Raw genomic sequence first — 173,067 nt, forward strand, 5'->3', positions numbered from 1 at the left:
TGCAGGACGGGGTGCCGGGCGTCGAGGTCCATGCCCAGCTCGCCGAGCAGATGCTGGAGCAGAAGTTTCTGGCACGGCCCGACTATGCCGACGGGGCGGAATTCCTGTACCTCGCGGCCATGGGCCTGCTGATGGTCGTCCTGCTGCCGCGCCTGTCGGCCGGAAAGATGGCCTTCGTCGCTACGATCCTGATCGGCGCTGGACTGGTCGTGCCCTGGCTTGCCTATTCCCAGCACCACCTGCTGTTCGATCCGATCTATCCGCCGGTGACGCTGGCGGCGATCTATGTTGGCGGCACCTCGCTCGCCTTCATGCGGACGGAGCGGGAGCGGGCGGAGATCCGCGGCGCCTTCGGCATGTACCTGTCGCCCGACCTGGTCGAGCAGCTCGCGCGCAACCCGAGCCTGCTGCAGCTTGGCGGCGAGCTACGCGAGATCACGGTGATGTTCACCGACGTGCGCGGCTTCACCACCATCTCCGAACAGTTCGATCCGCACGGGCTGACGCGGTTCATGAACCGCTTCCTGACGCCGATGACCGACCTGATCCTCGCGCGCAGGGGTACGATCGACAAGTACATGGGCGACGCGATCATGGCCTTCTGGAACGCACCGCTGCCGGTCGAGCGCCACGCCGCACGCGCCTGCGACGCCGCGCTCGCCATGCAGGCGCGCCTGGTCATGCTGAACGAGGAATGGAAAGCCGAGGCGGAGGCCGAGGGCCGCAGGCATATCCCGGTGAACATCGGTGTCGGCCTGAACACGGGCCCGGCCTCGGTCGGCAATTTCGGCTCGACCCAGCGCTTCACCTATTCGTGCCTGGGCGACGACGTGAACCTCGCCTCGCGCCTCGAAGGTCAGTGCAAGACCTACGGGGTCGGCATCATCGTCGGCCGCAAGACGCGGGAAGAGGTCGAGGACTATGCCACGCTGGAGATCGACCTCGTTACCGTGAAGGGCAAGACCGAACCCGAGCGCATTTATGCGCTGCTGGGCGATGCCGACCTCGCAAGATCGCCGGCCCATGCGGCGCTGGTGGAGCAGCAGGCGGCGTTCCTTAAGCTCTACCGGGCCGGCGCCTTCGCCGAGGCGCTCGAGGTGATCGGAGCCTGCCGGGCGGCGGCCGCGGCTGCGGGCTGGCGGCAGACCTACTACGACATGATGCGCGGACGTATCGACGAGCTGATCGACGATTCGCCGGTGGACTGGAAGGGAGTTTATGTCGCCAAGGACAAGTGAGCAGGATCATCGCCTCTCAGCCATCGAGGCCCTCGTATGCCGCGACGTAGGCCGCAAGACCCAGGCCCTGATCGACGCCAATCGCGGTGGCCTTGCCGGGGCGGCGGCGTCGCTGGCGACGGCCACGCGCGTGGGGCTGATAACCGGCTTCTTCGTGCCGCGCGGCGACGTGGCCGCGCCCGAGACCGACGGGCCGGTGGGCACCGCATTGCTGGCGGCGGCGCTTGCGGCCTGCGGCGTGCCGGCCCGGATCGCCGTCGACACGCCGAGCGTAGAGGCGGTGCGTGCCGCCGTGCGCGCGACGGCCGAGGACGTGACCGTCGACGAGATCGTGCTCGGGCATGAGGGCGCCATCGACGAGACGATAGCGCTCTGGCGCCGGGACCATCTCTCCCATGTCGTCGCGATCGAGCGCTGCGGGCGCAGTGCCGACGGCAGGCCGCGCAACATGCGCGGGGTCGATGTCTCGCCCTGGACCGCACCGCTCGATCTGCTGTTCGAGGGCGGCGACTGGACGAAGCTCGCAGTCGGCGACGGTGGCAATGAGATCGGCATGGGACGGCTTCCGGCCGGACTGATCGCCGAGCACGTACCCAACGGCGCGGAGATCGCCTGCGTGACCTCCTGCGATCACCTCGTGGTGGCCGGAGTTTCCAACTGGGGCGCTTACGGGCTGATGGCGGCGCTCGCCGTCCTGCGTCCCGACTGGCGTCCGACCATCGCGAAATTCCTGACCGCGGAACGCGACCTGTCGGTCACCCAGGCGACCGTGAAGGAAGCGGGCGCGGTGGACGGCGTGACCGCGCTTCGTGAAGCCACGGTCGACGGATTCGGGCCCGACATTCACGGGCCGCTGGTTGACCGGCTCGGTCTCATTGCATGGGGAGAGGGCGCGCATTAGCTTGCGCGCCATGGAAAATCCCTACGCTCCGACGCACCCCGAGATCCGCGACGCCGTTCGCCAGCTCTGCCTGAAGTTCGACGGCGCCTACTGGCGCGAACTCGACCGCGAGCGCGGCTATCCGACCGCGTTCGTGAAGGCGCTGACCGAGGCCGGCTGGCTGTCGATCCTGATCCCCGAGGAGTACGGCGGCGCGGGGCTCGGCATTTCGGCGGCCAGCGCGGTGCTGGAAGAGATCCACAAGGCCGGCTGCAACGCCGCCGCCTGTCACGCCCAGATGTACATCATGGGCACGGTGCTGCGGCACGGCAGCAAGGAGCAGAAGGAACGCTACCTGCCGAAGATCGCCACCGGCGAGCTGCGCCTGCAGGCCTTCGGCGTGACCGAGCCGACCAGCGGCACCGACACGCTCAGCCTCCGCACCACGGCGGTGAAGAAGGATAACAGCACTTACGTCGTGAACGGCCAGAAGGTGTGGACCAGCCGCGCCGAGCATTCCGACCTGATGCTGCTGCTCGCCCGCACCACGCCGCGCGACCAAACCAAGAAGAAGACCGACGGCCTGTCGGTGTTCCTGGTCGACATGCGCTCGGCGCTGGGCAAGGGGCTCACCATCCGGCCGATCCGCACGATGATGAACCACAACAGCACCGAAGTGTTCTTCGACAACATGGAAGTGTCGGCCGAGAACTTGATCGGCGAGGAGGGGCAGGGCTTCCGCTACATCCTCTCCGGCATGAACGCCGAGCGCGTGCTGATTGCCTCGGAGTGCATCGGCGACGGCAGGTGGTTCATCGAGAGGGCCGTGAACTACGCCAAGGAGCGCAAGCTGTTCGGCCGCGCGATCGGCCAGAACCAGGGCGTCCAGTACCCTATCGCGCGCGCCTATACGCAGATCGAGGCGGCGGACCTGATGGTGCGAAAGGCGGCTTCCATGTACGAGGCTGGCATCAATGCCGGCGCCGAAGCCAACATGGCCAAGATGCTGGCCTCGGAGGCCTCATGGGCTGCAGCCGAGATGTGCGTGCAGACGCATGGCGGCTTCGGCTTCGCCGAGGAATACGATGTCGAGCGCAAGTTCCGCGAAGCCCGTCTCTACACGGTGGCGCCGATCTCGACCAACATGGTCCTGAACTTCGTCGCTGAGCACGTGCTCGGGCTGCCGCGGTCTTATTAGGTAGGCCGCGGCAGAAACGGGCAAAGACGACGGCGGCCTAGGATTCGCCGACGGCCTCCACGATCATCCTCTGGAAATGGATGATGAGGTGCTCGCTGTTGGTGAGAAAACGGCCCGTCTCGGGAATCCCGCCCAACAGGCCGCGCTGAACCGAATCCGTCAGGGCATCGTCTTCCGCGGCGACCTGCTTGTTGAAGGCGACGAGCGACTTCGCGAACGCGTCGCTGACGCCGGGTCCGAAGAACTGGTCGGAGAACCCCCTGGTCGCGTTCGGCCCGTCCGGCGTCCAGACGTCAATCGACAGGTTCGGAAAACCCGGATTGATGTTGATGGTCACGTTCGGCCACAGGAAGTGATACTGCGACTGCCTCACGGCACCCGACACATCGTACAACTCGATCTTGCTGCTGCCCGCAAGGGCGGCGGGACGCACCGGGCCGGTCTGGCTCGAGAAATAGCCGCGTGATTTCAGCGTGTAGACGTCCGGACGCACGTCGATCGCAGCGTTGAAGCCGGGATGGGCGACGGCGCAGTGATAGCATTCGAGATAGTTCTCGAGCATCGTCTTCCAGTTGGCGTTCGAGCGCCACTCGTCGCGGCTGCGATGCACCAGCGTGTCGAGTACGACGCCACTGCCGGTGATCAAGTCCAAGACCGGGCCGTAGCAGGATGCAGCCGTTGGCGCATCCGGGTCGAGGTTGACGAAGACGAACGGTCCCAGCGCTTCGGTGCGGATCGGCACCAGCGGGAAATCGGCGAGATTCAAGTTCGGCTCCGTCCGCGAGCGTGGCACGCGCTTCAGCCCGCCGGCCAGATCGTAGGTCCAGGCGTGGTAGCCGCATTGCAGGCTCTTCGCATTGCCGCGGCCTTTCAGGACTTCGTGCCGGCGATGACGGCACACGTTCACGAGGCCCGCCAGGCCGGCCTCGTTGCGCACGACCGCCACGGGCACGCCGCCTGCATAGCCGGTCACGTAGTCGCCGATCTCGACGAGCTGCGAGAGGGGACCGACATAGTTCCAGCTCCTGCGGAAGATCTGCGCGATCTCGCGCTCGGTGATCGACGGGTCGGTGTACCAGCGAGCCGGGAGAGACTCACCGCGATCGAGCGCGGCAAGGAGATCGGGGGAAGCGTTGGCACGATTTGTCATGGCGACAGCTCACGATGATGGCTAGCCGAAGATAATCCCCCGCAGGGTCGAAATTGCGGCCGAGATTGCGGCATGGCCGATCATCAGGAGAAACACGGTCCAGCAGGCGGTGATGGCGGTCAGGAGCCACCCCAGCATGGCCATCAATCCGTCATCCTCGATGAGGGCGAAACAGAAGAAGAGGATGGCCCAGGCGGGGAAGAAGTTGTCGAAGGGAATCGGCAACGCGAGGATCAGGACATCCAGCGACCAGGCCAGCAGCAGCAGCCGGCGGGGCAGGCCGTTTACCCACCATTCGTAGCGTGCATGGACGGTGTTCTCGAGCCAGCGGATGAAGCGCCGGGCGCGGTCGAGGAAATCCTGCAGCTTGCCGCGCGGCAGGCCCCGTTTGCCGATCGTGAGAGGGAGGGAGGGCACCGGCCTTCCGGCGAAGTATTGCGCCAGGAGGTAGAGCATCGGCGCACCCGTGATCGTCGACAGCCATGGAATGCCGGTCGGAACGACATTCGCGATGTTCAGCGCCAGGACGGCGAAGGCATAGGACCGCCCTTCGAGCTCCTGGAGGAATTCGTTCAACGTGAGGACGGACCGACGGTCGCCGCTGAACAGCCGATCGAGCGTGTCCAGAAGGCCGAAATTGTCCTTCATCCACCCATCCGCGAGACCAGCCGGCGGGCCAGCACGAGATGCGGCTTGTCGAGCATCTTGCCGTCCAGGGTCAGGACGCCAGCGCCCGGATTGCCCTCGAAGGTCGCAATGACTCGATTGGCCCACTCGATCTCGGCTTCGGTCGGCGTGAAGACCTCGTGGATGATGGCGACCTGGTCGGGATGGATCGCGATCTTGCCTCCGTAACCCATGCGCCGAGCATCCTGCGCCTCGGCACGCAGCCCCTCGACGTTGCGGATGTCAGGATAGACCGTGTCGTAGGCGGTGACGCCGGCCGCGACCGAGGCCATCAGGTTTACGGTGCGGGCGAGCTTGAACGTGTCGTCGTAGACGCCGGGCGAGGGACCCTTCGCGAGCGCACCGAGATCGGCCATGAGATCCTCGCCGCCCCAGGAATGACCGATCAGGCGGGGATGCTTCGCCGGTGCGGCGGTGAGCGCCAGGATGGCGGCGGCGCTCTCGGTGGCGATGGTGAGGATGCGTGTCGTGCCGGCAGCGATGCCCTCGCGCGCTTCGAACGCGTCGAGATAGGTCGACATCAGGTCGAGATCGGCCTGGCCGACGCATTTCGGGAATACGATGCCGTCGGGCTTGCCCTGCATGACGACGGCGAGGTCGCCCAGGGTCAGGCCGGTGTCGAGCGCGTTGACGCGCACGTAAAGCTTGGGGCCGGCCCGGTCGGCACTCCTCAGGTAGGCCAGTGCCATGTCGCGCGCGATCATCTTGCGGTCGGTCGCGACCGAATCCTCGAGATCGAGGATCAGCCCATCGGCGCCCGAGGCGGGGCCCTTGGCGAGCTTGCGCTCCGAATCGGCGGGGACGAACAGGAAGGAACGCATCTGTCTAATCCTTGGGTTTCTTGCGCATCAGCGCCTGGCGGGTGCACTCGGCGACGATCTCGTCGCGCTGGTTGATCGCGGTATGGGCGAACTCGACGATACCGGCATCGGGCCGCGACCTGCTTTCGCGCAGGCTCACCACGCGGGTCCGCACCCTAACCGTGTCGCCGTGGAAGACCGGCTTGGGAAAGCGCACGTCGGTCATGCCGAGATTGGCGATGGTGGTGCCGAGCGTCGTGTCGTTCACGGTGATGCCGATCATCAGGCCCAGGGTGAACAGGCTGTTCACGATGCGCTGGCCGAACTCGGTCTTCGAGGCGAACTCCTCGTCGAGATGCAGCGGCTGGACGTTCATGGTGAGCGAGCTGAACAGGACATTGTCCATCTCGGTCACGGTGCGCGTCCATTCATGCTCGAACACGCGGCCGACGGTGAAATCCTCGTAATAGAGCCCTGCCATCTTTCTCCCCGCGGAAGTGAAGCCTTCCTAGCATGGATGGACGCTGGCCGGCTCGCCATCGTATCAATGCCGTCACGTAACGAAACTTCGATGACGGGAGCGAGACGATGCGCGCGATGCTGAGCGAAACGCCGGGCGGGCCGGAGAGCCTGAAGCTGGTGGAGATGCCGTCCAAGCCGCTGGGCAAGGGGCAGGTCCGCGTCGCGACCAGGGCGGCTGGCGTCAACTTCCCCGATACGCTGATCATCCAGGACAAGTACCAGTTCAAGCCGCAGCGCCCGTTCGCGCCGGGTCACGAGATCGCGGGCGATATCACCGAGGTGGGCGAAGGCGTCACGGGCTACAAGGTGGGCGATCGGGTGATCGGTATGATCGGCCATGGCGGCTATGCCAGCGAGGCCGTCGTCGACGAGATTCAGCTCCTGCCGATGCCGAAGAACATGAGCTACGAAGATGGTGCGGCCTTCACCATGACCTACGGCACGTCGTACTACGCGCTGAAGCAGCGCAGCAGCTACAAGCCTGGCGAGACGCTGCTGGTCACCGGCGCCTCGGGCGGTGTCGGCCTCACCGCGGTCGAGCTGGGCGCACTGATGGGCCTCAAGGTGATCGCCGCCGTCGGCTCCGACGAGAAGATGGAAATCTGCCGGAAGTACGGCGCCACGATGTTCGTGAACTACGCCAAGGAGAAGATGCGCGACAAGGTCAAGGAGCTGACGGGCGGCGCGGGCGCGGACATCATCTACGACGCGGTCGGCGGCGATGCCTTTGATGAGGCCGTGCGCTGCATCGCCTGGTACGGGCGCCTGCTGGTGGTGGGATTCGCCGCGGGCCGCATCCCTTCACTGCCGGCCAACCTCGCGCTGCTGAAGAGCTGCGACGTGCGCGGCGTATTCTACGGCGCCTGGCGTGGCCGCGAACCGGCCGAGGCGCGCAAGAACTTCGACGAGATGCTGGCCTGGTATGGCGAGGGCAAGCTGAAGCCGCATATCTCCATGCGCTTCCCGCTGGAGAAGGCGGCCGAGGCCATGAACGCCCTGCTGTCGCGCAAGGCGACCGGCAAGGTCATCATCGAGGTCGCCTGAGAACAGGGAGGCTTGCATGGGCAGACTGGCCGGCAAGATCGCGATCGTGACCGGTGCCGCGTCCGGCATCGGGGAGGCCTCGGCCAGGCTCTTCGCCGAGGAGGGCGCCCAGGTGCTGGCGGTCGACCGGCCGGACTCGGCAATCGATACCGTCCATGCCGGCAACGGGTCGATCGAGGCCTTCGCGGCCGACATCACTGGCGAGGATGCGCCGAAGAAGATCGTCGCGGCTGCCCTCGGCCGCTTCGGTGCGCTCGACATCCTGTTCAACAATGCCGGAGTCAGCGGTCGCGCCTTCGTCGAGGAAATGACCGACGAGATGTGGGACCGGGTAAACGGCGTGAACGTGCGCGGCATGTTCCGCCTGTGCCGCGAGGCCATCCCGGCCCTGAAGGCGCGGGCGAGAGAGAAGGGCCGCGCGCGTATCGTCAACACCGCCTCGGTCATGGCCTTCGACACCGACTACGGCCTGGCGGCCTACTGCGCCTCCAAAGCCGGCGTCGGCGGTCTCACCCGCACGCTGGCGCTGGAACTCGGGAAGTTCAATATCACCGCCAACTATGTCTGCCCCGGCGCCATCTACAGCGGAATGACGCGGACCAACTTCGACAAGCCGGAGATTCGCGAAGTCTGGGAGAAGAAGGCGGCGCTGCGCCGGCTCGGCCAGCCGATCGACATCGCCCGTGGCGCGTTGCTGCTCGCGTCCGACGAGGCCGACTTCATCACCGGTCACGAGCTGGTGGTGGATGGCGGCCTCACATTGCGCACCTGAGACGCCGGACTTTTAATAGCCTGCTACGCGGCGCCACCCGTCCTGGCGTTATGGGCGCGGGGCTGCAGTCTATCCGTCGCAGCATGTTGTCGACCGTTCACTCATCGAGGCAGCGCCATCCGGTTGCGCCATGGAGGGCCCTGTCGCGACCCGGCGAACCCAATCGCGCAGCGTCTGACGATCTAACCCGCAGGCCTCCGCCGTCTCCGTGCGCGACCATCCGCCAGCACCATCGCCAGGCTCCGGGCAGAAACAAGTAGCCGATAACGGTATCGACTCCGGTCGGCGGTTCGTCTCGAGATTTGACGCTTGCACATCCAAAGTCCGGCTCATCAGTAACTCAAGGGCTCGCTTCTCACAGGAGAGATGTCTTTGAGAACATTTGATACGCGCGGCGATGACACTGCCGATCCCTCGTTCTCGTCGCCGCTGTTGCCGCGTGCCTCGTCGCGGCCATTGAGCACCGTTCACCCGGAAGACTGACCTCGTGGCGCAACTGCCCACCGTCGCATCGACGGTAGCCATCGCGCCGAAATCACCAGCACCAACGAGCAGACGCTGACCGGGACTGTCCGGGCATCGGAGCCGCTTTCCTCTTCGATGCGGCACGCGACGGCAAAAGCGCCCTCCAGACCCCGCTGGGCCGCTGAACGGAGATCAACATGGCAAGCATCATGACAGAAGGGCTGCTCTCGGCAGCGCCTGACGCGGAACCATGGCCGCGCAACGAGCTTGGGGGCGACAGCGCGTTCGGCCTTCAGGCCGACGAGATGTTCGCGCGCCGGCTCGATACCCGGTTCGCGGGCGAGGTGCGCGGCCTGGTGACCGATCCGGTGACGGGTCTCGCGGGCCGGGACCCCGAGGAGGCGTTGGCCGGGATCGCCGAGACCACCCGGCTTCTGGGCGCGGTGAAGGACCGCTATCTGGCGCAGGCGATCGGGCCCCGCCAGAAGGCCCTGCTCGAACCGCTGTTCGACCGCCGCCTCGACCGCGCCGGCGGCGAGCTCGGGCGGATCGCGGAGAAGGCGACGTCGGTGCTGGACGACCGGATCGTGGCCGAGCGCCTCGCCGACTTGGCGCGTGACGCGGCGCTGTCCTGGCAAGACGCGGCCCATCTGCGCACGCTGGGCGCTACCGCGGTGGGCGAGCTGCGCTACCAGGGCGAACGAAAGGGCTGGGACGCGGGCCGGACCGATAGAGCGGTGCGCAGCGGCCTGAGCGATCTCTATGCCGGCGCGGTCGAGGCTGCGATCGGCCACAATCCCGAGCGCGCGGCGAAGCTCTACGACCACGCACGCGACGTGATCCAGCCGGAGCGGCGGGCGGTGGTCGAGCGCAGGATCGAACGGGCGCGCGAGGAGCGGCGCGTGACGGAGATCGTCGGCGGCCTGGCCGACACGCCGGACGATCCGACACGGCGGCCCGACCTCGACGACTACCAGGCGCGCGCCGCTGATGCGACACCCCCGGACGCCTCGCCCGAGGTGCGCGCGCAGGTGACCCGGATGGCGCGGATCGAGCAGGCGCGCGCCGAGCGGGCGTGGCAGGCGGCGCGGGGCCGTGCAGCCACGAGCGCTCTCGACTGGCTCGACGCCAATCCCGCGGCGCCCCTCGTGGCGATGCCTACGGCGTTGCGCGACGGGTTGAGCCCGGAGCAGACGGAGGCGCTCGACCGGACGGCCATGAACGGCGGTCGCATCGTCACCGATCGCGACCTTTACGAAAAGCTCGACGACCAGGCCGTGCACGAGCCGGAAAGCTTTGCCGGCCTCGATCTCACGCAATACCGGCTGTCGCTCGGCGACATCGAGTACAACCGCCTGACCAATCTCCAGAAGACTCTCGCCGAAGGCAAACCCGATCCCGACTTCGAGCGCCACCGTCTCGGCCGCCTGTTCCTGGGAGAGGGACTGCGCGCTGCCAACCACGATCCCGACGGCGAGGAGGCCCGGACCGCGCGGCAGCAGCTCGACACGCTCTTAGGCGCGTTCGAGCCTATCGAGGGCAAGCCGCCGACGATGGCGGACATTCGTGGCCTCGTCGGCGACGTGGTGGGTGGCCTGCTGCCACACGGAGAAGGCGATCCGAATATCGTCCGGGTTTCGGGCGACCAGCCGGCCGAAGCGCTGCCGCCAGAGCTTGAGGCGAAGGGCGTGTTCGATGGGGCAGAGCCTCACATTGCGTCGGTGGATGCCGTATCGACACCCTCACCCAACGACGAAGTGGTACTCGAAGAATCGACAGGCCCCAAGGCGATGGAAGCGGCGCCTACGATGCCCCCTGCGCCCGACGTCACGCGGTTCGTCGACGGCACGAAGCAGGTCACGCGCCGCGGCGTCGATACCGAGCGCGGCAAGGCCGACGTCACGGAAGCGTACGACGAGCAGGACCGCATCGTCTCGACCGATGCCACCTTCGCCGATGGCCATCGTGTGGAAAGCCGGTGGTCCTTTCCCGCCGAGGGCCACTGGTCGCAGGTCGATACCATACGCGACCCCGAGGGCAAGACGCTGGGCGTGATCACCACGACGTTCGACGGTGAGCGTGTGACGCGCACCGTCGAGCCGATAAACGGACCGCCACAGACCGACATCTGGGATAGGGATGGTCCCGTGCCGACGATGCAGAACGTCGTTGCGCCCGCCTTGGCCATTCCCTTCCTGCTGGACCTCGCGGCGGCGGCGATCGGGGCCGTGATTGTCGGAAAGGCGATTGACGATACGATCGCTCGCCAGGGTACGGCCGGCGGTTTTGGCGGCAATGAAATGGCCCGTCCGCCTGGCAAGGAACCGGGCCCGGACGACAATGGCCCACCGGAGCGAGTTGCGGGTGACAAGCGACCGCCCTCCCGACCTCCGGTGCCGCCGTTTCCGCCGGGGCAGCGTCCTAGTTGGCGTCAGAGCGAACTGGACGATATGGCCGATCGATACCCGGACTTTGCTTCGCAAGTCGCTTTCAAGGACGGCAGGGAGGTAAGCTCAAGGACGCCTGGTTCGGTTCGTCCCGACGGCGTGTCGGCCGACAAACGCAGTGCATCGTTCGAGGTGAAAAACTACGATATCAACACCAACGCCGATGGCTTGGTGAACAGGGTCGCCAGACAGGTTCAGGAGCGCGCCCGGCATCTGCCGCGGAGCATGAAGCAGAACATTAAGATCGATGTGCGCGGACAGAATGTATCTTCTGGGCACCTCGATGACATCGCAAGAAGGATCGTCGAAAAGTCGAATGGACTACTCAGGTATGAAGACATTGAATTTGTGAGGTCCTATTGATGAGCGACGTTGGACTATCAGCAGGGCTAGTTCTCCAGCAGATCGGAACCCCAAGGGAAGTTGCCGCCTTTTTTGAATTGATCGGCCGGCATAAGCCAGAATCGGCCGATCACTCGCTCGCTCTGGTGACGGATCGTCTCTACAAGCGCACTGTGCCTGGAGAAGCGTTCGATGCACTTCTCGACCAGCTTCACGAGTGCGAGCGGACGCTTCGCTCTGTTCCGATCACTCCAGGTTTCTGGGATGAATTCGATCTAGGTGACAGAAGTGTCGGATTGGATCGGTCGGCATCGAACCTCGCCGATGCATTTCAGCGGATCTTTTTTGCTATCGATCGTTCCGTCGAGGTCGCTCGCCTGGACAAAAAGAACCTCGGGTATTTTCGACCGCTTCGACTGCAGGCATTGGAAGGACCCAAATCCTATGAACATAAATACACGCCGCTGGAGGACTTCGAAAAGCCCGACATGCGGCCGATCTGGCTGGAGTGATTTGGTTCCGTCCACCTGACTTGAGATCACGCTTTGATAACCGCCGCGGCCTCTTCGAAACGGTTCCGATACCAAAATGACATTGTAGCTGAGGGCGATCTCGCACGACAGCGGTCACGCGGACGTCTGAGGAGACCATCCTCAAGGCCTATGAACGATGACCGGCGTCGAGAAGCCCGCCTTCGTAAAGGTCTGACGTCGGGCGAGCAACTGCAGCAGCGGAGGAAAATACCGGCAAGCAGGCAATGTCCGCCGCCGCGGGAAGCCCGGCCGCGTCGATTTGAGCTACGGTAAGAATGCCCTTCAGGCCCCGATGGGCCGCCGAACGGAGAGGAACATGACAAGCATCTGGTCTTCTGCAGCGTCGCGCTCGAGTTGATCGATTTCGATTCACAAAACAGGCTAATTTACGCTGTGTTCGCCATGTCTCTTTCCCAAATAAGAGGGAGGAGTCTGACGGCGTCTTTTGGAATGCGTGAAGCTTTAGACGGGGTATCGTAGACTATGAATAACATTGCCTCCTTTGCCGCCGACTACAGCGAGGCGCGCGATAAGTTCCTCGCGGCAGCCAAGCTCGCCGACGCCCAGACCTTCCGCTACGACAACCCGACCAAGGGGCCGAAAGGCGAGTCGTTGTCGACGGACGTGGCCTGGGTCGGGCCGACGGATGCGTCGAAGGTGATGGTGACGATCTCATCGACGCACGGGATCGAGGGCTATTGCGGCTCGGGCTTCCAGGTCGACTGGCTGGCCTCGGTCGGTACGTCGGGACTGCCGAAGGGGACGGCGGCGCTGCTCGTGCACGCAATCAATCCCTACGGTTTCGCCTGGACGCGGCGCGTGACGGAGGAGGGTAACGACCTCAACCGCAACTACGTGGACCATTCGAAACCCTATCCCGTGAACGAGGGCTATCTGGAGATCGCCGATGATCTCGTCCCCGCGGATTTCAGCGAGGCGGGGCGGGCCGCGGCGGATGCCAGGTTGGCAGCCTATCGGCGCAAGGTCGGGGACATCGAGTTCTTCCGGGCCGTCTCTGGGGGGCAATATAGCCATGCCGACGGCATGTTCTTCGGCGGTGGCGGGCCGTCCTGGTCGAACTGCACCCTGCACGCCATCGTCGACCGCTACCTGAAGAGCCGCGAGGACGTGGCGGTGGTCGATTTCCACACCGGCCTCGGCCCCTATGGCTACGGCGAACCGATCACGCATTACGACATCGGCACCGGCGGGTCGCGCCGGGTTCGGAACTTCTGGGGCGAGTCGGTAACGGAATCGAAGCGGGGGCAGACGGCCTCGCAGGCGCGTGACGGGCTGGGCCACTACGGGCTGAACCGGGTTCTGAAGGAGCCGCAGGCCCGCCTGACCATGTGCACGCTGGAATACGGCACATTCGATCGCGAGAGCGGCCAGAAGGCCTTCCGGGCCGACCACTGGCTGCACAAATACGGCGATCCGCTGGGCAGGGAAGCCGAGGCCGTGCGCAAGGCGATGCGGCGTCAGTTCTACCCGGAGACCGACGATTGGAAGGAGGCCGTGCTGTTCCGCGGCCACCAAGTCGTGCGCCAGGCGATCTCCGGGCTGCAGCGGGGGCCGCTCTAGCTTTTGGGGACAAGCCCTCGAAAAGCCATACGTCCGCTCAGCGATCCTGCTACAAGCCTCCTCATGCGTGCATTCGTGGCGCTGCTGGCTTTCGCGGTCGTGGCGGCTCTCAATTTCCTGTGGTGGTGGGTTCCGAACCGGCCGGTCGACATAGCCGGCTGGAGCGCGGCGCCTCTCCAGAGCGTTTCATTCGCGCCCTACCGGCCGGGCCAGAGTCCGCTGACGCGGACCTTCCCGACCCCGGAGCAGATCGACGCCGATCTCAAGCGCCTCCAGGGCAAGGTCAAGGCGGTGCGCACTTACTCTTCGGGTGAAAACCTCGAGGCGGTGCCGCAGCGTGCGGGCAAGTACGGGCTCAAGGTCTGGCACGGCGCCTGGCTGAACAGCAACGAGAAGGAAAATCTCGAGCAGATCAACCTGCTGATCGACCATGCCAACAAATACAAGGACACGGTCGAGCGGGTGATTGTCGGCAACGAGGTGCTGCTGCGCAAGGATCTCACGGCCAACGAACTGCGCCGCTATATCCGGCAGGTGAAGCAGCGCGTCACCCAGCCGGTAACCTATGCCGACGTCTGGGAATTCTGGCTGCGCAACCCGTCGCTGGCCGACGAGGTCGACTTCATCACGATCCACATCCTCCCGTACTGGGAAGACGAGCCGATCGGACTGGATCGCACCGAGGCCAACGGCAAGCTCGCCATCGAGAAGCACCTCGTGGACATCTACAAGAAGGTCCAGGAGCGCTTTCCCGGCAAGAAGATCGTGATCGGCGAGACCGGCTGGCCGAGTGACGGTCGAATGCGCTCGGACGCGCGGCCGGGCCGGGTCGAACAGGTCAAGTATTTCTCGATCTTCCGCACCGCCGCGGAGCGGGAGGGCTTCGACTACAACGTCATCGAGGCGTTCGACCAGTACTGGAAGGCCCGCCAGGAGGGTACGGTCGGCGCCGCCTGGGGCCTGCTGGACGCCCAGCGCCACGACAAGTTCGAACTCGGCAAGCCGGTGAGGGCGGAGCCACACTGGCAGATTCTTTTCACCATCTCGACGATAGCCGGTGCCTTGCTGCTGCTGGCCTATGCCACCCAGCGCAAGGCGGGTCACTGGAAGGGCATTTTCATCTTCGCGCTCTTCGCCCAGCTCGTAGCGACCTGCTACGTCCAGGCGACCTGGACCGACCTGACGCGCAACTTCTACTTCGAGCGCACGCTGGGCGTCGCCTTCTGGGCGATCCTGCTGGCGGCCTTCAGCTATGCGTTGTTGCGCGGCATTTCCGACAGCCTGACCGGTCAGATGGCTGATCCGTCGCTCTACAGTGCACGTGTGCGGGAATCCTGGCGGGCCTGGCGCGAACTGCCGCGCTACCGCATCCTGCAGCGCGTCGACCTGCTGGCGCAGGTGCTCTATCTGGCGCTTACGGTGCTCTGCATCTTCTACCTGATCGTGATCAGTATCGACTGGTACGACGGAGTGATCCGGATCGGCGACTGGTTCCGTCAGATCGCCATCGACGGCCGCTATCGCGATTTCCCGATCTGGAGTTTCGTGATCCCGAGCATCGTGCTGATGCTGTGGAAGACCATCACCATCCTGCGGACCGAGCCGGTGGCGCGCGACCATCGCTTCGCGCGCGCGCTCTCGTTCGGCCGCCTGTTGGGCTATGACGGCAGCCGCGGCTTCGTGCGCATGAACCGCCGGCTGAGCCGCTTCGCGCCGGTCCTGCCCGAGATCATCCTGGTCTCGATGCTGGTCTTCTGGGCGGTCGTGCTGGTCGTCACTGAAGGTGCCATCAAGTTGCACGATGGCGGCGCCGGCGGGTTCGTATCCGCCGACGGCGGCCGCTGGGTCATTCGAACCTTGTTCTGGAACAGCCAGGCCAACTGGTTCGCGTTCCTGGCGCTGCTGATGGCCGTTCCCTATGCCGCAACCATCTACCTTTCGGTACGGGAGCCACTGGCAGAATTGCCGCCGGACTCCTATACGAACAAGTGGTAGGCGCTGAGCCGGGAGTTACGAGATGGAAATCAAGGGTGAATACAGGATTGGTGCGTCGCGCGAGAAGGTCTTCGCGGCCCTGAACGACCAGGCCATTCTGCAGGCGTGCATCCCCGGCTGCGAATCGCTGGAAATGCTTTCTCCCACCGAGATGACGGCCAAGGTCCGCCTGCGCATCGGTCCAGTCAGTGCGGCCTTCGGAGGCAAGGTCACGCTCTCCGACATCGATCCGCCGAACGGCTACAGGATCACCGGCGAAGGGCAGGGCGGTGTCGCTGGCTTCGCCAAGGGCGGCGCCGTCGTGACCCTCACGGAAGATGGCGGCGACACGATCCTGAAATACGAAGTCGATGCCCAGGTCGGCGGCAAGATCGCTCAGGTCGGCGCGCGTCTGATCACGGGTACGGCGAAGAAGCTCGCCGATCAGTTCTTCGGCAAGTTCGCCGAGAGCGTCGGCGCGCCGCCGCCGGCCGCAGCCACCTGATGGCGATGCCTTCGGCCGATCCATCGGGAGATCCGCCGCCGCCGGTCCCCTCTGCTGCAGCGCAGCGTGGATTTCGTCACTGGACCGTCATCGGCGTCGGCGCCGTGGTGCTGATCCTCGTGTTTCTTGCGAGTCGTTAGCAGCTGGCGTTCGACGCCAGCAATTCCCTTGACCGCTACATGGGGGGCTTGTCAGAGTCCCGGCCAACGCTCGGCGGCCGTGTCTGGTTGCGGCCGCGCAAACCAATACGTGAGGGGAGATTGAGTATGACCATTTCCGTCGCCATGACCGTCAACGGCAAGTCCGTATCGGGCAAGGTCGAGGCGCGCACGCTGTTGGTTCAGTTCCTGCGTGAGCATCTCGGCATGACCGGCACCCATGTCGGTTGCGACACCAGCCAGTGCGGCGCCTGCGTGGTGCACGTCGACGGCAAGTCGGTGAAGTCCTGCACCATGCTCGCGGTCCAGGCCGAGGGAGCCAAGGTCACGACCATCGAAGGGCTCGCCGAGAGCGCCGAGAAGCTGCATCCGATGCAGGAAGCCTTCCGCGACAACCATGCCCTGCAGTGCGGCTTCTGCACACCCGGCATGGTGATGAGCGCCATCGACATGGTGAAGCGGCACAACTACCAGCTCGACGAGGCAACGGTGCGCCGCGAGCTCGAGGGCAACCTCTGCCGCTGCACTGGCTACCACAACATCGTGAAGGCGATCCTGGCCGCAGCCCCGGCCATGAAGTCCGCAGGAGTGTAGCCCCATGACCTCCGCCACCGGAATCGGCGCCCGCGTCCCGCGTACGGAAGACAAGCGCTTCCTGACCGGAACCGGTCGCTATGTCGACGATCTGCCCCTCGCCCGGGCGACCTACGCGTACTTCCTGCGTTCGCCGCATGCCCATGCGAAGATCAAGAGCATCGACATTTCGGCGGCGGAAAAGCTTCCAGGCGTCGTCAACATCTTCACCGGCAAGGATCTTGTCGATGCAAAGGTGGGCGGCCTGATCTGCGGCTGGGTCGTCAAGGACAAGCACGGCGAGCCACACAAGGCGCCGCCGCATCCGGTGATGGCGGTCGATACCGTCCGCTACGTCGGCGACACCGTCGCCATGGTCGTGGCCAACAGCCATGACGAGGCGAGGGATGCAGCCGAGGCGATCAAGGTCGATTACGAGGTCCTGCCGGCCATCGTCGATCTCGCCAGGGCGCTCGACAAGGGCGCACCGCAGGTCCATGCCGAGGCGCCCGGGAACCTGATCTACGACTGGGAGATCGGCGTGAAGGCCGATGTCGAGGCGGCGTTCGCCAAGGCGGCGCACGTCACCAAAATGGACATCGTCAACAATCGCCTGATCCCCAACGCGATGGAGCCGCGCGCCGCGGCGGCCGAATACGACAAGGGCACGGGCAACTATACGCTCTGGTCGACCTCGCAGAACCCGCACGTGCTGCGGCTGATCCTGTCGGCTTTCGTGCTGGGCATTCCCGAGCACAAGCTGCGGGTCATCGCCCCCGACGTGGGCGGTGGCTTCGGCAGCAAGATCTTCTGCTATGCCGACGAGACGATGGTCTGCTGGGCCGCCTCGCGGGTCGGCCGGCCGATCAAGTGGACGGCCGAGCGCAGCGAGTCGTTCCAGACCGACTGCCATGGCCGCGACCACGTTACCCACGCCGAACTTGCTCTCGACAAGGACGGCAAGTTCCTGGCCCTGAAGGTCGAGACGATCGCCAACATGGGCGCGTATCTGTCGACCTTCTCGACAGCCGTTCCGACCTATCTGTACGCGACCCTGCTGGCCGGCCAGTACACGACGCCGCTCATCTATGCCAACGTGAAGGCGGCGGTGACGCACACGGCGCCGGTCGATGCCTATCGCGGGGCCGGACGTCCCGAGGCGACGTTCGTCGTGGAGACCATCGTCAGCAAGGCGGCGGCCGAGCTGAAGATGGATCCGGCCGAGCTGCGCCGGAAGAACTTCATCCCGTCGACGGCCTTCCCGTACCAGACGCCGGTGGCGCTGCAGTACGACTCGGGCAACTACCCGCCGATCATCGACGAGGCGATGAAGATCGCGGACTACCCGGGCTTCGAGGCTCGCCGGGCCGAAGCCAAGGCGCGCGGCAAGCTGCGCGGCATCGGCTTCTCGTCCTACATCGAGGCTTGCGGTCTCGCGCCTTCGCAGGTGATCGGCCAGCTGGGCGGCGGCGTCGGCCAGTGGGAGTCGGCGCAGATCAAGTTCAACCCGACAGGCAACGTTCAGGTCATCACCGGTTCGCACAGTCACGGCCAAGGCCATGAGACCACCTTTGCGCAGCTCGTCCACGACCGGCTGGGCGTGCCGATGGACCAGATCGAGGTGGTTCACGGCGATACGTCGACGACCACCTTCGGTATGGGCACCTACGGCAGCCGTTCGCTGGCGGTCGGCGGCTCCGCCATCATGAAGGCGACGGACAAGATCATCGCCAAGGGCAAGAAGATCGCGGCCCACCTGATGGAAGCCGACGTGGCTGACGTCGTGTTCGAGAATGGCACCTTCAAGGTCGCGGGCACGGACAAGGCGGTGCCGCTGGCGCAGGCTGTCTTCGCCGCCTACGTGCCGCACAATTATCCGCTGGCCGAGATCGAGCCGGGCATGGACGAGAATGCCTTCTACGATCCGGCGAACTTCGTCTATCCCTCGGGCACGCAGATTTGCGAGGTCGAGATCGATCCGGACACCGGCATCGTCGAGGTCGTCGCCCATACGGCGGTCGACGATTTCGGCAACATCATCAATCCGATGATTGTCGAGGGGCAGGTCCATGGCGGCATCGTCCAGGGCGTGGGCCAGGCGCTGTTCGAGGGCGCGGTCTACGACAAGGAAACGGGCCAGCTGCTGAGCGGTTCGTTCATGGACTACACCATGCCGCGCGCCGACAACTTCCCGTCGTTCAAGCTCGGCTACAAGGTCACCCCATGCCCGCACAATCCGCTGGGCGTGAAGGGATGCGGCGAGGCGGGGGCCATCGCGGCGCCCGCGGCCGTAATGAACGCGGTTCACAACGCGCTGGCGCCGATCGGCGTCAAGCATGTCGAAATGCCCGCCACGCCGCTCAACGTGTGGCAGTCGATCCAGGGCGCCCAGCGCGCGGCGGCCGAGTAAACGGAGGAAGTCCAGATGTACGATTTTGCCTACCATCGCCCGAAGTCGGTCGCCGACGCGGTTGCCCTGCTCAAGGGCAAGGAAGAGGCCCGTCCGATGTCGGGCGGCATGACGCTGATCCCGACCCTGAAGCAGCGGCTGGCTCGTCCGAGTGACGTCGTCGATCTCGGCGGCGTCAAGGAACTCGCCGGCATCAAGGTCGAGGGCGGCAACGTCGTCATCGGCGGCATGACCAAGCACGGTGACGTGGCGACGTCGGCCGACGTGAAGAGCAACATCCCGGCGCTGGCCGACCTGGCCGGCCATATCGGCGATCCGCAGGTCCGCAATCGTGGCACGATGGGCGGCTCGGTCGCCAACAACGATCCGGCGGCCGACTATCCGGCGGCCGTCGTTGCGCTGAATGCCACGGTGATCACCAATACCGGCAAGCACGCGGCCGACACCTTCTTCAAGGGCCTGTTCGAAACGGCGCTGGGCGAGGGCGAGATCATCACTGCGATCAGCTTCCCCAAGGCCGAGAAGGCCGCCTACATGAAGTTCCCGAACCCGGCCTCGCGCTACGCGATGGTCGGCGTGTTCGTCGCGAAGACCGCCGCTGGCGTGCGCGTCGCGGTGACCGGTGCCGGCCCGTGCGTCTTCCGCGTGAAGGCGATGGAGGAGGCGCTCTCCAAGAACTTCTCGTCGGACGCCATCAAGGACATCAAGGTACCGGCCGACGGACTGAACAGCGACATCCATGGCAGCGCCGAATATCGCGCCCATCTGGTCGGCGTCATGGCCCGCCGCGCGGTCGACAAGGCCAACAAGTAGGCGTACCGCACGCGAAGGATTAACGTCGGGGCGCCCTTGATCGGGCGCCCTTTCGTTTGAGGTGAATTCAGAATGAAAGCTCTGGTGACGGGTTTCGATCCGTTCGGTGGCGACGCGGTAAATCCGTCTTCCCTCGCGGTGAGCCGGCTCAAGAAGAAGATCGGCAAGGTGACCGTGATCAGCGCGGTCCTTCCGACCTCCTATGCGAGGTCCGCTGCCGTGCTGCGCGAGGCGATCGATGGGGCGAAGCCCGACATCGTACTCTGTGTCGGGCAAGCCGGCGGGCGTACCGAACTCTGCCTTGAGCGGGTGGGCATTAATGTTCAGGACGCGCGCATCCCCGACAACGACGGGCAACAGCCGATCGACGTGCCCGTGCGCGCCAACGGTCCGGCCGCCTATTTTTCGAACCTGCCGGTCAAGGCCTGCGTCGCGGAGATGCGCAAGGCAGGCTTGCCGGCCGCAGTGTCCAACACCGCCGGCACCTTCGTCTGCAACCACATCCTCTATTCGCTGATGGACATCTTCGAATCCCATCCGGCGAAGATGCGCGGCGGCTTCCTTCACATTCCCTATGTGCCGGAGCAGGCGGCGCGGCTGGGCGGTGCCCCGTCGATGGCCGTCGACGACATCGTCCGCGGCATCGAGATCATCCTCGCGACCAGCGCGGCGCGGTCGACGGACATCAAGACCGCCGAGGGCCGGATCTCTTAGCGGAGCACGCCACTCCAGTGGCGCGCTCCATTGATTGCAGTCTTCGCTACTCCGCCGCGATCGCAAGCGGCGGCGGGACGTGGCGGGCCGGTGCGGTCTCCGTCGCGGCGGCCGGCTTCTTCACCCTGAACCAGGCGGCATAGAGCGCCGGCAGGAAAAGCAGTGTGAGGGCGGTTGCGACCAGCAGGCCGCCCATCAGCGCCACGGCCATCGGCCCCCAGAATACGCTGCGCGACAGCGGGATCATGGCGAAGATCGCGGTTCCCGCGGTCAGCAGGATCGGCCGGGCCCGGCGCACCGTGGCGTCGATCACCGCATCCCATTTGCTGTGGCCCGCTGCGATGTCCTGGTCGATCTGGTCCACCAGGATCACCGAGTTGCGCATGATCATGCCGGCCAACGCGATCACGCCCAGCAGCGAGACGAAGCCGAAGGGCTGGTTGAACAGCAGCAGGAACAGCGACACGCCGATCAGGCCGAGCGGGGCGGTGAGCAGCACCAGCGCTAGCTTCGAGAAGCTCTGGAGCTGCAGCATCAGGAACAGGATCATCAGGAAGGCCATCAGCGGCATCATCTTGAAGATCGAGGCCTGGCTCTTGGCTGACTCCTCCTGGTCGCCGCCCACTTCGATGCGGTAGCCGGGCGGCAGCGTGGCGCGGACCGGCGCCAGCGCCTTGTCGATCCGGGCGGCCACGTCGGGGCCCTGCACGCCGTCGGCCACGCCGGCGCGAACGGTCATCAGCAGGTCCTTGTTCCGTCGCCAGAGGATCGGCTCCTCCAACTCGAACTTGAGCGTCGCGAGCTGCGCCAGCGAAACGACGCCGCCCGTGGAGGTGCGGAAGTTGATCGCCTCCAGGCCCTCGACACTCAACCGTTCCGGCGCGACGGCGCGGGCGACCACGTCGATCGACTCGGTGCGGTCGCGATACTGGGTGACGGTGATGCCGGTCAACAGGGTCTGCAGCGAGTTGCCCAGTGCCTGGGAATCGACACCCAGGGCGCGGGCCTTCGCCTGGTCGACCTCCAGACGCACCGTCTTGGCCAGCTCGTTCCAGTCGAAATTGATGTCACGGGTCGCAGGATCGGCCTTGAAGACCTGGCGGACCTGTTCGGCCACCTGCCGCACCTGTTGCGGGTCGTCGCCTAGCACGCGGAACATGACTGGATAGCTGACGGGCGGGCCGTTCTGCAGGCGCTGTACCCGGGCTCGCACAGCCTCGAAGTCCTTCTTGAACTGGTCGTCGAGGGCGGCAACGACCCGCTCGCGGGCGACCAGATCCTTGGTCATGACGATGACCTGCCCGAAATTGGCATTGGCCAGCTCGGGCACCGTCGGCAGGTAGAAGCGCGGGCTGCCGGCGCCGACATAGGCGGTGTAGGAGGCGACGTCGCCGCTGTTGCCCAGCCAGGTTTCGAGCTTGCGCACTTCGGCATCGGTCGCGGCCCATGAGGCACCCTGCGCCAGCTTGAGGTCGACGATGAGCTCGGGCCGGTTGGCGGTCGGGAAAAATTGCTTGGATACGAGGCCGAACGCCGCGAGCGAGCCCACGAAAGCCAGTGCAGTGATGACGATCGTGGTCTTGCGCCAGGTGACGCACCACACGACGACCTTGCGGAAGAGCGTGTAGAGACGGCCGTTGTAGGGATCGTGGTGCTGCACCTTGGGCGTCGGCAGCAGGTGGTAACCCATCCACGGCGTGAACAGCACCGCGACGAACCACGAGATGATCAGTGACAGGCCGACGACCCAGAAGATCGAGTTGGTGTATTCGCCGGCGCCGGAGCGTGCGAATCCCACCGGCACGAAGCCCACGGCCGTCACGAGCGTACCGGTCAGCATGGGGAAGGCGGTCGAGGTGTAGGCGTAGGTCGCAGCCTCCAGCCGGCTGGCGCCCTGTTCGAGCTTCACCATCATCATCTCGACGGCAATGATGGCGTCGTCGACCAGAAGGCCGAGCGCGATGATCAGCGCGCCCAGCGAGATGCGCTGGAAGTCGATGCCCAGCAGCAGCATGCCGACGAAGGTGATGGCCAGCACCAGCGGCACGGAAAGGGCCACGATCACGCCGGTCCGGATGCCGAGGCTGACGAAGGAGACCACCAACACGATCGCCAGCGCTTCGAGCAGTGAGGAGCTGAATTCCTCGAACGACTTGGCGACGACCTCGGGCTGGTTGGCGATGCGATGCACCGTGATGCCGACCGGGAGGCCGGCCTCGACCTCTTCCATTGTCTTATCGAGCGCGGCGCCCAGTTTCTCGACGTTGCCGCCCGGCGCCATGACGACGCCGAGGCCGATCACCGGCTTGCCGTTGAAGCGCATGGCGAGCTGGCGCGGATCCTGGTAGCCGCGCCTGATCTCCGCGACGTCGCCCAGGGTCAGGGTCTGGCCATTGGCGGTGAAGGGCAGCGCCAGGAGCTGCTCGGCCGAGGTCGGCGCGCCGTCGACGCGGACGGCGACCCGCTCGCCCTTGGTCTCGACCGTGCCGGCCGCCACGATCGCATTCTGCCGACGCACGACCTCGAGGATCTGGTCGACCGGCACGCCCAGCAGGGCGAGCCGTGTGTGGCTGAACTCAATGTAGATCTTCTCGTCCTGCAGGCCGAAAAGGTCGGCCTTGGTGACGTCCGGCACGCGCAGCAGGCGCTGGCGCACCGCCTTCGCGATCTCCTTGACCTCGGCCGGCGAGAAGCCATCGGCCTCGAAGGCCCAGATCAGGCTGTAGGTGTCGCCGTATTCATCATTGAAGAAGGGACCGATCACGCCTTGCGGCAGCGAACTCTTGATGTCGCCGACCTTCTTGCGCACCTGGTACCAGAGGTCCGCTACTTTCGAGGGTGGTGTGTCGTCCCGCAGCGAGACGTAGATCACCGTCTCGCCCGGCTTCGTGTAGCTCTGGACGTTGTAGAAATAGGGTAGTTCCTGCAGCTTGGTCTCGATCTTCTCCGTGACCTGCTGCTCGACCTCGCGCGATGTGGCGCCGGGCCAGGCGGCCGATACGACCATCTGCTTGATGGTGAAGGGCGGATCCTCGGCGCGGCCGAGATTGAAGAAGGCATAGAAGCCAGCCAGGGTCAGCGCGATCATGAAGAACACGGTGAGCGTGCTGTACTTCAGCGCCAGCGCCGAGAGATTGGTGCGCGTCGTCATGGATGCTGTCCCCCGAAGGCAGGATCGCTAGCGGGCCGCCTGCTGCTGCGACTGGAGCGGCTTCACCCTTTGGCCGGTCTCGAGCTTGTGCACGCCTGCGGTGGCGATCAGCTCGCCCTCCTTGACACCCGACAGGATCGCGGCCGTATCGTCGCGCCAGCGCGCGATCCTGACGGGGCGCAATTCGACCGTGCCGCTGTCGCGATCGACCACCCAGACGGCGGGCTGGGTGCCGCGCTGGAAGATGGCGGAGAGGGGCACTTCGGCGACCGGCGTGCGATCGGGCCGCTCGAAGCCCAGCGTCGCGGTCATCCCGAGCCCGATGAACTGCGGTGGCTCCAGCACGCTGAAGCGCGCGGCATAGGTGCGGGTCACGGGATCGGCGCTGGGCGAAAGTTCGCGCAGCCGGGCGGCATGACGCCGGCCCGGATCCGACCAGAGTTCGAAGCTTGCGCCCTGCGCCTCGCGTACGGCCTTCAGCCGGTGTTCGGGAACGCCGACCTGGATTTCCAGTTCGTCGGTGCGCGCGAGCCGGATCACGCCCTGGCCCTGCGCCATGACTTGGCCCACCTCGGCCTGGACGGCAGTGACGACGCCCGCCGCATCGGCGCGAAGCACCGTGTAGGCGAGGTTGTTCTCCGCGGAAGCCAGCTGGCTCTTGGCCTGGTCGACGCGGGCGAGGGCGGTCGAGGCCAGCGATTGGCGCTGATCGAGCGTCTGCGGCACAAAGGCCATGCTGCCGCGCAGGTTCAGGTAGCGCTCGTGATCAGCCTTGGCGCGGACATAGTCGGCTTCCGCTGACGCCAGCGCGGCCCTCGCATTATCGACGGCCAGCTGGTAGTCGGCGGGATCGAGGGTGGCGATGACATCGCCCGGCTTTACGACCGCACCGACATCAACTGAACGCTGGATGATCTTGCCGGCGACGCGGAAACCCAGCGTGCTCTCGATGCGGGGTACGACAGTGCCGGCCAGCAGGAGCGTCTGGCCCTGGGCCCTGTAGGAGATTTCCGCGACCCGAGCCGGCCGGATGACCGGTTCTGCGCCGGCCACGGGGGCGCCGTGGGTCTTGGTGAACGAGTAGGCGGCGACGGCGCCACCAGCCACTAGCACACCGACTGCGGTCAGCACGGCCAGCTTCTTTGCGGGGACGCGCGGGAAACGAACGTGGGGGAGACGCATGGCGGGGCTTCCTTCGGACGTTTACAATGAGCTGAAAATCTAAACGCCGCTAACTTACCGTTGATAAGTTATCTGCGTTAATATAATAGTCAAGGGCAGGAGAACCCGATTGAGCGCTTTTTCGACAGCGGCGACGGGTGGCCGGAAGAAGCGCGGCGAGGGACATACCCGCCGCGAGGAGATCCTCCAGGCCGCCAAGGAACTGTTCCTGGAGCAGGGCTACGAGGCCACGACGATCCGCCGGATCGCCGACCGGGTCGGCGTGTCCGCGCCGGCGCTCTATCTCTATTTCCCCGACAAGGAGCAGATGATGCTCGCGCTCTGCGATCAGACCTTCGGGTACCTGATCGACAGCATCGCTGAGATCGAGAGCACCGTCAGCGATCCGCGCGAGCGCATCCGGCGCTTCGGCGAAGCCTATCTGAAGTTCGGCCTGGCCCATCCCGACGAGTACAAGCTCGTGTTCCTGGGCTCCAACATCCCCGAATCGGTGCGCAAGCTCGGACACAAGATGCCGACGAACGATCCGACGCGACCCGGCATCGGTGGCGCGATCGTGTTCCAGCGTCTCGTCTCGATCATCGCCGAGGCCGAAGCGTCGGGTCTCGCGCTCAACTACCCGGCGGACACCTGCGCGGAACTCTGCTGGATGGCCATGCACGGGGTCGCTTCGGCCCTCATCCTGAAACCCGAGTTCCCCTGGTCCAATCGCGATCTGCTGGGCACGGGCATGCTCGACATCGTGATGAAGGGCATCATCCGGGGCGGCTGAAGATCAGGCTGCAGGACGCGCGGCCCTCTTCGCCGCCGCGCGTGTGTGCAACAGGCGGCCGAGACCCCAGGTGGTGGCGGCCCCGACCACCAGCACCGCGATCCCGATCAACGGTCGGTACCAAAGCCATCCAAACGCGATCACGATCGGCGCGATCGCCACCGTGCAGACCAGCGCGACGAGGAACGTGCCGGCGCCGATCACGTCGCCCAGCAGCGGAATTACGCTGCCGGCAACGGCCAGCGGACGCAGCACGAAATTGAAGCCGATCAGCATGAAGACCACGCCGATCAGGCGCAGCACCCAGGTCATGGTGACGTTCTCCTCCTCGGCGTGCTGGAACATCACCTTGGCCGGCACGGCGCCGGCCGCGATCAGTTCGACGGTCGTGCCCGTATGGGTGGGGAAAGGCGCGAAACCGGACCCGGCCTGGGCGGCGACGACGCTGGCCGTCTGCAACGGCACCTCCGCGAAGGAGATGCGCATGTCGCCGATTGCCGGCTGGGACGGATCGCGGCCGACATAGAGAACGCCGTCGTTGAGGGCGACCGGCTTGCTGACGCGGATCTGCAGGGCATTGACCTGGGCGTCGGTCGCCGCGAGCCGCTTGGCCTCGCCGAAGCCCCGCAGCAGGTAATCGGGCACGGCAAAGGCGCCGAGGCGCGTGCCGGGCGCCAGCAGGTCGCGCGACTGGTAGGTCATCACCGGATTGGTATGGCCGCGCGGCTCCTTGAAGCGATCCGAGTCGATCGGCTTGTCCGACCAGGTGCGTACATACTTGTAGGTCGTGGTGCGTTCCTCGCCCCCACCGAACTTCGTGCGGGTCTCGCTATGGGTCTCTTCCTTCCATTGATAGACCTCTACGTGGCGTTCGAGCCGCACGCCATTCACGCGGACGGCGAAGTCGGGATCGGCGATCGGGCCGCCGGTCGAGAGCATGCCGGTCACATGGATCAGCGTACCGTCGTCCGCGGGATCGGCCCGTTCGGCCGGCACGCTGCGCACGATGCCGGCCCCTTCGGCCAGGCCCTGCGCCGTGCGGATCGCACGGCCTTCGTTCCAGAACAGCACGCCGATCGCCACGACGACGAAGATCAATCCGATGAGGACGCCGACGACTGCCTGCCCGAGCCGGGCGAACCAGGAGGTATTGGTGACCTCGGTGACCTGATCGACGCCGCGCTCTTCCATTGAACCTGCCCTCGGGAATGGGCGCGGAGACTAGAATCACCACCCTCACCATTCAAATGGGGAGGTGCCGGCGTTTTACGCCGGCGGAGGGGTCATGAAGCGATCGTCCGTCGTTCGGCGCTCTCGGACATTGCAAGCAATGTCCTGTTGCTCGATCGGCTGACCTTCGCTCCGCCCACTACCGCCTCGGCCAGACTCTCGGGAAGAGGTCGCAGGTCATCGGGGCGCCGGCGGCGAGATCGGGCGTGTGGGGGAATTGGAAGGTGCCCGGCCGCGGGTCGTAGCGCGCGTCGTCGCCGGTGTAGCGCAGCGACAGTCCGCGGCGGCGTGCGCCTGGCGTGTCGTTGCCCGGTGCGCCGTGCACGATCATCGCGTGGAATACCAGGCAGTCGCCGGGCTCCATCGTCCAGGAGCGGATGTCGTACTTGCCGCGATCCGCGTCGATGTCGGGGATCTCGACCAGGTCGCTCGACGTGAACTTCGCCTCGTGGCCCTTGCGGAAGGGCGTCGGCCGGTAGTTGACGCCCCAGCGATGAGAGCCGGCGATGAATTCGACGGCACCGTTGCTCAAGTCGATATCGTCGAGAGCGATCCAGACCGAGGTGATCTGGCGGCCGGTCACGGGCCAGTAGGGCTGGTCCTGGTGCCACGGCGTCGGATGAGCTGTGCCGGGCTCCTTCACGAACAGCTGGTCGTAGAAGAAGTCGACATTCTCCGAGCGCATCAGCGCGGCGGCGATCTCGCCGGCCGGCGAGGTCAGGGCGGCGAGGCGGAAGTCGCTGTCCCGCCGCCACATGAACATGTCGCCGAAGAACTTGCCCGACGTGCTGCCTTCCGCGAAATTGGTCGCGTGAGGCCCCGGCTTGAGGAGGTCGCGCTCGACCGCTTCGCACAGGATTCCGACCCACACGGCATCGAAGGCGCCGCGCAGGCAGACGACGCCGTCGCGCTCGTAAGCGGCGACGTCCGTTTCAGCGATGGAAATCAAGCGTTCTGCAGAACGTGGACGGCACGGTTGGCGAGCAGGTCCTTGTTCTTGGCCGCATAGGCCTTCATGTGCTCCGACGCGCCGTGGGCCTTGAGGTCATCCATGGTCTCCCACTTCTCGACCACGACGAACGTGTCGGGACCGAACTTCGCGAACGGACCGCCGTCGATGTCGACGGTTGCGCCGTACTCGATGCAGCCCTTCTCGGCGTGCACGGCCGGGACGTTGTCCTTGAAGTTCTTCAGGACTTCGTCGCGCTTGCCGGGCTTGGCGGTGATGATGGCGATGACGTGGATCACTTTGTCTCTCTCCCTGAAATTTACGCTTAGGCGGCGCGGCCATGTCGTAGCAGACGACCGGGCAGCTTGTCGTTGGCGGTGACGGTATCTTTGTTGTTTCGGCGAATGATCCTGCCGTTGACGACGACGGCGTCGATGCCGCTCGCATCCGAGACGAGGCGGTCGGCGCCGGCCGGCAGGTCGTACACGCGCTTCAGCGGTCCCGGGTTCACGGTCTTCGGATCGAAAACCACGACGTCGGCCGGGCGGCCCTCCGCGAGGACACCTCGGTCGATGATGCCGAACATTTCGGCCGGCCGCTGCGTGAGGTTGTGCACCGCCTCCTCGAGTGTGAAGACCTTGCGCTCACGCACCCAGTGGCCGAGCAGATGGGTGGAGTAGCAGGCGTCGCAGAGCTGGCTGGCATGGGCGCCGGCATCGGAGAGGGCAATGATCGTGTTCGGGTCGGTGATGAGCTCGGCCACTTCCTTCTCGTCGAAGTTCATCACGGCCATGCGGAAGCGGGTCTGCAGGTCGTCGGCCAGCGAGATATCGAGGGCGAGGTCGACCGGATCCTTCCCGAGCTTTGCGGCGGCCGCGGTGAGCGGCTGTTCCTCGAGCTCGCGATGCGACGGCGACCAGGCGATGACGACGCGGTCCCACCAGTTGCGGAACAGCGGAGTCACCTCGCTGCGCAGCTTCTCGCGCCACGCCGGATCGGCATAGGCGCGGCGCCGTGTGCCCGGCTCCTTCGCGTCGGCTTTCGCCAGATCGTTCATGAACGGCATCACGTCGAAGATGAAGGGTTCGGCGAAGGTGACCTCGAAGTTGAGCGGCCGGCAGCTCACCTGCGGAATGACGAGGGCGCCGGACTTGCGCTGCTCGGCGGCGAGGTCGAGCTGCTTGCGATGCCCGCCCGGGCCGTAGAGATGGGAGAGCAGGGCGGTCCAGGTGACCGGGATATTGTACTTGCGGCTGACCTCGGCCATGTGGCGGGTTGAGAAATCGCGGCCGATGGTGATCTGCATCAGGCCGCGCTTCAGCTCGCCCATCACCGCGACGAGGGAGTCGATTTCTTCGGGCGTCGCCTGACGGCTGGGGACCGGCTTGCCAGCATAGCCGTTGTGGCTGACCGACACCGAGGTGCCAAACCCGATGGCGCCGGATTCCATGGCCTCGCGAACGAGCTTCTTCATCGTCCCGACCTCGTCGGCGGTCGCAGCCCGCTCGGTCGACTCTTCTCCCATCACGTAGAGCCGCAGCGGCGTGTGACCGAACAGGGCCGCCACGTTGATCGCCGAGCCGCGCTTTTCCAGCGCGTCGAGATATTGCGGGAAAGTCTCGAACGGCCAAGCCGTGCCGAGGCCCGCTTCCAGCGCCTCGAGACTCATGCCTTCGACCTTTTCGAGGGTCTGCATGATCATCTTGCGATGGATTTCCCGGGTCGGCGCGACGCCGAAGCCGCAATTGCCGATGACGGTCGTGGTGACGCCGTGCCAGGGCGAAATGGTGAGCATTCGGTCCCACAGGATCTGGGCATCGTAATGCGTATGCACGTCGACGAAGCCCGGCGCGACGACTTTGCCCGTGGCATCGATCGTCTGTGCGGCGGGACCGTCGGCCTTGCCGATCGCGACGACCTTGCCGTCCTTGATGCCGAGGTCGCCGACGAAGCCCGGCTTGCCGGTGCCATCGACGATGGTGCCGCCGGTAATCTTGAGGTCGAAGGTCATGTCCGCTCCGTGGTAAACGCTTGTTCATATTGGCGTGGGTGCGTCGCAGGGGCAATGCCGTGCTTGCATGGCAAGGTCGCGCTGCTAGGTTCCGCGCGGTTCGGGAGGATTATTGATGGCCAAGCACAAGATCGCGCTCATTCCGGGAGACGGAATCGGCAAGGAAGTTTTGCCGGAAGGCGTGAAGGTTCTGGAGGCCGCGGCCCGGCGCTTCAATTTCGAGCTCGAGTTCACCGATTTCGACTGGTCGTGCGATCGCCTGGTCAAGACCGGCAAGATGATGCCCGACGACGGCATGGAGCAGCTCAAGGCGTTCGAGAGCATCTTCCTCGGCGCCGTGGGCTGGCCGGGCGTGCCCGATCACGTGTCCCTGTGGGGGCTGCTGATCCCGATCCGCCGCGACTTCGACGAGTATGTGAACCTGCGTCCCGTGCGCCTGTTCGAGGGCGTGCCGTCGCCGCTCGCCAACCGCAAGCCGGGCGAGATCGACTTCTGGGTGGTGCGCGAGAACACCGAGGGCGAGTACAGCTCGATCGGCGGCCGCATGTTCCAGGGCACCGATGACGAGATGGCCATTCAGCAGTCCATCTTCACCCGCAAGGGCGTCGACCGCATCCTCAAGTTCGCCTTCGACTTCGCCAGCACGACCAAGAAGAAGCACGTGACCTCGGCCACAAAGTCCAATGGCATCATCCACACGATGCCGTTCTGGGACGAGCGCTTCGCCGAGATGTGCAAGAAGTATCCGAACATCAAGGCGGATCAGTATCACATCGACATCCTGACGGCGCATTTCGTGCGCAACCCGGATTGGTTCGATGTGGTCGTCGGCTCCAACCTGTTCGGCGACATCCTCTCGGATCTCGGCCCGGCGCTGACCGGTTCGATCGGCGTGGCGCCGTCGGGCAACATCAACCCGGAGCGCAAATACCCTTCGATGTTCGAGCCGGTGCACGGATCGGCGCCTGACATCGCAGGCAAGGGCATCGCCAACCCGATCGGCCAGATCTGGTCGGGTGCCATGATGGTTCGTCACCTCGGCTATCCGGAGGCCGCCGAGGCGATCGAACGGGCCATCGCGGCCTCGCTGGTCGAGGGCGGTCCGCGGACCAAGGATCTGGGCGGTAACGGCGACACTATAACCGTGGGTACAGCCATTGCAGAGCTCGTGAAGACCGTGTAGCAGCCGCGTTACTGCAATTCTTGGGAGGTAACCCGATGAAGAGACGCAACCTGCTGACGACCGTTGCCGCCGCTGCTCTGGCGGCTGCACCCCTCGGTGCGATGGCGCAGCCGGCCTACCCGACGAAGCCGATCACGGTCATTGTGCCGTTCGCGGCCGGCGGGCCGACCGATGCCTTGGCACGTGTGCTCACCGCCCGAATGGGTGAGGCGCTCGGCCAGACGATGATCGTCGAGAATGTCGGCGGCGCCGGCGGCACGATCGGCGTCAACAAGGCCGCCAAGGCGACGCCCGACGGCTACACGATCCTGTTTACGCACATGGGCACCCTGGCGGTGAACATCGCGCTCTATAAGACGCTGCCCTACGACAGCCAGAAGGACCTCGAGCCGGTCGGCCTCGGCGGCACGAACCCGATGGTGCTGGTCACCAAGAAGGACCTGCCCGCCAAGGACTTCAAGGAGTTCGAGGCCTTTGTGAAGGCAAACCAGAAGAAGGCGCAGTACGGCATGGCCGGCATCGGCGCCGCTTCGCATCTGGGCGGCCTCATGCTGAACAGCATGATGAAGGTCGACGTGCTGGAGATCCCGTACAAGGGAACCGGCCCGGCGCTGAACGACCTGGTGAGCGGCCAGTTCGACTACATGGTCGACCAGGCGGTGAACGTGCTGCCACAGATCAACGCCGGCACCATCAAGGCGCTGGGCGTCAGCACACTGAAGCGCCTGCCGCAGCTGCCGAACGTCCCGACGATCGACGAGTCGGGCCTCAAGGGCTACGAAGTGACGATCTGGAACGGCTTCTTCGTCGCCAAGAATACGCCGAAGAACGTCATCGACACGCTGAACAAGGCGCTGGTCACGGCGCTCGGCGACGAGAAGGTGCGAGCGCGCCTCACCGAGCAGGCAGTCGAGCTCCCAGAGCCGAAGGACGCGACGCCCGAGGCGCTCCGCGCCCAGCTCAAGGCTTCGATCGACAAGTGGGTGCCCGCCATCAAGGCGGCCGGCGTCCAGCCGCAGTAACGTGCCAAGGAAGGCAGGAAGGGCCGCCGCACAGGCGGCCCTTTTTTTTGCGCCATCAACCCGGATTCGCGGCAGTCGAGCTGGTGGGCGGCTGTTGCCGTGATGGGGGCCTTTCCCGATCGTGCGGTTGGCCCGACATCGGCTGAGGCGGCTGACCCTGCTGGCCCATGCGCGATGAGTCTGGCGGAGGCCGGCCGCTTCCGCTTCGGTCGCCCGAAGGCGGTTGATGCTGTTGGCCTGGCTGCCCCATGCGCGACGGGGCGGACGGAGGCCGGCCGTACGCGTTCCGCTCACCCGCCGGCGGCTGTCGAGCGTCGGCTGGCCTTCCTTGTGGAGGGGGGCCCGTCAGGACGACCGGAGGGTGCGTCCGTCGATGTCTGGTGGGACGGCGGTGCCGGCCCGTCCTGTGCACGGACCGAAGTGCTGGCGAGCGCAAGCGCGAGCAGGGTGATCGAGGTGAGGGCTTTCGCCGATTGCATGCGGATTCCTTTGGAAACCGGCGGTGGACACCGCCATGTTCCCGGCTACGTGCCGCTATGGTTGCCCATCCCCGTATTCAATCTGGGCATTCAGGTGGCGATGCCGAGCGCGCCGAAGTCGATGTCGACGGCGCGCCGCGTGTCGCCGCTTTCGTCGCGTAGCGCCAGCAGGAGTTTGCGTGCGGGCCAGTCGATCTCGACGACGCCGAAATTTGCGGCGGCGAAGAGCGGGCCGAGGCGGTTGGGTCCGGGTTCCTTGGCGGCCCAGTAGACCATGTTCAGTCCGCTCGAGGTGACTTCGTACAGCGGATAGAGCGCGTCGGGAGTCTCGCTGTAGAGCGCGCCGATATGGCGGTCGCCGGAGAGGAACACGACGCCCTTGGCGCCAATTCCGCGGATCAAGTCGACGAGCTTCTGCCTTTCGAGCGGGAAATTGCCCCAGCGCTCCCAGCCATGGCCCTCCGCGAGCACCTGCGTGCTCGACACGATCAGGCGCAACTCGGCCGGCTTGCGCAGTTCGGCCGCGAGCCATGCCCATTGCTCGGGACCCAGCATCGTCTTTGCCGGATCGGGGTCGGGCAGGTAGCGCTGCTTGCCCGCCGCGCCGCGCTGGTCGGTGAGCCTGAGCCGCGAGCGGAACCAGCGCACGTCGAGCAGGATCACCTGCACGCGCTTGCCCGGGGGGCCGATGATCCGGGAATCGTAGATGCCGCCGCGCGTCCGGCGAATGTCGTTCGCCGGCACCTTCCAGAAATCAAGGAACAGCTCCTTCGCCACTACCTTGTGGGCAAACTCCGCGCCGCCGTCGTTGACGCCGTAATCGTGGTCGTCCCAGACGGCAAGGTGCGGTACCGTCTCGCGCAGCTTCGCGTAACCCGCGATCTGCGTCGCTTCCGCGTAGGCTCGCTTCAGATCCGCTGCATCCGGCGAATGGAAGTCGCCATAGACATTGTCTCCGGCGAAGATGAAGAGATCCGGCCGGTAGGCGAGGATGGGCTCCCAGATCGGCTGTGGAAGCGTCTGCTTGGCGCAGGAGCCGAAGGCGATGCGCGAGAGCGGTTTCCCGGATTGCGCCTGGGAAGCGGCGGGGGCCAGCGAGGCCGCGCCCGCCAGCCGGGCGAACGTGCGACGTGTGAACATGGTAAACACCATAATGACATTTTGTGTGGTTTGGATGGCGGCAGCATGAAGCGTCATTTGAAGCGTGCCCTGGAACTGATCCTGATGCCGCTCGCGGCGGCGATCGTCTTCTTCGAAGACGTGCTGCTGCATTACCTGGGCGTCGTCATGGCGGCCTTCGCCAAGTGGCCGCCCGTCGCCCGGCTCGAGGCTTGGTTCGCCCGTCTTCCGCCCTGGGGTGCCCTGGTTGCCTTCGTTGCGCCTTCCGCGCTGGTGCTGCCGATCAAGCTGGCAGCCTTCGGCTTCGCCCTGCACGGAAAGTTCGCGCTGGCGACGGCCAGCATCCTGATTGGCAAGATGCTGGCGACCGCCCTGGTCGCGCGCCTGTACAAGATTCTGCGGCCGACGCTGATCACGATGCCATGGTTCCTGGCCTCCGAGACCTGGCTCTTCAGATGGCGCGACCGGCTCTATGCCTTCGTCCGGTCCTTGCCGGTGTGGCAGAAGACGAAGGCCATGGTGCAGCGCCTGCGCCGCTGGCTTTCGGGTCTGGTGGCCGGTCTGCTGGCGCGTTAACCCGACCCAAGGCGCGCGCCGGCCTCACCGGCCGTGCGCCGCAGGGATTCCAGAAACCGTTCGACCGACCTAGAGGGCGGAATCAGCGCCGGAAGGAGCACGCCGACGTTGAACAGTGTCCGCGTGCGCCAGGGCACCATCGCCAGGCGGCCGGCGCCGAGGACGGCCGGCGTGAGCGGATCGGCAATGGCGACGCCGGCGCCCCGGCCAACGAGGCGGCAGGCGAATTCGAGCGAGTCGACCACGATGCTCGGGCGAATGGCCACGCCTTCGGCCGCGAACATGGTCTCGACGTCATGGCGCAACTGCGTACCCGGCCCCAGCACGACGAGAGTTTCGGCCGCCAGATCGCGGGCCCCGAGCGACTTGCGACGGGCGAGGGGGTGCCGGGCCGGCAGAACGACCACCGCCGGGAGGCTCAGCAGCGGGTGTGCCTCGATGCCGGGATTGTCGAGCGGCAGGGCGCCGATGCCGAGGTCGAAGGACTGGTTGGCGACGGCCAGTTCGAGTTCGCGCCGATGTATGATCGCGACATCGACTTCGACGTCGGGATGATCTCGGTGGAAATGGGCCACGGCAGGCGCCAGCAGGCTGGCGGCAAAGCGCGGCATGCTCACGATCCTGAGGCGCGCCCGCGTGCCGCCGGCAACGCGCTGGGCGATACGGGGCAGGTCGTCGATCGCGACCAGGACGCGCCGCACTTCGGCGAAGAAGGCCGTGCCTTCGGTCGTCGGGACGAGGCGCATACGATCGCGGTGAAAGAGCCGGAGCCCGGTGGCGTGTTCCAGCCCCGCCAGCAGGCGGCTCGCCGCGGACTGGCTCATGTTCAGGGAACGGGCGGCGGCGCCGAGGCTTCCCAGCTCCATGATGCGCAGGAAGAGCCGCAGCGACTGTAGTTTCACCCGAGACCTCTTGCGGAAATCGCAACAACCCGTCCGTTGTTTGCATTTTATACAAGAGCATCCTGCTGTCACTCTTCGCGCATCCGTCAGAGGAGCGTGACCCGTGACCGTTCGCCCGCCGAATATTCTCCTGATCCTCGCCGACAACCTCGGATGGGGCGAACTTGGCTGCTACGGCGGCGGCGTCCTGCGCGGCGCCCCGACGCCGCGGATCGATGCCCTCGCGGAAGAAGGGCTGACCTGCCTCAACTTCAACGTCGAGAGCGATTGCGTGCCGACCCGCTCGGCGCTGATGACCGGTCGCCACCCCATCCGCACCGGGGCGATGCAGTCGGTGCCGGCCGGCCTTCCGCAGGGACTGATCCCGTGGGAGATCACGATCGGCCAGCTGCTGCAGGATGCCGACTACGCCACCGCCTGCTTCGGTAAATGGCACCTGGGCGACCGGGAAGGGCGCCTGCCCAAGGATCGCGGCTTCGACGAATGGTACGGCATCCCGCGCACCTCCAACGAGGCGATGTTCACGGCGGCGCCGGGATTCGATCCCGAGATCGTGCCGATGCCGTTTGTGATGGAAGGCATCAAAGGGGAGCCCGCGCGCAATCTCGCAGTCTACGATCTGGAACAGCGTCGGCTGATCGACGGAGAGATCACCCGTCGCACGATCGGCTTCATGGAGCGCCAGTCGGCTGCGCACCGTCCGTTCTTCGCCTACGTGCCACTGACGCAGCTTCATTTTCCGACTCTGCCGCATCCGGACTTCGCAGGTCGCACGGGGGCGGGCGATTTCGCCGATGCGATGGCAGAGATGGACCACCGGGTGGGCGAGATGCTCGATGCGATCGACCGGTTGGGCTTGCGGGAGGACACGCTGGTTTTGTTCGGCAGCGACAACGGACCGGAGTTCCGGCGGCCGTGGCGCGGCACAGCCGGCCCCTGGCGCGGTACCTATCACACCGCCATGGAGGGCGGACTTCGCGTCCCATTCATCCTGCGCTGGCCGGGCCGCATCGTGCCGCGCCGTACGACCGACGTGCTGCACATCACCGATCTCTACCCGACCCTGGCCAAAGTCGCCGGTGCCCGCCTGCCGGCCGACCGGCCGATCGACGGCATCGACCAGCTTGGCTTCTTCCTCGGCGAGCGGTCGACCACCGCACGGGAAGGGTTTCCCTATTACATCAAGACCGAGCTGCGGGCCGTGAAGTGGCGCCAGTGGAAGATGCATCTCATGTGGGAAGTCGAGCCCAACGAAGGGCCGATCAAGCTCGAGACGCCGTATCTGTTCAATCTCGTGAAGGATCCGAAGGAGGAGACCGACGCGAACATGGACGAAGGATGGGTGCGTGGCCCGATCCGCCGCCTGATCGAAACCTTCCAGGACAGCCTCAAGGCCCATCCGCCGATTCCGCCCGGTGCACCGGACGAGTTCGTGCCGAGTGGGAAGGCGGGAGCATGAGGCGCGCGCTTCGAGCGTTCCTCGCGGGCTGCCTCGCGCTTTCCGCCTCTGCGGCCGCGGCACAGGACTGGCCGAACAAGCCCATCCGCATCGTCGTACCCTTTCCTTCGGGCGGTACCACCGACACCGCGGTGCGCCCCCTGGCGGACCGGCTGGCGCAGCAACTGGGCGTCTCCGTCGTCGTCGACAACAAGCCGGGCGCTGCCGGCCGCATCGGCTACGAGTTCGCGGCCAAGGCCGCGCCCGACGGCTATATGCTGCTGGCGGGGACCGACAGTCTCGGGTTGCAGCCGCATCTCGATCCGCCGCCCAACTATGATCCGGTTCGCGACTTCGCCCCGATTGCGCAGCTCTCGTCGCAGCCGCTGGTGATCGCGGTCCATCCTTCGCTGGGAGTCACCACGCTGCGACAGCTGGTGGAGCTCTGGCGCACGCAGCGCGAGCCGATCGGCTATGCCACGTCGGGCATCGGCTCCTCGCAGAACTTCGCCGGCGAATGGTTTGCCCGCGTCTCCGGGCTCAAGATGCTGCACGTCCCGTATCGCGGCGGCGGCCAGGCGGTGAACGATCTGCTGGCGGGCCAGGTCCAGCTCGCGGTCCTCGGTATCGCGCCGCTCATTCCCTACCAGAAGGCGGGCCGGATCCGCATTCTGGCCGTGACCACGGCGGAAAGGTCGCCCGCGCTGCCCGAGGTGCCCACCTTGAAGGAGTTAGGCTACGACGTCGTCGCCGACCAGTGGATGGCGTTGCTGGCGCCGGCCAAGGTGCCGCCGGTCATCCTTGATCGACTGAACGCCGAGGTGAATGCGGCGTTGGCCGACGCACGACTGCGCGAGGTCTATGCGGGTGCCGCGATGCGGCCCGTCGGCGGCAGCGCGGCAAACCTCGGCAAGTTGCTCGATGGCGACTATCAACGCTTTGGAAAGCTCACCAAGGAACTGGGTTTCAAGGCGGAATAGGGCGCCCTTCCGCTCTTCGGCTCGCGACTTTTGAGGCTGAGCGCCACGCCCTCTTGGGCTAGGCTCGCCACAATCAAGAGAATTCCGAAGGGAGTCGCGTGGCCATGCCGGAAGTCGTCCCCAACAGAGCCGCCCTGGGCGCGCGCATCGAGGGACTCGATCGCGCGTCGGCGAACGAGCCGGCAGTGGCCGCGATGCTGAACCAGGCGCTTGCCGAGCATCTGCTGGTGGTGATCCCGGGAGACCCGATGACGCCGGAACAGACGCGCGAATTCTCGAAGGCATTCGGCGTGCCGCAAAGGCAGTTGCTGCGATACAAGCGCAGCGGCGCGGTGCCCGACGTGTCGGTCATGGTGAGCACGCTGATGGCCGACGGCACGACCGACAAGACGGCCATCCGCGCGGAAGACTGGCACACCGACGATTCCTACTTCGCAGTGCCCGCCAAGGCGACCCTGCTGCACAGCATCGAGATTCCGAGTCACGGCGGAGCCACCTGGTTCTGCAACATGCACTCGGTGTTCGAGGCCCTGCCGGAGGCGACGCGCAAGCGTATCGACGGGCTGAAGGCCATCCACGGCTACGACACGCCGCGCGCGCGCAACCGGCCCTCGGCGCGGACGCCGGAGGAGATCGCCGAGACGCCGGATGTCGAGCATCCGCTGGTGCGGACGCATCCGGAGACCGGCCGCAAGGCGCTCTACCTCAACCCGAACCGGCTGGATCGCATCGTGGGGCTGGAACGCGCGGAGAGCGACGCCCTGCTCGACGAACTTGCCGACGAGGCGCGCAAGCCGCAGCACCATCACGGCCATGTCTGGACCCAAGGTGATATCGTCGTCTGGGACAACCGCGCCACCATGCACCGTGTCGTCATCGACTACCCGGTGGGCGAACGGCGGATCATGCATCGCGTGCTGATCGAGGGCGACCGGCCGTACTGATGGACGAACCCGCCCCGTCACGCCGGCCCTCCCTGCGGTCGGGGCTGGTGCTCGCCGTCCTGACCGTCGTGATCTGTCTGCTGGGGGCGGAGATGGCGCTGCGGCTGCGCACGTCGGCCAGCCTCCTGTGGCACTATCCGAACTTCATTCAGCTCGATCTCCGATCGGACGAATCGGAACGGCCGCAGCTCCGCTACGACCACGAGCTGGGCTGGGACCTGCAGCCCGGCGCGTCCGGTCTTCTCGCCGGCAAGCCGATCTCGATCTCGGCCGAGGGCATGCGCAATCATGCGTCAGGTGTCAACGCCGGCAGTGGCCCCACGATCCTCGCATTGGGCGATTCCTATACCGAAGGATATGCAGTCGCGGATGACGAGACTTGGCCCGCCCATCTCGAGCGCCACACAGGCCGGCGTGTCCTGGCCGGCGGCGTGCGCGACTACGGGCTGGATCAGATGATCCTCAAGGCCGAACGCCTGGTGCCGACCCTGAAGCCTGCTACCGTCGTGCTGGCCTTCATTGCCTCCGACATCGACCGAACCGGGCGCGCGGCCAGGAACATGCGACACAAACCCTATTTCGTCGCCGCCGGGGATGGGCTCGAGCTTCGCAACGTTCCAGTGCCCACGACAAAGGTGGCCGGTCCCGACACACTGGTGCGTCGCGTGCTAGGCCATTCCTATCTCCTTCACTTCACCATGGGGCGGTTGGGCGCCCATGAGCTTTGGCACGGTGATACGATCCACACGGGAGAAGACAGCGATCTGATCTCCTGCCGTCTGATGGTTCGGCTCGCGGCTTTGGTGCAGCGGGAGAGCATTCAGGCCCTGGTGGTGGGATTCCCCCGTTATGAAGACTGGGCCTGGCCGGAGAGCGGGAAAACGCAGCATCGGCGTGTGGCCGCTATCCTCGACTGCGCGAGCAGGGCCGGGCTGAAGACGCTCGACACCTACGAGCGATTCGCAAAGGAGGGCGTGGCGCAGGACCCCGAAGCCTTCTTCGTCGACTGGCATTTCAATGACAGATCCAATGCGCTGTCCGCACGGTTGATCGCGCCAGTGCTCTAACCTCGCGACTTGCCGAGGAACTCGATCATTTCAGCTGCCGCATCTTGACGACTCTCGGAGGAGATCAGCGCGTGGTCCATCCGCTGGACAATGCGCATCTCTGCACCGCGATAGTGTACCAGTGCGTCGGGCTCCAGGGTGAATTCGCGACGGAACATCTCGAGGTCCTCCTTCGACGGCGAGAACAGGAAGAGCGTCCTGACGCCGCGCGCGCAAAGTTCCGACAAGGCCGATTGTGCAAAGGATTGCTTGCGGATGAGACCGAGCGTCCGGCCGACCCTCCGGCTGCCCAGCCGGAGGGAACGCAGACCGCGGACCCAGAGCGAATGCAGGGTCGTGCGCATGTCGGCTCTTCCTTCGATGAGAGTGCGCCAACTCTGCAGGCTGGCGATCTTGCGAAGGTAGAACAAGGGCGTCTGCCGGCGATGATCGAGGTAGGTGATTTCATCCGGCCGGCGCGGCAGGGTGAAGAGCGGCTGATTGACCAGGATCAGGGCACCGATGCGGCGCTCGGCCAGCGCTGCATGGAATGCGTGGTAGGCACCCGAGCAGATTCCCTGAACGGTGAACTTCCGGAAACCGCGCTTCTCGAGGACGTCGAGCATCGCGCGAATGTCCGAGTTCCGGTTTGCGAAGGCATGGCTGATGAAGTTCTCCTGGCCCGGCGGGGGGATACTGTCCCCAAGACCGGCGAAGTCCGCCCGCAACGATGAAATGCCGGCCTGGGCGAGACGGCGTGCAAACTCCACGCCTTGCCGGGCCGCTCCATATCGTGGGTCGCGGCCGCCATTCACGATGATCACGATGTCCGGCGAGGGCCCCGTCTCGGGATTGCAGAGGAAACCGAACAAGCGCTGACTCGAGCCGAAGCGCAGTGTCGTCTCGACGCAGCCGCCAGGGCGCAAGGTGGCTTCGACGGGCAAGACGGGTTGGGAGCGAGCCCTCGTCGTCGAATCGCGCCCCAGAGGGAAGGCTGTCGTCATCCAGTTGATGACGTCGTGAAAGGTGGGAAGCCTGACGGCATCGAACGTCGGATGTCCGACCAGGGAGTGCAGATCGTCGCTCCAGCCGCCCTTCGTCACCTCGATACCTGCATGGCGCCAGGAGTCGAGGCATTCGTCTAGCAGCCTGGATTCTGCGCGGGCGAACACCGCCACCTTCCGGGCCGCTTTCAGTGTCGTCTTGCGGAGGTCGGTGCCAGCAATCTGGGCGATCGTGCTGTCGCTGAAGGTAAACTCGCCGACTTCGATTCCGCCACCCGCGGGCAGGACGCGGCCGCCATGAAGCTCAGCATCGAGTGTCAGCTCACGCACATAGGAACGACCGCTCACCGTAGGTTCAAACAGAAGGAGTCCGGCAATGTCGTCCCGGCGCGAGGCCGCCAAGGCCGCCAGCATGGCGCCGGCCCGCATGCCGCAGACCAGGACTCCGCGCGAGCCGCTGATTGATTTCAGCCAATCGGCAGCAGCCTCGACACTTTCCTGCCAAGCGGTCCAATGGCCATCCGACCTTTCGACAGCGAGGTCGCACGAATCGCCGGTGCCGGGATATTCCAGACGGAGAGTCCAGTACCCGCTCCGTGCCAGCTCGTCAGCGAGGACCCTCAGCGCGCAATAAGCCACCAGTTCGTCCCCGAGCAGGCCGGGACAAATCAGAACCGCGAAGTCATTGCGGCGAGCCTCGAAAGGCATGTGAAGCCATCCGAAGCAGTCGTGAACCGCAATCGGCGTCATATCGTTCCCATACAGCCCACGCACACCTCTGGGTCTGTCCCACCACACCCCAAGGTGACTGCAAATTGATTTCTCCCCACGGGGAGATTATCCTAAAAGCCCGCGATTGCTCGCGAATTTTCAAGTATTTTTGGGAGTGTTCGGTGTCCTCGCCGCTGAAGGTTCGCGTTAGAGCTGTATTGAGAAGTGCCGGGTCTCTGCAAAAAGATGTCGAGATCCTGCGGGATGACGCTGACCTCCATGCTGCCGGCTTGACCTCGCACGCCACGGTCACTCTCATGCTGGCGCTCGAAGAAGCGTTCGACATCGAGTTTCCCGACCGACTCCTTCGACGCCGGACATTTTCCAGTATTGATGCCATCGCCGAGGCACTCGTTGAGATCGGCGTTCGAGACGAGGCGGCATGAGTCCGTGGCTCGCCGCTGCCCGCGCGGCGGGAACCCAGATCGCCGCCCGGCACGCTGACGATGTCGATCAACGAGCCCGTTTCCCGGCTGAGGCCGTGGCCGGGCTGAAGGATCGCAAGTTGCTCGGCATACTCGTGCCGGAGGCTGACGGAGGACCCGGCGCGGGCATCGCCGACGTGGTGGCGATCTGCCATGAACTTGGGCAACACTGCGCGTCGACGGCCATGATCTATGCGATGCACCAGATACAGGTCTCGTGCATCGTCCGGCATGCGGGAGCCAATTCCTGGCAACGCGCATTCATGAGCAGGCTCGCAAGCGAGCAGCTGCTTCTTGCCTCGGCCACGTCCGAAGCGGGCGTTGGCGGCGACGTCAGATCGAGTGTTTGTGCACTGGACGAGAAGCGTGGCCGGTTCACCCTCGTCAAGCAAGCGCCCGTGATATCCTACGGAGAGCATTGCGACGCCATCCTGGTGACGGCCAGGCGCACACCTCAGGCGCCCGCCTCGGACCAGGTGATTGTCGTCGTGCCGCGAGCCGGCATGGAGCTGCAACGCCAGGAATCCTGGGACACGCTAGGCATGCGCGGCACGTGTTCCAACGGCTATCGCCTCAGCGCGGAAGGCGAGATGAGCCAGGTCGTTCCGGCACCCTACGCAGATGTGTCCGCGCAGACGATGCTCCCGACGTGCCATCTCGTCTGGAGTGCCCTCTGGCTCGGCATAGCGACCGAGGCGATGGCGCGGTCACGGGCCTTCGTCCGGATGGAAGCCAGGCGGAAGCCTGGCGTTCCACCGATCGGTGCCACCCGATTGGCGCAGGCACTGGTCGATCTGCAGTCGATGAGGAGCAATCTCGTAACCCAGCTGCATCGATACGAAGAGGCGATCGGTTCTGATGACCGGCTGTCAGCGCTGCCTTTTGCCGTCGCGATGAACAACCTCAAGCTCGGGTGTTCACACCAGGCCGTGAAGATCGTCGAGCAGGCGATGCTGATCTGTGGTCTGGCCGGCTACCGCAACGACTCTCCGTTCAGCATCGGCCGTCTTCTCCGGGATGCTCAGTCGGCTGTCGTCATGGTGAACAATGATCGCATTGTTGCGAACAATGCGACTCTCGCTCTGGCGCTCCGGGACGAGCCGGAGCTTCTGGCGTGAACGACCCCGTTTCCGCTGCTTACGAAGCATTCCGGACGGAGCTGGAGAGCCAAGGCCTTTTGATTTCCATGGGTGTCGAGGGGCTGTATGGGCGGAGCGGGACCTTTGAAGACGTCGTGGAGCGCCTGAACGCGGCGATCGGCGCCGTCGGCGATCCTGATGGGCCGGAGGTGATGCGGTTTCCGCCGGGACTGGGCCGCCTCCAGCTCGAGAAGAGCGGCTATGTCCGGAACTTCCCGCACCTGGCAGGCACCGTGGCCAGTTTTGCCGGATCCAATCAAGACCATGCGGCGCTTCTCGCCAGGTTGTCGAACGACGAGGACTGGACGGACATGCAGCGGCCGACCGAGGTCGCCCTGACCCCCGCCGCCTGTTATGGCGTCTACCCGGTCATCGCGGCGCGCGGACGGCTGGGTGCAGCCGGCGCGTTGGTCGATGTCTACACCTGGTGTTTCCGTCACGAGCCTTCCATCGATCCGGCGCGCATGCAGATGTTCCGGCAACGCGAGCATGTCCGCATCGGCACTCCGGAGCAGGTTGCCTCCTTTCGCGCGCTATGGCTCGACCGGGCGCGCGCACTCGTCGAGTCGTTGGGATTGCCCGCTGCAATCGATGTGGCGAACGATCCATTTTTCGGCCGGGCCGGCAAGCTCCTCGCAGCCACCCAACGCGAGGGGAATCTCAAGTTCGAACTATTGGTACCGATCGTCGCCGAGGCGCCCCGAACGGCCTGCGTCAGCTTCAATGACCATCGCGATCTGTTCGGTCGGGCCTGGGGCATCGAATTGGAACCGGGAGAGACGGCTCATACGGCCTGCGTCGGATTCGGTGTCGAGCGGCTGACGCTCGCCCTGTTTCGCCACCACGGCTTCTTCGTCGCTGACTGGCCGGATAGCGTGCGCCATGTCCTCGGATTCTGACGCGATCGATCTTCTGAGGCTCAGTCCTGCGACGGCGCGACAGAGCACGCTGCACGGTGACGAGCGGATCTGGCGGGAAACCAACTGCTACGTCGATCTGTGGGTGGAACTTCTGCCGGCGCTCGGCCATTCCCCCGAAGCAGCACTACCCTTCACGGTGCTGCAGGATTTCGAGGGCGACCAGTTCACCTTCTTCAAGTTTCCGCTGGAGGATTTGCAGGCCCTGTTCGGCCTCACCGTGCAGGAGCTTGCGATCTACGAATCGGTCGAGGCGCAGGCGACGGCGCAGCTTCGCCGGGGGCGGCCCGTGCTGGTCGAGGTCGATGCCTTCTGGCTGCCCGATGCCGGCGAGGCGTATCGCAAGGCGCATGTGAAGACGAGCGTGGCCGTCATTGCGCTGGATCCGGCAGGGCGACGCTTCGGATACTTCCACGGCACCGGCTACCACGAGCTGGAGGGTGAGGACTATGACGGGTTGTTCCGCGGGCCGGCGGTCCTGTTCCCCTATGCCGAGTTCGTGAAGCGCGACGGCGAGGCGCTCGGTGGCATGGCATTGCTGGAAGCTTCGCTTACGTTGCTACGGGGCCATCTGAAGCGTCGGCCGAGCGTCAACCCGATGGAGGCCTGGCGCGCGGCGCTGCCGTCGCATCTCGAGCGGCTGGCTTCCCGTGACATGGCTTACTTCCACCTCTACGCCTTCAACGTGCCACGCCAGCTCGGTGCCAATTTCGAGATGCTCGGCACCTATCTTCAATGGCTGGGGACCAACGGGGTGGGGGGGCTTGCCGAAGCTGCCGCCGCCGGCCGTCGTATCGCCGAGGCCGCCAAGGCGGTGCAATTCCAGCTCGCACGCATGGTCCATCGCCGCAGGTTCGACGCCGGTGCCGTGCGGCTGCAGCCGCTTGCCGACGACTACGACCTCATCATCGCGGCACTCGCGACCCGGTTCGCCTGATGCAGTGGCAGCTCGCCTGTATGGTATCCGGGGCGGCTCAGAGGCCGGCGGATCTGCCGGCATCGTTGGACTGGATCGCGGCACCGGTGCCGGGGACGGCGGCTCAGGCCCTGCGCGAAGCGGGGCGCTGGAGGCTGGAGGATCCGCCCCCCCTCCATGACCAGGACATCTGGTATCGCACCCGCTTCGATGGCAGCGGACGCCGCACGTTGCGCTTCAACGGGCTCGCCACCCTGGCGGAAGTCTGGCTGAACGGACGCTCGATTCTTGTCTCCGACAACATGTTCCTCACCCACGAGGTCGAGGTCGACCTGGCTGGCGACAACGAACTCGTCGTCGTCTTTCGCTCGCTGGATGCCGAGATCGTGCGTCGCAAGGGCAGGGCGCGCTGGCGAACCGCACTGGTCGAGAACAACCGCTTGCGGCAGGTGCGCACGACGCTGCTTGGACACATGACCGGCTGGCAGCCGGCGGTGCATGTCGTGGGCCCCTGGCGGGGGATCGAACTCGTCGAGCAGACGAGCGGACCTCATGTGATGGCGAAGCGAATTCGCGCCACACTCGACGGCGACGACGGTCTGCTGGATGTGTCGCTCGACATCGATTGCGGCGGCACGCGACCGGAGGCCCGGCTGATCGTCGCGGGCATCGACGCGCCGCTCGAATGGGCGGGCGAGGGGCTCCTTCGGGGCCGGCTGCGCATCCCGGACGTGGAGAAGTGGTGGCCGCATACGCATGGCGCCCCCACGCTTCATCGCGTTCGCGTCACCTTCGGCGGCTTCGAGATCGATCTCGGCCAGGTCGGGTTCAGGTCGATCGATGTCGACAAAGGCAGCGACGGTCGTGGCTTCGCGCTGCGCGTGAACGGGCAGCCGATCTTTGCCCGGGGCGCCTGCTGGAGCACAGCGGACCTCGTCACGCTGGCGGGTGACCGCGAGACACTGGCGCCATGGCTGCGGCAGGCGCGCGACGCGCACATGAACGTGATCCGTGTCGGCGGGACGATGATCTACGAGAGCGACGATTTCTTCGCCGTGTGCGATGAACTCGGCCTCCTCGTCTGGCATGATTTCATGTTCGCCAACATGGATTACCCGATCGCGGATCCCTCGTTCCGCGCCAGCGTCGAGCGGGAGGCGGATCAGTTCCTCGCCCGCGTGCAGGCGCATCCGTCGCTCGGCGTCCTGTGCGGCGGCAGCGAGGTCGGCCAGCAGGCGGCCATGCTCGGCTTGCCATCGTCGCTCTGGAGCAGCCCGCTGTTCGACGAGATCCTGCCGGCGATCGCCAGGGCAGTTTGTCCGGACGTCGTCTTCGTCGCGCAGTCACCCTGTGGCGGCGATCTGCCGTTTCAGGTCAATGCGGGGGTATCGCACTACTACGGCGTCGGCGCCTACAGGCTGCCCCTCGAGGACGCGCGGCGCGCCGATGTCCGGTTCGCCGCCGAGTGCCTGGCCTTTGCGAACGCGCCCGCCGCGGTCACACCGGCGGGGGACCGGGTGCCCCGCGACCGTGGGGCCGATTGGGATTTTGCAACGGTACGCGATCACTATCTCGAACGGCTCTACGCCGTCGATGCTGCGAAGCTGAGGGCGGAAGATCCAGTGCATTACCTCAGGCTGTCACGGGCGCTGTCGGGGGATCTGATGGAGGTCGTCGTCGCTGAATGGCGGCGGCCGGCGTCGCGCTGCGCCGGTGCGCTGGTCTGGATGCTGAAGGATCTGAGCCCCGGGTCAGGCTGGGGCGTCGTGGATTCAAGCGGCATTCCCAAGCTCGCTTGGCACGGGCTGCGGCGGGCCTTTCGGCCGGTGCAGGTGGCGCTCACGGACGAGGGGCTGAACGGGCTCGCTGTGCACCTCACCAACGAGACCGCGGCGCCGGTCTCGACCAAGCTGTCATTGCTCTGCCTGCAGGCCGGCGACGTGGTCGTGATGCGGCGGGAATGCCAGGTCGATCTGCCGGCGCGTAGCGCGCGAACGATGACCTCGGCCGAACTTATCGGCTCGTTCTTCGATATCACCTACGCCTACCGCTTTGGTCCGCCGCCGCTCGAGGTCGCATTCGTCACACTGGAAGATGCGGTGACGGGCGGACGTCTCAGCGAGGCCGCGCACTTCCCGCTGGGGCGCTCGGCGATCGCCCAAGATCCGGGCCTGTCCGCCATGCTGGAGCGGGACGGGGAGGGCTGGGTGGTTGCGATCCAGGCGAACCGGTTCGCTCCCTGCATCCAGATCGAGGCCGCGCACCACCACGCCGAGGAGGAGGGCTTCCACCTGCTGCCGGGCGAGCAGCGGCGTGTGAGGCTGCTCGCCACTGCCGACGTCGGCGAGAATCCGCCGACCGGTGAGGTTCTGTCTGTGGCATCGAAGTTGGCGACGAGCTGCCGCTTCGGCTAGTGCGGCTTTGCGCAGGTCGAGCCGGGCCTGACGTCCATGCGCCGTTTTCGCAGTATCCGTGACGAAGCAAACCCCGGGAATCGCTTCCCGGGACACTTTTTCGATTCGTCCGTTTCGTTTATTTCGTCTGTTTCGTTTGTGTTGCCAGGAAAGGCGCCAGCAGTGCTAGCGCACCGCGCCCGAGGCATGAAGCGCGTCGATCTCGTCGGCGCCGTATCCGGCTTCGGCAAGGATGGCGTTGGTATGCTCGCCGAGCGTCGGCGCATGCGTTTCCACTTGACGCTCACCGCCGGAGAACTTGTTCGCCCGCTTCGAACGACGGATGCGGCCTTCGCTGGGATGATCCTCGGGCTGGAAGAAGCCGACATCGCCGAGATGCGGGTCGGTGAGAAGGTCGTCGATCGTGTTGTAGCGCGCGGCCGGCACATCGAGCCGGTCGAAGATCTCCAGCCATTCCGCCGTCGTCTTCTGGGCGAGGCCCGTCTTGCGGACCTCGAAATAGGCCGCGGCATTGTTGGTGCGGGCGAAGGCGCTGTCGAAGCGCGGGTCGGTTTTCAGTTCGGGCCGGCCGATGGCGTCGAAGAAGGCGAAGGCCTGCTGGTTTGTGTTGGGGCCGACCGTGATGTAGCCGTCCTTCGTGGGCAGCGGGCGATAGTCGGGGCTGAGCAGCCTTCCGTCGCCGGTGGGACCGATCGGCGGATCGAAGGTTGCCGCGCCCAGATGCTCGCTCGACACGAACGACGCCATGTTCTCGAGCATGGGCACGTCGATCGCCTCGCCGACGCCGGTCTTCTCGCGGCGATAGAGGGCGAAGCCGATGCACTGGGCGGCGATCAGGCCCGTCGTGTGGTCGCTCATCACCATGGGCACGAAGCGCGGCTCGCCGGTCGCCCGCTCCAGCGTGCCGGCGACGCCGGACAGGCTCTGCACGATGGGATCGTAGGCGGGGCGATTGTAGTAACGGCCGCCGCGGCCGAAGGCGAGGATCGAGCAGTGGATGAGCTTCGGGTTCTTCCGCGCCAGGCTGGCATGATCGAGCCCTGCGCGGGTGAGGGCTTCGGGACGGACGTTGCTGACGAACACGTCAGCCTTCTCTATGAGGCGATGGAGCGCGGCGAGCCCTTCTGGCTTCTTGATGTCGAGCACGATCGACCGCTTGTTGCGGTTGAAGTTGATGAACTTGCCCGACATGCCCGGATTGCGGCTGCCCTGCGCCATGGTGCGCAAGAGGTCGCCGCCTGGCGACTCGACCTTGATGACCTCGGCGCCGTAGTCGGCCAGGGTGCGGGTGCAGATCGGCCCGACGACCACCGTCGTCAGGTCGACCACCTTCACGCCCGCGAGCGGGCCACCGCTCACGCCGTGAACTCCAGGTCCATCTCGCCGCATAGCACGCCGTTCTTGTCGGCGGCCCACAGCTTCAGCGTGCCGTCCTTCTGTTCCTCGCCGCGCACCTCGATGAGGTCGCCGACCCACAGCGGATGGACGAGGCGGGCGCTGTAGCCCTTCAACTCGCCCTTGGCATGCTTCAGCGCGGCGTCGACCATCAGGTGCATCGACAGGCCGCCGTTCGAGACGATGGCGGGATAGCCTTCCTCGCTGCGCGTGTAGTCGCCGTCATAGTGGATGCGGTGGGCGTTCCAGGTGATAGCGCCGTAGCGGAAGTTGAGCGTGTTGGTGAGCTGCGTCGTCTCGGTCCAGGCCTGGTCGGTGCGGGCCTGCGTGGCCACCGTCGCGGTGGTCTTCTGGCCCGGAGGGACGGCAGGGCGATAGATCGCGTCGAACGTGTCGGAGGCGATGGTCCGACCGCCCTGTTCGATCGTGTGTCGCATCGTCAGCACGAAGATGTCGCCCGAGCGGCCGGTCTTGGGGACGATGTTCGCGACCTCGGCCTTCTTCACCGCCGGTTCGCCGGCCTTGAGGCGCCCCATGATCTCCACCCGGCGGCCGGCGCCCATGCGGCGCGGCATCGGGATCGGCGGCAGGACGATGCCCTTGTTGGGATGCCCGTCCGGACCCAGCTCGCCCTGGCGGACGGTCTCGGCGAAGAAGACGGTGAACCAGTGCGGCGGCAGCTCCTGGCCGCGCTTGATCGACTCGGGGTCGACGTCGAAGGTCGCGGCAACGCGGCGGACGGCCATCATGCCGATATCGTCCTCGACCGTGCGCACCCGCCCGATCCACGGCCGCAGGGTCGCCATTGCTTCGTCCATCCAGCCCATGTCGGTCTTCCTCGAAGGTTTTGCGGCGCGCATCCTCCAACAAAAGAAGGGCCCGCAACAGCGGGCCCTTCCATGATCCGAAAGTTCGGAGATGATCAGATCGAGTAGTACATCTTGTACTCGATCGGGGCCGGCTGGTGTTCCCAGTTGTAGACCTCTTCCCACTTGAGCTCCATGTAGGCGTCGATCTGGTCGTCGGTGAACACGCCGCCTTGGGTGAGGAACGAGCGGTCGGCGTCGAGGGCGTTGAGGGCCTCGCGCAGCGAGCCGGCGACGGTCGGAACCTTGGAGAGTTCTTCCGGCGGCAGGTCGTACAGGTTCTTGTCCATCGGGTCGCCCGGATGGATCTTGTTCTTGATGCCGTCGAGGCCGGCCATCAGCATCGCCGCGAAGGCGAGGTACGGGTTGGCCGACGGATCGGGGAAGCGGACCTCGACGCGCTTGCCCTTGGGCGAGGACGCGTAGGGGATGCGGCACGAGGCCGAGCGGTTGCGCGACGAGTAGGCCAGCAGCACCGGCGCCTCGAAGCCCGGGATGACGCGCTTGTAGGAGTTGGTGCTGGCGTTGGTGAAGGCATTCAGCGCCTTGGCGTGCTTGATGATGCCGCCGATGTAGTACAGCGCCGTCTCCGACAGGTCGGCGTAGCCCGAACCGGCGAACAGCGGCTTGCCGTCCTTCCAGATCGACTGGTGGGTGTGCATGCCCGAACCGTTGTCGCCATAGAGCGGCTTCGGCATGAAGGTCAGCGACTTGCCGTAGCTGTGGGCGACGTTGTGCAGCGTGTACTTGTACTTCTGCACGTTGTCGGCGGTTTTCACGAGCGTGTCGAACTTGAAGCCGAGCTCGTTCTGGGCCGGGGCGACCTCATGATGGTGGATTTCCATGACCAGGCCCATGTCGGTGCAGACCGACATCATCTCGGCGCGCAGGTCGTTGTGCGTGTCGACCGGCTGAACCGGGAAGTAACCGCCCTTGACGCCCGGACGATGGGCGAGGTTGCCGCCCTCGACCGCGATGCCGGTGTTCCACGGCGATTCGTTCGAGGAGATGCTGTAGAAGCTGCCCTGCATCTGGACGTCGTAGCGGACGTCGTCGAACACGAAGAACTCGAGTTCGGGGCCGAACACGGCGGTGTCGCCGATGCCGGACGACTTCATGAAGGCTTCGGCGCGCTTGGCGGTCGAACGCGGGCAGCGGGCGTAGAGCTGGCCGGTCGAAGGCTCGACGACGTCGCAGTTCACGATCAGCGTGGTCTGCGCGGTGAAGGGATCGAGCACGGTGGTGGACGGATCCGGCATCAGGATCATGTCGGACTCGTTGATCGCCTTCCAGCCGGCGATCGAGGAACCGTCGAACATCACGCCGTCCTCGAAGGTGCCTTCGTCGGTGGCGGACGCCATGCGGGCCGTGTGTTGCCACTTGCCGCGAGGATCGGTGAAGCGGAAGTCAACGAACTTGACGTCCTTTTCCTTGATCAGCGCGAGAACCTGTTTGGCATCCATTGTCGATCGTCCCTCTACTTGTGGTTTACTGCTTTCAGCCCCCGAAAGGCCGGGTCCTCATACGGCGGCGTCACCACGCTCACCAGTACGAATTCGAATCGCGTCGTCGATGCTCGACACGAAGATCTTGCCGTCGCCGATGCGACCTGTATGCGCCGAACTGCGGATCGCCTCGACCGCCTTTTCCACCATCTCGTCCTCGATGATGAGTTCGAGCTTCACCTTCGGCAGGAAGTCGACGACGTACTCAGCGCCGCGATAGAGTTCCGTGTGACCTTTCTGCCGGCCGAAGCCCTTGGCCTCGAGAACCGTGATGCCTTTCAGGCCGATCTGATTGAGGGCGTCCTTCACCTCATCCAGCTTGAAGGGCTTGATGATCGCTTCGATCTTCTTCATTTGGCTTGAGACACTCCGCACGCAGACACCGGGTCCTCCAATCGGAAAGGCCCGTGTGTGTTCAAGGGAAGCAGTTTTCATGCCAGAATTTTCCACAGCCTGAAACGGGAATTGTCGATTCAGTCTGTCTGTTTGGCGGGCGAATTGATCGAATATTGATCAAGAATGTGAACAAAGATCAGGCAGAACGGTAACCATGAGACCTGCAAATTCGATGATGGCCGGCTTGGGAACGACGGTATTCGAAGTCATGTCGGCGCTTGCCCGCGAACACAACTCCGTCAATCTCGGTCAGGGCTTTCCCGATGACAGGGGACCGGAGGAGGTGCGCGCCGCGGCGGCGGACTATCTGATGAATGGCCACAACCAGTATCCGCCGATGATGGGAATACCGGAACTGCGGCAGGCGGTGGCCGAACATGCCGGGCGTTTCCAGGGGCTCGACATCGACTGGCAAAGCGAGGTGCTCGTGACGTCCGGGGCGACCGAGGCTTTGGCCGACTGCCTGTTCGGCCTGATCGAGCCCGGCGACGAGGTGGTGCTGATCGAGCCGCTTTATGATTCTTACCTGCCCATCGTGCGGCGTGCCGGGGGGATTCCCAGGATGGTGCGGCTGGAACCGCCGACCTGGCGCCTGCCGCGGGAGGAACTGGCCGCCGCATTCGGACCCAGGACCAAGCTCATCCTCTTCAATACGCCGATGAACCCTTGCTCGAAGGTCTTCGACCGGGAGGAACTCTCGTTCATCGCGGACCTGTGCCTGAAGCACGACGTCTACGCGATCTGCGACGAGGTCTACGAGCACATCATCTTCGACGACCGGCGACACATCTCGCTGATGACCCTACCGGGCATGCGCGATCGCACGGTGCGCATCGGCTCCGCCGGCAAGAGCTTCAGCCTGACGGGCTGGAAGGTGGGGTACATCACCGCCGCGCCGGAGTTGATGAAGGCGATCGCGCGCACGCACCAGTTCATGACTTTCACGACCGCACCGAACCTACAATGGGGCGCCGCGACGGGACTGCGGATGCAGGACGGGTATTTTTCCACCCTGGCCGCCGAAATGCAGCGCAAGCGTGACCATCTAGCCGGGGCCCTGGCCGGGATCGGCTTCGACGTCCTGCCGTCGCACGGGACGTATTTCGTCACCACGGACTTCCGGCCTCTGGGATTCAATGGAACGGATGAGGAGTTCTGCCGTCACATAACGGTAAAGGCGGGAGTGACCGCCGTCCCGGTCAGTGCTTTTTATTCATCGACCGAAGCTCCTCGGTATTTCGCACGCTTTTGCTTTTGTAAGCACGATTCCACGTTGGACAGCGCCATCGAGCGGCTGGCGACCCATTTTGGGGCCTAAAGCTCTGGTATTTGCAGTCTTTCGAAACTAAGATGCAATTGTCAGCGGTTTTTCAGGCGCCCAAACCCTGAATCGGGAGAGTTATTGCATTGGCATTGCCAATATCTGCATATCCAGAGCATATCCGGCTCGCATGGTGCTCCACGGTCAGTTTGCTGCCGACATGAGTCGGACCGATGACGCAAGCCGCGCGGCGGCGGTCCCCAAGCCCATGCGGATGGATGGGCGCCGTCTCCGCAGCGAGCGCACGAAGCAGCTGATCATCGAGGCCTATCTGGACCTGATTAGGGAGAACCCGTCGGTGCCGATGCCGACGGCGGTGGAGATCGCGGCGCGCGCCGGCTACTCCGTCCGATCCATCTTCGAGCGTTTCCCCGACCTGCACACGCTGCGGGTCGCGGCGGCGGACTATAGCCTCGCGCACGCGGCGGCACTGGAGCCGGCGCGCGACGTCAATGGCGACCGTGCCACCCGCATCAAGTCCCAGGTCGAGACGAGAGCAGGGACCTGCGAGCGCGGAGTCGCCTTATGGCGGGCACTGCTGTTCAACGTCGACGAGGACGACGCCCTCAAGGCGCGCGTCAAGACTGCGCGCGAACGTACGATCGAACGCATGAAAATCATGTATAGGCCGGAACTTTCGGTGCTTGAGCCGACCGAGCGCCGAAATCTCCTGATCGCCCTCGAGGCCGTGACAGACATCGAGAGCTGGGCGCGGCTACGCGACATGTACGGTCTTTCGTTCGCGGAGGGCTGCGCCGTGTGGATCCGGGCCATCGACCGGATGCTGCCACCGACCCCGCAAGGCGATTCGCCATCATGAATTCGAGACTCACCAAGATCGATGGCCGCCGACTCCGCAGCGAGCGGACCAAGCAGTTGATCATCGAAGCCTATCTCGCGCTGGCCCAGGAGATGTCGCCGCGTGTCTTTACGGCCGCCGAAATCGCCGAGAAGGCGGGCTATTCGGTACGATCGGTGTTCGAACGATTTCCCGACCTCCGCGCACTTCAGGTTGCGGCTGTCGACTATTCGCTGGCGCCGCCGCGGGGAGCCGACGGCGACCGCGGGACCAGGATCGACGCGCATGTCCGGACACGCGGCCAGACCTGTGAAAGCTGGCTGCCGCTGTGGCGGTCACTGATCGTGAACCAGGGCGACTCGCCGGAACTGAAGGCCCGCATCCGCCTGGCGCGGGACCACGTAACGGCTCGCATGGAACTGATGTTCGCGCCGGAGTTCGCCATGATGGCGCCCGACGAGCGTCGTCAGATACTTATTGCCCTCGAAGCCCTGACAGATGTCGAAAGCTGGGCCCGCATGCGGGAACTGTTCGACCTATCGATAGACGAAGCCTGCCTCGTGTGGATCCAGGCAATCGATCGTCTGCTTCCCGCTGGTCCAAGCGGCGAGACATGACCGAGCGGGGCAGGCGGCCGTCGGATGTTTCGGCCGGGCCTGTACCCGTCGATGGCCGGCGGCTGCGCAGCGCGAGGACGCGTCAGCTAATCATCGAAGCCTATCTCGTGCTTCTGCGGGAAAATCCACGGATCCCGACCGCCGCGACGATTGCGCAAAGGGCCGGCTGCTCGGTGCGATCTGTCTTCGAGCGCTTTCCCGATCTGCATGCGTTGCGCGTGGCCGCGACGGACGAGGCGCTGCTCAAGGCATCGGAGCAGGTCGCTGCCCAACCCGCTGTCGGCATCCGTGACGACCGGCTGAAGACCCATGTGGAGGCGCGCGGCAGGGTTTGCGAGGAATGGCTGCCGCTTTGGCGGGCATTGATTGCAAACCAGGGTGACTCGGCGGATCTCAAGGCAAGGATCCGCATGATCCGCGAATTGGTCATCCGGCGGATCGAGGAGGTATACGCGCCCGAGCTCGGGACCCTCGACGAGCGCGAGCGGCTTCAAACGGTGCTCGCCCTGGAGGCGCTGGTCGATTTCGAGAGCTGGGCGCGCATGCGCGAGCAGTTCGGATTGTCGTTCGAAGATGCCTGCGGCGTCTGGAAGCGTGCCATCGACAGGCTCCTACCTCTGACACCTCCTGTTTCTTGACGCTCCGGCCGCCGGAGCGTAGGAAGGCGCGCTTCGTCGGGAGCGATCCGCGATGGCGGCCGTAGCTCAGTTGGTTAGAGCGCCAGATTGTGATTCTGGATGTCGCCGGTTCAAATCCGGTCGGCCGCCCCAATCGCCCCCACGAGAAGCCTCCCAGGTCTAAAATGCGTGATCTCGTTTCCCGAGACGAACTGGCTCTTCTGAGCTGTGCCCAGATGGCGAAGGCCGATGCCTTTGCGATCGCAGGTGGCGTGCCTGGTCGGGTCCTCATGGAGGCCGCCGGGGCGGCCGTTGCGGCTGCCGCAATGGAACGTCACGCGCGGCGTCCAGTGGTGGTGCTCTGCGGGCCCGGAAACAATGGCGGCGACGGCTTTGTCGCGGCGCGACGTCTGCGGAAGGCAGGATGGCCCGTGCGGCTGGTTCTCTTCGGGTCCGTCGGCAGTCTCAAAGGTGACGCGGCCTGGGCGGCCGGCACCTGGACCGGAGCGATCGAGCAATGGTCCTCATCGACACTCGACGCCGCACCCCTCGTGATCGACGCGATATTCGGCGCGGGACTAAGTCGACCCGTCGATGGAGAGATCGCTGCCGCCATAGCGTTGGTGAACGCGCGGAAACTGCCCATCGTCGCCGTGGATGTGCCGAGCGGCCTGCACGGAGATACGGGAGAGATCCTGGGCTGCGCCCTTGAGGCGGAAATGACGGTGTCGTTCTTTCGGGCGAAACCCGGGCATTACGCCGTCGAAGGATTGCGTCGCTGCGGCAGCCTGCTGATCGCGGATATCGGCATTCCGGCGCAAGCCGTGACGGAGATCGCTCCGCGGGCCTGGCTGAATGCGCCGGCTCTGTGGGCGCATTTGCTCCAGCGCGCCAATATTGCCGATCACAAATATACACGGGGTCACCTCACGATCCTGGCGGGACCTCACGCCACCGGGGCGGCGCGCCTCGCTGCACTGGCCGGCCGGCGGGTGGGGGCGGGATTGGTCACGATCGCGGCCTTTCGTTCGACCTTGCCGGCATTCCAGGCGGCGGAACCCGGTAACCTCATCGTCGAGGCCGACGATGGCGCGATGTTCGCCCACCTGTTGGGCGACGAGCGCCGCAACGCCATTCTGATCGGTCCGGGATCGGGGGCGGGGGACCGGACGAAAGACTCGGTCCTCGCCGCCCTCGATGCGAGGCGCAGTGTCGTTCTCGACGCCGATGCCATCACCGCGTTTGCCGCGGACCCGGATCTTCTCTTTCGCAGTGTTCGCGGCCCGACATTGCTCACCCCCCATGAAGGTGAGTTCCGCAGGATATTTCCGGATCTTGGCGGCGTGGCGGGCAAGCTGGAACGGGTGAGGCAGGCGGCGGCGCGGAGCGGGGCGACGGTCCTGTTGAAGGGACCCGACACGGTGATTGCCGAGCCGGACGGCCGCGCGATCATCAACGTCCACGCTTCGCCGGGGCTGGCGACGGCAGGGTCCGGCGACGTGCTGGCCGGCCTGATCGGCGGGCTGCTGGCGCAGGGCCTCACGCCGTTCGCCGCAGCCTCGGCGGCAGCGTGGCTGCATGGGGAATGTGCGCTGCAGTTCGGCGGTCCCGGCCTGATCGCCGAGGATTTGCCGGCGCTTCTTCCTCGCGCCCTTCAGTCCGTGTCGTCCTTCAATTGACCGGTCGTCGGGCACGGGCTAAGAGGCGCGCGATTCGGCCTTCGCGGCACGCCCCGATGGCTCAGAATGTGGTTTGGGCTGGCTTCGGGCGGGCGTGGTGGAATTGGTAGACACGCGAGATTTAGGTTCTCGTGCCGCAAGGCGTGGGGGTTCAAGTCCCTCCGCCCGCACCAGGAAATGGAAGTGAGACAATGCAAGTTACGGAACTCTCGGCTGAAGGCCTGAAGCACCAGTTCAAGATCGTCGTCCCCGCCGGCGACCTCGCCTCGAAGATTGACGAGCGTCTCGCCGAGATGGCGAAGACCGCCGCGCTTCCGGGCTTCCGTCCGGGCAAGGTGCCGGTCAGCCTCCTGAAGAAGCAGTATGGCCAGGCGCTGTTCGGCGAAGCGGTCGAGGCGGCCGTCAACACCAGCACGGCGAAGGCGATCGAGGATCGCGGCCTGAAGCCCGCGCTTCAGCCGCGCGTCGACCTCAAGCAGCTCGAAGAGGGCAAGGACGTCGAGTTCGAGGTCGTGGTCGAGGTGCTGCCGGAGATCGGCAAGCTCGACTTCTCGGGCATCGAACTCGAGCGGCTCAAGGCTGAGGTCCCGGAAAAGGACATCGACGAGGCGCTCGATCGTATCGCCAAGGCCAACCGCGAGCAGAAGCCCGTCGATCCGCCGCGTCCGGCACAGAAGGGCGATGCGATCAAGCTCGACTTCGTGGGCTCGGTCGACGGCGTCGAGTTCCCCGGCGGTGCGGCCAACGACTACACGCTCGAGCTCGGCTCCGGCTCCTTCATCCCGGGCTTCGAGGATCAGCTGGTCGGCGCCGAGGTCGGCAAGACGGTCGACGTCAAGGTGACCTTCCCGGCCGAGTATGGCGCCGCCGAACTCGCCGGCAAGGACGCGGTGTTCAAGTGCACGATCAAGGAGATCCACGAGTTCGTCGACAAGCCGGCGGATGACGAACTGGCGAAGAAGAACAACTTCGAGAACCTCGAGGCCATGCGCAAGGCGGTCGGCGAGCGGATCGGCCAGGACTACGCCCAGATCTCGCGCACGATGATCAAGCGCCAACTCCTCGACAAGCTTGCCGATACCCAGAAGTTCGCGGTGCCCGAAGGGCTCGTAGAGGGTGAGTTCAATTCCATCTGGCAGCGTATCGAGGAAGCCAAGAAGAACGGCCAGAAGGTCGAGGACGACGAAGAGAAGATGCGCAAGGAGTATCGCGACATCGCCGAGCGCCGGGTTCGCCTAGGCCTGCTGCTGGCCGATGTCGGCCGCTCCAACAGCATCGACGTCACCCCGGAAGAGCTCAACCAGGCCGCGATGCGCGAGGCCATGCGCTACCAGGGTCAGGAGCGCCAGGTCCTGGAGTACTTCAGCAAGAATCCGGAAATGAAGGATCAACTTCGCGCGCCGATCTTCGAGGAGAAGACGGTCGACTTCATCCTCGAGCTGGCCAAGGTCTCCGAGAAGTCGGTTACGCCGGAGGAACTGCTCAAGGCTGCCCGCGAGGCGGAAGAGGAAGAGGCCGACGAGAAGGCCGCAGGCTGATCTTGGGCCGGTGGCCTTGAAGAGGACCACCGGCACTGCCACTTTTCACAGATCAGTCACTCAAGGGGGCCCGCGATGATTCGCGACCGCGATCCGCTGGAAGTTCACAACAACTACTACGTCCCGATGGTGGTCGAGCAATCGGCGCGCGGCGAGCGGGGCTACGACATCTGGTCGAGGCTGCTGAAGGAGCGGATCATCTTTCTGAACGGTCCGGTCGAGGACCATGTGGCGGGCGTGCTCTGCGCCCAGCTGCTCTACCTCGAAGCCGAGAACCCGACGAAGGACATCTCGTTCTACATCAACTCGCCTGGTGGTGTGGTGACGTCCGGCATGGCGATCTACGACACCATGCGGTACATCCGCCCGCACATCTCGACCCTGGTCTACGGCCAGGCGGCGTCGATGGGCTCTCTCCTGCTGACGGCGGGCGAGAAGGGCAAGCGCTTCGCCCTGCCGAACGCCCGCATCATGATCCACCAGCCGTCGGGTGGCGCCCAGGGCCAGGCCACGGACATCGAGATCCATGCAAGGGAGATCCTTGCGACCCGGTCGCGGCTCAACCAGATGTATGTGGAACATACTGGCAAGCCGATCGAGGTCATCGAGCAGGCCATGGAGCGCGACAAGTTCTTCGCACCCCAGGAAGCCAAGGAATTCGGCCTTATCGACGACGTGCTCGAGAAGCGGCCGACCCCGACAACGATCCAGGCTGCTGCCTCCTAAAACAGCAGTCGCGACCAATTGTTTCCTGTTCGCACGGCGACACACCATATTTTGATGTTGTCGCCGTCCGGGCGGCACGTTTAACATAGGCTTGTGTGCGGGCCCTCAGGTCGCGGGGCCCCCCAAGCGGAGGTACGTTACCGACATGCCAGCCGCCAAGTCCGGGGGTGATTCCCGTAACACCCTGTATTGCAGCTTCTGTGGCAAGAGCCAGCACGAAGTCCGCAAGCTCATTGCCGGGCCTACCGTCTTCATCTGCGATGAATGCGTCGAGCTCTGCATGGACATCATCCGGGAAGAGAGCAAGACAACCCTCGTCAAGTCCAAGGATGGCGTGCCGTCTCCCAAGGAGATCCGCCAGATCCTCGACGACTATGTCATCGGGCAGGATCAGGCCAAGCGCATCCTCGCCGTCGCCGTGCATAATCACTACAAGCGGCTGAGCCACGGCGGCAAGTCGAACGAAGTCGAGATCGCCAAGTCCAACATCATGCTGATCGGCCCGACGGGCTGCGGCAAGACGTTGTTGGCCCAGACGCTGGCGCGCATGCTGGATGTGCCGTTCACGATGGCCGATGCTACGACCCTGACGGAAGCGGGTTACGTCGGCGAGGACGTCGAAAACATCATCCTGAAGCTGCTGCAAGCGGCCGACTACAATGTCGAGCGGGCGCAGCGCGGCATCGTCTATATCGACGAGGTCGACAAGATCAGCCGCAAGTCCGACAATCCGTCGATCACCCGGGACGTCTCGGGCGAGGGCGTGCAGCAGGCTCTCCTGAAGATCATGGAAGGTACGGTCGCCTCCGTGCCGCCGCAGGGCGGGCGCAAGCATCCGCAGCAGGAATTCCTTCAGGTCGACACGACCAACATCCTGTTCATCTGCGGTGGTGCCTTCGCCGGCCTCGACAAGATCATCTCGATGCGCCGCCAGGGCACCTCGATCGGTTTCGGCGCGGAAGTGCGGGGGCCCGAGGATCGCCGGACCGGCGAGATCCTGAAGGATCTTGAACCCGAGGATCTGCTGCGCTACGGCCTGATCCCCGAATTCGTCGGCCGCCTGCCGGTGGTCGCCACGCTTGAGGACCTGGACGAGGTCGCGCTGATCGAGATCCTGACGCGCCCGAAGAACGCGCTGATCAAGCAGTATCAGCGGCTGTTCGACATGGAGGGCGTGAAGCTCAAGTTCTCCGACGATGCGCTGCGCGCGGTCGCCCAGAAGGCGATCATGCGCAAGACCGGCGCCCGAGGGCTGCGCTCCATCATGGAGACCGTCCTGCTCGATACCATGTACGACTTGCCGTCCCTCGAAGGGGTCGAGGAAGTGGTGATCAACCGGGAAGTCATCGAGGGACGCGCCCAGCCGCTCTATGTGCACGGCGAGCGCAAAGAAGGCGTTGCCGCCGCGCCGGCCTGAGTTTTGCAGCGCCGGCGATAGCCGTCGCCGGCGGTCTTCCCGACGGGGCTTGAACAACCCTCTGTTCAGGCCAATCTCTGACAGCGAGTGCGCGTGTTCGCGTGCCGTGGATTGCCCACAGGGGGATCCCCGGTACAGGCGCGGGTAGCTCTAACAGTGTACGTTGCGAGGCATCATGAACGCCCCCACTCAAGGAACCGTCTACCCCGTCCTGCCATTGCGCGACATCGTCGTGTTTCCCGGCATGATCGTTCCCCTCTTCGTCGGCCGGGAGAAGAGCGTCAAGGCGCTCGAAGAGGTCATGAAGGACGATAAGCAAATCCTGCTGATCGCCCAGAAGAACGCCAGCCAGGACGATCCCGGACCGGACGACATTTACACGATCGGCACGCTCGGTACCGTGCTGCAGCTCCTTAAGCTGCCCGATGACACCGTCAAGGTCCTGGTCGAGGGCGGGCGCCGCGTGAAGATCACGGGTTACAACGACCGACCCGACTTCTTCGAGGCGCGTGCCGTCCACATGGAAGAAGCGCCCGACGACGGCGCCGAGTTGCAGGCGGCTGCCCGCACCGTGGTCTCTGAATTCGAGAACTACGTGAAGCTGAACAAGAAGGTGCCGCCGGAAGTCGTCGTCTCGATTAACAAGATCGAGGAGCCGGCGAAGCTCGCCGACACCATCTCCGCCCATCTGGCGCTGAAGGTGGCTGAGAAGCAGCAGCTGCTGGAGCTCGACTCCGTCTCAAAGCGTCTGGAGCGCATCCTCGGCCTGATGGAAGGCGAGATCGGCGTCCTGCAGGTCGAGAAGAAGATCCGCAATCGCGTGAAGCGTCAGATGGAGAAGACGCAGCGCGAGTACTATCTCAACGAACAGATGAAGGCGATCCAGAAGGAGCTTGGCGAGACCGAGGACGGTCGCGACGAGGTCTCCGAGCTGGAGAAGCGCATCAAGAAGACCCGCCTCAGCAAGGAGGCGAGGGAGAAGGCCAACGCCGAGCTGAAGAAGCTCCGGACGATGAGCCCGATGTCGGCCGAGGCGACGGTGGTGCGCAACTACCTCGACTGGCTGCTGTCGATTCCGTGGCGCAAGCCGACCAAGATCATCAAGGACCTGAAGTACGCCGAGGAGATTCTCAACGCCGACCACCACGGCCTCGAGAAGGTGAAGGAACGCATCCTCGAGTATCTCGCGGTCCAGCAGCGGGTCGACAAGATGAAGGGCCCGATCCTGTGCCTCGTCGGCCCGCCCGGCGTCGGCAAGACCTCGCTCGGAAAGTCGATCGCCAAGGCCACCGGACGCAACTTCGTGCGCATGTCGCTCGGCGGCGTGCGTGACGAAGCGGAGATCCGCGGCCATCGGCGGACCTACATCGGCTCGCTGCCGGGCAAGGTCATCCAGAGCATGAAGAAGGCGAAGTCGTCGAACCCGCTCTTCCTGCTCGACGAGATCGACAAGCTCGGCGCGGACTTCCGCGGCGACCCGTCGTCGGCTCTGCTCGAGGTTCTCGACCCCGAGCAGAACGCGAGCTTCAACGACCACTATCTCGAAATCGACTACGACCTGTCGAACGTGATGTTCATCACCACGGCCAACTCGCTGCGCATGGCGCAGCCGCTGCTGGACCGCATGGAGATCATCCGCCTCGCCGGTTACACCGAGGACGAGAAGGTCGCGATCACCCGCAAGCACCTGATCCCCAAGCAGATCGAGGCGAACGGTCTCAAGGAGAGCGAGATCGAGATCCACGACGACGCGGTGCGCGACCTCGTGCGCTACTACACGCGCGAGGCGGGCGTCCGTAACCTGGAGCGCGAGATCGCCAACCTGGCCCGCAAGGCCACCAAGGAAATCCTCATGAAGGGGACGACCAAGGTGAAGATCGGCCGAAAGAACCTCGAGAAGTATGCCGGCGTCCGGCGCTTCCGCTTCGGCGAGGCCGAGCTCGAGGATCTGGTCGGTATCACGACGGGCCTGGCCTGGACCGAGGTCGGCGGCGAGCTGCTGCAGATCGAGGCCGTGCTGGTCCCCGGTCGGGGCCGCATGAGCGTCACCGGCAAACTGGGCGACGTGATGCAGGAGTCGGTGCAGGCGGCGAACGCCTATGTCCGTTCCCGCGCGCACGTGTTCGGCATCAAGTCGAGCATCTTCGAGAAGCGGGACATCCACATCCACGTGCCGGAGGGTGCGACGCCAAAGGACGGTCCGTCCGCCGGCGTGGCGATGGTTACCTCGATCGTGTCGGCGCTGACCGGCATCGCGGTACGCAAGGAAGTGGCCATGACTGGCGAGATCAGCCTGCGCGGGCGGGTCATGCCGATCGGCGGCCTCAAGGAGAAGCTGCTGGCGGCGTTGCGCGGCGGTCTCAAGACCGTGCTCATTCCCAAGGAGAACGAGCGCGATCTGCCGGAGATTCCCGACAACGTTAAGAAGGGCCTCGAGATCGTGCCGGTCTCGACGGTGGACGAAGTCCTGGCCCGCGCCCTGGTGAAGCCGCTGGTGGCGATCGAATGGGTCAACGATCTGGACGCCGTGGCCGCCAAGCCGGCCGAGCCGGCGGAGGCCGCCCGGGCGCACTGAGGCCCGTTGGTTGAACGAAAATGCGAAGCCCCGGAGCAATCCGGGGCTTCTTCGTTTTGCCCAAATGATGCGATCCGTTTCGGCGTGGCCACAAAATATGGTATAGGGTGCCCAAGATTCGAGTTGCCGGACCAGGAGAGGCTCGCCCGTGAACAAGCACGATTTGATTGCCGCCGTCGCCGCGTCGACGAATCTCTCCAAGGTCGATGCAGCGAATGCCGTCGATTCGATCCTCACGGTGATCACCAAGTCGCTCAGGAAGAAGGAAAAGGTCCTTCTGGTGGGGTTCGGGACGTTCCAGGTGTCCAAGCGCAAGGCGGGTGAGGGGCGCAATCCCCAGACCGGCGAGAAGATCAAGATTCCTGCGGCAAATGTCCCGCGCTTCAAGGCCAGCAAGGCCCTTAAGGACGCGATCAACTAGGCTTTTCACACATCGCTGTGCTACGACCGGCGGCGGGCGATTAGCTCAGCGGTAGAGCATTCCCTTTACACGGGAGCGGTCGGCGGTTCGATCCCGTCATCGCCCACCAACGCCATGGCCGAATGGGAGAGCGGCGTGACCCAGATCGAGGGTACGCCTGGGGTCACCCAGGCCGCGGTGAGCTGCGGACCGCTGCCTGGCTGGGTCGAACATGCGCCGCCTGCCGTGCCATCAGAGTCGAGCGCGGCACGATTCTTCGACAATGGCGTCTGCCGGCTTCTGTCCGAAAGCCAGGTCAATCTCTGTATGCCCGAGAGGCAATGGCACTTCCGGCGTGTCCAGAAGGTGTTGACCCGAGCCGGTGCCGAACACGTCTCGCACTTCGGCGTCGAGTTCGACCCCGCCTATGAGCGGGTCGAAGTTCATCATGTGCGCATCGTACGCGATGGCCAGATTGTGGAGCATGCCCGCGCCGAGGCATTCCAGATGTTCCGGCGCGAGACAAATCTCGAAATGCTGATGCTCAATGGACGGCTGACGGCCTCGTTGCTGATTCCCGACGTGCGTATCGGCGACCTCGTGGAGACCGCGCTGACGGTCACCGGCAGCAACCCGGCGCTGAAGGACAAGCTTGCCGGTTGGGTCGTCTTCGACGACTTCCAACCATTTTACCAGTACCGCCACCGTCAGCTTCGTCCAATCGATCGCCAGATTGCCTGCAGGCCATTCAACGGACCGCCGGCGGCAGCGATCACGCTCGCGAACGGCGTCGAGGAAGCGCGTTGGGCCCTGGAGAATCCGGCACGGCGCGAGATCGAGGAGTATGCGGTGCCGTGGCAACCACGTGCTCCGATGCTGCAGTTCAGCGAGTTCTCGGCGTGGTCGGAGGTGTCGCGGCTGTTCGCCCCTTACTACGCGTCTGCCGACATTCCCGAGGGGCTCGCTGGCGAGATCGACCGATTGGCCGAACAGTTTCCGGACCCGGCGGTTCGCGCCGTCGAATGGTTGCGCTTCGTGCAGCGGGAACTGCGCTATTTCGCGCTGTCCTTCGGGGAGGGCGGGCTGGTGCCGCGCGACCTGGCGAGCATCTGGTCCAGCCGGTTCGGCGACTGCAAGGATGCCGCCCAACTCTACGTCGCCGGCGCCCGTCGCCTGGGATTGGAGGCCTGCGCCGCGCTTATCTCGACGATCTACGGCATGGGTCTGCCGGATTTCCTGCCGGCCTCGGACCTGTTCAACCACTGCATCGTGCGGCTGCGACTGAAGGGGAGGAGCTATTGGCTCGATCCGACCTGCCCCGAACAGTCCGGCCAGTTGGCCGTGCTGCCTCAGGTCCATTCCGGATGGGCATTGCCGCTTTCGGGTGAGGCCGACGCGCTCGAGCGGATGGGCCCCGACGAGCCGGTGCAGCAGGTCAATATCGAGGACGAAGTCGAGTTCGGCCCCAAGCCCGACTCGCCCGCAAAGCTCACACGGCAGGTCGAGTATTATTCCGGGTCAGCCGATGCTGTGCGTCACAGGTTCGCCAATGCGGGCTCTGATGACTACGAGAAGGAGCAATTGAAAGATCTGCAGGCAATGTGGCCGCGCGCCCATCGGACCGGTGCAATCGACGTGCGTGATGATCCAGCCGACAATTGCCTGACGGTGATTCTGCACTATGAGATTCCCGATTGCTGGAAGGCGGAAGGGAAGCTGCTGAGCTTCCAGATCCACGACCTCCTGGTGGCAGGCGCGCTGGGAGCGCTGAAGTCGGTCGATCGAAAGGGCGATATCCTGCTGGGAGGGCCGCGCAAGCTCAGCCATCGCATGACCCTCGGGATGCCGCGCAAGTGGGGTGGCGAGGGGTGGAACCATGGTGCGGAGGCTGACGGCCTTTCCTTCTTCAATCGCCTGCGCGTCGAAGGGCGTACGCTCATCAATGACCGCGCGATCACCGTGTCGAACTGGTCGATTCCCGCCGCCGGCGCCAGCGACTACGCGCGTGTCGTCGAGGCTATGCACACCAACGTGCTGAATATCATGGCTCGCAAGCGCTTCGGCCGGATCGCATCGGTGGCCTCTGGCGGAATCGGCCTCAACTTCGGCACGGCGTGGCTGGTGTGGATTGGCATCATGGTCCTGGCGACGATCCTGAGGGCGGTTGTCCCCAGGTAATTCGGCGCCCTATTGCCGGCGAGGCTGGGACAGCCCGCGATCATCGTCCGACAGGTGATCCCGCAAGCGGTCGGAAGCGCCAGAAAGTCAGGCGGGCCAGCGTTATAGGCTTGTCGGGAATGCATCGAAACCGAAGAGGTCCATGGGCCGGAATCGGTGCGAGCGAGTCGCAACATCGGCTTCGCGGATGCAAACCGGGCAGTCGGCATATGCTACGCGAAAATTCTCTGAGAAATCCGGCACTTACGGACGCCTTAGCAGCTGCGGTATGCTTGACACCCAATAGGGCGTCCTATATCTCTCCGCGCGCCGTTTGGGGCTGAAAGCGGGCGTAGTTCAGTTGGTTAGAATGCCGGCCTGTCACGCCGGAGGTCGCGGGTTCGAGTCCCGTCGCTCGCGCCAGCCCAAACACTGGCAGCCCAGAAAAACAGGGCGCAAGGGGTGGCGATGGAAGCTCTTCTGCGGGAATACCTGCCAATCCTGATCTTCCTCGGACTAGCCTTCGGGCTGGTCTGCGCCATGCTCGGCGGATCATATCTGATCGCCCGCCAGAATCCGAACTCGGAAAAGCTGTCGCCGTTCGAATGCGGTTTCGCCCCGTTCGACGACGCGCGCGGCCAGTTCGACGTTCGCTTCTATCTCGTCGCGATCCTCTTCATCATCTTCGACCTCGAAGTCGCGTTCCTGTTCCCGTGGGCGGTGGCGCTGGGCGACATTGGCGTCTTCGGCTTCTGGTCGATGATGCTCTTCCTCGGCGTGCTGACGGTGGGGTTCATCTACGAGTGGCGTAAGGGAGCCCTGGAATGGGAGTGATCACTCCGGCCAAACCCAACACGGCCGCCGAGGCGGCTCTGTCGCGGGCCTTGAACGACGAGCTCGCCGACAAGGGCTTCGTCGTCGCCCAGCTCGACAAGCTGGTCAACTGGGCGCGCACCGGTTCGATGTGGGGGCTGACCTTCGGCCTGGCCTGCTGTGGCGTCGAGATGATCCATTGCTGGATGAGCCGCTACGATCTCGATCGCTTCGGCTTTGCGCCGATGCCGAGCCCGCGCGCCGCCGACGTGATGATCGTGGCCGGCACGCTGACCAACAAGATGGCTCCGGCGTTGCGCAAGGTCTACGACCAGATGGCCGAGCCGCGCTACGTGATCTCGATGGGCTCCTGCGCCAACGGCGGCGGTTACTATCACTACAGCTACTCCGTGGTGCGCGGCTGCGATCGCATCGTTCCGGTCGACGTCTACGTGCCGGGCTGTCCGCCGACCGCCGAAGCGCTGCTCTACGGCGTGCTGCAGCTTCAGAAGAAGGTCCGTCGCACGGGCACGCTGGTGCGCTGATGAGCGAGACCCTTAAGGAACTCGCGGGTCATATCGCCCAAGCGCAAGCGGGTGTGGTTTCCGGGGCGGAGGTGCGCCTCGGCGAGCTGATGCTGGAGACGACGCCGGACAATGTGATCGCGCTCCTGACCTACCTGCGCGACGATCCGAAGTGCCTGTTCAAGCAGCTCATCGATGTCTGCGGCGTCGACTGGCCCGAGCGCGAGAAGCGCTTCGACGTCGTCTACAATCTTCTCAGCATCAAGAACAACCAGCGCATCCGCGTGAAGCTGATGACCGACGAGACCACGCCCGTGCCGTCGGCGTCGCAGGTCTACAGTTCAGCCGGCTGGTTCGAGCGTGAGACCTACGATCTTTACGGTGTATGGTTCTCCGGCCACCCCGACCTTCGCCGAATCCTTACGGACTACGGCTTCGAGGGTCATCCGCTGCGCAAGGATTTCCCCCTGACCGGCTTCGTCGAGTTGCGTTGGGACGACGTGCAGAAGCGCGTGGTCTACGAACCAGTGAAGCTCGCGCAGGAATTCCGCCGCTTCGACTTCCTCAGCCCCTGGGAGGGCGCGCCCAGGGTTCTTCCAGGCGACGAGAAGGCCCAGGAAGCGGCTGCGGCGCCGGCGCCCGCACCGGCGAAGGCGAACTGACATGTCCGACGTCGAGATCAAGACACTGACCATGAACTTCGGGCCGCAGCATCCGGCGGCCCACGGCGTGCTTCGCCTCGTCGTCGAGATGGACGGCGAGATCGTCGAGCGCTGCGATCCGCATATCGGCCTGCTGCATCGCGGCACCGAGAAACTGATCGAGTACAAGAGCTACCTCCAGGCGGTGCCGTATTTCGACCGGCTCGACTACGTCTCGCCGATGAACCAGGAGCACGCCTACGCTCTCGCGGTCGAGAAGCTGCTGGGCATCGAGGCGCCGGAGCGCGGCCAGTACATCCGCGTGCTGTTCGCCGAAATCTCACGTATCCTCAACCACCTGCTGAACGTCACGACCTTCGCGATGGACGTCGGCGCGTTGACGCCGCCGCTCTGGGGCTTCGAGCAGCGCGAACTGCTGATGGAATACTACGAGCAGGTGAGCGGCTCGCGTATGCACGCGGCCTATTTCCGGCCGGGCGGCGTCCACCAGGACCTGCCGGCGGGCATGCTCGATTCCATGGACGGGTGGATCAAGCAGTTCTATCCGTTCATGAAGGACATCGAGCACCTGTTGAACGAGAACCGCATCTTCCGTCAGCGCACGGTCGACATCGGCGTCGTGTCGGCCGACCAGGCGCTCGACTGGGGCTTCTCGGGGCCGCTGATCCGCGCGGCCGGCCTGCCGTGGGACCTGCGCAAGTCGCAACCCTACGATGTCTACGACCGGATGGATTTCGACATCCCGGTCGGCAAGACCGGCGACTGCTATGCGCGCTACCTCGTGCGCATCGAGGAGATGTACCAGAGCGCCCGCATCATGGAGCAGTGCGTCAAGGCGCTGCGAACGGTCGGCGGCCCGGTGCGCGTCGACGATCGCAAGATCTCCCCGCCGCGGCGCGGCGAGATGAAGGGGTCGATGGAAGCGCTGATCCACCACTTCAAGCTCTATACCGAAGGCTACAAGGTGCCCGCCGGCGAGACCTACACGGCGGTCGAGGCGCCCAAGGGCGAGTTCGGCGTCTACCTGGTGTCCGACGGTACCAACAAGCCCTACCGCTGCAAGATCCGCGCTCCCGGGTTCCCGCACCTGCAGGCGCTCGACATGATGACCAAGGGACACCAGCTCGCCGATATGTCGGCGAACATCGGCTCGCTCGACATCGTGTTCGGCGAGATCGACCGCTAGGAGACCATGCGATGGCGATGATCACCGCCGACCCCAAGGACGTCCCTCAGGTCGAGCACTTTGCCTTCACGCCCGAGTACATGGCGAAGGTCGAGGAGCAGATTGCGCACTATCCGCCGGGCCGTCAGGCGAGCGCCGTGATCGCGGTGCTGGACCTGGCGCAGCGTCAGCACGGATGGCTGCCGCGCGCGGCGATGAACGAGGTGGCGCGCATCCTCGATATGGCGCCGATCCGCGTCTACGAGGTCGCGACCTTCTATACGATGTTCCAGCTGCGGCCGAAGGGTAAGTACCTGCTGCAGGTCTGCACCACGACGCCGTGCTGGCTGCGCGGCTCGGATGCCGTCATGAAGGCCTGCCAGCACGCGGCCGACGGCGAGACGTTCAGCGTGCAGGAGGTCGAGTGCCTCGGCGGCTGCGTCAACGCGCCGGTCGTGCAGATCAACGACGATTTCTACGAGGATCTCGACGAAGCCTCGATGAACAAGGTGCTCGACGCGTTCCGGCGCGGTGAGACGCCGAAGCCCGGGCCCCAGGTGGACCGCCAGACCTCGGCGCCCGAGGGTGGCCCGACGACGCTGAAGGGCGAATAGACGATGCTCAGCGACAAGGACCGCATCTTCACCAATCTCTACGGCGTCCACGACTGGCGCCTGGCCGGCGCGCGGGCGCGCGGCGCCTGGGACAACACCAAGGCGATCCTCGACAAGGGCGTCGACTGGATCATCGACGAGATGAAGAAGTCGGGCCTGCGCGGCCGCGGCGGCGCGGGCTTCCCGACCGGCATGAAGTGGTCCTTCATGCCCAAGGAAGTGAAGGACCGTCCGCACTACCTGGTCGTCAATGCCGACGAGTCGGAGCCGGGCACCTGCAAGGATCGCGACATCCTGCGTCACGATCCGCACCTCTTGATCGAGGGTTGCCTGGTCGCGGGCTTCGCGATGCGCGCCAATGCCGGCTACATCTATGTGCGCGGCGAATTCTACAACGAAGCGCAGCATCTGATCGCCGCCATCAAGGAAGCGTATGACGCGGGCCTGCTGGGCAAGAATGCCTGCGGTTCGGGCTGGGACTTCGACCTTCACGTCCACCGCGGCGCCGGTGCCTACATCTGCGGCGAGGAGACCGCGCTGCTCGAGAGCCTCGAGGGCAAGAAGGGCATGCCGCGGCTGAAGCCGCCGTTCCCGGCCGGCGCCGGCCTCTATGGCTGCCCGACCACGGTGAACAACGTCGAATCGATCGCCGTCGCGCCGACCATCCTGCGCCGCGGCGCAGCCTGGTTCGCGGGCATCGGCCGGCCGAATAACACCGGCACCAAGCTCTTCTGCATCTCTGGCCACGTGAACAAGCCGTGCAACGTGGAAGAGGAGATGGGTATTCCACTGCGCGAGCTGATCGATCGTCACTGCGGCGGCGTGCGTGGTGGCTGGGACAATCTCCTGGCGGTTATTCCCGGTGGGGCCTCGGTACCGCTTCTGCCGAAGTCGATCTGCGATAATCAGTTGATGGATTTCGACTCTCTGCGCGACCAGCGCTCGGGCCTCGGCACCGCAGCGGTCATCGTCATGGACAAGTCGACCGACGTCGTGAAGGCGATCGCACGGCTCAGTTACTTCTACAAGCACGAGAGCTGCGGTCAGTGCACGCCGTGCCGCGAGGGCACCGGTTGGATGTGGCGTGTCATGGAGAGGATGGTCACGGGCAATGCGCGGATCGAGGAGATCGACGCGCTCGAGGACGTGACCAAGCAGGTCGAGGGTCACACGATCTGCGCGTTGGGCGACGCGGCAGCGTGGCCGATCCAGGGCCTGATCCGGCATTTCCGCCCCGAGATGGAGCGCCGCATCCGCGCGCGCACCGAAAAACTGGCGGCCGAGTAGGGCGGGGAGCAGTCAATGCCCAAGGTCAAGATCGACGGCGTCGAGTTGGAGGTGCCGGCCGGCATCACCGTGCTGCAGGCCTGTGAGCTTGCGGGCATCGAGATTCCGCGCTTCTGTTACCATGACCGGCTGTCCATCGCCGGCAACTGCCGCATGTGCCTGGTCGAGGTGAAGCCCGGTCCACCCAAGCCGCAGGCAAGCTGTGCGCTGCCGGTCGCCGACAAGCAGGAGATCTTCACCAAGACCCCGACCGTGCAGAAGGCCCGCAAGGGCGTGATGGAATTCCTGCTGATCAACCACCCGCTGGATTGTCCGATCTGCGACCAGGGCGGCGAGTGCGATCTGCAGGACCAGGCGATGGCTTACGGTTTCGACCGCAGCCGTTACCACGAGAACAAGCGCGCGGTGCCCGACAAGGAACTCGGCCCGCTCGTGAAGACCTCGATGAACCGCTGCATCCATTGCACGCGCTGCATCCGCTTCGCGACCGAGGTCGCGGGTGTCGAGCAGCTGGGCGCCACGGGCCGCGGCGAGAGCATGGAAGTCACGACCTATGTCGAGCAGGCTCTGTCGACCGAACTCGCCGGCAACCTCGTCGATCTCTGTCCGGTCGGCGCGCTGACCTCGAAGCCTTACGCCTTCGAAGCGCGTCCTTGGGAACTCACCAAGACGGAGTCAGTCGACGTTCTCGATGCGCTTGGCTCCAACATCCGCATCGACACGCGCGGCGCGCAGGTCATGCGCATCCTGCCGCGACTGAATGACGACGTGAATGAGGAGTGGATCTCCGACAAGACGCGCCATGCGCTCGACGGCCTGCGCCACCAGCGCTTGGATCGGCCTTACGTTCGCACCAAGGGCAAGCTCGTCGAGGCGACCTGGGATGCGGCCTTCGCGGCCATCGCCGCCAAGCTGAGTGGTCTGGACGGAAGCAAGATCGCGGCGATCGTCGGCGACCAGTGCGATGCCGAATCGATGGTGGCGCTTAAGGATCTCATGGCTTCGCTGGGTTCGCCCAACATCGACTGCCGCCAGGATGGCGCCAAGCTCGATGGACCGCGCGGCAGCTACATCTTCAATGCAGGCGTGCGCGGCATCGACCAGGCGGATGCGATTCTGCTGATCGGCAGCAATCCGCGCACCGAGTCGCCGGTGCTGAATGCGCGCATCCGCAAGCGCTACGTCCATGGCAACGTCGCCATCGCGAGCATCGGCCCGGCCGAGGACTTGACCTATCCGGTCGAGCGTCTGGGGGCGGGGCCTGCCACCCTGCGCGAGCTGGTCGACGGCAAGATCGGCTTCTTCGAGAAGCTCAAGGGCGCAACGCACCCGCTGATCGTCGTCGGAATGGGGGCGCTGGCCCGCGAGGACGGCGCTGCGGTCCTGGCAATGGCCCGCGAGCTGGCCGAGAAGCTGAATGCGGTCCGCGAGGATTGGAACGGCTTTGCCGTGCTGCACACGGCGGCGGCCCGCGTCGGCGGTCTCGATCTCGGCCTGGTGCCCGGGCAGGGCGGCCGCGACGTCGCCAGCATTCTGGAAGGCTGCCAGAACAAGGAGATCGAGGCGGTCTATCTGCTGGCCGCCGACGAGATCGACATGGCCAAGCTCGGCAAGGCGTTCGTGATCTACCAGGGCCACCATGGCGACGCCGGCGCCCATCGCGCCGACGTGATCTTGCCGGGCGCGACCTATACCGAGAAGCCGGGCATCTATGTGAACACCGAAGGTCGCGTGCAGGTCGGCCGTCGCGCGGGCTATCCGCCGGGCGACGCGCGGGAGGATTGGGCGATCCTGCGTGCGCTTTCGGAGCGTCTGGGCAAGACGCTGCCCTACGACACGTTGCATCAGGTCCGTGCGCGCCTCGTGGCCGTTAACAAGGTGTTTGCGGCCATCGACCAGCAGGCACCCGCCGCCTGGGGGGCGTTCGGCACGCCGGGCGCGACCAGCGATGAGCCGTTCAAGTCTGCGGTACCGAATTTCTACATGACCTGCCCGATCAGCCGCGCGTCGAAGACCATGGCGGATTGCATGGCCTCGCGGGCGCATCTCATGGCGGCGGAGTAGGGCATGTTCGCCGAAATCCACACCTTCTTCACGACCAACTGGCTCGGCATTGCGTTGCTGATCCTGCTGCAGTGCCTTGCCGTCACGGTACCGCTGCTGCTGGCGGTGGCCTACATGACCTATGCCGACCGCAAGATCTGGGCCTCGATCCAGTTGCGCCGCGGCCCCAACGTGGTCGGACCCTTCGGTCTCCTGCAGCCGATGGCCGACGGCCTGAAGCTCGTGCTCAAGGAGACTATCGTCCCGTCGAGCGCCAACGGCATCCTGTTCATCATCGCGCCGATGATCGCCTTCATGACCGCTCTGGTTGCCTGGGCGGTCGTGCCGTTCGACAGCGGCTGGGTCATCGCCGACATCAACGTGGGCATCCTCTATCTCTTCGCCATCTCGTCGCTCGGTGTCTACGGCATCATCATCGCCGGCTGGGCCTCGAACTCGAAGTATGCGTTCCTGGGCGCGCTGCGCTCGGCAGCGCAGATGGTGTCCTACGAGGTCTCGATCGGCTTCGTGCTGATCACCGTGCTGCTCTGCGTCGGCTCGCTCAACCTGTCGCAGGTCGTGATCGCCCAGTCCGGCTGGTTCTGGAACTGGTTCTGGCTGCCGCTGCTGCCGATGTTCGTGATCTTCTTCATCTCCGCGCTCGCGGAGACGAACCGCACACCGTTCGACCTGCCGATGTCGGAAGCCGAGCTGGTGGCGGGCTTCCACACCGAATACTCGGCCATGACCTTCGGCCTGTTCTTCCTCGGCGAATACGCCAACATGATCCTGCTCTCGGCCCTGGGCGCGGTCCTGTTCCTGGGCGGTTGGCATTCGCCGGTTCCTTACGCACCGTTCACGCTCGTCCCGGGTGTGATCTGGTTCGCCCTCAAGATCGCGTTCCTTCTGTTCATCTTCAGCTGGACCAAGGGCACGCTGCCTCGCTACCGCTACGACCAGCTGATGCGGCTGGGCTGGAAGGTGTTCCTGCCCGTGTCGCTGGGCTGGGTCGTCCTCACCGCCGCCGTCCTGCAGTTCGGCGGCTGGCTGCCGAAGCCCTAGGAGAGTTCACCAATGGCTTCCCTCGACCGTACCGCACGCGCCTTCCTGCTCTCCGAGCTGGTGGCGGGCTTCGCCCTCACCCTGAAGTACATGTTCAAGCCCAAGGTGACGGTGAATTATCCCTATGAGAAGGGGCCGCTCAGCCCGCGCTTCCGCGGCGAGCACGCGCTGCGCCGCTATCCCAACGGCGAGGAGCGCTGCATCGCGTGCAAGCTGTGCGAGGCGATCTGCCCCGCCCAGGCCATCACCATCGAGGCCGAGCCGCGCGACGACGGCAGCCGCCGCACGACGCGCTACGACATCGACATGACCAAGTGCATCTACTGTGGCTTCTGCCAGGAAGCCTGCCCGGTCGATGCGATCGTGGAAGGGCCGAACTTCGAGTTCTCGACCGAGACGCGCGAGGAACTCATGTACAACAAGGACAAGCTGCTCGCGAACGGCGACCGGTGGGAGACCCTGATCGCGGCGAACCTCCACTCCGAAGCGGCTTATCGCTGAGCCGGGCGGGGGAGAGAAACAGATCATGATACTCCAGGCCCTGGCCTTCTACGTCTTCGCCGCGATCACGGTGGCTGCGGCCGCCATGGTCGTGGTCTCACGCAATCCCGTCTATTCGGTGCTGTTCCTGATCCTGGCGTTCTTCAACGCCGCGGGCCTGTTCCTGCTGATCGGCGCCGAGTTCATCGCGATGATCCTGGTCATCGTCTATGTCGGCGCGGTGGCGGTGCTCTTCCTCTTCGTGGTCATGATGCTCGACATCAACCTCACGGAACTGAAGGAAGGGTTCCTTGCCTACTTCCCGGTGGGCGCGCTGATCGGCGCGGTGCTGTTCGCGGAGCTGCTGCTCGGTGTCGGCATCATCGGCGCCGGGTCGACGACGGTCGCGGGCCTGAACGCGCACGGCGCCCAGGTCATGGCGATCGACAACACACGCGCCATCGGCCGGGTGCTCTACACCCAGTACTTCTATCTCTTCCAGGTCGCGGGCCTGGTGCTGCTGGTCGCCATGATCGGTGCCATCGTGCTCACCCTGCGGAGCCGGCCGGGCGTCCGCCGCCAGAAGGCCGTCGACCAGATCAACCGCACGAAGGAACAGTCCGTCACCGTGGTCAAGGTGCCGACGCGGGGAGGGGTGTGATGACGATCGGGCTGGGCCATTACCTCACGGTCGCCGCGGTGCTCTTCACGATGGGCATCCTGGGCATCTTCCTGAACCGCAAGAACGTCATCGTCATCCTGATGTGCGTCGAGCTGATGCTGCTCGCGGTGAACATCAACCTGGTGGCCTTCTCGGTCTTCCAAGGCAACGTCGTGGGACAGATCTTCGCCATGCTGGTGCTGACCGTGGCCGCCGCCGAGGCGGCGATCGGGCTGGCGATCCTGGTGGTCTATTTCCGCAACCGCGGAACGATCGCCGTCGAAGACATCAATGCGATGAAGGGCTAGGGGCGCGCTCATCATGGATCTCGCCATCAAGCTCATCGTCTTCCTGCCGCTGCTTGCGGCGGCGATCGCCGGCCTCTTCTGCCGCGTGATCGGTGCTCGCCCGGCGCAGATCGTGACCTGCGCGGCGCTGCTGATCGCGGCCGCCCTCTCGGTCTTCGTCTTCGTGAAGATCGGCTTCGGACCCGAGAAGCTGATCGTCGTGAAGCTCTTCTCCTGGATTGATTCGGGGACCCTCGACATCGCCTGGTCGCTCCGGGTCGACACGCTGACTGCCGTCATGCTGATCGTGGTCACCGGCGTATCGTCGATGGTCCACATCTACTCCATCGGCTACATGGAGGAAGATCCCAGCATCCCGCGCTTCATGGCGTATCTCAGCCTGTTCACCTTCTTCATGCTGATGCTGGTGACGGCCGACAACCTCGTGCAGCTGTTCTTTGGCTGGGAAGGGGTGGGCCTCGCGTCCTACCTGCTGATCGGCTTCTGGTACGACAAGCCGTCGGCCAACGCCGCCGCGATGAAGGCGTTCATCGTGAACCGCGTCGGCGACTTCGGGTTCGCGCTGGGCATCTTCGCGGTCTGGATGCTGTCGGGCTCGGTCGGGTTCGAGGAGATCTTCGGCAAGGCGCCGCAGATGGCGCAGATGCGCATCCAGTTCCTCGGCATGGACCTGCCGGCGCTCGAGACCGCCTGCCTCCTTCTGTTCGTCGGCGCGATGGGCAAGTCGGCACAGCTCGGCCTGCACACCTGGCTGCCGGACGCGATGGAAGGCCCGACCCCGGTTTCGGCGCTGATCCACGCGGCCACCATGGTCACCGCCGGCGTCTTCATGGTCTGCCGCCTGTCGCCGCTGTTCGAGCTGGCGCCGACCGCCTCCGCGGTAGTGACCCTGATCGGCGCCGCGACGGCCTTCTTCGCCGCGACAGTCGGCCTGACCCAGTTCGACATCAAGCGGGTCGTCGCCTATTCGACCTGCAGCCAGCTCGGCTACATGTTCTTCGCCTGCGGCGTGGGCGGCTACTCGGCCGCCATGTTCCATCTCACGACGCACGCCTTCTTCAAGGCGTTGCTGTTCCTGGGCTCGGGCTCGGTGATCCACTGCCTCCATCACGAGCAGGACATGCGCAAGATGGGTGGCGTGCGCGAGAAGGCGCCCCAGACCTTCATCTTGATGTGGGTCGGTACGCTCGCGCTATCGGGCATTGGCATTCCGTTCATCCTGGGCAACGGCCTGGGCTTCGCGGGCTTCTACTCGAAGGACATCATGCTCGAGTCGGCCTTCGGCGTTCACACGACGGTCGGCCTGATCGCCTTCTGGCTGGGTGTCATTGCCGCCTTCATGACCGCGTTCTACTCGACCCGCCTGATGTTCATGACCTTCTACGGCAAGTATCGCGGGGACCATCACACCTGGGATCACGCCCATGAATCGCCGATGGTCATGATGATCCCGCTCTATGTGCTGGGCATCGGCGCCGCCTTCTCGGGGCTCGTTGGCTACGACTGGTTCGTCGGCCACGACTGGCATGCCTTCTGGGGCCATTCCCTCGCGGTGAAGGCCACGGAAGAGGTTCTGCACCACGCCCACGAAGTGCCGCTGTGGGTGAAGCTGCTGCCGTTGGTGCTGGCGATCTCGGGCATCGTGCTCAGCTACTGCTACTACGTCGTCCGCACCGACCTGCCGGACCGCACCGTGAAGCGGTTCCCCGGCCTGCACGCCCTGTTCTACAACAAGTGGTACTTCGACGAGCTCTACGATGCCGTGTTCGTGAAGCCTTCGCTGGCGATCGGCCGCTTCCTCTGGAAGAAGGGTGATGGCGCCACGATCGACGGGCTCGGACCGGACAACGTCGCCGCTCGGGCGCAGGACATGGCAGGCATCCTGATGCGCTTCCAGAGCGGTTACCTCTATCACTACGCTTTCGTGATGCTGGTCGGCGTCGCCGGTCTCGTCACCTATTTCATGCTATCGGCGAGGTAAGGCCCCCGATGTCGAGCTGGCCCATCCTCTCCCTCGTCACGTTCCTGCCACTGGTGGGAGCGCTGTTCTGCCTGATCGTCAACGGCCCGAAGGATGCCGTGGATCGCAACTGCCGCAGCGTGGCGCTCGTCACGACGCTCGCGACCTTCCTGATCTCGCTGCTCCTGTGGATCCGCTTCGATCCGACCAAGGCCGGCTTCCAGTTCGAGGAGAAGGTCGCCTGGGTACCGGCGCTGAACATCGGCTACCATGCCGGCATCGACGGCATCTCGCTGTTCTTCGTGCTGCTGTCGACCCTGCTGACGCCGATCTGCATCCTGGCGAGCTGGGAATCGATCAAGGTCCGCGTCAAGGAATACATGATCGCGTTCCTCGTGCTCGAGACCTTCATGGTCGGCATGTTCTGCGCGCTCGACCTGACGCTGTTCTACATCTTCTTCGAAGGCGTCCTCATTCCGATGTTCCTGATCATCGGCGTTTGGGGTGGCAAGCGGCGCGTCTACGCGGCCTTCAAGTTCTTCCTCTATACGCTGCTCGGCTCGGTGCTGATGCTGCTGGCGATCATCGCCGTCTACTGGCAGGTCGGCACGACGGACCTGCCGACGGTCATGGAGAAGCTCGACCTGCCGTTCACCTGGCAGTGCTGGCTGTGGCTGGCCTTCTTCGCCTCGTTCTCGGTGAAGGTGCCGATGTGGCCGGTCCACACCTGGCTGCCGGATGCGCACGTCGAGGCCCCGACCGCGGGTTCCGTCATCCTGGCCGGCGTGCTGCTGAAGATGGGCGGGTACGGCTTCCTGCGCTTCTCGATCCCGCTGTTCCCCGAGGCGACGCAGTACTTCGCGCCGCTGGTCTTCGGCCTGTCGATCGTGGCCGTGATCTACACCTCGCTGGTCGCGCTGGTGCAGGAGGACATGAAGAAGCTGATCGCCTATTCGTCGGTCGCCCACATGGGCTTCGTGACGATCGGCGCCTTCGTCATGAACATGCAGGGCGTCCAGGGCTCGATCTTCCAGATGCTGAGCCACGGCATCGTGTCGGCCGCGCTCTTCCTCTGCGTCGGCGTGGTCTACGACCGCATGCATACGCGCGAGATCGCAGCCTATGGCGGCCTCGTGCATCGCATGCCGCGCTACGCCTTCACATTCCTGTTCTTCACCCTGGCGAGCGTCGGACTGCCCGGCCTGTCCGGCTTCGTCGGCGAATTCCTGGTCCTGCTGGGTGCCTTCAAGGCCAACACCTGGGTGGCGTTCCTGGCCGCGACCAGCCTGATCCTGGGCGCCGCCTACGCGCTGTGGCTCTATCGCAAGATCATCTTCGGTGAACTCACCAAGGACTCGCTGAAGGGCATCCTCGACATGAACCGGCGCGAGATCGCGATCTTCCTGCCGCTTGTGCTGCTGACGATCTGGATGGGCGTCTATCCCAATTCCTTCCTCGATCCTATGGCACCGGCCGTGGACAAGCTGATCGGCGACTACCAGGCCGCCTTGAAACTCGCCCGCACCGCGGCTCTGGTTCCGTGAGCGGCCGGGAGTAATGAACATGATCGTCGGTCTCGAAAACTGGACCCTGGCCCGGCCCGAACTCTTCCTCGCTGCGGCAACGGCGCTGCTGCTGGTCTACGGTGTCGTGCGTGGCGAGATCGCCACGCCGTTCGTGTCCGCCGCGACCTCGGTCGCCCTGCTGGTGACGGCGGCGTTGCTGTTCCTGCCGTATCGAGAAGGCACGGCCTTCTCCTCGCTGTTCATCGTCGACCGGCTGACCGCGACCATGAAGTCGATGGTGCTGGTGGGCTCCGCGGTCGCCATCCTGATGTCGCGCGCATACTTCGAGCAGGCCAAGGCGTGGCGGTTCGAGTATCCGCTGCTGGTCGCCCTGGCGACGCTCGGCATGATGCTGATGATCTCGGCCAACGACCTGATGGCCCTGTATGTCGGCCTCGAGCTGCAGTCGCTGGCCCTTTACGTCATCGCCGCTTTCCAGCGCGACAGCGTGCGGTCGACCGAAGCGGGCGTGAAGTACTTCGTCCTGGGTTCCGTCGCCTCGGGCATGCTGCTGTTCGGCTCGTCCCTGATCTACGGCTTCTGCGGCGGCACGGCCTTCGTCCAGATCTCCGGTGCGCTGGCCGATGGCCGCGCGACTGAAATCGGCGTGATCATCGGCCTGGTGTTCGTGGTCGCCGGTCTCGCCTTCAAGGTTTCGGCCGTGCCGTTCCACATGTGGACGCCCGACGTCTACGAGGGCGCGCCGACGCCGGTCACCGCATTGTTCGCGGTGGCGCCGAAGATCGCTGCCATGTCACTGCTGGTTTCGGTGCTGGTGGGCCCGTTCAAGCCGTTGTTCGCGCAGTGGCAGCAGATCATCGTCGTGGCCTCGGTGCTCTCGATGGCGCTGGGTGCCTTCGCGGCGCTGCGCCAGCAGAACATCAAGCGCCTGATGGCCTATTCGTCGATCGGCAACGTCGGCTACATCCTGCTGGGCGTCGCGAGCGGCACCGAGAAGGGCATCCAGGCGGTGGTCTTCTATCTTGCGATCTACCTGGTCATGACGCTCGGCGTCTTCGCCACCATCCTGATGATGAAGCGCCGCAACATCATGGTCGAGCAGGTCTCCGACCTCGCGGGCCTGGCGCGCAGCCAGCCGATGATGGCGCTCGGCATGCTGATCTTCATGTTCTCGCTGGCCGGCATTCCGCCGCTCGCGGGCTTCTGGGGCAAGCTCTACATCTTCATGGCCGCGGTCGAGGCCAAGCTGTTTGTGCCGGCGGTGCTCGGCGTTCTCGCCTCGGTGGTGGCCTCGTACTACTACCTGCGCATCGTCAAAGTGATGTACTTCGACGAGCCGGCGGAGGCGATCGACGGACCGGCCTTCGGCATCAATCGCGTGGTGGCGCTGGTGGCGGCCTTCCTGATCGCCGTGTTCTCGCTGGTCCCCCAGCCCCTCAGCCTGATCGCCGAAGCGGCCGCCAAGGGTCTCTTCCAGTGACAGCGATACCCGTCCTTCCGGACGGGTGGACGCTGGTGGCGCTGGACAGCGTCGGCAGCACCAACGACGAGGCCATCCGCCTGGCCGACGCCGGCGCCCCCGAGGGCACCGTCGTCTGGGCGCGGGAGCAGTCCGGGGGCCGCGGGCGCCGCGGCCGCAACTGGGCGTCGCCTGTCGGCAATCTCTACAGCACCACGATCCTGCGGCCCGCCTGTATGGCGCAGCGCGCCGCCGAACTGGGCTTCGTCGCGGCCCTCGCGGTGGGCGACCTCGTGCCGCCGGACCGCACTGTGCGCCTGAAATGGCCCAACGACGTGCTGGTCGACGGCGGCAAGGTCGCCGGCATCCTGCTCGAGAGTGCCATTGGCCAGGACGGGCTGGTCGAGCATGTCGTGGCGGGCATCGGCGTGAACGTCACCTTCGCACCAGAGCTTCCGGAGATGCGCTATCCCGGCGCGGCACTGGGCGGGACGGTCGAGGCGGCGCTCGAGGGACTGACGCGCGCGCTCGCGGCACGGCTGGCGCAGTGGCGGCGGGACGGATTCGAGACCACCCGAGGGGAATGGCTGGCCAAGGCGGGGCCGCTGGGTGCCGAGGTCGACGTCCGGCTGGGCGAGGGGCTGGTCCGGGGCCGCTTCGCCGGGTTGGACCGAGAGGGCGCCCTCCTGCTGGATACGGCGGAGGGGCCGCGAAAGATCGTGTCGGGCGAATTGCTGGGCCGCGCGGCCTGAGGAGGGGGCGGGATGCTGCTTGCCATCGATGTCGGCAACACCAACTCGAAGTTCGTCGTGTTCGACAAGGACAGGATCGTCGCCGCATGGCGCCTGCGCACCGAGGCCAAGCGCACGTCCGACGAATACGCCGCCTGGGTGACGCAGCTCATGCATCTGCAGGGCTTCGACCCCAGGTCGATCAAGGGTGCGATCCTGGCCAGCGTGGTGCCGGCGGTGAACCCGCACCTGCGGCGCCTCTGCGAGAACTACTTCCACAGCAAGCTCCTGATCGTCGGCGAGCCCGATTGCGATCTCGGCATCAAGGTGCTGATCGACCGCCCGGCGGAGGCGGGCGCCGACCGCCTCGTCGGCGTCATCGCCGGCCACACCAAGTATGGCGGGCCGCTGATCACCATCGATTTCGGCAGCGCCACAACCTTCGATCTTGCCGACAAGGACGGCAACTTCATCGGCGGCGTGTTCGCGCCGGGCGTCGAGCTGACGATCGAGGCCTTCTACCTGATGACCGCGCGCCTGCCGCGCATTCGCGTCGAGAAACCGGCCCACGTGATCGGCAAGAATACCGTGGCCAACATGCAGTCCGGAATCTTCTGGGGCTATGTCGGCCTGATCGAGAGCCTGATCAAGCGCATCCGCGAGGAGTATGGCGAGCCCATGAAGGTGATCGCCACCGGTGGCCTCGCCAGCGTGTTCAAGGACGAGATTGGCCTGTTCGACGCGATCGAGCCCGATCTGATGTCGCTCGGCCTGCTGGAGATCTGGCGGCGCAACCGCGAATGACGATTCCGTCGGACGAAGAGCTGCTGTTCCTGGCCCTTGGCGGGGCCGGCGAAATCGGCATGAACCTCAACCTCTACGGCACGGCCGGCAAGTGGCTGATGGTCGATCTCGGCATCGGTTTCGCCGACAGCACGATGGCCGGCGTCGAGGTGGTGATGCCCGATCCCGAGTTCATCGTGGAGCGCCGCGACGACCTCGTCGGGATCGTCCTGACCCACGCGCATGAGGATCATCTCGGCGCCGTCTCGGACCTGTGGCCGCGGCTCAAGGCGCCGGTCTTTGCGACTCCGTTCGCGGCCTCGGTCCTGAAGCGCAAGCTGATCGACGCCGGCCTGCGCGACGTGGTGCCGGTCACCGAGATCCCGCTCGGCGGCAAGTTCAATCTCGCGCCGTTCGAGCTCGAGATGATCACCATGACGCATTCGATCCTCGAGCCGAACGCGATGGCGATCCGCACGAAGTTCGGCACGGTCTTCCATACCGGCGACTGGAAGATCGATCCCGAGCCGCTGCTGGGCGACCTCACGGATGAGGCCATGCTGAAGCGCATCGGCGACGAGGGCGCGCTCGCGATGGTCTGCGACAGCACCAACGTCTTCGTCGAGGGCGAGGCGGGGTCGGAATCGAAGGTCCGTGCCAACCTCGAAAGGCTCGTCCAGGGGCACAAGGGCAGGGTGGCCGTGACCTGCTTCGCCTCCAACCTGGCCCGGGTCGAGAGCATCGCGCTCGCCGCGGTCGCGGCGGGCCGCCACCCGGTCCTGTCGGGCCGCGCGCTTACGCGCATGCTCGAGGCTGCGCAGGAATGCGGCTACCTGCTCGATTTCCCCGAGTGCGTACATGAGAAGCAGGCAGGCTACCTGCCGCGCGACAAGGTGTTGTTCATATGCACCGGCAGTCAGGGCGAACCGCGCGCCGCCATGTCGAAGCTTGCGGGTGGCGAGCATCGCGACCTGGTTCTCGAGGCGGGTGACGCCGCGATCTTCTCCTCCAGGGTCATTCCCGGGAACGAGCATTCGGTCGGCCGCCTGCAGAATGCGCTCATGGCCCGCGGCGTGAAGGTCATCACCGACCGCGAGGCGGAGATCCACGTGTCGGGCCATCCGGCCCGGGACGAGCTGGTGCGGGTCTATCAGTGGGTCCGCCCCAGGATCGCGCTGCCGGTCCATGGCGAGGTCCGGCACATGATCGAGCACGCGGAATTGGCCAAAGCCTGTCAGGTGCCCGAGACGATCGTGGCACCCAACGGAACGCTGGTACGGCTGGCCCCGGGGCCAGCCGAGATCATCGACCATGTCTTTTCCGGGCGACTGGCACGTGACGGCGATGGATTGATCCCGCTCGACGGGGAATCGCTGCGCGAACGGCGCAAGCTCCTGTGGAACGGCGCGGCGGCGGCGACCCTGGTGATCGACAAGAGGGGCAAGCCGCTGGCGCCTCCCAAGGTCTCTCTGCGGGGCATCGACGACGAGGAAGGCGAACTGGAGGAGGCCATCGTGGACGCGCTCTCCGAGATGCTGGCCGACCTCAACACGGCCGAACGCTCGGACGACCGGCGCATCGAGGAGGCGGCCCGCCAGGCCGTGCGGCGCGTCGTGCGGGCGCACCTCGGCAAGAAGCCGTTGACGGACGTGCACATCGTCCGCATCTAAAGGTCGCGCAGCCGCCGGAGAAGACCATGATCGGACGCCTGAACCACATCGCGATTGCCGTGCCCGACCTGGCCAAGGCGAGCGAGCTCTACCGCACCGTGATGGGCGCCAAGGTGAGCGCCCCCAAGGAACAGCCGGCGCATGGCGTCACGGTGGTCTTCGTCGAACTGCCCAACACCAAGATCGAACTCCTGCATCCGCTCGGCGAGAAGTCGCCAATCGCCAATTTCCTGGCCCGCAACGCCGATGGCGGCATCCACCATGTCTGCTACGAGGTCGAGGACATCTATGCGGCCCGCGACAAGCTGAAGTCGCAGGGTGCGCGCGTGCTGGGCGACGGCGAGCCCAAGATCGGTGCCCACGACAAGCCCGTGCTGTTCCTGCACCCCAAGGACTTCACCGGCACGCTGATCGAACTCGAGCAGGTCTGAGGAGCGTCCGCCATGGGCTGGGCCACCGGCATCATGGTCTATCTGGTGATCTGGTGGATCGCGCTGTTCATGGTGCTGCCGCTGGGCGTCCGGCGGGTCGAAAATCCGGGCAAGGGGCAGGAGCGGGGCGCTCCGGAGCGGCCGGAACTGCTGCGCAAGGCCATCATCACGACCATTCTCGCAGCGGTCCTGTGGCTTGCCTTCTATGGATTCTACCAGCTCGACTTGCTGAGCTTCCGGCGGCTCGAAGGGTCCTGACCCGCCAGATCACGGGCTTTTCGCGCCAAAAAGGAAACGGCGGACCAATGGTCCGCCGTCCTCTACCCCCGAAACTCGTCGTAGGCGGCTTGCGCCGCTCTCCTCCCTAAACCCGGACTGTGCCCAAGGCTCAGGCTGTGTAGCGTGCCGCCAGCCGGTTGCCAAGACCTTTTCTTTCGATCCAGTGGTGCCCGGCAAAAGAATCTTCAAGGGTAGGCTTGTTCGAGCACAAACTAATGTCCGCACGATTTCGCTGTTCATCCAATGACCACGTATTTGATCACGAAGAGAACAGCGAGAATCGCCACCGCCGGATGGATGTCCCGATACCGGCCGGCGGCGAGCTTGATTCCGGCGTATGAAATGAAGCCGAATGCGATGCCGTCGGCGATCGAAAATGTGAAGGGCATCGCGATCGCGGTGATCACGGCGGGCGCCGCCTCGGTGATGTCGGCCCATTCGATCTCTGTCAAACCGCGCGCCATCAGGCAGGCGACGTAGAGCAGCGCCGGTGCTGTCGCATAAGCGGGAATCGAGCCCGCGAGCGGCGCGAGGAAGAGGGCGCACAGGAACAGCACACCCACGGCTGCGGCGGTGAGCCCGGTCCGGCCGCCCGCGTTGATTCCCGACGCGCTCTCGATGTAGCTCGTGGTCGTCGACGTACCGACGGCCGCTCCGATCATCGCCGCAGCACTGTCCGAGATCAGTGCGCCGCGCAGGCGCGGCACGGTGCCGTCGGGGCGCATGAATCCGCCGCGATGGGCGAGTGCGATCAGCGTGCCGGTATTGTCGAACAGGTCGACGAAAAGGAATGCGAAGACGACGGTCACCAGCCCGACCTGCATCGCCCCCGCAAGATCCATCTGGAGGAAGACAGGTGCGATGGAAGGCGGCAGGTCGAAGATGCCGGCGAACTTCTGATGTCCCGTCAGGATCGAAAGCACGGTGACGATGAGGATGCCGATGATCACGCCGCCCATGACGCGCCGATGCTCGAGGGCGACGATGATGGCAAAGCCCAGGACAGCCATGACCACGGGCCAACTCGTCATCTTGCCGTGGGCCACCAGTGTCGCCGGATTGCCGACCACGATGCCGGCGTTCTTCATGGCGATCAGCGCCAGGAAGAGGCCAATGCCCGCTGCAATCGCCATCTTCAGCGACTTGGGGATCGCATTGACGATCCATTCGCGGATCGGCAACACGCTGAGAATCAGGAAGATGATGCCGGAGATGAACACGCAGCCGAGCGCCACCTGCCAGCTGTAGCCCATGCCGCCGACCACGCCGAAGGCGAAGTAGGCGTTCAGTCCCATGCCGGGAGCGAGGGCGATTGGATAGTTGGCGAGGAACGCCATCAGGAAGCAGCCGATGGCTGCCGCCACGCAGGTCGCGGCAAAGACGGCGCCGAATGGCATCTTCGCCTCGGCGAGGATCGCCGGATTGACGAAGACGATGTAGGCCATGGTCAGGAACGTCGTGAGGCCGGCCACCAGCTCGGTCCGGACGTTGGTGTTGTTCTCGCTCAGCCTGAAAAGTCGCTCCAGCATCCCGCTCCCCCGGAAAGTCGCGCCCAGTGTGCGTACAATTGTGCGGGCACATGGCTGTGAATAGCCAGCTGAACCGCCCCGGTTTGCCTTTGGCCGACCCGTTCCCTACAGTCCGCCGCCACCGCGATACCCCGACCGAGGACCGATTCAGCATGCGCATGAGCCAGTACTTTCTGCCGACGATGAAGGAGACTCCGTCGGAAGCGCAGATCGTTTCGCATCGGCTGATGCTCAGGGCCGGCCTCGTCCGCCAGACCAGCGCCGGTATTTATGCCTGGCTGCCGCTTGGCCTGCGTGTGTTGCGCAACATCGAGCGGATCGTCCGCGAGGAGCAGGATGGGGCCGGCGCCCAGGAAGTCCTGATGCCGACCATCCAGTCGGCCGATCTGTGGCGCGAGAGCGGCCGCTACGACGCCTATGGGCCCGAGATGCTGCGCATCAAGGACCGCCATGACCGCGAGATGCTCTACGGTCCGACCAACGAGGAGATGATCACGGTCCTCTTCCGCGACGGCGTGAAGAGCTATCGAGACCTGCCGAAGAATCTCTATCACATCCAGTGGAAGTTCCGGGACGAGGTCCGCCCGCGATTCGGCGTGATGCGCGGCCGAGAGTTCCTGATGAAGGACAATTACTCGTTCGACGTCGACAAGGCCGGCGCCATCCATTCCTACAACAGGATGTTCGTGGCCTACCTGCGCACCTTCGCCCGGATGGGCCTGAAGGCGATTCCGATGCGCGCCGACACCGGTCCGATCGGTGGCGATCTCAGCCATGAGTTCATCATCCTGGCGGAGACCGGCGAGAGCGCGGTGTTCTGCCACAAGGGCCTGGTCGACAAGGACATCCTTAGCCGCAAGATCGACTATTCGTCGGACCTGCAGGGTATCGTGAACGAGTGGACGTCGCTCTATGCGGCGACCGACGAGATGCACGACGCCAAGGCCTTCGAGGCGCTGCCGGAGGGAGACCGCCTGGCCGCGCGCGGAATCGAGGTCGGGCACATCTTCTATTTCGGGACGAAGTACTCGAAGCCGATGAACGCCGTCGTCGCCGGCCCCGGTGGCGAGCAGATCACGGTCGAGATGGGCTCCTACGGCATCGGCGTCTCGCGCCTGGTCGGCGGCATCATCGAGGCGAGCCATGACGATGCCGGCATCGTCTGGCCGGAGGAGGTGGCGCCGTTCAAGGTAGCGATCGTCAATCTGAAGCCCGATGACGGAGCGGTCGGCGGTGCCTGCCAGAAGCTGTACGACGCGCTTGCCGCCAAGGGCGTCGCCGTGCTGCACGACGATCGCGACATGCGGCCGGGCGGCAAGTTCGCCGACATGGACCTGATTGGCATCCCCTGGCAGGTCATCGTCGGCCCCAAGGGGCTGGCGGCCGGCAAGGTCGAGGTCAAGAACCGCAAGACCGGCGCCCGCGAGGAGCTGCCGCCCGAACAGGTTCTCGCGCGGTTCGTCTGAAGGGGAGCAGGGCTCTTTCATGGCTTTCGCCGTCGAGCGCCTGATCGCCTTCCGCTACCTGCGGGCCCGCCGTGACGAGGGCTTCATCTCGGTGATCGCCGGCTTCTCGCTGATCGGCATCACCCTGGGCGTCGGCACCTTGATCGTCGTCATGTCCGTGATGAACGGCTTTCGCGTCGAGATGCTGCGGCAGATGTCGAGCATCAGCGGCCAGCTTGGCGTCCAGTCCAACCGCGGCGGGCTCGACGCCACACCCGATCTCCTGAAGCGCATGACGGCCGTGCCCGGCGTCGAGTCGGCGACGCCGTCGGCCGAGGGCAACCTCATGGCCGTCGCCGGCGACCGCGTGCGCGGCGTCGTGCTGCGCGGCATGCGGCCGGACGATATCCGCAATCGGGCGCCGCTGGCATCGGCGATCGAGGGCACGCCGGAGAACCGGGAACGCTATCGCGCGCTCTGCAAGGCCGATGACGACAAGGCGATCGACTGGGGAACCCTCAAGGGATTCGGCGACGACTTCACGGTGATTGTCGGCCGGCGCTTCGCGGATCTCATGGACCTGAAAGTCGGGGACAGGCTCCAGCTCGTCTCGCCGGTGTCGGTCGAGACGCCGCTCGGCGTGATGCCGCGGTCCGCGGCCGTGAAGGTCGCGGCCATCTTCTGCACCGGCATGTACGACTACGACTCGAACTTCATCTATGCGCCGCTGCAGGATGCCCAGCACATGCTGAATCTCGGGCCCAACGTCACGGGCATCGAGGTGTTCGTGTCCGACAAGGCCTCGACCGCGGCGACGCGCCACCTGCTCATGCAGGCCGTGGGGACGGAGGGCTGGGTCTTCGACTGGTTCCAGGCCAATGCCGGCTTCTTCTCGGCGGTGGTCGCCCAGACCAACATGATCTTCCTGGTGTTGACGATGATCGTCATCGTCGCGGCCTTCAACATCGTCTCCAGCCTGGTCATGTTGGTCCGCACCAAGACGGCCGATATCGCGATCCTGCGCACCATGGGCGCCAGCCGCGCCGCGATCATGCGCATCTTTCTGCTGGACGGGCTGGCGATCGGCGGGGCCGGCACCGTGCTGGGGGTCGTGCTGGGGCTGGCCTTCGCCCGCAACATCGAGGCGATCCGGCAGTGGCTGCAGCAGACCTTCGATATCGTGCTGTTCGATCAGACGCTCTACCTGTTGGCCGAGATGCCGTCGCAGATCGAATGGAGCGAGGTCGCGGGCATCGCAGTAATGGCGGTGGCCTTCGCGCTGCTGGCCTCGCTTTATCCTGCACTGCGCGCGTCGCGCCTCGATCCTGTGGAGGGGCTGCGCCGTGAGTGAGCGGGCGCCTGCCGTAGAAAGGTGGCTGGCCTGGCGCTACCTCGCCACGCGCCAGCGCGAAGGGTTCGTGTCCTTCATTGCGATGTTCTCGCTGATCGGCGTGGCGCTGGGCGTCGGCACCCTCATCGCCGTCATGTCGGTCATGGGCGGCTTCCGTGAGCAGCTCCTGGGTCGGATCATCGGCATGAACGGACACGTCATCATCGCTGCCCGCGGCGGCCTCCTTCAGGCGACGCCCGATCTGCTCGCCAGGCTCAAGGAGGTCCCGGGAGTCGAGGCGGTACGTCTCACCCTGGAGCGACAGGCCCTGGTGACAGGGCACGGTCAGACGCGCGGCGCACAGCTTCGGGGCGTACGCCGGGAGGACTTGCTCAGTCGCGAGATCGTCGCGAAGAACATCATCTTCGGCGATCTCGCGGAGTTCGGCCCCAAGCCCGGCGTGGTGATCGGCGAAAGGCTGCGGCAGCAGATGCAGGTGAGGGTGGGCGAGCCGCTGACCGTGGTGACCCACCAGTTGAACGAGAGCGGGACGATCGCGCCGCGCTACATGGATTACGACATCCTCGCGAGCTTCATGACCCGTCGCTACGAATTCGACAGCTCGCTGGTTTTCATTCCGCTGGGGGTGCTGCAGGAGAATCTCGAGTACGGCAAGGAGACCGTGAGTTCGATCGACCTGTTCATCAAGGATCCGCAGGCCGCACCGCGCATGGCTCAGGAGCTTCGCCAGTCGCTCGGTCGAGACGATCTCCGCGTGTCGCACTGGCTCGGCCTCAACGCCCGCTTCGTCGGCGCCCTGCAGGTCGAGCGGGTGATGATGTTCATCATCCTGACCCTGATCGTCGTCGTCGCCGCCATGAACGTGGTCGCGAGCTTCACCATGCTCGTGAGAGTGAAGCGCGGCAGCATCGCCATCCTGCGGACGATGGGCGCGGGGCCGGGTACGATCGTGCGCGCCTTCTTCATGTCCGCTGCGGCGGTCGGCGTCGTCGGTACGGCGATCGGAACGGCGCTGGGCCTGTTGCTCTGCGCCAACATGCCGGCGATCGGCCGGGCGCTCGCCGATGTCACCGGCGGCTCCGGTACCGCCGGGGCCGAGGTCGACTTCATCACGTCCATGCCCGTGCGGGTGGATCCCACCGAGGTGGTCTTCATCATCGTCGTCGCGATCGCGCTTTCGCTGATTGCGGCGGCCTATCCGGCATGGCGGGCAACCCGGGTCGAACCGGTCGAAGGATTGCGACATGAGTGACACGACCAAGCCGCTCGTCCTGCAGGGCATCCGCCGCACCTTCGTCCAGGGCGGCCGGCGGCTCGACGTGCTGCGCGGCGTGTCGGTCGACCTGCATCCCGGGGAGATCGTGGCCCTTGTCGGCCAGTCGGGTAGTGGCAAGTCGACCCTTCTACACATCGCGGGCCTGCTGGAACGGCCGGACGAGGGCGAGGTGGCCGTCGACGGCAAGCCGACGGTTCGCATGGCCGACAAGGAGCGCACGGGATTGCGCCGCAAGTTCCTGGGATTCGTCTACCAGTACCATCACCTGCTGCCGGAATTCTCGGCCGTCGAGAACGTGATGCTGCCGCAGATGCTGAACGGCGTCGCGCGCGGCACGGCGCGCACGCGGGCGGCAGATCTCCTCGGCATGGTGGGGCTCGGCGACCGGCTGGATCATCGCCCGGGACGACTGTCGGGCGGCGAACAGCAGAGGGTCGCGATCGCTCGCGCCGTCGCCAACGCGCCGCGCGTCCTGCTGGCCGACGAGCCGACCGGCAACCTCGATTCATCAACCGCCGAGACGGTGTTCCAGCAATTGCTGACCCTGGTTCGCGAGACCGGCATGGCGGCCCTGGTCGCCACCCATAATCCGGAGCTCGCCGCCCGCATGGACCGCACGGTCACCCTGCGGGACGGCGTCATCCATTTCTAGGCCGGCGTGTAGATCACCAGCTTCAACGCCGGATCGTCATTGCACTGGAACGAGGCATGCTGGAAGCGGAGCATGCCTTTTTTCGGATGCGTCATCTTCTTGATGCCGGCGGTACCGTCGCGAATGTCGTGCGCCTTCCACCAGTTGGCGAACTCGGCACTGCCCTTGTAAAGCCGGTCGAGCAGTTCGACGAAGGCCGGATCGCCGGCCCACAGGTCATGCGCCTTGCGGAACTGCGCCACCATGCGCCGCGCCTCGTCCTCCCAGGCGCTGCCGAACAGGCGGCGTGTGACCGGGTTGGTCAGCACACAAAGCAAGGTGTTGCGGTCTTCCTCGGGAATGCGTCCCCAGGCGAAGATCTCCGCAGCCGCCTCATTCCAGGCCAGGACGTCCCAGCGCCGGCCGATGACATAGGCTGGATGCGGCAGGCTCTCGACCACCCGTCGCACCGGTTCGGGCACCGTCTCCTTGGCGAAGGCGCGGCGGTCGCCGTGGCGGGCGAGGGAACGCAGGTGGTTGTGCTCGCTCTCACCGAGCTTCAGCGCCCTGGCGATGGCGTCGATCGTCGTCAGTGACGGATTGACGTCGCGGCCTTGTTCGAGCCGCACGTACCAGTCGACGCCGATCCCTGCCAACTCGGCCACTTCCTCGCGTCGCAAGCCGGGCGTGCGACGCCGTCGCGTCGCCGGTAGGCCGACCGTTTCGGGTCGAAGCCGCTGCCGCCGCGAGCGAAGGAAATCGCCGAGTTCGCTGCGTCGTCTGTCCATGGGTCTTTTCAATCCTAGGATAATACCAGGTCTGATTGAGACTAGGCCGACCCGTCAGAATGCGCCATCCCGAGAACGAGGTGACCCATGAAAGCAGCTGTCCTCAAGACGCTTGGCACACCGCTCAGCGTCGAGACCGTGCCCGATCCCGTGCTGGGTACGGGCGAGGTGATCGTCGATGTCGCTGCCGCCAACGTGCTTGCCTATGCGCGCGACGTGTTCAGCGGAAAGCGGAATTACCTTCTGGAGCTTCCGATCGTGCCGGGCTCGGGCGGCATCGGGCGCGTCCGGGCCATTGGACCGGACGCGACACGGCTCGCCATCGGCGACTGGGTATTCATCGATCCGACCGTCCGCGGGCGCGACGACGCGGTGGCACCCGACATCATCCTCCAGGGACTGACGGCCGGCAGCGAAGCGGCGTATCGCCTGCAGCGCTACTACCACGACGGCGCCTTTGCCGAGCAGGTGCGCGTGCCGACCGAGAATGCCGTGCCGATCGGCGCCATTGAGCCGGCCGAGGCCGGCCGCTGGCTCGGGCTGGGCCGGCTGCTGGTGCCGTATGGAGGGCTGCTGGCCGGGCGGCTGCGGGCGGGCGAGACCTTGCTTGTGAACGGGGCGACGGGTGCCTTCGGCAGCGGAGGCGTGGCGATGGGAGTCGCGATGGGCGCGGCCCGTATCGTCGCCACCGGCCGCAACCCGCAGGTACTGGCCGACCTCGAGAGCCGTCTGGGCGAGCGCGTCCGGACCGTGAAGATGAGCGGTGACGAGGAGGAGGATCGCCGGCGGATGCAGCAGGCGGCAGGCGGTCCGATCGACATCGTGCTCGACCTGCTGCCGCCTGAAGCGAGCCAGGGCTGGGTCCGCGCGGCCGCCCTGGCCGTCCGGCCCTACGGCCGCGTCGTCCTGATGGGCGGCATTCGCGAAGACGTGGCGCTGCCTTATGCCTGGATGATGCGATATGGCATCGAGGTGCGGGGGCAATGGATGTACCCGCGCGACGCGGTCGGGCGCCTGGTCGGCATGGTGCGCTCGGGCCAGATCCGGCTGGACGGCATCGGGGTGACCGAATTTCCGCTGGATCGGATCAACGAGGCCGTGGCGCACGCGGCAGCGGACGCCGGCCCGTTCAAGATGACAGTGGTCCGCCCCTGATTCTCGCCTCGTTTTCCACAAGATGCGGGAGCCATAGTAGGGCGTGCCCCTCGCTGATTTCATCCATCTAAAGGTTCGTTCCGCCTATTCGCTCACCGAAGGCGCGAACAAGGTCGACAAGATCGTCTCGCTCGCCAAGGACGCGGAGATGCCGGCGGTTGCCGTCACCGACCGCAACAACCTGTTCGGCGCGCTCGAATTCTCGCAATACGCCGCAAAGGGCGGTGTCCAGCCGATCGTGGGCTGCGACCTCGGCATCCGGCGCGAGGAAGAGGGGGGCGTCGCCACGGCGAGCAAGGTCCTGGCCATCGACTGGCTGACCCTACTCGTGCAGAGCGAGCAGGGCTATCTCAACCTGATGCGGCTGGTGAGCCGCGCCCATCTCGAATTCAAGACAGGCTCCGTCGCAGCCCTGCCGTTGGCAGACCTCGAAGGATCGACCGAAGGGCTCATCGCCTTGACCGGCAGCGCCGGCAGCAGCGTCGGGCGCCTGCTGGCCGCCGGCCAGACGCCCGCCGCCGCCCACCTGCTGGACCGCCTGCAGAGCCTGTTCGAGGGCCGGCTCTATGTCGAACTGCAGCGCCATGGCGAGGATGTGGAACGGCGGATCGAGGGCCCGCTGGTCGACCTCGCCTACGAACGCAATCTCCCACTGGTCGCCACCAACGACGTGCATTTCCCGAAGAAGTCGATGTACGAGGCGCACGACGTGCTGCTCTGCATCGAGCAGGGGGCGCATATCGACGATCCCAATCGCCGCCGCCTGACGCCGGAGCACTATTTCAAGTCGGCGGCCGAGATGCGCAGCCTGTTCTCGGACATTCCCGAGGCCTGCGACAATACCCTTGTGATCGCCCAGCGCTGCGCCTACATGCCGACGCCGCGCAAGCCCATCCTGCCGCGCTACACCAAGCTCGAAGGCCGTAGCGAGGGCGAGGCGCTGCGCGACCTCGCGAAGACCGGACTCGAGGAATTGAGGACGCTCGGTCGCCTGGCCGAGACCATCAGCTTCGAGCGCTATACCCAGCGCCTGACCTACGAACTCGACATGATCGAGAAGATGGGATTCGCCGGCTACTTCCTCATCGTGGCCGACTTCATCCAGTGGGCAAAGGACCATGACGTACCGGTGGGGCCGGGCCGCGGCTCCGGCGCCGGCTCGCTGGTCGCCTGGTCGCTCAAGATCACCGATCTCGATCCGCTGCGCTGGGGCCTGCTGTTCGAGCGGTTCCTGAACCCTGAGCGCGTGTCGATGCCCGACTTCGATATCGACTTCTGCCAGGACAAGCGCGACCGCGTGATCCGCTACGTGCGTGACGAATACGGCCATGACAGGGTCGCCGCGATCATCACCTTCGGCAAGCTGCAGGCCCGTGCCGTGCTACGCGACGTCGGCCGCGTGCTGGGCATGCCCTATGGGCAGGTCGACCGGATCTGCAAGCTCGTGCCGAACAATCCGGCCAATCCGGTGACCCTGGCCAAGGCGCTGGAAACCGAGGACCTGCTGAAAGAGCAGTACAACGTCGACGAGGAGATCAAGCGCCTGATCGACCTTGCGCTGCAGCTCGAAGGCCTGTTCCGCAACGCCTCGACGCATGCTGCAGGCGTCGTGATCGGAGACCGCCCGCTCGACCAGCTCGTGCCGCTGTTCCGCGATACCGACAGCAAGGAATCGCTTCCGGCTACCCAGTTCAACATGAAATGGGTCGAGACGGCCGGATTGGTGAAGTTCGACTTCCTCGGCCTCAAGACCCTGACCGTGATCGAGAAGGCCTGGGACTTCATTGGGCGCGACCAGATCGACATCGCGAAGCTGCCACTCGACGATCGAAAGACCTTCGAACTTCTCTGCCGCGGCGACGGATCGGGCGTGTTCCAGCTCGAAGGTAACGGCATGCGCGACGTGCTGCGCAAGATGAAACCCGACCGCTTCGAAGACATCATCGCAGTGGTGGCGCTCTACCGGCCGGGCCCGATGGAGAACATCCCGAGTTACATCAAGCGCAAGCATGGCGAGGAGGAGCCGGACTACCTGCATCCGCTGCTGGAAGGGATCCTGAAGGAGACCTACGGCATCATGATCTACCAGGAGCAGGTCATGCAGATCGCGCAGGTGCTCAGCGGCTATTCGCTGGGTGGCGCCGACCTGCTGCGCCGCGCCATGGGCAAGAAGATCAAGGCCGAGATGGACGCCCAGCGCGCGAGCTTCGTCGAAGGCGCGGAGAAGAATGGCGTCAAGGCCGACAAGGCCGCATCGATCTTCGACCAGGTCGACAAGTTCGCGGGCTACGGCTTCAACAAGAGCCATGCCGCCGCCTACGCGCTGGTCTGCTACCAGACGGCCTACCTGAAAGCCAATCATCCGGTCGAATTCTTCGCCGCCACGATGACGCTCGACATGGGCAACGTGGAAAAACTCAATGGCTATCGGCGCGACCTCGACAAGATCGGCGTCGAGCTGCTGCCGCCCGATGTGAACAGGTCGACGGCCGAGTTCGCCGTGGAGAAGACCGAAGACGGAAAGAAGGCGATTCGTTACGCGCTGGCCGCCATCAAGGGCGTCGGCAAGGAAGCGATGAGCCGGCTCACCGAGGAGCGCGAGGAGAACGGCCCGTTCAGGGACCTGTTTGACTTCGCCGAACGGCTCGATCAGCGCGTCCTGAATAAGCGCCTGCTGGAGAGCCTGGTGAAGGCCGGGGCCTTCGACACGTTGAACAAGAACCGCGCCCAGACCTTCGCGGCTGTCGAGGCACTGACCCGCCATTCGCAGGCGACGCATGAATCGCGCGGCAGCAACCAGAACAACCTGTTCGGTGACGACACCGCCCAGCGCCGCCCGCAGCTGCCGAAGGTGCCGGACTGGGCGCCGATGGAGCGGCTGCAGAACGAGTTCGCCGCCATCGGCTTCTATCTCTCGTCGCATCCGCTGGCCTCCTACGAGAAGAGCCTGCTGCGACTGGGCGTCAGCCGCGCGGCCGACCTGCCGGCGCTGCTGGCGCGCGGGACGCCCGGCCGCATCAAGCTCGCGGGCACGGTCATCGACCGGATGGAGAGAACCTCGGCGAAGGGCAACCGGTTCGCCTTCCTGCAGTGCTCGGATCAGTCCGGCGCCTTCGAATGCGTCATGTTCAGCGAATTGCTGAGTTCCAAGCGCAACATTCTCGAGGCGGGACAGGCGATCCTGATCTCGGTCGACGGCCGCCTGGATGGCGAGCAGGTGAAGCTCACGGCCCAGTCGGTGGAAAAGCTCGAGGATGCCGTCGCGAACTCCGCAGCGGGGTTGCGCATCGTGATCACGGATCCCATGGCGCTCGAGGCCCTGCGCAAGGCGCTGGAAGGAAAGCGCGGGCGCGGAAAGGTCACCCTCGTCGTGCCGATGCCGGAAGACTCCGAGGCCGAGATCACGTTGCCCGGCACCTATTCGATCGCTGGCGGCCTGCGCGACACGATCGGCAGCCTGCAGGGCGTCGAAAATGTCGAGGAAATTTGAGCCGCCAGCCTGGGCTCTTTGAAACTGCGACCGCTGCGCCGCCCAGGCGGCGGGCTTCGGGGGCGGGCGATGTCAGGCCGGCAAGGGATTCGCCGCTGCTCGAAGCGCCGCTGCTCCCGGTGGATATCCGGCTCGGCACATCGTCGTGGTTCTTTCCCGGCTGGCGCAGCCTGGTCTATGACGGCGTCCATCCGCAGGTGACGCTCAGCCGGAAGGGGCTGGAGGCCTACGCCCAGATTCCGCTGCTGCGGACCGTCAGCCTCGACCGGACCTTCTACGCACCGATCTCGGCTGTCGACTATGCGCGCTACGCCGGCCAGGTTCCGGCACATTTCAGCTTCGTCGTGAAGGCGCCGGCGATCGTCTGCGATGCAGTGATGCGTAACGAGGAGGGCAGGGGAAAGGTGCCCAATCCGCACTTCCTCGACGCTGTGATCGCCACTCGTGAGTTCGTCCTGCCCTGCCTGGAGGGACTGGAGGCCAAGGCGGGGCCGCTGGTGTTCCAGATCTCGCCGCTGCCGCGCAGCCTGGTCGAGGACGCCTCTCTCTTTGTCGAGCGCCTGGAACGTTTTTTCGCGGCGCTGCCTCGGGAAATCGGCCCACACAGGCCGCTTTATGCGCTGGAGCTGCGCAATCCAGAGCTACTGACGCCGCGCCTGATGCGCATGCTGGCCCGGACCGGGGTCCGCTATTGCGTCGGCCTGCATGACCGGATGCCCGAGGTCGAACGGCAGGAGGCAGCGCTCAGGGCCCTGGACGGCGAGGAACCGGGGCCGCTGGTGGTACGCTGGAACCTGCACCGGGGCTTTCTCTACCAGGCGGCCAAGCAGCGCTACGAGCCGTTCGACAGGCTCGTGGACGAAGACGGAGAGACCCGCCGGACCTTGGCGCGGATGGCCGCCACAGCCTTCAAGGCGGGCCGCAAGGTCTGGATCACGGCCAACAACAAGGCCGAGGGCAGCGCTCCGCTGTCGGTCCTCGAACTGGCTCGGGAAATCGCCAAATTGGTCACCTAAGGCTTTGATTTCATTGCCACTTGCATTTTCGGCGGCAACCCACTAGAAACGCGCCACTTCGCACGCGGGTTTGCGGTCGACGGGGAGACATCCCGGCGCTCGCTCCGGTGTTCCCATCCTGGGGACGACGCCCGCGGAGGCTCAACCGGAAAAGGAGAACGGCATGACCATGCCGACATTCACGATGCGCCAGCTGCTGGAAGCCGGCGTGCACTTCGGCCATCACACGCGCCGCTGGAACCCCAAGATGAAGCCGTACCTGTTCGGGGTGCGCAATGGGGTGCATATCATCGACCTCACCAAGACCGTGCCGCTGCTCGAGCAGGCACTGCGCCAGGTGCGCGACGTCGTGGCCAGCGGCGGCCGCGTCCTGTTCGTCGGCACCAAGCCGGCGGCTGCCGAGCGCGTCGCCGACGCCGCCAAGCGCTGTGGCCAGTACTACGTGAACCACCGCTGGCTGGGCGGCATGATCACGAACTGGAACACCATTTCGGCATCCATCAAGCGCCTTCGCGAGCTCGACGAGCGCCTGAAGGGCGATGTCGTCGGCCTCACCAAGAAGGAGCAGCTCGATCTGACTCGCGAACGCGACAAGCTCGAGCGGTCTCTGGGCGGCATCAAGGAAATGGGCGGCACGCCCGACATGCTGTTCATCATCGACACAAACAAGGAGTCGATCGCGGTCCTGGAAGCCCGCAAGCGCGGCATTCCGATCGTCGCGGTGGTCGACAGCAACTCCGATCCCGACGGCATCGACTTCCCGATCCCGGGCAACGACGATGCGATCCGCGCGGTGTCGCTGTACTGCGACCTGATGGCGGGTTCGGTGCTCGACGGTATCCGCGCCGAAATCGCCGCCACCGGCGGTGATGTCGGAGAGCTGGCCGAACAGCCGGACGAAGAGATCCCCGCCGCTGAGGCCCCGGCGGCCGAGGCGGCACCGGCCGAGTAAACCGGCCCTTCATGGAAGAGAAACAGACGGGGCCGGTCGGAAGACCGGCCCTTGTTGCACTAAACGGAGCAAGAAATGGCTGAGATCACTGCATCGCTCGTCAAGGAACTGCGCGAGAAGACTGGCGCGGGCATGATGGATTGCAAGAAGGCGCTGGGTGAGACCGCCGGCGACGTCGAGAAGGCGGTCGACTGGCTGCGCACCAAGGGCCTGTCGGCGGCTTCGAAGAAGGCCGGTCGCGTCGCGGCGGAAGGGCTGGTCGGCGTCGCGGCGGAAGGCACGCGTGGCGCCGTCCTCGAGGTCAATGCCGAGACCGACTTCGTCGGCCGCAACGACCAGTTCCAGAAGTTCGTCGCCGCGGCGACCAGGCTCGCGCTCGAGAATGGCGGCGACCTGGCCAAGGTGGCGGCCGCGCCGTTCCCCGGCACCGGCCGTGATGTCCAGGGCGAGCTCACCAACCTGATCGCCACGATCGGTGAGAACATGAGCCTGCGCCGCGCCGCCTCGCTGTCGGTGTCGGACGGCGTGGTCGTGGCCTACACCCACAACGCCGTCGCGCCGGACCTCGGCAAGATCGGCGTGCTGGTCGCCCTGGAGTCGACGGGCGACAAGGCCAAGCTCGGTGCTCTCGCGAAGCAGCTGGCCATGCACGTGGCCGCGACCAACCCGCAGTCGCTGACCGTTGCCGACCTCGATCAGGCGGCGATCGAGCGCGAGCGCGCTGTGCTGGCCGAGAAGGCTGGCCAGCAGGGCAAGACCGCCGAGATCGTCGCCAAGATGGTCGAGGGTGGCCTGCGCAAGTTCCATCAGGAAGTCGTCCTGCTCGAGCAGGCGTTCGTGATGGACGGCAAGACCAAGGTCTCGAAGGTCGTCGAGGATGCGGCCAAGCAGGTCGGCGGCCCGGTCAGGCTTGTGGGCTTCCTGCGTTTCGCACTGGGCGAGGGCATCGAGAAGAAGTCCGAGGATTTCGCAGCCGAGGTGGCTGCCCAGCTCAAGAAGTAGTATTAAATTCAACAGGCGCGCGGACATGTGGTCTGCGCGCCCAACAAACGTAATCAGAGGCATCTGATGCCGTCGGGCCCCCTATATCGCCGTGTCATGCTCAAGCTCTCTGGCGAGGGGCTCATGGGTAATCGGGAGTACGGTCTCGATCCCGACATGGTCGCCATGGTCGCACAGGAAGTGAAGGCCGTGGTCGCCATGGGCGTTCAGGTCTGCCTGGTGATCGGCGGCGGCAACATCTTCCGCGGCGTATCGTCGGCAGCCGCCGGGATGGACCGGGCCAGCGGCGACTACATGGGCATGCTGGCGACCGTCATCAATTCGCTCGCCATGCAGAGCGCGCTGGAGCGGCAGGGCCTGCAGACCCGGGTCCAATCGGCGATCCCGATGACGACGGTGTGCGAACCCTATATCCGCCGTCGTGCCGCCCGGCACATGGAAAAAGGCCGGGTCGTGATCTTCGCCGCCGGCACCGGCAACCCTTTCTTCACGACCGACACCGCCGCCGCTCTCCGGGCCGCTGAAATGGGGGTCGACGCGCTGATGAAGGGGACGCAGGTCGACGGGGTCTATTCCGCCGATCCGCGCAAGGACAAGAATGCGCAGCGTTACGATACGCTGGGCTACATGGAAGTGCTATCCCGCGACCTGCAGGTCATGGACGCGTCGGCGATCTCGCTTGCGCGTGAGAACCGCATTCCCATCATTGTCTTCGACATCCACAAGCCCGGCGCCTTCGCGGCGACGATGCGGGGTGAAGGCACCTTCACGATCATCAAGGACGAGGCCTGATCATGTCTGCCGATCTCAACGAGCTCGAGAAGCGCATGCACGGCGCGATGGATGCGCTGAAGAAGGAATTCGCCGGCCTCAGGACCGGCCGGGCCTCGGTCAACCTGCTCGACCCGGTGATGGTCGAAGCCTACGGCCAGCGCATGCCGCTCAACCAGGTCGGCACGGTGAGCGCGCCGGAGCCGCGGCTTCTTACCGTCAATGTCTGGGACAAGGGTCTGGTCACCCCGACCGCAAAGGCGATCCGGGAAGCGGGCCTCGGCCTCAACCCATCGCCCGATGGCCAGATGATCCGCATTCCGATCCCCGAGCTGACCACGGAGCGGCGCAACGAACTCGCCAAGCTTGCGCACAAGTACGCAGAGCAGGGCAAGGTCGCTGTCCGCAACGTCCGCCGCGACGGCATGGACGCGCTGAAGAAGGCTGAGAAGGATCACAAGATCTCGGAGGACGAGCATCGCCAGAAGGCCGACGAAGTGCAGAAGCTCACCGACCGCTACGTCAAGCAGGTCGACGAAGCGCTGGCGCACAAGGAAAAAGAGATCAAGACGGTCTGATGTCCACGGCGCCGCTGCCCGCCAATCCCGACACGGGGTCGGGTCCTCACCACGTCGCCATCATCATGGATGGCAACGGCCGGTGGGCGAAAGCGCGTGGCCTGCCGCGGGTCGCGGGACATCGCCGGGGCGCCGATGCGGTGCGGCGCGTCGTGCGTGGTGCCGGCGAACTGGGAATTCCGGTCCTGACGCTTTTTGCGTTCTCGACGGAGAACTGGACGCGGCCGGCGGACGAAGTCGCGGACCTGATGGGGCTGCTGCGGCACTATCTGCGCAGCGAGTTGGACGAGTTGCGCAAGAACGGCGCTCGGCTGCGGGTTATCGGTAATCGGGACGGGCTGGCGGCCGACATCGTGCGCGACATCGCCGAGGCCGAGACCATGACGGCGGGCAACGCACGCATCGACGTCAACATCTGCATCAACTACGGTTCGCGCGACGAGATTCTGCGGGCGACGCGGCGCCTGGCGCAGCGGGTCGCGGCGGGTGAGATCACCGCCGACGACATCGACCAGCAGAGCTTCGAGCGTGAGCTACTGACGGCGGGCCTGCCCGATCCGGACCTCCTGATCCGGACCAGCGGCGAGCAGCGGATCAGCAATTTCCTGCTCTGGCAATGTGCCTACTCGGAGCTGGTTTTCGTCGACACGCTGTGGCCGGACTTCGGCAAGGAACATCTGGAACGGGCCATCGCGGAGTTCCGTAAGCGTGAGCGGCGTTATGGCGGCGTCGGAAGCTAGCGCAGCGCCGTCCTTGCGCGGCGGACGATTCGCCGGTCTGCTGATGCGAGCGGTGTCCGCCGCGATTCTGGGGCCGCTTCTGCTTGCGGCGGTCTGGTATGGCTTCCCCTGGATCGATCTCGTGGCGGCAATTGCCGCGCCCATCATGATCTTCGAATGGTCGCGCCTGACCCGTGGCGCTCCCGTCCTGCGCCTGCTTGCCTGGGCCTACGGCCTGGCAGCACTCGTCGCGCTGCTGTGGCTGCGGCATCAGCCGGCCTATGGCCGCGAGACGATTCTGTGGGTGCTCGTATGCATCTGGGCCACCGATATCGGGGCCTATTTCGTGGGACGCACCGCCGGCGGAGCAAAGCTTGCACCGCGCATCAGCCCCGGCAAGACCTGGTCGGGATTGGTCGGCGGCATGGCATGGGCCGCCGTCGGTAGTGCCGCCATGGGCTATGCCTTCGGCCTCGGCGAAACCGTTCCGCTGGCCATCGCCGGGGCGGCGCTGGCGATCGTAGGGCAGGCGGGCGATCTGCTGGAATCGGCGGCCAAGCGGCGGGCTGGCGTGAAGGATAGCGGGCGCCTCATTCCGGGGCACGGTGGATTGCTGGACCGGATCGACGGTCTGATGGCGGTGCTTGTGGCTGTGGGGATTGCCCGGCTGGTCGCAGGCAATGCGTGGCCCTGGACATGAGCGGGTGGACCGCGCCGTCACCTGAAAAGCCGCGCCGTATCACGGTCCTGGGATCGACGGGCTCCGTCGGACAGAGCACAGTCGATCTCATCGCGCGCGACCCGGCGCGCTATCGCGTTGAAGCGCTCGTCGCCCGCAACTCGGTGGAATTGCTGGCGGAGCAGGCGAGGCGCCTGCGGGCGCGCCTCGCCGTCGTCGCTGACCCCGGGCGCTTCGAGGCGCTCAAGGCGGCACTGGCCGGTACGTCGATCGAGGTGGCGGCCGGTCCCGAGGCGGTTATCGAAGCGGCGGAGCGGCCGGCCGAATGGGTGATGGCTGCCGTCGTGGGGTTCGCCGGCCTGGCGCCGACCCTCGCCGCGGCGCGACGCGGGGCGATGGTGGCCCTCGCCAACAAGGAAGCGCTGGTCTGCGCCGGGCGCCTGCTGATCGACGCGATCGAGCAGTCAGGCGGGGTGCTTCTGCCTGTCGATTCCGAGCACAACGCCATTTTTCAGGTCTTCGAACCCGATCAGCATCGTGCCGTCGACCGGCTGATCCTGACGGCTTCGGGTGGCCCGTTCCGCAACTGGTCGCTGGCCGACATGGCCGACGTTACGCCGGAGCAGGCGTTGGCCCATCCCAACTGGGACATGGGCGACAAGATCTCCATCGATTCGGCGACCATGATGAACAAGGGCCTCGAACTGATCGAGGCACAGCTCCTGTTCGGGCTGCCCGAAGACCAGGTCGACATCGTGGTGCACCCGCAATCGGTCATCCACTCGATGGTCGCCTACCGTGACGGCTCGGTACTGGCCCAACTCGGGACGGCCGATATGCGGATTCCGATCAGCCACGCCCTGGGGTGGCCGGCCCGCATCGACGGGCCGTCGGCCAAACTCGATTTCATGAGCATTCCGGCGCTCACCTTCGAGCGGCCCGATTCCGGCCGCTTTCCGTCTCTACGGTTGGCGCGTGAGGCTCTGGTGACGGGAGGGCATGCTCCCATCGTATTGAATGCGGCGAACGAGGCGGCAGTGGCGGCATTCCTGGCTCGCCGGATCCGCTTCCTCGATATCGCCCGGATCGTCGAGGATGTGATGGCAGGCTGGAACGGTCTCTCGGATGCAGTCGACGCACTCCAGCAGGTCCAGTCTGCCGATCTGGAAGCCCGCAGGGTGGCTGAGGGGTTCTGCCGTGCCAGAGCCCTAAGCAATTGATATAGAACGCACTTCGTGGTCGAGTAAGGCATGCAAAGCATCGTCAGCCTGTTTACGACGTACCTGCCGTATTTTGTTCTGGTCCTGACGCTGCTCGTCTTCGTTCACGAGTACGGCCATTACTGGGTCGGGCGCCGCTTTGGCATCCATGCCGAGGTCTTCTCGATCGGTTTCGGGCCTGAGATCTTCGGCTGGACGGACCGCAACGGCACGCGCTGGAAGGTCTCGGCCATTCCTCTGGGCGGCTACGTCAAGTTCCTGGGCGACAGCGATGCCACGAGCGCGACGCCGACCGAAGAGCCCTTGTCGGCGAGCGACCGCAAGCGCGCCTTCTTCAGCCAGCCACTGTACGCGCGCGCTGCCGTCGTGCTCGGCGGGCCGATGGCAAATCTCCTGTTTGCCTTCCTGCTGCTGACGGGCGTCTTCTTCTTCGCGGGCGAACCCTACACGCCTGCGACCGTCGCCGTGCAGACCGACGGGCCGGCGGCGAGGGCTGGCCTGCGGACCGGGGACGAGATCGTTCGCCTCGCCGACAAGCGGGTCGATCGCTACGAGGATATCCAGGAAGCTCAGTTTCTCTACTGGGCGAAGCCGATGCCGGTCGAATACCGCCGCGGTAACCAGCTGCTGCGCGGAGAAATCCAGCCTCAATATTGCGAGCGCACCGATCGCTACAACAACACGCTGCGCTATGGCGATCTCGGCATCGATCAGTTCATCCGCCCCGTCGTCGGCGGCTTCACGGCGAGCAGCCCGGCGGAGGCCGCGGGCCTCAAGGTCGGTGACCTTCTGGTGGCGATCGATGGGAAGCCCGTCGACTATTTCTCGCGAATCCCAGAATTGATCGGCGCCAAGGGTGGCCAGCCGGTGACGATCAAGTTCGAGCGCGATGGTCGCCTGCAGGAGACGACCGTGGTGCCGATCGTCGACAAGACGGCCGATTGCGCAGGCAAGGAGCAGATCGTCGGGCGTCTGCGGGTTCGTCCGCCGGCTGTGACAGAGCTTCGTGACCATGGTGTGATTGGCGCCATGGGAGCGGGCGTGCGCGCCGTCTGGGGCATGACCACGATGTTCTATACGTCGATGGGACAGATCCTGACTGCGACGAGGCCTGTGGACGAATTGGGTGGACCGATTCGCATCGCCAAGGCCGCCGGTGAGGCGTCGCATGCAGGGTGGGCAGGCATTCTCAACCTGGTCATTGCGCTGTCCGTGGTGCTCGGCATCTTCAACCTTCTGCCGGTCCCCATGCTCGATGGCGGTCATCTCGCCATGTACGCCTACGAAGCGGTGCGCGGCAGGCCTCTCAGCCTGCGAGCCCAGGAGGTCGGATTGAAGCTTGGATTCGCGCTTGTGATCGGCATGGCACTGATCGCAACGTTCAATGACATCAGGCTTTTGCTGCGCTGAATTCATGCGACGTGGCGAGGACAGGGTGGGGGACAAAAGGGGTAGCTTAAGCCCCCTTGCCGGTCTAGAAAGCTGCGTTCACGTTCTTGACCATCGGCAGGTTTGACTGGCGCCGGGGGGAAGTTTGATCTTTCGTTGGGCCGTACTGGCCATTGTCGCAATTCTGGCTTTCAACGCGCCGGCATACGCCCAGCGCGGCGGTGTCGTGGCTGCGGGCGGCGGCACGATCGCCGGCATCCAGATCCAGGGTAACGTCCGCTCCGAAGCGGAGACGATACGCTCGTACCTTCAGCTGAAGGTCGGCGAGCCTTTCGATGCCGCCGCAGCGGATCGCTCGTTGAAGGCGCTGTTCGCGACCGGACTGTTCTCCGACGTGACGATCCAGATGCAGGGATCGACCCTGGTCGTGAAGGTCACAGAAAATCCGATCATCAATCGCGTCGCCTTCGAGGGAAATAAGAAGATCGACGACGACAAGCTGCGCGACGAAGTGCAGTCGAAGCCGCGTCAGGTCTATACGCGCGCCCGTGTCCAGGCCGATGTCGATCGCATCCTGACCATTTATCGGCGCAGCGGTCGCTACAATGCCTCGGTCGAACCCAAGATCATCAATCTCGAGCAGGGGCGTGTCGATCTCGTCTTCGAGATCAACGAAGGCGACGTCACGGGCGTAAAGCGCATCAGCTTCGTCGGCAACGAGGCGTTCGGCGACGGCACGCTGAGGGGCAAGATCCGTACGACGGAGAGCGCTTGGTGGCGCTTCCTGACATCGGATGACCGTTTCGATCCCGACCGCCTGAACCTCGATCGCGAGCTGCTGCGCAAGTTTTACCTCTCCGAGGGCTATGCCGACTTCCGCGTCGTTTCGGCGGTCGCCGAGCTCGCGCCCAATCGCGAAGGCTTCTTCATCACCTTCACGATCAGCGAAGGTGAGCGGTACAAGTTCGGCAAGGTCGACGTGACGAGCCGCTTCCAGGGCCTGAATGTCGATGTGTTGAAGTCATTCCTGACGATCTCGGAAGGCGACTGGTACGACGCGGACCAGGTTGAGAAGTCGGTCTCCAATATCCAGGAGGCGGTGGGTTCGCTGGGATACGCCTTCGTTGACGTTCGCCCCAACATCCGGCGCAACAAGGACAACAACACCGTCGACGTGACCTTCGATGTCCAGGAGGGACCGCGCGTCTACGTCGAGCGCATCAACATCTCGGGCAACACGAGAACGCTCGACAAGGTGATTCGTCGCGAATTCCGTCTCGCCGAGGGCGATGCCTTCAGCACCGCCAAGGTCCGGCGCAGCCAGCAGCGTCTGCGCAACCTCGGGTTCTTCGAGAAGGTCGACGTCTCGGCAGCGCCCGGCTCGGCACCGGATAAGACCAATCTGGAGGTTCAGGTCGTCGAGCAGAGCACCGGTGAAATCTCGTTCGGCGCGGGTTACTCGACGACGGCGGGCATCGTCGGCGATATCGCGGTCAAGGAACGCAATCTGCTCGGCAAGGGTCAGGAAGCCCGCCTCGGCCTGTCCATTGGCACGCTGAGTACCTCGATCGATCTGGGCTTCACCGAACCCTACTTCATGGACCGTCAGGTCTCCGCCGGTTTCGATCTCTTCAGGACGTCGAACGATCGTCAGTCGATCGCGAGCTACAGTGACCGTAGCGTGGGCTTCGCGCTCCGTGCCGGCTGGGCATATTCCGAGGAAATCCGCCAGCTCGTGCGCTACACGCTGCGGCAGACCGACATTTACAACGTCCAACCCTGGGCGTCGTACATCATTCAGCAAAACCAGGGCACGCAGGTCGTATCCGAACTGTCCGAGACCATCATCTGGGACACGCGCGACCAGCGCCTCAACGCGACCAAGGGCTGGATGGTTCGTAACTCGATCGCGGCCGCGGGCCTGATTGGCACCGAGCAGTACGTCCGCGCCACGGCCGACGCCGTCTATTACAAATCGCTGTTCGAGGATTTCGTGGTCTCCGTCGGTGGTTCCGCGGGCCTGATCTTCCCCTTCAACGGCTCCTATGTCCGCCTCAACAACCTGTTCTTTATCGGCGGCGACACGCTCAGGGGCTTTGCCGTCGGCGGTGTCGGTCCGCGCGATGCCAATACGACCGATTCGATCGGCGGTCAGTTCTACTACACGGGTACGACGGAGCTTTCCTATCCGCTTCCGCTCGTCCCGAAGGAAGTAGGCCTTCTCGGCAAGGCGTTCGTGGACGTAGGTTCGCTGTGGGGGGTGCAGGCGCAGAGCTATGGGCTGGCGTCGGTGTTGACCAGCCAGCTGATGCGCGTGTCGACCGGCGTCGGCATACAGTGGATATCGCCGTTCGGACCTATCCGGATCGACTACGCAGTGCCCATTCAATATGAGTCGTGGGACAAGCAGCAGTCCCTGCGTTTCAGCTTCGGCACGCGCTTCTGAGCGGGAGAGGCCACGGTCATGAACGCCCAAATCGAAAATACCAGCGCCGCTGCGGCGACATCCGTCGACATCAAGCGGATCCTCGAGATGATCCCGCACCGCTATCCGATGCTCATGGTCGATCGGGTGATCAATATGCAGCTCGATCACAGCGCGGTAGGTATCAAGAACGTCACGATCAACGAGCCGTTCTTCCAGGGACATTTTCCTTCCGAGCCGGTCATGCCGGGGGTCCTCGTCGTCGAGGCCATGGCTCAGACGGCTTGTGTCCTCGTGGTCTCGACGTTCGGAGCCGAGTCGGAAGGCAAGCTCGTCTATTTCATGTCGATCGACGGCGTGCGGTTTCGCCGGCCGGTCGTGCCGGGCGACCGTCTCGAGCTTCACGTCACGAAGGTTCAGAGCCGGGCCAATGTCTGGAAATTTTCGGGCAAGGCGATCGTCGAAGGCAAGGTTGCCGCCGAGGCGACGTTTGCCGCCATGATTAGAGACCGGTGATCCGCGAAGAGCAGGGAGGGGATGATGCCCGATACCCAGTCCAATTTCCGTATGCTGCACACGATGATCCGCGTCATGGATCTCGACAAGTCTCTTGCCTTCTACACCGGTCCGATGGGCATGAAGCTGCTGCGCAAGCGCGACGTGCCGGACGGCAAGTACAGCCTGGCGTTCGTGGGCTACGGCGACGAGCCGGAGCACTGCGTCGTTGAGCTGACCTACAATTGGGATCAGGCGAAGCCGTACGAACTCGGCACCGGGTTCGGCCATCTCGCGATCGGCGTTCCCGACGTCTACAAGCTCTGCGAGGACGTCACGAAGGCTGGCGGCAAGGTCACGCGGCCAGCCGGCCCGGTCAAGTTCGGCACGACCGTCATCGCGTTCGTGGAAGATCCGGACGGCTACAAGATCGAGCTGATCGAGCGTAAGGGCTGAACGGGCTGAGCGAAGCTCAGCCCGAGGAGCGACAGGACATTGCTCTTGGCAATGTCCGAGAGCGTCGAAGAAAGAAGATCACACGACTCTCAACAAAAAGGCCCGCCATCGCGGGCCTTGAATCGTTCTGACGAACCGAACTCAGAAAAAGCGCCAGTTCGCGGCCACGAGGGCCAGTGCTGCGCCGGCAATCCCGGCGACGAGAATCCACATCCGCAAGCCGTGGCGGCGGAAATTGTCATTGGCAGGACGGCCCACCCGGACGATACGCGGCTGGACCCTCGGTGTCTGGGTGGCCGCCCAGGATGTTTCCCCCTGGCGCGGCCCGAATGATGATCTTGCCATGTGCTTCTCGCTTCCCTCCCGGACAGCGATTTCAGCCCCGCATGTGAAGCGGCTTGTAGGGGCGCTCGGTTTGGCCGTTGTAGAGCTGCCGGGGCCGGCCGATCTTCTGGTCGGGATCCTCGATCATCTCGTTCCATTGCGAAATCCAGCCGACCGTACGCGCCACCGCGAAGAGAACGGTGAACATCGAGGTCGGGATGCCGATCGCGCGGAAAATGATGCCCGAGTAGAAGTCGACGTTCGGATAGAGCTTCTTGGAGACGAAGTAGTCGTCCTTGAGGGCGATCTGCTCCATTTCCATGGCCAGCTCAAGCAGCGGGTCGTGGGTGATGCCGAGCGACGTCAGGACCTCGTGACAGGTCTGGCGCATGACCTTCGCGCGCGGGTCATAGTTCTTGTAGACGCGGTGGCCGAAGCCCATGAGGCGGGTGTGATCGGCCTTGTCCTTCACGCGGGACAGGAAGCCCGGGATGTTCTGCTTGCCACCGATCTCGTGCAGCATGTTGATGACGGCTTCGTTGGCGCCCCCATGGCTCGGCCCCCACAGCGAGGCGATGCCTGCGGCGATGCAGGCGAACGGATTGGCGCCCGAGGAGCCGGCCAGGCGGACGGTCGAAGTCGAAGCGTTTTGCTCATGATCGGCATGGAGCATGAGGATGCGATCCATCGCCTTCTCGACGATCGGATTGACCTCGTACTCCTCGGCCGGAACCGAGAACATCATGCGCAGGAAGTTGGCGGCATAGGACAGGTCGTTGCGCGGATACACGAACGGCTGACCCACCGAATACTTGTAGGCCATCGCCGCGATGGTCGGCATCTTGGCGACCAGGCGATACGAGGCGACCATCCGCTGGTGCGGATCGTGGATGTCGAGCGAGTCGTGATAGAAGGCGGAGAGGGCGCCGACGACACCACAGCAGATCGCCATCGGATGGGCGTCGCGGCGGAAGCCGCGATAGAACTGGCTGAGCTGCTCATGAACCATCGTGTGGTTCGTGATGTCGCGAACGAACTTGTCCTTCTGCGCCTTGTTTGGCAGGTCGCCCTTCATCAGCAGGTAGGCGACTTCCATGAAGTCGCTCTGCTCGGCGAGTTCGGCGATGTTGTAGCCGCGATGGAGCAGCAGGCCTTCGTCGCCGTCGATGTAGGTGATCTTCGAGCCGCACGAGCCGGTCGAGGTGAAACCCGGATCGTAGGTGAACATGCCGGAGTCGCCGTAGAATTTGCGAACGTCCACCAGGCGCGGTCCGAGGGTGCCGTGGATGATCGGCATCTCGTAGGTTTTGCCGGTTTCGTTGTCGGTCAGCGTCGCGGTCGATTTGGCCATCGGGTGAACTCTTTTCCAGGCTCGATTCAAGCAAGGCGCGCGCTCCCCGCGGGGGCCGTTCGCCGGTTCGGCGGCACCCTAACAAGACCCCAAAGAAGGCGCAATTGTGCAGCCGCGCCGCTATTTCGCGGGACGTGGATTCCGAAGCATCCGCCCGTCGAGCAGGGCGAGCGCGAGACCAATCAGCAGCATGCCGGCGAACTGTCGTGGCTGCAGCCGCTCGTCAAGGACCAGCGCCCCGAGCAGGATAGCGGTGACAGGTATCAGGAACGTAACCAGCAGGAGATTGGTCGGACCGGCTACTGCAAGAATTCGGAAATACAGGACATATGCGAGTGCAGTCGACAGGAGCGCGAGGCCAGCAAGCGCAGCCCAGGTGATGCCCGACGGAGAAGCGGCCAAGGTCCAGGGGTGGTCGAAGATCAGCATGATCGGCAGAATCAACATGGTGCTTGCCGTGACCTGCCCCGCGGCCGCATCGAGCGGCGCCACCCCCATGCTTTTGAATTGGCGCCCATAGACACCCGCGAAGGCGTAGGAGAGCGCAGCCCCGAGGCAGGCAAGCTGTCCCACCGTACTCTGTCCCGACACGAGCAGCGATGGTCCCACAAGCACGGCGACGCCGCAGAGGCCGACCAGCAGTGCGCCAAGTTTCAGTCCGGCAATCTGTTCGTCCTTCGTGAGGAAATGGGCGACCAACAGGGTGAACAGCGGCGTGGTTGCGTTCAGGATCGAGGCAAGGCCGGACGCGATCTGCGTCTGGCCCCAGAAGATCAGGCCGAATGGCACGAGATTGTTGAGCAGACCCATCGCTGCGAAGCTGCGCCATGGCGTGCCGGCTCCGAAAAGAGAACGGCCGGAAACGGCGAGCACGAGATTGAGCGCAAGCGCGGCAAACGCCACGCGGCAGAATACGACCGTGAGCGGTGGCAGCTCCGCGAGGGCTACCTTGGCGAAGAAGAACGAGCCGCCCCAGAGGACGGACAGCGACAGCAGCGAGATCCAAACGCGCGTTGACATTGCCGCAGCGTGAGCGCTGCGGCCGGCGCGTTCTATCCGGCAGCCGCCGGCAATCGCGCCTCGTCTCGGAACTCCGCTCCTATCAACTCTGGACCTGCACCTTTGCCCAGGTGTCCCGCAGATCGATCGTGCGGTTGAACACCAGAGCCTTCGGCCGGCTCGCGAGGTCCGGGCAGAAATAGCCCAGTCGCTCGAACTGCATGGCCTCTCCTGCAGATGCCTCTGCCAATGAGGGCTCCAGCAGCGCGCCCGACAGGACTTCGAGCGAGCCCGGATTCAGGTCGGCGTCGAGATCGCCACCGGTGCCCGGGTCAGGGCGGTTGAAGAGCGTGCTGTACAACCGGACTTCGGCGGGAAGTGCATCCCGGGCGGACACCCAGTGCAGAGTGGCCTTTACCTTTCGACCGTCCGGCGCATTGCCGCCGCGGCTCGCGGGATCGTAGGTGCAGCGCAGTTCGACCACGTTACCGTCAGCGTCCTTGACCACCTCGCGACAGGTGACGAGATAGGCATAGCGCAGCCTGACTTCCCGCCCCACCGCCAGCCGGAAGAATTTGTTCGACGGATTCTCCATGAAGTCGTCGCGCTCGACGAAGATTTCCCGGCCGAAGCGAAGGGTACGCGTGCCGGCGGTCGGATCCACCGGGTGATTGACGGCCTCCAGCTCTTCAACATGGTCTTCGGGAAAGTTCTCGATCACGAGCTTGAGCGGCCGCAGGACCGCCATGCGCCGCTGCGCTGCCTGATTGAGATGGTCGCGGATCGCGTGATCCAGCATGGCGAGATCGACGACGCTGTTGGCTTTGGACATGCCGATGCGCCGAACGAAGTCGCGGATCGCCTTCGGCGGCACGCCGCGACGGCGCAGGCCTGCCAGTGTCGGCATGCGCGGATCGTCCCAGCCGCTCACGATGCCGCGGCGTACCAGATCCGTCAGGTGGCGTTTGGAAAGGACGGTGTAGCCGATATTGAGGCGGGCGAATTCGGTCTGGCGCGGCCGCGCCGGCACCGGCAGGTGGTCGAGGAACCAGTCGTAGAGGGGGCGATGGTCCGAGAACTCCAGGGTGCAAAGCGAGTGCGTGACATGTTCCAGGGCGTCGGACTGGCCATGTGCGAAATCATAGGTCGGGTAGATGCACCATTCAGTGCCGGTGCGCGGGTGAGACGCGTGCAGGATGCGATACAGGACGGGGTCGCGCAGGTTCATGTTGCCGGACACGAGGTCGATCTTCGCGCGCAGTACGCAGGCACCGTTGGGAAACTTTCCGGCCCGCATGTCGCGAAACAGGCTGAGATTCGTTTCCACCGAGCGGTCGCGATCCGGCGAGGCGCGTCCCGGCTCGGTCAGCGTGCCACGCATTGCCCTCATCTCGTCGGGCGGCGTGTCGTCGACATAGGCGAGGCCGGCGCGAATGAGGTGCTCGGCCCAGTCGTACAACGTCTGGAAATAGTCCGACGCATGGTACAGATGTTCGCCCCAGTCGAAGCCGAGCCAATGTACGTCCCGCTTGATGGCGTCGATGTACTCCTGCTCTTCCTTCACGGGGTTGGTGTCGTCGAAGCGAAGGTGGCAGCGGCCGCCATATTCGGTCGCAATTCCGAAATTCAGGCAGATCGACTTTGCGTGGCCGAGATGGAGGTAGCCGTTCGGCTCCGGCGGAAAGCGGGTAACGATGCTCTGCACTTTTCCGCTGGCGAGATCCGACTGAACCAGGTCGCGAATGAAATCCCGCGCCTCTTCGTTCGCAGCGGCCTCCGGCATCGGCTTCTTGTCTTCCATTACCTGTCTCCCGTTCAAGCGGCGGCCGCCAGCAAACGAACCTTGCTCTCGGCGGGCCCCAGCACGGCCAGCACTTCGAAGATGCCGGGCGAGGCGGTCGAGCCGGTCAGCGCGACGCGGAGCGGCTGGGCGACTTGGCCGAGCTTCAGCCCGTTCGCCTCGGCAAATTCGCGTACGGCTTCTTCAAGCGCCTTTTCGCTCCAGTCGCTCGCCTGCGGCTCCAGCGCCGGCGCCAGCTTCGCGATCACGGCACGGGCGTCGGGTGTCAGCAGCGCGCGGGCCTTGTCGTCGGCGATCGGCGGTGCGCCAGCGCGGGCGTAGAAGGCTAGACTGTCCGCGAGTTCGATCAGGGTGCGCGCGCGCTGCTTCACGCCGGAGAGGCCGCGCACGATGCGCTCGCGACCAGCGGCATCGACGGTGCCGAGCTTCTCCTCGATGCGCGGCAGCACCAGCGGCAGCAGCTCGGCGTCTGGCGTTTCGCGGAGGTAATGCGCGTTGAGATTGGTCAGCTTCGCCATGTCGAAGCGTGAGGCCGAGCGGCCGACGCCGTCGAGGTCGAACCACTCGATCGCCTGTGCCGTCGAGATGATCTCGTCGTCGCCGTGGCCCCAGCCCAGCCGCAGCAGGTAGTTGCGCAGCGCCGCCGGCAGGAAGCCCATGTCGCGATAGGCGTCGACGCCCAAGGCGCCATGGCGCTTGCTGAGCTTGGCGCCGTCGGGACCGTGGATCAGCGGGATGTGGGCATAGACCGGCTCGGGCCATCCCATGGCGCGGATGATCTGCAGCTGACGGAAGGCGTTGTTCAGGTGATCGTCGCCGCGGATCACGTGCGTGACACCCATGTCGTGATCGTCGACGACGACTGCCAGCATGTAGGTTGGCGTGCCGTCGGCGCGCAGCAGGATCATGTCGTCGAGCTGGGCGTTCTCGACCGTGACTTCGCCCTGCACGGCGTCCTTGATGATCGTCTGGCCGGTCTGCGGCGCCTTCAGGCGCACGACCGGCTTCACGCCGGCGGGTGCTTCCTTCGGGTCGCGCTCGCGCCAGCGGCCGTCGTAGCGCATCGGCTTGCCCGCGGCCTTCTGCGCGGCGCGCATCTCGTCGAGCTCCTGCGGCGAGGCATAGCAGTGATAGGCATGGCCCTTGGCCAACATCTCCAGCGCGACCTCGGCATGGCGGGCGGCGCGTGAGAACTGATAGGTGACCTCGCCGTCCCACGGCAGGCCGAGCCACGACAGCCCGTCCAAAATCGCGGCGATCGCCGGCTCGGTCGAACGCGCACGGTCGGTGTCCTCGATGCGCAGCAGGTACTTTCCGCCGTGATGCCTGGCGAACAGCCAGTTGAACAGGGCCGTGCGGGCGCCGCCGATATGCAGGTAGCCGGTGGGCGAGGGAGCGAAGCGGGTTACGACGGTCATCGGCCTGGTATCATGCTCGGTAAGCGCGGGTTTTGCCGCAATTTGGGCGGAAAAGCGCGCCGTAGGTAGGGGAGCGTCCGGTTAGTGTCAAACCTGCGCGCCTGGATCCTCGAACAACTGGACGCCGAGCGCGGCCGGTGGGTGCTGTGGCTCCCCGTGGCGCTCGGTTTTGGCATCGCCATCTACTACGAGCTGCCGACCGAGCCGGCCCTCTGGCTGGGCCCGGCACTGGCGGCGGGATCTTTGATCATCGCTGTCTTTGCGCCGGCCGGGAGTCTTGCGCGCGCCTTGGCCATCGGCGCCGTCGCCGCCTCGTCCGGCCTCGGACTCGTGGCCTGGCGTACCGCCACCCTCGCCGCACCGACGCTGACCCGGCCGCTGTTCAGCCTCAACGTCGAGGGCAGGGTCGCCGACATCCAGCGTCTGCCCGAGGGTGTTCGGGTCGTGCTCGAGGCCGTCCGTCTCAAAGGCAACGGTGTTCCGCCACCCGAGCTGATGCCGGCGAAGGTTCGCGTGACCTTGAACCGGGGGGCACCGCCGCTGGTGATCGGGGACCGCCTGCTCGTGCTCGCGAACCTGTCGCCGCCGGCCGGCCCCGCAGCGCCCGGCGCCTTCGATTTCCAGAGGGTTGCCTGGTACCAGCAGCTTGGTGCAGTCGGATACGCCCTGGCGCCGGCCACCGTGACCGAACGCGGCCGGCCCGACGGGTTCGTGCGCACGATCGACGCGCTACGCGCCGACCTGGCCGCCCGCATCCTCAATGTCCTGCCGGGCCCGGCGGGCGGGGTGGTCGCATCGCTTCTGGTCGGCGAGCAGACGGCGGTCGACAAGGACGTGGCGCAGGCCATGCGCGATTCCGGTCTGGCGCATATCCTGTCGATCTCCGGACTGCACATCGTCTTTGCAGTCGGCCTCGTGATGGGCCTCGTGCGCTACGGCATCGCGCTCATCCCGCCGCTCGCCCTTCGCATCGATGCCAAGAAGGTGGCGGCCGTGCTCGCGCTGATGGCCGCGGTCTTCTACACGGCACTGGCGGGGGCGCCGGTGCCGGCGCAGCGAGCGTGCGCCATGGCCGCCTTTGCACTGCTCGCGATTCTGCTCGACCGGACGGCGCTGTCGCTGCGCCTGGTCGCCTGGTCCGCGGTCATTGTGCTCGTTGTTGCGCCCGAGTCGCTCACCGGCGCCTCCTTCCAGATGTCGTTCGCCGCGGTCGTCGCGCTGATCGCGGGCTGGGAGTCGGCTGCACCCTTGCGCCGTCGCCTGCACCAGCGTGCCGAAGTCTCCCGCTATCGCTGGATGTGGCGGCTCGCAGCCGCGCTGGGGGCGAGCCTGATCGCGACCCTGATCGCCTCGATCGCGACGGGTGCCTTCGCTGCCTATCATTTCAATCGCCTGTCACTGCTTGGGGTCGTGGCCAACCTGCTGGGGGTTCCCCTGACGGGCTTCTGGATCATGCCGTGGGGGCTGCTCGCCATGCTCCTGATGCCGCTCGGCCTGGAGTCGGCGGCGCTGGTGCCGATGGGCTGGGGTGTGGACTGGCTGAACGCGATTGCCTTCCGGGTGGCGGCTTGGCCCGACGCCGCGATGCTGGTGCCGTCACTGCCCGGTGCCAGCCTCTGGTTGCTGACGGTGGGCGGCCTCTGGCTCTGCCTGTGGCGGCGAGGATGGCGCTATGCAGGGCTCCCGGTCGCAGCGATCGGCCTGATGCTGGGGCCGCCGCCGGCGCCTGACCTGCTGATGAGCGAGGACGGCCGCGTGCTGGGCCTGCGCGACGAGCGCGGCGTGGTGCATGTCGCCTCGGCCCGCGTGGATCGCTACGTAACCGACGCCTGGGCGCGCCGGCAGGGGCAGGAGGGGGCAAGGCGGTGGACCGTGAGCGCCGACGAGCAGGCGTCCGGCCTGGGCTGCAACACCGGGCTGTGCCGATGGCGCAAGGGACCGTGGCGCGTCGCGCTGGTAAGCGACGAAAAACGCCTGGCTGAAGCCTGCGGCTCGGCCGACATCGTGCTGTCGACCGTCGATGCCCAGGCGCGCTGTCGCGGCCCGCGTCTCGTCATCGATCGTCGTGATGCCTGGAGGGACGGCGCCCATGCGTTGTGGCTGGACGATCTCGGCGTAAGACGCGAAACCGCCAACGCCCGCCGTGGCGACAGGCCCTGGGTACCCAACAATTCGATGCGCCAGACGGCTCCGGTCAAGGCGCCGGGCGCCTGAGATCAGTGATAGCGCCGGTAGAGGCCAGCGAGACGGCCCTGGATCTTGACCCGGTCGGGCCCGAAAATTCGGGTCTCGTAGGCGGCATTGGCGGGTTCGAGGGCGATCGAAGCACCCTTCTTGCGCAACCGCTTCAGGGTCGCCTCGGTATCGTCGATCAGCGCGACGACAATCTCGCCGGACTCGGCGGTGTCGGAACTCTTGATGATGGCGATGTCTCCGTTCTGAATTCCGGCCTCGATCATCGAGTCGCCCTGGACTTCGAGACAGTAGTGGGCCCCCGAACCCAGCAGCGAGACGGGCACGTCGACGGTCGTTGAATTGTCGCGCAGCGCCTCGATCGGCGTACCGGCGGCGATCCGGCCGTAGAGCGGCAGACTGAGCGCCTGCGCCTCGTTGGCGGCCTGGATGGCCCCGGCGAGCGGCACGCGATCGCCGCGCACGATCTGGGGCACGAAGCCTTCGCGGCCTTCGGAGAATCCGGCGCGGCGGGCCTCTGCGAGCAGGGGGGTGACATTGGCTGCGGGCAGGGCGGCGCTCTCGGGCAGCTTCACGACCTGCAGTGCGCGCGCACGATGTGGCAGGCGGCGCAGGAAGCCGCGCTCCTCGAGCCCGGTGATGAGGCGATGGATGCCCGACTTCGACTTCAGCCGCAGCGCTTCCTTCATCTCGTCGAATGAGGGCGACACGCCGTCGTCGTTGAGCCGCTTGTTGATGAAAAGGAGCAATTCGTTTTGCTTGCGGGTTAGCACCGTCTTCTCCCCAGAACGCCTACCGGATTTAGGAACAAATCCTGAAACCCGCCACATGTTCTAGTTTGGTTCTGTTCTCCGGTCAAGTTATCCCGAGGATGACTGGGGAGAAAGGCAGGATCAGTACCCGCCCGGAAGGCTCGCGAGATCGACAACCTGCACGAGGTCGCCCGCCTTGCGCGCGGGATCGTGGGGCGGGCGGATCATCAGGCCGTCGCAGGCGGCCAGAACCGAGAGCATCGAGCTGTCCTGAACCGGATGCGGGTGTGCGGTGAGCGTACCGTCGGGGCTGCGGTTCAGGCGGGCTCGGACATAGTCCTCGCGCTGGTCGTTCTGCTTCACGTCGACTGCGAGCCGGGCGGGTACGGTCGTCACGAGATCGCCCGCCTGGCCCAGCATCCGCTGCAGGGCGGGCTTCATGAACAGGAGCGAGCAGACCATGGTCGAGACGGGATTGCCCGGCAGGCCGAGCACGCGCGCGCGATCGCGCGCGGCGAACATCAGCGGCTTGCCCGGGCGCATGGCGATCTTCCAGAAGTCCATTTCGAAGCCCTGCGCCTGCAGGGCCGCCTGGACGAGATCATGGTCGCCGACCGACGCGCCACCCAGGGTGATCAACAGATCGTGCTGCGCGCCAGCCTCGATCTTGCTTTCGATCAGCTTTGCATCGTCGTGTGCGATGTCGAACAGCGTTGGTTCACCACCCCATCCGCGAACCAGGGCGGCGACTGCGATGCCGGAGGAGGAGACGATCTGGTTTCGTCCCACCGGCTCGCCCGGCATCACGAGCTCGTCGCCGGTGGAGAGGATGGCGACCCGAGGCTTGCGATAGACCGAGAGCCAGGGGTGGTTCATCGCGGCGGCCAAGGCGAGGTCGCGCGTCGTGAGGGTGCGCCCGACCTTCAGCGGCGTGTCGCCGCTGGAGAAATCGAGGCCGGCCTTGCGGACGTGCCGGCCGAGTCGTGGCGCCTCGAGGATGGTGACCTTCGCACCGTCGGCTTTCGTGTCTTCCTGGATCACGACCGAATCGGCGCCCATCGGCAGAGGACCGCCGGTGAAGATGCGCACGGCCTCGCCGGGCTTCAACGCATGATCGTAGGAGCCGCCGGCCGGCGCCTGGCCCACCAGGTTGAGGGTGGTCGGCGTGGCGGGCACGTCGGCTGCGCGCACGGCATAACCGTCCATGGCGGAGAGATCCACCGGCGGCTGGGTCAGCCGTGCCTCTGGCGGCACCGCCAGCACACGGCCGGCCGCATCCGCGACCGACACCACCTCCGACGGAAGGGGGGCGAACGCCGCGATCACGCGGGCATGGGCATCGCGAACGGACAGCATTCCTGGCTTCATCGTGCTTCCCATGTCCCCGACTTGCCGCCGGACTTGTGGAGGAGCTTCACCTCGGAGATCACCATGCCGCGGTCGACCGCCTTGCACATGTCGTAGACGGTGAGGGCGGCGACGGAGGCTGCCGTCAGCGCTTCCATCTCGACGCCGGTCCGGCCCTTCAGCTTGCAGGTCGCCTCGATGTCGACGGCGTTGCGCGCTTCGTCGAGCGTCAGGACCACTGCGACCGACGACAGCGCGAGCGGATGACAGAGCGGGATCAGGTCGGGCGTCTTCTTGGCCGCCATGATGCCGGCAAGCTGCGCCACCGCGAGCACGTCGCCCTTCTTGGCCTTCTTGTCGCGGATCAGCTTCAGGGTCGCGGCCTGCATCGTCACAGTGGCGCAGGCGATGGCGATGCGCTCGGTGATCTCCTTGTCGCCGACATCGACCATGTGGGCGTTGCCGGACTCGTCGAAATGGGTGAGGTCGCTCATGCCGCCTGCTTGACCAGGATCTCGCGCACCGCCGCCTCGACGTCGGGCTTGCGCATGAAGCTCTCGCCGATCAGGAATGCCGAGGCGCCGACCCTGGCCATACGGGCGAGGTCGGCTGGCGAGCCGAGGCCGCTCTCGGCCACCAGCACGCGATCCTTCGGCACCATGGGCGCCAGCTTCTCCGTCGTGGCGAGATCGACGGCCAGCGTCTTGAGGTTGCGGTTGTTCACGCCGAACAGGTCGGCGTCGATCCTGAGCGCGCGCAGCAACTCCGCGGCGTCGTGCACCTCGACCAGCACGTCCATGCCCCAGTCATGCGCGAGCTTCGCCAGTTCGGCCGCCAGCGCGTCGTCGAGGCAGGCCATGATCAGCAGGATGCAGTCGGCGCCCAGCGCGCGCGCTTCGGGCACCTGATAGGGATCGATCATGAAATCCTTGCGCAGCGCCGGCAGCTTCACCGCCGAGCGCGCCTCAGTCAGGAACTCGTCCTTGCCCTGGAAGTAGGGTTCGTCGGTCAGGATCGACAGACACGTCGCGCCGCCGCGCTCATAGGCGCGGGCGAGGGAGGGCGGGTCGAAGTCGGGTCGGATCAGCCCCTTGCTGGGCGAGGCCTTCTTGATCTCGGCGATCAGCCCGTAGCGGCCGTCGGCGATCGTGGCCTTGAGCGCCCGGGCGAAGCCACGCGGCTTGTCGGCGGCACGCGCCAGCGCTTCGATCTCGGCCAGGGAGCGCCGCGCCTTGCAGGCGGCCACATGGACCTTCTTGTCGGCAACGATCCGGTCGAGCGTGTCGCTCATGCGCAAATCCTCTTCAACGTCGCCAGCGCTTCGCGGGCCTTGCCGCTGTCGATCGATTGGGCGGCCATCGCCGCGCCTTCCTTCAGGTCACGCGCCTTGCCGGCGACCATGAGCGCGGCCGCGCTGTTCAGCAGCACGATGTCCCGGAAGGCGTTCTTCGCACCGCCCAGCAGCGCGTGGATCGCCTCGGCATTGTGTGCCGCGTCGCCGCCCTTGAGTTCGTCGAGCGTCGCACGCCTGACGCCGATCTCCTCCGGCGCGATCTCGATCTCGGTCACCTTGCCGTTCTCGAGCGAGGCGGCCCAGCTCGCCGTCGTGGTGGTGAGTTCGTCCATGCCGTCCTGTCCATGCACGACCAGCGCGCGCTCCAGCCCGAGCTGGCCCAGGGCCTGCGCCACCGGCTTCAGCCAACGGCGGTCGAAAACGCCCACGAGCTGGCGCTTCACCAGGGCGGGGTTCGACATCGGCCCCAGCAGGTTGAAGATCGTGCGCGAGGGCGCCAGCTCGACCCGCGGGCCAGCGACGTTGCGCATGGCACTGTGGTGGCGCGGCGCCATCAGGAAGCAGACCTTGGCCTCGACGAGTGCCTTCTCCAGCGCCTCGATCGGCACTTCGAGGCCGATGCCCAACGCCGACAGCACGTCGGCCGCGCCGGACTTGGACGTGAAGGCGCGATTGCCGTGCTTGGCGACCGGGACGCCGGCACCCGCCACGACGAAGGCCGAGCAGGAGGAGACGTTGTAGGTGCCGTGATGATCACCGCCGGTGCCCACGATGTCGATCGTGCCCTCGGGGGCTTTCACGCGCAGCACCTTGGCCCGGAGCGCGCGCGAGCCGCCCGCTAGTTCCTCGGCCGTCTCGCCGCGCACCTTGAGGCCCATCAGGAAGGCACCCATCTGGGCCGGCGTCGCATCGCCCGAGGTCATGATGTCGAAGGCGCGCTCCGCCTCGTCGATGCCGAGGGTCTCGCCGTTACCCACCTTGGCCAGAAGGCCGCGAAAATCGTCGATGTCGCCGCTCACCCAGAACCCCGTACTTTGCCTCTTGCCGGTTTGGCCGGCGGGCGCGAAGCTATATCACATGGCACAAGAACTCATCCTCAAGGTCACCGGCATGGATTGCGACGGCTGCGTAAAGGCCGTCACGCGTGCCGTCACCGGCGCCGGCACCGCGCCTATTTCCGTCGACCTCAAGAGCGGGGAGATGCGCCTTCCCGCGGGCGCCGACGTCGCGGCGATCACCAAGGCGGTCCAGCGCGCGGGTTTCGGCATCGCGCCGTAAGGCGTCGTCTTACATGAGGGATCAGTTCTAATTCACTGATTCCTAATAAGAATTCTCCCCATTTTGTCGGTTGGGAGCTTTCACCCTTGTCAAAATAGTAAGCAAGCTTATCTTAAGGAAACTCAAGAGATGGGCCGATGGAACTTCCCGAACGAAATCTTGGTTTCCTGCTGCACGACGTGGCGCGGTTGATGCGCAAACGTTTCGAGCAGAATGCGCGCGGACTCGGGCTCACTCGTTCGCAGTTTCAGGTCCTCGCGCATCTCGCGCGCAACGAAGGCATCCAGCAGAGCGGTCTGGCCGACATCCTCGAAGTCGAGCCGATCACCCTGACGCGGTTACTCGACCGGCTGGAGGAGGCGGGCCTGGTGGAGAGGCGGGCGCATGCGACCGACCGGCGCATCCGCCAGTTGTTCCTGACCGGGAAGGCCCATCCGCTGCTGGCCGACATCTTCGCCATTGGAGCCGCCACCCGTGCCGAGGCGTTGGAGGGCGTCGCTAACGCCGAGCGTGACCAGCTTTTCAAGCTGTTGAGCCGCATGAAGTCCAATTTGCTGGCCAAGGCCTCGACGCCCGCCAGCGAGAGGAGTGCTGACAATGGCTAACAGGAGTTCTTTTCGCCGGAGCGAACTCACCGACGACGTCCCTGCGCCCACGCCGGTCGCCAACGATGCCGACCAGGTCGCGGCAGAGAAACTTTTGCAGCGTTTCGACGCTGCGAAGCCAAAAGAAAAATCCAACGCGACGCTTAAACCCCGCAGTCTGCGCCGAATCCTGCTGGTGCTGGGCCCCGCCGTGGTCCTGGCCGGCAGCCTGTTCGCCTACGTGACGGGCGGCCGCTACGTCTCGACCGACAATGCCTACGTCCATGCCGGCAAGCTCACCGTGGCGACCGACGTTTCCGGTATCGTGGCCAAGGTCGACGTGCATGAGAGCGAGAAGGTGGAGAAGGGCCAGGTCCTGTTCACGCTCGACCAGGAGCCGTTCAGGATTGCGCTGGCGGGCGCCGAGGCCAATCTCGGCACCGTGCGCAACCAGATTGTGACGCAGCAAGCCACCTACCGCCAGAAGCTGGCGCAGATCGAGCAGGCCAAGACCGACATCGGCTTCTACGAGACGGCCGCCCAGCGCCAGCAGGACCTGCTGAAGCGCGGCGTCTCCGCCCAGGCGACCTACGACCAGGCCAAACGCGACCTCGATACCGCGCGCGAGCGCCTTCTTGTGGCGCAGCATGACGCCGAGGCCGCCCTGGCACAGCTCGGGGGCCGCGCCGATGCGCCGATCGAGCAGAACGCAAATTACCTCGCGGCCCAGGCCCAGGTCGACAAAGCGCGCCGCGACCTGAAGCACACGATTGTGGTCGCGCCGATGGCCGGCATCGTGACCAATGTCGACGCCCTGCTGCCCGGCGAATACCTCCCGGCCGCCCAGCCGGCGTTCAGCCTCGTCTCGACGCGGGACGTCTGGGTCGAGGCGAACCCGAAGGAGTCCGACCTCGCGAACCTGAAGCCGGGCGACAAGGCGACGGTCTCGATCGATGCCTATCCCGGCCGGGAGTGGCAGGCGACCGTCACCAGCCTGGCGCCGGCGACGGGTGCGGAATTCTCCGTGCTGCCGGCCCAGAACGCGACCGGAAACTGGGTGAAGGTCGTGCAGCGCGTGCCGATCCGCCTCAATGTCGAGATGCCGGACGGCGCGCCGCCGCTGCGCACCGGCATGAGCGCCTTTGTCGAGATCGACACCGGCCATCACCGCCAGCTCCGCGACCTGTTCAGCGGCTTCTGATCAGGACGCGCCACGGGAGTGGCGCGCGCCCAGCAATGACCACATCAACCAAAGCCCTTCCGCAACACATCGTCCCGCTGACGCTCTGCGTCATGCTGGCGACGATCATGCAGGCGCTGGACACGACCATCGCCAACGTGGCGCTGCCCTACATGCAGGGCTCGCTGTCGGCGACGACGGACCAGATCAACTGGGTGCTGACCTCGTACATCGTGGCCGCTGCCATTGCGACGCCCGTGACCGGCTTCCTCGAGGCCCGTCTCGGCCGCAAGCGGCTGTTCCAGATCGCGGTCGCGGGCTTCACCGGCGCCTCGGTCCTGTGCGGCATTGCCACGTCGCTGCCGGAAATGGTGCTGTTCCGCCTGCTGCAGGGCCTGTTCGGCGCCTCTTTGGTCCCGCTGTCGCAGGCTGTGCTGCTTGATTCCTATCCGAAGGAGAAGCACGGCTCGGCGATGGCCCTGTGGGGGATGGGTGTCATGGTGGGTCCCATCCTCGGCCCGACCCTGGGCGGCTGGCTGACCGAGGCCTACAACTGGCGCTGGGTCTTCTACATCAACGTGCCGATCGGCCTGGTGACCTTCCTCGGCCTCTCGGCCTATCTCGAGGAGACGAAGACACGCCGCGATTCCTTCGACTGGTTTGGCTTTGCGATGCTCAGCATCGCCATCGGCTCGTTCCAGATGATGCTCGACCGAGGCGAGCAGATCGACTGGTTCTCCTCGACCGAGATCGTGATCGAGGCCGTGCTGGCCGCGCTCGCCTTCTATCTGTTCCTCGTCCAGACCTTCACGGTGAAGAATCCCTTCATCGACCCGAGCATCTTCAAGGACCGCAATTTTTCGGTCGGGCTGTGCTTCATCTTCGTGGTCGGCATCATCCTGCTGGCCTCGCTGGCACTGATCACGCCCTATCTGCAGAGTCTGATGGGCTATCCCGTCGTTACGGCGGGTCTCATTCTGGCGCCACGCGGCATGGGCACCATGCTGGCCATGATGATCGTGGGCCGCATGATCAACCGAGTCGATCCGCGACTGCTGCTGGGTGCCGGCCTGTTGATCACCGCGGCTGTGCTGTGGGAGATGACGGGCTTCACGCCGAACGTGTCCGAGTGGACCCTGATCCGCACCGGCGTGCTGCAGGGCATGGGGCTGGGCTTCATGTTCGTCCCGCTCTCGACCATCACCTTCGCGACCCTGCCGGGGCACCTGCGCACCCAGGGCACGGCGCTCTACAGCCTGATGCGCAACATCGGTTCCAGCATCGGCATCTCGCTGGTGATCTTCCTGCTGACGCGTAACACGCAGCTCGTCCATTCCGAGCTGGCGGGGCAGGTGACGCCGTTCAACGATGCGCTCGCCCTGAGTGGTCCGGCACAGTTCTGGAACATGGCGACCACGGTGGGACGAGCCGCACTCAATGCCGAAGTGACGAAGCAGGCTGCCATCATAGCCTATGCCAACGACTTCAAGCTGATGATGCTGGTGGCCCTGCTGGCGCTGCCGCTGATCCTGCTGCTGCGCAAGGCGAACGGGCAGGGTGGCGCGGGGCACGCGGTGCTGGAGTAGCGCAGGGCGCTACTCGATCTTCACGCCGGCGTCCTGGATGATCTTGCGCCACTTGGTGTTCTCGATCGCGATATAGGCCTCGAACTCCTGGCGCGATTCCTTGGCCGGGACGAAGGACAGGCTCTTCATCTTCTCCAGCACCGCGGGGTCCGTGAGGATGCGCATGACCTCGGCGCTCAGCCTGTCGAGGATCGGCTCGGGTGTCTTGGCAGGCGCCGAGAGGCCGATCCAGCCGACGGCGACGACGCCCTGGATTCCTTGCTCGGCGACCGTCGGCACGTCCGGGAGAAAGGGCGAGCGGCGCTGGTCGGCGATGCCGATCGCCTTCACCTTGCCGGACCGAACTGGACCGACGGCGCCGGGAACGGCGTCGGACAAGAGCTGGATGTCGCCGCTTTGCAGCGCGAGCTGGGCCTCGGCATTGCCCTTGAACGGTACGTGCGTGAGCTTGATGCCGGCCGCGCTCTTCAGCATCTCGACCGCGAGATGACTGGCCGATCCGTTGCCCGAGGAACCGTAGTTGAGATCCGCCCCGGCCTTGGCCTTGGCAACGAGGTCGGGGACCGAATTGATGGCGCTCTTCAGGCTGGTCATCAGCACCTGCGGCGTCAGCCCGATATTGGCAATCGGCGCGAAGTCCTTCTGCGGGTCGTAGGGCAGCTTCGGATAAAGCGCCGGGCTGATCCCGTGCGTCGAGATCGTCACCATCAGCAGCGTGTAGCCGTCGGGTGCTGCCTTGGCCGCGACATCGGCCCCGATCTGCCCGCCCGCGCCGGGCCGGTTCTCGGCGATCACCTGCTGGCCAAGCGCCTTGGTCAGCTGCTCCGCCATCATGCGCGCCAGGATGTCGGTCGCCTGGCCCGCGGGGAAGGGTACGATGATGCGGATCGGCTTGGCCGGCCACGCCTGCGCGAAAGCTCGAGGCGACGCGGCGGTCGCCGCCAGCGAGAGGAAAAGCGTGCGGCGATCGATCATGGCGTTTCCTTCCGGCGGATCAGGCCGCCTTTTTCTTGTTCTGCTGGCTCGGGTGGTCGCCCGCGATCTTGAGGAAGTTCTCGAGAATCTTGTGGCCGTGCTCCGAGGCAATGCTCTCGGGGTGGAACTGCACGCCGTGGATTGGCAGGCTCTTGTGCCGCAGACCCATGATGATGTCACTGGTCTCGGCGGTGACCTCGAGGTCCTTGGGGAAATCCTTCCGGTCGACGATCAGCGAGTGGTACCGCGTCGCCTGGAAGGGCGAGGGCACGTCCTCGAAGACGCTCTGGTTCTTGTGGATGATGCCCGACAGTTTGCCATGCATCGGCTCGGGCGCCCGCACGACATGGCCGCCGAACACCTGGCCGATCGCCTGATGGCCGAGGCAGACGCCGAACAGCGGCAGCTGTTCCTTGGCGGCCGCGCGGATCAGGTCCATGCAGATGCCGGCCTCATTGGGCGTGCAGGGGCCGGGCGAGAGCACGATTCCCGCCGGCTTCAGCGCCAGCGCCTCATCGACCGTGATCTGGTCGTTGCGATGCACGACGCAGCGCGCGCCGAGGTCGCCCAGGAAGTGGACGAGGTTGTAGGTGAAGCTGTCGTAGTTATCGATCAGGAGAAGCATGGCACCATTCTATCAGGCTCTCAGCCCTTCGTCAGTTCGGGGAAATCCTCCTCCCGGAATTCGCCTGCGCCGCGCTGGTAATCGGCGGCGCGCCTTTCCTCGTCGCGGCGGAGTTCGACTCGGCGGATCTTCCCGGAGATGGTCTTGGGCAGCTCGGCGAATTCGAGGCGGCGGACCCGCTTGAACGGCGCGAGGCGGCCGCGCAGGTGCTGGAAGATCGAGAGCGCCGTGGCGCGGTCGGGTTTGCCGCTGGCGGTCAGCGCTATGTAGGCCTTGGGAACGGCCAGGCGCATCGCATCGGGAGCCGGCACCACGGCAGCTTCGGCCACGGCCGGGTGCTCGATCAGCACGCTTTCCAGCTCGAACGGACTGATCCGGTAGTCCGACGCTTTGAAGACATCGTCGGCGCGGCCGACGTAGGTCAGGTACCCTTCGGCATCGCGCGAGGCGACGTCGCCCGTGCGATAGACGGCGCCGGTGAGGGGCATGATCGAGCCGTCATCCTGCTGGTAGCCCTGCATCAGGGCCGCCGGCCGGGCCGAGAGGTCGATGCAGATCTCGCCTTCCTCCGCATCCTTGTCGTCGGCATCGAGCAGCCTGATCCTGTAGCCGGGCAGGGGGCGACCCATCGAGCCGGGCTTGATCGGCTGACCGGGCGGGTTGCCGACCTGGGTCGTGGTCTCGGTCTGGCCGTAGAAGTCACGAATCGTCAGGCCCCAAGCCTTCTCGACCTGCTCGATCACCTCGGGGTTCAACGGCTCGCCGGCGGCCAGCACCTCGCGCAGCGAGGTTCTGCAGGACTTGAGGTCTTCCTGGATCAGCATGCGCCACACCGTCGGCGGCGCGCAGAGCGTGGTCACGCCGTTGGCGACGACGGCGTCCAGCAGGTAGCGCGCGTTGAAACGCGGCTGGTTGGCAATGAAGATCGTGGCGCCCGCGATCCACGGGGCGAAGAAGCAGCTCCACGCATGCTTGGCCCAGCCAGGCGAGGAGATGTTGAGGTGCACGTCGCCCGGCCGCAGGCCCAGCACGAAGATCGTGGTGAGATGGCCAACCGGATAGCTGCGATGGGAATGCAGCACGAGCTTGGGCTTGGCCGTGGTGCCTGAGGTGAAATAGAGCAGCATCGGATCGTCGGCATTGGTAGGGCCGTCCGGCGTGAACTGGGCCGGATGGTCGAGCAGCTTGGCGTACGAATGCCAGCCTGCCGGCGCGTCACCCACGGCGATGCGCGTCAGGCTCTTGTCGAAACCGTCGAACTTGGCTGCTTCGCCGGCGGCGGCCACGACGTGGCGCGCGCGACCACGCTCGAAGCGGTCGGCGAGATCGACCGGTGTGAGCAGGGTGGTGGCGGGGATCACGACGGCGCCGAGCTTCATCGCCGCGAGCATCACTTCCCACAGTGGTGCCACGTTGCCCAGCATCAATAGCATGCGGTCGCCGCGCTTGACGCCAAGCGCCCGCAGGCCGTTGGCCACTCGGTTGGAGCGTTCCGACAGCTCGGCAAAGGTGAGGCTCGCCGCGCCATCGCCGACGATCTTGAGCGCGGGCTGGTTCGCCAAGGTGCCGCGCGCCAACTCGCCGTCGAACCAGTCAAGCGCCCAGTTGAACCGATCCATCTCGGGCCAGAGGAAATCGCGATAGGCCGTCGCATAGTCGCCGCGATGGGCCAGCATGAAGTCGCGCGCTGCCTTGTATCCCTCGATCGTCATCGCATGCCTCGTTCTCGTTTCCGCCCTTTCTCGATCTTGGGCACGGGCGTAGGGTGAGGGCAACAAGAAGAAAGTCGCCCCCTTGGTCGTCGAGCCCCTGATCGTCGCGCTGCTGCTGGCAGCAGCGCTTATGCACGCCACCTGGAACGCCATCCTCAAGGCGGATCAATCCGACCGGCTCGCGACCTTCGGCCTGATCATGACCACCGGAACGGTCATGGGGCTCTGCATCGTGCCGTTCGTGCCGATGATCGAACCGGGCGCCTGGAAATTCCTCATCCTTTCGGTCGCGATCCACGTCGCCTACTACTTCTTCTTGCTGAAGGCCTATTCCTACGGCGATCTCAGCCACACCTATCCGATCGCGCGAGGCCTTGGGCCGCTGCTGGTGGCCCTGGTATCGGGCCGGGTGATCGGCGAGCATCTCCGGACACAGGACATCATCGGCGTGTTCCTGCTGAGCTTCGGCCTCGTGGCGCTCGCGCTGCCCCTGAAGAACATCGTGCCGAGGCCGGGCAGCCGTCATGGGCTGGCGACCCTGTTCGCAGTGCTGACGGGCGTCACCATCGCGGGCTACATCATCTCCGATGGCATGGGCGTTCGCGCCGCGGGCGAGACGCTGGAGCATCGCATCTCCTATATCGCCTGGCTCGCCGTGCTCGAGGGGCCGTGGCTGCTGGTGCTCGCCTTCTGGAAGCGACCGGCGACCGTCTGGTCGCACATGAAGAAGACCTGGTATCGCGGGGTCGGGGGCGGCGTGATCGCCAATGTCGGCTATGGCATCGCGATCTACGCGCTGGCGCTTGGGCCCATGGCCCATATCGCCGCGCTGCGCGAGACGTCCGTGCTGTTCGGGGCGCTGATCGGCACGCTCATCCTCGGCGAGCCGTTCGGCGGCCGCCGGGTGGCTGCGGCGTTCGTGATCGTTTCGGGGCTTGTGCTGATGAACGGACCGGCGCTCTTCTAGAGGGTATGTCGACCCGCAATCTCGATAGACTCATGTCCCCGCGCTCGGTCGTCATGATCGGCGCCACCGAACGCCCCGGATCCGTCGGCGCCGCCGTCACGCGCAACGCGCTGGCCGGCGGCTTCCAGGGCGAGATCCACCTCGTGAACCGCAAGGGCGGCACGATTGCGGGCCGGACGGTCTTCCGCAAGGTGTCGGATCTGCCGGCGCCGGCGGATCTCGCCGTGATCATGACGCCTGCGCCGACCGTTCCCAGCTTGATCGTGGCGCTGGGCGAGGCAGGGACGAGGGCGGCCGTGGTGATCAGTTCCGGCCCTGGCAACGGTTCCGATGCCGCCTCGGTCAATGCGCAGTGGCGCCAGCGGCTGCTGCGGGCGGCGCAACCTTACCTTCTGCGCATCATCGGCCCCAATTGCATCGGCTACGCCGCTCCCCGGCTGGGACTCAATGCGAGCTTCGGCCCGACCCGGTTCAAGGCTGGACGCATCGCCGCGGTTGCCCAGTCGGGCGCCGTGCTGGCCGGCCTCGCCGACTGGGGCGTGGCGCAGGGTATCGGCTTTTCCCACCTGATCTCGATGGGCGACATGGCCGACGTCGATTTCGGCGACGTGCTAGACATGCTGGCGCGCGATGCCGATACGCGCGCGGTGCTGATGTACGTCGAGGGCATCACCCAGGTGCGCAAGTTCATGTCGGCGGCGCGCGGCGTGGCGCGCATCAAGCCGGTGATCGTGCTCAAGGGCGGCCGCCACGCCGCGGCAGCGCAGGCGACGGCGTCGCACACGGGCTCCATGGCGGGATCGGCCGCCGTCTACGACGCGGCTTTCGCCCGCGCAGGCCTCGTGAGGGTCCTGGGCCTGGGCGAACTGTTCGATGCGGCCGAAACTCTGGGCCACAGCATCGCGCCGCGCACGGAGCGACTGGCGATCCTGACGAATGGCGGCGGTGTTGGAATCATCGCCACCGACCTGCTGATCGACGAAGGTGGTGAGATGGCCACGCTGTCGCCGACGACCATCGCGCGGCTCGACAAGCAGATGTCGATGAGGTGGTCGCGCGCCAACCCGGTCGACATCGTGGGCGATGCCGACGGGCCGCGCTACGCCGCCGCGCTCGACGGGCTGGCAGATGATCGCGGTGTCGGCGCGGTGCTGGCCATGAACGTGCCGACGTCGCTGACCTCATCGATCGACGCGGCGCGCGCGATCACGGGGGCCGCCGGCCGCAAGGTCGTGCCGGTGATCGGCTGCTGGATCGGCGGGCGCGAGGCACAGGCCGGTCGAGACGTGCTGCACGACGCCGGCATTCCCGCCTACGACACGCCGTTGCGCGCGGTCCGCGGCTTCATGCACATCGTCGAGTATCGTCGCGGCCAGCGTGCCCTGCAGCGCACGCCGCCCTCCGTGCCGGACCTGCGGTCCGACACAGCGCTCGTGCGGTCGATCGTGCAGGGGGCCCTGGCCGACAAGCGCAAGGTTCTGACTGAGCCGGAGGCCAAGCGGGTATTGGCAGCCTACGGGATCCCCGTCGTGCCGACCGAGATCGCGCGCGACGCGGCCGAGGCCGCCGCGATCGCGGTGCGAATCGGATTTCCCGTCGCGGTGAAGCTCCTGTCGCGCGACATCACCCACAAGAGCGACGTCGGCGGAGTATCGCTCGACCTGGCGTCCGAGCAGGCCGTCCACGACGCGGTCCGTGAGATGACCGGCAAGATCCTGGTGCTGGCCAACAAGGCCAGGATCGACGGGTTCGTGGTCCAGCCCATGATCCGTCGCCCGCACGCCGTCGAACTGATTCTCGGCGCCGCCGAGGATCCCGTGTTCGGGCCAATCCTGCTGGTCGGCCATGGTGGGGTGGCCGCCGAGGTGATCGACGACAAGGCACTGGCCCTGCCGCCGCTCGATCCCGTGTTGGCCGAGGATGCGCTGAGCCGTACCCGCGTCGATCGCCTGCTGCGCGGCTATCGCGACCGCGCACCGGCCGATCGCGACGCGGTGGGCGCGGCCATGGTGCGGCTGTCGCAGCTGATCGCCGATGTCGGGGAGATCGCCGAGCTCGACATCAATCCGCTGCTGGCCGACGCCGACGGCGTGATCGCGCTCGATGCACGCATCGTGGTGAATCATCAGAAGAAGGGGCAGGAGCGGGCGGCACGCTTCGCCATCCGGCCCTATCCGGTGGAGCTCGAGGCCGAGATCCAGCATGGCGAGGAAAAGCTGCGCATCCGTCCCATCCGGCCCGACGACGAACCCACGCTGCAGGCCTTCACGCGGCGGCTGACGCCAGAGGACGTCCGCATGCGCTTCTTCGGCCCCATGCGTGAACTCAGCCACGAGCTCGCGGCAAGGCTCACGCAGATCGACTACGACCGCGAGATGGCGTTCGTGCTGCTCGACGGCGACGAGATGGTCGGAGTCGGTCGCCTCGTCGCCGATCCGGATTTCCAGCAGGCCGAGTTCGCGCTTACCGTTGCCTCGGATCGCCAGGGGCGCGGCTATGGCGAGTTGCTGCTGCGGCACGTGCTGCATTACGGCAAGTCGCGCGGCATCAAGCGGGTGGTCGGGCACGTTCTGCGCGAGAACCGCAAGATGCTCGACCTTGCCAAGCAGGTCGGATTCCGTCGGGAGAGCGGCCGGTCCGGCGAGCCCGACATCCGGGTCGTGAAGTCGCTCGGCGCCCTGGATTGAGGCCAAATAGTGGCTCGCGCCAAGAGGTTAGGGCATAACGCTCAGATGGCGTCGAGGAAGAACAGAAGCGGGAAGACGAACAGAAGGAGTCCGAAGCGGCCGCCTGGCATCGTGGACCGCCTGCGCAGCCGTTTCGCCGGGCTTTCTGCCTGGGTCGCGAGGCATCGCTGGCCCTCGATCGTCGTCGCGGTGATCGCGATGTTCGTCGGGAGCGTGTTCGGCGGCTACTGGATCGCCGAACGACTCGACTTGCGAGGCAGCGAGCGCGTGGCGCGCGACACGTTGGAGGACATGAAGCGCAGCGCCGCGGCGACGGGGCCGGCCGTCGCGCCGAAATACGCGCGCATCGAGGAGCTGCCGGACTTCCCGAAATACACCGAGGCCGAGCCTGGGAAGCCGATGCCGACGCTCGAGGAAAAGCCGCCGGTTAAGAAGGTCGCGGCCACCTTCCAGGCCGAACAGACCTGGCGCCGCAACGCCGTGCCCTTTCGCGATCTCAGGAGCAAGCCGCTGGTCGCGATCGTGATCGACGATGTGGGCCTCGACCGCGCGCGCTCGAAGCGCGCCTGGGAGTTGCCGGGGCCGATGACCATGTCGTTCCTGCCCTACGCCAGGGACCTGCCCGAGCAGGCACGCGCGGCGCGGGCGCGGGGCCACGAGCTGATGCTGCATATGCCGATGGAACCCAGCGGTCGCAACGATCCCGGACCGGGGGCACTGATGGTGTCGATGCCCGACGTCGAGGTGCGCCAGAAGCTGCTGATCGCGCTGGAGAGTTTCGGCGGTTATGTCGGCATCAACAACCACATGGGCAGCCGCTTCACCGCCAACCGTGCCGACATGGAGGTGGTGATGCGCCAGCTCAAGCCGCGCGGCCTGATGTTCCTCGATTCGCGGACCAGTCCGCAATCGGTGGGCGACCAGACGGCGCAGGAAATCGGTGTGCCGTCGATCGTGCGCCACGTCTTCCTCGACGACGAGGACTCGGTCGAAGCGGTGCGGCGCAAGCTCGCCGAGACCGAAGCGGTGGCGCGTCGCCAGGGGTTCGTCGTGGCGATCGGCCATCCGCACGAATCGACGCTGCAGGCGCTGGCGGAGTGGCTGCCGACGGTGCAGGGCAAGGGGCTCGCCCTCGCGCCCTCGACCGCGATATTGCGCAAGCGCAACGGTTGGGATTGAGTCGCGCCAACAAGTGAGTTGGAGGAAGCGACGTGCGATACAACAAGCAGGCGATGATCGTGGCCCCGCAGCCCGAGCCGACGGAGGCCGGCGCGGACGTGCTGCGCGAGGGCGGCAATGCCGTGGACGCGGGCATCGCCTGCGCGCTGGTGCAGGGTGTCGTCGATCCGCAGATGTGCGGCATCGCCGGCTTCGGCTCCTGCGGCATCTACATGCCCGGCAAGAAGTTCCACGGCTACATCGACGCCCACGCGCCGGCGCCGCTGGCCGCGCGGCCCGACATGTGGGCCGACCTGATCGAGAGCGAGGCGCGCGATGGATACGGCTTCATCCTGAAGGGCAGGGTGAACGACATCGGCTACAAGTCGATCTGCGCGCCGGCCAATCTCAAGATGTACTACGATGCGCACAAGGAGCATGGCAGCCTGCCCTGGTCGCGCATCGTCGAGCCGGCTATCCACTGGGCCGAGAACGGCTGGACTGTGCGGCCGCACGTCCATTTCTGGTGGGCCGATGACGGCGCCTTCGGCCGCGCGCCGAACTTCGAGCGCACCGGATTCACGCCGGCCGCGCGCGAACTCTATTGCCGGCCCGACGGCGTGCCGAAGCGGGTGGGCGACCGGGTGGTCAACCGCGACTACGGCCAGACCTTGCGCACCATCGCCAGGGGTGGCGCCGACGTCTTCTATTCCGGCGAAATCGCTCACGCGATTGCCGAGGACATGAAGAAGAACGACGCACTGCTGTCGATCGAGGATCTGAAGGCGTGGAGGACCGTGCGCAACGAACCGCTGTGGGGCGACTATCGCGGCTACAAGGTCTCGACCAACCAGCCGCCGGGCGGCGGCGTGATGCTGATCGAGATGCTGAACATCCTGGAGAATTTCGACATCGGTGCGCTGGAGCATGGCTCCACCGAGCATCTGCGCATCGTGACCGAAGCAATGAAGCGGGCCACGATCGACAAGGATGCGAAGGTCGGTGATCCGAAGTTCGTGACGGTGCCGGTCGGGGAACTGACTTCGAAGGCCTATGCCAAGGCCATGGCAGCCGAGATCGCGCGCGGCAAGAAGGCCAGCGTGACGCGCTTCAACTCGGGTGCGGTTTCCAAGGACACCACGCATATTTCGGTCCTCGACAAGGACGGCAACTGTTTCACCATGACCCATTCGCTGGGCATGCCTTCGGGCGTGATCACCCCGGGCTTGGGCTTCATGTACAATGGCTGCATGGGCGTGTTCGATCCGCGCCCGGGCCGCGCCGGCTCGATCGCGCCGGGCAAGGCGCGCTTCAGCTCGGTCGTTCCCTCCATCATCTTCAAGGACGGCAAGCCGCACCTGATCATCGGCGCGCCCGGCGCCACGCAGATCGCCATGGGCGTGCTGCACGTCATCCTCAACGCGCTCGATTTCGGCATGACCATGGTCGAGGCGGTCAGCGCGCCGCGATTCTCGGCGACCTCGGATGCGATCGACATCTCCAACCGCATCCAGGGCCGGGTCGAACGCGAGCTGCAGGCGCTGGGCTATCCCGTCGTCCGCAGCCCCTACGGCTTCGGCTTCGCCGCCGTCCACGGTATCCGCATCCACGAGGACGGCCTGGACGGTGGCGCCGATCCTGGCCACGACGGCGTTGTGATCGCGGTTTAAGTGCGTCGCGGGCTGGTGGAGCTTTTCTTGCCAGATCTCTCCCGCGCCGCCGCGCCGCGTCGCGCGGCAGCCAGCGCCGCGCGAGCCCAGGTCAGAAACTCGTCGTGTTCGTCGAGCAGACGGTCGGGCAGGGGCCAGTAGGCGAGGTCGATGGTGACGCCCTTTTTCACGTAGCTGAGAGGCGGCGCGGCCTCGGCTTCCTTGAAGAGGGTGCGGTTCTGGTCGTCGACCCGCAGATAGAGCGTGTCGTCGCTGACGATGCCCAGCATCAGCCCACGGCAGAACACACCGGTCTTTCCGAACATGCGCCGCGTCGTGATGTGGCCGAGCGGGGCCAGCTGCTCGCGCAGGAATTCGGCGAAGCCGGCGCTGGCGACCATCGGTTACAACGCCGGCAGGTCCGGCGGTGGACGGCGCGCGTTCGTCGCCTGTTCGTAGGCATAGGCGAGGCGCAGCAGCGTGGCCTCGCTCCAGGCGCGGCCGGCGAAGGTAAATCCAAGCGGATAGTCGGGTGTTTCCGTCTTGCCGACACCGGAGATGAAGCCTGCCGGCACCTGGACGCTGGGGTAGCCCGGCTTTGCCGCGATCGTAGAACCGCTGGCGCCGGGAAACACCACGGCGTCGAGTCGGTGCTGGTTCATATAGGCATCCATGCCGCGCTCCTTAGCGGCCATCAGGTCCATCGCGCGCGCCGACTTGTATTCCAGCTCGGAGAGATCGCCCCGGGTCGCTTCGGCGGCCAGGAACAGGTCCTGCCCGTAGCGCAGCGCCTTGTCGGCATTCTCGGCGTTGAAGGCGATGATGTCGGCCATCGTCTTCATCTGCGTATTGGTCGCCCAATCGCGCAGGTAGAGATTGAGGTCGCGCTTCAGCTCGTAGAGGAAGACGATGGATGCAGGCCCCGGCGTGCCCCTGGCCGGGCTGAACGGGTTGCGATTGAGCACCGGCATGGTCGTGCCCGGGCCGCCGATCCAGCCGATCGCCGGAATCGCCGCCCGCACGACCGTGGCGCCCAGCTCCTCGAGCACCTTGATCGCGTGCGCCATCACTTCCTTCGCGCGCGGGGAAAGCGGGCCATAGAAGGGATCGTTGAGTGGATCGCCGGGGTCGCTCGGCACGCCGATGCGCGCCCCCTTCAGCCCGTCCTTGTCGAGCCCGCTGGTATAGTCGTCAGGCCGCTGCAACAGATGCGTCGCGGGATCGTCCGGATCGCGCGCCGCCAGCACGTTCAGCAGGATCGCCGAGTCGCGCACGGTTCGGGTCATGGGCCCGGCCGTGTCCTGGCTGTGCGAAATCGGGATGATGCCGCTGCGGCTGATCAGGCCGACCGTCGGCTTCACGGTGACGAGACCGTTCTGGGTGGCGGGGCTCAGCAGCGAACCCGAAGTCTCCGTGCCGATCGCCGCGGCGCAGAGGCCGGCCGCGACGGCGACGGCGGAGCCGGCACTGGAGCCGCCCGGCAGGACCGCCGGTGCTTCATTGGACATCAGCTTGGGCGAGTAGGGGTTCCGGACATAGCCGGCGATGGAGCTGTAGCCCGACGGCATGCCGACAGCGAGGACGTTGGCGAATTCGGTGAGGTTTGCCTTGCCGAGGATCACCGCGCCGGCCTCGCGCAGCTTCCTGACCACCGGCGCATCATCCCTGGCGTACGCGCCTCCAAGGGCTAGCGAGCCTGCCGTCGTAGGCTGCCTGTCGCCGGTGGCGATATTGTCCTTCACCAGGATAGGCAGGCCGGCGAGCGCCTGGGTGGCCGATGGCTTCACGGTATCGAGGCGGGCGGCGATCGACAGGGCGTCGGGATTGGTCGTCCGCACGGAGTTGAGGCCCGGCCCCTGCCGGTCATAGGCGTCGATCCGGGCCAGATAGGCCCTGGTCAGCTCGCTCGACGTGACGCGGCCCTGCGCCAGCGCCTCCTGCAGGTCCGACAGCGACGCGTTGCCGACGGCGATCGCCGGCTGTGCCGAAGCCGGTCCCGATCCCGCCACGCCCAGCACGGCCGGCATCATGGCCAGTTCGCGGCGCTTGAGGCCGCCATCGGCCGGCGGTCGGGCGCCTTTGGTGGGTTCGGTCACGACAATCACCTGTGGTTTTTGTCGCCAAGATTGGCGGCACGCGCATCTTTACATGATGAATGCGTCAAGCGCCGCCAAGCTGGTTACGATCAATTCCCTTTCGCGCCCCGTTGGAGGTTCGCCACGCGACCCGACTCCGTTGCATGCCACCTGCACCGCCTTAAACTCCCTTGCAAAAGTTGAGTACGGGGAGGCCAAACGATGAAGTTCACACGACGGTGCGCGCTCGCCGCGCTCGCAGCGAGCGCCTTGGCAGCGCCTGCCGCCGCGCAGACCTATCCCGACAAGCCGATCCGCATGATCATCGCCTTCGCCGCCGGCGGACCGACCGACGTGGTCGGGCGCCTGCTGGCGCCGCGAGTTTCTGAAATCCTGGGCCAGCAGGTGGTGGTCGAGAACAAGCCCGGCGCGACCGGCAATATCGGCACCGCGATGGTCGCCGACGCCAAACCCGACGGCTACACTATCTTGTTCAGCGCCTCGACCATGGCTATGGCGCCGGCGCTCTATGGCAAACAACTCGGCTACGACCCGGTGAACGGGCTGGCGGCCATCGCCTATGTGGCGAGCGTGCCGCTGATCCTGCTGGCGCCGATCGACGGCGCGAAGTCCACGACGGAACTCGTGGGCATGCTGCGCAAGGATCCCGGCAAGTATTCCTATGCCTCTTCCGGCAATGGCGGGATGATCCATCTCGCGAGCTACCTGTTTGCCAACCGCGCCGGCGGCGATGCGCTGCACGTACCCTATCGGGGCTCGGCGCCCGGCATGGTCGACATGATCGCCGGCCGCCACGGTTTCCAGATCGACACGCTGCAGTCGAGCAAGGGCTTCATCGACGGCGGCAAGGTGCGCGTGCTGGGCGTCGCTTCAGACAAGCGGCTGAAGCAGCTTCCCGATGTGCCGACGATCAAGGAGTCCACGGGCTTCGATTACGCGATCAACACCTGGTACGCGGTCTATGCGCCCGCCAGGACGCCGCGGCCGATCATCGACAGGCTGAATGCCGCCTTCAATCAGGCGCTGAAGCAGCCCGACATGGTCAAGAAGGCAGACGAACTCGCCATCGAGCTGGTCGATTCGACGCCGGAGCAGGCCAAGAAGTTCTACGATGACCAGATGGCCTTCTGGGATCCCATCATCAAGCAGTCCGGCGCCAAGCCGGAATAACGATCGACCTCGAGCGCAACGGAGAGTGTGATGATCAAGTTCTACTACAACATGGCGCCGAACCCGATGAAGGTTGCGCTCTGCCTCGAAGAGATGGGCCTGCCGTACGAGCTGGTGCCGGTCGATACCCGTAAGGGCGAGCAGCATTCGCCGGAATACCTGGCGATCAATCCCAACGCCAAGGTCCCGGCCATCGTCGACGACGGCGAGACCGTGTTCGACAGCAACGCGATCCTGCTTTACCTCGCCGAAAAGACTGGCAAGTTCCTGCCTGCCAAAAAGGGCGAGATGCTGTCGTGGCTGATGTTCGTCGCCTCGGGGATCGGCCCATATTCGGGGCAGGCCGTACACTTCCGCAATTTCGCGCCCGAGCCCAAGGAATACGCCGTCAACCGCTACACGTTCGAGGCGCAGCGCCACTGGGGCATCCTCGAGTCGCGACTTGGCAAGCAGCAATTCATGTCGGCGATGCCTACAGCATCGTCGACATGGCGGTGTGGGGCTGGTCGCGCCTGATCCCGTTCGTGTTGGGAGCCGAGGCGCCCAAGCAGTTCCCCAACGTCCAGCGTCACCTTGCCGAGATCAATGCGCGGCCGGCGGCGGCCCGTGCGCTTGCCCTCAAGGACAAGCACGCGTTCAAGGCCGAGATGGACGAGGCAGCGAAGCTCGCGATGTTCCCGCATCTCGGCAAGAAGGTCGCCTGAAACCCGATTGTCTCTCGACATTGGCGCGGCCGGGGCGCACATCGGTTGCATGACCGAATCGAGTGTTCCGGCCCTGCCGGCCGGATTTCGTGCGCAGCAGATCGCCACGAAGGGGGCTGACATTCACGTCTGGGTGGGCGGAAAGGGACCGGCCGTCCTGCTGCTCCACGGTTATGGCGAGACCAGCGAGATGTGGGGCCCGATGGCCGCCGCGCTAATGGCGACGCGAACCGTCATCGCCCCCGACCTGCGCGGGCTCGGCCTCTCGTCCAAGCCCGAGGCAGGCTACGACAAGGCCACGCAGGCACAGGATATGAGGACAGTCCTTCAGACCCTGGGCATCGGTCGCGCCGCGATCGTCGCCCACGACATCGGCAACATGGTCGCCTACGCCTATGCCGCGCAATATCGCAACGACACCGAGAAGCTCGTCGTCATCGATGCGCCGCTGCCCGGCATTGGCCCGTGGGAGCAGATCCTGCGCAATCCGCTCCTCTGGCACTTCAACTTCCGTGGCCCCGACGCCGAGCGGCTGGTCGCGGGGCGGGAGCGCATCTATCTCGACCGCTTCTGGAACGAATTCTCCGCCGATCCGGCGAAGTTCGGCGAGGCGGCGCGCGCCTTCTATGCCGCGCGCTACGCCCAGCCCGGCGGCATGCGGGCGGGCTTCGCCCAGTTCGCCGCCTTCGCCCAGGACGAGATCGACAACAAGCGCTTGGCCGAGACGAAGCTCGCCATGCCGGTGCTGGCGCTGGGTGGCGAGAAGTCGTTCGGCCTGACGATGGCCGCCGTGATGCGGTTCGCCGCGAGCGATGTCACGGAAGGTGTCGTGCCGAATGCCGGCCACTGGATCATGGAAGAGAATCCGGAGGCGACCGTCGCCCTCGTGACGAAGTTCCTCGGACCATGAGGCGCGTTGTCCTCGCGTCACTCCTGGCGTTCGTCGTGACGGGCGCGCTGGCGGCCGATCCGCCGGCCCAGCAACGCAAGCCGCCGGCCGAGTTCGACTTCTCGACGGCTGCGTCGGCCGGGGCGGGCACTTCTGGCATCGCCGCCATCGAGACGATCGTCCTCAAGGGCGACCCGACGAAGCCCGGCCTCTACACGATCATGCTGCGCATACCGGCCAACACGCGGATCGCGGCCCACACCCATCCCGACGATCGAATCGGCACGGTGATCTCGGGCACTTGGTACTTCGGCTACGGCAAGGTCTTCGATGCCAACGCGTTGAAGGCATTGCCGCCCGGCAGCTTCTACACCGAGCCGCCGTCCGATCCGCATTTCGCGGAGACGCGGGATACGCCGGTCGTGCTGCAGATCACGGGCTACGGGCCGACGGGGACGACGTACTAAAACTCCCCGTCGTCTCGACCGGAGCCTCGCGTGCGAGGCGTAGTGGAGAGACCTTCGCTCTACCAAAAGCCGGCTATTCGTGGAGAGAGGATCTCTCCGCTACGCGCCTACGGCGCTCCGGTCTAGATGACGGAGTTTCGCGCCGAGCTACATCATGCCTGGCGCGCCGAGGTCGGTGCCGTCGATCATGCGGCTGTAGCGGAAGGGCGTGGGGTCGACGATGGGCGGGTCACCGGAGATGAGGTCCGCCGCGAGCCGGCCGGCGCCGGGACCGATGCCGAAGCCGTGGCCGGTATAGCCGGTCGAGAGGAAGAGGCCGGGCAGGGGATCGACGGCCGAGATCACCGGGATGCCATCGGGCGTCGAATCGATCAGGCCGCCCCAGGCATGCGCGACTTTCAAGCCCTTCAGCGCAGGATAGTGATCGCCTAGCCGCGTGAGGCCGCGCTGGACGAGCACGGGATCGGCGGCGGGATCGAGCGTGCGCTGGCGCTCGAAGGGTGACTCGAGGTCGAACGACCAGTTGGCGAAGGATTCCGGCCCTTCGAGGAAGGAGCGGCCGATGCCGAAGGTGAGGCCGGCGCGGCGCTTCTTGAAGGTCGGCCAGAACTGGCGGGCATAGAGCAGGCCCTGCGGAGACAGTTCGACGAGGCCGCGTCCGCCCAGACCCACCGTGTAGCCGCCGTCGAGGCGACGGCGGATCGTGACATCGGGCAGGGACAGGCCACCACCGGTTACCTCGGGAGCCGCCATCGTGGAGAAGGAGGTCGAGCGCACGCTGGCCTGCGCGAGGCGGAGATCGTGCCGGCGGCAGAAAACGGAACTCCAGGCGCCGCCCGCCAGCAGCACCGTCTGCGTGCGGATGATTCCGTGCTCGGTAATGACTCCGGCTACCTTGCCGCCGGCAATGTCGAGGCCGCGTGCGGCACAATTCTGATGGAGTGTGGCGCCGAGCTTCCGGGCGCCTTCGGCAATCGCGGGGCCGGCCAGCGACGGCTCGGCGCGGCCGTCGGTCGGCGAATGCACGCCGCCGATCCACCGGCCGGTGCTGCCGGGCGTGAATTCCGTCGCCTCGGCGGCGCTCAGCACTCGGCTGTGCATCTGGTATTCGCGGGCCTTGAGGGTCCACTCCTCCCACTGCGCGAAATCGGCCGGGCGATCGGTGACGTAGGTGAGGCCGGTGCGGCGAAAACCGGTCTCGGCGCCCAACTCGCGGGAGAGATCGCCCCAGATCTCCAGGCTCTTCATGGCGAGCGGCAGTTCGCGCAGGTCGCGATGCTGCTGGCGACACCAGCCCCAGTTCCGGCTGGTCTGCTCGCCGCCGATTACGCCTTTGTCGAGCAGCGCGACCCTGTGGCCCTTTTTCGCCAGCCAATACGCCGCGGTGCTGCCCGCGATGCCGGCGCCGATCACCACGATTTCGGCCGAGGGCGGGAGTTTCTCGTCGCTGACGACGGGCTGGACGGGTGGGGACATCGACCTTCCTGGGACTGTACGCGCTGCGGAACAGTGTATCGCACGCTTTACGCGCCGGAACCCGGCGCGGTACGTTCCGCCGCAAAAGAGGAGCCCCCAATGGACCTGACGTTCGGCAAGGAAGAAATCGCCTTCCAGAATGAAGTGCGCGACTGGCTGAAGGAGAACCTGACGCCGGAGATCGTGGGCGAGATCAAGGTTGGCCGGAACGCCTACATGCCGAAGGAGCGGCTGATCGACTGGCAGAAGCGGTTGGCCAAGAAGGGCTGGCTCTGCACCGGCTGGCCCAAGGAATTCGGCGGCCCGGGCTTCACCACGACGCAGAAGTACATCTTCGAGATGGAGATGGCGAAGGCCGGCGCGCCCGGCACCTCGCCGTTCGGCCCCAAGATGTGCGCGCCGGTGATCATGAAGTACGGCTCGGCCGAGCAGAAGGCGCGCCACCTGCCGCCGATGCTGAACTCCGACCTGATCTGGTGCCAGGGCTATTCCGAGCCGGGCTCGGGCTCCGACCTCGCTTCGCTGCGCACCAAGGCGGTACGCGAGGGCGACTACTACATCGTCAACGGCCAGAAGACCTGGACGACGCTGGCGCAGACCGCCGACTGGATCTTCTGCCTGGTGCGCACCTCGAACGAGGGCAAGCCGCAGGAGGGCATCTCCTTCCTGCTGATCGACATGAAGACGCCGGGCATCTCGGTCGAGCCGATCATCACCGCCGACGGCAACCGCGCCGGCACGCAGGAGGTGAACTCGGTGTTCTTCACCGACGTGAAGGTGCCGGTCGAGAACCGCGTGGGCGAGGAGAACAAGGGCTGGACCTATGCCAAGTACCTGCTCGAGTTCGAGCGCGGCGGCAATCCCTACAGTCCGCGCCTGCGCTCGGGCTTCGAGCGGTTGAAGCGTCTCGCCCAGTCGATGCCGGAAGGCGAGGATTCGATCATGGCCGATCAGGCCTGGCGCGAGAAGCTGGCGCGCATGGACATCGAAATCTCCGGCCTCGAGATGTTCGAGCAGGAGTTCTATTCCAAGCTGGCGGCGGGCCAGAATCCGGGCCCGCTCTCTTCGATGATCAAGCTGCGCGGCACCGAGGTGATGCAGCAGGTCCAGGAATACGCCGTCGAGGCCGCCGGCTACTACAGCCAGCCGTTCCCCGAACAGCGCGCCTGGAATGCCAATGTCGAGCCGATCGGCCCCGAGGGCGCCGACGTGCTGGCGCCGCGCTACTTCAACGGCCGCAAGATGACGATCTACGGCGGCTCGTCGGAAGTACAGCGCGGGATCATGTCGAAGGTGATGCTGGGGCTCTGACCCCTCCGTCGCCAACGCGCCACCTTCCCATTTGAATGGGGAGGCAATGAAGTTTCCCCGCCTCCCCATTCAAACGGGGAGGTGCCCCGAAGGGGCGGAGGGGGCAGGAGAGAAACAATGCGTCTAGCCTTCAACGATCAGGAACTGGCCTTCCAGCAGGAAGTCCGCGACTGGATCACCGCCAATATGCCGCCGGAAGTGGCGGAGGAGAGCCGCCGCAGCCGCAGCAGCCACGTCTCCAAGGAGCGGCTGTTGCAGTGGCAGAAGAAACTGGCGAGCAAGGGTTGGCTCTGCCCCAACTGGCCGAAGGAGTATGGCGGGCCGGGCTGGACCTCGACGCAGAAGTTCATCTTCGAGATGGAGATGGCGCGGGCCGACTCGCCCTATCTGTCGTCGTTCAGCATCAAGATGGTGGCGCCCGTCCTGATGAAGTTCGGCAGCGAGGCCCAGAAGAAGCGCTTCCTGCCGAAGATAGCCGCCGCGGAGGAACTCTGGTGCCAGGGTTATTCCGAACCGGGCTCCGGTTCCGATCTCGCCAGCTTGCGCACCAAGGCCGAACGCCAGGGTGATCATTACGTCGTGAACGGCCAGAAGATCTGGACGACCAACGCGCATTTCGCCGACTGGATCTTCTGTCTCGTCCGCACCTCCAACGAGGGTAAGCGCCAGGAGGGCATTTCCTTCCTGCTGATCGACATGAAGACGCCGGGCATCACGCTCGACCCGATCTACCTGGTCGATGGCACGCGCACGCCGATGCGCCACGAGGTCAACCAGGTCTTCTTCACCGACGTGAAGGTGCCGGTCGAGAACCTGGTCGGCGAGGAGAACAAGGGCTGGACCTATGCCAAGTTCCTGCTCGAGTTCGAGCGTGGCGGCCAGGCCTTCGGCCCGCGCCTGCGCAAGGCGTTCCGCCATCTCCAGACGCTCTCGAAGACGCAGATGAAGGAGGGCGAGTCGCTCTCGGCCGATCCGCAGTGGCGGGAGAAGATGGCGGCTGTCGAGATGGAGATCGACGCCATCGAGATGAACGAGCTGATGTTCTACTCGAGCCTAAAGACCGGCGATGCGCCGGGCAACATGGGCTCGGTCGTGAAGATGCGCGGCACCGAGGTCGGCCAGAAGGTGACCGAACTCGCAGTCGAGGCGGTCGGCTGGTACGGCACGCCCTTCACCGAGCTGCGCAACTACGACAGTAACGTCGTCCCGGTGGGTGGCGAATATGTCGATGACGTCTCGCCGCGCTACTTCAACACCCGCAAGACCACGATCTACGGCGGCTCGTCGGAAGTGCAACGCAACGTATTAGCCAAGGCGATGCTCGGTCTCTAGGGCGGGGACCGCGTGAGCGCGCCGAAGAAGGCGGTCTTCTATGCGATCCTAGCGGCAATCGTCCTGGTCGCGCTGGAGATCGGCTCCTCGGCGTTCCTCTACGCCGTCAACAAGGACAGGATCGCCGCTTTGCCCGGACCGCCGTCGGAGCCCGCGATCCTGCTGGCGCTGCGGACCGGGGTGAGCTGGCTGTTTCCCGGATCGTTTCCCGACCCGGCGACCTACAGGCGCATGACGCGGTCACCGGCCGGGTTCTTCGCCGAGGACGCCGAACAGGGCTATCGCGCCAATCCCGGCCGGTACGTCTTCCGCTACAGCGGCATGCGCCAGGGAAAGATCGAACATCTCGACGCCGTGGTGACGATCAATCCGAATGGAACGAGGTTCACCGGCAGGGCACCCGCTGACGCGGCCCGCCGCATCTTCGTCCTGGGCGATTCCTATGTCTTCGGCGACGGCGTCAACGACCAGCAGACCTTCGCGTTTCTGCTGCAGGCAGCCTTTCCCGGCGCCTCCGTGCAGATCCATGCGCTGGCCGGTTATTCCTGGGCCAATGCGCTGGTCACGATGCGGCGGATCAAGGAGCAGATCCGCCCCGGCGACGTCGTCGTCCTGGGCTATGCCCAGTACTACAAGGAACGCCATGTGGCGGCGCCGTCGCGGCTGCGCAGCATCCGCGACTGGATGGCCTCGACATTCCCCGAGGTCGAGCTCGACCCGAAGGACAGGGTGATCCGCGCGCGACTCGACACGAGCAATCGGCTCGCGCTCGACACGATCCCGATGCATTGCAAATTCGATCCGGCCTATTGCACCGGGCCGGAACCGGTGCCTGAGTACGTCGACAGGGTGTCGAGCGAACTCCTGCGCGCGATTGCGGCGACCACGGCTGAGAAGATTTACCTGCTGCACATGTTCGGACCGAAGGACGACCCCGTGCTTCGAAACCTGCCAGGCAATGTCGAGATCGTTGCCGCGACCCCGCAGGACTTCACCTATGTCATGCAGGACAACATCATGGGCCTCGACGATCATGGCGGACCCTACTGGCACTACGCCATGTACTCGAAGTTGGAGCCGGTCATCGCCGCACGGCGATGACCCCCTCGCTACGCGCCCGCACTTCCGGCGTGGCGAGGCAGGAGGCCAGCGCCTCGTAGCCCGGTGTGCCGGGATAGGGAGAGACCGGAAACGGTGGCGCATGATTGGCCGGACAGAAGAGCACCGTCTCGTCGGGGCCGAGCACATCGAGATCGAGGATCGATGAGGAGCGCGTCATCACGAACAGCGGCGGCGCGTCGGGGCCACGACGGCGCAGAAGGGCAATCAGCGCCTCCTGGGTGGGCTTGTCGAGGCCTTGTTCGACGAGATCGACGACCACGGGCGTCGTCGTTTCGAGGCCGGTGAGAAGGGCTCTGAGCGCCGGGGTGTCGGTCGCGCCGTCCTGTACGAGCAGGGCGACCGTCGGCGCGATCTTCGACACCAGCGACGGATCGGCCGCACGGTCGAGGCCGAGGAAGGCGCCGTCGAGATCGTCGGCGATCCGCATCGCCAGCCGTGTCTTGCCGCTGCCCAGAGGGCCGGTGATGTAGGTGAGGGGACTGATGTCGCGCAGCTCGAAGCGCTCGCCGCCCCAGGGCCAGGGCAGCGCGAACGCGACGTGGAGCCCCGGCTTGAGCGCCAGCATGCGGGCAAGGTCGGAGGCGCTCGGCGCGCCACCGTGGGCCAGGTCGCCGCGCAGCGCCCGCACGCCTTCGATGGCCTCGACCAGCTCCCGCAGGCGCGCCTCGAGCGACCCTTGGTGGTCAGCCAGCGCCGCTTCCAGCCCGCTTGCATCGCCCTTAAGGATGCGCGCGACCTGGGCGAGGCTGAGACCCAGCGCCCGCAGGGCCATGATCTCGCAGGCGCGCTCCAGATCCTCTGGCCCGTAGGTCCGCCATCCGGCGTCCGAGCGGGTTGGTGCGAGCAGGCCCCGCTGCTCATAGACGCGCAATGCCTTGGTGGAGATGCCGAGACGCCGGGCGGCGTCGGACGCATTGAGGAATTGGCTCACGATCGACCTCGCTTGATGTTGACCGCTCCCCCTATGAGGGCGGTCCCAGGGGCCGGGTCAACAGGCTTTTCCGGACATGGTCATTCCTGCGTCAGCGCGGGGTGGCGTAGTCTCGGTGCCGGACAACGGAGGATGCGCATGGACTACCGCAATCTCGGCCGCGCCGGCCTTAAAGTCTCGGAGATCTGCCTCGGCACCATGACCTTCGGCAACGGCGCCGACCAGGACGGAGCCACGAAGATGGTAAATGCCGCGCTCGACGCTGGCGTCACCTTCTTCGACACGGCGAATTCCTATGTCGGCGGCACATCGGAGACGATGCTGGGCGTGGCGCTGAAGGGCAAGCGCCAGGATGCCATCATCGCCTCGAAGTTCTTCAATCCGATGGGCCACAGGCCCAATGATTCGGGCATGTCGCGGTTGCACATCAAGCAGCAGATCGAGGGCTCGCTGAAGCGCCTGCAGACCGATTACATCGACGTCTACTACATCCACCATGTCGACCATCAGACGCCACTCGAGGAGATGTTGCGGGCGCTCGACGATCTCGTGCGCGACGGCAAGATCCTCTACACGGCCTGCTCGAATTTCGAGGCCTGGCGCCTGATGGAGGCGCTGTGGATCAGTGACACGAAGGGCTGGGAGCGCTTCGCGGCCTACCAGCCGCAATACAGTCTGGTGGTCCGCGACATCGATGAGGAGATCGTGCCGGCGCTGGAGCTCAAGGGGCTGGGCTGCGTGGCCTGGTCGCCGCTTGGCAGCGGCTACCTCGCCGGCAAGTACACGCCGGGCACTCTCGAGGTGCAGGGCAGCCGGTCTGCCGAAGGCTGGGGCTTCCAGAGCAAATTCTTCGCGTCCAATCACGGCGAGATCCTGCAGACGCTGCTCGACACGGCGAAGGAGCTCGGCAAGCCGCCGGCCGAGGTGGCGCTGCGATGGGTGATGGACCAGCCCTTCATGACGAGCGCCATCGTCGGCGCCCGCAATGCCGAGCAGCTCGGCGAGACGCTGCAGGCGGGCGGCTGGCGCCTTCCGGCCGATGCGCTCGACAAACTGAACAGGGTCTCCGCCCAGCCGCACAAATACCCGCGCGCCTTCGAGGACCCGATGCCGGCACGACGCGCCGGCGCGCTGAAGATGCCGGGCGGCGCCAGGATGTAGAGTTCTACTCGATCGCGACCAGGCGGCCACCCTGAATGCGACAGAGGCCGCTGTCGGAGGTCGAGGGCCTGCCCGCCAGGGCAAGCACGCCGGGCACGTAGAGGGGGCGGCCGTTGGCGAAGCCGGCGGTCGCGACGAGGCGGGCCTGCTTGCCGGCCTCGGCCTGCGAGTAAACGACCGCCACGCCGTTTATCAGAGCGAACTCGTCTGGCCAGACGAGTCGCAACACCACCACGGAGCGGCCCTGCTCGTCGCGGGAGGTCCATCGCTCGACCTTGGGCGGCGGGCTCGGCTTGCCGACGCCACGATGGACGGCACCGTCGAGGGTGATGCCGGTCTGCGTCATCTGGCCGAGCGGCAGCATCGTGTTGATCTCCTCACCGTTCTGGCCCACCCAGATTTCCAGATGGGGAAGGTGGATCCACGAGCCGCCGGCGGGCGAAGCGTTGGCAGGGGCGGGATCGAACACCTGCACAATCAGCGCGTTGCTGCCGACGCCGATCGTCCTGATCTCCGCCGCCTGACCGGCCGGTGCGGGCTTGCCCCACACGACAAAGCCGTTGTCGCCGGCCGTCGTCATGCCGGGCACACAGTTGCCGAGCGCTGTGCCGGCCGGAATCGCCGCCTTGTCCGGCAGGCCCGGCGCAACCACCGGATAGGCGCCCACCGTTTCGGCGTCGATCCTCGCCGCAAAGGCCTTCGGCGGCTTGGGCCATGACGGACAGCCCACGCCGGCATCGCGTTGCGTGCTGTCCTTCGCCAGCGTTCGCACCAGCCGCGTCCGAAAGTCGATGTCGGTCAGCGTACCGCTCTGCTCCGAGACATTGTGGTAGCTGCAATCCTGCTCGGTCACGGCGCGGAAGGGCACCAGCGAATAGGAGACCTCCGTCGACCAGCGCCACGACGAGCCGCCATACTGATGGTGAACAAGGCGGTTGGGGCCGATCTCGACCTCGTCTTCGCCGACGCCGGCCATGCCGTAGCCGTCGTTGCACAGTTGCAGCAGTTGCTTGGGTGCCGCGGTGCCGTCCAGCAGCCAGTATTCGACACCGCCATCGCGCGCATTGCCGTTGATGCAGCCTTCGTCCTGATCCTTGGGCCTGTCGGCGAGGCCGAGGCGGACTTCCACGACGGCGAGCGCTGCGCCTGCGGGCGACCTGCCCGCGTCGCGGGTCCTCTCGACCTTGCAGCTCGTGCGTTTACCGCAGATCGCCGCCGTCTGGGCGGCATCGGGCGTTGCAAATGCGGAGAGGGGAAGCAGCAGAGATCCAGTCGCCCAAAGCAGGGCGAGCATCGCGGTTACCCTGCCGGCACGGCGGATGGCCTGCGGTGCACGATCATCTTCCAATCCTTTAGGGCTCTGTCCGTGCGTCACAAGAAATCCGGCGGGCATCTTCGCAAATCGATGGTAGAACTAGACGGTTCATTTACTGCATTTTCGGTGCAGTAATCCTGTCGGCGTGAGTATTGGGGGTATTGGGGCATGGCCAGTTCGGATTCACCTGTCACCAAGGGCGGGAATTTCGCGGGTACGTTCAGTTCCTACACGGTTGTCGACCCCAATGTGCGGGCGCTCCTGTCCGATCACTATTGGACCTCGGATGTCGAGGGCACCACACCGGCAACAACGTTCACCTATTTCTTCCCCACCGACAAGGACGACTATCCCGACGACTATGTGGATCAGAACGGCCTGACCGCCTTCAAGCCCACCGACGAAAATCAACAGGCTGCGGCGGTCATCGGTTTCAAGCTCATCTCCTACTACACCGGCCTCACCTTCGACCTGAGCACCACGTCGGATGCTTCCTTCAGGATTGCAGGCGCCACCGGCCTTGCAGGCAACGAGGGGGGATCGCACGCCAACTACCCCCTTAACTATCCCGGCAATTCGATCTCCAATGCAGCCGGGGACGTATATCTTGGCGAGAATGGCGAGTTCGAAACAGAGCAGCTTTACGGCGAAGACGCCTTCGCCAGCGTCATCCACGAGATGGGGCATGCGCTCGGCCTGAAGCACCCCTTCGAGCTCTATCCGAACGGTCCCATTGCCACCGACCGGAACGACATCGAATTCACGGTGATGACCTACTCGTCGTTCCTGAGCGGCGAGGTGAGCGTGAACGCCAACACGACGGCGCCGTCCGGCTCATCCGTCTCCAGCTACATGATGTACGACATCGCGGCATTGCAGGCGATGTACGGCGCCAACTTCGACAAGGGCAAGACCGACGTCAAGCCTGCGGTGCAGGACACCTACACCTGGGATACCGACGGCAGGCAATACATCAATGGCGAGGAAGCCCCCAATACCGGCCCCACGGCCACGAAGAAGATCTTTACCACCGTGTGGACGCAAGGTGCCGACACCACCTTCGATCTCAGCAATTTCAGCGACGACCAGTACGACGACATGCGACCGGGGAAGTGGCTGCGCTTCTCGAACAGCCAGCTCGCCGACCTTAATTCAGAGGCGCCTGAGGGATCGCCGGAATATCAGGCCCAGGGCAACGTCTACAACAGCCTGCTCTACCAGGACGACAAGCGATCGGAGATCGGCTCCCTGAAGGCCGGCTCCGGCAACGACACCATCATCGGCAACGATCTCAACAACACGATCTGGGGGAATGACGGAGACGATACGATCGACGGCGGGATAGGCAACGATATCCTCTATGGCGGGAGCGGCGACGATGTCCTGAATGGCGGTTTCGGGCGGGAGAATGAACTGCATGGCGGCGACGGTATCGACACTGCTTCGTACCTGGGCCGTACGGGCGTGGTTTATGCCGATCTCACCGCCCACTACGCCACGGTCGATTACTACGCCGCCGATACCTACGACAGCATCGAGAACCTGACGGGCGGCTCGGGGGCCAACACCCTGATCGGCGACGCCGGCGACAACACGCTGACCGGCGGCAAGAGCAACGATCAGCTTTATGGCTTCGACGGCGACGACGTACTCGTCGGCAATGCCGGCAATGACATGCTGAACGGCGGTCTCGGCGCCGACAAGCTGTCAGGCGGCGATGGCGACGACAGCCTGCTGGTCGATGCCGCCGACACCTCGATCGACGGCGGCGCCGGCTTCGACTCGGCGCTGGTGCAGACCGCCGACGCCGTGACCCTCGACATGGCGGCGTCCTCGATCGAATGGGCGCGCGGCAACGACGGCAACGATGTCTTCACGGGCGCGGCCCAGACCGTCGGCGTCTACATCTACGGCATGAACGGCAACGACACGATCACTGGATCGGCGTTCGCCGACTATCTCAACGGCGGCGAGGGCAACGACAACCTGCTCGGCGGTGCCGGCAACGACACGCTGATCGGCGGCCCCGGCTCCGATGTCCTGCGCGGCCAGGCGGGCGACGACGTCCTGATCGAAGAGGGCGGCGACAGCCTGATCGATGGTGGCGAAGGCTTCGATTCGCTCTACGTCTGGTCTTCCGGGGGCCTGAGCCTGAACATGACGACGGCCTCGATCGAATGGGTGCAGGGCTCGGTCCAGGGCGGCGACAATCTCGATGCGACCGGCAACACCGTGGACACCTTCATCTACGGCTGGGGCGGAGCCGACGTCCTGACCGGCGGCTGGGGCAGCGACTACATCGCCGGCGGCGACGGAGACGACGTCCTGACGGGCGGTGCCGGCAACGACACGCTGATCGGAGAAGCCGGCGCGAACCGCTACGTCTACTCCGACATCGCCTGGGGAGCCGACACGATCTTCTTTTTCGGCGGGCACACCGACAAGATCGACTTCACGGCGATCGGCACGATCCACTCGCTCTCGGATTTCACGATGCACGAATGGGATGCAGGCGGCGGTTCGACCTCGACGACGCTGTTCCATACCCAGGGAGCAACGACCAGTGCGATCACGCTGATGGGAGTTGCAGAGGCCAACATCCTCGCATCGGACTTCCTCTTCGCCTGATCGGCGGCGGGAACAGCCCTGTGGCGGTTCAGCCTGGCTGAACCGCCTCGCCCACGATTTGCGTCCGGTGCATGAGCCGGCGCAGGCTCTCGTCGAAGGCGTCGCGGCGATGCATGACGCAGCGATTGTCCCACATGACAAGGTCGCCGGCGCGCCACTTCTGGTACCAGGCGAACTTCTCCTGCGTCGCGTGGGCCCAGATCGCGTCGAGCAGTTCCTCGCTCTCCTCGACCTCGAGTCCGTGGATGTAGGCGCCGGGACGGCGGCCGAGGAACAGCGCCTTGCGGCCAGTGTCGGGGTGCAGGCGGACGAGGGGATGCACGGCGCCCGGCGTATGGCGTACGTCGACCGTGCGCTGGAAGCCCTTGCGTAGTTCTCCCGCCGAGTTGCGGCTGGAATCGTGGATGCAGACCTTGCCCTCGATCGCGCGCTTCAGCTCGGGCGACAGCGTCTCGTAGGCCGCATACATGTTGAGGAAGCCGGTGTTTCCGCCGTCGGCCGGCACTTCGAGCGCGTAGAGCAGCGAGGCCCGCGGCGGCAGCGGATTGTAGGACATGTCGGTGTGCCACACGAGTTCGTAGCTGCCGAGGCTGCCGACCGCCTTGCCGTCTTTCTTGACGCTGGCGATGACGGCCACCCATTCGCGCGCCTCGTCGATCACGTCGGAGTCCGCGCGGTCGAGACTGGCGGCCGAAATCGGCACCCTGTCGAGTTCGCCGAAGCGGGCGCTGAACTGGATGAGCATGCGGTCGTCGAGCTGCTGCCCCGAAAACCGCAGCACCAGGTGCTTGCCCCAGGCCTCGGCGATGCGGGAAAAGACCTCGTCGCTGACGGGCCTGGACAGGTCGATGCCGTGAACATCGGCGGCGAGGGCCGCACCGGTCGGCTGGATCCACAGATCACTCATCGGGAACGTTCCTTCATCCGTGCATGGTGAGGCCGCCGGAGACGCTGATCGTCTGGCCGGTGATGAAACCCGCATCGTCACTGGCGAGGAAGCACACGGCGCCCGGAATGTCCTCGGGCTGGCCGACGCGTTTCATCGGGATGGCGCCTACGAGGGCCGCGCGGACCTTCTGGCCGCGCTCGTCGTCGCCTGCGACGGCCGCCAGCAGCGGCGTGTCGGTCGGGCCGGGGCACACTGCGTTCAGGGTGATGCCCTTGCGCGCGACCTCGCGGGCCACCGTCTTGGTGAAGGCGATGATGCCGCCCTTGCAGGCCGAATAGACGGCTTCCTGCGAGGAGCCGACGCGGCCCGCATCCGAGGCGATGTTGACGATGCGGCCGCCGCCGCGCGCCACCATGCCCTTCAGCACGACGTGGCTCATGTTGAGCGGGCCGCGCAGGTTGATGGCGATGAGCTGGTCCCAGAGATCGGGCGTGGTGTCGACGAAGTTGGCGAAGCGGTCCCAGCCGGCGTTGTTCACGAGGATGTCGGTCGGGCCGGCCTTGCGTTCGAAGTCGGCGATCGCCTCACCGACGGCCGCATAGTCGGCGATGTCGACACCGGACGCATATCCGTTGATCTCGTCCGCGACCTTCTTCGCGCCGTCGAGGTTCTTGTCGAACACGCCGACGCGTGTGCCGTAGCCCGCGAAGCGGCGGCAGATCGCGCTGCCGATCGCGCCGGCACCGCCGGTCACGATGACGTTCTTGCCTTCGAGTCCGCGCATCATCGCCTCCGGGTCAGAGCGGCGAATAGGGATCGAACTTCGGCTTGCGCTTCTCGAGATGCGAGGCAAGGCCTTCCTTCACGTCCGGCCCCACGAAGCCCAGCATCTCGAGGCCGAGCGACGTGTCGAAGGTCGGGCCCATCATGCGCAGCCAGTTGTTGAGAGCGTACTTGGTGAAGCGGATCGAGGTCTGGGCGCCCTCGGCCAGCTTGGTGGCGACCTCCAGCCCCTTGGCTTCGAGCTGGTCGTCCTCGACGCAGAGCGACACCAAACCGATGCGCTCCGCTTCCTCGCCGTCGACGGCCTCGCAGAGCAGCAGGTAGTACTTGGCCTTGGCCATGCCGCAGAGCAGGGGCCAGACGATGCAGGCATGGTCGCCGGCAGCGACGCCGAGACGGGTATGGCCGTCGATGATCTTGGCCTTCTTCGAGGCAATCGAGACATCGGCCAGGATGCCGGCGACGAGGCCCGCGCCGACGGCGGGGCCGCGCATCGTACTGACGATCGGCTTGGAGCAGTTGATCACGTTGTAGACGATGTCGCGCGCTTCCTTCCACGTGCGGAGCAGCGCGTTGTGATCCTTCATGTTCTTTTCGATGATGTCGAAGTCGCCGCCCGCGGAGAACACCTTGCCGCCGGCGCCCTGGATGATCACGCAGTTGACCGTGTCGTCGCCGTCGATGTCGCGCCACACGTCGACCAGTTCGCGATGCATGATCGCGTCGGTCGCGTTGTACTTGTCGGGTCGGTTCATGGTGACGCGCAGCACCTTGGGGTGCGGGCGATCGAAGAGCAGGCGCTGGTAGCGATTTTGCCAGTCGGACATGGGCTTTCCTCCGTTGCGCGGGAGGTTAGCACGTCAAGCGGACGCCCCAAGGCCCCGGTCCGCATGGAGAAAAGGCCGGCTCGTGCCTCCGAGGAGGGCAGGAAAGCGCCGAGGTCAGCGCCGCGTGTTGCCGGCGGTCCACTGGCCGGCGCTGGCGAAGCGCACGGCCTCTTCGGCTGCACGGACCAGGCCGAGGGCCTTCTGGACGCTCTCCTGGTACTCGGCCTCGAGGTCGGAGTCGGCAACAACGCCAACGCCGGCCTGTACGTACATGGTCTCGTCCTTCACCAGGGCCGTGCGCAGCAGGATACAGGTGTCCATCGTGCCGTTGGCCGCGAAATAACCGGCGCAGCCGGCATAGATGCCTCGGCGTACCGGCTCGACCTCGTCGATGATCTGCATGGCGCGCACCTTGGGAGCGCCTGACAGCGTGCCGGCCGGGAATCCCGCCTTCAGCACGTCGATCGCGTCGAGCCCGTCCTCGAGCGTGCCCTCGACGTGACTGCTGATGTGCTGGACGTGGCTGTACTTCTCGATGGTGAACTGCTCGACGACCCGCACCGAGCCGATCTTCGACACGCGGCCGACATCGTTGCGGGCCAGGTCGACCAGCATCAGATGCTCGGCGCGCTCCTTGGGGTCGGCCAGCAACTCCTCGGCAAGGCGCTTGTCCTCTTCAGGTGTCGCACCTCGGCGGCGCGTGCCGGCGAGCGGTCGGATGGTGACGGTGTTGTCTCGCAGGCGGACGAGGATCTCGGGGCTCGAGCCCACGATGGTGAAGTCGCCGTAATCGAAGAAGATCAGGAACGGCGAGGGGTTGATGCGGCGCAGCGACCGGTAGAGCGAGAGCGGCGGCAGCTTGAAGGGCAGCGAGAAGCGCTGCGACGGCACGATCTGGAAGGCGTCACCCGCGCGGATATACTCCTTGCAGGTCTCGACCATCGCCTTGAAGTCTTCCTTCGACATGTTGGCCTGCGGCTTGGGCAGGGCGTCGAGGCCCTCGGCGCTGTCACGGCGGAAGGGAAGAGTGCGCTCGAAGTCGGAGACGGCATCGGCCAGCCGCTCCTGCGCGGCCTCGTAGGCGGCACGCGCGCTGGTGCCCGTTTGCGGCCAGACGGGCGTGACCAGGGTCGCATTGTCTTCCAGCCGGTCGAAGATGCAGATCAGGGTCGGCCGCACCATGATCGCATCGGGCAGGCCGATCGGGTCGGGATTGGTGTCGGGCAGCCGCTCCATGTCGCGGACCATGTCGTAGCCCAGGAAGCCGAACAGGCCCGAAGCCATCGGCGGCAAGCCGGGCGGCAGGTCCATCTGGCACTCCTTGATCAGGACGCGCAGCGTCTCCAGCGGCCGGCCCTCGAGCGCCTCGAACGCCTGGGAGTCGGTCTGGGCGCGACGGTTGATCTCGGCCTGGCCCTTGCGGCAGCGCCACACGACGTCGGGCTTGAAGCCGATGATCGAATAGCGGCCGCGCACCGAGCCGCCTTCCACCGATTCCAGCAGGAACGAGTTGGCGCGGCCGTCGGCCAACTTGAGGTAGGCGGAAACGGGCGTCTCGAGGTCGGCGACGAGCTTGGTCGAGACGACCTGCGGCGTGCCGGAATCGTAGCGCGCCGCGAAGGCATCGAAGTCGGGGGAGATGGACATTGAGGGGTCTCTATTGCTGAGGCGCGAAGGTCGCCTGGAAGGCGGCCTCGTCGACGGTGACGCCATACTTGGCGCGAAGCGCCGCCACGAGCTGCAGGATCAGGTCGTTGGCCACCATGGTGTCGAGCTGCTTGCCGAAGCGATCGAGCTGATCCTTGTCCTTGGCGAGGTCCGGCGGCTCGACGGACTTCACGCGCACCAGCACGTTGCCGTCGCCAGTCCGCACCGATTGCGTCTTGTCGGGCGCGAGTTTGAAGAGCTCCTGCACGACCGGCTGGCTGAGATAGTTGCCGGCATCGGCCTCGAAGCGCGTGACCGGCTTGGTGATCCGCGCCTCCAGGCCGAGTTCCTTGGCCAGGGTCACGAAATCGGTGCCGCCGTTGGCCTTCTCCACCGCTTCCTTGACCTTCTGGTCGGCCAGCTTGCGGCGCTCCTCAGCCTGCCAGGCATCGGTAACCCTGGCTTCGACCTCGGAGAGCGCCGGCGTGCGGGCCGGCGTGATGCGGTCGGTGCGCACGATGAAATATTCGCCGCGCGGCGTTTCCAGCAGTTCGCTCTCGGCGCTTTCGCGGGTGGCGAACGCCGCCTGCACGAGCTCGGAGGCCGCCGGGCCGATCACGACCTGCTTGCCGGCGGCGTCCTGGCCGCGCGCATCCACGTTCTCGAAGGTCCTGACCTTGAGGCCGAGATCCTCGGCGGCCGCCTTCATTGACTGCGTCCGGCCCAGCACGCGCTCGAAATCGGTGACGAGCTTGATGAGCAGGTCGGGCGCCTGCTGCGCCTTCAGGTCCTTCTCGAGCTTCTCCTTGACCTCTTCGAAGGGCACGGACTTGCCGGCCTCGATCTTGTTGATGCGCACGATGTGCCAGCCGAGCGGCGACTGGATCGGTGCCGCGGCGATGCCCTCGGGGAGACCGAAAATGCCGTCGGCCAGCGGGCCCGGCGGCAGGTCCTTCTTGGTCACTTGGCCCAGCTTGATCACGCCGTCGGCGTTGCCGGTGACTTCCTTGGCGGCGTCCTCGAGCGACTTGCCGCCCTGAACGCCGGCGATGATCGCCTTGGCCTTGTCCTCGGTGTCGGTCATCGCCTGGTCGACGTCGCGCTTCTCGGGCGTGCCGAACTCGGCGGCGCGCGCCTCGTACTCCTGGCGCACCGCGTCGGCGGTGACGGCCACCTGGTTCTGCACGTCGTCGACCGTGATCATGACGTAGGAGAAGCTGCGGAACTCCGGTACCTGGAACTTGGCCTTGTTGGCCTCGAAATAGGCGTTGAGCTGCTCCGGCGTGGGCTTCGGCACGTCGACGACGATGGCGTCGGGAACGTAGATCGTCTCGGCGGTGCGCTTCTCGCTCTCGAGCTTGAAGATTTCGTTGCGCATCGATACCGGCGCGAGTCCGTCGGCACGTACAACGCCGAACAGCTGGCTGGCGGCAATCTCGCGACGCATGTCGACGACGAACTGGGCCTCGCTGATGCGGGCCTGCTGCAGGCGGTTGCGGTAGAGCAGGGGATCGAACGAGCCGCCGGTGCCCTGGAAGGCCGGATTGCGCGCGATGACCGCGCGGACTTCCTCGTCGCTGATGGTCAGGCCGAATTCCTGGACGGCATAGTCGAGCACGGCCCGCTGGATGACCTCTTCGAGGGCGCGGACGTGCAAGCCGTAGCGCAGCGCCTGTTCCTGCTCCGGACGCTGGCCGGTCTGGCGCTGAATCGCCTCGAGCTGGCGATTGAACTGCTCGCGGACCTCGCTGGCATAGACGGGAGCGCCGCCGACCCACCCATAGAGCGGAATCTTCGTGCCGCCGACATGCGCGACTTCGGTGCTGCGCCCGACCGCCTTCAGCATGTCGCCGACGCCCCACAGGCCGAAGCTGATGATCAGCATGCCGAAGAGAATGGAGAGAACGATGTAGCGGGCGTACTTGCGGAACTGATTCACGGGCCAGACAGGGGGTTCTTGACGGGGCGCCATGCCTACCACCGGCCCCATGGACAGGCAACCAAGCGGCCTTTGACCGCAAACGCCACCACCTTTAGATACGCCTCCGGGCACAATGGACCGGACGGGAAGGGGAATTCGATGGCGCGTACGAGGCGTCCGCTGATCGCGGGCAACTGGAAGATGAACGGTCTCAAGGCCGATGCCCTCGCCCTCGCCAGAGATGTTGCTGCCGGCGTGAAGCAGGCCGGCTGGAGCGACCGAGAGCTGCTGGTCTGCCCGCCTGCGACGCTGATCGCGGCCGTTGTCGACGCCGCCAGGGGGAGCGGGCTGCTGGTCGGCGGCCAGAACTGCCACGCCAAGGCGAGCGGCGCCCATACCGGCGACGTGTCCGCGGAGATGCTGAAGGATGCCGGCGCCAGCCACGTCATCGTCGGGCATTCCGAGCGCCGCGCCGATTGCGGCGAGACCAATGCGATCGTGCGGGCCAAGGCCGAGGCGGCCTGGCGCGCCGGATTGGTGCCGATCGTCTGCATCGGCGAGACCCTGTCCGAGCGCGAGGCCGGCGACACCCTCTCGGTACTCGAGAGCCAGCTCAACGGCAGCACGCCCGCGGGGGCGACCGGCGCTAACCTGGTGGTGGCCTATGAGCCGGTCTGGGCAATCGGCACCGGAAAGACGCCGACGGTCGCCGAGGTCGCTGCAGCGCACGCGCATATTCGCGCGGTGCTGAGCGGACTGACGGGCGAGGCGGCTGGCGTGCGCCTGCTCTACGGCGGTTCCGTGAAGGGCAGCAATGCCGCCGAGCTTCTGGGCGTAGGCGACGTCGACGGTGCCCTCGTCGGCGGCGCAAGCCTCAACGCGGCAGAATTTTTGGCTATCGCCAAGGCCGCCTAAAGGGGCTAGAAGCCCCCGCTTGCGAAGCCCTCCTAGCGCTGGACGAAAATGGACGCCGTAAGACACTTCCTCCACGAATGGCGCCTCGTGCTGCTCGTCATCCACGTCGGTGTGACCAGCGCGATGATCATCGTGATTCTCCTGCAGCGCAGCGAAGGCGGCGGGCTGGGCATGGGCGGCCGGTCCGACGCGCTGTTCTCGGTACGCGGCCAGGCCAACGTGCTCTCGCGCATGACCGCGATCTTCGCGAGCATCTTCTTCGTGCTGAGCCTCATCATGGCGTGGAGCATGACCGATCCGGTTCGTGCCACGAGGTCCATCATGGACCGCGTGCCGGTCGGCTCGGGGGCTCCGGCTGCTCCCGCACCAGGCAGCGGCGGCACGGCCCCGGCGCCAGCGGCTCCCGCCGCACCGGCGCAGCCAGCCGCTCCGACCCGCTAGGACCGACATGAAACCAGCTTCCTCCCTCCGCCGAAATCTCTCCGGCGGAGCGATATCCCCATGGCTGCGCTCCACAAGCGCTTGTATGCTGTAAGCCCATGACGCGCTTTATTTTCATAACGGGCGGCGTGGTTTCCTCGCTTGGCAAGGGTCTTTCCTCGGCGGCGCTCGGCGCGCTGCTGCAGGCCCGCGGCTACAAGGTCAGACTGCGCAAGCTCGATCCTTATCTGAACGTCGATCCGGGGACGATGAGCCCCTACCAGCACGGCGAGGTCTTCGTGACCGACGACGGGGCAGAAACCGACCTGGATCTCGGCCATTACGAGCGCTTCACAGGCGTCGATGCCCGCCAGAGCGACAATATCACCACGGGCCGCATCTACTCGACCGTGATCGCCAAGGAGCGGCGCGGCGAGTATCTCGGCGCTACCGTCCAGGTGATCCCGCACGTCACAGACGCCATCAAGGATTTCGTCCTGGCCGACACGGACAAGGAAGACTTCGTCCTGGTTGAAGTGGGTGGCACGGTCGGCGACATCGAGAGCCTGCCGTTCCTCGAAGCGATCCGCCAGGTCGGTAACGAACTTGGCCGCGAGCGCACGATGTATGTGCATCTGACCCTGCTTCCTTGGGTCCCTACGGCCGGTGAACTCAAGACCAAGCCGACCCAGCACTCGGTGAAGGAGCTTCTCAGCGTCGGTATCCAGCCCGACCTGCTGGTCTGTCGCAGCGGCGACAAGGAGATCCCGGCCAACGAGCAGCGCAAGATCGCCCTGTTCTGCAACGTGAAGCCGGAGCGCGTGATCGAGGCCCGTGACGTCGACACGATCTACCAGGTGCCGATTGCCTATCACGAACGCGGCTTCGACCGCGAAGTCTGCCGCTATTTCGGCCTTCCGGCCGACGAGGAGCCCAATCTCGACCGCTGGCGTGGCGTCGTCCGCTCGGTGCGCGAACCCGAGGGCAAGGTGACGATCGCGGTGGTCGGCAAGTACACGGTGCTTCTCGACGCCTACAAGTCGCTCTCTGAGGCGTTGACCCATGGCGGCTTCGGCAGCAACGTGAAGGTCGGCCTCGAGTGGATGGACTCCGAGATCTTCGAGCGCGACGACGCCGTCAGCCATCTGGAGCATGTCCACGGCATCCTGGTGCCCGGTGGCTTCGGCGAGCGCGGCACCGAGGGCAAGATCCACGCCGTGAAGTTCGCCCGCGAGCGCAAGGTGCCGTTCTTCGGCATCTGCTTCGGCATGCAGATGGCAGTGATCGAGGCCGCACGGAACCTGCTGGGCATCGAGTCGGCCTCGTCCAGCGAATTCGGGCCGACCGACCATGCGGTGGTCGGTCTGATGACCGAATGGATGAAGGGCAACCAGCTGGAAAAACGCTCGGCTGAGGGCGACCTCGGCGGGACGATGCGGCTGGGCGCCTATCCGGCGCATCTGCGGCCCGGCACCAAGGTCCACGAGATCTATGGCCAGGACGTGATCAGCGAGCGGCACCGCCATCGCTACGAGGTGAACGTCAACTACAAGGACCGGCTGGAGCAGGTGGGCCTGCGCTTCTCGGGCATGTCGCCCGACGGCATCCTGCCCGAGATCGTCGAGATTCCCGACCATCCCTGGTTCATCGGCGTCCAGTACCATCCCGAGCTGAAATCGCGCCCCTTCGCACCGCATCCGCTTTTCACCTCGTTCATCGGCGCCGCCAAGACACAGAGTCGCCTCGTCTAGGAAGGGACGGGGCCGCAGCCGGGTCGCATTTCCGTCACCTTTCTCAGGTGAATTGCCGCCATGGTCCGTATTGCCGCGCTCGTCACACTCGCTGTACTCACGCTCGGCTCCAATGCCTGGGCGCAATCGTCCTACGGCAAGGCCGAGCGGCGCGACCCCATCTTTCTGCGCTTCGCTGAGATGGCCAACCGCTACTGGGTGAACACCGAGACGAATTCGGCCAGCCACAAGGTCGTGGCAATCCCGATGCCCAAGCAATGCGCCTTCCTCTATGCCGACGCCTATACGCGCGGGCAGCAGAGCGAGAGCGAGGTGCGGCAGATCGCATTGTCGAACTGCAATCGGCGTCTCCAGGAACTCGGGCCCCTCGGCGAGAACTACGGCGTCGACTGCCGGTGCCAGGTGGTCATCAGCGACGAGACCTATGTCGTCCCGAAGTCCGCCATGCCGGATGACGCCTACGGTCCCGCCTCGATCTTCTATCGCGACGATCGCGGCAATGTCGCGCGACTCAACGGGCTGGTGCGCTATGGCGCGCTGATCGGCCGGGACCGCTCCGTCACCTTCACGGTCGACAATCCGCGCGGCGAGCAGGTGTGCACCGGGACCATGACCAACGAGAATCCCGGCAGCGGGCAATTTTCGCTGTCCTGCTTCGGCGGCAAGTTCGCCGGCCGCGGCACCTACGAAAGCAAGACCGGCGCACCCAACGACCACATCATCGCCCGAGGCCAGACCGGACGGGGGCAGCCCGTGACCATGGTGATCGGCCTGCCGGCGCAACTCGCGGCCAACACCTATGGCAGCCTCTGAGATGCGTCTCGCCGCGGCCCTGATCGGGCTGGCGCTCCTGGCACCGGCCATCGCCTCGGCGCAAAGCGCCAGCGAAGTCGAACGCTGCTTCCAGAATCCCGGCGCCTGCGCATCAGGAGGCGGGGGCGGCGGCGCTGCGCCAGTCCCGCATACCCCGCCGCCCGTCGCCGCGGCCCGGCCGGTACCCGCTCCGGCACCGGACTACACAACGGTGTTGAACAGTCCCGAGGCCGATCGCAGGAAAATCCAGGAGTCGCTGCGCACGCTCGACAAGTACAACGGTCCGATCGACGGCAATCTGCAGTCCGAAGCCACAATGAAGGCGATCGGCGACTGGCAGAAGGGGCGCAATACGCCGGCCGTTGGCAAGCTGACGCCGCAGGAGGCCGCCCAGCTCAACGCCGAGGCGAACCGTGCACCGATCCGGCGCCTCGAATCTCCGCCTCCGCAGACTGCCGCGCCGGTTCCATTGGCACCCGCCAAACCGTCGAATGCCGACACGCTGAAGACCCTGCAGGCGAAGCTGGCCGAGCGCCGCAAGGCCGCCGAACCGAAGGCCAATGCCGCGGCGCAGATGCTGGTGCGAGACCTCAAGGCCTATGTCTCCGCCGACGGCAAGGGCGTGGCCGGCGACCAGTTCGCGGAATTCGCCAAATGGTTCGCCGACAACAAGGCGGCCGGCCGCACCATCGGCGAGATCACGCCGGTGATCGACGACTACGGCGACGCCAAGGCGGGCGCCGCGACCGCGACGGAAGTGAAGTTCGAAACGAAGCAAGGCGACAAGACCTACGGCCAATGCCTTGTCTTCGCCTGGATCGAAGGCACCCCGCGCAAGAATCCGCAGGCCTTCAGCTGCGACGACGTCGCGGCGGTCGAGAAGTGGAAGACCGACCAGGCGCTCAAGAGCGCCTGGCGCTGATCCGAACGACGACTCTTCCGTCATCCTGAGCGCAGCGAAGGATCTGGCATGCGCTCAGGACTACTCCGGTCGTTCTGCCAGGTCCTTCGCTGTGCTCAGGACGACATTCGATTCTTAAGCATTCGCCCCGTGGATCGCCTCGATCACGGCCTTCGTGACGTCGGCTGTCTTCGCGGTGCCGCCGAGGTCGGGTGTGTGGAAGCGCTTGTCGGCCGTGACGCGTTCGATCGCCTTCATCAGGCGCCCAGCGGCGGCCGGTTCGCCGAGATGCTCCAGCATCATCACCGCCGACCAGAAGGTGCCGACGGGATTGGCCACGCCCTTGCCCATGATGTCGAAGGCCGAGCCATGGATCGGCTCGAACATCGAGGGGAAGGTTCGTTCGGGGTTGAGGTTGGCGGTCGGCGCGATGCCCAGCGAGCCGGCCAGCGCGGCAGCGAGATCCGACAGGATGTCGGCGTGCAGATTGGTCGCCACCACCGTGTCGATGCTGCCGGGTTTCATCACCATGCGCATGGTCATGGCATCGACCAGCATCTTGTCCCAAGTGACGTCCTTGAAGTCGGCCGCCACCTCGTTGGCGATCTCGTCCCACATCACCATGGCGTGGCGCTGGGCGTTCGACTTGGTGACGACGGTTAAGAGCTTGCGCGGCCGCGACTGCGCGAGCTTGAAGGCGAAGCGCAGGATGCGCTCGACACCGGCGCGCGTGAACATCGCGACGTCGGTCGCCGCCTCGATCGGCGAGCCCTGGTGGACACGGCCGCCGACGCCGGAATATTCGCCCTCCGAGTTCTCGCGCACGATCACCCAGTCGAGCTCTTTGCCGTTCACGTGGCGCAGCGGCGAGGTGATGCCCGGCAGCACGCGGGTCGGGCGGACGTTGGCGTACTGGTCGAAGGGCTGGCAGATCGCCAGCCGCAAGCCCCACAGGGTGACATGGTCGGGAATGTCCGGATGCCCGGCCGACCCGAACAGGATCGCATCGTGCCTGGCGATCTGCTCGCGCCCGTCGACCGGCATCATGCGTCCGTGCTTCTTGTAGTAGTCGCCGCCCCAGTCGAAATGATCGATCTTGAAAGCGAAACTGCCCTCGCGCTTCGCGATGGCTTCCAGCACCTCGACTCCCGCCGACACGACTTCCGTGCCGATGCCGTCGCCGGGAATGGCTGCGATCCTGTAGGTCTTCATCGGTCTCTCCGTATCAGTTGCTGGCCTTGACGCCGGCCGCCTTGATCACGGCATCCCAGCGCTTCACTTCCGATTCGAGGTAGGTCTTGAGCGCCCCGGGGCTAACCTGCGCCTCTGCGACGGGCTCGGTGCCGAGGCCGGCGAAGCGCTCGAGCACCTTGGGGTCCTTCAGCGCGATCTTGAGCGCGGCGACGAGCTTGTCGGTGACGTCCTTGGGGAGGCCCTTGGGCGCCCACAGCGCGTGCCAGGCCGAAACCTCGAAACCGGGCAGGGCGCCGCTGTCCAGGGTCGGCAAACCGGGCACGGACGCGACCTTGGCCTTGGTGGTGACGGCGTAGCCCTTGATTCGCCCGTCCTTGATGTGGCCGGTCGTGTTGGTGGTCTGGTCGCACATCACGTCGAACGTGCCGCTGATCAGGTCGTTCATCGCCGGGCCGGTGCCGCGATAGCCGACGCCCTCCATCTTGATGCCCAGCTCCTTCATCAGGATCAGCATGCAGAGGTGCGAGGCCGAGCCGATGCCGGCATGGCCGTAGGTCGCCTTGCCCTGGTTGGCCTTCATCCAGGCGATGATTTCGGCGATGTCCTTCGGCGGCAGGCCGGCCTTCGAGACCAGCGTCATCGGCACATCGGTGATGCGGCCGAGATGGTCGAAATCGCCGACCACGTCGTACTTTAGGCCATCGTAGAGAGCGGGGGCGGTGGATTGCGCGATATGCCAGACGGCGATCGTGTAGCCGTCGGGCGCTGCGCGCGCGACCTTGGCCATGCCGATCGTCCCGCCGGCGCCGCCGACATTTTCCACGACGACGGTCTGGCCGAAGGTCTTGGTCATCGACTCGGCGATCAGGCGCGCCACCGTGTCGGTCGGGCCACCGGCCGCGGCCGGCACGATCAGGGTGACCGGCTTGCTCGGATAGGCCTGCGCGGCGGCGGTTCCGCCTACGGCGAACCACGCGAGGCAGGTGGCGGCTGCGGCGCCGCTCAGCAGGGCACGACGAAGAATGCTCACGGTTCACTCCCTTGGATTCTTGATTTGCCGCCTCTTTACGTCCGTCGGCGGAGTCCGGCAATTGGCGCTGGATTATACAAATTTCTGATACAATTCCTGTCATGGACCTGCATCAGCTTCGCTGTTTCGTGGCCGTGGCCGACGAACTGCATTTCGGCCGGGCGGCGCGCCGGCTCGACATGCTGCCGTCGGCGTTGAGCCGCGACATCCGTCTGCTGGAGACCTCGCTGGGTACGTCCCTGCTGCTGCGGACCACGCGAAACGTGATGTTGTCACAGGATGGTGCCGCTTTCGTCGACGACGCCCGTGCGCTGCTGGCGCGGGCCGATGCGCTGGCCGCCGAGGTAAGGGAGCGCGGACGTCGTCGGTCACGCGATCTCATCCGCGTCGGCGCAATCGACACGGCGGCGGCCGGCCTGATCCCGCCACTGCTGCACGATTTCCGCGAGCAGTGTGCCGCGGTCGCCGTCCAGCTGGTCGAGGACAAGACCGTGCGCCTGGTGCCGAAGCTTTTGTCGGGCCGGCTCGACATTGCCTTTATCCGTCCGCCGGCGCGTCTCGACAGGCGTATCGAGACGATGATGCTTTTCCACGAGACGCCGGTCGTCGCCATGCCGTCGCGTCACCGCCTCGCGGGCCGACGCCGCCTGTCCATCGAGGCGCTGGCGGACGAGCCCATGATCGTGCCCGACCGCAGCTCGCGTCCGCACAGCCACGACCTCACGATCAAGCTGTTCCAGCGCGCAGGCCTGCGTCCCCACGTGTCGCAGATCGCCGAGGAGAAGCAGACCATCGTCCAACTGGTCGCGGCGGGATTGGGCCTGGCGATCGTGCCGCGCTGGGCATCGCGGCTCGGCATGACGGGCGTCCGCTTCGTCCCGCTCGCCTCTCGCGAGGCCTCCGCCCTCGACCTCCTGCCGATGGCGGCCGCCTGGCTGCGCAACGCCCGCGACCCGCTGCGCGAAGAAATGCTCGACATGCTCCGCCTGCGCCTGCCGCGCTACGCAGCGGGGGCTTGAAAGAGGTGACCTAGCAACGGAGCGCGCCACTCCAGTGGTGCGCTCCAATGAGCCTATTTTTTACAAAGCCGGCATCGTCTGGCCGGCCGCCCACAGCCACTTGCCGTCCGCGTTGGCGAATACGCAGAGCGAGCGATAGGTCGCCTGGACTTCACGCCCTCCGGCGCTGAATCGGTCGCGCAGGGTCAGGGTTGCGATCGCAAAGCCGGGGAACGTGCTGACCCAGAGATCGTCAATCTGCTGCTCGTGGAAGACGACCTTGCCGGACGTGCAATAGGTCTCGATATAGCCGGCCTTGTCGAAGCGCGTGCCGCCCGCATTGACGTAGACGAAGCCGTCATGGAGCAGCGCGGCCAGCGTCTCTGCCGATCGGCCCACAACTGCATCCGCCTTTGCCGCGAGAACCTGCCGGATTGCGTCGGCAGGCATCGGGCTACCTCGCCCGTTCCAAATAGCTCTCGAAGACGCCGACATGGACGAAGGCCTGGTCGGCCGAGTCCGACCACAGGTGGCGCGAATCGAAGCGGACATCGTAGGTCGGCTCGTCCTCGGCCTCGATGCCGTGGCCATGGGCGTCGGGGAACGGGTAGGGTGGGGACACGCCGACCACCACGCCGCTCTTGCCGCGGATATAGCCCGGCATGCGGACATGGCCGGGGACGTAGTCCGTCTTCACCGTGACCCTGTCGCCGACCTCCAGCGTCTGGCGCGTCGCGACATTGGCGCGGCCTGGGGCGCTGGGCGACGAGAGGGGGAAGGCTCCCTGGGCGCGTTGCTCCAGCTCCTCTTGCGTCAGGATGCCCTTCTCGACGCAGAGCGTCGCGAGGCTGGTCAGCGAACGCTCGTAGTAGCTGGCCGACAGATAGTGGCGCGGCTCCATGCGCTCGATGGCGTGGCGGTACTCGTCCATGTTGAAGATGCCGAGCTTCACTGCCAGCGAGTACAGCGCGTTGACCCGCTTCTCCCACGGCTCGTGGAAGGCCTGGGCGCGGAGCGAATAGCGGACACGGCCGAAGCCCTGCTTGCCGCCGAGATCGTGCATGCCGTCCATGTGTCTCTCCGATCCTAGAGGCGCGAGACGCCGATCATGGCGTCCTTGGTGACCAGCCCGGCGAGCTTCTCCTCGGACCAGCCCTCCGTGCCTTCAGGCCGCACCGGCAGGACCATGTAGCGCGTGTCGGCCGTGGTATCCCAGACTCGGATCTCCATCTCGGCCGGCAGGTCGAGGCCCATCTCCTTCAGCACCGTGCGCGACTGACGCACGATCCGGGCGCGATACTCCAGGTCCTTGTACCAGTCCGGCGGCAGGCCGATGATCGAGAACGCCGTGCAGGAACAAAGCGTGCAGCAGATCACGTTGTGGACGCTGGGCGTATTCTCCAGCACCACCAGGTGCCGGTGATGCGGCGGCATCGAGAGGCCGAGCTCGGCCACGGCGTCGCGGCCGTTGGCGAACAGGCGCTCGCGGAAGGCGGGATCGGTCCAGGCCTTGGCGACCACCCGCGCACCGTTTTGCGGCACCCATTCCTCCTCGGCGAGGTGCTTGAACTCGCGGATGAAGTTGGCGGGCTCCATGCCGCGTTCCTGGAACGCGGCCTCGATGGCGTCGGTCCGGGCTTTGACGGACGCGGTGGCATGGTGGTGGTGGGTCTGGTCGGGCATCGTTCTCTCCCAGGCGGCGGCAATTTTCGCCGGGAAGTATAGGAAGCGCGCGCCATCGCGTCACTTGCTCCCCGCCGCCCGCGCGGGCTAGACAGGCCGCGCCCAACAGGAGTTTTTCTCATGAGCGCCATCGCCGAAGTCCGCGGCCGCGAAATTCTCGACAGCCGTGGCAATCCCACCGTCGAAGTCGAAGTCGAACTCGACAGCGGCGCGATCGGCCGCGCGGCCGTCCCGTCCGGCGCCTCGACCGGCGCGCACGAGGCGGTCGAGCTGCGTGACGGCGACAAGAAGCGCTATGGCGGAAAGGGTGTGCTGAAGGCGGTCGCAGCGGTCAACGGCGAGATCATGGACCTGCTGTCCGGCCTCGACGCGCTGGAGCAGATCAAGATCGACCGCGCCCTGATCGAGCTCGACGGCACGCCGAACAAGGGCCGCCTCGGCGCCAACGCGATCCTCGGCGCCTCGCTGGCCGTCGCCAAGGCCGCGGCAATGGACAGCGGCCTGCCGCTCTACCGCTATGTCGGCGGCAGCCAGGCCTCGGTGCTGCCGGTGCCGCTGATGAACATCATCAACGGCGGCGCCCATGCCGACAATCCGATCGACATCCAGGAATTCATGATCATGCCGGTGAAGGCCGACCGCTTCGCCGATGCCCTGCGCATGGGCGCTGAGGTCTTCCACGCGCTGCGCGGCCAGCTCCATGACGCCGGCCACAACACCAACGTGGGCGACGAGGGAGGCTTCGCGCCGAACCTCGCGACCGCCGACGAGGCGCTGTCCTTCGTCATGAAGGCCATCGAGAAGGCCGGCTACAAGCCCGGCGAGGACGTGATGCTGGCGCTGGACCCGGCCTCGACCGAGTTCTTCAAGAAGGGCAAGTACGAGATGGAGGGCGAGGGCAAGTCGTTCGATGCCGCCGGCATGGTCGACTACTACGCCGATCTCGTGAAGCGCTACCCGATCGTGTCGATCGAGGACGGCATGGCCGAGGACGACATGAAAGGCTGGAAGGCCATCACCGACAAGCTCGGCAAGAAGATCCAGCTGGTCGGCGACGACCTGTTCGTCACCAACCCGAAGCGGCTGGAGCAGGGCATCAAGGATGGCCTCGCCAACGCCATCCTGGTCAAGGTCAACCAGATCGGCACGCTGACCGAGACGATGGAAGCCGTCTCCATGGCGCGCAACGCCAGCTACGGCGCCGTCATGTCCCACCGCTCGGGCGAGACCGAGGACGCGACCATCGCCGACCTCGCCGTCGCCACCAACTGCGGCCAGATCAAGACCGGCTCGCTGTCGCGCTCCGATCGCCTGGCCAAGTACAACCAGCTCCTCCGCATCGAGGAGCAGCTCGGCACCCAGGCCCGCTACGCCGGGACGTCGATCCTGCGCGGCTGAGCCAAGGGCGGAACGAGACGATCAAGGGTCGCTGCGGCGGCCCTTTTTCACGCCTGCCTGCCGACGCAATAATTGACGAAGGCAAGTAATTGATTGACGATGGCAACTGTATGGGAGGTTGCCATGGCCGCATCGTCGCTCGCGTCCCGCATCGAGGCGGTCCGCCGCTTCTCGCGTTTTTATACCCGCCGCATCGGCGTCCTCGAGGAGACGCTGCTGCACAGCCCGTTCACTCTCCCGGAGGGGCGGCTGGTCTACGAAATCGCCAACCGGGACCGGCCGACGGCCCAGGAACTGTGCCGCGATCTCGGCCTCGACCCGGGTTATGTCAGCCGCCTGCTGAAGGGCCTGGAGAAGCGGGGGTGCGTCGCCCGCACGCGCTCGCAGGCTGACAAGCGGCAGACCGAACTTACCCTGACGGCCGAGGGCCAGAAGCTCTGGGGCGCCATGAACGAGCAGTCGCGGCAGGACATCGCCAAGCTGCTGGCGGAACTGCCGATCGAACGGCAGGACAGGCTGGTCAAGGCGCTGGAGACGGTACAGCGGCTCCTCGACGAGCCGCCGGAGAAGCGTGTGCCCTTCACCCTGCGGCCGCACCAGCCCGGCGACATGGGCTGGATCATCCGCCGCCAGACCCAGCTCTATGCTGACGAATTCGGCTGGGACGGCAGCTTCGAGGCGATGCTGGCGGAGATCTCGGCCAGGTTCATCAAGAAGTTCGATCCGAAGTCCGACAATTGCTGGATCGCCGAGCGCAACGGCGAGATCGTCGGATCGGTCTTCCTGGTGCGGGCGGGCAAGGCCACGGGCCAGCTCCGCATGCTCTACGTCGAACCGTCCGCACGCGGGCTGGGGATTGGCCAGAGCCTGGTCGCGGCCTGCATCGAGGATGCCCGCGCCAAGGGCTACAGGAAGCTGATGCTGTGGACCAACGACATCCTGGTCTCGGCGCGCAAGATCTATATAGCCGCCGGCTTCCGGCTTGTCAGGGAAGAGAAGCACGACAGTTTCGGCAAGAAGCTGGTCGGGCAGTTCTGGAACCTCGACCTGTGAGGCGGCCCGGCCCGCTCTGGGCCGCGGCCGGCACCGGTATTCAGGTCGGCGCCGCCATGGTGGCGACGCGCTACGTGGTCGATGCGGCGGGGCCGGGTTCGCTCGGCTTCCTGCGCTATCTGGTCGGGCTGATATGCCTCGTTCCGGCCCTGTGGCTGCGACCCTGGCAACGCATCGCCGCACGCGACCTGCTGCCGATCGGGCTGCTGGGCATTGGACAGTTCGCGGCGCTGATGGTGCTCCTGAACTACTCGCTGCTGCATATTCCGGCCGCGCGGGCGTCGCTGCTGTTCTCGACCTTTCCGCTGATGACCATGATCCTGTCCGCACTGCTGGGCCGGGAGCGGTTCACGACGGCCAAGGTCTGCGGCGCGCTGCTCACCTTCGCCGGCGTGGCGATCGCGCTGGGAGGGGCGGCGATGACGCGGCAGCCGGAGCAGGGATCGGTCTGGCTGGGAACGCTGTCGGCACTCGGGGCGGCCTTCTGCGGTGCGGCCTGCTCGATTTTCTATGCGCCCTATGTCGGGCGCTACTCCGCTCTCCACGTGACTTCCTTCGCCATGTTCGTGGCGGTCCTCACGCTTGCCGGCATTGCCGCCGCCGAGGGGTTCTTCGCGAGCTGGCCGTCGTTCACGAGGGGTGAAATGGCCGCCATAGCCTTCATCGGCCTGTCGAGCGGTGTCGGCTTCTTCCTGTGGGTCTATGCGCTGGGCAATGCGCCGCCGACCCTGGTCACCATGTTCCTCGGCCTCGGCCCGGTGACCGCGGCGCTGGGCGGCACGGCATTGCTTGGCGAACCCTTGCCCGAGGCCGCCCTGCTGGGGCTCGGCTGTGTCCTGGCGGGCCTGTGGTGGGCGCTCAAGCCCGACCGACGGGCCTCGCAATCGAAATAATCAAAATAAACGAAACATTCGAAATGAATGTCGCGCCCTGATTGACCCATGGGCCCCGGGCAGCTCGATAGCGCCGTGCCAATCGAAAAATCTTGACGAAAGGCCACAATATGTTGCCATATCCCTGCAGGAACGCAGCATATGTTGTTGAGACCACGTCAGATTTTGGCTCCCGTCATCTTCGCCACGGTATTCGGCTACTTCGGATACCATTTGGTGAACGGTGATCGTGGCCTGCTGGCCATGGCCCATCTCCAGCGTGAGGTGCTGGTCGCGGAACAGAACCTCGCCGAGGCCGAAACCACCCGGAAGATCTGGGAGCGGCGAGTCGCAGCCCTGCGCAACCAGAGCCTCGAACCCGACATGCTGGACGAGCGGGCGCGTGTGCTGCTCAATTTCGCGCGCAAGGACGACATCATCGTCTTCATGCCGACGCGCTGACGGTCGCGCCACGCGACGATGACGCCTCGTTCAGCGTTCGCCCCGCGGCCGCCTGAAAGAAACTGTCCGGTGTGATCCATCAAAGGAAAACAATCGCTCAATTGCTGCGGCGCACTCGCGTCGGGTCTGTTTTTTCCTGCTAGATCAAATACATCGCCCTGAGCGATGCTATAAGCCGAAGTGCGTTCATGAGGGGACTGCCATGGCGAAGCCGGCCACGAAGCCGAAAGACGATCCTTCTCCCGCCAAGGCGAAATCGCCTCCGAATCTCGGCGATAACAGCGTGAGCCCCCACGAACTCAGGGCGCATTACCGCGACATGCTTCTGATCCGCCGCTTCGAGGAGCGGGCGGGCCAACTCTACGGCATGGGGCTGATCGGCGGCTTCTGCCACCTATACATCGGCCAGGAAGCGGTCGTGGTCGGGATGCAGGCGAATGTCCGCGACAAGGATGCCGTCATCACCTCGTACCGCGACCACGGGCACATGCTGGCCTGCGGCATGGACCCCAAGGGCGTGATGGCCGAGCTGACCGGGCGCAGCGGCGGCTATTCCAAGGGCAAGGGCGGCTCGATGCACATGTTCAGCCGCGAGAAGAGCTTCTATGGCGGCCACGGCATCGTCGGCGCCCAGGTGCCGATCGGCACCGGTCTCGCCTTCGCCCACAAGTACAACGGCAACGAGAACGTCTCGCTGACCTATTTCGGCGACGGCAGCGCCAACCAGGGGCAGGTCTACGAGGCCATGAACATGGCGGCGCTGTGGAAGCTTCCGGTGGTTTACATCATCGAGAACAACCGCTACGGCATGGGCACTTCGGTCGAGCGCGCCTCGGCCACGACCGAGCTCTACCGTCACGGCGAAGCCTTCGGCATCCCGGGCGAGCGGGTCGACGGCATGGACGTGCTGGCGGTACGGGCCGCCGGCGAAAAGGCCATCGAGCATGCGCGCAGCGGCCAGGGACCCTACATCCTCGAGATGCAGACCTATCGCTACCGCGGCCATTCGATGAGCGATCCGGCCAAGTACCGGACCAAGGAAGAGGTCGACAAGTTCCGCAACGAGCGCGACCCGATCGAGCACATCCGCAAGCGCCTGCTCGACGCAGGGATCATCGACGAAGCCGGACTGAAGGCCATCGACACGGAGATCCGCAAGGTCGTGAACGACGCCGCCGAATTCTCGCAGCACAGTCCCGAGCCCGATCCGTCGGAGCTGTGGACCGACATTCTGGTCGAGGCCTGATCCCATGAGCATTCAGGTTCTGATGCCGGCCCTGTCTCCCACCATGACCGAGGGCAAGCTCGCCAAGTGGCACGTCAAGGTCGGCGATGAAGTGAAGTCGGGCCAGGTGATCTGCGAGATCGAGACCGACAAGGCCACGATGGAAGTCGAGGCGGTCGACGAAGGCACGGTCGCCAGGATCCTCATCGAGGAAGGTACAGAGGGCGTCGCCGTCAACACGCCGATCTGCGTGCTCGCGGGCGAAGGCGAGAGCGCCGCCGATGCCGCGGCGCCAGCCCCGGTCGCCAAGGCCGAGGCCGAGGCCGCGAAGGAGGAGGCTTCCCGGGCCGAAGAGAAGCCGAAGGCTGAGACAGCGCTTGCGGCACCTGCCGTCGCCGCGCCGGCCCCCGAGCCGGAATGGAAGGGCGGGACGCAGCACATGACGGTGCGCGAGGCGCTGCGCGAAGCCATGGCGGCCGAGATGCGCGCCGACGGCTCAGTCTTCCTGATGGGCGAGGAAGTCGCGCAGTACCAGGGTGCCTACAAGGTGAGCCAGGGCCTGCTCGACGAGTTCGGCGCCAAGCGCGTCATCGACACGCCGATCACCGAGCACGGTTTTGCCGGCCTGGGCGTCGGCGCCGCCTTCGGCGGACTGAAGCCGATCGTCGAGTTCATGACCTTCAACTTCGCCATGCAGGCGATCGACCAGATCATCAACTCGGCGGCCAAGACCCACTACATGTCGGGCGGCCAGATGACCTGCCCGATCGTGTTCCGCGGCCCCAACGGCGCCGCGTCGCGAGTCGCTGCCCAGCATTCGCAGTGCTATGCGAGCTGGTATGCCCATGTGCCGGGTCTGCGCGTGCTCGCGCCGTGGAGCGCCGCCGACGCCAAGGGACTGCTTCGTGCAGCGATCCGCGATCCCAACCCGGTGATCTTCCTCGAAAACGAGATCCTCTACGGCCAGTCGTTCGACGTGCCGGAGGACCCGGATTTCGTGCTGCCGATCGGCAAGGCGAAGATCGAGCGGGTCGGCAAGGACGTCACGATCGTCGCCTTCTCGATCATGGTCGGCAAGGCGCTGCAGGCGGCCGAGGAGCTAGCCAAGATCGGGATCGATGCCGAGGTGATCAACCTGCGCTCGCTGCGCCCGTTCGACACAGAGACGATCGTCGAATCGGTGAAGAAGACCAACCGCCTCGTCTCCTGCGAGGAGGGTTGGCACTTCGCCGGTATCGGCTCCGAACTGTCGGCGCTGATGATGGAGCACGCCTTCGATTACCTCGATGCGCCCGTGAAGCGCGTCGCCGGTCTCGACGTGCCGCTGCCCTATGCCGCGAACCTCGAGAAGATGGCGCTGCCGCAATCCTCTCACATCGTCGAGGCCGCGCGCGCGGTCTGCAATCGCTGAGGTGGGAGAGCCGGCATGTCGATCAACATCCTGATGCCCGCGCTCTCGCCCACCATGACGGAGGGCAAGCTCGCCAAGTGGCACGTCAAGGTCGGTGACAAGGTCAAGTCCGGCCAGGTGGTCTGCGAGATCGAAACTGACAAGGCCACGATGGAAGTCGAGGCCGTCGACGAGGGCAAGATCGGCCAGATCCTGGTCGAGGAGGGCACCGAAGGCGTGAAGGTCAATGCCGTCATCGCAGTGCTGCTCGAAGAGGGCGAGAAGGAAGTCGCCAGGTCGGCGGCACCCGCCCCCGAGAAGCCGGCACCGAAGGCCGAGGAGAAGCCCGCCGAGAAGCCGGCGGCTCCGGCACCTGCACCGGCTGCCAAGCCGACTGCGCCGCCCGCTTCCTCCGGTGGTACTCGCGTCTTCGCCTCGCCGCTGGCCAGGCGCATCGCGGCGGAGAAGGGCATCGACCTCACCGGCATCAAGGGCTCCGGCCCGAACGGCCGCATCGTCAAGGTCGACGTCGAGAACGCGAGGCCGGGCGCCGCACCCGCCGCTACTCCCAAGGCCGCACCGAAGCCCGCGGCTCCGGCACCCGCTGCCGGCGGCCAGCCGGTCTTCGTGGCGCCGGGCGACAGCCGGGTGCCGCACACCAGCATCCGCAAGGTCATCGCGCGGCGCATGCTCGAGTCCAAGCAGACCGTCCCGCATTTCTACCTGACAGTCGATTTCGAGATCGACGCCCTGCTGACCGCGCGCACCGCTATCAACGCCGTGGTGGAGAAGAAGGGCGCCAAGGTCTCGGTCAACGACATGGTGATCAAGGCCTGCGCCAAGGCACTGCGCGACCATCCAGAGTGCAACGCCTCGTGGACCGAGGAGGAGATGATCCAGTACGGCGCGGTCGATATCTCCGTCGCCGTGGCCACCGACCGCGGGCTGATCACGCCGATCGTGCGCAATGCCGACATGAAGGGCCTGGCCCAGATCTCGGTCGAGATGAAGGACCTCGCCAGCCGCGCCAAGAGCGGCAAGCTGAAGCTCGAAGAGTTCCAGGGCGGCGGCTTCACCATCTCGAACCTCGGTATGTTCGGCGTCCACGACTTCGGCGCCATCATCAACACGCCACAGGCCATGATCCTCGCCGTCGGCGCGGGCGAGGAGCGGGTGGTCGTCCGCAAGGGCGAGATGGTCATCC

The 173,067-nt window shown here is 65.6% G+C and carries 150 protein-coding genes, 4 tRNA genes and 2 pseudogenes (1 of these 156 cut by a window edge); 110 read left to right on the plus strand and 46 right to left on the minus strand.

The annotated features are described in order from the left end of the window. The 3 genes in view from Q0Q48_RS08910 to Q0Q48_RS08920 are tightly spaced (at most 10 nt apart) and all read left to right on the plus strand, a layout consistent with a single transcriptional unit that may run on beyond the window. Positions 1-1,238 carry the 3' portion of a CHASE2 domain-containing protein gene (locus Q0Q48_RS08910; RefSeq protein ID WP_295136748.1) on the plus strand. 1,006 nt of this gene lie to the left of the window's left edge, so the window shows 1,238 of its 2,244 coding nt (coding positions 1,007-2,244); its start codon lies off the left edge, out of view; it ends in the stop codon at positions 1,236-1,238. Further along, positions 1,219-2,139, plus strand: coding sequence for a glutamate cyclase domain-containing protein (locus tag Q0Q48_RS08915; protein ID WP_295136750.1), 921 nt, complete (start codon positions 1,219-1,221; stop codon positions 2,137-2,139). The genes Q0Q48_RS08910 and Q0Q48_RS08915 overlap by 20 nt, the downstream gene beginning before the upstream one ends. Positions 2,140-2,149: 10 nt before the next feature. Beyond that, entirely contained in the window at positions 2,150-3,316 is a 1,167-nt protein-coding gene (locus tag Q0Q48_RS08920) for an acyl-CoA dehydrogenase family protein (RefSeq protein WP_295136752.1), read from the plus strand. 37 nt (positions 3,317-3,353) lie between these two features. On the opposite strand, the gene Q0Q48_RS08925 is transcribed toward Q0Q48_RS08920, so the two are convergent. The 4 genes from Q0Q48_RS08925 to Q0Q48_RS08940 are packed head-to-tail and all read right to left on the minus strand — an operon-like array spanning position 3,354 to position 6,434. Then, positions 3,354-4,466, minus strand: coding sequence for an aromatic ring-hydroxylating dioxygenase subunit alpha (locus Q0Q48_RS08925; RefSeq protein WP_295136754.1), 1,113 nt, complete (start codon positions 4,464-4,466; stop codon positions 3,354-3,356). 21 nt (positions 4,467-4,487) lie between these two features. Beyond that, on the minus strand, positions 4,488-5,114 hold the full coding sequence (locus tag Q0Q48_RS08930) for an exopolysaccharide biosynthesis protein (protein WP_295136756.1): 627 nt from the start codon (positions 5,112-5,114) through the stop codon (positions 4,488-4,490). Continuing rightward, the gene (locus Q0Q48_RS08935; RefSeq protein ID WP_295136758.1) at positions 5,111-5,974 is read right to left on the minus strand and encodes a CoA ester lyase; all 864 of its coding nucleotides are present in this window, start codon (positions 5,972-5,974) and stop codon (positions 5,111-5,113) included. Before Q0Q48_RS08935 ends, Q0Q48_RS08930 begins: the two co-directional genes overlap by 4 nt. Before the next feature lie 4 nt (positions 5,975-5,978). Beyond that, complete coding sequence (locus tag Q0Q48_RS08940) at positions 5,979-6,434, minus strand: MaoC family dehydratase (RefSeq protein WP_295136760.1); 456 nt, start codon at positions 6,432-6,434, stop codon at positions 5,979-5,981. Between the two features lie 107 nt (positions 6,435-6,541). Here Q0Q48_RS08940 and Q0Q48_RS08945 point away from each other — a divergent pair, with 107 nt between their 5' ends. The 11 genes from Q0Q48_RS08945 (at position 6,542) to pcp (ending at position 20,806) form a co-directional block, all read left to right on the plus strand. Next, positions 6,542-7,519 carry an NADPH:quinone oxidoreductase family protein gene (locus tag Q0Q48_RS08945; protein ID WP_295136762.1) on the plus strand — a complete coding sequence of 326 codons (978 nt, stop codon included), beginning with the start codon at positions 6,542-6,544 and terminating at the stop codon, positions 7,517-7,519. 16 nt (positions 7,520-7,535) lie between these two features. Further along, the gene (locus Q0Q48_RS08950) at positions 7,536-8,291 is read left to right on the plus strand and encodes an SDR family NAD(P)-dependent oxidoreductase (RefSeq protein WP_295136764.1); all 756 of its coding nucleotides are present in this window, start codon (positions 7,536-7,538) and stop codon (positions 8,289-8,291) included. Between the two features lie 662 nt (positions 8,292-8,953). Beyond that, positions 8,954-11,566: a hypothetical protein gene (locus Q0Q48_RS08955; protein WP_295136766.1), complete on the plus strand. Its 2,613-nt coding sequence runs from the start codon at positions 8,954-8,956 to the stop codon at positions 11,564-11,566. Continuing rightward, positions 11,566-12,057, plus strand: coding sequence for a hypothetical protein (locus Q0Q48_RS08960; RefSeq protein WP_295136768.1), 492 nt, complete (start codon positions 11,566-11,568; stop codon positions 12,055-12,057). The genes Q0Q48_RS08955 and Q0Q48_RS08960 overlap by 1 nt, the downstream gene beginning before the upstream one ends. 504 nt (positions 12,058-12,561) lie before the next feature. Then, positions 12,562-13,659, plus strand: a complete 1,098-nt coding sequence (locus tag Q0Q48_RS08965; protein WP_295136770.1) for a M14 family metallopeptidase — start codon at positions 12,562-12,564, stop codon at positions 13,657-13,659. A gap of 63 nt (positions 13,660-13,722) precedes the next feature. Then, positions 13,723-15,654 carry a hypothetical protein gene (locus Q0Q48_RS08970; RefSeq protein WP_295136772.1) on the plus strand — a complete coding sequence of 644 codons (1,932 nt, stop codon included), beginning with the start codon at positions 13,723-13,725 and terminating at the stop codon, positions 15,652-15,654. Positions 15,655-15,676: 22 nt separating this feature from the next. Beyond that, positions 15,677-16,138 carry a carbon monoxide dehydrogenase subunit G gene (locus Q0Q48_RS08975; RefSeq protein ID WP_295136774.1) on the plus strand — a complete coding sequence of 154 codons (462 nt, stop codon included), beginning with the start codon at positions 15,677-15,679 and terminating at the stop codon, positions 16,136-16,138. Positions 16,139-16,404: 266 nt separating this feature from the next. Then, a complete protein-coding gene (locus Q0Q48_RS08980) occupies positions 16,405-16,890 on the plus strand; it encodes a (2Fe-2S)-binding protein (protein ID WP_295136776.1) in 486 nt (161 codons plus the stop codon). A 4-nt stretch (positions 16,891-16,894) separates the two neighbouring features. Beyond that, complete coding sequence (locus Q0Q48_RS08985) at positions 16,895-19,279, plus strand: xanthine dehydrogenase family protein molybdopterin-binding subunit (protein WP_295136778.1); 2,385 nt, start codon at positions 16,895-16,897, stop codon at positions 19,277-19,279. A 15-nt stretch (positions 19,280-19,294) separates the two neighbouring features. Beyond that, complete coding sequence (locus tag Q0Q48_RS08990; RefSeq protein WP_295136780.1) at positions 19,295-20,092, plus strand: xanthine dehydrogenase family protein subunit M; 798 nt, start codon at positions 19,295-19,297, stop codon at positions 20,090-20,092. 72 nt (positions 20,093-20,164) lie between these two features. Next, entirely contained in the window at positions 20,165-20,806 is a 642-nt protein-coding gene (gene pcp / locus Q0Q48_RS08995) for a pyroglutamyl-peptidase I (protein ID WP_295136782.1), read from the plus strand. 46 nt (positions 20,807-20,852) lie between these two features. On the opposite strand, the gene Q0Q48_RS09000 is transcribed toward pcp, so the two are convergent. Continuing rightward, positions 20,853-23,957, minus strand: coding sequence for an efflux RND transporter permease subunit (locus Q0Q48_RS09000; protein WP_295136784.1), 3,105 nt, complete (start codon positions 23,955-23,957; stop codon positions 20,853-20,855). A gap of 27 nt (positions 23,958-23,984) precedes the next feature. Further along, positions 23,985-25,139, minus strand: coding sequence for an efflux RND transporter periplasmic adaptor subunit (locus Q0Q48_RS09005; protein WP_295136786.1), 1,155 nt, complete (start codon positions 25,137-25,139; stop codon positions 23,985-23,987). Between the two features lie 109 nt (positions 25,140-25,248). Between Q0Q48_RS09005 and Q0Q48_RS09010 the strand changes: the two genes are divergently transcribed. After that, positions 25,249-25,911, plus strand: a complete 663-nt coding sequence (locus Q0Q48_RS09010) for a TetR/AcrR family transcriptional regulator (protein WP_295136788.1) — start codon at positions 25,249-25,251, stop codon at positions 25,909-25,911. Between the two features lie 3 nt (positions 25,912-25,914). Here Q0Q48_RS09010 and Q0Q48_RS09015 read toward each other — a convergent pair whose 3' ends face one another. The 4 genes from Q0Q48_RS09015 to Q0Q48_RS09030 all read right to left on the minus strand — a co-directional run bounded on the left by Q0Q48_RS09015 (position 25,915) and on the right by Q0Q48_RS09030 (position 30,101). After that, complete coding sequence (locus Q0Q48_RS09015) at positions 25,915-27,102, minus strand: TMEM43 family protein (protein ID WP_295136790.1); 1,188 nt, start codon at positions 27,100-27,102, stop codon at positions 25,915-25,917. A gap of 178 nt (positions 27,103-27,280) precedes the next feature. Next, positions 27,281-28,090 (minus strand): phytanoyl-CoA dioxygenase family protein, encoded by an 810-nt coding sequence (locus Q0Q48_RS09020; protein ID WP_295136792.1) that lies wholly within the window; start codon positions 28,088-28,090, stop codon positions 27,281-27,283. Next, on the minus strand, positions 28,087-28,389 hold the full coding sequence (locus tag Q0Q48_RS09025; protein ID WP_295136794.1) for a putative quinol monooxygenase: 303 nt from the start codon (positions 28,387-28,389) through the stop codon (positions 28,087-28,089). The genes Q0Q48_RS09020 and Q0Q48_RS09025 overlap by 4 nt, the downstream gene beginning before the upstream one ends. Positions 28,390-28,415: 26 nt before the next feature. Beyond that, positions 28,416-30,101, minus strand: a complete 1,686-nt coding sequence (locus Q0Q48_RS09030; protein ID WP_295136796.1) for an amidohydrolase family protein — start codon at positions 30,099-30,101, stop codon at positions 28,416-28,418. 115 nt (positions 30,102-30,216) lie between these two features. Here Q0Q48_RS09030 and Q0Q48_RS09035 point away from each other — a divergent pair, with 115 nt between their 5' ends. Together Q0Q48_RS09035 and Q0Q48_RS09040 are read left to right on the plus strand one after the other, a co-directional pair. Next, positions 30,217-31,284 carry a tartrate dehydrogenase gene (locus Q0Q48_RS09035; RefSeq protein WP_295136798.1) on the plus strand — a complete coding sequence of 356 codons (1,068 nt, stop codon included), beginning with the start codon at positions 30,217-30,219 and terminating at the stop codon, positions 31,282-31,284. 35 nt (positions 31,285-31,319) lie between these two features. Beyond that, positions 31,320-32,306 (plus strand): tripartite tricarboxylate transporter substrate-binding protein, encoded by a 987-nt coding sequence (locus Q0Q48_RS09040; RefSeq protein ID WP_295136800.1) that lies wholly within the window; start codon positions 31,320-31,322, stop codon positions 32,304-32,306. Positions 32,307-32,875: 569 nt separating this feature from the next. On the opposite strand, the gene Q0Q48_RS09045 is transcribed toward Q0Q48_RS09040, so the two are convergent. After that, the gene (locus Q0Q48_RS09045; RefSeq protein WP_295136802.1) at positions 32,876-33,925 is read right to left on the minus strand and encodes an alkaline phosphatase D family protein; all 1,050 of its coding nucleotides are present in this window, start codon (positions 33,923-33,925) and stop codon (positions 32,876-32,878) included. Between the two features lie 45 nt (positions 33,926-33,970). On the opposite strand from Q0Q48_RS09045, the gene Q0Q48_RS09050 reads away from it, so the two are divergent. Then, complete coding sequence (locus Q0Q48_RS09050) at positions 33,971-34,480, plus strand: hypothetical protein (protein ID WP_295136804.1); 510 nt, start codon at positions 33,971-33,973, stop codon at positions 34,478-34,480. Here the strand turns inward: Q0Q48_RS09050 and Q0Q48_RS09055 are convergent. Further along, positions 34,477-35,382: a LysR family transcriptional regulator gene (locus Q0Q48_RS09055; protein WP_295136806.1), complete on the minus strand. Its 906-nt coding sequence runs from the start codon at positions 35,380-35,382 to the stop codon at positions 34,477-34,479. The genes Q0Q48_RS09050 and Q0Q48_RS09055 overlap by 4 nt on opposite strands. A 103-nt stretch (positions 35,383-35,485) precedes the next feature. On the opposite strand from Q0Q48_RS09055, the gene Q0Q48_RS09060 reads away from it, so the two are divergent. The 4 genes from Q0Q48_RS09060 to Q0Q48_RS09075 all read left to right on the plus strand — a co-directional run bounded on the left by Q0Q48_RS09060 (position 35,486) and on the right by Q0Q48_RS09075 (position 39,811). Next, a complete protein-coding gene (locus Q0Q48_RS09060) occupies positions 35,486-36,841 on the plus strand; it encodes an arylsulfatase (RefSeq protein WP_295136808.1) in 1,356 nt (451 codons plus the stop codon). Further along, complete coding sequence (locus Q0Q48_RS09065) at positions 36,838-37,800, plus strand: tripartite tricarboxylate transporter substrate binding protein (RefSeq protein WP_295136810.1); 963 nt, start codon at positions 36,838-36,840, stop codon at positions 37,798-37,800. The genes Q0Q48_RS09060 and Q0Q48_RS09065 overlap by 4 nt, the downstream gene beginning before the upstream one ends. 104 nt (positions 37,801-37,904) lie before the next feature. Next, positions 37,905-38,744 (plus strand): TauD/TfdA family dioxygenase, encoded by an 840-nt coding sequence (locus tag Q0Q48_RS09070; protein WP_295136812.1) that lies wholly within the window; start codon positions 37,905-37,907, stop codon positions 38,742-38,744. Continuing rightward, positions 38,744-39,811, plus strand: coding sequence for a hypothetical protein (locus Q0Q48_RS09075; protein WP_295136815.1), 1,068 nt, complete (start codon positions 38,744-38,746; stop codon positions 39,809-39,811). The genes Q0Q48_RS09070 and Q0Q48_RS09075 overlap by 1 nt, the downstream gene beginning before the upstream one ends. Here Q0Q48_RS09075 and Q0Q48_RS09080 read toward each other — a convergent pair. Then, positions 39,808-41,592, minus strand: a complete 1,785-nt coding sequence (locus Q0Q48_RS09080) for a hypothetical protein (protein WP_295136818.1) — start codon at positions 41,590-41,592, stop codon at positions 39,808-39,810. The genes Q0Q48_RS09075 and Q0Q48_RS09080 overlap by 4 nt on opposite strands. 107 nt (positions 41,593-41,699) lie before the next feature. Between Q0Q48_RS09080 and Q0Q48_RS09085 the strand changes: the two genes are divergently transcribed. From Q0Q48_RS09085 to Q0Q48_RS09105, 5 genes are all read left to right on the plus strand, one after another. Continuing rightward, the gene (locus tag Q0Q48_RS09085) at positions 41,700-41,951 is read left to right on the plus strand and encodes an acyl carrier protein (RefSeq protein ID WP_295136932.1); all 252 of its coding nucleotides are present in this window, start codon (positions 41,700-41,702) and stop codon (positions 41,949-41,951) included. Then, positions 41,948-43,108, plus strand: a complete 1,161-nt coding sequence (locus Q0Q48_RS09090; protein WP_295136820.1) for an acyl-CoA dehydrogenase family protein — start codon at positions 41,948-41,950, stop codon at positions 43,106-43,108. The genes Q0Q48_RS09085 and Q0Q48_RS09090 overlap by 4 nt, the downstream gene beginning before the upstream one ends. Before the next feature lie 68 nt (positions 43,109-43,176). After that, positions 43,177-44,028 carry an amino acid--[acyl-carrier-protein] ligase gene (locus Q0Q48_RS09095; RefSeq protein WP_295136933.1) on the plus strand — a complete coding sequence of 284 codons (852 nt, stop codon included), beginning with the start codon at positions 43,177-43,179 and terminating at the stop codon, positions 44,026-44,028. Next, positions 44,012-44,983 carry a DUF1839 family protein gene (locus Q0Q48_RS09100; protein WP_295136822.1) on the plus strand — a complete coding sequence of 324 codons (972 nt, stop codon included), beginning with the start codon at positions 44,012-44,014 and terminating at the stop codon, positions 44,981-44,983. The genes Q0Q48_RS09095 and Q0Q48_RS09100 overlap by 17 nt, the downstream gene beginning before the upstream one ends. 65 nt (positions 44,984-45,048) lie before the next feature. Further along, positions 45,049-47,376 carry a glycoside hydrolase family 2 protein gene (locus Q0Q48_RS09105; protein WP_295136824.1) on the plus strand — a complete coding sequence of 776 codons (2,328 nt, stop codon included), beginning with the start codon at positions 45,049-45,051 and terminating at the stop codon, positions 47,374-47,376. 165 nt (positions 47,377-47,541) lie between these two features. Here the strand turns inward: Q0Q48_RS09105 and Q0Q48_RS09110 are convergent, their stop codons facing one another. The 4 genes from Q0Q48_RS09110 to Q0Q48_RS09125 all read right to left on the minus strand — a co-directional run bounded on the left by Q0Q48_RS09110 (position 47,542) and on the right by Q0Q48_RS09125 (position 51,496). Continuing rightward, complete coding sequence (locus Q0Q48_RS09110; protein ID WP_295136826.1) at positions 47,542-48,735, minus strand: CoA transferase; 1,194 nt, start codon at positions 48,733-48,735, stop codon at positions 47,542-47,544. After that, positions 48,732-49,598, minus strand: a complete 867-nt coding sequence (locus Q0Q48_RS09115) for a hypothetical protein (protein ID WP_295136827.1) — start codon at positions 49,596-49,598, stop codon at positions 48,732-48,734. The genes Q0Q48_RS09110 and Q0Q48_RS09115 overlap by 4 nt, the downstream gene beginning before the upstream one ends. A gap of 95 nt (positions 49,599-49,693) precedes the next feature. Continuing rightward, complete coding sequence (gene glnA, locus Q0Q48_RS09120; protein ID WP_295136828.1) at positions 49,694-51,100, minus strand: type I glutamate--ammonia ligase; 1,407 nt, start codon at positions 51,098-51,100, stop codon at positions 49,694-49,696. Between the two features lie 57 nt (positions 51,101-51,157). Further along, complete coding sequence (locus tag Q0Q48_RS09125; RefSeq protein WP_092828392.1) at positions 51,158-51,496, minus strand: P-II family nitrogen regulator; 339 nt, start codon at positions 51,494-51,496, stop codon at positions 51,158-51,160. A 196-nt stretch (positions 51,497-51,692) separates the two neighbouring features. Between Q0Q48_RS09125 and Q0Q48_RS09130 the strand changes: the two genes are divergently transcribed. From Q0Q48_RS09130 to Q0Q48_RS09295, 34 genes and pseudogenes are all read left to right on the plus strand, one after another. Next, the gene (locus Q0Q48_RS09130) at positions 51,693-52,856 is read left to right on the plus strand and encodes an aminotransferase (RefSeq protein WP_295136829.1); all 1,164 of its coding nucleotides are present in this window, start codon (positions 51,693-51,695) and stop codon (positions 52,854-52,856) included. A gap of 133 nt (positions 52,857-52,989) precedes the next feature. Beyond that, positions 52,990-53,679: a hypothetical protein gene (locus Q0Q48_RS09135; protein WP_295136830.1), complete on the plus strand. Its 690-nt coding sequence runs from the start codon at positions 52,990-52,992 to the stop codon at positions 53,677-53,679. Continuing rightward, a complete protein-coding gene (locus Q0Q48_RS09140) occupies positions 53,676-54,275 on the plus strand; it encodes a TetR/AcrR family transcriptional regulator (protein ID WP_295136831.1) in 600 nt (199 codons plus the stop codon). Before Q0Q48_RS09135 ends, Q0Q48_RS09140 begins: the two co-directional genes overlap by 4 nt. Beyond that, complete coding sequence (locus tag Q0Q48_RS09145; RefSeq protein ID WP_295136832.1) at positions 54,272-54,913, plus strand: TetR/AcrR family transcriptional regulator; 642 nt, start codon at positions 54,272-54,274, stop codon at positions 54,911-54,913. Before Q0Q48_RS09140 ends, Q0Q48_RS09145 begins: the two co-directional genes overlap by 4 nt. A gap of 55 nt (positions 54,914-54,968) precedes the next feature. Then, positions 54,969-55,045: transfer RNA gene (locus tag Q0Q48_RS09150), tRNA-His, on the plus strand. Between the two features lie 32 nt (positions 55,046-55,077). After that, complete coding sequence (locus Q0Q48_RS09155; RefSeq protein ID WP_295136833.1) at positions 55,078-56,571, plus strand: NAD(P)H-hydrate dehydratase; 1,494 nt, start codon at positions 55,078-55,080, stop codon at positions 56,569-56,571. An 88-nt stretch (positions 56,572-56,659) separates the two neighbouring features. Beyond that, positions 56,660-56,744: transfer RNA gene (locus Q0Q48_RS09160), tRNA-Leu, on the plus strand. Between the two features lie 18 nt (positions 56,745-56,762). Next, on the plus strand, positions 56,763-58,109 hold the full coding sequence (gene tig / locus Q0Q48_RS09165; RefSeq protein ID WP_295136834.1) for a trigger factor: 1,347 nt from the start codon (positions 56,763-56,765) through the stop codon (positions 58,107-58,109). 75 nt (positions 58,110-58,184) lie between these two features. Next, complete coding sequence (locus Q0Q48_RS09170) at positions 58,185-58,835, plus strand: ATP-dependent Clp protease proteolytic subunit (RefSeq protein ID WP_295136835.1); 651 nt, start codon at positions 58,185-58,187, stop codon at positions 58,833-58,835. Between the two features lie 145 nt (positions 58,836-58,980). Continuing rightward, positions 58,981-60,252 (plus strand): ATP-dependent Clp protease ATP-binding subunit ClpX, encoded by a 1,272-nt coding sequence (clpX, locus tag Q0Q48_RS09175; RefSeq protein WP_295136836.1) that lies wholly within the window; start codon positions 58,981-58,983, stop codon positions 60,250-60,252. 175 nt (positions 60,253-60,427) lie between these two features. Beyond that, positions 60,428-62,827, plus strand: a complete 2,400-nt coding sequence (lon, locus tag Q0Q48_RS09180) for an endopeptidase La (protein ID WP_295136837.1) — start codon at positions 60,428-60,430, stop codon at positions 62,825-62,827. Positions 62,828-62,975: 148 nt separating this feature from the next. Beyond that, the gene (locus Q0Q48_RS09185) at positions 62,976-63,248 is read left to right on the plus strand and encodes an HU family DNA-binding protein (RefSeq protein WP_295136838.1); all 273 of its coding nucleotides are present in this window, start codon (positions 62,976-62,978) and stop codon (positions 63,246-63,248) included. Between the two features lie 34 nt (positions 63,249-63,282). Continuing rightward, positions 63,283-63,357: transfer RNA gene (locus tag Q0Q48_RS09190), tRNA-Val, on the plus strand. Between the two features lie 26 nt (positions 63,358-63,383). Then, positions 63,384-65,405 carry a DUF3857 domain-containing protein gene (locus Q0Q48_RS09195; protein ID WP_295136839.1) on the plus strand — a complete coding sequence of 674 codons (2,022 nt, stop codon included), beginning with the start codon at positions 63,384-63,386 and terminating at the stop codon, positions 65,403-65,405. Between the two features lie 325 nt (positions 65,406-65,730). Further along, a tRNA-Asp gene (locus tag Q0Q48_RS09200) sits at positions 65,731-65,807 on the plus strand. Positions 65,808-65,852: 45 nt separating this feature from the next. After that, complete coding sequence (locus tag Q0Q48_RS09205; protein WP_295136840.1) at positions 65,853-66,218, plus strand: NADH-quinone oxidoreductase subunit A; 366 nt, start codon at positions 65,853-65,855, stop codon at positions 66,216-66,218. A gap of 50 nt (positions 66,219-66,268) precedes the next feature. Beyond that, positions 66,269-66,742 (plus strand): annotated as a pseudogene (locus Q0Q48_RS09210) (NADH-quinone oxidoreductase subunit B family protein); the annotation flags it as partial. Next, the gene (locus tag Q0Q48_RS09215) at positions 66,742-67,383 is read left to right on the plus strand and encodes an NADH-quinone oxidoreductase subunit C (protein WP_295136841.1); all 642 of its coding nucleotides are present in this window, start codon (positions 66,742-66,744) and stop codon (positions 67,381-67,383) included. The pseudogene Q0Q48_RS09210 and the gene Q0Q48_RS09215, both read left to right, overlap by 1 nt. A 1-nt stretch (position 67,384) precedes the next feature. Beyond that, complete coding sequence (locus tag Q0Q48_RS09220) at positions 67,385-68,569, plus strand: NADH-quinone oxidoreductase subunit D (RefSeq protein WP_295136842.1); 1,185 nt, start codon at positions 67,385-67,387, stop codon at positions 68,567-68,569. An 11-nt stretch (positions 68,570-68,580) separates the two neighbouring features. After that, positions 68,581-69,162, plus strand: a complete 582-nt coding sequence (locus tag Q0Q48_RS09225) for an NAD(P)H-dependent oxidoreductase subunit E (protein WP_295136843.1) — start codon at positions 68,581-68,583, stop codon at positions 69,160-69,162. A gap of 3 nt (positions 69,163-69,165) precedes the next feature. Continuing rightward, positions 69,166-70,449, plus strand: coding sequence for an NADH-quinone oxidoreductase subunit NuoF (gene nuoF, locus Q0Q48_RS09230; RefSeq protein WP_295136844.1), 1,284 nt, complete (start codon positions 69,166-69,168; stop codon positions 70,447-70,449). A 15-nt stretch (positions 70,450-70,464) separates the two neighbouring features. Next, positions 70,465-72,513 carry an NADH-quinone oxidoreductase subunit NuoG gene (nuoG, locus tag Q0Q48_RS09235; RefSeq protein WP_295136845.1) on the plus strand — a complete coding sequence of 683 codons (2,049 nt, stop codon included), beginning with the start codon at positions 70,465-70,467 and terminating at the stop codon, positions 72,511-72,513. 15 nt (positions 72,514-72,528) lie between these two features. Beyond that, a complete protein-coding gene (gene nuoH, locus Q0Q48_RS09240; protein ID WP_295136934.1) occupies positions 72,529-73,554 on the plus strand; it encodes an NADH-quinone oxidoreductase subunit NuoH in 1,026 nt (341 codons plus the stop codon). A gap of 12 nt (positions 73,555-73,566) precedes the next feature. After that, the gene (gene nuoI / locus Q0Q48_RS09245) at positions 73,567-74,055 is read left to right on the plus strand and encodes an NADH-quinone oxidoreductase subunit NuoI (protein ID WP_295136846.1); all 489 of its coding nucleotides are present in this window, start codon (positions 73,567-73,569) and stop codon (positions 74,053-74,055) included. Positions 74,056-74,080: 25 nt separating this feature from the next. After that, positions 74,081-74,695, plus strand: a complete 615-nt coding sequence (locus tag Q0Q48_RS09250) for an NADH-quinone oxidoreductase subunit J (protein ID WP_295136847.1) — start codon at positions 74,081-74,083, stop codon at positions 74,693-74,695. After that, the gene (gene nuoK, locus Q0Q48_RS09255; protein ID WP_295136848.1) at positions 74,695-75,003 is read left to right on the plus strand and encodes an NADH-quinone oxidoreductase subunit NuoK; all 309 of its coding nucleotides are present in this window, start codon (positions 74,695-74,697) and stop codon (positions 75,001-75,003) included. Before Q0Q48_RS09250 ends, nuoK begins: the two co-directional genes overlap by 1 nt. A gap of 13 nt (positions 75,004-75,016) precedes the next feature. Continuing rightward, positions 75,017-76,984 (plus strand): NADH-quinone oxidoreductase subunit L, encoded by a 1,968-nt coding sequence (gene nuoL / locus Q0Q48_RS09260; RefSeq protein WP_295136849.1) that lies wholly within the window; start codon positions 75,017-75,019, stop codon positions 76,982-76,984. A gap of 8 nt (positions 76,985-76,992) precedes the next feature. Further along, positions 76,993-78,507 (plus strand): NADH-quinone oxidoreductase subunit M, encoded by a 1,515-nt coding sequence (locus Q0Q48_RS09265; RefSeq protein WP_295136850.1) that lies wholly within the window; start codon positions 76,993-76,995, stop codon positions 78,505-78,507. Between the two features lie 19 nt (positions 78,508-78,526). Continuing rightward, positions 78,527-79,969, plus strand: coding sequence for an NADH-quinone oxidoreductase subunit NuoN (nuoN, locus tag Q0Q48_RS09270; RefSeq protein ID WP_295136851.1), 1,443 nt, complete (start codon positions 78,527-78,529; stop codon positions 79,967-79,969). Continuing rightward, positions 79,966-80,700 (plus strand): biotin--[acetyl-CoA-carboxylase] ligase, encoded by a 735-nt coding sequence (locus tag Q0Q48_RS09275; protein ID WP_295136852.1) that lies wholly within the window; start codon positions 79,966-79,968, stop codon positions 80,698-80,700. Before nuoN ends, Q0Q48_RS09275 begins: the two co-directional genes overlap by 4 nt. A 12-nt stretch (positions 80,701-80,712) precedes the next feature. Further along, positions 80,713-81,483: a type III pantothenate kinase gene (locus Q0Q48_RS09280; protein WP_295136853.1), complete on the plus strand. Its 771-nt coding sequence runs from the start codon at positions 80,713-80,715 to the stop codon at positions 81,481-81,483. After that, positions 81,480-83,132 (plus strand): ribonuclease J, encoded by a 1,653-nt coding sequence (locus Q0Q48_RS09285; protein ID WP_295136854.1) that lies wholly within the window; start codon positions 81,480-81,482, stop codon positions 83,130-83,132. The genes Q0Q48_RS09280 and Q0Q48_RS09285 overlap by 4 nt, the downstream gene beginning before the upstream one ends. 26 nt (positions 83,133-83,158) lie before the next feature. Further along, positions 83,159-83,563, plus strand: coding sequence for a methylmalonyl-CoA epimerase (gene mce, locus Q0Q48_RS09290; RefSeq protein ID WP_295136855.1), 405 nt, complete (start codon positions 83,159-83,161; stop codon positions 83,561-83,563). 12 nt (positions 83,564-83,575) lie between these two features. Further along, the gene (locus Q0Q48_RS09295; RefSeq protein WP_295136856.1) at positions 83,576-83,821 is read left to right on the plus strand and encodes a DUF1467 family protein; all 246 of its coding nucleotides are present in this window, start codon (positions 83,576-83,578) and stop codon (positions 83,819-83,821) included. Positions 83,822-84,078: 257 nt separating this feature from the next. On the opposite strand, the gene Q0Q48_RS09300 is transcribed toward Q0Q48_RS09295, so the two are convergent. Then, a complete protein-coding gene (locus Q0Q48_RS09300) occupies positions 84,079-85,371 on the minus strand; it encodes an NCS2 family permease (protein ID WP_295136857.1) in 1,293 nt (430 codons plus the stop codon). Between the two features lie 152 nt (positions 85,372-85,523). Here Q0Q48_RS09300 and proS point away from each other — a divergent pair, with 152 nt between their 5' ends. Genes proS through Q0Q48_RS09320 form a run of 4 tightly spaced genes read left to right on the plus strand, consistent with a single transcriptional unit; the run spans position 85,524 to position 90,095 of the window. Continuing rightward, a complete protein-coding gene (gene proS, locus Q0Q48_RS09305; RefSeq protein ID WP_295136858.1) occupies positions 85,524-86,837 on the plus strand; it encodes a proline--tRNA ligase in 1,314 nt (437 codons plus the stop codon). Between the two features lie 19 nt (positions 86,838-86,856). Then, positions 86,857-88,167 (plus strand): lipoprotein-releasing ABC transporter permease subunit, encoded by a 1,311-nt coding sequence (locus Q0Q48_RS09310; RefSeq protein ID WP_295136859.1) that lies wholly within the window; start codon positions 86,857-86,859, stop codon positions 88,165-88,167. Beyond that, on the plus strand, positions 88,160-89,419 hold the full coding sequence (locus tag Q0Q48_RS09315) for an FtsX-like permease family protein (protein ID WP_295136860.1): 1,260 nt from the start codon (positions 88,160-88,162) through the stop codon (positions 89,417-89,419). Before Q0Q48_RS09310 ends, Q0Q48_RS09315 begins: the two co-directional genes overlap by 8 nt. Beyond that, on the plus strand, positions 89,412-90,095 hold the full coding sequence (locus tag Q0Q48_RS09320) for an ABC transporter ATP-binding protein (protein WP_295136861.1): 684 nt from the start codon (positions 89,412-89,414) through the stop codon (positions 90,093-90,095). Before Q0Q48_RS09315 ends, Q0Q48_RS09320 begins: the two co-directional genes overlap by 8 nt. Here Q0Q48_RS09320 and Q0Q48_RS09325 read toward each other — a convergent pair. After that, the gene (locus tag Q0Q48_RS09325) at positions 90,092-90,862 is read right to left on the minus strand and encodes a helix-turn-helix transcriptional regulator (protein WP_295136862.1); all 771 of its coding nucleotides are present in this window, start codon (positions 90,860-90,862) and stop codon (positions 90,092-90,094) included. The two genes, Q0Q48_RS09320 and Q0Q48_RS09325, sit on opposite strands and share 4 nt — an antisense overlap. 87 nt (positions 90,863-90,949) lie before the next feature. Between Q0Q48_RS09325 and Q0Q48_RS09330 the strand changes: the two genes are divergently transcribed. The 14 genes from Q0Q48_RS09330 to gloA all read left to right on the plus strand — a co-directional run bounded on the left by Q0Q48_RS09330 (position 90,950) and on the right by gloA (position 107,209). Continuing rightward, complete coding sequence (locus Q0Q48_RS09330) at positions 90,950-92,017, plus strand: alcohol dehydrogenase catalytic domain-containing protein (protein WP_295136863.1); 1,068 nt, start codon at positions 90,950-90,952, stop codon at positions 92,015-92,017. A gap of 43 nt (positions 92,018-92,060) precedes the next feature. Continuing rightward, on the plus strand, positions 92,061-95,507 hold the full coding sequence (dnaE, locus tag Q0Q48_RS09335; RefSeq protein ID WP_295136864.1) for a DNA polymerase III subunit alpha: 3,447 nt from the start codon (positions 92,061-92,063) through the stop codon (positions 95,505-95,507). Further along, complete coding sequence (locus Q0Q48_RS09340; protein ID WP_295136865.1) at positions 95,504-96,523, plus strand: DUF72 domain-containing protein; 1,020 nt, start codon at positions 95,504-95,506, stop codon at positions 96,521-96,523. The genes dnaE and Q0Q48_RS09340 overlap by 4 nt, the downstream gene beginning before the upstream one ends. Before the next feature lie 163 nt (positions 96,524-96,686). After that, positions 96,687-97,475 carry a 30S ribosomal protein S2 gene (gene rpsB, locus Q0Q48_RS09345; protein WP_295136866.1) on the plus strand — a complete coding sequence of 263 codons (789 nt, stop codon included), beginning with the start codon at positions 96,687-96,689 and terminating at the stop codon, positions 97,473-97,475. 75 nt (positions 97,476-97,550) lie between these two features. Continuing rightward, positions 97,551-98,477, plus strand: coding sequence for a translation elongation factor Ts (gene tsf, locus Q0Q48_RS09350; protein WP_295136867.1), 927 nt, complete (start codon positions 97,551-97,553; stop codon positions 98,475-98,477). A gap of 66 nt (positions 98,478-98,543) precedes the next feature. Further along, entirely contained in the window at positions 98,544-99,269 is a 726-nt protein-coding gene (gene pyrH, locus Q0Q48_RS09355) for a UMP kinase (protein WP_295136868.1), read from the plus strand. Between the two features lie 2 nt (positions 99,270-99,271). Continuing rightward, positions 99,272-99,826, plus strand: a complete 555-nt coding sequence (gene frr, locus Q0Q48_RS09360; protein ID WP_295136869.1) for a ribosome recycling factor — start codon at positions 99,272-99,274, stop codon at positions 99,824-99,826. Continuing rightward, positions 99,826-100,566 (plus strand): isoprenyl transferase, encoded by a 741-nt coding sequence (locus Q0Q48_RS09365; RefSeq protein WP_295136870.1) that lies wholly within the window; start codon positions 99,826-99,828, stop codon positions 100,564-100,566. The genes frr and Q0Q48_RS09365 overlap by 1 nt, the downstream gene beginning before the upstream one ends. Further along, positions 100,547-101,245 carry a phosphatidate cytidylyltransferase gene (locus Q0Q48_RS09370; RefSeq protein ID WP_295136871.1) on the plus strand — a complete coding sequence of 233 codons (699 nt, stop codon included), beginning with the start codon at positions 100,547-100,549 and terminating at the stop codon, positions 101,243-101,245. The genes Q0Q48_RS09365 and Q0Q48_RS09370 overlap by 20 nt, the downstream gene beginning before the upstream one ends. Continuing rightward, positions 101,242-102,444 carry a 1-deoxy-D-xylulose-5-phosphate reductoisomerase gene (locus Q0Q48_RS09375; protein ID WP_295136872.1) on the plus strand — a complete coding sequence of 401 codons (1,203 nt, stop codon included), beginning with the start codon at positions 101,242-101,244 and terminating at the stop codon, positions 102,442-102,444. Before Q0Q48_RS09370 ends, Q0Q48_RS09375 begins: the two co-directional genes overlap by 4 nt. 30 nt (positions 102,445-102,474) lie before the next feature. Then, complete coding sequence (gene rseP, locus Q0Q48_RS09380; protein ID WP_295136873.1) at positions 102,475-103,854, plus strand: RIP metalloprotease RseP; 1,380 nt, start codon at positions 102,475-102,477, stop codon at positions 103,852-103,854. A 124-nt stretch (positions 103,855-103,978) separates the two neighbouring features. After that, positions 103,979-106,279, plus strand: a complete 2,301-nt coding sequence (gene bamA / locus Q0Q48_RS09385) for an outer membrane protein assembly factor BamA (RefSeq protein ID WP_295136874.1) — start codon at positions 103,979-103,981, stop codon at positions 106,277-106,279. An 18-nt stretch (positions 106,280-106,297) separates the two neighbouring features. Next, complete coding sequence (gene fabZ / locus Q0Q48_RS09390; protein ID WP_295136875.1) at positions 106,298-106,774, plus strand: 3-hydroxyacyl-ACP dehydratase FabZ; 477 nt, start codon at positions 106,298-106,300, stop codon at positions 106,772-106,774. Between the two features lie 24 nt (positions 106,775-106,798). Beyond that, complete coding sequence (gloA, locus tag Q0Q48_RS09395; RefSeq protein ID WP_295136876.1) at positions 106,799-107,209, plus strand: lactoylglutathione lyase; 411 nt, start codon at positions 106,799-106,801, stop codon at positions 107,207-107,209. Positions 107,210-107,585: 376 nt separating this feature from the next. Here the strand turns inward: gloA and gltA are convergent, their stop codons facing one another. The 4 genes from gltA to gltX form a co-directional block, all read right to left on the minus strand. Continuing rightward, positions 107,586-108,884, minus strand: coding sequence for a citrate synthase (gltA, locus tag Q0Q48_RS09400; protein ID WP_295136877.1), 1,299 nt, complete (start codon positions 108,882-108,884; stop codon positions 107,586-107,588). Positions 108,885-109,004: 120 nt separating this feature from the next. Further along, the gene (locus Q0Q48_RS09405) at positions 109,005-109,904 is read right to left on the minus strand and encodes a DMT family transporter (RefSeq protein WP_295136878.1); all 900 of its coding nucleotides are present in this window, start codon (positions 109,902-109,904) and stop codon (positions 109,005-109,007) included. A gap of 82 nt (positions 109,905-109,986) precedes the next feature. Further along, positions 109,987-111,666, minus strand: coding sequence for a glutamine--tRNA ligase/YqeY domain fusion protein (locus Q0Q48_RS09410; protein WP_295136935.1), 1,680 nt, complete (start codon positions 111,664-111,666; stop codon positions 109,987-109,989). 32 nt (positions 111,667-111,698) lie between these two features. Further along, a complete protein-coding gene (gene gltX / locus Q0Q48_RS09415) occupies positions 111,699-113,102 on the minus strand; it encodes a glutamate--tRNA ligase (RefSeq protein ID WP_295136879.1) in 1,404 nt (467 codons plus the stop codon). 84 nt (positions 113,103-113,186) lie between these two features. Between gltX and Q0Q48_RS09420 the strand changes: the two genes are divergently transcribed. Beyond that, complete coding sequence (locus Q0Q48_RS09420) at positions 113,187-115,316, plus strand: ComEC/Rec2 family competence protein (protein WP_295136880.1); 2,130 nt, start codon at positions 113,187-113,189, stop codon at positions 115,314-115,316. A 2-nt stretch (positions 115,317-115,318) separates the two neighbouring features. Here the strand turns inward: Q0Q48_RS09420 and lexA are convergent, their stop codons facing one another. The 5 genes from lexA to trpD form a co-directional block, all read right to left on the minus strand. After that, positions 115,319-116,068, minus strand: a complete 750-nt coding sequence (gene lexA / locus Q0Q48_RS09425; RefSeq protein ID WP_295136881.1) for a transcriptional repressor LexA — start codon at positions 116,066-116,068, stop codon at positions 115,319-115,321. Positions 116,069-116,188: 120 nt separating this feature from the next. Beyond that, the gene (gene glp / locus Q0Q48_RS09430; RefSeq protein ID WP_295136882.1) at positions 116,189-117,403 is read right to left on the minus strand and encodes a gephyrin-like molybdotransferase Glp; all 1,215 of its coding nucleotides are present in this window, start codon (positions 117,401-117,403) and stop codon (positions 116,189-116,191) included. An 8-nt stretch (positions 117,404-117,411) separates the two neighbouring features. Next, positions 117,412-117,888 (minus strand): cyclic pyranopterin monophosphate synthase MoaC, encoded by a 477-nt coding sequence (gene moaC, locus Q0Q48_RS09435; RefSeq protein WP_295136883.1) that lies wholly within the window; start codon positions 117,886-117,888, stop codon positions 117,412-117,414. Continuing rightward, positions 117,885-118,685, minus strand: a complete 801-nt coding sequence (gene trpC / locus Q0Q48_RS09440) for an indole-3-glycerol phosphate synthase TrpC (RefSeq protein WP_295136884.1) — start codon at positions 118,683-118,685, stop codon at positions 117,885-117,887. The genes moaC and trpC overlap by 4 nt, the downstream gene beginning before the upstream one ends. After that, a complete protein-coding gene (trpD, locus tag Q0Q48_RS09445; protein WP_295136936.1) occupies positions 118,682-119,695 on the minus strand; it encodes an anthranilate phosphoribosyltransferase in 1,014 nt (337 codons plus the stop codon). The genes trpC and trpD overlap by 4 nt, the downstream gene beginning before the upstream one ends. 70 nt (positions 119,696-119,765) lie before the next feature. Between trpD and Q0Q48_RS09450 the strand changes: the two genes are divergently transcribed. The 4 genes from Q0Q48_RS09450 to Q0Q48_RS09465 all read left to right on the plus strand — a co-directional run bounded on the left by Q0Q48_RS09450 (position 119,766) and on the right by Q0Q48_RS09465 (position 123,316). After that, positions 119,766-119,966, plus strand: coding sequence for a heavy metal-associated domain-containing protein (locus tag Q0Q48_RS09450; protein ID WP_295136885.1), 201 nt, complete (start codon positions 119,766-119,768; stop codon positions 119,964-119,966). Between the two features lie 137 nt (positions 119,967-120,103). Further along, on the plus strand, positions 120,104-120,571 hold the full coding sequence (locus Q0Q48_RS09455) for a MarR family transcriptional regulator (protein WP_295136886.1): 468 nt from the start codon (positions 120,104-120,106) through the stop codon (positions 120,569-120,571). After that, a complete protein-coding gene (locus Q0Q48_RS09460) occupies positions 120,564-121,751 on the plus strand; it encodes an HlyD family secretion protein (protein WP_295136887.1) in 1,188 nt (395 codons plus the stop codon). Before Q0Q48_RS09455 ends, Q0Q48_RS09460 begins: the two co-directional genes overlap by 8 nt. Before the next feature lie 35 nt (positions 121,752-121,786). Next, entirely contained in the window at positions 121,787-123,316 is a 1,530-nt protein-coding gene (locus Q0Q48_RS09465) for a DHA2 family efflux MFS transporter permease subunit (RefSeq protein ID WP_295136888.1), read from the plus strand. A gap of 9 nt (positions 123,317-123,325) precedes the next feature. Here Q0Q48_RS09465 and Q0Q48_RS09470 read toward each other — a convergent pair whose 3' ends face one another. The 3 genes from Q0Q48_RS09470 to Q0Q48_RS09480 are packed head-to-tail and all read right to left on the minus strand — an operon-like array spanning position 123,326 to position 126,622. Then, entirely contained in the window at positions 123,326-124,291 is a 966-nt protein-coding gene (locus Q0Q48_RS09470) for a tripartite tricarboxylate transporter substrate binding protein (protein ID WP_295136889.1), read from the minus strand. A gap of 19 nt (positions 124,292-124,310) precedes the next feature. Next, positions 124,311-124,916: an aminodeoxychorismate/anthranilate synthase component II gene (locus Q0Q48_RS09475; RefSeq protein WP_295136890.1), complete on the minus strand. Its 606-nt coding sequence runs from the start codon at positions 124,914-124,916 to the stop codon at positions 124,311-124,313. 20 nt (positions 124,917-124,936) lie between these two features. Beyond that, positions 124,937-126,622, minus strand: coding sequence for an AMP-binding protein (locus Q0Q48_RS09480; protein WP_295136937.1), 1,686 nt, complete (start codon positions 126,620-126,622; stop codon positions 124,937-124,939). Between the two features lie 88 nt (positions 126,623-126,710). On the opposite strand from Q0Q48_RS09480, the gene Q0Q48_RS09485 reads away from it, so the two are divergent. The 4 genes from Q0Q48_RS09485 to Q0Q48_RS09500 all read left to right on the plus strand — a co-directional run bounded on the left by Q0Q48_RS09485 (position 126,711) and on the right by Q0Q48_RS09500 (position 133,110). Next, on the plus strand, positions 126,711-127,595 hold the full coding sequence (locus Q0Q48_RS09485) for an EamA family transporter (protein ID WP_295136891.1): 885 nt from the start codon (positions 126,711-126,713) through the stop codon (positions 127,593-127,595). 32 nt (positions 127,596-127,627) lie between these two features. Then, complete coding sequence (locus Q0Q48_RS09490) at positions 127,628-130,282, plus strand: bifunctional acetate--CoA ligase family protein/GNAT family N-acetyltransferase (RefSeq protein ID WP_295136892.1); 2,655 nt, start codon at positions 127,628-127,630, stop codon at positions 130,280-130,282. 111 nt (positions 130,283-130,393) lie between these two features. Beyond that, positions 130,394-131,461: a divergent polysaccharide deacetylase family protein gene (locus Q0Q48_RS09495; RefSeq protein WP_295136893.1), complete on the plus strand. Its 1,068-nt coding sequence runs from the start codon at positions 130,394-130,396 to the stop codon at positions 131,459-131,461. 53 nt (positions 131,462-131,514) lie between these two features. After that, positions 131,515-133,110, plus strand: a complete 1,596-nt coding sequence (locus tag Q0Q48_RS09500; protein ID WP_295136938.1) for a gamma-glutamyltransferase family protein — start codon at positions 131,515-131,517, stop codon at positions 133,108-133,110. Here the strand turns inward: Q0Q48_RS09500 and Q0Q48_RS09505 are convergent. Together Q0Q48_RS09505 and Q0Q48_RS09510 are read right to left on the minus strand one after the other, a co-directional pair. After that, complete coding sequence (locus Q0Q48_RS09505; RefSeq protein WP_295136894.1) at positions 133,107-133,490, minus strand: TfoX/Sxy family protein; 384 nt, start codon at positions 133,488-133,490, stop codon at positions 133,107-133,109. The two genes, Q0Q48_RS09500 and Q0Q48_RS09505, sit on opposite strands and share 4 nt — an antisense overlap. Before the next feature lie 3 nt (positions 133,491-133,493). Continuing rightward, on the minus strand, positions 133,494-135,185 hold the full coding sequence (locus Q0Q48_RS09510) for an amidase family protein (protein ID WP_295136895.1): 1,692 nt from the start codon (positions 135,183-135,185) through the stop codon (positions 133,494-133,496). A 201-nt stretch (positions 135,186-135,386) separates the two neighbouring features. Here Q0Q48_RS09510 and Q0Q48_RS09515 point away from each other — a divergent pair, with 201 nt between their 5' ends. The 4 genes and pseudogenes from Q0Q48_RS09515 (at position 135,387) to Q0Q48_RS09530 (ending at position 138,415) form a co-directional block, all read left to right on the plus strand. Continuing rightward, positions 135,387-136,355, plus strand: a complete 969-nt coding sequence (locus Q0Q48_RS09515; RefSeq protein ID WP_295136896.1) for a tripartite tricarboxylate transporter substrate binding protein — start codon at positions 135,387-135,389, stop codon at positions 136,353-136,355. Positions 136,356-136,385: 30 nt separating this feature from the next. Next, positions 136,386-137,059, plus strand: a pseudogene (locus Q0Q48_RS09520) (glutathione S-transferase N-terminal domain-containing protein). 49 nt (positions 137,060-137,108) lie between these two features. Further along, positions 137,109-137,969, plus strand: a complete 861-nt coding sequence (locus Q0Q48_RS09525; protein ID WP_295136897.1) for an alpha/beta hydrolase — start codon at positions 137,109-137,111, stop codon at positions 137,967-137,969. Further along, complete coding sequence (locus Q0Q48_RS09530; RefSeq protein ID WP_295136898.1) at positions 137,966-138,415, plus strand: hypothetical protein; 450 nt, start codon at positions 137,966-137,968, stop codon at positions 138,413-138,415. Before Q0Q48_RS09525 ends, Q0Q48_RS09530 begins: the two co-directional genes overlap by 4 nt. Positions 138,416-138,562: 147 nt before the next feature. On the opposite strand, the gene Q0Q48_RS09535 is transcribed toward Q0Q48_RS09530, so the two are convergent. Further along, positions 138,563-139,891 carry an FAD-binding oxidoreductase gene (locus tag Q0Q48_RS09535; RefSeq protein WP_295136899.1) on the minus strand — a complete coding sequence of 443 codons (1,329 nt, stop codon included), beginning with the start codon at positions 139,889-139,891 and terminating at the stop codon, positions 138,563-138,565. 99 nt (positions 139,892-139,990) lie between these two features. On the opposite strand from Q0Q48_RS09535, the gene Q0Q48_RS09540 reads away from it, so the two are divergent. The 3 genes from Q0Q48_RS09540 (at position 139,991) to Q0Q48_RS09550 (ending at position 143,635) form a co-directional block, all read left to right on the plus strand. Further along, a complete protein-coding gene (locus Q0Q48_RS09540) occupies positions 139,991-141,202 on the plus strand; it encodes an acyl-CoA dehydrogenase family protein (protein ID WP_295136900.1) in 1,212 nt (403 codons plus the stop codon). 117 nt (positions 141,203-141,319) lie between these two features. Further along, the gene (locus Q0Q48_RS09545) at positions 141,320-142,534 is read left to right on the plus strand and encodes an acyl-CoA dehydrogenase family protein (protein WP_295136901.1); all 1,215 of its coding nucleotides are present in this window, start codon (positions 141,320-141,322) and stop codon (positions 142,532-142,534) included. Between the two features lie 12 nt (positions 142,535-142,546). Then, positions 142,547-143,635 (plus strand): hypothetical protein, encoded by a 1,089-nt coding sequence (locus tag Q0Q48_RS09550; protein WP_295136902.1) that lies wholly within the window; start codon positions 142,547-142,549, stop codon positions 143,633-143,635. On the opposite strand, the gene Q0Q48_RS09555 is transcribed toward Q0Q48_RS09550, so the two are convergent. Continuing rightward, positions 143,616-144,587 carry a MerR family transcriptional regulator gene (locus Q0Q48_RS09555; protein WP_295136903.1) on the minus strand — a complete coding sequence of 324 codons (972 nt, stop codon included), beginning with the start codon at positions 144,585-144,587 and terminating at the stop codon, positions 143,616-143,618. The two genes, Q0Q48_RS09550 and Q0Q48_RS09555, sit on opposite strands and share 20 nt — an antisense overlap. A gap of 138 nt (positions 144,588-144,725) precedes the next feature. Here Q0Q48_RS09555 and Q0Q48_RS09560 point away from each other — a divergent pair, with 138 nt between their 5' ends. Next, positions 144,726-145,748: an aldo/keto reductase gene (locus tag Q0Q48_RS09560; protein WP_295136904.1), complete on the plus strand. Its 1,023-nt coding sequence runs from the start codon at positions 144,726-144,728 to the stop codon at positions 145,746-145,748. Positions 145,749-145,752: 4 nt separating this feature from the next. Here Q0Q48_RS09560 and Q0Q48_RS09565 read toward each other — a convergent pair whose 3' ends face one another. After that, positions 145,753-147,042 carry a hypothetical protein gene (locus Q0Q48_RS09565; RefSeq protein WP_295136905.1) on the minus strand — a complete coding sequence of 430 codons (1,290 nt, stop codon included), beginning with the start codon at positions 147,040-147,042 and terminating at the stop codon, positions 145,753-145,755. 189 nt (positions 147,043-147,231) lie between these two features. Between Q0Q48_RS09565 and Q0Q48_RS09570 the strand changes: the two genes are divergently transcribed. Next, positions 147,232-149,691, plus strand: coding sequence for a M10 family metallopeptidase (locus Q0Q48_RS09570; protein WP_295136906.1), 2,460 nt, complete (start codon positions 147,232-147,234; stop codon positions 149,689-149,691). A 28-nt stretch (positions 149,692-149,719) separates the two neighbouring features. Here the strand turns inward: Q0Q48_RS09570 and Q0Q48_RS09575 are convergent, their stop codons facing one another. The 5 genes from Q0Q48_RS09575 to Q0Q48_RS09595 all read right to left on the minus strand — a co-directional run bounded on the left by Q0Q48_RS09575 (position 149,720) and on the right by Q0Q48_RS09595 (position 155,776). Beyond that, a complete protein-coding gene (locus tag Q0Q48_RS09575; protein ID WP_295136907.1) occupies positions 149,720-150,598 on the minus strand; it encodes a TauD/TfdA family dioxygenase in 879 nt (292 codons plus the stop codon). A 13-nt stretch (positions 150,599-150,611) separates the two neighbouring features. After that, positions 150,612-151,364, minus strand: coding sequence for an SDR family oxidoreductase (locus Q0Q48_RS09580; RefSeq protein ID WP_295136908.1), 753 nt, complete (start codon positions 151,362-151,364; stop codon positions 150,612-150,614). Between the two features lie 13 nt (positions 151,365-151,377). Further along, positions 151,378-152,190, minus strand: coding sequence for an enoyl-CoA hydratase/isomerase family protein (locus tag Q0Q48_RS09585; protein ID WP_295136909.1), 813 nt, complete (start codon positions 152,188-152,190; stop codon positions 151,378-151,380). A 114-nt stretch (positions 152,191-152,304) separates the two neighbouring features. Continuing rightward, entirely contained in the window at positions 152,305-153,837 is a 1,533-nt protein-coding gene (trpE, locus tag Q0Q48_RS09590; RefSeq protein WP_295136910.1) for an anthranilate synthase component I, read from the minus strand. 10 nt (positions 153,838-153,847) lie between these two features. Next, positions 153,848-155,776 (minus strand): peptidylprolyl isomerase, encoded by a 1,929-nt coding sequence (locus Q0Q48_RS09595; RefSeq protein ID WP_295136911.1) that lies wholly within the window; start codon positions 155,774-155,776, stop codon positions 153,848-153,850. A gap of 141 nt (positions 155,777-155,917) precedes the next feature. Between Q0Q48_RS09595 and tpiA the strand changes: the two genes are divergently transcribed. The 5 genes from tpiA (at position 155,918) to Q0Q48_RS09620 (ending at position 160,579) form a co-directional block, all read left to right on the plus strand. Next, positions 155,918-156,673, plus strand: coding sequence for a triose-phosphate isomerase (gene tpiA, locus Q0Q48_RS09600; RefSeq protein ID WP_295136912.1), 756 nt, complete (start codon positions 155,918-155,920; stop codon positions 156,671-156,673). Positions 156,674-156,721: 48 nt separating this feature from the next. Beyond that, positions 156,722-157,114 carry a preprotein translocase subunit SecG gene (gene secG, locus Q0Q48_RS09605; RefSeq protein WP_295136913.1) on the plus strand — a complete coding sequence of 131 codons (393 nt, stop codon included), beginning with the start codon at positions 156,722-156,724 and terminating at the stop codon, positions 157,112-157,114. Positions 157,115-157,212: 98 nt separating this feature from the next. Next, a complete protein-coding gene (locus tag Q0Q48_RS09610; RefSeq protein WP_295136914.1) occupies positions 157,213-158,844 on the plus strand; it encodes a CTP synthase in 1,632 nt (543 codons plus the stop codon). Between the two features lie 60 nt (positions 158,845-158,904). Beyond that, entirely contained in the window at positions 158,905-159,657 is a 753-nt protein-coding gene (locus Q0Q48_RS09615) for a hypothetical protein (protein WP_295136915.1), read from the plus strand. A gap of 1 nt (position 159,658) precedes the next feature. After that, positions 159,659-160,579 (plus strand): peptidoglycan-binding domain-containing protein, encoded by a 921-nt coding sequence (locus Q0Q48_RS09620; protein WP_295136916.1) that lies wholly within the window; start codon positions 159,659-159,661, stop codon positions 160,577-160,579. Positions 160,580-160,693: 114 nt separating this feature from the next. Here Q0Q48_RS09620 and Q0Q48_RS09625 read toward each other — a convergent pair whose 3' ends face one another. Both Q0Q48_RS09625 and Q0Q48_RS09630 read right to left on the minus strand, forming a co-directional pair. Next, the gene (locus tag Q0Q48_RS09625) at positions 160,694-161,770 is read right to left on the minus strand and encodes a tartrate dehydrogenase (protein ID WP_295136917.1); all 1,077 of its coding nucleotides are present in this window, start codon (positions 161,768-161,770) and stop codon (positions 160,694-160,696) included. A 13-nt stretch (positions 161,771-161,783) separates the two neighbouring features. Then, positions 161,784-162,782, minus strand: a complete 999-nt coding sequence (locus Q0Q48_RS09630; RefSeq protein ID WP_295136918.1) for a tripartite tricarboxylate transporter substrate-binding protein — start codon at positions 162,780-162,782, stop codon at positions 161,784-161,786. 101 nt (positions 162,783-162,883) lie between these two features. On the opposite strand from Q0Q48_RS09630, the gene Q0Q48_RS09635 reads away from it, so the two are divergent. After that, positions 162,884-163,801 (plus strand): LysR family transcriptional regulator, encoded by a 918-nt coding sequence (locus tag Q0Q48_RS09635; RefSeq protein WP_295136919.1) that lies wholly within the window; start codon positions 162,884-162,886, stop codon positions 163,799-163,801. 60 nt (positions 163,802-163,861) lie between these two features. Here the strand turns inward: Q0Q48_RS09635 and Q0Q48_RS09640 are convergent, their stop codons facing one another. The 3 genes from Q0Q48_RS09640 to nthA are packed head-to-tail and all read right to left on the minus strand — an operon-like array spanning position 163,862 to position 165,463. Next, positions 163,862-164,230, minus strand: a complete 369-nt coding sequence (locus Q0Q48_RS09640) for a nuclear transport factor 2 family protein (RefSeq protein ID WP_295136920.1) — start codon at positions 164,228-164,230, stop codon at positions 163,862-163,864. Between the two features lie 4 nt (positions 164,231-164,234). Continuing rightward, positions 164,235-164,852, minus strand: coding sequence for an SH3-like domain-containing protein (locus tag Q0Q48_RS09645; protein ID WP_295136921.1), 618 nt, complete (start codon positions 164,850-164,852; stop codon positions 164,235-164,237). A 14-nt stretch (positions 164,853-164,866) separates the two neighbouring features. Continuing rightward, positions 164,867-165,463, minus strand: a complete 597-nt coding sequence (gene nthA, locus Q0Q48_RS09650; RefSeq protein ID WP_295136922.1) for a nitrile hydratase subunit alpha — start codon at positions 165,461-165,463, stop codon at positions 164,867-164,869. A gap of 120 nt (positions 165,464-165,583) precedes the next feature. On the opposite strand from nthA, the gene eno reads away from it, so the two are divergent. From eno to Q0Q48_RS09685, 7 genes are all read left to right on the plus strand, one after another. Further along, positions 165,584-166,861, plus strand: coding sequence for a phosphopyruvate hydratase (gene eno, locus Q0Q48_RS09655; protein WP_230548778.1), 1,278 nt, complete (start codon positions 165,584-165,586; stop codon positions 166,859-166,861). A 123-nt stretch (positions 166,862-166,984) separates the two neighbouring features. Beyond that, entirely contained in the window at positions 166,985-167,914 is a 930-nt protein-coding gene (locus tag Q0Q48_RS09660; RefSeq protein WP_295136923.1) for a helix-turn-helix domain-containing GNAT family N-acetyltransferase, read from the plus strand. Then, positions 167,911-168,807 (plus strand): DMT family transporter, encoded by an 897-nt coding sequence (locus tag Q0Q48_RS09665; protein ID WP_295136924.1) that lies wholly within the window; start codon positions 167,911-167,913, stop codon positions 168,805-168,807. The genes Q0Q48_RS09660 and Q0Q48_RS09665 overlap by 4 nt, the downstream gene beginning before the upstream one ends. 141 nt (positions 168,808-168,948) lie before the next feature. Continuing rightward, a complete protein-coding gene (locus Q0Q48_RS09670) occupies positions 168,949-169,248 on the plus strand; it encodes a septum formation initiator family protein (RefSeq protein ID WP_295136925.1) in 300 nt (99 codons plus the stop codon). 202 nt (positions 169,249-169,450) lie between these two features. Continuing rightward, positions 169,451-170,494, plus strand: a complete 1,044-nt coding sequence (pdhA, locus tag Q0Q48_RS09675) for a pyruvate dehydrogenase (acetyl-transferring) E1 component subunit alpha (protein ID WP_295136926.1) — start codon at positions 169,451-169,453, stop codon at positions 170,492-170,494. Between the two features lie 4 nt (positions 170,495-170,498). Next, positions 170,499-171,884 carry a pyruvate dehydrogenase complex E1 component subunit beta gene (locus Q0Q48_RS09680; RefSeq protein ID WP_295136927.1) on the plus strand — a complete coding sequence of 462 codons (1,386 nt, stop codon included), beginning with the start codon at positions 170,499-170,501 and terminating at the stop codon, positions 171,882-171,884. Positions 171,885-171,899: 15 nt separating this feature from the next. Next, the coding region (locus Q0Q48_RS09685) for a pyruvate dehydrogenase complex dihydrolipoamide acetyltransferase (protein WP_295136928.1) at positions 171,900-173,067 on the plus strand (1,168 nt) is incomplete at its 3' end.

The sequence above is a fragment of the uncultured Reyranella sp. genome (assembly GCF_945957355.1).
Taxonomy (GTDB): Bacteria; Pseudomonadota; Alphaproteobacteria; order Reyranellales; family Reyranellaceae; genus Reyranella.

Bases quoted from the DNA above. Each gene is read 5' to 3' on its own strand.
- Q0Q48_RS09530 (WP_295136898.1), top strand. From the start codon at position 137,966: ATGAGGCGCGTTGTCCTCGCGTCACTCCTGGCGTTCGTCGTGACGGGC.
- Q0Q48_RS08985 (WP_295136778.1), top strand. From the start codon at position 16,895: ATGACCTCCGCCACCGGAATCGGCGCCCGCGTCCCGCGTACGGAAGAC.
- gloA (WP_295136876.1), top strand. From the start codon at position 106,799: ATGCCCGATACCCAGTCCAATTTCCGTATGCTGCACACGATGATCCGC.
- Q0Q48_RS08920 (WP_295136752.1), top strand. From the start codon at position 2,150: ATGGAAAATCCCTACGCTCCGACGCACCCCGAGATCCGCGACGCCGTT.
- Q0Q48_RS08970 (WP_295136772.1), top strand. From the start codon at position 13,723: ATGCGTGCATTCGTGGCGCTGCTGGCTTTCGCGGTCGTGGCGGCTCTC.
- Q0Q48_RS09250 (WP_295136847.1), top strand. From the start codon at position 74,081: ATGATACTCCAGGCCCTGGCCTTCTACGTCTTCGCCGCGATCACGGTG.
- Q0Q48_RS09635 (WP_295136919.1), top strand. From the start codon at position 162,884: ATGGACCTGCATCAGCTTCGCTGTTTCGTGGCCGTGGCCGACGAACTG.
- clpX (WP_295136836.1), top strand. From the start codon at position 58,981: ATGCCAGCCGCCAAGTCCGGGGGTGATTCCCGTAACACCCTGTATTGC.
- Q0Q48_RS09100 (WP_295136822.1), top strand. From the start codon at position 44,012: ATGTCCTCGGATTCTGACGCGATCGATCTTCTGAGGCTCAGTCCTGCG.
- Q0Q48_RS09370 (WP_295136871.1), top strand. From the start codon at position 100,547: ATGGCGGCGTCGGAAGCTAGCGCAGCGCCGTCCTTGCGCGGCGGACGA.
- Q0Q48_RS09375 (WP_295136872.1), top strand. From the start codon at position 101,242: ATGAGCGGGTGGACCGCGCCGTCACCTGAAAAGCCGCGCCGTATCACG.
- pdhA (WP_295136926.1), top strand. From the start codon at position 169,451: ATGGCGAAGCCGGCCACGAAGCCGAAAGACGATCCTTCTCCCGCCAAG.
- Q0Q48_RS09225 (WP_295136843.1), top strand. From the start codon at position 68,581: ATGGCGATGATCACCGCCGACCCCAAGGACGTCCCTCAGGTCGAGCAC.
- Q0Q48_RS09125 (WP_092828392.1), bottom strand. From the start codon at position 51,496: ATGAAGAAGATCGAAGCGATCATCAAGCCCTTCAAGCTGGATGAGGTG.
- nuoK (WP_295136848.1), top strand. From the start codon at position 74,695: ATGACGATCGGGCTGGGCCATTACCTCACGGTCGCCGCGGTGCTCTTC.
- Q0Q48_RS09515 (WP_295136896.1), top strand. From the start codon at position 135,387: ATGAAGTTCACACGACGGTGCGCGCTCGCCGCGCTCGCAGCGAGCGCC.
- Q0Q48_RS09670 (WP_295136925.1), top strand. From the start codon at position 168,949: ATGTTGTTGAGACCACGTCAGATTTTGGCTCCCGTCATCTTCGCCACG.
- Q0Q48_RS09170 (WP_295136835.1), top strand. From the start codon at position 58,185: ATGATTCGCGACCGCGATCCGCTGGAAGTTCACAACAACTACTACGTC.
- Q0Q48_RS09220 (WP_295136842.1), top strand. From the start codon at position 67,385: ATGTCCGACGTCGAGATCAAGACACTGACCATGAACTTCGGGCCGCAG.
- Q0Q48_RS09065 (WP_295136810.1), top strand. From the start codon at position 36,838: ATGAGGCGCGCGCTTCGAGCGTTCCTCGCGGGCTGCCTCGCGCTTTCC.
- Q0Q48_RS09625 (WP_295136917.1), bottom strand. From the start codon at position 161,770: ATGAAGACCTACAGGATCGCAGCCATTCCCGGCGACGGCATCGGCACG.
- moaC (WP_295136883.1), bottom strand. From the start codon at position 117,888: ATGAGCGACCTCACCCATTTCGACGAGTCCGGCAACGCCCACATGGTC.
- Q0Q48_RS09680 (WP_295136927.1), top strand. From the start codon at position 170,499: ATGAGCATTCAGGTTCTGATGCCGGCCCTGTCTCCCACCATGACCGAG.
- trpE (WP_295136910.1), bottom strand. From the start codon at position 153,837: ATGTCCATCTCCCCCGACTTCGATGCCTTCGCGGCGCGCTACGATTCC.
- Q0Q48_RS08975 (WP_295136774.1), top strand. From the start codon at position 15,677: ATGGAAATCAAGGGTGAATACAGGATTGGTGCGTCGCGCGAGAAGGTC.
- nuoG (WP_295136845.1), top strand. From the start codon at position 70,465: ATGCCCAAGGTCAAGATCGACGGCGTCGAGTTGGAGGTGCCGGCCGGC.
- Q0Q48_RS09310 (WP_295136859.1), top strand. From the start codon at position 86,857: ATGGCTTTCGCCGTCGAGCGCCTGATCGCCTTCCGCTACCTGCGGGCC.
- Q0Q48_RS09300 (WP_295136857.1), bottom strand. From the start codon at position 85,371: ATGCTGGAGCGACTTTTCAGGCTGAGCGAGAACAACACCAACGTCCGG.
- pcp (WP_295136782.1), top strand. From the start codon at position 20,165: ATGAAAGCTCTGGTGACGGGTTTCGATCCGTTCGGTGGCGACGCGGTA.
- Q0Q48_RS08945 (WP_295136762.1), top strand. From the start codon at position 6,542: ATGCGCGCGATGCTGAGCGAAACGCCGGGCGGGCCGGAGAGCCTGAAG.
- secG (WP_295136913.1), top strand. From the start codon at position 156,722: ATGGACGCCGTAAGACACTTCCTCCACGAATGGCGCCTCGTGCTGCTC.
- gltA (WP_295136877.1), bottom strand. From the start codon at position 108,884: ATGGCCAAATCGACCGCGACGCTGACCGACAACGAAACCGGCAAAACC.
- Q0Q48_RS09545 (WP_295136901.1), top strand. From the start codon at position 141,320: ATGCGTCTAGCCTTCAACGATCAGGAACTGGCCTTCCAGCAGGAAGTC.
- Q0Q48_RS09535 (WP_295136899.1), bottom strand. From the start codon at position 139,891: ATGTCCCCACCCGTCCAGCCCGTCGTCAGCGACGAGAAACTCCCGCCC.
- Q0Q48_RS09470 (WP_295136889.1), bottom strand. From the start codon at position 124,291: ATGATCGATCGCCGCACGCTTTTCCTCTCGCTGGCGGCGACCGCCGCG.
- lon (WP_295136837.1), top strand. From the start codon at position 60,428: ATGAACGCCCCCACTCAAGGAACCGTCTACCCCGTCCTGCCATTGCGC.
- Q0Q48_RS09265 (WP_295136850.1), top strand. From the start codon at position 76,993: ATGTCGAGCTGGCCCATCCTCTCCCTCGTCACGTTCCTGCCACTGGTG.
- Q0Q48_RS09610 (WP_295136914.1), top strand. From the start codon at position 157,213: ATGACGCGCTTTATTTTCATAACGGGCGGCGTGGTTTCCTCGCTTGGC.
- Q0Q48_RS08935 (WP_295136758.1), bottom strand. From the start codon at position 5,974: ATGCGTTCCTTCCTGTTCGTCCCCGCCGATTCGGAGCGCAAGCTCGCC.
- Q0Q48_RS08930 (WP_295136756.1), bottom strand. From the start codon at position 5,114: ATGAAGGACAATTTCGGCCTTCTGGACACGCTCGATCGGCTGTTCAGC.
- Q0Q48_RS09570 (WP_295136906.1), top strand. From the start codon at position 147,232: ATGGCCAGTTCGGATTCACCTGTCACCAAGGGCGGGAATTTCGCGGGT.
- Q0Q48_RS09500 (WP_295136938.1), top strand. From the start codon at position 131,515: ATGATCGTGGCCCCGCAGCCCGAGCCGACGGAGGCCGGCGCGGACGTG.
- Q0Q48_RS09295 (WP_295136856.1), top strand. From the start codon at position 83,576: ATGGGCTGGGCCACCGGCATCATGGTCTATCTGGTGATCTGGTGGATC.
- Q0Q48_RS09640 (WP_295136920.1), bottom strand. From the start codon at position 164,230: ATGCCTGCCGACGCAATCCGGCAGGTTCTCGCGGCAAAGGCGGATGCA.
- Q0Q48_RS09285 (WP_295136854.1), top strand. From the start codon at position 81,480: ATGACGATTCCGTCGGACGAAGAGCTGCTGTTCCTGGCCCTTGGCGGG.
- Q0Q48_RS09450 (WP_295136885.1), top strand. From the start codon at position 119,766: ATGGCACAAGAACTCATCCTCAAGGTCACCGGCATGGATTGCGACGGC.
- nuoI (WP_295136846.1), top strand. From the start codon at position 73,567: ATGGCTTCCCTCGACCGTACCGCACGCGCCTTCCTGCTCTCCGAGCTG.
- Q0Q48_RS09045 (WP_295136802.1), bottom strand. From the start codon at position 33,925: ATGTTCACACGTCGCACGTTCGCCCGGCTGGCGGGCGCGGCCTCGCTG.
- Q0Q48_RS09460 (WP_295136887.1), top strand. From the start codon at position 120,564: ATGGCTAACAGGAGTTCTTTTCGCCGGAGCGAACTCACCGACGACGTC.
- rpsB (WP_295136866.1), top strand. From the start codon at position 96,687: ATGACCATGCCGACATTCACGATGCGCCAGCTGCTGGAAGCCGGCGTG.
- Q0Q48_RS08955 (WP_295136766.1), top strand. From the start codon at position 8,954: ATGGCAAGCATCATGACAGAAGGGCTGCTCTCGGCAGCGCCTGACGCG.
- Q0Q48_RS09465 (WP_295136888.1), top strand. From the start codon at position 121,787: ATGACCACATCAACCAAAGCCCTTCCGCAACACATCGTCCCGCTGACG.
- tsf (WP_295136867.1), top strand. From the start codon at position 97,551: ATGGCTGAGATCACTGCATCGCTCGTCAAGGAACTGCGCGAGAAGACT.
- Q0Q48_RS09130 (WP_295136829.1), top strand. From the start codon at position 51,693: ATGAGACCTGCAAATTCGATGATGGCCGGCTTGGGAACGACGGTATTC.
- nuoL (WP_295136849.1), top strand. From the start codon at position 75,017: ATGGATCTCGCCATCAAGCTCATCGTCTTCCTGCCGCTGCTTGCGGCG.
- Q0Q48_RS08915 (WP_295136750.1), top strand. From the start codon at position 1,219: ATGTCGCCAAGGACAAGTGAGCAGGATCATCGCCTCTCAGCCATCGAG.
- Q0Q48_RS09455 (WP_295136886.1), top strand. From the start codon at position 120,104: ATGGAACTTCCCGAACGAAATCTTGGTTTCCTGCTGCACGACGTGGCG.
- Q0Q48_RS09560 (WP_295136904.1), top strand. From the start codon at position 144,726: ATGGACTACCGCAATCTCGGCCGCGCCGGCCTTAAAGTCTCGGAGATC.
- Q0Q48_RS09005 (WP_295136786.1), bottom strand. From the start codon at position 25,139: ATGCGTCTCCCCCACGTTCGTTTCCCGCGCGTCCCCGCAAAGAAGCTG.
- Q0Q48_RS09140 (WP_295136831.1), top strand. From the start codon at position 53,676: ATGAATTCGAGACTCACCAAGATCGATGGCCGCCGACTCCGCAGCGAG.
- Q0Q48_RS09575 (WP_295136907.1), bottom strand. From the start codon at position 150,598: ATGAGTGATCTGTGGATCCAGCCGACCGGTGCGGCCCTCGCCGCCGAT.
- Q0Q48_RS09090 (WP_295136820.1), top strand. From the start codon at position 41,948: ATGAGTCCGTGGCTCGCCGCTGCCCGCGCGGCGGGAACCCAGATCGCC.
- Q0Q48_RS09325 (WP_295136862.1), bottom strand. From the start codon at position 90,862: ATGGACAGACGACGCAGCGAACTCGGCGATTTCCTTCGCTCGCGGCGG.
- Q0Q48_RS09205 (WP_295136840.1), top strand. From the start codon at position 65,853: ATGGAAGCTCTTCTGCGGGAATACCTGCCAATCCTGATCTTCCTCGGA.
- Q0Q48_RS09490 (WP_295136892.1), top strand. From the start codon at position 127,628: ATGTCCCCGCGCTCGGTCGTCATGATCGGCGCCACCGAACGCCCCGGA.
- Q0Q48_RS09580 (WP_295136908.1), bottom strand. From the start codon at position 151,364: ATGCGCGGACTCGAAGGCAAGAACGTCATCGTGACCGGCGGTGCCGGC.
- fabZ (WP_295136875.1), top strand. From the start codon at position 106,298: ATGAACGCCCAAATCGAAAATACCAGCGCCGCTGCGGCGACATCCGTC.
- Q0Q48_RS09525 (WP_295136897.1), top strand. From the start codon at position 137,109: ATGACCGAATCGAGTGTTCCGGCCCTGCCGGCCGGATTTCGTGCGCAG.
- Q0Q48_RS09070 (WP_295136812.1), top strand. From the start codon at position 37,905: ATGCCGGAAGTCGTCCCCAACAGAGCCGCCCTGGGCGCGCGCATCGAG.
- eno (WP_230548778.1), top strand. From the start codon at position 165,584: ATGAGCGCCATCGCCGAAGTCCGCGGCCGCGAAATTCTCGACAGCCGT.
- Q0Q48_RS09115 (WP_295136827.1), bottom strand. From the start codon at position 49,598: ATGGGCTGGATGGACGAAGCAATGGCGACCCTGCGGCCGTGGATCGGG.
- gltX (WP_295136879.1), bottom strand. From the start codon at position 113,102: ATGACCGTCGTAACCCGCTTCGCTCCCTCGCCCACCGGCTACCTGCAT.
- glp (WP_295136882.1), bottom strand. From the start codon at position 117,403: ATGCTGTCCGTTCGCGATGCCCATGCCCGCGTGATCGCGGCGTTCGCC.
- Q0Q48_RS09405 (WP_295136878.1), bottom strand. From the start codon at position 109,904: ATGTCAACGCGCGTTTGGATCTCGCTGCTGTCGCTGTCCGTCCTCTGG.
- Q0Q48_RS09365 (WP_295136870.1), top strand. From the start codon at position 99,826: ATGTCCACGGCGCCGCTGCCCGCCAATCCCGACACGGGGTCGGGTCCT.
- Q0Q48_RS08980 (WP_295136776.1), top strand. From the start codon at position 16,405: ATGACCATTTCCGTCGCCATGACCGTCAACGGCAAGTCCGTATCGGGC.
- Q0Q48_RS09095 (WP_295136933.1), top strand. From the start codon at position 43,177: ATGGGTGTCGAGGGGCTGTATGGGCGGAGCGGGACCTTTGAAGACGTC.
- Q0Q48_RS08940 (WP_295136760.1), bottom strand. From the start codon at position 6,434: ATGGCAGGGCTCTATTACGAGGATTTCACCGTCGGCCGCGTGTTCGAG.
- nthA (WP_295136922.1), bottom strand. From the start codon at position 165,463: ATGCCCGACCAGACCCACCACCACCATGCCACCGCGTCCGTCAAAGCC.
- Q0Q48_RS09660 (WP_295136923.1), top strand. From the start codon at position 166,985: ATGGCCGCATCGTCGCTCGCGTCCCGCATCGAGGCGGTCCGCCGCTTC.
- Q0Q48_RS08960 (WP_295136768.1), top strand. From the start codon at position 11,566: ATGAGCGACGTTGGACTATCAGCAGGGCTAGTTCTCCAGCAGATCGGA.
- pyrH (WP_295136868.1), top strand. From the start codon at position 98,544: ATGCCGTCGGGCCCCCTATATCGCCGTGTCATGCTCAAGCTCTCTGGC.
- Q0Q48_RS09035 (WP_295136798.1), top strand. From the start codon at position 30,217: ATGGCCAAGCACAAGATCGCGCTCATTCCGGGAGACGGAATCGGCAAG.
- Q0Q48_RS09540 (WP_295136900.1), top strand. From the start codon at position 139,991: ATGGACCTGACGTTCGGCAAGGAAGAAATCGCCTTCCAGAATGAAGTG.
- Q0Q48_RS09135 (WP_295136830.1), top strand. From the start codon at position 52,990: ATGGTGCTCCACGGTCAGTTTGCTGCCGACATGAGTCGGACCGATGAC.
- frr (WP_295136869.1), top strand. From the start codon at position 99,272: ATGTCTGCCGATCTCAACGAGCTCGAGAAGCGCATGCACGGCGCGATG.
- Q0Q48_RS09320 (WP_295136861.1), top strand. From the start codon at position 89,412: ATGAGTGACACGACCAAGCCGCTCGTCCTGCAGGGCATCCGCCGCACC.
- Q0Q48_RS09030 (WP_295136796.1), bottom strand. From the start codon at position 30,101: ATGACCTTCGACCTCAAGATTACCGGCGGCACCATCGTCGATGGCACC.
- mce (WP_295136855.1), top strand. From the start codon at position 83,159: ATGATCGGACGCCTGAACCACATCGCGATTGCCGTGCCCGACCTGGCC.
- nuoN (WP_295136851.1), top strand. From the start codon at position 78,527: ATGATCGTCGGTCTCGAAAACTGGACCCTGGCCCGGCCCGAACTCTTC.
- Q0Q48_RS09505 (WP_295136894.1), bottom strand. From the start codon at position 133,490: ATGGTCGCCAGCGCCGGCTTCGCCGAATTCCTGCGCGAGCAGCTGGCC.
- Q0Q48_RS09410 (WP_295136935.1), bottom strand. From the start codon at position 111,666: ATGCCGGAGGCCGCTGCGAACGAAGAGGCGCGGGATTTCATTCGCGAC.
- Q0Q48_RS09075 (WP_295136815.1), top strand. From the start codon at position 38,744: ATGGACGAACCCGCCCCGTCACGCCGGCCCTCCCTGCGGTCGGGGCTG.
- Q0Q48_RS09015 (WP_295136790.1), bottom strand. From the start codon at position 27,102: ATGGAAGAGCGCGGCGTCGATCAGGTCACCGAGGTCACCAATACCTCC.
- Q0Q48_RS09145 (WP_295136832.1), top strand. From the start codon at position 54,272: ATGACCGAGCGGGGCAGGCGGCCGTCGGATGTTTCGGCCGGGCCTGTA.
- Q0Q48_RS09585 (WP_295136909.1), bottom strand. From the start codon at position 152,190: ATGTCCGACTGGCAAAATCGCTACCAGCGCCTGCTCTTCGATCGCCCG.
- proS (WP_295136858.1), top strand. From the start codon at position 85,524: ATGCGCATGAGCCAGTACTTTCTGCCGACGATGAAGGAGACTCCGTCG.
- tpiA (WP_295136912.1), top strand. From the start codon at position 155,918: ATGGCGCGTACGAGGCGTCCGCTGATCGCGGGCAACTGGAAGATGAAC.
- rseP (WP_295136873.1), top strand. From the start codon at position 102,475: ATGCAAAGCATCGTCAGCCTGTTTACGACGTACCTGCCGTATTTTGTT.
- glnA (WP_295136828.1), bottom strand. From the start codon at position 51,100: ATGGATGCCAAACAGGTTCTCGCGCTGATCAAGGAAAAGGACGTCAAG.
- tig (WP_295136834.1), top strand. From the start codon at position 56,763: ATGCAAGTTACGGAACTCTCGGCTGAAGGCCTGAAGCACCAGTTCAAG.
- Q0Q48_RS09615 (WP_295136915.1), top strand. From the start codon at position 158,905: ATGGTCCGTATTGCCGCGCTCGTCACACTCGCTGTACTCACGCTCGGC.
- Q0Q48_RS09215 (WP_295136841.1), top strand. From the start codon at position 66,742: ATGAGCGAGACCCTTAAGGAACTCGCGGGTCATATCGCCCAAGCGCAA.
- Q0Q48_RS08950 (WP_295136764.1), top strand. From the start codon at position 7,536: ATGGGCAGACTGGCCGGCAAGATCGCGATCGTGACCGGTGCCGCGTCC.
- Q0Q48_RS09050 (WP_295136804.1), top strand. From the start codon at position 33,971: ATGAAGCGTCATTTGAAGCGTGCCCTGGAACTGATCCTGATGCCGCTC.
- Q0Q48_RS09645 (WP_295136921.1), bottom strand. From the start codon at position 164,852: ATGGACGGCATGCACGATCTCGGCGGCAAGCAGGGCTTCGGCCGTGTC.
- Q0Q48_RS09155 (WP_295136833.1), top strand. From the start codon at position 55,078: ATGCGTGATCTCGTTTCCCGAGACGAACTGGCTCTTCTGAGCTGTGCC.
- Q0Q48_RS09475 (WP_295136890.1), bottom strand. From the start codon at position 124,916: ATGCTTCTCCTGATCGATAACTACGACAGCTTCACCTACAACCTCGTC.
- Q0Q48_RS09000 (WP_295136784.1), bottom strand. From the start codon at position 23,957: ATGACGACGCGCACCAATCTCTCGGCGCTGGCGCTGAAGTACAGCACG.
- Q0Q48_RS09620 (WP_295136916.1), top strand. From the start codon at position 159,659: ATGCGTCTCGCCGCGGCCCTGATCGGGCTGGCGCTCCTGGCACCGGCC.
- Q0Q48_RS09040 (WP_295136800.1), top strand. From the start codon at position 31,320: ATGAAGAGACGCAACCTGCTGACGACCGTTGCCGCCGCTGCTCTGGCG.
- Q0Q48_RS09330 (WP_295136863.1), top strand. From the start codon at position 90,950: ATGAAAGCAGCTGTCCTCAAGACGCTTGGCACACCGCTCAGCGTCGAG.
- Q0Q48_RS08965 (WP_295136770.1), top strand. From the start codon at position 12,562: ATGAATAACATTGCCTCCTTTGCCGCCGACTACAGCGAGGCGCGCGAT.
- Q0Q48_RS08990 (WP_295136780.1), top strand. From the start codon at position 19,295: ATGTACGATTTTGCCTACCATCGCCCGAAGTCGGTCGCCGACGCGGTT.
- Q0Q48_RS09280 (WP_295136853.1), top strand. From the start codon at position 80,713: ATGCTGCTTGCCATCGATGTCGGCAACACCAACTCGAAGTTCGTCGTG.
- nuoF (WP_295136844.1), top strand. From the start codon at position 69,166: ATGCTCAGCGACAAGGACCGCATCTTCACCAATCTCTACGGCGTCCAC.
- Q0Q48_RS08925 (WP_295136754.1), bottom strand. From the start codon at position 4,466: ATGACAAATCGTGCCAACGCTTCCCCCGATCTCCTTGCCGCGCTCGAT.
- trpC (WP_295136884.1), bottom strand. From the start codon at position 118,685: ATGAGCGACACGCTCGACCGGATCGTTGCCGACAAGAAGGTCCATGTG.
- Q0Q48_RS09565 (WP_295136905.1), bottom strand. From the start codon at position 147,042: ATGCTCGCCCTGCTTTGGGCGACTGGATCTCTGCTGCTTCCCCTCTCC.